Source organism: Pseudomonas sp. GD04019 (assembly GCF_029837695.1).
GTDB lineage: Bacteria > Pseudomonadota > Gammaproteobacteria > Pseudomonadales > Pseudomonadaceae > Aquipseudomonas.
In genome coordinates this window covers 1-181,774 of record NZ_JAOEEA010000011.1, presented here as the reverse complement: position 1 = coordinate 181,774, position 181,774 = coordinate 1, and the positions used below count along the sequence as shown (strand labels likewise).

Annotated in this window: 174 protein-coding genes and 1 pseudogene; 68 read left to right on the top strand and 107 right to left on the bottom strand. The window is 64.7% G+C overall.

The window, feature by feature from the left end:
- Positions 1-745: 745 nt before the first annotated feature.
- Entirely contained in the window at positions 746-1,213 is a 468-nt protein-coding gene (locus N7607_RS18130; RefSeq protein WP_279866639.1) for a hypothetical protein, read from the top strand.
- 513 nt (positions 1,214-1,726) lie between these two features.
- Positions 1,727-2,122 (top strand): hypothetical protein, encoded by a 396-nt coding sequence (locus tag N7607_RS18125; protein WP_279866638.1) that lies wholly within the window; start codon positions 1,727-1,729, stop codon positions 2,120-2,122.
- Between the two features lie 59 nt (positions 2,123-2,181).
- On the opposite strand, the gene N7607_RS18120 is transcribed toward N7607_RS18125, so the two are convergent.
- Positions 2,182-4,623: a glycogen/starch/alpha-glucan phosphorylase gene (locus tag N7607_RS18120; protein WP_279866637.1), complete on the bottom strand. Its 2,442-nt coding sequence runs from the start codon at positions 4,621-4,623 to the stop codon at positions 2,182-2,184.
- A 10-nt stretch (positions 4,624-4,633) separates the two neighbouring features.
- Positions 4,634-4,963 carry a DUF2513 domain-containing protein gene (locus tag N7607_RS18115; RefSeq protein WP_279866636.1) on the bottom strand — a complete coding sequence of 110 codons (330 nt, stop codon included), beginning with the start codon at positions 4,961-4,963 and terminating at the stop codon, positions 4,634-4,636.
- A 147-nt stretch (positions 4,964-5,110) separates the two neighbouring features.
- Between N7607_RS18115 and N7607_RS18110 the strand changes: the two genes are divergently transcribed.
- From N7607_RS18110 to N7607_RS18075, 8 genes are all read left to right on the top strand, one after another.
- A complete protein-coding gene (locus N7607_RS18110) occupies positions 5,111-5,539 on the top strand; it encodes a hypothetical protein (RefSeq protein WP_279866635.1) in 429 nt (142 codons plus the stop codon).
- 2 nt (positions 5,540-5,541) lie between these two features.
- On the top strand, positions 5,542-6,636 hold the full coding sequence (locus N7607_RS18105; RefSeq protein ID WP_279866634.1) for a DUF3182 family protein: 1,095 nt from the start codon (positions 5,542-5,544) through the stop codon (positions 6,634-6,636).
- Positions 6,623-7,393 carry an alpha/beta fold hydrolase gene (locus N7607_RS18100; RefSeq protein ID WP_279866633.1) on the top strand — a complete coding sequence of 257 codons (771 nt, stop codon included), beginning with the start codon at positions 6,623-6,625 and terminating at the stop codon, positions 7,391-7,393. The genes N7607_RS18105 and N7607_RS18100 overlap by 14 nt, the downstream gene beginning before the upstream one ends.
- A 77-nt stretch (positions 7,394-7,470) precedes the next feature.
- Positions 7,471-7,977 carry a DUF4142 domain-containing protein gene (locus tag N7607_RS18095; protein WP_279866632.1) on the top strand — a complete coding sequence of 169 codons (507 nt, stop codon included), beginning with the start codon at positions 7,471-7,473 and terminating at the stop codon, positions 7,975-7,977.
- A gap of 13 nt (positions 7,978-7,990) precedes the next feature.
- A complete protein-coding gene (locus N7607_RS18090; protein ID WP_279866631.1) occupies positions 7,991-9,394 on the top strand; it encodes a cytochrome ubiquinol oxidase subunit I in 1,404 nt (467 codons plus the stop codon).
- Between the two features lie 3 nt (positions 9,395-9,397).
- Complete coding sequence (gene cydB, locus N7607_RS18085; protein WP_279866630.1) at positions 9,398-10,405, top strand: cytochrome d ubiquinol oxidase subunit II; 1,008 nt, start codon at positions 9,398-9,400, stop codon at positions 10,403-10,405.
- Positions 10,386-10,532, top strand: coding sequence for a DUF2474 family protein (locus N7607_RS18080; RefSeq protein ID WP_279866629.1), 147 nt, complete (start codon positions 10,386-10,388; stop codon positions 10,530-10,532). The genes cydB and N7607_RS18080 overlap by 20 nt, the downstream gene beginning before the upstream one ends.
- 10 nt (positions 10,533-10,542) lie before the next feature.
- Positions 10,543-11,502, top strand: a complete 960-nt coding sequence (locus tag N7607_RS18075) for a TIGR03885 family FMN-dependent LLM class oxidoreductase (protein ID WP_279866628.1) — start codon at positions 10,543-10,545, stop codon at positions 11,500-11,502.
- On the opposite strand, the gene N7607_RS18070 is transcribed toward N7607_RS18075, so the two are convergent.
- Positions 11,474-13,162, bottom strand: coding sequence for an alpha-amylase family protein (locus N7607_RS18070; protein ID WP_279866627.1), 1,689 nt, complete (start codon positions 13,160-13,162; stop codon positions 11,474-11,476). The genes N7607_RS18075 and N7607_RS18070 overlap by 29 nt on opposite strands.
- A 265-nt stretch (positions 13,163-13,427) precedes the next feature.
- Between N7607_RS18070 and N7607_RS18065 the strand changes: the two genes are divergently transcribed.
- Complete coding sequence (locus N7607_RS18065) at positions 13,428-14,771, top strand: sodium:proton antiporter (RefSeq protein WP_279866626.1); 1,344 nt, start codon at positions 13,428-13,430, stop codon at positions 14,769-14,771.
- A gap of 56 nt (positions 14,772-14,827) precedes the next feature.
- Here N7607_RS18065 and N7607_RS18060 read toward each other — a convergent pair whose 3' ends face one another.
- The 7 genes from N7607_RS18060 to N7607_RS18030 form a co-directional block, all read right to left on the bottom strand.
- Complete coding sequence (locus N7607_RS18060) at positions 14,828-15,286, bottom strand: PA2169 family four-helix-bundle protein (RefSeq protein WP_279866625.1); 459 nt, start codon at positions 15,284-15,286, stop codon at positions 14,828-14,830.
- Between the two features lie 147 nt (positions 15,287-15,433).
- A complete protein-coding gene (gene glgB, locus N7607_RS18055; protein ID WP_279866624.1) occupies positions 15,434-17,593 on the bottom strand; it encodes a 1,4-alpha-glucan branching protein GlgB in 2,160 nt (719 codons plus the stop codon).
- Positions 17,593-20,886, bottom strand: coding sequence for a maltose alpha-D-glucosyltransferase (gene treS, locus N7607_RS18050; RefSeq protein ID WP_279866622.1), 3,294 nt, complete (start codon positions 20,884-20,886; stop codon positions 17,593-17,595). The genes glgB and treS overlap by 1 nt, the downstream gene beginning before the upstream one ends.
- A 12-nt stretch (positions 20,887-20,898) precedes the next feature.
- Positions 20,899-22,890: an alpha-1,4-glucan--maltose-1-phosphate maltosyltransferase gene (locus tag N7607_RS18045; RefSeq protein ID WP_279866620.1), complete on the bottom strand. Its 1,992-nt coding sequence runs from the start codon at positions 22,888-22,890 to the stop codon at positions 20,899-20,901.
- 108 nt (positions 22,891-22,998) lie between these two features.
- Positions 22,999-23,241: a hypothetical protein gene (locus N7607_RS18040; RefSeq protein ID WP_279866619.1), complete on the bottom strand. Its 243-nt coding sequence runs from the start codon at positions 23,239-23,241 to the stop codon at positions 22,999-23,001.
- A 14-nt stretch (positions 23,242-23,255) separates the two neighbouring features.
- A complete protein-coding gene (locus N7607_RS18035) occupies positions 23,256-23,744 on the bottom strand; it encodes an MgtC/SapB family protein (RefSeq protein WP_279866618.1) in 489 nt (162 codons plus the stop codon).
- Positions 23,735-23,920 (bottom strand): PSPA7_2676 family Cys-rich small protein, encoded by a 186-nt coding sequence (locus tag N7607_RS18030; RefSeq protein WP_279866617.1) that lies wholly within the window; start codon positions 23,918-23,920, stop codon positions 23,735-23,737. The genes N7607_RS18035 and N7607_RS18030 overlap by 10 nt, the downstream gene beginning before the upstream one ends.
- 136 nt (positions 23,921-24,056) lie before the next feature.
- Between N7607_RS18030 and N7607_RS18025 the strand changes: the two are divergent.
- A pseudogene (locus N7607_RS18025) lies at positions 24,057-24,425 on the top strand (Rho termination factor N-terminal domain-containing protein).
- A gap of 6 nt (positions 24,426-24,431) precedes the next feature.
- Here N7607_RS18025 and N7607_RS18020 read toward each other — a convergent pair.
- Both N7607_RS18020 and N7607_RS18015 read right to left on the bottom strand, forming a co-directional pair.
- Positions 24,432-24,866: a phosphotransferase system, HPr-related protein gene (locus tag N7607_RS18020; protein WP_279866616.1), complete on the bottom strand. Its 435-nt coding sequence runs from the start codon at positions 24,864-24,866 to the stop codon at positions 24,432-24,434.
- Between the two features lie 75 nt (positions 24,867-24,941).
- Positions 24,942-25,283, bottom strand: a complete 342-nt coding sequence (locus N7607_RS18015; RefSeq protein WP_279866615.1) for a hypothetical protein — start codon at positions 25,281-25,283, stop codon at positions 24,942-24,944.
- 390 nt (positions 25,284-25,673) lie between these two features.
- Here N7607_RS18015 and N7607_RS18010 point away from each other — a divergent pair, with 390 nt between their 5' ends.
- On the top strand, positions 25,674-25,844 hold the full coding sequence (locus tag N7607_RS18010; RefSeq protein WP_279866643.1) for a general stress protein: 171 nt from the start codon (positions 25,674-25,676) through the stop codon (positions 25,842-25,844).
- A 75-nt stretch (positions 25,845-25,919) separates the two neighbouring features.
- On the opposite strand, the gene N7607_RS18005 is transcribed toward N7607_RS18010, so the two are convergent.
- Together N7607_RS18005 and N7607_RS18000 are read right to left on the bottom strand one after the other, a co-directional pair.
- Positions 25,920-26,564 carry a paraquat-inducible protein A gene (locus tag N7607_RS18005; RefSeq protein ID WP_279866614.1) on the bottom strand — a complete coding sequence of 215 codons (645 nt, stop codon included), beginning with the start codon at positions 26,562-26,564 and terminating at the stop codon, positions 25,920-25,922.
- The gene (locus N7607_RS18000; RefSeq protein WP_279866613.1) at positions 26,551-27,210 is read right to left on the bottom strand and encodes a paraquat-inducible protein A; all 660 of its coding nucleotides are present in this window, start codon (positions 27,208-27,210) and stop codon (positions 26,551-26,553) included. The genes N7607_RS18005 and N7607_RS18000 overlap by 14 nt, the downstream gene beginning before the upstream one ends.
- A 136-nt stretch (positions 27,211-27,346) precedes the next feature.
- Between N7607_RS18000 and N7607_RS17995 the strand changes: the two genes are divergently transcribed.
- Positions 27,347-27,808, top strand: coding sequence for a copper chaperone PCu(A)C (locus tag N7607_RS17995; RefSeq protein ID WP_279866612.1), 462 nt, complete (start codon positions 27,347-27,349; stop codon positions 27,806-27,808).
- Positions 27,809-27,826: 18 nt separating this feature from the next.
- Here the strand turns inward: N7607_RS17995 and N7607_RS17990 are convergent, their stop codons facing one another.
- Both N7607_RS17990 and gorA read right to left on the bottom strand, forming a co-directional pair.
- Positions 27,827-28,450: a trimeric intracellular cation channel family protein gene (locus N7607_RS17990; protein WP_279866611.1), complete on the bottom strand. Its 624-nt coding sequence runs from the start codon at positions 28,448-28,450 to the stop codon at positions 27,827-27,829.
- Positions 28,451-28,457: 7 nt separating this feature from the next.
- Positions 28,458-29,816 (bottom strand): glutathione-disulfide reductase, encoded by a 1,359-nt coding sequence (gene gorA, locus N7607_RS17985; protein ID WP_279866610.1) that lies wholly within the window; start codon positions 29,814-29,816, stop codon positions 28,458-28,460.
- A gap of 114 nt (positions 29,817-29,930) precedes the next feature.
- Between gorA and N7607_RS17980 the strand changes: the two genes are divergently transcribed.
- Complete coding sequence (locus N7607_RS17980; RefSeq protein WP_279866609.1) at positions 29,931-30,353, top strand: VOC family protein; 423 nt, start codon at positions 29,931-29,933, stop codon at positions 30,351-30,353.
- Between the two features lie 60 nt (positions 30,354-30,413).
- Here N7607_RS17980 and galU read toward each other — a convergent pair whose 3' ends face one another.
- From galU to ppsA, 9 genes are all read right to left on the bottom strand, one after another.
- Complete coding sequence (gene galU, locus N7607_RS17975) at positions 30,414-31,253, bottom strand: UTP--glucose-1-phosphate uridylyltransferase GalU (RefSeq protein ID WP_192398282.1); 840 nt, start codon at positions 31,251-31,253, stop codon at positions 30,414-30,416.
- Positions 31,254-31,416: 163 nt separating this feature from the next.
- A complete protein-coding gene (locus N7607_RS17970) occupies positions 31,417-32,379 on the bottom strand; it encodes an OmpA family protein (protein ID WP_279866608.1) in 963 nt (320 codons plus the stop codon).
- A 143-nt stretch (positions 32,380-32,522) separates the two neighbouring features.
- Positions 32,523-33,113, bottom strand: coding sequence for an RNA polymerase sigma factor SigX (gene sigX / locus N7607_RS17965; RefSeq protein WP_192398284.1), 591 nt, complete (start codon positions 33,111-33,113; stop codon positions 32,523-32,525).
- An 89-nt stretch (positions 33,114-33,202) separates the two neighbouring features.
- Entirely contained in the window at positions 33,203-34,027 is an 825-nt protein-coding gene (locus N7607_RS17960) for a mechanosensitive ion channel domain-containing protein (protein ID WP_279866607.1), read from the bottom strand.
- A 2-nt stretch (positions 34,028-34,029) separates the two neighbouring features.
- The gene (locus N7607_RS17955; RefSeq protein WP_279866606.1) at positions 34,030-34,266 is read right to left on the bottom strand and encodes a CrfX protein; all 237 of its coding nucleotides are present in this window, start codon (positions 34,264-34,266) and stop codon (positions 34,030-34,032) included.
- Positions 34,267-34,321: 55 nt separating this feature from the next.
- The gene (locus N7607_RS17950; protein ID WP_279866605.1) at positions 34,322-35,302 is read right to left on the bottom strand and encodes a zinc transporter ZntB; all 981 of its coding nucleotides are present in this window, start codon (positions 35,300-35,302) and stop codon (positions 34,322-34,324) included.
- Positions 35,303-35,354: 52 nt separating this feature from the next.
- The gene (gene rraA / locus N7607_RS17945) at positions 35,355-35,843 is read right to left on the bottom strand and encodes a ribonuclease E activity regulator RraA (RefSeq protein ID WP_137973051.1); all 489 of its coding nucleotides are present in this window, start codon (positions 35,841-35,843) and stop codon (positions 35,355-35,357) included.
- Between the two features lie 128 nt (positions 35,844-35,971).
- Entirely contained in the window at positions 35,972-36,940 is a 969-nt protein-coding gene (locus tag N7607_RS17940; RefSeq protein ID WP_279866604.1) for an alpha/beta fold hydrolase, read from the bottom strand.
- 117 nt (positions 36,941-37,057) lie between these two features.
- Entirely contained in the window at positions 37,058-39,430 is a 2,373-nt protein-coding gene (ppsA, locus tag N7607_RS17935; RefSeq protein ID WP_279866603.1) for a phosphoenolpyruvate synthase, read from the bottom strand.
- A 155-nt stretch (positions 39,431-39,585) separates the two neighbouring features.
- On the opposite strand from ppsA, the gene N7607_RS17930 reads away from it, so the two are divergent.
- Positions 39,586-40,404 (top strand): kinase/pyrophosphorylase, encoded by an 819-nt coding sequence (locus tag N7607_RS17930; RefSeq protein WP_279866602.1) that lies wholly within the window; start codon positions 39,586-39,588, stop codon positions 40,402-40,404.
- A gap of 20 nt (positions 40,405-40,424) precedes the next feature.
- Entirely contained in the window at positions 40,425-41,072 is a 648-nt protein-coding gene (locus N7607_RS17925) for a LysE family transporter (RefSeq protein WP_279866601.1), read from the top strand.
- A gap of 16 nt (positions 41,073-41,088) precedes the next feature.
- Here N7607_RS17925 and prpF read toward each other — a convergent pair whose 3' ends face one another.
- The 5 genes from prpF to N7607_RS17900 all read right to left on the bottom strand — a co-directional run bounded on the left by prpF (position 41,089) and on the right by N7607_RS17900 (position 47,864).
- Positions 41,089-42,276: a 2-methylaconitate cis-trans isomerase PrpF gene (prpF, locus tag N7607_RS17920; RefSeq protein ID WP_279866600.1), complete on the bottom strand. Its 1,188-nt coding sequence runs from the start codon at positions 42,274-42,276 to the stop codon at positions 41,089-41,091.
- A gap of 107 nt (positions 42,277-42,383) precedes the next feature.
- A complete protein-coding gene (gene acnD, locus N7607_RS17915) occupies positions 42,384-44,993 on the bottom strand; it encodes a Fe/S-dependent 2-methylisocitrate dehydratase AcnD (protein ID WP_279866642.1) in 2,610 nt (869 codons plus the stop codon).
- Positions 44,994-45,022: 29 nt separating this feature from the next.
- Positions 45,023-46,186 (bottom strand): 2-methylcitrate synthase, encoded by a 1,164-nt coding sequence (gene prpC, locus N7607_RS17910; protein ID WP_279866599.1) that lies wholly within the window; start codon positions 46,184-46,186, stop codon positions 45,023-45,025.
- Positions 46,187-46,257: 71 nt separating this feature from the next.
- The gene (gene prpB, locus N7607_RS17905; protein WP_043307367.1) at positions 46,258-47,145 is read right to left on the bottom strand and encodes a methylisocitrate lyase; all 888 of its coding nucleotides are present in this window, start codon (positions 47,143-47,145) and stop codon (positions 46,258-46,260) included.
- Positions 47,142-47,864 (bottom strand): GntR family transcriptional regulator, encoded by a 723-nt coding sequence (locus tag N7607_RS17900; RefSeq protein WP_279866598.1) that lies wholly within the window; start codon positions 47,862-47,864, stop codon positions 47,142-47,144. Before N7607_RS17900 ends, prpB begins: the two co-directional genes overlap by 4 nt.
- Positions 47,865-48,147: 283 nt before the next feature.
- Between N7607_RS17900 and N7607_RS17895 the strand changes: the two genes are divergently transcribed.
- From N7607_RS17895 to pabB, 4 genes are all read left to right on the top strand, one after another.
- Positions 48,148-48,684 carry an ATP-dependent zinc protease gene (locus tag N7607_RS17895; RefSeq protein WP_279866597.1) on the top strand — a complete coding sequence of 179 codons (537 nt, stop codon included), beginning with the start codon at positions 48,148-48,150 and terminating at the stop codon, positions 48,682-48,684.
- A gap of 5 nt (positions 48,685-48,689) precedes the next feature.
- The gene (locus tag N7607_RS17890; RefSeq protein WP_279866596.1) at positions 48,690-50,216 is read left to right on the top strand and encodes an inactive transglutaminase family protein; all 1,527 of its coding nucleotides are present in this window, start codon (positions 48,690-48,692) and stop codon (positions 50,214-50,216) included.
- 7 nt (positions 50,217-50,223) lie between these two features.
- The gene (locus N7607_RS17885; RefSeq protein ID WP_279866641.1) at positions 50,224-51,207 is read left to right on the top strand and encodes an alpha-L-glutamate ligase-like protein; all 984 of its coding nucleotides are present in this window, start codon (positions 50,224-50,226) and stop codon (positions 51,205-51,207) included.
- A 92-nt stretch (positions 51,208-51,299) separates the two neighbouring features.
- A complete protein-coding gene (pabB, locus tag N7607_RS17880) occupies positions 51,300-52,643 on the top strand; it encodes an aminodeoxychorismate synthase component I (protein WP_279866595.1) in 1,344 nt (447 codons plus the stop codon).
- 61 nt (positions 52,644-52,704) lie between these two features.
- Here pabB and thrH read toward each other — a convergent pair whose 3' ends face one another.
- Positions 52,705-53,322 carry a bifunctional phosphoserine phosphatase/homoserine phosphotransferase ThrH gene (thrH, locus tag N7607_RS17875; RefSeq protein WP_279866594.1) on the bottom strand — a complete coding sequence of 206 codons (618 nt, stop codon included), beginning with the start codon at positions 53,320-53,322 and terminating at the stop codon, positions 52,705-52,707.
- Positions 53,323-53,470: 148 nt separating this feature from the next.
- Here thrH and N7607_RS17870 point away from each other — a divergent pair, with 148 nt between their 5' ends.
- Entirely contained in the window at positions 53,471-54,091 is a 621-nt protein-coding gene (locus N7607_RS17870) for a phosphoadenosine phosphosulfate reductase family protein (protein ID WP_279866593.1), read from the top strand.
- 54 nt (positions 54,092-54,145) lie between these two features.
- On the opposite strand, the gene cysB is transcribed toward N7607_RS17870, so the two are convergent.
- The 5 genes from cysB to N7607_RS17845 all read right to left on the bottom strand — a co-directional run bounded on the left by cysB (position 54,146) and on the right by N7607_RS17845 (position 58,045).
- On the bottom strand, positions 54,146-55,120 hold the full coding sequence (gene cysB / locus N7607_RS17865) for an HTH-type transcriptional regulator CysB (protein WP_192398298.1): 975 nt from the start codon (positions 55,118-55,120) through the stop codon (positions 54,146-54,148).
- Positions 55,121-55,257: 137 nt separating this feature from the next.
- A complete protein-coding gene (locus tag N7607_RS17860; protein WP_279866592.1) occupies positions 55,258-55,743 on the bottom strand; it encodes a universal stress protein in 486 nt (161 codons plus the stop codon).
- A gap of 58 nt (positions 55,744-55,801) precedes the next feature.
- On the bottom strand, positions 55,802-56,707 hold the full coding sequence (locus N7607_RS17855) for a 5'-nucleotidase (protein WP_192398300.1): 906 nt from the start codon (positions 56,705-56,707) through the stop codon (positions 55,802-55,804).
- Positions 56,708-56,714: 7 nt separating this feature from the next.
- Entirely contained in the window at positions 56,715-57,662 is a 948-nt protein-coding gene (locus tag N7607_RS17850; protein ID WP_279866591.1) for a putative 2-dehydropantoate 2-reductase, read from the bottom strand.
- Entirely contained in the window at positions 57,662-58,045 is a 384-nt protein-coding gene (locus N7607_RS17845; RefSeq protein ID WP_279866590.1) for a thioredoxin, read from the bottom strand. The genes N7607_RS17850 and N7607_RS17845 overlap by 1 nt, the downstream gene beginning before the upstream one ends.
- Position 58,046: 1 nt before the next feature.
- Between N7607_RS17845 and N7607_RS17840 the strand changes: the two genes are divergently transcribed.
- Positions 58,047-58,466, top strand: coding sequence for a PilZ domain-containing protein (locus N7607_RS17840; RefSeq protein ID WP_279866589.1), 420 nt, complete (start codon positions 58,047-58,049; stop codon positions 58,464-58,466).
- A gap of 121 nt (positions 58,467-58,587) precedes the next feature.
- The gene (locus N7607_RS17835; RefSeq protein WP_279866588.1) at positions 58,588-59,664 is read left to right on the top strand and encodes a 3-deoxy-7-phosphoheptulonate synthase; all 1,077 of its coding nucleotides are present in this window, start codon (positions 58,588-58,590) and stop codon (positions 59,662-59,664) included.
- Between the two features lie 56 nt (positions 59,665-59,720).
- On the opposite strand, the gene N7607_RS17830 is transcribed toward N7607_RS17835, so the two are convergent.
- Together N7607_RS17830 and N7607_RS17825 are read right to left on the bottom strand one after the other, a co-directional pair.
- Complete coding sequence (locus N7607_RS17830; protein ID WP_137973029.1) at positions 59,721-60,002, bottom strand: GNAT family N-acetyltransferase; 282 nt, start codon at positions 60,000-60,002, stop codon at positions 59,721-59,723.
- 20 nt (positions 60,003-60,022) lie between these two features.
- Complete coding sequence (locus tag N7607_RS17825; RefSeq protein ID WP_279866587.1) at positions 60,023-61,285, bottom strand: hypothetical protein; 1,263 nt, start codon at positions 61,283-61,285, stop codon at positions 60,023-60,025.
- Positions 61,286-61,617: 332 nt separating this feature from the next.
- On the opposite strand from N7607_RS17825, the gene oprI reads away from it, so the two are divergent.
- Entirely contained in the window at positions 61,618-61,869 is a 252-nt protein-coding gene (gene oprI, locus N7607_RS17820) for an outer membrane lipoprotei OprI (RefSeq protein ID WP_003448337.1), read from the top strand.
- A 123-nt stretch (positions 61,870-61,992) separates the two neighbouring features.
- Here oprI and N7607_RS17815 read toward each other — a convergent pair whose 3' ends face one another.
- The 3 genes from N7607_RS17815 to N7607_RS17805 all read right to left on the bottom strand — a co-directional run bounded on the left by N7607_RS17815 (position 61,993) and on the right by N7607_RS17805 (position 63,964).
- Entirely contained in the window at positions 61,993-62,946 is a 954-nt protein-coding gene (locus N7607_RS17815) for a L,D-transpeptidase family protein (protein WP_279866586.1), read from the bottom strand.
- Between the two features lie 74 nt (positions 62,947-63,020).
- A complete protein-coding gene (locus N7607_RS17810; RefSeq protein ID WP_137973026.1) occupies positions 63,021-63,302 on the bottom strand; it encodes a hypothetical protein in 282 nt (93 codons plus the stop codon).
- Between the two features lie 56 nt (positions 63,303-63,358).
- Positions 63,359-63,964, bottom strand: a complete 606-nt coding sequence (locus N7607_RS17805; protein WP_279866585.1) for an arylesterase — start codon at positions 63,962-63,964, stop codon at positions 63,359-63,361.
- Between the two features lie 10 nt (positions 63,965-63,974).
- On the opposite strand from N7607_RS17805, the gene N7607_RS17800 reads away from it, so the two are divergent.
- The 3 genes from N7607_RS17800 (at position 63,975) to greB (ending at position 67,846) form a co-directional block, all read left to right on the top strand.
- On the top strand, positions 63,975-64,658 hold the full coding sequence (locus tag N7607_RS17800) for an ABC transporter ATP-binding protein (RefSeq protein WP_279866584.1): 684 nt from the start codon (positions 63,975-63,977) through the stop codon (positions 64,656-64,658).
- A complete protein-coding gene (locus tag N7607_RS17795) occupies positions 64,658-67,150 on the top strand; it encodes an ABC transporter permease (protein WP_279866583.1) in 2,493 nt (830 codons plus the stop codon). Before N7607_RS17800 ends, N7607_RS17795 begins: the two co-directional genes overlap by 1 nt.
- 183 nt (positions 67,151-67,333) lie before the next feature.
- Positions 67,334-67,846, top strand: coding sequence for a transcription elongation factor GreB (gene greB / locus N7607_RS17790; RefSeq protein WP_279866582.1), 513 nt, complete (start codon positions 67,334-67,336; stop codon positions 67,844-67,846).
- Here the strand turns inward: greB and N7607_RS17785 are convergent.
- Positions 67,833-68,144: a class I SAM-dependent methyltransferase gene (locus tag N7607_RS17785; protein WP_279866581.1), complete on the bottom strand. Its 312-nt coding sequence runs from the start codon at positions 68,142-68,144 to the stop codon at positions 67,833-67,835. The two genes, greB and N7607_RS17785, sit on opposite strands and share 14 nt — an antisense overlap.
- 166 nt (positions 68,145-68,310) lie before the next feature.
- On the opposite strand from N7607_RS17785, the gene thpR reads away from it, so the two are divergent.
- The 3 genes from thpR (at position 68,311) to N7607_RS17770 (ending at position 71,113) form a co-directional block, all read left to right on the top strand.
- Positions 68,311-68,808, top strand: a complete 498-nt coding sequence (gene thpR, locus N7607_RS17780; protein WP_279866580.1) for an RNA 2',3'-cyclic phosphodiesterase — start codon at positions 68,311-68,313, stop codon at positions 68,806-68,808.
- 270 nt (positions 68,809-69,078) lie between these two features.
- On the top strand, positions 69,079-70,020 hold the full coding sequence (locus N7607_RS17775; protein ID WP_279866579.1) for a triacylglycerol lipase: 942 nt from the start codon (positions 69,079-69,081) through the stop codon (positions 70,018-70,020).
- A 55-nt stretch (positions 70,021-70,075) separates the two neighbouring features.
- Complete coding sequence (locus tag N7607_RS17770) at positions 70,076-71,113, top strand: lipase secretion chaperone (protein ID WP_279866578.1); 1,038 nt, start codon at positions 70,076-70,078, stop codon at positions 71,111-71,113.
- A gap of 46 nt (positions 71,114-71,159) precedes the next feature.
- Here the strand turns inward: N7607_RS17770 and N7607_RS17765 are convergent, their stop codons facing one another.
- Both N7607_RS17765 and N7607_RS17760 read right to left on the bottom strand, forming a co-directional pair.
- A complete protein-coding gene (locus N7607_RS17765) occupies positions 71,160-71,594 on the bottom strand; it encodes a DoxX family protein (RefSeq protein ID WP_137973018.1) in 435 nt (144 codons plus the stop codon).
- Positions 71,595-71,701: 107 nt separating this feature from the next.
- Complete coding sequence (locus N7607_RS17760; protein WP_279866577.1) at positions 71,702-73,120, bottom strand: transglycosylase SLT domain-containing protein; 1,419 nt, start codon at positions 73,118-73,120, stop codon at positions 71,702-71,704.
- A 216-nt stretch (positions 73,121-73,336) separates the two neighbouring features.
- On the opposite strand from N7607_RS17760, the gene N7607_RS17755 reads away from it, so the two are divergent.
- Positions 73,337-74,140, top strand: coding sequence for a TatD family hydrolase (locus tag N7607_RS17755; RefSeq protein WP_279866576.1), 804 nt, complete (start codon positions 73,337-73,339; stop codon positions 74,138-74,140).
- On the opposite strand, the gene N7607_RS17750 is transcribed toward N7607_RS17755, so the two are convergent.
- The 7 genes from N7607_RS17750 to N7607_RS17720 all read right to left on the bottom strand — a co-directional run bounded on the left by N7607_RS17750 (position 74,137) and on the right by N7607_RS17720 (position 80,653).
- Complete coding sequence (locus N7607_RS17750) at positions 74,137-74,934, bottom strand: thioesterase family protein (RefSeq protein WP_279866574.1); 798 nt, start codon at positions 74,932-74,934, stop codon at positions 74,137-74,139. The two genes, N7607_RS17755 and N7607_RS17750, sit on opposite strands and share 4 nt — an antisense overlap.
- A gap of 95 nt (positions 74,935-75,029) precedes the next feature.
- Positions 75,030-75,809: a CHAD domain-containing protein gene (locus N7607_RS17745; protein WP_279866573.1), complete on the bottom strand. Its 780-nt coding sequence runs from the start codon at positions 75,807-75,809 to the stop codon at positions 75,030-75,032.
- 2 nt (positions 75,810-75,811) lie between these two features.
- On the bottom strand, positions 75,812-77,800 hold the full coding sequence (locus N7607_RS17740) for a DUF3488 and transglutaminase-like domain-containing protein (RefSeq protein WP_279866572.1): 1,989 nt from the start codon (positions 77,798-77,800) through the stop codon (positions 75,812-75,814).
- The gene (locus N7607_RS17735) at positions 77,797-78,753 is read right to left on the bottom strand and encodes a DUF58 domain-containing protein (RefSeq protein WP_279866640.1); all 957 of its coding nucleotides are present in this window, start codon (positions 78,751-78,753) and stop codon (positions 77,797-77,799) included. The genes N7607_RS17740 and N7607_RS17735 overlap by 4 nt, the downstream gene beginning before the upstream one ends.
- A gap of 2 nt (positions 78,754-78,755) precedes the next feature.
- Positions 78,756-79,673, bottom strand: a complete 918-nt coding sequence (locus tag N7607_RS17730; protein ID WP_279866571.1) for an AAA family ATPase — start codon at positions 79,671-79,673, stop codon at positions 78,756-78,758.
- A gap of 91 nt (positions 79,674-79,764) precedes the next feature.
- Positions 79,765-80,373, bottom strand: a complete 609-nt coding sequence (locus N7607_RS17725; RefSeq protein WP_279866570.1) for a flavin reductase family protein — start codon at positions 80,371-80,373, stop codon at positions 79,765-79,767.
- A 1-nt stretch (position 80,374) separates the two neighbouring features.
- Positions 80,375-80,653 (bottom strand): hypothetical protein, encoded by a 279-nt coding sequence (locus N7607_RS17720; protein ID WP_279866569.1) that lies wholly within the window; start codon positions 80,651-80,653, stop codon positions 80,375-80,377.
- Between the two features lie 210 nt (positions 80,654-80,863).
- Between N7607_RS17720 and N7607_RS17715 the strand changes: the two genes are divergently transcribed.
- The gene (locus N7607_RS17715) at positions 80,864-81,868 is read left to right on the top strand and encodes a patatin-like phospholipase family protein (protein ID WP_279866568.1); all 1,005 of its coding nucleotides are present in this window, start codon (positions 80,864-80,866) and stop codon (positions 81,866-81,868) included.
- Positions 81,869-81,875: 7 nt separating this feature from the next.
- On the opposite strand, the gene N7607_RS17710 is transcribed toward N7607_RS17715, so the two are convergent.
- From N7607_RS17710 to kdpF, 6 genes are all read right to left on the bottom strand, one after another.
- Entirely contained in the window at positions 81,876-82,571 is a 696-nt protein-coding gene (locus N7607_RS17710; protein WP_279866566.1) for a response regulator, read from the bottom strand.
- Between the two features lie 4 nt (positions 82,572-82,575).
- Positions 82,576-85,227 carry a sensor histidine kinase KdpD gene (locus tag N7607_RS17705; protein ID WP_279866565.1) on the bottom strand — a complete coding sequence of 884 codons (2,652 nt, stop codon included), beginning with the start codon at positions 85,225-85,227 and terminating at the stop codon, positions 82,576-82,578.
- Complete coding sequence (gene kdpC, locus N7607_RS17700) at positions 85,224-85,799, bottom strand: potassium-transporting ATPase subunit KdpC (RefSeq protein WP_279866564.1); 576 nt, start codon at positions 85,797-85,799, stop codon at positions 85,224-85,226. The genes N7607_RS17705 and kdpC overlap by 4 nt, the downstream gene beginning before the upstream one ends.
- A gap of 143 nt (positions 85,800-85,942) precedes the next feature.
- Positions 85,943-87,991: a potassium-transporting ATPase subunit KdpB gene (gene kdpB, locus N7607_RS17695; RefSeq protein WP_279866563.1), complete on the bottom strand. Its 2,049-nt coding sequence runs from the start codon at positions 87,989-87,991 to the stop codon at positions 85,943-85,945.
- A gap of 12 nt (positions 87,992-88,003) precedes the next feature.
- The gene (gene kdpA / locus N7607_RS17690; RefSeq protein WP_279866562.1) at positions 88,004-89,692 is read right to left on the bottom strand and encodes a potassium-transporting ATPase subunit KdpA; all 1,689 of its coding nucleotides are present in this window, start codon (positions 89,690-89,692) and stop codon (positions 88,004-88,006) included.
- An 8-nt stretch (positions 89,693-89,700) separates the two neighbouring features.
- Complete coding sequence (gene kdpF / locus N7607_RS17685) at positions 89,701-89,790, bottom strand: K(+)-transporting ATPase subunit F (protein WP_081963146.1); 90 nt, start codon at positions 89,788-89,790, stop codon at positions 89,701-89,703.
- 262 nt (positions 89,791-90,052) lie between these two features.
- Here kdpF and N7607_RS17680 point away from each other — a divergent pair, with 262 nt between their 5' ends.
- The 3 genes from N7607_RS17680 (at position 90,053) to xopAW (ending at position 92,753) form a co-directional block, all read left to right on the top strand.
- Positions 90,053-90,796 (top strand): response regulator, encoded by a 744-nt coding sequence (locus tag N7607_RS17680; RefSeq protein WP_279866561.1) that lies wholly within the window; start codon positions 90,053-90,055, stop codon positions 90,794-90,796.
- A complete protein-coding gene (locus N7607_RS17675; RefSeq protein WP_279866560.1) occupies positions 90,793-91,809 on the top strand; it encodes an ATP-binding protein in 1,017 nt (338 codons plus the stop codon). Before N7607_RS17680 ends, N7607_RS17675 begins: the two co-directional genes overlap by 4 nt.
- Before the next feature lie 206 nt (positions 91,810-92,015).
- Complete coding sequence (xopAW, locus tag N7607_RS17670) at positions 92,016-92,753, top strand: XopAW family type III secretion system calcium-binding effector (protein ID WP_279866559.1); 738 nt, start codon at positions 92,016-92,018, stop codon at positions 92,751-92,753.
- A gap of 55 nt (positions 92,754-92,808) precedes the next feature.
- On the opposite strand, the gene N7607_RS17665 is transcribed toward xopAW, so the two are convergent.
- From N7607_RS17665 to sdhC, 16 genes are all read right to left on the bottom strand, one after another.
- The gene (locus N7607_RS17665) at positions 92,809-94,392 is read right to left on the bottom strand and encodes a YdgA family protein (RefSeq protein WP_279866558.1); all 1,584 of its coding nucleotides are present in this window, start codon (positions 94,390-94,392) and stop codon (positions 92,809-92,811) included.
- Positions 94,393-94,593: 201 nt separating this feature from the next.
- Positions 94,594-95,667 (bottom strand): AI-2E family transporter, encoded by a 1,074-nt coding sequence (locus tag N7607_RS17660; protein WP_279866557.1) that lies wholly within the window; start codon positions 95,665-95,667, stop codon positions 94,594-94,596.
- Between the two features lie 52 nt (positions 95,668-95,719).
- Positions 95,720-96,517, bottom strand: a complete 798-nt coding sequence (locus N7607_RS17655) for a DUF4892 domain-containing protein (RefSeq protein ID WP_279866556.1) — start codon at positions 96,515-96,517, stop codon at positions 95,720-95,722.
- 8 nt (positions 96,518-96,525) lie between these two features.
- Entirely contained in the window at positions 96,526-97,179 is a 654-nt protein-coding gene (locus N7607_RS17650) for a glutathione S-transferase N-terminal domain-containing protein (RefSeq protein WP_279866554.1), read from the bottom strand.
- 49 nt (positions 97,180-97,228) lie between these two features.
- Positions 97,229-98,092 (bottom strand): alpha/beta fold hydrolase, encoded by an 864-nt coding sequence (locus tag N7607_RS17645; protein WP_279866553.1) that lies wholly within the window; start codon positions 98,090-98,092, stop codon positions 97,229-97,231.
- Entirely contained in the window at positions 98,089-98,895 is an 807-nt protein-coding gene (locus N7607_RS17640; protein ID WP_279866552.1) for an alpha/beta hydrolase, read from the bottom strand. The genes N7607_RS17645 and N7607_RS17640 overlap by 4 nt, the downstream gene beginning before the upstream one ends.
- A gap of 151 nt (positions 98,896-99,046) precedes the next feature.
- Positions 99,047-100,360, bottom strand: a complete 1,314-nt coding sequence (gene brnQ / locus N7607_RS17635; RefSeq protein WP_279866551.1) for a branched-chain amino acid transport system II carrier protein — start codon at positions 100,358-100,360, stop codon at positions 99,047-99,049.
- Positions 100,361-100,651: 291 nt separating this feature from the next.
- Complete coding sequence (gene sucD / locus N7607_RS17630; protein ID WP_137972996.1) at positions 100,652-101,539, bottom strand: succinate--CoA ligase subunit alpha; 888 nt, start codon at positions 101,537-101,539, stop codon at positions 100,652-100,654.
- The gene (sucC, locus tag N7607_RS17625; protein ID WP_279866550.1) at positions 101,539-102,705 is read right to left on the bottom strand and encodes an ADP-forming succinate--CoA ligase subunit beta; all 1,167 of its coding nucleotides are present in this window, start codon (positions 102,703-102,705) and stop codon (positions 101,539-101,541) included. Before sucC ends, sucD begins: the two co-directional genes overlap by 1 nt.
- Positions 102,706-102,894: 189 nt before the next feature.
- The gene (lpdA, locus tag N7607_RS17620) at positions 102,895-104,331 is read right to left on the bottom strand and encodes a dihydrolipoyl dehydrogenase (RefSeq protein WP_137972994.1); all 1,437 of its coding nucleotides are present in this window, start codon (positions 104,329-104,331) and stop codon (positions 102,895-102,897) included.
- A 68-nt stretch (positions 104,332-104,399) separates the two neighbouring features.
- Complete coding sequence (gene odhB, locus N7607_RS17615) at positions 104,400-105,620, bottom strand: 2-oxoglutarate dehydrogenase complex dihydrolipoyllysine-residue succinyltransferase (protein ID WP_279866549.1); 1,221 nt, start codon at positions 105,618-105,620, stop codon at positions 104,400-104,402.
- Positions 105,621-105,693: 73 nt separating this feature from the next.
- Complete coding sequence (locus tag N7607_RS17610) at positions 105,694-108,525, bottom strand: 2-oxoglutarate dehydrogenase E1 component (RefSeq protein ID WP_279866548.1); 2,832 nt, start codon at positions 108,523-108,525, stop codon at positions 105,694-105,696.
- Between the two features lie 244 nt (positions 108,526-108,769).
- On the bottom strand, positions 108,770-109,489 hold the full coding sequence (locus N7607_RS17605; protein WP_137972991.1) for a succinate dehydrogenase iron-sulfur subunit: 720 nt from the start codon (positions 109,487-109,489) through the stop codon (positions 108,770-108,772).
- Between the two features lie 11 nt (positions 109,490-109,500).
- Positions 109,501-111,276 (bottom strand): succinate dehydrogenase flavoprotein subunit, encoded by a 1,776-nt coding sequence (sdhA, locus tag N7607_RS17600; RefSeq protein WP_137972990.1) that lies wholly within the window; start codon positions 111,274-111,276, stop codon positions 109,501-109,503.
- Positions 111,277-111,279: 3 nt separating this feature from the next.
- Positions 111,280-111,648, bottom strand: a complete 369-nt coding sequence (sdhD, locus tag N7607_RS17595) for a succinate dehydrogenase, hydrophobic membrane anchor protein (protein ID WP_279866547.1) — start codon at positions 111,646-111,648, stop codon at positions 111,280-111,282.
- Positions 111,642-112,028, bottom strand: a complete 387-nt coding sequence (gene sdhC / locus N7607_RS17590) for a succinate dehydrogenase, cytochrome b556 subunit (protein ID WP_171016316.1) — start codon at positions 112,026-112,028, stop codon at positions 111,642-111,644. Before sdhC ends, sdhD begins: the two co-directional genes overlap by 7 nt.
- A 348-nt stretch (positions 112,029-112,376) precedes the next feature.
- Between sdhC and gltA the strand changes: the two genes are divergently transcribed.
- On the top strand, positions 112,377-113,666 hold the full coding sequence (gene gltA / locus N7607_RS17585) for a citrate synthase (protein WP_192398341.1): 1,290 nt from the start codon (positions 112,377-112,379) through the stop codon (positions 113,664-113,666).
- A 55-nt stretch (positions 113,667-113,721) separates the two neighbouring features.
- Here gltA and N7607_RS17580 read toward each other — a convergent pair whose 3' ends face one another.
- The 3 genes from N7607_RS17580 to N7607_RS17570 are packed head-to-tail and all read right to left on the bottom strand — an operon-like array spanning position 113,722 to position 116,910.
- Positions 113,722-114,327, bottom strand: coding sequence for an START domain-containing protein (locus tag N7607_RS17580; protein ID WP_279866545.1), 606 nt, complete (start codon positions 114,325-114,327; stop codon positions 113,722-113,724).
- A gap of 54 nt (positions 114,328-114,381) precedes the next feature.
- Positions 114,382-114,633 (bottom strand): YkgJ family cysteine cluster protein, encoded by a 252-nt coding sequence (locus N7607_RS17575; RefSeq protein ID WP_279866544.1) that lies wholly within the window; start codon positions 114,631-114,633, stop codon positions 114,382-114,384.
- Between the two features lie 57 nt (positions 114,634-114,690).
- Positions 114,691-116,910: an alpha-glucosidase gene (locus tag N7607_RS17570; protein WP_279866543.1), complete on the bottom strand. Its 2,220-nt coding sequence runs from the start codon at positions 116,908-116,910 to the stop codon at positions 114,691-114,693.
- A gap of 95 nt (positions 116,911-117,005) precedes the next feature.
- Here N7607_RS17570 and N7607_RS17565 point away from each other — a divergent pair, with 95 nt between their 5' ends.
- Positions 117,006-117,347, top strand: coding sequence for a DMT family protein (locus N7607_RS17565; protein WP_192320870.1), 342 nt, complete (start codon positions 117,006-117,008; stop codon positions 117,345-117,347).
- 223 nt (positions 117,348-117,570) lie between these two features.
- Here N7607_RS17565 and N7607_RS17560 read toward each other — a convergent pair whose 3' ends face one another.
- Positions 117,571-118,443: an NAD(P)-dependent oxidoreductase gene (locus N7607_RS17560; RefSeq protein ID WP_279866542.1), complete on the bottom strand. Its 873-nt coding sequence runs from the start codon at positions 118,441-118,443 to the stop codon at positions 117,571-117,573.
- Between the two features lie 133 nt (positions 118,444-118,576).
- On the opposite strand from N7607_RS17560, the gene N7607_RS17555 reads away from it, so the two are divergent.
- From N7607_RS17555 to rhtA, 3 genes are all read left to right on the top strand, one after another.
- On the top strand, positions 118,577-119,119 hold the full coding sequence (locus N7607_RS17555) for an exonuclease domain-containing protein (protein ID WP_279866541.1): 543 nt from the start codon (positions 118,577-118,579) through the stop codon (positions 119,117-119,119).
- A gap of 67 nt (positions 119,120-119,186) precedes the next feature.
- Entirely contained in the window at positions 119,187-119,468 is a 282-nt protein-coding gene (locus N7607_RS17550) for a pyrimidine/purine nucleoside phosphorylase (protein WP_137972982.1), read from the top strand.
- A gap of 210 nt (positions 119,469-119,678) precedes the next feature.
- Positions 119,679-120,539 carry a threonine/homoserine exporter RhtA gene (rhtA, locus tag N7607_RS17545; protein ID WP_279866540.1) on the top strand — a complete coding sequence of 287 codons (861 nt, stop codon included), beginning with the start codon at positions 119,679-119,681 and terminating at the stop codon, positions 120,537-120,539.
- On the opposite strand, the gene N7607_RS17540 is transcribed toward rhtA, so the two are convergent.
- The 6 genes from N7607_RS17540 to N7607_RS17515 are packed head-to-tail and all read right to left on the bottom strand — an operon-like array spanning position 120,540 to position 126,019.
- A complete protein-coding gene (locus tag N7607_RS17540) occupies positions 120,540-121,646 on the bottom strand; it encodes a saccharopine dehydrogenase NADP-binding domain-containing protein (protein WP_279866539.1) in 1,107 nt (368 codons plus the stop codon).
- Positions 121,647-121,655: 9 nt separating this feature from the next.
- Positions 121,656-123,422 (bottom strand): ABC transporter transmembrane domain-containing protein, encoded by a 1,767-nt coding sequence (locus N7607_RS17535; RefSeq protein WP_279866538.1) that lies wholly within the window; start codon positions 123,420-123,422, stop codon positions 121,656-121,658.
- A complete protein-coding gene (locus N7607_RS17530) occupies positions 123,419-123,859 on the bottom strand; it encodes a thiol-disulfide oxidoreductase DCC family protein (RefSeq protein WP_279866537.1) in 441 nt (146 codons plus the stop codon). Before N7607_RS17530 ends, N7607_RS17535 begins: the two co-directional genes overlap by 4 nt.
- Positions 123,860-123,914: 55 nt before the next feature.
- Positions 123,915-124,493, bottom strand: coding sequence for a DUF1287 domain-containing protein (locus N7607_RS17525; RefSeq protein ID WP_279866536.1), 579 nt, complete (start codon positions 124,491-124,493; stop codon positions 123,915-123,917).
- Between the two features lie 2 nt (positions 124,494-124,495).
- Entirely contained in the window at positions 124,496-124,894 is a 399-nt protein-coding gene (locus tag N7607_RS17520; RefSeq protein WP_279866535.1) for a GFA family protein, read from the bottom strand.
- 12 nt (positions 124,895-124,906) lie between these two features.
- Entirely contained in the window at positions 124,907-126,019 is a 1,113-nt protein-coding gene (locus tag N7607_RS17515; RefSeq protein ID WP_279866534.1) for an ATP-NAD kinase family protein, read from the bottom strand.
- A 114-nt stretch (positions 126,020-126,133) separates the two neighbouring features.
- Between N7607_RS17515 and N7607_RS17510 the strand changes: the two genes are divergently transcribed.
- The 3 genes from N7607_RS17510 to N7607_RS17500 all read left to right on the top strand — a co-directional run bounded on the left by N7607_RS17510 (position 126,134) and on the right by N7607_RS17500 (position 127,830).
- On the top strand, positions 126,134-126,310 hold the full coding sequence (locus tag N7607_RS17510; protein ID WP_279866533.1) for a PA1571 family protein: 177 nt from the start codon (positions 126,134-126,136) through the stop codon (positions 126,308-126,310).
- 106 nt (positions 126,311-126,416) lie between these two features.
- Entirely contained in the window at positions 126,417-127,253 is an 837-nt protein-coding gene (locus tag N7607_RS17505) for a helix-turn-helix transcriptional regulator (protein ID WP_279866532.1), read from the top strand.
- Positions 127,254-127,266: 13 nt separating this feature from the next.
- Positions 127,267-127,830: a thioesterase family protein gene (locus N7607_RS17500; RefSeq protein ID WP_279866531.1), complete on the top strand. Its 564-nt coding sequence runs from the start codon at positions 127,267-127,269 to the stop codon at positions 127,828-127,830.
- 2 nt (positions 127,831-127,832) lie between these two features.
- Here the strand turns inward: N7607_RS17500 and pdxB are convergent, their stop codons facing one another.
- Positions 127,833-128,963: a 4-phosphoerythronate dehydrogenase PdxB gene (gene pdxB, locus N7607_RS17495; RefSeq protein ID WP_279866530.1), complete on the bottom strand. Its 1,131-nt coding sequence runs from the start codon at positions 128,961-128,963 to the stop codon at positions 127,833-127,835.
- Between the two features lie 287 nt (positions 128,964-129,250).
- Here pdxB and N7607_RS17490 point away from each other — a divergent pair, with 287 nt between their 5' ends.
- Positions 129,251-130,657 carry an MATE family efflux transporter gene (locus N7607_RS17490; RefSeq protein ID WP_279866529.1) on the top strand — a complete coding sequence of 469 codons (1,407 nt, stop codon included), beginning with the start codon at positions 129,251-129,253 and terminating at the stop codon, positions 130,655-130,657.
- On the opposite strand, the gene N7607_RS17485 is transcribed toward N7607_RS17490, so the two are convergent.
- From N7607_RS17485 to rlmM, 3 genes are all read right to left on the bottom strand, one after another.
- Positions 130,615-131,067, bottom strand: coding sequence for a gamma-glutamylcyclotransferase (locus N7607_RS17485; RefSeq protein ID WP_279866528.1), 453 nt, complete (start codon positions 131,065-131,067; stop codon positions 130,615-130,617). The two genes, N7607_RS17490 and N7607_RS17485, sit on opposite strands and share 43 nt — an antisense overlap.
- A 32-nt stretch (positions 131,068-131,099) precedes the next feature.
- Entirely contained in the window at positions 131,100-131,339 is a 240-nt protein-coding gene (tusA, locus tag N7607_RS17480) for a sulfurtransferase TusA (protein ID WP_279866527.1), read from the bottom strand.
- Positions 131,340-131,540: 201 nt separating this feature from the next.
- Entirely contained in the window at positions 131,541-132,590 is a 1,050-nt protein-coding gene (gene rlmM, locus N7607_RS17475; RefSeq protein WP_279866526.1) for a 23S rRNA (cytidine(2498)-2'-O)-methyltransferase RlmM, read from the bottom strand.
- A 142-nt stretch (positions 132,591-132,732) separates the two neighbouring features.
- Here rlmM and acnA point away from each other — a divergent pair, with 142 nt between their 5' ends.
- Positions 132,733-135,474 (top strand): aconitate hydratase AcnA, encoded by a 2,742-nt coding sequence (gene acnA, locus N7607_RS17470; RefSeq protein WP_279866525.1) that lies wholly within the window; start codon positions 132,733-132,735, stop codon positions 135,472-135,474.
- Positions 135,475-135,650: 176 nt separating this feature from the next.
- Here the strand turns inward: acnA and N7607_RS17465 are convergent, their stop codons facing one another.
- From N7607_RS17465 to N7607_RS17410, 12 genes are all read right to left on the bottom strand, one after another.
- Positions 135,651-137,093 carry a mannose-1-phosphate guanylyltransferase/mannose-6-phosphate isomerase gene (locus tag N7607_RS17465; RefSeq protein ID WP_279866524.1) on the bottom strand — a complete coding sequence of 481 codons (1,443 nt, stop codon included), beginning with the start codon at positions 137,091-137,093 and terminating at the stop codon, positions 135,651-135,653.
- 80 nt (positions 137,094-137,173) lie between these two features.
- The gene (locus N7607_RS17460) at positions 137,174-138,283 is read right to left on the bottom strand and encodes a mannuronate-specific alginate lyase (RefSeq protein ID WP_279866523.1); all 1,110 of its coding nucleotides are present in this window, start codon (positions 138,281-138,283) and stop codon (positions 137,174-137,176) included.
- A 9-nt stretch (positions 138,284-138,292) separates the two neighbouring features.
- A complete protein-coding gene (locus tag N7607_RS17455; RefSeq protein WP_279866522.1) occupies positions 138,293-138,940 on the bottom strand; it encodes an alginate O-acetyltransferase AlgF in 648 nt (215 codons plus the stop codon).
- A 17-nt stretch (positions 138,941-138,957) separates the two neighbouring features.
- A complete protein-coding gene (locus N7607_RS17450) occupies positions 138,958-140,106 on the bottom strand; it encodes an alginate O-acetyltransferase (RefSeq protein WP_279866521.1) in 1,149 nt (382 codons plus the stop codon).
- A gap of 10 nt (positions 140,107-140,116) precedes the next feature.
- Entirely contained in the window at positions 140,117-141,577 is a 1,461-nt protein-coding gene (locus N7607_RS17445) for an MBOAT family protein (protein WP_279866520.1), read from the bottom strand.
- Between the two features lie 43 nt (positions 141,578-141,620).
- Positions 141,621-142,979: an alginate biosynthesis protein AlgX gene (locus N7607_RS17440; RefSeq protein ID WP_279866519.1), complete on the bottom strand. Its 1,359-nt coding sequence runs from the start codon at positions 142,977-142,979 to the stop codon at positions 141,621-141,623.
- 64 nt (positions 142,980-143,043) lie between these two features.
- Positions 143,044-144,606, bottom strand: a complete 1,563-nt coding sequence (algG, locus tag N7607_RS17435) for a mannuronan 5-epimerase AlgG (RefSeq protein ID WP_279866518.1) — start codon at positions 144,604-144,606, stop codon at positions 143,044-143,046.
- Positions 144,607-144,620: 14 nt separating this feature from the next.
- Positions 144,621-146,039 (bottom strand): alginate export family protein, encoded by a 1,419-nt coding sequence (locus tag N7607_RS17430; protein WP_279866517.1) that lies wholly within the window; start codon positions 146,037-146,039, stop codon positions 144,621-144,623.
- Complete coding sequence (locus tag N7607_RS17425; RefSeq protein WP_279866516.1) at positions 146,036-147,388, bottom strand: alginate biosynthesis protein AlgK; 1,353 nt, start codon at positions 147,386-147,388, stop codon at positions 146,036-146,038. Before N7607_RS17425 ends, N7607_RS17430 begins: the two co-directional genes overlap by 4 nt.
- 8 nt (positions 147,389-147,396) lie before the next feature.
- Positions 147,397-148,560, bottom strand: coding sequence for an HlyD family efflux transporter periplasmic adaptor subunit (locus N7607_RS17420; protein WP_279866515.1), 1,164 nt, complete (start codon positions 148,558-148,560; stop codon positions 147,397-147,399).
- Between the two features lie 45 nt (positions 148,561-148,605).
- A complete protein-coding gene (locus N7607_RS17415; RefSeq protein ID WP_279866514.1) occupies positions 148,606-150,087 on the bottom strand; it encodes a glycosyltransferase family 2 protein in 1,482 nt (493 codons plus the stop codon).
- A 91-nt stretch (positions 150,088-150,178) separates the two neighbouring features.
- A complete protein-coding gene (locus N7607_RS17410) occupies positions 150,179-151,489 on the bottom strand; it encodes a UDP-glucose/GDP-mannose dehydrogenase family protein (protein ID WP_279866513.1) in 1,311 nt (436 codons plus the stop codon).
- 723 nt (positions 151,490-152,212) lie between these two features.
- Here N7607_RS17410 and N7607_RS17405 point away from each other — a divergent pair.
- Positions 152,213-153,778, top strand: a complete 1,566-nt coding sequence (locus tag N7607_RS17405; RefSeq protein WP_279866512.1) for a PAS domain-containing methyl-accepting chemotaxis protein — start codon at positions 152,213-152,215, stop codon at positions 153,776-153,778.
- A 158-nt stretch (positions 153,779-153,936) separates the two neighbouring features.
- Here the strand turns inward: N7607_RS17405 and N7607_RS17400 are convergent, their stop codons facing one another.
- Positions 153,937-154,605 carry an alpha/beta fold hydrolase gene (locus N7607_RS17400; protein WP_347881177.1) on the bottom strand — a complete coding sequence of 223 codons (669 nt, stop codon included), beginning with the start codon at positions 154,603-154,605 and terminating at the stop codon, positions 153,937-153,939.
- Positions 154,606-154,646: 41 nt separating this feature from the next.
- Between N7607_RS17400 and ccoN (N7607_RS17395) the strand changes: the two genes are divergently transcribed.
- From ccoN (N7607_RS17395) to hemN, 13 genes are all read left to right on the top strand, one after another.
- Positions 154,647-156,086: a cytochrome-c oxidase, cbb3-type subunit I gene (ccoN, locus tag N7607_RS17395; RefSeq protein ID WP_279866510.1), complete on the top strand. Its 1,440-nt coding sequence runs from the start codon at positions 154,647-154,649 to the stop codon at positions 156,084-156,086.
- The gene (gene ccoO / locus N7607_RS17390) at positions 156,086-156,700 is read left to right on the top strand and encodes a cytochrome-c oxidase, cbb3-type subunit II (protein ID WP_279866509.1); all 615 of its coding nucleotides are present in this window, start codon (positions 156,086-156,088) and stop codon (positions 156,698-156,700) included. The genes ccoN (N7607_RS17395) and ccoO (N7607_RS17390) overlap by 1 nt, the downstream gene beginning before the upstream one ends.
- A 6-nt stretch (positions 156,701-156,706) precedes the next feature.
- A complete protein-coding gene (gene ccoP / locus N7607_RS17385) occupies positions 156,707-157,657 on the top strand; it encodes a cytochrome-c oxidase, cbb3-type subunit III (protein WP_279866508.1) in 951 nt (316 codons plus the stop codon).
- Between the two features lie 332 nt (positions 157,658-157,989).
- Entirely contained in the window at positions 157,990-159,432 is a 1,443-nt protein-coding gene (gene ccoN, locus N7607_RS17380) for a cytochrome-c oxidase, cbb3-type subunit I (RefSeq protein WP_279866507.1), read from the top strand.
- Positions 159,432-160,049: a cytochrome-c oxidase, cbb3-type subunit II gene (gene ccoO / locus N7607_RS17375; RefSeq protein ID WP_137972949.1), complete on the top strand. Its 618-nt coding sequence runs from the start codon at positions 159,432-159,434 to the stop codon at positions 160,047-160,049. The genes ccoN (N7607_RS17380) and ccoO (N7607_RS17375) overlap by 1 nt, the downstream gene beginning before the upstream one ends.
- Positions 160,050-160,055: 6 nt before the next feature.
- Positions 160,056-160,241 (top strand): cbb3-type cytochrome c oxidase subunit 3, encoded by a 186-nt coding sequence (locus tag N7607_RS17370; protein WP_137972948.1) that lies wholly within the window; start codon positions 160,056-160,058, stop codon positions 160,239-160,241.
- Entirely contained in the window at positions 160,238-161,215 is a 978-nt protein-coding gene (ccoP, locus tag N7607_RS17365) for a cytochrome-c oxidase, cbb3-type subunit III (RefSeq protein WP_279866506.1), read from the top strand. Before N7607_RS17370 ends, ccoP (N7607_RS17365) begins: the two co-directional genes overlap by 4 nt.
- 135 nt (positions 161,216-161,350) lie before the next feature.
- Positions 161,351-162,766 (top strand): cytochrome c oxidase accessory protein CcoG, encoded by a 1,416-nt coding sequence (gene ccoG, locus N7607_RS17360; protein ID WP_279866505.1) that lies wholly within the window; start codon positions 161,351-161,353, stop codon positions 162,764-162,766.
- Positions 162,767-162,780: 14 nt separating this feature from the next.
- A complete protein-coding gene (locus N7607_RS17355; protein WP_137972945.1) occupies positions 162,781-163,284 on the top strand; it encodes a FixH family protein in 504 nt (167 codons plus the stop codon).
- 13 nt (positions 163,285-163,297) lie between these two features.
- Positions 163,298-165,697: a heavy metal translocating P-type ATPase gene (locus N7607_RS17350; protein ID WP_279866504.1), complete on the top strand. Its 2,400-nt coding sequence runs from the start codon at positions 163,298-163,300 to the stop codon at positions 165,695-165,697.
- A gap of 90 nt (positions 165,698-165,787) precedes the next feature.
- Positions 165,788-165,994, top strand: a complete 207-nt coding sequence (gene ccoS / locus N7607_RS17345) for a cbb3-type cytochrome oxidase assembly protein CcoS (protein ID WP_279866503.1) — start codon at positions 165,788-165,790, stop codon at positions 165,992-165,994.
- Positions 165,987-166,670 carry a sulfite exporter TauE/SafE family protein gene (locus N7607_RS17340; RefSeq protein WP_279866501.1) on the top strand — a complete coding sequence of 228 codons (684 nt, stop codon included), beginning with the start codon at positions 165,987-165,989 and terminating at the stop codon, positions 166,668-166,670. Before ccoS ends, N7607_RS17340 begins: the two co-directional genes overlap by 8 nt.
- A gap of 114 nt (positions 166,671-166,784) precedes the next feature.
- The gene (gene hemN / locus N7607_RS17335) at positions 166,785-168,167 is read left to right on the top strand and encodes an oxygen-independent coproporphyrinogen III oxidase (RefSeq protein ID WP_279866500.1); all 1,383 of its coding nucleotides are present in this window, start codon (positions 166,785-166,787) and stop codon (positions 168,165-168,167) included.
- A gap of 196 nt (positions 168,168-168,363) precedes the next feature.
- Here the strand turns inward: hemN and N7607_RS17330 are convergent, their stop codons facing one another.
- Positions 168,364-168,813 (bottom strand): hypothetical protein, encoded by a 450-nt coding sequence (locus N7607_RS17330; RefSeq protein WP_279866499.1) that lies wholly within the window; start codon positions 168,811-168,813, stop codon positions 168,364-168,366.
- A gap of 182 nt (positions 168,814-168,995) precedes the next feature.
- On the opposite strand from N7607_RS17330, the gene fnr reads away from it, so the two are divergent.
- Positions 168,996-169,730 (top strand): fumarate/nitrate reduction transcriptional regulator Fnr, encoded by a 735-nt coding sequence (gene fnr / locus N7607_RS17325; RefSeq protein WP_279866498.1) that lies wholly within the window; start codon positions 168,996-168,998, stop codon positions 169,728-169,730.
- A 9-nt stretch (positions 169,731-169,739) separates the two neighbouring features.
- A complete protein-coding gene (locus N7607_RS17320) occupies positions 169,740-170,288 on the top strand; it encodes an adenine phosphoribosyltransferase (protein ID WP_192398385.1) in 549 nt (182 codons plus the stop codon).
- A gap of 98 nt (positions 170,289-170,386) precedes the next feature.
- On the opposite strand, the gene N7607_RS17315 is transcribed toward N7607_RS17320, so the two are convergent.
- Both N7607_RS17315 and N7607_RS17310 read right to left on the bottom strand, forming a co-directional pair.
- Complete coding sequence (locus N7607_RS17315; RefSeq protein ID WP_279866497.1) at positions 170,387-170,686, bottom strand: hypothetical protein; 300 nt, start codon at positions 170,684-170,686, stop codon at positions 170,387-170,389.
- 51 nt (positions 170,687-170,737) lie between these two features.
- Entirely contained in the window at positions 170,738-172,858 is a 2,121-nt protein-coding gene (locus N7607_RS17310) for a hypothetical protein (RefSeq protein WP_279866496.1), read from the bottom strand.
- A gap of 655 nt (positions 172,859-173,513) precedes the next feature.
- On the opposite strand from N7607_RS17310, the gene N7607_RS17305 reads away from it, so the two are divergent.
- The 6 genes from N7607_RS17305 (at position 173,514) to N7607_RS17280 (ending at position 179,141) form a co-directional block, all read left to right on the top strand.
- Positions 173,514-173,963 carry a spore coat U domain-containing protein gene (locus tag N7607_RS17305; RefSeq protein WP_279866495.1) on the top strand — a complete coding sequence of 150 codons (450 nt, stop codon included), beginning with the start codon at positions 173,514-173,516 and terminating at the stop codon, positions 173,961-173,963.
- Between the two features lie 49 nt (positions 173,964-174,012).
- Positions 174,013-174,525 carry a spore coat U domain-containing protein gene (locus N7607_RS17300; protein ID WP_279866494.1) on the top strand — a complete coding sequence of 171 codons (513 nt, stop codon included), beginning with the start codon at positions 174,013-174,015 and terminating at the stop codon, positions 174,523-174,525.
- Positions 174,525-175,097, top strand: a complete 573-nt coding sequence (locus N7607_RS17295; protein ID WP_279866493.1) for a spore coat U domain-containing protein — start codon at positions 174,525-174,527, stop codon at positions 175,095-175,097. The genes N7607_RS17300 and N7607_RS17295 overlap by 1 nt, the downstream gene beginning before the upstream one ends.
- 6 nt (positions 175,098-175,103) lie before the next feature.
- Entirely contained in the window at positions 175,104-175,859 is a 756-nt protein-coding gene (locus N7607_RS17290; protein WP_279866492.1) for a molecular chaperone, read from the top strand.
- A gap of 106 nt (positions 175,860-175,965) precedes the next feature.
- Positions 175,966-178,176: a fimbria/pilus outer membrane usher protein gene (locus N7607_RS17285; RefSeq protein WP_279866491.1), complete on the top strand. Its 2,211-nt coding sequence runs from the start codon at positions 175,966-175,968 to the stop codon at positions 178,174-178,176.
- Complete coding sequence (locus N7607_RS17280; protein WP_279866490.1) at positions 178,173-179,141, top strand: spore coat protein U domain-containing protein; 969 nt, start codon at positions 178,173-178,175, stop codon at positions 179,139-179,141. Before N7607_RS17285 ends, N7607_RS17280 begins: the two co-directional genes overlap by 4 nt.
- Positions 179,142-179,147: 6 nt before the next feature.
- Here N7607_RS17280 and N7607_RS17275 read toward each other — a convergent pair whose 3' ends face one another.
- The 4 genes from N7607_RS17275 to N7607_RS17260 form a co-directional block, all read right to left on the bottom strand.
- Positions 179,148-179,459, bottom strand: coding sequence for a hypothetical protein (locus N7607_RS17275; protein ID WP_279866488.1), 312 nt, complete (start codon positions 179,457-179,459; stop codon positions 179,148-179,150).
- 218 nt (positions 179,460-179,677) lie between these two features.
- Positions 179,678-180,445, bottom strand: a complete 768-nt coding sequence (locus N7607_RS17270; protein WP_279866487.1) for an alpha/beta hydrolase — start codon at positions 180,443-180,445, stop codon at positions 179,678-179,680.
- 165 nt (positions 180,446-180,610) lie between these two features.
- A complete protein-coding gene (locus tag N7607_RS17265) occupies positions 180,611-180,985 on the bottom strand; it encodes a DUF1801 domain-containing protein (protein WP_279866486.1) in 375 nt (124 codons plus the stop codon).
- A 104-nt stretch (positions 180,986-181,089) separates the two neighbouring features.
- On the bottom strand, positions 181,090-181,674 hold the full coding sequence (locus tag N7607_RS17260) for a DUF6151 family protein (RefSeq protein ID WP_279866485.1): 585 nt from the start codon (positions 181,672-181,674) through the stop codon (positions 181,090-181,092).
- Positions 181,675-181,774 lie beyond the last annotated feature (100 nt).

Genomic DNA, 181,774 nt, shown 5'->3' with positions numbered 1-181,774 from the left:
CTATCGCTCACTTCGTTCGCTGGACGTCCAAAAGCTGCGCTTTTGGACGCCCGTTAGCTTAATCGTTAGGCGGTATTACTTTTTGGACCCGGTGCAATACATGGAAGTTGGGTTAGTCACCGCACATTCAGCATTTATTCCGCTGCCAATCTGTGGCCGGAAAACTCGCCGTGATGCACGTGCTGGCTCTCGCCCTGTTGTCGCCCCATCTGGCGCACACACGCCGTGCACAGGTGTCGTCCCGCCACGCTGTTCGCGCTTGAAAGTCCGCGGCGGCTCGGCCATCGTGCTGCAACCAACACAGCGTCGGCCCGAGCATCTTCGCCTAACAAATGGTTCAAGCCGCTCGCTTCGCTCGCTCGGGACTGGCATAGCCGGCCCCTTAACCAAACGTTAGAGGTCACAGTGGAAATTCACGGTTACTCCAAGGAAGAGCAGTACGCTGAAGACCTAATACCGGCCGAGCTAGCAGAGATCACGCTAGTCGCATCCCCTAAAGAGCTACGGCGCATTGCTAAATTTCTTGAGAGCTGTGCAAACGGAATCGAGAAGCATGGAAAGTCTTGGAGTCATGAGCACTTGTCCGACCAAGACAAGAGCTTTGAAAGCTCGCCACACTTCGTTGTTTACAATCCAGAGTACGAACTGTGACCTCTAACAAGTCGCTCAACGCTGCTCACTTCGTTCGCTGGACGTCCAAAGCTGCGCTTTTGGTCGCCGTTAGCTTAATCGTTAGGTGCCAAAAATGTTCAGTAGCCACGCTAAAGGAATAGCACGCGACAGCCTCCTATTTTTTATCACCGCAATGGTGCTGACTGTAGGGGCAGTCGCTTTGTACGGATTAATTATTGGAATTGGTCTTTTCATCATTGGCATCCTTACCAAAACCGGCGCTGGAGCTGCGGTAGGAGCATTCTCAGTAGTCGGCATGCCCTTTGTGTTTGCACTATTTATTGGGATATTTTGCATTCTGCCATCAGCAATTGCCGGCATAGTTTTTGGATTTTCAGCGTTCATATCACGCTCGCTAAATCTTCCCAAAGTGGCACTACTACTATTTTCAATGGGGGCAGGATATTTGGCAGGTCACATCGGAATACCAGCAAGTGCTAAAGACTACATACCATCACTGACTTTATGTGCCGGTCTGGCAGTATCAGCAACAATCTGCTACGCCAGCTACTTCAAGAAATTTTTCAGCTATCCACTGTAGGCACCTAACAATGAACTCAACTATCGCTCACTTCGTTCACTGCACAGTCAAAAGCTACGCTTTTTCCTGCCCCCTAGCTTAATCGTTAGACCACAGCGAGCTTTCTCGATGATCTATGAAGGTTTTGATCAATACTGGCTTGCATACCTCGCCGCTCACTCAAAACCGGCTACCCGCGTATGCCACTACATTGGTACTGTTCTGGGCCTGTTTCTAGGCATTGCGGCGTCATTTTTTGTGGTTTGGTGGGCGCTCCTAGTCCTCGGCCCAATCGGTTATGGCATTGCGCTAGCTAGCCATCCCTTGGTTCAAGGAAATCGCCCATTTGCTACCCACCCACTTTGGGGCCTAGCTAGCGACTTGCGCATGCTTTGGTTTGCAGTTACCAATCAACTTAGCCCGCATATTGAAAGGGCTATGCGTACTGCCACCTAACAAATGGTTCAAATCGTTCGCTTCGCTCACTGGGACGGGCTAAAGCCCGCCCCTTAACCAAACGTTAGGTAACGTCTCGTGAAAGCCGAGCTGATCCTCATCGAATCAATCAAAAGAGCCTTTCCTGAAAGAAAAGGATTGACCGATGAACAGATTGAGGGAAATCCATATTTATTCGAGCAAATTCCGGCATCTGAAGCCTTGCAGTATCTGCCAACTTATATGATCTTCATCCTTCAAGAACTGAGGGGCAATCCAGGCTCTCTAGTTTATTTGCAAGTCCTATACGTATTAAACAACTACAGCAAGTGCAAGTCTGCTGACGACCAGTCTCAAGGCGTATGGTTTCTTCTTTCAACCCAGCAAAAGAAATCCATCATGAATTTTATTTCGCACTTATCGCACAATCAGCCTGAAAACATCGACGCAGATGAACTCAAAAAGATCTCAAATCGGTGGCAACCAGTCACCTAACTAGTGGTTCAAGTCGCTTCGCTCACTCGGAACCGACTAAAGCCGGCCCCTACCCTAACTCACCCCACCGGCGGCGCCCCCCAAATCTCTTTGGCGTACTCACGAATGGTACGGTCCGACGAGAACCAGCCCATCCGCGCCGTATTAAGCACCGCCGCACGCCACCAGCGGGCCGGGTCTTGCCAGAGTTCGTCGACCCGACGCTGGGTGGCCCAGTAGTCGTCGAAGTCGGCGCAGACCATGAAGCGGTCGTCGTACACCAGGGCATCCACCAGCCCCACGTAGCGCGTTGGGTCGTCCGGTGAGAAAACGCCGCCGCGGATCGCCTCCAGCGCGGCGCTCAGGCGATCCGAACCGGCGATGACGCTGGCCATGTTCAGCTCGCCGGCCTGTTTGCGCAGCTCCACCTGTTGCGCGGTCATGCCGAAGATGAACAGGTTGTCGTTGCCCACCTGCTCGCTCATCTCGACGTTGGCGCCATCCAGAGTGCCGATGGTCAGCGCGCCGTTGAGGGCGAACTTCATGTTGCTGGTGCCGGAGGCTTCCAGCCCGGCGGTGGAGATCTGCTCGGACAGGTCCGCCGCCGGGATGATGGTCTCGGCCAGACTGACGTTGTAGTTGGGGATGAACACCACCTTGAGCAGGCCGCGCACCGTGGGGTCGTCGTTGACCGTGCGGCTGATGTCGTTGGCCAGCTTGATGGTCAGCTTGGCCTGGTGATAGCTGGCCGCGGCCTTGCCGGCGAAGATCTTCACCCTTGGCACCCAGTCGGTGGTCGGGTCGTTGCGGATCGCCTGGTACAGCGCCACGGTGTGGATCAGGTTGAGCAACTGGCGCTTGTATTCGTGGATGCGCTTGACCTGCACATCGAACAGCGCGCTGGTATCCAGGGTCACGCCCAGGCGCTCCTGTACCAATGCCGCCAGGGCCGCCTTGTTCTGCTGGCGCAGGGTGGCGAAGCGCTTGTGCATGGTCTTCTTGTCGGCATGGTTTTCCAGGCCGCGCAGCACGGTTTCCGGCGAATCCAGTACTTCGGGACCAAGGGTATCCACCAGCAGCTCGGTCAGTTTCGGGTTCACCTGGAACAGCCAGCGGCGGAAGGTCACGCCATTGGTCTTGTTGTTGATGCGCGTCGGGTACAGGCCATGCAGGTCGCGGAACACCGTCTTGCGCATCAGCTCGGTGTGCAACGCAGACACGCCATTGACGCTGTGCGCACCGAGGAATGCCAGGTTGCCCATGCGCACCCGCCGACCGTGGTCTTCCTCGATCAGCGACACCGAGCGCAACAGGGCAAAGTCGTGGATGTCCTGGGCCCGCAGCGAATCGATATGGTAGGCGTTGATCAGATAGATGATCTGCATGTGCCGCGGCAGCAGGCGCTCCATCAGCGATACAGGCCAGGATTCCAGCGCCTCGGGCAGCAGCGTATGGTTGGTATACGACAGGGTCGCCACCGTCAGCTGCCAGGCGTCGTACCAGCTGAGCTGGTGTACATCCACCAGCAGGCGCATCAGTTCGGCCACGGCGATGGCCGGGTGGGTGTCGTTGAGCTGGATCGCCGCTCGCTCCGGCAGCCGCCGGATGTCGCCGTGCTCGCGCACATGGCGCTGCAGCAGGTCCTGCAACGAAGCGGAGACGAAGAAGAACTCCTGGCGCAGGCGCAGCTCCTGGCCGGCCTCGGTGCTGTCGGCCGGATACAGCACCCGCGAGATGCTCTCGGCGCGCACCACATCCACCACCGCACCGATATGGTCGCCGGCGTTGAAGCGGTCCAGCTGCAGGTCTTCCTCGGCGCGGGCGCGCCACAGGCGCAGGGTATTCACCGCTTTGCGGCGCCAGCCGATCACTGGCGTGTCGTAGGCGATGGCGCGGATGGTCTCGGTGGGCTGCCAGACGTGACGCGGCAACTCGCCCTCTTCCGTCAGGCTGTGCACGCTGCCGCCGAAGCCGATGCTGTAGCTGACCTCGGGACGTTCGAATTCCCAGGGGTTGCCGAAGTCCAGCCAGGTTTCGGTCTGTTCCAGCTGCCAGCCATCGGCGACCACCTGGCGGAACAGCCCGTGCTCGTAGCGGATGCCGTAGCCGTGGGCGGCTAGGCCGAGGGTGGCCAGGCTCTCCATGAAACAGGCGGCCAGGCGACCGAGGCCGCCATTGCCGAGCGCCGCATCGGGCTCGACCTGGCGAATCCGTTCCAGGTCCACGTTCAGTTCGGCCAGGGCGTGGCGGGCGACGTCGAGCAGGCCCAGATTGCTCAGGTTGTCGATCAGCAGGCGGCCGATGAGGAATTCCAGCGACAGGTAGTAGATGCGCTTCTGCCCGCGTCGATCGAGCTGGGCCGAGGCCTCTTCCCAGCGGTCGATCACATGGTCGCGGGCCGCCAGGGCAATGGCCTCGAACCAGTCGTGGTCGAAGGCGTTGCCCGGATCCTTGCCGACCGCGTACTTGAGTTTGGCGAGGATGTTCTCTTTGAACTCGGCAACCTCCACTTCCCCTGCCATGGCGACCTCCTCAGGCGATGCGCCGCAGCGTTTCCCGAGGCGCGCCGGTCAGTTGCGCCAGCAGCGGCGCCGGGCGCGGACGCGCCACTTCTTCGTCGCGCAGGCTGTCCAGCACGTCGTGGCCGAGCAGGGTCAGGTTGCGCCCGATCAGCACCGGCACACCGTCCCATGGCTCGTCCAGTTCGCACTCCACCAGGCCGGCCTGGTCGAGCAGGTGCAAGTGGTATTTGACCGATTCCAGGTCATGGCCGGCAAACGGCTCGGGCACGAAGTAGCGCCCCTGCTCGCGGCTCTCGATCTCCAGCATCAGCGCCTTGATCAGCTCCCAATCTCTCTTCATGGCGGCGTTCCCTCCTCAGGACTACTCCAGATAAGGGTTCGCGCGGGCCCGCTTAGTTCCACCTTTCTTAGCGGAGAAAGTCTGAACTCCCGTGTCGTTGGCCGGTTCAGAAGGCATAGGTTCCACGAATCACACCGGAGGCAACAGATGATCGCCAAGACCGCTGTATTGCTGGTCGGCAGCCTGTTCGGCTCGCTGGCCATGGCCGAGGGTTGCCACATCCTAACCCGCTCCGCCAGCCCCGGTGTCGAGGCAGTGGAGAGCGAGAGCTGCTACGAATTCCAGGGCATGCCCGAGGGCTCGATCAACTGGTCGTGCAGCAACGAGAGCCAGGAGACCCTGGGCACCAAGAAGGAAAAGGTCGCCGAGTGCGCCGCCAACCACAAGGCCAGCTGTACCGCTGCCATCACCCAGGAGACCCTGGCCAACCACCGGTCGAGCAGCAGCAACCCGCCGTCCAACGAGCCCAATGTGCCGGACGACGCCAAGGTGGTGACCTACTACTACGGCCTGGAGGATCGCAGCCAGGCTCGGAAAGATTGCGAGCGAGGCGGTGGCGCATGGCAGGATCGCTGAGCATGAAGGACGGAGTCCTGCTGGTACCGAGCGAGTCGGGCGTCAGCCAACATGAACGTGCCGTGCATCATGTGCTGGGACGCAAGATCGCAGCCCTGCTCGGCACCCGTTTCCTCGGCGACCATGATCCCGCCGAGCACGCGACCGGCAACTACTACCTGATTCCCAGCGACACCCTGATCGGCACGCAACGCGCTCAGGAGTTGGGTATTCGCGGCCCCGAAGACTTTTTCGGCGGCATGGTGGCGCAGCCATTCATGTCGACCAAGGCCATCAGTCATCCGCTACCCGAACACCCGCGCCAGGTGCCGCAAGGCTGGTCCCACGAGTTTTCCAAGCAGGTGGCCAACTCCATTCTCGGCGGGAGCACGGTGTTCGACCTGAACGACGCCCAGCGCGCCGGCGAACAGTTGCTGGAGCACGGCCCGGTGCGCGTCAAGCAGGTGCTGGGCAAGGCCGGGCGCGGCCAGGAAGTGATCCGTGATCGGCAGGCCCTGGCCGATTGTCTGGCCGGCCAGGACGCCGCAGAAGTCGCCACCTGGGGCCTGGTGCTGGAAGAGAACCTCAACGACGTGGTGACCTTCAGCGTCGGCCAGGTGCTGGTCGCCGGCATCATCGCCAGCTACTACGGCAGCCAGCGCCTGACCCGCGATAACACCGGCGTGGAAGTCTACGGCGGCTCGGACCTGACCATCGTGCGCGGCGACTACGCCGAGCTGATGCGCCTGGACATGCCCGAGGCGATCCGCCTGGCCGTGTCGCAAGCGCATGTCTACGAGCATGCCGCCATCGCCGCCTTCGGCCTGTCCGCCTCGCGGCGCAACTACGACGTGGCCCAGGGCATCGACAGCCTCGGCAAGCCGCGCTCCGGTGTGCTGGAACAGTCCTGGCGCATCGGCGGCGCCAGCGCGGCGGAGATCTTCGCCCTGGAGGCCTTCGCGGCCGACCCGGCGCTGCGCTGCGTGCGCGCCGCCACCTTCGAATGCTACGGCGAGAGCGAACCGCCAGACGATGCCCAGCAGCTCTACAGCGGCGAAGAGCCGGAAGTCGGCCAACTGAGCAAATACGTCAAGGTGCAGGCGCATGGCATCCCATAGCGAGAAAGTGGAAATCATGGTGGAGGAAGAAACGATAGCCGGGACCATGGTCTCGCCGCAGACCAAGGTGCCGGGAATCCTCTTCGTTCACGGCTGGGGCGGGAGCCAGCAACGCGACCTGGCCCGCGCCAAGGGCATCGCGGGGCTGGGCTGCGTATGCCTGACCTTCGACCTGCGCGGCCATGAACGTACCCAGTCGCGCAAGCAGAGTGTGACCCGCGAGCAGAACCTGGCCGACATAGTCGCCGCCTACGACCGCCTGGCCAGCCACCCGGCCACCGACACCGGAGCCATCGCGGTGATCGGCACCAGCTATGGGGGCTACCTCTCGGCCATCCTCAGCACCCTGCGCCCCGTCAGATGGCTGGCCCTGCGCGTGCCGGCACTGTACTGGGACGAGGAATGGGACAGGCCCAAGCACCAGCTCGATCGCGAGCGCCTGGCCGAGTATCGCCGCACCTTCGTGCCGCCCCAGGGCAATCGCGCGTTGTCCGCCTGCTCCGAGTTCGAGGGCGACGTACTGCTGGTGGAGTCGGAACACGACGATTTCGTGCCGCACACCACGCTGATGAGCTATCGCGCCGCCTTCGTCAAGGCGCACTCGCTGACCCACCGCATCGTCGATGGCGCCGACCACTCGCTGAGCAACGACAGCGACCAGCGCGCCTACACCTCGATCCTCACCAGTTGGATCGGCGAGATGGTGATGGGCGCACGGGTCGGCGACTACCCGCACCACCTGGCGATCTACTCCTGAGCCAGGGAGAAAATTTGAACCCTGCCCCAGCGCCCTCGTCACAAACCTAGATTCTGCAACGGCTTCGGAGGCTCGCCATGGCCAGAAACACCCTGCGCAGCGCCGGTCTATGGCTGCTGCTGTTCGCCACAAACCCGCTGCTGGCGGCGCCCACCGTCGATACCCAGACCTTCGTCGAGCAGGCCGTGGTTGCCCGCATCGCCGAGACCGAGGCGGCCCAGCTGGCGCTGCGCCTCAGCCAGTCGGCGGATGTGAAGGACTTCGCCCAGCAGGTCATCGATCACCACCCGCGCGAGAACGCCGATCTGCAGACCTTCGCGCGCACCCGTCAGGTCAACCTGCCGGCCGATGCCGAGCTGCTGAAGCGCAGCAAGCCGCAGCTGCAGCAGCTGAGCGGTGACAACTTCGACGCCCTCTACGCCGACCTGCAGGCGCGCAGCTACGAGAACAGCATTGCCCTGTTCAACCAGGCCGCCGAGCAGGGCGACCCCGAGCTGCAGGCCTTTGCCCGGGCCAAGCTGCCGGTGCTCAAGCATCACCTTGAGTCGGCGCGCATGCTGACCCGAGCCCACCCGCTGTCCTGACCGCGAGACTGACATGGAAGCCCTGGACCTGGCGCGCATCCAGTTCGCCTTCACCATTTCCTTTCACATCCTGTTCCCGGCCATCACCATCGGCCTGGCCAGTTACCTGGCCGTGCTCGAGGCGCTCTGGCTGAAGACCGAGAAAGAGGTCTATCGCGACCTCTACCACTTCTGGCTGAAGATCTTCGCCGTCAACTTCGGCATGGGCGTGGTTTCCGGGCTGGTCATGGCCTACCAGTTCGGCACCAACTGGAGCCGCTTCTCCACCTTCGCCGGCAGCGTCACCGGGCCGTTGCTGACCTACGAGGTGCTGACCGCCTTCTTCCTCGAGGCCGGCTTTCTCGGCGTCATGCTGTTCGGCTGGAACCGCGTCGGCCCGCGCCTGCATTTCTTCGCCACGGTGATGGTGGCCATCGGCACGCTGATCTCGACCTTCTGGATCCTCGCGTCCAACAGCTGGATGCACACGCCCCAGGGCTACGAAATCATCGATGGCCGGGTGATCCCGGTGGACTGGCTGGCGGTGATCTTCAACCCCTCCTTCCCCTACCGCCTGACCCATATGGCGGTGGCCGCCTTCCTCGCCACCGCCTTCTTCGTCGGCTCCTCGGCGGCCTGGCACCTGCTGCGCGGCAACGACAACCCGGGCGTGCGCAAGATGCTCTCGATGGCCATGTGGATGGCCCTGCTGGTGGCGCCGCTGCAGGCGCTGATCGGCGATGCCCACGGCCTCAACACCCTCAAGCACCAGCCGGCGAAGATCGCCGCCATCGAGGGCCACTGGAGCAACGACGAGCCGGGCCCTACCCCGCTGATCCTGTTCGGCTGGCCGGACATGCAGCGCGAGGAAACCCGCTTCGCCGTGGAGATACCGGTACTCGGCAGCCTGATCCTCAACCACAGCCTGACCGAGCCGATCCCCGCGCTGAAGGATTTCCCGCCCGAGGATCGGCCCAACGCCACCATCGTGTTCTGGACCTTCCGCATCATGGTCGGCCTTGGCCTGCTGATGATCTTCACCGGCCTGTGGAGCCTGTGGCTGCGCTGGCGCGACCGTCTGTACCAGTCGAAGGCCTTCCTGCGCCTGACCCTGCTGATGGGTCCCAGCGGCCTGATCGCGATACTCGCCGGCTGGTTCACCACCGAGATCGGCCGCCAGCCCTGGGTGATCTACGGGCTGATGCGCACCCGCGATGCGGTGTCGCTGCACAGCGCCACGCAGATGAGCATCAGCCTGGTGACCTTCGTGGTGGTGTACTTCTTCGTCTTCGGCGTGGGCCTGGTCTATGTGCTGCGCCTGGTACGCAAGGGGCCGGTGCCCCACGAGGGCCGCGAGACCAACGACGGCGGCGCCGGCCGGCCGCGCACTCCGGCACGACCGCTGTCGGCGCCGGAAGAACGAGTGGACGAGGGCTGAGACATGGGCATCGAACTGTCGCTGATCTGGGCCCTGATCATCGCCTTTAGCGTGATGATGTATGTGGTTATGGATGGCTTCGACCTGGGCATCGGCATGCTCTACCCGTTCTTCCGCGAGCGCGGCGACCGCGACGTGATGATGAACACGGTGGCGCCGATCTGGGACGGCAACGAGACCTGGCTGGTGCTCGGCGGTGCGGGCCTGTTCTGCGCCTTTCCGCTGGCCTATGCGGTGGTGCTGTCGGCCGTGTACCTGCCGCTGATCTTCATGCTGATCGGCCTGATCTTCCGCGGCGTGGCCTTCGAGTTCCGCTTCAAGGCCTCCGAACACTGGCGCCATGTGTGGGACAAGGCCTTCATCGGCGGGTCGCTGGTCGCCACCTTTTCCCAGGGCGTGGTGCTCGGCGCCTTTATCGAGGGCCTGCCGGTGCGTGACGGACAGTTCGCCGGCGGCTCGCTGGACTGGCTGGCGCCATTCCCGCTCTTCTGCGGCCTGGGCCTGGTGGTCGCCTACTGCCTGCTCGGCTGCACCTGGCTGATCATGCGCACCGAAGGCCCGCTGCAGGAGCGCATGCACGACCTGGCGCGCCCGCTGGCCCTGGTGCTGCTGGTAGTGATCGGCATCGTCAGCCTGTGGACGCCGCTGGCCCATGAGGCCATCGCCAAGCGGTGGTTCAGCCTGCCCAACCTGTTCTGGTTCCTGCCGGTGCCGCTGCTGGTGTTGCTGACCTTCCAGCAACTGCTGCGCTCGGTGGCCAACTACGACAACGCCAAGCCGTTCGTGCTGACCCTGGTGCTGATCTTCCTCGGCTACGCCGGCCTCGGCATCAGCCTGTGGCCGCACATAGTGCCGCCGTCGATCACCTTCTGGGACGCCGCCGCGCCGCCGCAGAGCCAGGGTTTCGCCCTGGTCGGCGCGCTGCTGATCATCCCCTTCATCCTCGGCTACACGGCCTGGAGCTACTACGTGTTCCGCGGCAAGGTGACACATGACCAGGGCTACCACTGAACCCTCGCTGTGGCGCCGCCTGGCCTGGCTGGTGGCGCTATGGACCGGCAGCGTGCTGACCCTGGCGCTGCTCGCCTGGCTGCTGCGCCTGCTGATGAGCGCCGCGGGCCTGACCACTCCCAGTTGAGGTGCGCCCCATGCCCGTGATCGGCTATCACGCCTCCCACGAACAGTTCCCGCCCGGCGAACTGCTGCAACTGCTGCTGCAGGCCGAACACGCCGGCTTCGCCGCCGGCATGTGCTCGGATCACTTCCATCCGTGGAGCGAAAGCCAGGGCGAAAGCGGCTTCGCCTGGTCCTGGCTGGGCGCCGCGCTGCAGGGCACCGCCTTCGACCTGGGTGTGGTCAACACACCGTGCTTCCGCTACCACCCGGCGCTGATCGCCCAGGCCAGCGCGACCCTGGCGCAGATGTATCCGGGGCGCTTCTGGCTGGCTGTGGGCAGCGGCGAGGCGATCAATGAATCGATCACCGGCGAGCGCTGGCCGCCCAAGGCGGAACGCAATGCCCGTCTGGTCGAGGCGGTGGCGATCATCCGCGCCCTGTGGGCCGGCGAGGAAGTATCGTGCGATGGCCTGATCAGGGTGGAACGGGCACGGCTGTACAGCCTGCCGTCACGCCCGCCGGCGCTGTACGCCGCGGTGCTTTCGGAAGAGACCGCGCGCTGGGCGGGAAGCTGGGCGGACGGCATGATCACGGTCAGCAGCGCGCCGGAGCAGCAGCAACGCATCGTTGACGCCTTCCGCGACGGCGGTGGCGCCGGCAAGCCCCTGCTGCTGCAGGCCAAGCTGTCCTATGCCGCAAGCGACGCGGAGGCCCTCGCCGGAGCCCATCAGCAATGGCGTACCAACGTGCTGCCCGGCTTGCTCACCCAGGATCTCAACAGCGTCGAGGCGTTCGAAGCGGCGGCCCGTACGGTGCGCCCCGAGGATCTGCGCGACCAGGTACGCATCGGCAGCGACCTGGCGCAACACGCCGCCTGGCTGCACGCCGATCTGCAGCAGGGCTTCGAGCGCATCTACCTGCACAACGTCAACCGCCACCAGCAGCGCTTCATCGAGGCCTTCGCTAGCTCGGTGCTTCCGCAAGTGCGCTAGCCACGCTGGCACCGTTCTCGGCCGGTGAGAAGATCGAGCCGACCCGCCACCAGGTGTACCCATAGGGCGCCAGCCGCAGCTCCAGCGCGCCGATGGCGTCGGCCCGTGCCACCTGGCGCGAGATCAGCTCGTAGCAATCGCGTCCGGCCAGCTCCGGGTGCCGTATGCGTACCGTGCAGGCGTTGCGGGACAGGTTGTGTACGCAGACCACTCGGCCGTGATCGAGGAAATAGCTCTCGGCCAGCACGGCCGCGCCGCCATCGCACTCGATGAATTCGTGGCGACCCAGGCCGAACTCGGGGCAGGAGCGCCGCGTCTCGATCAGCGTCCGCGTGGCGTTGAGCTGGGACTGCGGTTGCAGCCACTGCTCGGTGGCATTGACCCGGGCATAGCCGTATTCGCCGTCGTCGATCATCGGCCGGATCAGGCGCTGCGGATCGGCAGTGGAGAAACCGCCGTTGCGCTCCGCCGACCACTGCATCGGCGTACGCACCGGAAAGCGATCCGGCAGCTCCAGCTTGTCGCCCATGCCCAGCTCGTCGCCGTAATACAGCAGCGGCGCGCCGCTGCGGCTGAACAGCAGGCTCTGCGCCAGGCGCACCCGCCGCGGATCACCCAGCAGCGGAGCCAGGCGCCGGCGCGTGCCGCGTCCGTAGATGCGCATGTGCTCGTGGGGCGCAATGCTGTCCAGCAATTGCTCTCGGGTAGCCGGGTCCAGCCAGGTGAGATTCAGCTCGTCGTGATGGCGCAGGAAGTTCATCCACTGGGCGCTGGGCGGCAGCGGTGGCAGCAGTGATTCCAGCTCCCGGATCGGCGTGCCGTCTTCGCGGGCCAGGGCCAGGAACATGCGTTCGGCCCCGACGAAATTGAACAATTGGTTCAGCCCGTCGCCATCGCCGAAGAATTGTCCCAATTCCTCGGGCGCCACATTGGCCTCGCCCACCAGCAGCGCCCCGTGGCCATAGCGACTGGTATGGCGACGCAACTGGCGCAGGTACTCATGCGGGTCGCTGAAGTGTTGTGCCGGCCCCTTGGGCAGTATCAGGTAGGGCGCGGCGTCCACCCGGAAGCCGTCCACGCCCAGGGCCAGCCAGAAGCTGAGGATGCGCATCACCTCCTGGCGCACCTTGGGGTTGCCGTGGTTCAGCGATGGCTCGAAGTCGTGGAAACGATGGAAGTAGTAGGCGCCGGCCTGCTCGTCGTAGGTCCAGACACTGTCGTAGCGGTCGGGGAACATCACTTGGTCGGCGTGATCGTCGTCCGGTTCCTCTACCCACACGTAGTAGTCGCGCAACGGCGAGCCCGGCTGGCGCGAGGCCTGGAACCAGGGATGCTGGCTGGAGGTATGGTTGACCACCAGATCGAGGAGCACCCGAATGCCGCGCGCCCGTGCCTCGTCGATAAAGGCGCTGAAGTCGCCGAAGCTGCCCAGGTGCGGGTCGATGCCGTAGTGGTCGATCACGTCATAGCCGTCGTCGAGCTCCGATGACGGATGGAATGGCATCAGCAGCAGGCTGTTGATGCCCAGCTGACGCAGATAGTCCAGGCGCGCGGTGAGGCCGGGGAAATCGCCGATGCCATCGCCATTGGAATCATGAAAGGTGGCGACATCCAGCTGATAGGACACCGCGCTGTCATACCACACATCGTTCGCTTCCATCCGCCACTCCGCCGGCTCGAACCCTGCTAGATGGAGCCAAGCGCGACGGTACAAGTTCAGGCAATCGCCGCGCTGTCGGACCGGATTGGTGTGCCGATGCCCGTGATGGCGGCTGGCATGCACGGGCAGATCGCCTGCAGGAGCAGCCGCCTCGTAAAGCGCCTTGAACCCCGCGGGCTGCCGCCCCGTCTCAACTGAGTGACCCATGAGGCGGCCTCCCGATGCATCCTCCACCCTCTCCTACCCCACGCCAACGGAGAACGCCATGAGCTTCAGCCTGTGGCTGCTGGTACTCGGTACCCTGCTGCTGATCCTCGCGCTGGCGTCCGCCTACCTGCGTCTGTTGCCGGTGTCGTCATCGGTGCTGTACCTCGCCTTCGGCCTGGTCGTCGGCCCCTTCGGCCTCGAACTCTGGCAACTGGGCCTCGGCCACATCAGCCTGTGGCTGGAACACTTGGCCGAGGTGGCGGTGCTGGTCTCGCTGTTCATCGGCGGGCTCAAGCTGCGCCTGCCCCTGCGCGCTATGGAATGGCGCGCAGCCTGGCTGTTGGCCGGCCCGGTACTGGTCGGCACCATCCTCGGCATGACCCTGGTCGGCCACTTGTGGCTGGGCCTGGACTGGGGTTTGGCGCTGCTGGTGGCCGCCATCCTCTCGCCGACCGACCCGGTATTGGCGAGCCTGGTACAGGTCAGCCGCGCCGGCGATGTCGACCGCCTGCGCTACGCCATCTCTGGCGAGGCCGGCTTCAACGACGGCATCGCCTTCCCCTTCGTCGTACTCGCCCTGCTGCTGATCGCCGATCAGTCCGCACTGCCACCCACCGGCGACCTGCTGCGCTGGCTGCTCGTCGACGTGCTATGGGCCATTCCCGCCGGGCTGCTGCTGGGCTACTGGCTGGGGCGCGGCACGGGCCGGCTGGTGATCTACCTGCGTGCGCGCCACACCGACACAGTGGTCACGGCCAACGACTTCCTCGCCCTGGCGCTGATCGCCCTCTCGTACGCCTGCGCCGAGTTCATCGGCGCCTGGGGCTTCCTCGCCACCTTCGCCGCCGGCCTCGGCCTGCGCCATGCCGAAGTGGAGACCAGCAGCCACACCGACGAGCCCGCCGAGGAAAGCGGCAACCCGGAGCCCCGCGAGGAAGGCCAGGCGAATGTGCTGGTGGAGTTCGGCTCCGACCCCGAGGAGCACCCGCAGATCGCCGCCGGCGCGCTGATGGCCGACATCCTCTCCTTCGGCGGGCTGCTCGAACGCATTCTGGAAATCCTGCTGGTGACCCTGCTCGGCGCCCTGCTGTTCTACCACTGGGACTGGCGCGCCCTGCCCCTGGCGCTAGCCTTGTTCTGCCTGGTGCGCCCGGCCATGGTCGTGCTGTTGATCCGCAACCGCCAGCTGCCGCTCGGCCACCGCCTGTTCGTCGGCTGGTTCGGCATCCGCGGCATCGGCAGCCTGTACTACCTCAGCTACGCCCTCAACCACGACCTCTCGCCCCTGGCCGCCAGCGAAGCCAGCGACCTGGTGCTCAGCGTGGTGGCCCTGAGCATCCTGTTCCACGGTCTGTCGACCCAGCCGCTGCTGAATCTCTACGAACGATTTGAACGACGCTGAAAACAAAACTGCCCGTGGGCCGAGGCCCACGGGCAGTCAGGTTCAACGTAACTCGATCAGCTGGCGCGCGCCATGTTGCGCAGGGCCTTGATCTGGTCGTGGTTGCGGATCACCCCGGCGTATTGGCGCTGGATCACTTCACGCACATTGGCCGGCAGGTTCTTCTCTTCCAGGGCTTCGGCATAGTGCTTCTTGGCCACGTCCTCGCCGCGCTCGCACTCGTTGAGGATGGCCTCGTCGCTCTTGCCGGTGATCAGCGCCTTGAGGTCGACCCAGCGACGGTGCAGATCACCGCCCACGCTGGTGTCGGTTTCCGGCTTGCCGCCCAGTTCCAGCACCAGGCCCTGCAGCTCGCCGGCCGCGGCCGCGCATTCGCGCGAGCGGTTGTTGAACAGCGACTGCAGTTGCGGATCCTTGACGTCCTTGGCGCAGGTACGGAAGCCCGCCTCGCCGTCCTTGCTGGTCTCGATCAGGTTATTGAGGACCTTGATGGTGTCTTTGATGGTATCGCTCATCATTGTCTTCCTTTGCCGGCGGTGCCGGCGGCTGGTGGGATGACTGCAGAGGCGCAGTTAGTGTTGCGCCGCCTGATGCTGTCGACTCGGCCGCTTCGATCGGTGTTCCACTTACCCGATGGGCGGTAGGGCCAACAGATCAATAACTTAGCCCTGCTCGGCGACCAGGATCAGGGCGCCCAGCGGAGGCAGGTCGAGTGGCAGTGACTGCACCTGACCGTGATCGCTGTGGGCGATGGTATGCAGCTGGCCGCGACTGCCGGCGGCTGAACCCAGGTAGCGCTCGTCGTCGCTGTTGAGCAGCACGCGCCAGCTGCCGGCGATGGGCACGCCGACGCGGTAGTCGCCGCGCGGCACCGGGGTGTAGTTCTGCACCACCAGCAGCGGCGGTTCGCCCTCGGCGTGACGTAGCCAGGCAAACACGCTGTTGCGCTGGTCGTCGCCGATCAGCCACTGGAAGCCCTCGGCGCGGCCATCCAGGCGGTGCAACGCCGGGTAGTCGCGGTACAGGCGATTGAGATCGCGGACCAGGTTCTGCACGCCGACGTGCTCGCCGTAGTGCAGCAGGTACCAGTCCAACTGCTGATCGTGGTCCCACTCGCGCCACTGGCCGAACTCGCAGCCCATAAACAGCAGCTTCTTGCCCGGGTGCGTCCACATGTTGGCGAGGAACAGGCGCAGGTTGGCGAACTGCTGCCAGCGGTCGCCCGGCATCTTGCCCAGCAGCGAGCCCTTGCCGTGCACCACCTCGTCATGGGAGATGGGCAGGACGAACTGTTCGGAGAAGGCGTAGATCAGGCCGAAGGTCAGCTGGTGATGGTGGAAGCTGCGGTGCACCGGGTCCTGTTGGATATAGGCCAGGCTGTCGTGCATCCAGCCCATGTTCCACTTGTAGGCGAAGCCGAGGCCACCCTCGCCGGCCGGCCGACTGACCCCCGGCCAGGCAGTGGACTCCTCGGCAATCACCAAGGCGCCGGGAGCCTCGCTTGACACCACCTCGTTGAGATGGCGCAGGAATTCGATGGCCTCCAGGTTCTCGCGCCCGCCGTGGCGGTTGGGAATCCACTCGCCGTCCTTGCGCGAGTAGTCGCGGTAGAGCATCGAGGCCACCGCATCCACGCGCAGGCCGTCGATGTGGTAGGTGCGCAGCCAGTGCAGCGCCGAGGCCAGCATGAAGCCGTGCACCTCGGTGCGACCGAGGTTGTAGATGAAGGTGTCCCAGTCCTGGTGGAAGCCCTCGAACGGGTGCGCGTACTCGTACAGGGCGGTGCCGTCGAAGCGCGCCAGGCCGTGTTCGTCGGTGGGGAAATGCGCCGGCACCCAGTCGAGGATCACGCCGATGCCGGCGCGGTGGCAGGCATCGACGAAGGCAGCGAAATCGGCCGGCGAACCGTAGCGCGAGGTTGGAGCGAACATCGACAGCGGCTGGTATCCCCAGGAACCGCCGAACGGGTGCTCCATCACCGGCAGCAGCTCGATATGGGTGAAGCCCAGGTCCTGTACATAGGGAATCAGGCGCTCGGCCAGCTCGGCCCAGGTCGGCGGGCGGTCGTCGACATGCTGCCAGGAGCCGGCGTGCACCTCGTAGATGCTCAGCGGCCGGTCATGGCCCTGATGCTGCTGCCGGTTGGCCAGCCAGTCCTGATCGCTCCAGGCGAAGTCCAGCGGCGCGGCGACGCGCGAGCCGGTGGCGGGCGGCCGCTCGCCTTCCAGCGCCAACGGGTCGGCCTTGAGCGGCAGCACGCCGTCGGCGCCGAGAATCTCGAACTTGTACACGGTGCCGGCGCCCAGGCGCGGGATGAACAGCTCCCAGACCCCGCTCGGGTAACGCAGGCGCATGGGGTGGCGGCGCCCGTCCCAGCCGTTGAAGTCGCCGACCACCGAAACCCGCCGGGCATTGGGCGCCCATACGGCGAAACGCACGCCCGGCACGCCGTCCTGCTGCATCAGCTGGGCGCCCAGGCAGCGGCCGAGATCGCGGTGGTTGCCCTCGGCGAACAGGTACAGGTCGATATCGCCGAGCAGGGCGCCGAAGGCGTAAGGGTCCTCGGTTTCCTGCTCGGCCTCAGGCCAGTGGATGCGCAGACGATAGGGCCGCGGGCGATCAAGCCTCAGGCTGAACAGGCCGCCGGCGTCCTCCAGTTGCATGGCGCCGAGCAGCTCGCCGCTGTCGGCGGCCAGCAGCTCGACCGCCAGTGCGCCGGGCAGCCATACGCGCACCAGGCTGCCGTCGCCATCCGGTTGCGGGCCGAGGAAGGCAAAGGGGTCGCCATGCTCGGCGCGGCGCAGACGTTCCAGGTCAGTCATCAACGGTTTCCCTGCAATTGGTGAACAAGCTCCAGCAACCCGTGCAGCGGCACATCGATCCAGTCGGGTCGGTGGGCGGCTTCATAGAGAACCTCGTAGGCGGCCTTCTCGATGCTGAACAGCGCCAGCGCGGCGCCCTCGCCTTCGCGGGCCTGCCACTCGTGCGGCAGGTCGGCGGCTGCCAGACGGTAGGCGTCGTAGAAGGCCGTGCGCGCCTCGCTGCGGTAGCGCGAGGCGATGCGCTGGCGGGCCAGCGTGGCCTGGTCGGACGAATCGGAGCCCTGGGCGTTGCGCAGCACCATGGCGGCGGCATAGTCGAAGGAGCGCAGCATGCCGGACACATCCTTCATCGGGCTGTGACGCTGGCGGCGCTGCTCCAGCGGCCGGCTCGGCTCGCCCTCGAAGTCGATGATGTAGGCGTCGCCCTGCACCACCAGCACCTGGCCCAGATGCAGGTCGCCATGCACGCGGATGCGCACGCCGCCGCTGGACAGCCGCGCCAGGTCGCCGACCAGACGCAGCAGTTCGTCGCGCTGTTGCAGCAGCAGGTCGACCTGGCGCTGGTCCGCCTCGCTCAGGCGGGCGCGGTTATTATCCAGCGCGTCCAGCGCCTGCTGCAGCTGCGCGCCGATGGACTCGCCCCAGCCCTGGCTGTCCGTCTCGTTGCTGGGGCGCAGGCCGAAATCGGGATCGTCGCTGGGCTTGGCCAGGACCAGGTGCATTTCGCCCAGGCGCCGGCCCAGGGTGGCGGCGAAGGTCTGCAGCTCAGTCAGGGCGTCGTATTCGCTCTGCACGTTGGAGATGCCGCCGCTAAGCTCGTCGCGGATGGCGCGCTGCAGGTTGTCGAGGGTCCAGCTCCAGGCATCGCCCTGGTTGCTCAGGTAGCCCTGCAGGATCATCAGGGTGAAGGACTCACCCGTCTCGTCCACTCGGCGAACCTCGCCCAGCATCGGGGCGATATTGGCGTAGCCGTTGGCGGTGAGGAAACCGCCCATCTCCGCTTCCGGATGTACGCCTGGGAACAGGCGGCGCACCAGCTTGAGCACCATGCGCTCGCCGATGATCACCGAGCTGTTGGACTGCTCGGCGGAGATCAGTCGCGTCTCCTCGCCCGCCACCGCCGGGTAGTCGGCGAAGCGGCTGCTGGCCAGGAAATGGATCTCGCTGTCCCCGGCCTTCAGCACCTGGCGGCTGTGCAGGTGGGCGAGCACCTCGTAGGTGAATTCGGGCAGGCTGAAGCCATCGGTCAGCAGGCCCACCTGGCGGCCACGACGCAGCCGCGCCAGGGCCAGTTGCTGAGCCAACGGATTGCCGGACGAACCTTCGTCGACGTAGGCCAGCGGCAGCTGGTAACGCTCGCCGCCCTGGGTGATCTCGGCCAGTGCGCGCAGGTCACCGAACGGCTGCACGTAGGCCAGCTCGGGTTTGGCGGTGCCGTCGCCTTGGGCGGAGAACCAGCGACGCCGGCCCAGGTAGCTGGCGAGCAGGTCACTCTCCAGCACGCCGCGGCTGGGCGCGTGGGCCAGCTCCTGCAGGTCGCGCTTGATCACCAGGGTCGGCAGCTCGGCCATGCGTTCCACCGGTGCCACGTGCCAGCTGGGCATCTGCGAGGCGTCCGCCAGGTAGAACCAGTAGAAGCCGTACGGCGGCAGGGTCAGCAGGTAGGTCATCTCGCCGATCGGCGGGAAGGACGCACCGCCGACCATTTCCACCGGTACCCGGCCGTCGTAGGCGGACAGCTCCAGTTCCACCGCCTGGGCAGCCCGCGACAGGTTGGCCACGCAGAGGATGCTCTCCTCGCGCCCGTCGGCGCCGCGCAGCTCGCGCAGGTAGGCGAGGATGCGCCGGTTGCTCGGCGCCAGCATCTTCATGCTGCCGCGGCCGAAGGCCTGCTGTTGCTTGCGCACGGCCAGCATGCGGCGCATCCAGTTGAGTTGGGAGTGGGCGTCGCGGGCCTGGGCCTCGACGTTGACCGTCTGGTAGCCATACAGCGGGTCCATGATCGGCGGCAGCACCAGCTTGGCCGGGTCGGCGCGGGAGAAGCCGCCATTGCGGTCCATCGACCACTGCATGGGCGTGCGCACGCCGTCGCGGTCGCCGAGATAGATGTTGTCGCCCATGCCGATCTCGTCGCCGTAGTACAGCACCGGGGTGCCCGGCATCGACAGCAACAGGCTGTTGAGCAGCTCGATGCGTCGGCGGTCACGCTCCACCAGCGGCGCCAGGCGGCGGCGGATACCCAGGTTGATACGTGCACGCTGGTCGGCGGCGTAGTAGTTCCACAGGTAGTCGCGCTCGTCGTCGGTGACCATCTCCAGGGTCAGCTCATCGTGGTTGCGCAGGAAGATCGCCCACTGGCAGTTGGGCGGGATATCCGGGGTCTGGCGCAGGATATCGGTGATCGGGTAGCGGTCTTCCTGGGCGATGGCCATGTACATGCGCGGCATCAGCGGGAAGTGGAAGGCCATATGGCATTCGTCACCCTCGCCGCCCTCCTCGCCCCCAAAGTACGGGCGAGTGTCCTCCGGCCACTGGTTGGCCTCGGCCAGCAGCATGCGGTCGCTGTAGCGCTCGTCCAGGGCCGCGCGGATGCGCTTGAGCACCACGTGGGTCTCGGCCAGGTTCTCGTTGTTGGTGCCGTCGCGCTCGATCAGATAAGGAATGGCGTCCAAGCGCAGGCCGTCCACGCCCATGTCCAGCCAGTAGCGCATCACCCCGAGCACGGCGCGCAGCACCTGGGGGTTGTCGAAGTTGAGGTCGGGCTGATGCGAGTAGAAGCGGTGCCAGAAGTACTGGCCGGCGACCGGGTCCCAGGTCCAGTTGGACTTCTCTGTGTCGAGGAAGATGATCCGCGTGCCGGGATACTTGTCGTCCGTGTCGGACCAGACATACCAGTCGCGCGCCTTGGAACCCTTCTTCGCGCGCCGCGCGCGCTGGAACCAGGGATGCTGGTCCGAGGTGTGGTTGATGACCAGCTCGGTGATCACCCGCAGCCCGCGCTTGTGCGCCTCGGCGATGAAGCGACGGGCGTCGGCCAGGGTGCCGTAGTCCGGGTGCACGCCCTTGTAGAGAGCGATGTCGTAGCCATCGTCGCGGCGTGGCGAGGGGTAGAACGGCAGCAGCCAGAGGGTGTTCACGCCGAGGTCGGCGATGTAGTCGAGCTTGTCGATCAGCCCGGCGAAGTCGCCGACGCCATCGTTGTCGGCATCGAAGAACGACTTCACGTGCAACTGGTAGATCACCGCATCCTTGTACCACTGCGGATCGTCGAGAAAGGCTTTGCTACGGGGCATGCGGTACTCCTGTCAGCGCACCGGGCGCACGCGCCAGATGCCGAATGGCAGATGCCAGGGTTCGATGCGCATCCACTGCACCTTGCCGTGCCAGGTCCAACGGTGGCCGTTCATCAGGTCCTCGCCTTCCAGCGCGGCATCGTCGGCCAGGCCGAACTCCCACAGCGGCAACTCGAAGTTGGCCTCCTGGGCGTTGTGCGGGTCGAGGCTGACGGCGACCAGGATGAAGTTGTCGCGCTCGGCGGTGCGCTTGCCAAAGAAGAGAATGTTGTCGTTCCAGGCGTTGTAGGCCTGGAAGCCGAAGTGGCTGTGCAGGGCACGGTTGTCGCGGCGGATCTGGTTGAGCCGGGTGATCTCGCCGACGATGTTGCCCGGCGCGTGGTAGTCGCGCGGGCGCAGCTGGTATTTCTCCGAGTCCAGGTACTCTTCCTTGCCGGGCACCGGTGCCGCCTCGCACAGCTCGAAGCCGGAGTACATGCCCCATAGGCCCGAGCCCATGGTCGCCAGCGCGGCGCGGATCAGGAAACCGGCGCGGCCGCCGTGATGCAGGAAGTACGGATTGATGTCCGGCGTGTTGACGAAGAAGTTCGGCCGATAGCACTCGCGCCAGGGCGACTGGTTGAGTTCGGCGAAGTATTCCTCAAGCTCCTTCTTGCTGTTGCGCCAGGTGAAGTAGGTGTAGCTCTGGGCGAAACCGAGCTTGCCCAGACGCGCCATCATGGCCGGGCGGGTGAAGGCCTCGGAGAGGAAGATCACCTCGGGATTGGCGCGACGCACCTCGGCGATCAGCCATTCCCAGAACGGCATCGGCTTGGTGTGCGGGTTGTCCACGCGAAACAGGGTGACGCCCTGCTCCACCCAGCCCTGCACCACTTCCAGCAGCGCCATCCACAGGTCCGGCACGGCGGCTTCGGCGTAGAAGTCGACGTTGACGATGTCCTCGTACTTCTTCGGCGGATTCTCGGCGTGGCGGATGGTGCCGTCCGGACGCCAGCTGAACCAGCCGGGATGCTGCTCGAGCCAGGGATGGTCGGGAGAGCACTGGATGGCGAAGTCCAGCGCCACTTCCAGGCCATGGTTACGCGCGGCCTGCACCAGATCGCGGAAGTCCTCCAGGCTGCCCAGCTCCGGATGCACGGCCTCGTGCCCACCTTCGGCACTGCCGATGGCATAGGGGCTGCCGGGGTCGTTCGGGCCGGCCTTGAGGCTATTGTTCGGGCCCTTGCGGTGGGTGCGGCCAATGGGATGGATGGGCGGGAAATACAGCACGTCGAAGCCCATGGCGGCGATGTCCGGCAGGCGCCGCTGCACGTCGGCGAAGGTGCCGTGGCGCTGCGGGTCGCCACTTTCCGAGCGCGGGAACAGCTCGTACCAGCTGGCGAACTCGGCCAGCTTGCGGTCCACGTCCAGCGGGAACGCCCCGCTGCGCACCAGGTGCGGGCGGTGCTCGGCACGCCCCATCAACTCACTGGTGAGCGGGTCGAGCAGCACGGCCACGCGCTGGTCCACCGTCTCGCAATCGGCAAGGCGCCCGAACAGTCCGGCGAAGCGCTCCGCCAGCGAAGCGGGTGCTTCGGCCCCGATGCGCCGAACCAAGGCCTCGCCTTCCTGAATCTCCAGGGCGACGGGCACGCCGGCGGCGTACTTCTTCTTCAATTCGTAGTGATAGCTGGCATAGATGTCCTGCCAGGCCTCGATGACGAACTCCGCCCGGCCCGGCGCCTCCGGCACCAGCCAGCCGCGCCAGCGATCATTACCTTGAGCCTGCAGCGGCACGCGTTGCCATTGCTGCTCGCCGGCACCACGCCAGAGCAGCGCCGCGGCGATCTGGTCGTGACCGTCGGTAAAGATCACCGCATCGACGGCCAGCGGCTGCCCCACCAGGCATTTGGCGGCGAAGCGTCCGCCCTCCACCTGGGGCGTTACCGATTCGATGGCAATGCGCGGCGTTGCGGCGGCGAGACTGGCGTTGACGCGGGCTTCGGCCTGGCGAATCGCATGCATCGCTATGGGCTCCTTGACGCCCGGCGGACGTGTAGCTGGGAAAGTGGGAATGAGCCGGCAATGGCTCCTTGAGTTCCGAGCCCGCGGCGGCGGCAAAGTTCAGGCTGCTTACAGCGGGATACCATCGGCGTAGAGCACGCCGCGCTCCGGGTGGATGTCGAGGATCGAGCGCAACATACGCTCCGCCGCATCCTCTGCCTCGCGCTCGCAGACGCAGCGTGGGTCGAATACCCAGAGCACCGTCACCTCGCTGCCATATCGCTTGGGCTGGTACTCGATGAGGCCGATGAAACTGGCGCCGTTGTACATGGCATCGGTCCACGCCGTGCAATGTTCGAACTCGCGGAACATGAGATACCTCTCCGCTAGGGGGGTGGCTGCTTGGCCTCGCGTTCGAGGACCGGAAGCGCGTGCAGGATGATCAGCGCCAGCACCGTGGCCATCACCGCAGTGCCTTCGCGGCCCATGCCCACGGCGATGCCGATGGCGGTGCTGAACCAGAGCGAGGCAGAAGTGGTAAGGCCCTTGATCTGGCTATCGTTGTCGCCCTTGAGAATGGTGCCGGCGCAGAGGAAACCGATACCGGCGGCGATGCCCTGGATCACTCGACTGACGGCGTCATGCTCGGCCTCGTCCAGCTCCAGGATCATCACGAACAGCGCCGCACCCAGGGTCACCAGCATGTGGGTACGCAACCCGGCGGCCTTGCCCTTGGCTTCGCGCTCGAAGCCCAGCAGGCCGCCGAGCAAAGCGGCCATCAGCAGGCGCAGGCCGGCACGCAGCATCTGCTCTGGCTGCCCGAAGTCGGCGAACTCCTCGTGCAGAGCCGCCACCAGATAGTCGCTCAGCTCCAAGGCAATTGACGACCAGGGCGCAGACTCAGCAGCGCCTGGCGCTCTCCTGGCAGCAGATAGCGCCGGGTACCGCAGCGGCTGCAGCATTCGTGTAGCAGCTCGCTGCCACACAGGCGCAGGGCGGATGATCGATCAGGGAACCATTGGCATCCGGAAATCAGGCAAAGCAGTGTCATGATGGCCACTCCGTTGGGTCTCTAGAAAATGACTCGCACCGCAGCGGAAGGTTTGATGAAAATTCGAACTATCGAGGTGGGCCCGCTTCTGTTGAGGTGAAGCCGCGCGAACGCGGTGCCAGCGGAGACGACGACCATGCCTCGCGGTAGCAAAGACAAGTACACCGACAAACAGAAGCGCAAGGCCGAGCATATCGAGGAGGGTTACGAGGCCCGAGGCCTCTCCAAGCATGAGGCGCAGGGACGAGCCTGGGCCACGGTGAACAAGCAGTCCGGCGGCGGCGAGCGCAACGGCGGCTCGGGCCAGAAGAAGAGTCCGGAGAAGAAGGAGGCCGCACGCAAATCCTCGGCTCGCCGCGCGGCGAAGACCCGAGAAGGCGTGCCACGGCCCGGCTCGTAGCTGGAGTCGATGACCCGACCAGAGCTGCTGGACATGGCGCGCAAGCGGGACATCCGCGGGCGCTCGACCATGCGCAAGGCAGAACTGATCGAGGCCCTCGGCTGAGTCGGCCTACTCTTCGTCTTCGCCCTCGATCACCTGGTCCGTCCAGGGCTTGCCGTCCAGCGGGGCGGAGCGAGCCAACTCCGCTTCGTCCAGGCCGATGCCGCCGCCAATGGCCGACCCGTCGACCACGCTCAATTCCTTGTCGAGCGGATGGCTGTGGCCCAACTCGTCCGGCGAGTTGGCACCGCTCTCATCGAACAGGGTGTCGGGGCTGAGGTCGTCCATTGTCACGTTGTCCTCGTGAGCGCTGTCGGTCAGCGTCTCGCCACCCGTCATGCCGGCGTGTGCCTCACGCTCGGCCGAATACGTTTCGCCTGGGCGCTCATCGCCGATACGCCCCCCGCGCTCGTCGTGCCGGTCATCGAAATCCAGCTCGCGTACCGAGTCCATGCGGTCCTCGATATCGTCGAGCTCGTGAACTCGCGGTGTGTGCTTGCTCATGCTGTTGCTCCAGTCGACTGTGTTCCTCTGTCGACTGGCGGCCGCGACGATGATTCAAGCTGTTTGCGCCAGGCTTCAGAAGCTTATGCGCGTGCTGTCTGGCAAGCGATGCAGCTCGAGCTGCAGCGCAGATGGCTGCCGAGCGGTATTGCCGGTATGCGAAGGTGGCAAGGAGAGCGATTCGAGAGAAGGACTCGGCAGATGCTCGCGGTAGTCGATGGGAGTTGAGCGCTCGAGATCGCCCACGAAGCCGAGCCGAATGACGTTCTGGTCCACGTCGGGCCGAGGTGCTGGAGGATGGTAGAGGAGCTGCCATGCCAGCAAGAGGCCCAACAGCGTGCTTGTCAGCACCCAGAAGAGTAAAGGCCCGTTGCGAAGTCTCTTCGACCGGTACCTGCCTGAATCCGAATTGCCCATGGCGGCTGTTCCTCCCTGATGAGACGTGCACCGACAGCCGCTAAAGCAGTGCTCGCTCGAATATAAAGATGTGCTGTTACCAGAACCTGACAGAGCTGGCGGAAATGCTGGGCCGTCTGGCCTTGCAAAACGGGGCAGAACCCTTGAGCCAGAGCGAATTGTCCGGCAAATCCAAAGAGGAGAAGATATCTTTTGGAGATTAAGAGATACCTGCTCCGCATAGCGGGGGAATAAATACGGCTTTTATAGCTTTTCGCCCAGCCTGTAGGTCCTTGTTCGGCCTCGATATGCTTTTAATTCATTAAAAAAAAATGAACACCTTGATTCCTCGTTCTCTCCGAGTAAGGGTGCCCCTTGGCATACACCCAAATTACTGACGAGGATCTAAAAATGGCTGGACATCGCGGCGGTAAAGGTAATTTCGCGGAAGACCCGCAACGTGCTTCCGAGGCTGGCAAGAAAGGCGGCCATGTAAGCGGCGGCAACTTCAAGAACGACCCTCAGCGGGCTTCCGAGGCAGGACGCAAAGGCGGCCAGAACAGCCACGGCGGTCGCAACTAGCAATCTGCGCAACTCGAGAGCGGCCTCCGTTCTCGAGTTCCAGCTGCAACCTTCTCGCTCTCTTGCCATGCCGGGCTAATCCGCCTGCGCAGTAGCCTCCTGCTCCTCCACTGCCTCGTCGAAGGTGTTGTCCCAGATCAGTCGCGGGTCGAAGGTGACTGCGGCGATCATGGTCAGGATCACCACGGTGGCGAAGGCGGCGGCCCCCAGATTGGCCTGAATGCTGGCCAGATTGCCGAAATTGACCAGCGCCACCAGGATGGCGATGACGAAGATATCCAGCATCGACCAGCGCCCGATCCATTCAATGAAGCGGTACATGAGAATGCGCTGCTGCGCAGACATTGGCTGATGCCGTTGCACCGAGTACAGCAACAGAGCGATGCCGACCAGCTTGAAGGTCGGCACCAGGATGCTGGCGACGAATACCACCAGGGCGATCGGCAGCATGTCGGCATGAATCAGCTCGAGCACCCCGCCCATGATGGTCGACGGTGCGCCCTTGCCGAGGAAACTCACGGTCATGATCGGCAGCACATTGGCCGGGATATAGAGAATCGCGGCCGTGATCAGCAGGGCCCAGGTGCGGGCGATGCTGTTCGGTCGACGGGCATGCAGATGACCGCCGCAGCGTGTGCAATGCTGCACTTCGCCTTCGCGCAGGTACTCCAGCTTGTGGCATTCCCCACAGACGATGATGCCGGCATCAAGTGCGCGCATCGCCATCCTCCTCTTCGCTCAGCGCATCCCACACCTGGTGTGGCGACATGGTGACCTCCAGCCATATCTGCGCCAGCATCAGCGCAACAAAGCAGGCCAGGCCCACGCCCAGGTGCAGCTTGGCCATGTCGATCAGCTTGACGATCGACACCAGAATGCCGAACAGGTAGACCTCGAGCATGCCCCACTCGCGCATGTGGTGATAGATGCGGTAGCAGTAGCAGGCCAGCGGCCGCAGAGCCGGCCGCGGTATGGCGATCAGCACGAACAGCTGGCACAGCAGCTTGAGCAGCGGCACCAGCATGCTGCAGAAGAACACCACCACGGCCACGCCCTGCATGTTCGAGTGATACAGCCCCACCACCCCGCTCCACACCGTATCCACGGCATGCTGGCCGAGGATGCTGAGGCTCATGATCGGCAGGAAGTTGGCCGGTACGAACAGGATCAGCGCGGTCAGCACCAGCGCCAGCGAACGACGGCGCATCTGCGAGCGATGCACCACCATCTCGTAGCCGCAGCGGGGGCAGCAGGCCTTCTGCTCTTCCCCGACATGCGGATGGTGCATGAGCAGGTCGCATTCGTGGCAGGCGATCAACTGCTCCAGTGGCGGCAGCTGGCCTCGGGTCAGGCTTTCGGATTGCACTCTCTTCCACCTCTCGACTCGGCGACCCGTCCACAGGCCGCAGCTAGATATTACCCGCATTGCGCAACTTTGCCGCAGCGTCTGTAGCACCGCTTCGTGCTAGGGTGCCTACAACTCACCCTCCGGAGGTACGCGCATGCGCCTGAAGCTGGCCCCGTTCGTTCTGCTCGCCCTGTTCGGCAACCCCGTATTCGCCCATGACTACAGCATCGGCGCGCTGCATATCGAGCATCCCTGGTCGCGCGCGCTGCCGCCTACTGCGCCCAATGGCGCCGCCTATTTCGTGGTGCACAACAAAGGTACCGAGGGCGACCGTCTGCTCGGCGCCAGCACGCCCCTGGCCGCCACGGCCGAGCTGCACACCCATGTGCACCTGGGCGACGTGATGAAGATGCAGAAGGTCGACTCGGTGGGCGTGCCCGCCAATGGCGAGGCACGCTTCGAACCCGGCAGCAACCACGTCATGCTGTTTGGCCTGAAGCAGCCGCTGGTGGCCGGCGAACGCTTCCCGCTGACCCTGCAGTTCGAGAAGGCCGGCAAGGTGGAGGTGGAAGTCGCCATCGAGGCCGAGGCGCCGAAGGCCGAACACCACCATTGATACGCAAGGCGCCTGGCGTCAGTCGCGATCCAGCAGATGGAAGCGCGGCAACGACAGGTGCCAGCGAATCGCCGCCAGGCGGGTCAGCAGCACGGCCAGCATGGCGACCCCGGTATCCAGCCAATGCGGCGTCTCCAGCTCGCGCATGACGATGAACACCAGCGAGCCGAGGATACAGGCGGTGGCGTAGATCTCCTTCTGGAAGATCAGCGGGATCTCGTTGCAGATCACGTCGCGCATCACCCCACCGGCCACGCCGGTCATCACGCCCATGATCACCGCCGTGCTGTAGGGCACGTTGTGCTGCAGTGCCACCTCGGTGCCGATCACGGTGAACACGGCCAGGCCGAAGGCATCGGCGATCAGCAGCCCGCGCTCGTGGATCGGCTGGGTCAGGCGTACCCAGAGCACCGTGCCGACGGCGGCGATGGAGGCGATCAGGATATAGGTATCGTTGCGAATCCAGCTGACCGGATGGTTGTCCAGGATCAGGTCACGCAGGGTGCCGCCCCCCAGCGCGGTGATCACGGCGATGACCAGCACACCGAACAGGTCCATGGACTTGCGCCCCGCCATCAGCGCGCCGGTGATGGCGAAAACGGCGACGCCGAACAGGTCGGCAAGGTAGAAGATCTGCTGCATGGCGCCTTCAGCTGGTCACAGGGGCGCGCATGGTAACAAACTCCTCGGCGGCAGTCGGGTGGATGCCCAGGGTCTCGTCGAAGATGCGCTTGGTAGCCCCGGCTTTGAGCGCCACGGCCAGGCCCTGGACGATCTCGCCGGACTCCGGCCCGACCATGTGGCAACCGAGCACCTTGTCGTTCCTGGCGTCGACCACCAGCTTCATCAAGGTACGCTCCTGGCACTCGGTCAGGGTCAGTTTCATCGGCCGGAAGCGGCTCTCGAAAATCCTCACTTCGTGGCCCTGCTCGCGCGCCTGCTCCTCGGTCAGGCCGACGGTGGCGATATTCGGCAGGCTGAACACGGCGGTGGGAATAAGGTTGTAATCCAGCTTGCGGTATTCCTCCGGCTTGAACAGCCGTCGGGCCACCGCCATGCCTTCGGCCAGCGCCACCGGGGTGAGCTGCACGCGGCCGATCACATCGCCGAGGGCGAGGATCGAGGGCTCGCTGGTCTCGAACTGCTCATTGACGTGGATGAAGCCCTTGTCGTCGAGCTTCACGCCGGTGTTTTCCAATCCCAGGTTATCCAACATCGGCCGGCGCCCGGTGGCGTAGAACACGCAGTCGGTGGCCAGCTCGCGGCCATCTTTCAGAGTGGCCAGCAGGCTGCCGTCGGCCTGGCGCTCGATACGGGTGATGTCGGTATTGAACTGCAGGTCCAGGCCCTTCTTCTCCAACTCCTCCTTGAGGTGCTGGCGCACCGCGCCGTCGAAGCCGCGCAAGAACAGATCCTTGCGATACAGCAGCGAGGTCTCGGCACCGAGGCCATGGAAGATCGAGGCGAACTCGACGGCGATATAGCCGCCGCCCACCACCAGCACGCGCTTGGGTAGCTGTTCGAGGAAAAACGCCTCGTTGGAGGTGATTGCCAGTTCCTTGCCGGGGATATCCGGCACCTGCGGCCAGCCACCGGTGGCGATCAGGATGTGTTTGGCGCTGTGGCGCTGACCGTTGATCTCCACCTCATGCGGGCCGGTCAGCTTGGCATGGCCTTCCAACAGAGTGACGCCGCTGTTGACCAGCAGGTTGCGGTAGATGCCGTTGAGGCGCTGGATCTCGCGGTTCTTGTTGGCGATCAGAGTCGGCCAGTCGAACTGCGGCTCGTCCGAACTCCAGCCAAAGCCCGCGGCCTGCTCGAAGTCGTCGGCAAAATGGGCGCCATACACCAGAAACTTCTTCGGCACGCAGCCGACGTTGACGCAGGTGCCGCCCAGATAGCGGCTCTCGGCCACCGCCACCTTGGCGCCGAAGCCGGCGGCGAAACGGGCGGCACGCACACCGCCGGAACCGGCGCCGATCACGAACAGGTCGAATTCATAGGACATCGCAGTTCTCCTTGCAGGCGACAAGCATACCGGAGAGCCCGGGGGCTGCGTGTATGCTGGATGATGTAGGACTAGACCCGAGCCGCGCCGCCGCGGTTCGCCAGGAGGATCGCCATGCGCCCCACCCTCACCCATGTCGCCCTGCACGTTCCCGAGCTGCAGCCCTGCGTGGATTTCTACCGCGACTTCTGCGCCATGCGGGTGATTCACGAACGGGCCGGCAAGGGCTCGAAGATCGTCTGGATGGCCGAGCCAGGCAAGGAACACCAGTTCATCTTCGTGATCATGCCCGGCGGTACCGATCGCCAACTGGCGGCGAACGACTACAGCCATTTCGGCTTTGCCGTGGCCAGTCGCGAGGTGGTCGATGAGATCGCCAGAAGAGCCGCCGAGGCCGGCTGCCTGGTCTGGGCACCACGGGACGAGCCCTACCCGGTCGGTTACTACTGCGGCCTGCGCGACCCTGCAGGCAACTACGTCGAGTTCAGCTACGGCCAGCCGTTGGGGCCCGGTTCGGAGGCGATGCCCATCCCCTGAGTCGGCAGGTCAGAAACGACAAAGCCACCCGCAGGTGGCTTTGCTGACAGCAACGGCCTATCAGTAGGCCTTGCCGGTCTTGTACAGGTTCTCGAAGCAGAAGTTGGTGGCGTCGATGTAGCCCTCGGCGCCGCCGCAGTCGAAACGCTTGCCCTTGAACTTGTAGGCGATCACGCAGCCATCCTGGGCCTGCTTCATCAGCGCGTCGGTGATCTGGATCTCGCCACCCTTGCCCGGCTCGGTCTTCTCGATCAGGTCGAAGATGTCCGGGGTCAGGATGTAGCGGCCGATGATCGCCAGGTTGGACGGGGCGTCTTCCGGCTTCGGCTTCTCGACCATGTTGTTCACGCGGTAGATGTCGTCGCGGATCATTTCGCCAGCGATCACGCCGTACTTGGAAGTTTCCTCCGGCGGTACTTCCTGGATGGCAACGATGGAGCAGCGGAACTGGTTGTACAGCTTGACCATCTGCTGCAGCACGCCGTCGCCTTCGAGGTTGAAGCACAGGTCGTCGGCCAGCACCACGGCGAACGGTTCGTCACCGATCAGCGGGCGGCCGCTGAGGATGGCGTGGCCCAGACCTTTCATCTCGATCTGACGGGTGTAGGAGAAGCTGCACTCGTCGATCAGGCGACGGATGCCGACCAGGTACTTCTCCTTGTCGGTGCCCTGAATCTGGTGCTCCAGCTCGTAGCTGATGTCGAAATGGTCTTCCAGCGCGCGCTTGCCACGCCCGGTGACCATGGCAATCTCGCTCAGGCCTGCTTCCAGAGCCTCCTCGACGCCGTACTGGATCAGCGGCTTGTTGACCACTGGCAGCATTTCCTTGGGCATGGCCTTGGTGGCTGGCAGAAAGCGAGTGCCGTAACCGGCCGCCGGGAACAGACATTTCTTGATCATGACAATCCTTGGTACTGCGAGGGGCTGAATTGCCGCGCAGTCTAATCAGGCTGAGTCGGCCTTACAATGCCCGTTGAGGGGAGAAATACCGTGGCTTCCGAAACCTTCTGAAGCCCACAAAAAACCCGGCCTAGGCCGGGTTTTCTGCAAAGCTCAGCGCCAATTACTTGGCCTGGGCTTCCACTTCAGCTTCTACGCGACGGTTAACCGCGCGACCGGCTTCGGTGGCGTTGTCGGCAACCGGGCGGGACTCGCCGTAGCCAACCGAGCCAACGCGCTCGGAACCTACACCGTACTGGTTGACCAGTACTTCACGAACGGCGTTGGCACGACGCTCGGACAGCTTCTGGTTGTAGGCGTCGGTGCCGACGGAGTCGGTGTGGCCTTCAACGGTGGTGTTGGTCTGCGGGTACTGGTTCATGAAGTCGGCCAGGTTCTTGATATCACCGTAGCTTTCTTCTTTGACCTTGGACTTGTCGAAGTCGAACTTCACGTCCAGCTCGACGCGAACGGTTTCGGCCGGCTCCGGAGTCGGGGCGACTTCGGCAACTGGCTCAGCGACTGGCTCGGCAACCGGAGCCGGCTTGGAGCCGCCGCCGAAGTTCAGACCGACACCAACGCTCGGGGCCCACTCGGTGTCGCCCTGGTCGATGTTGTACTGAGCTTCAACGCCAGCACGGGCGTAGAAGTTCTCGGTGAAGTAGTACTTGGCACCACCGCCCAGGTTGGCGAAGGTGGAACCGTTGCGACCGCTACGGCCGTTCTGGCCGATGCTCTGGTCGGAGAAGCCAGCGGAGACGTACGGACGCAGGCTGTCGGCAGAAGTGTTGAAGTGGTACAGAGCATCCAGGGCGGTGTTGGAGCCCTTGATGTTGCGGCCGTCTTCGGCACGAGCGTTGTGCACTTCGTCGTAACCCAGGCGCAGCTCGACGTCATCGGTCAGGAAGTAACCGATGGAGCCACCGAACAGGTTGCCATCGTTCTTGAAGTCGCGAGCTTCATCGAAGTACTGCTTCTTGGCGAAGCCTTCGATTTCGACAGCGCCCTGGCCTTGAGCCAATACGTTCAGCGAAGTGGTGGCAACCAGAGTACCGATGACGGCGCCCAAGGTGTTTTTCAGTTTCATCCGTAAATCCCCATCAAAAGACGATTAATAGTTGCCCGGCCCGAGCGACCGAGAACAACATGGCGGCGATTGTAACAAAACTACACACTGCTGTGTGGTGATATTTCTTCGCGCACACTGCGCGTAAGAGGCTGTTCGGCTAATTAAGTTTCACTGACATTGCCGAATTTTTCTCGCAGGCGGTCGAGCGCGCGCTTGTAGCGCATCTTGGTGGCGCTAAGGCCCATATGCATGATGTCGGCGATTTCCTGGAACTCCAGTTCCGCAACAAAGCGCAATACCAGGATTTCCCGGTCTATGGGATTGACATGTACCAACCAGCGATCCAGGCCGCCCTTCTCTTCCAGCTTGGGCGCCTTCTCTTCGGAAGCCTCTTCCAACGGGTCGAGACTCAATGCATCGAGCAGGCGGCGTTTGCGCCGCTCCTTGCGATACTGAGTAATACACTCGTTATACGTGATGCTATATAGCCATGTCTTGAACTTGGACTTGCCTTCGAAGTTCTTCAGCCCATAGAGAACTTTCAGCATAACTTCCTGGCAGACATCATCGGCATCACGCTCGTTACCGAGGTAACGCGCACAGACATTGAACAGAGTCCGCTGGTAACGCCGCATCAGCTCTTCGTAAGCACGCGTGATGTGGAACAGCTCGACATGCGCACGCTGCACCAGCTCCTCGTCCGAGAGCTCGCGTGGGTCGTACCGCGTGGGAAGCGATTGGGCCTTGTTCAAAACAACTCGTGCCGACAGTCAGGTCAGAAGGCAGCGCCAGAGCGCAACGCGAGAAGCGCTGGTCGCATACATTAGCAGGGATTGGCGCGTCAGCGGCTGCTGACGCGCTGCTCGAGCAGGGTACGGTTGGCCACCGAAACCAGCTCACCCTCTTCGGTGAGTAGCACGGTCTTCACGGTACCGATCTCCTCGATCTGGCCTTCGACATCGCCAATCTTCACTTGTTGCCCGACCTCATAGAGTTCGCGAACATAGATGCCGGCCAGAATCTGTCCGGCAATTTCGCGGCTGCCCAGGCCTAGCGCAAGGGCAACTGCCAGGCCCACGGAAATCAGCACGATGGCGATCACGTTGTTCAGCAGTTCGGTCTTCACTTCCAGCTGACCGATTGCCACCGAGATACTGATGATGATGACCAGGCCCTGGGCAATGCGGCCGAGGCCGGCGGCGTAATCCAGGCCCACGCCTTCCGCAGCGCCGCGCACCAGGCTGCTGACCAGTTGAGCCAGCAGCACGCCGGACAGCATGATCACGGCGGCGCCAAGTACCTTGGGCAGATAGAGCGCCAGCACATCGAGAGTGGCGGACACACGGTCCAGCCCCAGGGATTCGGCGGCGGAAACCAGGAAGATCAGCAGAACAAACCAGTAGACGATCTTGCCGATCAGGGTCGATACCGGCACCTGGATGCCAACCCGGGAAAGCATCTTGTTCAGGCCGGTACCCGCCATCAGGCGGTCCAGGCCGAGCTTGGCCAGCAGCTTGGACAACAGGGTATCGAGCAGCTTGGCCACCACGAAACCGAGCAGCACCACGACCAGGGCGCCGAAGAAACGAGGGATGAAGCCCGCGACGGGAGCCCATACCGAGCTCATGGCGTTAACGAGACTTTGAGTCCAGGGATCGAATTCCATATTCAGTCAGCCTTGTCTGCGGCGCGGGTGCGGCGGGAAACCGGTGCCACGTGTGCGGAACCGTTGTTGAGGGCGATCATGATGGCTTCGAGGCCTCGCCCCATGAGACCGAAGAGATCGCCGGCGCCGACCTGGCGGTTGGCGGTCTTCAGCACACGGCCGAGGGTCGCGTCATCATCGTGGTCCGCGGGCTGCGACTTGAGCAGATCGCGCAGGGACTCTTCAAAAGGATCGTACATGCCTACCTCGCATGGATTTGTTGCCTAGACGTGGTGACCCAGGCGCAAGTCACATCTAGAGCCAGCGCAGCCGGCGGAACACCCACCACTGCAGCGCGCCGACACTGGCAAGAATGGCGCAGATCAGCAGGAAACCATATTGGCTATCGGCCCCGGGGATACCGCCGACATTGATGCCGAGCAGGCCGGTGAGAAAGCTCATGGGCAGGAAAAACACCGTGGTCACGCCGAGCAGGTACATGGCCCGGTTCATCTTCTCGTTCATCCGCCGATGCTCTGACTCCAGCACCAGCCCGACCCGCTCGCGAATCATCTCCAGCTCTTCCAGGTAGCGGGTCAGCCGGTTGTTGAGCTCGTTCCACTGGTCGCCGTCGCCATAACCGTTGCGCGTCAGCTGGGCAAAGATGTCCCGCTGGGGCGCCAGGAAGCGGCGCAGGCCGGCGGCGCGGCGGCGCACATGCAGCACCACGCCGTGATCGGGCATGAAGCGTTCGTCGCTGTCGAGGCGTTCCTCCTGCCCCTCCAACTGATCAGAAAGGCCATCGATCAGCCCGTCGACTCGGTCGGTGAGGTAGTGGGCCAGTTGCAACACCAGCTCGGTGCTGTCGCGCGGGCCCTGGCCCTGCTCCAGCAGGGCGATCAGCTCTTCGGTGGCGCGCAGGGGGCGCAGGCGCAGGGAAATGACACGGCGAGCGCTGGCGAAGATGCGCGCCGAAACCATGTCTTCAGGATCGGCGCCGGGATTCAGATTGACGCCGCGCAGGAACAGCAGCAGCTCATGCTCGGGCAGTGCCAGCAGGCGCGGCCGGGTGTTCTCCTCCAGCAGCAGATCGCAGCTGAATTCGCTGAGGCCGCTGTGCTCGCGCAGCCAGGCACGGGTTTGCGGATGGCCTCTGTCCCAGTGCAGCCAGAGACTCTCCTGCTCGGTGAGCTGTAGCCCCTCCAGCTGATCCCACTCCAGACTGCGCGCGCCGCCCCGACCGTCCAGGACGAAGGCGTGCAACAGCCCCCACTGCAGATTGTCTTTCTCGTACATCCCTGCGCTCACTGTCGCCACATGGAGCCCGCCACTGCGAGCTCCGCGAGGCTCACTCCGGCATCTTCAGCGGTTCGGGGGACACGATCACGCCGTTGTTGTCGGCATAGACATAGTGGCCCGGCTTGAAGGTAACGCCGCCGAAGGTCACGGCCACGTTGAGATCGCCGATGTTGCGCTTGTCGGTCTTCATCGGGTGGCTGGCCAGCGCCTGCACGCCCAGGTCGGTCTGCGCCAGCACGTCGACGTCGCGCACGCAGCCGTAGATCACCATGCCTTCCCAGCCATTCTTCGCAGCTTTCTCGGCGATCATGTCGCCCAGCAGGGCGCGGCGCAGGGAGCCGCCGCCGTCGACAACCAGTACCTTGCCCTTGCCCGGCTGATCGGCCTGGGATTTGACCAGCGAGTTGTCCTCGTGGCACTTGACGGTGACGATCTCGCCGCCGAAGGAGTCGCGGCCGCCGAAGTTGGCGAACATCGGCTCGACCACCTGAACCAGTTCCGGGTAGGCGTCGCACAGATCGGGAGTGACGTATTGCATGGAGATGCTCCTATCAGTTGAAACTCAGAGTAGGCGGCGCCTGGAGGCCAGACGCTGCAAAGGCAGCGAATCGTGACCGGACCGGCGAAATCGTCACATCTTAGCCGCATGCCAGAGCGCTTGGAACCTCAATCCTGCTGCTTTTCCGCCGGCAGTTGCAGCTCACGCAGCCAATGCTCGATCAAGGGCCAGACCTCCGCTTGCGCCTCCTTGCTGACCAGCATTTCCACATGGCCGAAGTCGCTGGAAAAGCCGTTCTCCTTACCCAGCTGCAGGAAGCTGCGGGGCGCGGCGCGGAATTGCTCGTACAGCTTGCGACAGGCCCAGGTCGGGTCCTGCAGGTCGCCGGCGGCGCTGACCGCCAGCAGCGGCACCTGTACATCGGCCAGGCCTGCCCACCAGTCACGCTCTGAGTCGCCGAAACGGCCGAACAGGCGGTGCCAGCGCAGACTCTCCAGCGCCAGGCCGATCGGCTCATCCTCGGGACCACGCTTGAAGCGCGCGCCGGAGATGTGGTGGAAGCCCTTGAGCAGCAGACGGCTGCCCCACTCCACCGGCGGCACCTTGAGCGGCCAGTAGATGCGGCTGATCTGGGTGCCGAACAGCGCTGCCGATGCTGCGTCCTGCCCTGTCAGATAACCACCGCCCAATGCGGCGGCCAGGGTAGTGCCGCCCAGCGAATGGCCGACCCAATGCGGTACTCGGCCGCTCTGCTCGCGCACGAAGGCAGCGATGGCCGGCAGGTCGTAGCGGGCGTAGTCGGCCACCGTGTTGTGCTTGTAGGCCTGGTTGCGCGGCGACAGGCCGTGGCCGCGCATCTCGGCGATCCATACATCGAAGCCGGCGCGCGCCAGATGAGGGCCGAGGCCGATGGCACGCGGCGAATACCAGAAACGCCGGTTGGAGAAACTGCCGTGCAGCAGGATCACCGGCTCGCCGCGCTGCTCCTGAGCTGTCAGGCCCAGGCGGGTCAGCGCCAGCTCGACGGAGAAGTCCGGCGCATTGCCAGGCTTCAGGCGATAGACGTCTTCGCTCAGATCACCGCGCAGCTCGGCACTGATCAGGGCGACGGGAAACAACTCACTACTGCTTTGCATACTGCTTCTTGCACGAGAAATGGCGGGAGCAATCTTGGCCGTGCCCCGGGACAACAGCCCGGAGCCATACATAAAAAAGGGCGGGATCACTCCCGCCCTTCTGGGATGACGCTTGAATCAGCTTTGCTGGCCTTCAGCCAGGAAGAACCAGGTATCCAGCACCGAATCCGGATTGAGCGACACGCTCTCGATGCCCTGCTCCATCAGCCACTTGGCCAGGTCCGGGTGGTCGGATGGGCCCTGGCCGCAGATGCCGATGTACTTGCCGGCCTTGTTGCAGGCGGCGATGGCATTGGCCAGCAGCTTCTTGACCGCCGGATTGCGCTCGTCGAACAGGTGGGCGACGATGCCGGAGTCGCGGTCCAGGCCCAGGGTCAGCTGGGTCAGATCGTTGGAGCCGATGGAGAAGCCGTCGAAGAACTCGAGGAACTCGTCGGCCAGTAGCGCGTTGGACGGCAGCTCGCACATCATGATGACCTTCAGGCCATTCTGACCGCGGGCCAGGCCGTTACTGGCGAGCAGTTCGACCACTTGCGACGCCTCGCCCAGGGTGCGCACGAAGGGCACCATGATCTCGACGTTGGTCAGGCCCATCTCGTTGCGCACTTTCTTCAGCGCACGGCACTCCAGTTCGAAGCAGTCGCGGAAGCTCTCGCTGATGTAGCGCGAGGCGCCACGGAAGCCGAGCATCGGGTTCTCTTCTTCCGGCTCGTACAGCTTGCCGCCGATCAGGTTGGCGTATTCATTGGACTTGAAGTCCGACAGGCGCACGATGACCTTTTTCGGCCAGAAGGCCGCGGCCAGGGTGCTGATGCCCTCGACCAGCTTCTCGACGTAGAAGCCGACCGGATCGTCATAGCCGGCGATGCGCTTCTCGACGCTGTCCTTGATCTCCGCCGGCAGGCCGGCGAAGTTCAGCAGTGCCTTGGGGTGCACGCCGATCATGCGGTTGATGATGAATTCCAGGCGAGCCAGGCCCACGCCCTCGTTGGGCAGCTGGGCGAAATCGAAGGCGCGGTCCGGGTTGCCGACGTTCATCATGATCTTGAACGGCAGGTCGGGCATGGCGTCGACCGAGTTCTTGCGGATATCGAAGCCCAGCTCGCCTTCGAAGATGAAGCCGGTGTCGCCTTCGGCGCAGGAAACGGTCACGCCCTGGCCATCCTGCAGCACCTGGGTGGCGTTGCCGCAGCCGACCACGGCCGGGATACCCAGTTCGCGGGCGATGATCGCCGCGTGGCAGGTACGCCCACCGCGGTTGGTGACGATGGCGCTGGCGCGCTTCATCACCGGTTCCCAGTCCGGGTCGGTCATGTCGGAGACCAGTACGTCACCCGGCTGGACCTTGTCCATCTCGGACACGTCGTGAATCACCCGCACGCGACCGGCGCCGATGCGCTGGCCGATGGCGCGGCCTTCGACCAGAACCTTGCCCTTCTCCTTCAGCAGGTAGCGCTCCATCACGGTGGCGCTGGCACGGCTCTTCACGGTTTCCGGACGGGCCTGGACGATGTACAGCTTGCCGTCGTCACCGTCCTTGGCCCACTCGATGTCCATCGGGCGGCCGTAGTGTTTCTCGATGATCAGCGCCTGCTTGGCCAGTTCGCTGACTTCTGCGTCGGTAATGCAGAAGCGCGCGCGCTCGGCGCGGTCGACATCGACGGTCTTGACCGAGCGACCGGCCTTGGCCTCTTCGCCGTAGACCATCTTGATCGCCTTGCTGCCCAGGTTGCGACGCAGGATGGCCGGGCGGCCCGCTTCCAGGGTCTGCTTGTGCACATAGAATTCGTCGGGGTTCACCGCGCCCTGCACCACGGTCTCGCCGAGGCCGTAGGCGCCGGTGATGAACACCACGTCACGGAAGCCGGACTCTGTGTCGAGGGTGAACATCACGCCGGCGGTGCCGGTTTCCGAGCGGACCATGCGCTGCACGCCGGCGGACAGGGCGACCAGCTTGTGGTCGAAGCCCTGGTGCACGCGGTAGGCGATGGCACGGTCGTTGAACAGGGAGGCGAAGACTTCCTTGGCCGCGCGAATCACGTTGTCCACGCCGCGGATATTGAGGAAGGTCTCCTGCTGGCCGGCGAAGGAAGCGTCCGGCAGGTCTTCGGCGGTGGCGGACGAACGCACGGCGACGGCCATGTTGTCGTTGCCGGCGCTCATCTCGGCGAAGGCCGTGCGGATCTGCGCATCCAGCTGAGCCGGGAACTCGGCGTCCATCACCCACTGGCGGATCTGTGCGCCGGTCTTGGCCAGGGCGTTGACGTCATCCACGTCCAGCGCGTCGAGGGCGGCGTGGATGCGGTCGTTCAGGCCGCTTTGTTCGAGAAAGTCACGATAGGCCTGGGCAGTAGTGGCGAAACCACCCGGAACAGAGACGCCGGCACCAGCCAGGTTGCTGATCATTTCGCCCAGGGATGCGTTTTTGCCCCCTACATGCTCCACATCGTGGACGCCGAGCTTATCGAGGGAAATTACGTACTCAACCAAGGTGAACTCTCCACTGTACGTGGCAGAGCCGGTGCAGCGCCGCCGCAGCCTGGCTTTGCCTCAAGGAAATAAGTCACAATGCCGACCAGTACGGGCCCGGCAAAGGGGGCCTATGATAGCCAAGAATCGTTCCTGACTTAAGGCCTCCGCCATCAATGAAACGAACCGCATTCTTCATTTCCGACGGCACCGGCATCACCGCGGAAACCCTCGGGCAAAGTCTGTTGGCGCAATTCGAGGCCATCAGCTTCACCAAGCTCACACGCCCCTATATAGACAGCGTGGAGAAGGCGCGGGCCATGGTACAGCAAATCAACAATGCTGCCGAGAAAGACGGCGTCCGGCCGATCATCTTCGACACCGTGGTGAACCACGAGATCCGTGACGTCCTGGGCCAATCCGAAGGCTTCATGATCGACATCTTCTCCACCTTCCTCGCGCCGCTGGAAGCCGAGCTGAGCGAGCATTCCTCGTACTCGGTCGGCAAATCCCACTCCATCGCCAGCAACACCCACTACATGGAGCGCATCGAGGCGGTCAACTTCGCCCTGGACAACGACGACGGTGCCCGCACCCACTACTACGACAAGGCCGATCTGATTCTGATCGGTGTTTCGCGCTGCGGTAAGACACCCACCTGCCTGTACATGGCCATGCAGTTCGGCATCCGCGCCGCCAACTACCCGCTGACCGAGGAAGACATGGAGCGCCTGCAGCTGCCGGCGGCCCTCAAACCCTACAAACACAAGCTGTTCGGCCTGACCATCGACCCCGACCGGCTTACCGCCATCCGCCACGAGCGCAAGCCCAACAGCCGCTACGCCAGCTACGCCCAGTGCGAGTTCGAGGTGCGCGAGGTGGAAAACCTGCTGCGCCGCGAAAACATCAACTTCATCAACTCCACCCATTTCTCGGTCGAGGAAATCTCGGCCAAGATCCTGGTGGAAAAAGGCGTCGAACGCCGCCTCAAGTAACCCACGCCTCGGTGACCGTCATGACGCTGATGGACGCAGTACTGTTTGCCCCGATCGCCGCGCTGATCTCGCTCGGTCCCGGTCCCAACAACTTCTGCGCCCTCAACAACGGCATCAACTACGGCGTCCGCGCGGCCATCCTGGCCACTTTCGGGCGCCTGGCCTCCTACGCCATCTTCCTGTTCATCTCCGCGGTCGGCCTCGGCGCCATGCTGCTGGCCTCGGAGACCGCCTTCACCATCATCAAGTGGGTCGGCGCCCTGTACCTGGTGTACCTCGGCATCAAGACCTGGCGCAGCACCGAGTTCAGTGGCCTGCGGACCAGCGACGGCGAACTGGCCGAACGCACGCCAGTACAACCGCCCATCGGCAAGCTGATGCTCAACGAGTTTCTGGTCGGCATCAGCAACCCCAAGGCCATCCTGCTGTTCGCGGCGATCTTCCCGCAGTTCATCAAGCCGGATCAGCCGACGGCCGAGCAGTTCCTCTACCTCGGCACCACCTACCTGCTAGCTGAGCTGTGCGTCGCGTCCACCACCTACGCCCTGTTCGGCATGCAGATTCGCCGTCTAGTGCGTAGCCGCAAGGGCGTCAGCCGCCTGAACAAGAGCACCGGCGCCTTCTTCGTCGGCGCCGGCGGCCTGATGCTGGGCGTCAACAACCACTGACCCCAGCGGGCGCTTCCTAAAAGGAGTCGCCCGGCACCCGCACCCAACCTTCCATCAGAATCCGTGCACTGCGGCTCATGATGGCCTTGGTCACCGTCCATTCGCCGTCGACCTGCTTGGCTTCGGCGCCGACCCGCAGGGTGCCGGACGGATGACCGAAACGCACCGCCTCACGCTCGCCACCACCAGCCGCCAGATTGACCAGGGTGCCGGGGATGGCCGCCGCCGTGCCAATCGCCACGGCGCAAGTGCCCATCATGGCGTGGTGCAGCTTGCCCATGGACAGCGCGCGCACCAGCAGGTCGACCTCGCCGGCCTCGACCGTCTTGCCACTCGAGGCCTTGTAGCCCTTGGGCTGACTGACGAAGGCAATCTTCGGTGTGTGCTGACGGGTCGCCGCCTCCTCCGCCGTCTTGATCAGCCCCATACGCAGCGCACCGGCCACGCGAATCTGCTCGAAGCGCGCCAACTGCTGCGGGTCGCCGTTGATGTCCTCACGCAGCTCGGTGCCCTGGTAGCCGATGTCTTCCGCATTGACGAACACGGTCGGAATGCCGGCAGTGATCATGGTCGCCTTGAACGTACCGACGCCCGGCACCTCCAGATCGTCGACCAGGTTGCCGGTGGGGAACATCGAGCCGCACTCCTCGCCATCATCGGATGGATCGAGGAACTCCAGCACGATCTCCGCCGCCGGGAAGGTCACGCCGTCCAGCTCGAAGTCGCCGGTTTCCTGCACCTGGCCGTTGCTGACCGGTACGTGGGCGATGATGGTCTTCTGGATATTGGCCTGCCAGATGCGCACCACGCACACGCCGTTGTCCGGAATGCGCGCCGGATCGACCAGCCCGGCATGCAGGGCGAAGGCACCGGCACCGGTGGACAGGTTGCCGCAGTTACCGCTCCAGTCGACGAAGGCCTTGTCGATGGAGACCTGGCCGTAGAGGTAGTCGACGTCATGATCTGGCTGACTGCTCTTGGACAGAATCACGCACTTGCTGGTGCTGGACGTGGCGCCGCCCATACCGTCGATATGCGCGCTATATGGATCGGGGCTGCCGATCACCCGCATGAACAGCTTGTCGCGGGCCGCGCCAGGCACCTGACAGCTCTGCGGCAGGTCCTGCAGGCGGAAGAACACGCCTTTGCTGGTACCGCCACGCAGGTAAGTGGCGGGGATTTTGATCTGGGGCTGTTGAGCCATGATTGAGTCCTGGCTGGAGTATGAGTGGACTGTAGGGTGGATCACGCTTCACCGATCCACCATGGGACCGGTTAGGTGGATGGAAAAACGCCATCCACCCTACAAAATCAGGCCACCGAGCCTTCGAGGAAGTCCTGGGCAAAGCGCTGCAGCACGCCGCCGGCCTTGTACACATGGACTTCGGCGGCGGTGTCCAGGCGGCAGGTCACCGGCACCTTGACCACCTCGCCATTGCGACGATTGACCACCAGGGTCAGGTCGCAGCGCGGCGATACCTCGCCCTGGATGTCGTAGGTCTCGGTGCCGTCGAGGCCGAGGGTCAGGCGGGTGGTGCCCGGCTTGAACTCGACCGGCAGCACGCCCATGCCCACCAGGTTGGTGCGGTGGATGCGTTCGAAGCCTTCGGCGGCGATCACTTCCACGCCGGCCAGGCGTACGCCCTTGGCCGCCCAGTCGCGGGACGAGCCCTGGCCGTAGTCGGCACCGGCGACGATGATCAGGTTCTGCTTGCGGTTCATGTAGGTTTCGATGGCTTCCCACATGCGCATGACCTTGCCTTCCGGCTCGACCCGGGCTAGCGAGCCCTTCTTCACCGCGCCATCGACCACGGCCATCTCGTTGACCAGCTGCGGGTTGGCGAAGGTTGCGCGCTGGGCGGTCAGGTGGTCGCCGCGGTGGGTGGCGTAGGAGTTGAAGTCCTCCTCCGGCAGGCCCATCTTCGCCAGGTACTCACCGGCAGCCGAGTCCAGCAGGATGGCGTTGGACGGCGACAGGTGATCGGTGGTGATGTTGTCCGGCAGGATCGCCAGCGGCAGCATGCCTTTGAGCGTGCGCTCGCCAGCCAGCGCGCCTTCCCAATACGGCGGACGGCGGATGTAGGTGGACATCGGGCGCCAGTCGTACAGCGGGCTCTCGGCCTCCTGCACGGTGCCCAGGTCGAACATCGGGATATAGATCTGCTTGAACTGCTCCGGCTTCACGCTGGAGGCGACGATGGCGTCGATCTCCTCGTCGCTCGGCCACAGGTCCTTCAGGGTGATCGGCTTGCCGCTCGCATCAAAGCCCAGCACGTCCTGCTCGATATCGAAGCGCACGGTACCGGCGATGGCGTAGGCCACCACCAGCGGCGGCGAGGCCAGGAAGGCCTGCTTGGCGTAGGGGTGGATACGCCCGTCGAAGTTGCGGTTACCCGACAGTACGGCAGTGGCATACAGGTCGCGGTCGATGATTTCCTGCTGGATCACCGGGTCCAGTGCACCGGACATGCCGTTACAGGTGGTGCAGGCATAGGCGACGATGCCGAAGCCGAGTTTTTCCAGCTCCGGCAGCAGACCGGCCTCTTCCAGGTACAGCTTGGCGACCTTCGAACCCGGAGCGAACGAGGTCTTCACCCACGGCTTGCGGATCAGGCCCAGCTCGTTGGCCTTCTTCGCCAGCAGGCCGGCGGCGACCACGTTGCGCGGGTTGGAGGTATTGGTGCAGCTGGTGATGGCGGCGATGATCACCGCGCCATCCGGCAGCTGACCGGCCGCTTCCTCGGCTTTGGCCGCCGCCAGCTTGCCTTCGTCGGCAATGCCGCGTTCCTGCAGCGCCGAGGTCGGCAGGCGCTTGTGCGGGTTGCTCGGGCCGGCCATGTTGCGCACCACGGTGGACAGGTCAAAGCTCAGCACCCGCTCGTACTCAGCGGTGACCAGGGCATCGGCCCACAGGCCGGTAAGCTTGGCGTATTGCTCGACCAGCGCCACCTGCTCCGGCTCACGCCCGGTCAGCTTGAGGTAATCGATGGTCTGCTGGTCGATGTAGAACATCGAGGCGGTGGCGCCGTATTCCGGGCACATGTTGGAGATGGTCGCGCGGTCGCCAATCGACAGGCTGTCCGCCCCCTCGCCGAAGAACTCGACGTAGGCGCCGACCACCCGCTCCTTGCGCAGGAACTCGGTGATGGCCAGAACGATGTCGGTGGCGGTGATGCCGGGCTGGCGCTTACCGGTCAGCTCAACGCCAACAATATCGGGCAGGCGCATCATCGACGGCAGGCCGAGCATCACGGTCTCGGCCTCCAGGCCGCCGACGCCGATGGCGATCACGCCCAGGGCATCCACGTGCGGGGTGTGCGAGTCGGTGCCCACGCAGGTATCCGGGAAGGCAATGCCGCCGCGCGCCTGGATCACCGGGCTCATCTTCTCCAGGTTGATCTGGTGCATGATGCCGTTGCCGGCCGGGATCACGTCGACGTTCTTGAACGCGGTCTTGGTCCACTCGATGAAGTGGAAACGGTCCTCGTTGCGACGCTCTTCCACGGCGCGGTTCTTCTCGAACGCATCCGGGTCGAAGCCACCGAATTCCACGGCCAGCGAGTGGTCGACGATCAACTGGGTCGGCACCACCGGGTTGACCTTGGACGGGTCGCCACCCTTCTCGGCGATGGCGTCACGCAGGCCGGCCAGGTCGACCAGCGCGGTCTGGCCGAGGATGTCGTGGCAGACCACGCGCGCCGGGTACCAGGGGAAATCGAGGTCGCGCTTGCGTTCGATCAGTTGCTTGAGCGAAGCGGTCAGCGCCTCCGGCTCGCAGCGGCGCACCAGCTGCTCGGCCAACACGCGGGAGGTGTACGGCAGCTTGGCGTAGGCGCCTGGCTCGATGGCGTCGACCGCCTCGCGGGTGTCGAAGTAGTCCAGCTGGGTGCCGGGCAGCGGCTTGCGGTATTGGCTATTCACGGTGTTGTTCATCGGGCTTTTCATAATAATTAGGGACGATCCTTGAGCGGCACGAACTTCAGGTCCTCTGGGCCTGTGTAGTTGGCGCTCGGGCGGATGATCTTGCCGTCGATGCGTTGCTCGATGACGTGGCTGGACCAGCCGGAAGTGCGGGCGATGACGAACAGCGGGGTGAACATGGCGGTGGGCACGCCCATCATGTGGTAGCTGACGGCGCTGAACCAGTCGAGGTTGGGGAACATCTTCTTGATGTCCCACATGATGGTTTCCAGGCGCTCGGCGATGTCGAACATCTTGGTGTTGGACTGCTCGGCGGAAAGCTCGCGCGCCACTTCCTTGATTACCTTGTTGCGCGGATCAGCAACGGTGTAGACCGGGTGACCGAAGCCGATCACCACTTCCTTCTTCTCCACGCGAGCACGGATGTCGGCCTCGGCCTCGTCCGGGTTGTCGTAGCGCTTCTGGATCTCGAAGGCCACCTCGTTGGCGCCGCCATGCTTCGGCCCGCGCAGCGCGCCGATGGCGCCGGCGATGCAGGAATACATGTCGGAGCCGGTCCCGGCGATCACCCGCGAGGTGAAGGTGGAGGCGTTGAACTCGTGCTCGGCGTACAGGTTGAGCGAGGTGTGCATGGCGCGCACCCAGGATTCGCGCGGCTTCTCGCCGTGCAGCAGATGGAGGAAATGGCCGCCGATGGAGTCATCGTCGGTTTCCACGTCGATACGCTTGCCGTTGTGGCTGAAGTGGTACCAGTAGAGCAGCGCCGAACCCAGCGAGGCCATCAGCTTGTCGGCGATATCGCGGGCGCCCGGGTGGTTGTGGTCGTCCTTCTCCGGCGACACACAACCGAGCACGGACACGGCGGTGCGCATCACGTCCATCGGGTGGGCGGACGGCGGCAGTTGCTCCAGGGAGGCCTTGAGCGCCGCAGGGATGCCACGCAGGGCCTTGAGCTTGGCCTTGTAGGCGGTCAGCTCGGCAACGTTGGGCAGCTTGCCGTGCACCAGCAGGTGAGCGATTTCCTCGAACTCGCAGCGGTTGGCGAAATCGAGCACGTCATAGCCGCGATAGTGCAGGTCGTTGCCGGTACGGCCGACGGTGCACAGGGCGGTGTTGCCGGCGGCGGTGCCGCTCAGGGCGACGGACTTCTTCGGCTTGAAGCCTGGCGTGGTGGTGTCTACGGAAGCGCTCATCGCTCTCTCCTCATCTGAATCCGGTAGTACTGCTTATTGTTGTGGCAGGCCATGTACGGCCTGCGAGCCGATCACTTCTTGCCAGCGGCGAACAGCGCGTCGAGCTTCTGCTCGAAGGCGTGGTAGCCAATGCGGTCGTACAGCTCGGCGCGAGTCTGCATCAGCTCGATGACGTCTTTCTGATGGCCGTTCTGGCGGATCGAGGTGTAGACACTTTCCGCCGCCTTGTTGGCCGCACGGAAGGCGGACAGCGGATACAGCTGGATGGCCACGCCGACCGAGGCCAGCTCGTCGCGGGTGAACAGCGGCGTGGCGCCGAACTCGGTGATGTTGGCCAGCACCGGCACGTTCAGCGCATCGACGAAGCGCTTGTAGGTCGGCAGGTCGTAGGCGGCCTCGGCGAAGATGCCATCGGCGCCCGCCTCCACGTAGCGCTGGCAACGCTCGATGGCGGCGTCCACACCCTCGGCCTGGATCGCGTCGGTACGGGCGATCAGGAAGAAGTTCGGGTCGGTCTTGGCATCGGCGGCGGCACGCACACGGTCAACCATTTCTTCGCAGGAGACGATTTCCTTGCCCGGACGGTGACCGCAGCGTTTGGCGCCGACCTGGTCCTCGATATGGGCGGCGGCGGCGCCGGCCTTGATCAGGTTCTTGATGGTGCGCTCGATATTGAAGGCGCTGGGACCGAAGCCGGTGTCGATATCCACCAGCAGCGGCAGGTCGCAGACATCGGTGATGCGGCGCACGTCGGTGAGCACGTCGTCCAGGGTGTTGATGCCCAGGTCCGGCAGGCCCAGGGAACCTGCGGCGACTCCGCCACCGGAGAGGTAGATGGCCTGGAAGCCGGCACGCTTGGCCAGCAGCGCGTGGTTGGCGTTGATCGCGCCGATCACCTGCAGCGGCTGCTCGGCAGCGATGGCATCGCGGAAGCGCTGACCGGGGGTTCTTACACTCATGACTCACCTCGTGTTTTGGACGGGTTGGCGAGCGCTTCCTGGTAGTGGCGCTCGATATTGCGCTTGGATGCACCGATGTGACGGCGCATCAGCAGTTCGGCCAGTTCGCCGTCACGGTCGGCGATGGCATCGAGAATGCGGTGATGTTCGGCAAAGGCGTGCCGTGGTCGATTGGGCGTGGCGGAGAATTGCAGGCGATACATGCGCACCAGCTGGTACAGCTCGCCGCAGAGCATTTGCGCCAGGGTCTTGTTGCCGCTGCCCTGGATGATCCGGTAGTGGAAGTCGAAGTCGCCTTCCTGCTGGTAGTAGCCGACGCCGGCCTTGAAGGCAGCGTCCTGCTCGTGCAGGTCGAGCACCCGGCGCAGCTCGTCGATCTCACCCTGGGTCATGCGCTCGGCGGCCAGGCGGCAGGCCATGCCTTCGAGGGACTCGCGGATCTCATAAAGCTCGATCAATTCGGCATGGCTGAGCGACACCACCCGCGCGCCGACATGGGGGACACGCACCAGCAGGCGCTGGCCCTCCAGACGATGAATCGCCTCGCGCAGCGGGCCACGGCTGATGCCATAGGTACGCGCCAGCTCCGGCTCGGAGATCTTGCTGCCCGGCGGAATCTCGCCCTGCACGATGGCCGCCTGAATGCGGCGAAACACGTGCTCGGCCAGGGTTTCCGAGTCATTCTGGTCGTTGCTGGGGGCTTCGAGAGCGTCGAGCATTATTGTCAACACAATGCGCTTTAGTTGCGGCGAAACTATGCCTGATGCTGATGACTGTCAACACTTCAAAATCAGATTGTCGACAATCTGCATAACAGACAACGCGTCCCGCAATCGTGCAATCAACCTGCAGAAACGCTCATAAGCGGCTGTCGCAGCAGAAAAACCCCATGTTAGAATGCCGCCCGCATGAGCTGGCCCAGGCCATTTCTACGCCTGCTAGACTCCACCAGCCGGCCTTGCGCCCTGCCGCCGCCCCGACGACGCGACCCAACAAGGATTTATGCGACTTCAGTCTCTCGCCATCATCCTCAGCTGCAGCCTGCTACCCGGCCTGACGCTCGCCGCCGAAAAGACCGTCTATGGTCTGAACGAATACGTCAGCCTGACCGATCTCGACCTGCAGGTCGCCGCCAAGCTGGATACCGGCGCCAAGACCGCCTCCCTCAGCGCCCGCGATATCGAACGCTTCAAACGTGACGGCGAGACCTGGGTGCGCTTCTATCTGGCTATCGATGAAGCACACGAGCACGCGATCGAACGACCGCTGGCGCGCATCAGCAAGATCAAACGCCGCGCCGGCGACTTCGACCCAGAAGAAGGAAAGACCTACACCGCCCGCCCGGTGATCGAGTTGCAGGTGTGCATGGGCAAGGCCCGTCGCACCATCGAAGTGAACCTGACCGACCGCAGTGCCTTCCAATACCCGCTGCTGATTGGCTCCGAAGCGCTCAAACGTCTGGATGCCATGGTCGACCCCAGTCTTAAATATGCTGCCGGCAAGCCCGGCTGTACCCCTGACGCAAACTCTGCCGAGTAACCCACATGCGCTCTCTTACCCTGCATCTGAAAGTCCTTATCACCCTTCTGGTGACTGTGGGCGTTCTGGTCACGGCCTACCAGATCTTCGTTCTCGGCATTCCGGTGACCGAGGACGAGACCGACGACCTGTGGAACATCGACGCCAAGGTCGAGTTCCAGGCCAGCCCGCGCGAGCCGGTCAAGGTGCAGATGTTCGTGCCGCCACTGAACCAGGACTATGTAAGCCTCAACGAGAGCTTCATCTCCAACAACTACGGCGTCAGCGTCAATCGCGCCGACGGCAACCGCAAGCTGACCTGGTCCGCCCGCCGCGCCGATGGCAAGCAGACCCTCTACTACCGCCTGGTGCTGACCAAGCGCTACAGCGGTGAGCCGGCCAAGGCCAAGGGCCCGATCTTCCGCGACAGCATCGCCGTGGAAGGCGCCGAGAAGATCGCCGCCGAAGCCCTGCTAGCCCCCATTCGCCAGCACTCGGCGGATGTCGAGACCTTCATCAGCGAGACCATCAAGCGCGCCAACAACGTGGGCGACGACAACGTCAAGCTGCTGCTCGGCGGCGACGCCTCCACCGTCAACAAGGCCAAGGTCATCGATCTGCTGCTGTCCATCGCCCACGTGCCGATGGAGCGCGTGCACACCATCCGCCTGGCCGCCGACCTGCAGCAGAGCCCGGAACTGTGGCTGCGCAGCTTCAACGGCAAGGACTGGCTGTACTTCAATCCGGACACCGGTGAGCAAGGCCTGCCGAGCGACCGCGTGGTCTGGTGGACCGGCGACGAGCCGCTGATCAACATCGAAGGCGGCAAGAAGGCCCAGGTCAGCTTCACCCTGAACAACAGCGAGATGAACGCCATCCGCCTGGCCAAGCTGACCGACGAGAACACCGACGTCGACTTCCTCGAATACTCGCTGTACGGCCTGCCGCTGCAGACCCAGCAGACCTACCAGATCATGATCATGATCCCGATCGGCGTGCTGGTGATCCTGATCCTGCGCAACCTCGGCGGCCTGCAGACCCTCGGCACCTTCACCCCGGTACTGATCGCCCTGGCGTTCCGCGAGACCCAGCTGGGCTTCGGCATCGTGCTGTTCACCATCATCACCGCGCTCGGCCTGTCGCTGCGCTCGTACCTCGAGCACCTCAAGCTGCAGATGCTGCCGCGCCTGTCGGTGGTACTGACGTTCGTGGTGGTGCTGATCGCCGTGATCAGCCTGCTCAGCCACAAGCTGGGCCTGGAGCGCGGCCTGTCGGTCGCCCTGTTCCCGATGGTGATCCTGACCATGACCATCGAGCGCCTGTCGATCACATGGGAAGAACGCGGCGGTACGCATGCCTTCAAGGTCGCCGTCGGCACCCTGATCGCCGCGTCCCTGGCCCACATGCTGATGAGCATCCCGCAGCTGACCTACTTCATCTTCACCTTCCCGGCCGTGCTGCTGATTCTGGTGGGCTTCATGCTGGCGATGGGCCGCTACCGCGGCTACCGCCTGACCGAGCTGTTCCGCTTCAAAGCCTTCCTGAAGGATTGAACCCATGATCGGCCTGTGGAAGACGTGGAAGGCCCTTGAAGCCAAAGGCATCATGGGCATCAACCGACGCAACGCGGACTACGTGCTGAAGTACAACAAACGGCACCTGTACCCGATCGTCGACGACAAGATCATCACCAAGGAGCGTGCGATCCAGGCCGGTATCCATGTGCCTGAGCTGTACGGGATCATCTCCACCGAGAAGGAAATCGAGAAATTCGACGAGATCATCGGTGGCCGCAACGACTTCGTGATCAAGCCGGCGCAAGGCGCCGGCGGTGACGGCATTCTGGTGATCGCCGACAAGTTCGAGGGCCGCTACAAGACCGTCTCCGGCAAAATCGTCAGCCAGGAAGACATCGAGCACCAGCTCTCCAGCATCCTCACCGGCCTGTACTCCCTGGGTGGCCACCGCGACCGCGCGCTGATCGAGTACCGGGTCACCCCGGACCCGATCTTCAAGAGCATCAGCTACGAAGGCGTGCCGGACATCCGCATCATCGTGCTGATGGGCTACCCGGTGATGGCCATGCTGCGCCTGCCGACCCGCCAGTCCAACGGCAAGGCCAACCTGCACCAGGGCGCCATCGGCGTTGGCGTGGACCTGGCCACCGGCGTGACCCTCAAGGGTACCTGGCTGAACAACAAGATCAGCAAGCACCCGGACACCACCAACGCCGTGGATGGCGTGCAGCTGCCCAACTGGGATGGCTTCATGAAGCTCGCGGCCGGCTGCTACGAGCTGTGCGGCCTGGGCTACATCGGCGTGGATATGGTGCTCGACGTGGACAAGGGCCCGCTGATCCTCGAGCTCAACGCCCGCCCCGGCCTGAACATCCAGATCGCCAACGACTGCGGCCTGACCCATCGCGCCCATGCGGTAGAAGCCCGCCTGGCCGAGCTGGCGAAGAACGATGTGAAGGAAAGCGTGGAAGATCGCGTGCGCTTCTCCCAGCAGCTGTTCGGCCACGTCAAACCGAAAGAAATCTGAGCCCCGGCTCGGTGACAAGGCCCGGCGATGCCGGGCTTTTTCATTGCCTGGGGTAATCCTACAATTCGAGCCCGACCTACCGAATTCGCCGCATGAGCACCTGCCGCGCCCACCCGCTGCCCTACCGGGCCGATCCCGCCGCCTACTTCGCCCTGGTGCGCCATGCGCCGGGGGCTGTGCTGCTGGATGCCGGGCGGCCACAGGCCGAGCGCGGACGCTTCGATCTGCTCAGCGCCTGGCCGCTGGAGCAGTTCGCCCCACAGGAAGATGAAACCGGACAGATCTTCTTCCAACGCCTGCGCAACGGCCTGGCCCGGCTCGGCCGAGCCGAGGCGCCGGAGGGAAGCGAACTGCCCTTCACCGGCGGACTGATCGGCTATCTGGCCTATGATTTCGGTCGCCGACTCGAACAGTTGCCGGAACAGACCACCGATGACCTGCAACTGCCCGATGCCCGCTTCGGCCTCTATGGCTGGGCGCTGATCAGCGACCATCAGCAGCAGGCCAGCCATCTAGTGTTTCACCCGCGACTGCCGCAGGCCGAACGCGAACGACTGGTGCAGCTATTCGAAGCAGGCACGCCGCAGGAAACGGCCCCCTTCTCGCTGCGTAAGCCATTCCAGGCCGACCTCAGCCAGGACGACTACCGGCGCGCCATCGAGCGCATCCAGGCCTATATCCAGGCCGGCGACTGCTACCAGGTCAACTTCGCCCAGCGCTTCCAGGCGCCCTGCCAAGGTGATTCCTGGAGCGCCTATCAGGCATTGCGGACGGCCTGCCCTACCCCCTTCGCCGGCTTCCAGGCTCTCGACGATGGCGGCGCCATTCTCAGTCTGTCGCCGGAGCGTTTTCTTCAGGTCAGCCAGGGCCGCGTGGAAACCCGGCCCATCAAGGGCACCCGTCCGCGTGGTGTCACGCCGAGCGAGGACGCCGCCAACGCCGCCGAGCTGCTGGCCAGCCCCAAGGACCGTGCCGAGAACCTGATGATCGTCGATCTGCTGCGCAACGACCTCGGTCGCAGCTGCCGCACGGGCTCGGTGCGGGTGCCGGAGCTGTTCGCCCTGGAGAACTACCCCAACGTGCATCACCTGGTCAGCGCTGTCACCGGCGAGCTGGCCGAGGGCAAGGATGCGCTGGATCTGGTCGCCGGCAGCTTCCCCGGCGGCTCCATCACCGGTGCCCCGAAGATCCGCGCGATGCAGATCATCGACGAGCTGGAGCCGACCCGCCGCTCGCTCTACTGCGGCTCCCTGCTCTACCTGGACGTGCGCGGCGAGCTGGACAGCTCCATCGCCATCCGCAGCCTGCTGGTCAAGGACGGCACCGTCAGTTGCTGGGGTGGCGGCGGCATCGTGGCGGACTCGGACTGGCAGGCCGAGTACCAGGAGTCCATCACCAAGGTAAAGGTGTTGCTGCAGACGCTGGAAGCGCTCTGAACCCAGACAGACACCCACAAAAAAGGCCCGCAGCTGCGGGCCTTTTTCATTGCGGCGAAGCTTACAGGCTCAGCTCGCGGTTGGACGCCTTGAGGAACTCGCGCTTGAGGTCTTCATAGGTGTGCACGGCCGGGAACTGTGGGAACTCGCGGATCACGTTTTCCGGCGCATGGAACAGGATGCCGGCGTGGGCCTCGCTGAGCATGGTGGTGTCGTTGTACGAGTCGCCGGCGGCGATCACACGGTAGTACAGGCTCTTGAAGGCGATTACCGACTGACGCTTGGGGTCCTTCTGGCGTAGTTGGTAGCCCACCACGCGGTCGGTCTCGTCGGTGATCAGCTTGTGGCACAGCAGGGCCGGGAAGCCCAGCTGACGCATCAGCGGCTGGGAGAACTCGTAAAAGGTGTCGGAGAGGATCACCACCTGGAAGCGCTCGCGCAGCCAGTCGACGAACTCCACCGCGCCTTCCAGCGGCTTCAGGGTGGCGATCACTTCCTGGATGTCGCGCAGCTTCAGGCCATGCTCGTCGAGGATGCGCAGGCGCTGCTTCATCAGCACGTCGTAGTCGGGGATGTCGCGGGTGGTCGCCTTGAGTGCGTCGATGCCGGTTTTTTCGGCGAAGGCGATCCAGATTTCCGGAACCAGTACACCTTCGAGGTCGAGGCAGGCGATTTCCACGGGCGTCTCCTAAATGCGTTGGGCTGTTCGAGGGCCGGCACTCTAGCAGCATGGCCAGGCGCTGGTAAACCGGCCACGCCGGTGGTTGCGGCCGCTATGGGCTGGTAACATCGTCGCCCTCGAATTCACTGCCCACAGGACCGCTCAGATGACGTTCGATCTGGCCACTATCAACGCCGAACTCGGAAAAGACGCCGAAAAACTCGTGGAATGGGCCCTGAGCCTGGGCAAGACGGCGATCTGCACCACCAACTTCCGCCCCTTCGAGGCGGTCATCCTGCACATGGTCACCCGCGTCAAACCGGACACCCAGGTGATCTGGATGGACAGCGGCTACAACACCGAGGCGACCTACAAGTTCGCCGACGAAGTGAGCAAGCAGCTCAACCTCAATCTGAAGACCTACCTGCCGCTGCGCTCACGCGCCCATCGCGAAGCCATCGACGGCCCGGTGCCGGCGCTGGACGATCCGCGTCACGCCGCCTTCACCGAGGAAGTGAAGCTGGAACCTTTCGCCCGTGCCCTGCGCGAAGCCGCGCCGCAAGTCTGGTTTACGGCGCTGCGCGCCAGCGACACCGCCGTGCGCGCCCAGATGGACCCGGTGAGCGTCAACCCGGACGGCCTGATCAAGGTCGCCCCGCTGCTGCACTGGAGCTCCAAGGAGCTGTACGAGTACCTGGTGAAGCACAACCTGCCGAACAACTTCGACTACTTCGACCCGACCAAGGGCGAAGACAACCGCGAGTGCGGCCTGCACATCAGCCATTGATACCGCAGAACGAAAAAGGGCGCCGGAAGGCGCCCTTTTTCATGCCCGCAGGAATCAGTGCACGGGCAGCTCGACGCCGTCGAACAGCTCGTCCAGCTCGGCCTTGGTGTGGCACTGCACGGCCTTGGCCAGTACGTCGCGGGTCAGGTGCGGGGCGAACTTCTCGATGAAATCGCACATGAAGCCGCGCAGGAAGGTGCCGCGACGGAAACCGATCTTGGTGATGCTGGACTCGAACAGTTCGCTGGCGTCGAGGATCACCAGGTCGTTGTCGAGCTTGGCGTCGACCGCCATGCGCGCGACGATGCCGACGCCCAGGCCCAGGCGCACATAGGTCTTGATCACGTCGGCGTCGGCCGCGGTGAAGACCACCTTGGGCGTCAGGCCTTTGTGACTGAAGGCTTCGTCCAGCTTGGAGCGGCCGGTGAAACCGAACACGTAGGTGACGATCGGGTGTTCGGCCAGCGCTTCCAGGGTCAGTTTCGGCAGCTTGGTCAGCGGGTGGCCCTGGGGCACGATCACGCAACGGTTCCAGCGGTAGCAGGGCATCATCACCAGGTCGTTGAACAGCTCCAGGCCTTCGGTGGCGATGGCGAAATCCACGGTGCCATCAGCCGCCATCTCGGCGATCTGGGTCGGCGAGCCCTGGTGCATGTGCAGAGCCACTTCCGGGTATTGCTTGATGAAGCCGCTGATCACCGGCGGCAGCGCATAGCGTGCCTGGGTGTGGGTGGTGGCGATGGACAGGGTGCCCTTCTTCTCGTTGGAGAATTCCTGGGCGATCTGCTTGATGCTCTCCACCTTGCGCAGGATTTCCCCGGCGGTGGTGATGATGCGCTCGCCGGCTGGCGTGACGCGGGTGAGGTGCTTACCGCTACGGGCGAAAACCTCGACGCCCAGTTCGTCCTCCAGCAGGCGGATCTGCTTGCTGATGCCGGGCTGCGACGTGTAGAGGCTCTGCGCAGTGGCAGAGACGTTGAGGTCATGGTGCGCCACTTCCCAGATGTAGCGCAGTTGCTGCAGCTTCATAGATGTCCCTCAAAGCAGATAGACGCTGCCCGAATTTGCCAACGCAGCGATATAACCATATTAACGGTTTAGAGATAAAACTAGACGATTTTCTGAGTTGTGCATGCCGTTCGTCTAACGGTTGGCGATAAGCCCCGCTAGCGATGCTGCAACATCGGCACCAGATAAACGGGCGTCTCCGATAGCTGCAACAGGCGCGCCGCCGTCCTGCCCAGGGGGATCTCATGCGCAGCGCCATGGCTGTGACTGCCTACGACCAGCAGATCGACCCCGAGTTTCCGCGCCTCGTCGAGAATCACCTGGGCCGGGTCGCCCTGCACTACCCGTACGCTGCGAACTATCTGCATGTCCTGCTGCGCCTCACCCATCTCGTCGCGAAAGCCCTCCAGCACGCGCTGCTCGATGCTGGCCATCACCGTGGTCAGGCCCTTGCTGCGCAGTTCCTGCAGGGTCTTTTCATCCAGATAGGTGCTCAGCACCGACTCGGCGAACAGGCCCATTGGCTCGACCGCGTGCACCACATAGAGGTCGGACTGGAAGGCCTTGGCCAAAGCCAGGGCGTGCTGCAGCACATAGGGCGCATAGAGCCCAAGATCGGTGGCATAGAGAATCGAACGCAACATGCGGCCTCCCTGACTTCCTGCTAGGGCCTCTCTGAGCTTAGCAGCGCTGTCGCCAGCGTCAGGGTTGCAGTTCGTTGCTCACGCCATGCGGTACGTGGCCGGTGGCGACCACCTGACTGGCACGCTCGCAATGGCCGGTCTGGTCGTCGAAGAACACATCGGCAGCGAAGGCTTCGAGGAAGGCCGACTTGTCGAGGCCGCCAAGGAACAGCGATTCGTCCAGACGGATGTCCCAGTTGCGCAGGGTGCGGATCACACGCTCGTGGGCCGGCGCCGAACGCGCGGTGACCAGCGCGGTACGAATCGGACACTGCTCCTCGGGAAACTCGCGCTGCAGGCGATTCAGCGCAGCCAGGAAAGGCTTGAACGGGCCGCCGCCGAGCAGCTCGCGGGCGGAATCCTTCTCATGCTGCTGGAAAGCCTCCAGCCCGGCCTGCTGGTAGACCCGCTCGGACTCGTCGGAAAACAGCACGGCATCGCCATCGAAGGCGATGCGCAGCTCGGTGCTCGCCGCACGACGCGGGCCACCAGACAGGATGGTGGCGGCGGCGAAACCGGCGCCCAACGCACCGCGCACATCCTCGGCATGGGTGGAAAGAAACAGGTGGCTGCCAAACGCCGCCAGATAGGGGTATGGACTGCGGCCACCAACGAACGCAGCGCGGGAGATGCCCAGGCCGTGGTGAGTGATGGAATTGAAGATGCGCAGCCCCGTATCGGCGCTGTTGCGCGACACCAGTATCACCTCGACCCGCGCCTGGCCGAGATTGCCATTCAGGCTGAGCAGCTTCTCCACCAGCGGGAAGGCATCGCCAGGGGCGAGGATTTCATCCTCGTGGTCGATCTGATACTGGCGATAGGCTTCGACGCCCTCGCTCTCATAGATGCGATGGCTCTCGCGCAGATCGAACAATGCGCGCGAGGAGATCGCCAATACCAGCTTGTCACCCAGTCCCTTGCCCATAGTGCTCTCAGCTCGCGTCGAGGAAGCGCAATGCCTGGTGCAGCATGCGCATTTTCGGCAGTTCGCAGCCCGCGGCTGCGGCAGCCGCCAGAGGTGCGGCATAGATGGCCTGCAGCTCCAGCGGGCGATTGTGCTTGAAGTCATGGTACATGCTGGGCAGGTAGTCCGGCATGTGCTCGGTCACCGCCAGCAGCTTCTGCGCATAGCCCTGCGGCAGAACATGCCCGCAGGCCGCGGCGCCCTGCACCACTTCCTGCATCAGATCCAGAATCAGCCCGCGGCTGTCGTCATTGGCCATAAGGCGAGTGGTGCCGGCATCCAGCAGCACGGAGAGGCCGTTATAGGGCACGTTCCACACCAGCTTCTGCCAGCGCGCCTGCTGCAGGTCCGGCATAGCGGTGGACTCCAGGCCGGCCGAACGAAACAGCTCGGCGCCCTCTTCGACCAGCGCCAGCCGGGCTTCGCTCGAACTCGCCGGGCCGGAGTGATAGCCCAGATTCACCGCGCCCAGGGATTGATGCTCGATCACTCCAGGGGCTGCGCGATGGGTACAGATAAAGCACAGCCCGCCAAGCAGATGCAGCGAGTCCGGCAGCAGAGGCCGCAACTGCTCCTCAACGGCCAAACCATTCTGCAGCAGGACCACCTTGGCGCCTGGCGCGGCCAGCTGGGCGATGACGGGCGCCAACTCGGCATTACTGGTGGTCTTGGCCCCCACCAGCAACCAATCGCAGGCCGGCATGTCGGCTGCATTGCGCCAGGCCTGTACCGGCTGTAAATGCAGCTGGCCATGCACGGCACTGTTAAGCTGCAACCCTCCCTCCACCACCGCCGCATAATCGCTGCGCAGCAGAAAATGCACGTCGTGCCCCGCGCGGGCCAGCATCAGGCCGTAGAAACCACCAATGGCACCGGTACCAACGATACCGATGCGTTGGCGTTGCGGATCCGCCATCAGGGTAATTCCTCAGGTTCACGACCTAGTGCCTGCTGTAGCAGTGCAGAAAGCCCGATCGAATTCAGCTGGGATTGCAAACTGCCAAAGAATTGGCCGTCATGAATGAGAAACAGGCTTGGCAGATGAAAAACGCCATAACGCTGGACCAAACCGGCGTTGTGGCCCGCATCGACCCAGCACAGGCGCTGGACCGGAAGCCGCATACCAGGCAGCTCGCGTCGGGCCCAGCGGCAACTGGCACAACCTATGCTAGTAAATATCAGCAGAGAGCTTCCTGGCAGATCCAGCAACAGGCGGTCTGCATCAAAATCGGTTAGCTCCAGGCTGGGCACTATACTGTTCACGTGTGATGTCAAATGGATGGCATCCGGAGTAGTCACAATGCGTCGTTTCTTGCGTCACCCAAGCGACATGCCAGTGGAGCTGGTCCAGCGCAAACATGCCTTCCTGCCGCGACAGAGGCTGAACAATATCAGTCTGGGCGGGGTGGCGTGCAATTCCAGCAAGGGCTTTCGCAAAGGAACCGCCGTCGAGTTGCGCATTCCGGTATTGGGCGAGCAGGCTCGCTATCCTGGCGTAGTCGCCTGGTGCCGCAAGCAGGCGGAGAACTACCTGGTCGGCATCGCCTTCATCGACGAAGACACGCTGTTTCGCGCCCGCATGGTCGAGCAGGTCTGCCAGATCGAGCATTATCGCCATCAGCGCGAGCAAGAACTGGGCTCACCACTGGAAGTGGAAACCGTCGCCCGTGAGTGGATAGCCCTGCATGCCGCGGAGTTTCCCAGCACGCAAATCCACTGATACCGAGCGGTTCCGCCCATTGTCTAGGCGGCCTGGAACGCGTTAAGGTGCCTGTCCCCCGCTGCGCCCCATGATTCCGCCTGAAGAGGCGCTCGGCTCCCGTGACCTGACGAGTACCACGATGGCTGATTTACCGATTGACGATCTTAACGTTTCGTCCAATGAAACCCTGATCACCCCGGCGCAGCTCAAGCGCGAAATCCCCCTCACCGAAGCAGCCCAGCGCACCGTTGCCCACGGCCGCCAGGTGGTTCGCGACATCCTCGACGGCAAGGATCACCGCCTGTTCGTGGTGGTCGGCCCCTGCTCCATCCACGACATCAAGGCTGCTCACGAGTATGCCGAGCGTCTCAAGGTGCTGGCTGCCGAGGTATCCGACAGCTTGTTCCTGGTCATGCGCGTGTACTTCGAGAAGCCGCGCACCACGGTCGGCTGGAAGGGTTTGATCAACGACCCTTACCTGGATGACTCGTTCAAGATCCAGGATGGCCTGCACATTGGCCGTCAGCTCCTGCGCGACCTGGCCGAAATGGGCCTGCCGACTGCCACCGAGGCGCTCGACCCGATCTCCCCGCAGTACCTGCAGGACCTGATCAGCTGGTCGGCCATCGGCGCCCGCACCACCGAATCCCAGACCCATCGCGAGATGGCCTCCGGCCTGTCCTCGGCAGTGGGCTTCAAGAACGGCACCGACGGCGGTTTGACCGTGGCGATCAACGCCCTGCAGTCGGTTTCCAGCCCGCACCGTTTCCTCGGCATCAACCAGGAAGGCGGCGTTTCCATCGTCACCACCAAGGGCAATGCCTATGGTCACGTGGTGCTGCGCGGCGGCAATGGCAAGCCCAACTACGACTCGGTCAGCGTCGCCATCTGCGAGCAGGAACTGGCCAAGGCCAAGATCAGCGCGAACATCATGGTCGACTGCAGCCACGCCAACTCCAACAAGGATCCGGCCCTGCAGCCGCTGGTCATGGAGAACGTGGCCAACCAGATTCTCGAAGGCAATAACTCCATCGTCGGCCTGATGGTGGAGAGCCACCTGGGCTGGGGTAGCCAGTCGATCCCGAAGAACCTGTGCGATCTCAAGTACGGGGTCTCCATCACCGATGCCTGCATCGACTGGGACACTACCGAGAAGACCCTGCGCAGCATGCACGCCAAACTCAAGGACGTGCTGCCCAAACGCCAGCGCGGCTGACATTCGGCAGAAATGAAAACGCCGGGCATTGCCCGGCGTTTTCGTTTGCAGCTGGTTCAGTGCTTGAGCTGCTGGCGCTGACGACGCTCCAGATAGCGCTCCACATAGGAGCAGGACGGAATCACCGTGTAGCCCATGGACTCGGCATATTCCAGAGCCTGCTCGGTCAGCGCCGCCGCAATGCCGCGCCCGCGCAGGGCGTTCGGCACGAAAGTACGGTAGATGTCGAGCGTCTGCTTGCCCAGATCCATATAGGCCAGATAGGCGCGGTGGCCATCGATGACGGCCTCGAACTGATGACCCGCCTGGTCATGGTGGATGGACAACCCTTGGCTCATTTCATCTCCTCAATGGGGCTCTAGAACAGAACCCTTACCTTATCGATCTTTTCCAGACGAAGAAACATCTCGGCCGACCCGGTACCCATCTGCACGCTGAGGAACACCTTGCCATTCTCGATCTTGTGCAGCACCCCCTGATAATAGGTGCCGTCATAAGTAATGAACTGTAGCCGCTTGCCAGCATGGTTGGGCAGGCTTTCCACATTCACGAACTCGTACTGCGAAACCTGCACCTGCTCATTCTCCTCGGCGCGCACCAGTTCGTTCGCTACGGGGACCGGCGCCGCCTGGGGATCGACCCAGGAAAACGCCAGAGGTTCCACCGCCTGCTGATTGATCAGTACGGCCGGACGCAGCATCGCCAGAACGTCCTTGGCTTCGAAGAACTGCAGGCCATCCCAGGTCATACCCTCGGTCGGTGCCAGCTCGACGCGCAGTGCCTGTGGATCCTTGTAATAGGCTTTCAGCGACTCCAGCAGCGCTGGATCCAGAGCGATGCGTTGGGCGCGTAGCGACTGGTCCAGATGTTCCATGGAAGTCTGCAGATAGGCTTCTTCCGACTGGCCCAGCTTGGCGGCGCAGTAGCTGCTGACCTTGCGCTGGTACTGGTTGTCGTTGATCTCCACCGTGACGGTGGATACCCGCGGCGGGTTGACGCGCAGATCGCCAGGCTTCTCCGACATGTTGGCCAAGGAGAAATTGATGCGATAGTCGCCCATGTCGCGCATGTCTGCGGAGAGGTTGAAGCTTAGGGTCTGCGCCCCTGGCTGGAACAGGTAGGAGAACTGGGCGTCGGTCTCGAAAGTGCGATAACCCATTTCGAGCAGCTCATCGACCCCGATCCGGCTGCTACTGCCGCAGGCCACGCTGGTTAGCGCGGTCTCCAGATCGGGTTGCTCCGGCGCCTGATGGATCATCTCCATGAAAGGGCCATGTACATCGAGGGTGAGCCCTTTGATGTTCACCGCCATCTGCTCGGGGAACTTGCCCTCGGCCAGACGCTCCTTGAACGACAACAGATCCATCAAGCTCTTGAACTTGAGCTCCGCGTGAGCGATATGAAAATCGTCGTTGAACATCGGCACCTGGACCTTGATACCTTCGACGCCGACACGGCCATCGAAGGAAGAAGTGATGCCCCGGTAACTCAAGTTCATGAAGGGAGACATCTGAGCGATCGCATCATTCATGATCGAACGCACCGACAACCACAGCGATGCTTTGATCAGTATCGCCACGGCCACGATGGCCAACAGTCCCCACTTGATGAATTTCGACATCTTAACGTCCCTGGAATTGTCCGGTAGTACATCCTGCCGGCTACGTAGCCATGGATATTATCAAGCGATTCACCCGCTACGCTATGCGCCAGAAATGCACTGACGCACCAACTGAAAGTGTCGCGATTTAGACTTGCAGGCAGCCCTGAGAGCACTCGAACTGCATGTTTTTTAAACAGAAAAGATTAAATCTTGAACAGATCGGGCTTTTTTTTGCTTCACTTGCTTCAGGTCGGTTTACTTACTAAAAGTAATGGGTAGTATGTAGCCCGGCTAATTTCCCGAGCTCGGGAAATTGCTTTTCATGGAAAGTCCACCTTAAGGGGAACACGATGAACAACGTTCTGAAATTCTCTGCTCTGGCTCTGGCCGCCGTTCTGGCCACCGGTTGCAGCAGCGTATCCAAAGAAACCGAAGCCCGTCTGACCGCTACCGAAGACGCCGCTGCCCGCGCCCAAGCTCGTGCCGACGAAGCCTACCGCAAGGCCGACGAGGCTCTGGCTGCTGCTCAGAAGGCTCAGCAAACTGCTGACGAAGCCAACGAGCGCGCTCTGCGTATGCTGGAAAAAGCTAGCCGCAAGTAATTCTTGCCAAGGCTTTGAAGAAGCCGATCCGGTTCGCCGGGTCGGCTTTTTTAATGCCCACGATTTTTCCCGGCAACAAAAAACCCGCCGGCATCGCTGCGGGCGGGCTCTTTGAGTCGAGACCTAGAGCTCCAGCGGAGCAGCTTCATGATTGGCTACCGCTTCCTGCGGTATGGCGATCTCGATCGGCATGCCATCTTCCGAGGCCACCACCTCACGCACCATCTCCCAATCCAGGCGCATGCTGCCGCCCAGTGCGTCGTTCTTCAGCAGCGCGTTGATCACGGCAGTGTGTTTGTCCACCACCGACGGCTCTTCGCTGTCGGTCAGCGGCGCGTGCGCTTCCAGATAGACCTTGCCGCCGCTGACGCCAAATTTGTACGGCTCGTTGACGATGCGCACGGAAGTGCCCACCGGAGCCATTTTCGCCAGCTCCAGCACGTTGTTGTTGAGCATACGGAAGCAGCCGTGGCTGACGCGCATGCCGATGCCGAACTTCTTGTTGGAGCCGTGAATCAGGTAGCCCGGCGTGCCCAGCGTGAACTTGAACGGCCCCAGCGGGTTATCCGGGCCTGGCGGCACGTAGGCCGGCAGCGGGTCGCCATCGGCGGCGTGCTCGGCGCGGATCGATGCCGGCGGCGTCCAGCCCGGGTTCGGCGTCTTGGCGGTGATGGTGGTATGCGCGATTGGCGAGCCCCAGCCTTCACGACCAATCCCCAGCGGGAAGGTGTGCACCACGTTCTGCCCTTTGGGGAAGTAGTACATGCGGTACTCGGCCAGGTTGATCACGATGCCTTCGCGCGGGCCCGGCGGCAGGATGTAGCGGGTCGGCAGGATAATCTCGGCGCCTTCGCCCGGCAGCCAGGGATCTACTCCCGGGTTGGCTGCGACCATCTCCAGATAGCCCAGATCGCTGGCGGTGGCGATGTCGGCGAAGGTGTCCTCGTACTTGGCCTTGACCACCTGGATCTGGCCAACGATATCTTCGCCCGGAGGCGGCAGGGGCAGCTCGAGGGCGGCGGCAGGGCCGGCCACGATCAGGCTGGCGAGGGCGACTGCAGAAACGCGCGACAACATCCGTTAATCCTTGGCAAAAATGGCTGATGGAAGGACTCGGGATTGTACACCGGCCGCAAGCGGGCCGGGAGGGTTCAGGCGTCGGGCCACAGTAGCCGTTCACCGCGGCGCTGAGCCTCCAGCGCCTGACGGCAGGCCGGGCACAGGCGCTTGTCACGCAAACCGGCCTTGTCCACATCGCGCATCACCGGCAGCGCCGGCAACAGACCGCCACACAAAGTGCGATCGGCGAAGCCGCCCAACTCCAGCTGCTTGGCCACCAGATGGACCTTCGCCTCGCGGCAGGCGAACAGGTCGAGCTGTTCGTCGGGCACGATCAGTTGGTAGGCGTACAGGGACCAGGCGGGACGCGGCATTCAGGGCTCCGAGGCGGGGGCGCCACGATAGCCGAAAGCCAGCAGACGGGGAAGGCTCAGAGCAGCGGCTCCAGCGTCGGCCAGACGTTCTCCAGCATCTGCGGTTGGGCCGCCACGGCCGGGTGGATGCCATCGGCCTGCATCATGCCCGGTACACCACCGACGCCCTCGAGCAGAAACGGTACCAGCGGCACCTGTTTATCCACCGCCACATCACTGAACACCTGAGCGAAGGCCTGGGTATAGCGCTGGCCATAGTTCGGCGGCAGGCGCATACCCAACAGCAGCACTTTCGCCCCTGCAGCCGTGGAGGCATCCACCATGCGAGCAAGATTCTGTTGCAATTGCGCGGGGGGCTGGCCGCGCAGGCCATCGTTGCCGCCCAGCTCGATGATCACCAACTGCGGCTGATGCTGTGAAAGCAGCGCCGGCAGGCGCGCCAGGCCGCCTGAGCTGGTATCGCCGCTGATCGATGCGTTGACCACTTGGTGCGCGAAACCACCCTCATGCAGGCGGTTCTGCAGCAGGGACACCCAGCCCTGGCGTGTATCCAGGCCCAAAGCGGCGCTGATACTATCGCCGACGACCAGTACGGTGCCGGCCAGTGTGCCCTGAGCCCACAACATCAGCGTCAGCGCACCGCTCATCCACAATGCACGCATCGGACTCTCCATGAGCGCAAGCATTCTTACTGCGCGGCACCTTAGCAAAGTGGTCCCCAGCACGGAAGGCGAGCTGGCCATCCTCCACGATCTCTCCCTCGATCTGGCCCGCGGCGACAGCCTGGCCATCGTCGGCAGCTCTGGCTCCGGCAAATCCACCCTCCTCGGCCTACTGGCCGGACTCGACCTGCCCAGCGCCGGTGAAGTGGGGCTGGCTGGCCATGCCCTGCAGGCACTGGACGAAGATCGCCGCGCACGGGTCCGCGCCGAGCACGTTGGCTTCGTCTTCCAATCCTTCCAGTTGCTGGACAACCTCAACGCCCTGGAAAACGTCATGTTGCCGCTGGAGCTGGAAGGCCGCAGCGACGCCCGCCAGCGCGCCGCCTCGTTGCTGGAGCGGGTTGGCCTGGGCCAGCGCTTCGGTCACTACCCGCGCCAGCTCTCCGGAGGCGAGCAACAGCGCGTGGCCATCGCCCGCGCCTTCGCCGCCGAGCCGGCGATCCTGTTCGCCGACGAGCCCACCGGCAACCTCGACAGCCATACCGGCGAGCGCATCAGCGATCTGCTCTTCGAGCTGAACCAGGAGCGCGGCACCACCCTGGTTCTGGTCACCCATGACGAGCGTCTGGCTCACCGCTGCCGTCGCCTGATCCGCCTGGAAGCCGGCCGTCTGGTCGACAGCGTGGAGCCCTGATGCTCGCCCGCCTGTTCGTCCTCGCCTGGCGCCAGCTGCTGCGCGATGCCCGCGCCGGCGAGTTTCGCGTACTGTTCTTCGCCCTGCTGGTGGCCGTCGCCGCCAGCACCGCCATCGGCTACTTCGGCGCCCGCCTGAACGGCGCCATGCTGCTGCGCGCCACCGAATTCCTCGGCGCCGACCTGGTGCTGAACGGCAGCGCACCGGCTGCGCCTGAACAGATCGAAGCCGGCCGCAAGCTGGGGCTGGAGCATGCCCAGGTGGTCGAGTTCGCCAGCGTGATTGCCGGCGAACAGGGCATCCAGCTGTCCAGCATCAAGGCTGCCGGCAATGGCTACCCCCTACGCGGCCAACTGAAAAGCGCCGCCGAGCCCTATGCCGCCGACCAGCCTGGAGGCAGCCCGCAGCCCGGCGAGGCCTGGGCCGAGGCACGACTGTTCGCGGCGCTGGACCTCAAGGTTGGCCAGAGCATCGAAGTCGGTAACCGCCAGCTGCGCCTGACTCGCGTGCTGACCCACGAGCCCGATCGCGCAGGCGACTTCTATAGCCTCACCCCGCGCGTGCTGATACACATCGACGACCTGGCCTCTACCGGCGTGGTCCAGCCGGGCAGCCGGGTGCGCTATCGCGACCTGTGGCGTGGTGAGACGGAGACCCTGGCCCGCTATCGCGACGCGACCGAGAAAAGCCTCGCCGCTCACCAGCGCCTGGAAGACGCTCGCGACGGTAATCGCCAGATCGGCGGAGCACTCGGTCGTGCCGAACGCTACCTGAATCTGGCCAGCCTGGCCGCCGTGCTGCTGGCCGGCGTCGCCGTGGCGCTCTCGGCAGCCCGCTTCGCCGCACGCCGTTTCGATGCCAGCGCCCTGCTGCGCTGCCTGGGTCTGTCGCGCCGCGAAGCCCTGAGCTTGTTCGGCCTGCAGCTGGCCATGCTCGGATTGCTCGCCAGCCTGGCCGGCGCCCTGCTCGGCTGGGTCGGTCAACTGGTGCTGTTCAAGCTGCTCCAAGGCTTGCTGCCTCCTGGCGTGCCGCCTGGTGGACTGTTGCCGGCTCTGGCCGGGATGGCCACGGGACTGGTGGCGCTGGCCGGCTTCGCCCTGCCGCCCCTGGCCGCCCTAGGCCGCGTACCGCCGCTGCGGGTGCTGCGCCGCGACCTGCTCCCTGTGCCGCCCAGCTCCTGGCTGGTCTATGGCGCAGCGCTATTTGCCCTAGGGCTGATCATGTGGCGCCTGAGCCTGGACCTGAAGTTGACCCTGGGCCTGCTCGGCGGCGGTTTGCTCGCCACCCTGCTGCTCGGTGGTGCCCTGCTGTTCGGCCTGAATGCCCTGCGCCGCCTGCTGGCACGTGCCTCCCTACCCTGGCGCCTGGGCCTTGGCCAGCTGCTGCGCCATCCGCTGGCGGCGGCCGGACAATCGCTGGCCTTCGGCCTGATCCTGCTGGCCATGAGCCTGATCGCCCTGCTGCGCGGCGAACTGCTGGATACCTGGCAGGACCAGCTGCCGGAGCAGGCGCCCAACCACTTCGCCCTCAATGTGCTGCCGGACGAGCGCGAGGCCTTCACTGCGCGCCTCGGCCAGTTGTCGCCACACCCGGAGCCGCTCTACCCGATAGTCGCCGGGCGCCTGACCATGATCAACGGGGAGCCTGTACAAGGCATTGTCAGCAAGGAAAGCCAGGGCGAGCGCGCCATCCAGCGCGACCTCAGCCTGACCTGGGCCGCCGAGCTGCCCGCAGGCAATGTGCTGCTGGATGGCCAGTGGTGGCAGCCCCAGCCGCAAGGCGAGCAGCCTGGCGTGTCGGTGGAGTCGGAACTGGCGGAAAGCCTCGGCCTGAAGCTGGGCGACGAGCTGACCTTCAGCGTCGGCGGGATGGAGAAACAGGCGAAGGTCACCAGCCTGCGCCAGGTGAAGTGGGACAGCTTCCAGCCGAACTTCTACATGATCTTCGAACCCGACACCCTGCAGGACCTGCCCGCCACCTACCTGACCAGTTTCTACCTGCCGCCGCAGAGCGAGAAACGCCTGGTCGAGCTGTCGCGCGAGTTCCCCGCCGTCACCCTGCTGCAGGTCGAAGCGTTGCTGGAGCAGCTGCGCAGCATCACGGCCCAGGTCAGTCTGGCAATTGAGTACGTGCTGCTGTTCGTTCTTGCAGCCGGCCTGACGGTGCTGTTCGCCGGTCTGCAGGCGACCCTCGACGAGCGCCTGCGCCAGGGCGCCCTGCTGCGCGCCCTCGGCGCCGAGCGCCGCTTGCTGCTGCGCGCCCGCCGTGCCGAGTTCAGTCTGCTCGGCGCCGGCAGCGGATTGCTGGCCGCCGTCGGCTGCGAGCTGGCCAGTTTCCTGCTGTATCGCTATGCGCTTGAGCTGGAGTGGCAGCCGCACCCCTGGTTGCTGCTGTTGCCGCTGATCGGTGCACTGCTGGTGGGTGGCGCCGGCGTGTGGGGTACGCGCAGGGCACTGAATGCCTCGCCGCTGACCGTGCTGCGCGAGGTCTGAGCTTGCCAGGTTCTCTACGGAAACTGTCTGCGCTCGGCCATGCGTCGTCAAAAGCCGGTTCGGAATGCTCATTAACAGCTGGTTAACTCCGCTTCCTCACCGACTTTTTCCTAGCCTGACCTTCGCTCGACGAGTTTTCGTACAGAACCTAGAATCGCCCGACCTCCAGATTTCGCGAACAGCATGAGCCGTTATCGACCACCCCGTACCGCAGGCACCCCGCTGATCACCCCCGAAGGCGAGGCGCGCCTGCGCGCCGAGCTGCACGAACTGTGGCACGTGCGCCGCCCCCAGGTGACCCAGGCGGTCAGCGAGGCGGCCGCCCTCGGCGATCGCTCGGAAAACGCCGAGTACATCTACGGCAAGAAGATGCTACGCGAGATCGACAGCCGCGTGCGCTTCCTCACCAAGCGCCTGGAGAACCTCAAGGTGGTCGGCGCCCAGCCGGCCGACCCGAAAAAGGTGTACTTCGGTGCCTGGGTGACCCTGGAGGACGAGGATGGCAACGAATCGCGCTACCGTATCGTCGGCCCCGACGAGCTGGACCTCAAACTGGGGCTGATCAGCATCGATTCGCCCCTGGCCCGTGCCCTGGTGGGCAAGGCGCTGGATGCCGAGGTGCGGGTACAGACGCCCGGCGGCGAGCAGGAGTTCTACATCACCGCCATCGACTACCCGGCGGTCAGCGCAGGCTGATCAAGCCCTGGCGCGCGACCCGCACCAACTGGCCGATCAGTTCATCGTTGACCGGCTGCGCCTCGACGCCGACCACCACCAGATCGAAGGCATCCGCCGGCAGGCGGGCGAGATCCTGCGCGCTGGCGCCGGCGAAACGGATAAGGAAGTTACGTGCTCCCGACCACTGCTTGGGCCAGCCTTCGAGACTCTTGAGCAGACGTGGCTGATGGCTGCCGACCAGCAGCACATGCGGATGGCGATTGACCGCGGTACGCGGCAAGGGGGAAAAATACAGATGGGTGCGCGGGCAGCTCATGGATGCAGTCTCAGCCTCAGAGTCCCGCCGGACTGCGGTGGGAGGCGACACCGGCCAGCGCTTTAGCGGTATTCGCCCAACCGGGCAGCGCCCCGCAAGTTGCTCTTAAATCGGCGCTATGGGGTGTGATCCTAAAAATGCCGCCCAAGGCTGTCAAGGTAAGCTCATGCTGCGATTGTTCTTCGCCCTGCCCTGTCCACCCGCGATTGCCGTGCAGATCGACGCCTGGCGCTCGCATCTGGCCATCCCGGGCCGACCGGTTCCGAGCGCCAACCTGCACCTGACCCTGGCCTTTCTCGGCCACCTGCCCGAAACCACGCTGCCGTTGCTGGAAGGTTTACCGCCGCAATTGCCGTTGCACGAGCTGGCCTTCAGCCTGCAGGCGGACCGTCTCGACTGCTGGCAGGGTGGCCTGCTGCACCTGGCTCCCAGCCAGCCGCCCGTCGAGCTGCTGGCCCTAGCCGATGGCCTCGCTGGCTTACTCGCTGACGCCGGACTGCCCAGCGAGCCCCGCGCCTACCGCCCGCATCTGACGCTGGCGCGCGATAGTGGTCTGCCGGGGCATATCGGCTCGCCGCGCTTTATTTGGCGAGCTGAGGAACTGGTGCTGTATCGGTCCGAGCAGGGTCGCTATCTGCCCTTGGTCATATGGCCATTGGGCTGATCCGGTACCACTGCAGAGTTGCCCACAGCGGTCACCCTCCCTTGGAGGGGGAGCGGCTGTTTCCCTAGGTAACAATACTTAACCGAAGCGGCAACCCTTGAGCCATGCGGCTTGCGTCGCAAACGCCCGTTTAGAGCCCTCGTTCTAAATACGCCGTTATTGGCACAATTAATGCCCTTTCAGCTCCTGCTGCAGTACCGCATCCAGGAGGGAAGCGGGTGGCTGACGCAAGGACGGATCATTGCCCATCTCACCGTTCGAGAGCACCCCATGAATAATAAGAAGACTCTGCTCGCCCTCTGTGTCGGAAGCAGCCTGCTGCTGTCCGGCCAGGCCGACGCCGGCCTGTTCGGCTCCACCGGCTACACCAAGACCAAGTACCCGATCGTGCTCACCCACGGCATGCTCGGTTTTGACAGCATCCTCGGCATCGATTACTGGTACGGCATCCCGTCGTCCCTGCGTTCGGACGGTGCCAGCGTCTACATCACCGAAGTCAGCCAGCTGAATACCTCCGAACTGCGTGGCGAAGAGCTGCTCGACCAGGTGGAAGAAATCGCCGCCATCAGCGGCAAAGGCAAGGTCAATCTGGTTGGCCACAGCCATGGTGGCCCGACCATCCGCTACGTCGCCGCCATCCGCCCGGATCTGATCGCCTCGGTGACCAGCGTCGGCGCGCCGCACAAGGGCTCCGACACCGCCGACTTCCTGCGCCAGATCCCGCCGGGCTCGGCCGGTGAGGCACTGGTCGCCGGCATCGTCAACGGCCTCGGCGCGCTGATCAACTTCCTCTCCGGCAGCCCCAGCACCACTCCGCAGAACGCCCTGGGCGCTCTCGCGTCCCTCAACAGCCAGGGCGCGGCGGTGTTCAACGCCAAATACCCGCAAGGCATTCCGACCAGCTCCTGCGGCGAAGGCGCCTACAAGGTCAACGGCGTGAGCTACTACTCCTGGAGCGGCACCAGCCCGCTGACCAACGTTCTGGACGTCAGCGATGTTCTGATGGGCGCCAGTTCGCTGACCTTCGACGAGGCCAACGACGGCCTGGTCGGCCGCTGCAGCTCGCACCTGGGCAAAGTCATCCGCGACAACTACCGGATGAACCACCTCGACGAGGTCAACCAGACCTTCGGCCTGACCAGCCTGTTCGAGACTGACCCGGTCACCGTGTACCGCCAGCAGGCCAACCGCCTCAAGCTGGCCGGCCTCTGAGCCACCGATCGGGGCCCGCCCGGGCTCCGATGTTTTTCTCCTGCCGAGTCTCGCCGTGAACAAGCCACTGCTATTGGCCGTGCCCCTGCTGATCGGGGCGGGCGCCGCCGCTACCCTCTACTTCAACCCGCTTGATCCACAAGGCCAGCCGCCTGCGCCGCCAACGCCGGCCGAGGCCCCCGCGCCACTGGCGCCGCCGCAACCGGAGCAGGCTGCCCAACAACCGCCGGCGCTGACCGCCGGTATCACCCCGCTGCCACCCTCCTTCGCCGGCACCCAGGTGGACGGCCAGTTTCGTATCGACGCCAACGGCAATTTGCTGATCAGCATCGATATCCGGCGCATCTTCGATTACTTCCTCAGCGCCTATGGCGAAGAGAGCATCCAGGTCAGCATCGAGCGCCTGCAGGCCTACGTGCGCAGCCAGCTCGACGAGCCGGCGGAGAGCCAGGCCCTGGCCTTGCTGGCGCAATACCTGGACTACAAGCGCCAACTGATCCAACTGGAGAAGGACCTGCCGCAGATGGCCAGCCTGGACGCCATGCGCCAGCGCGAGCAGGCGGTGCAGAACCTGCGCGCCAGCCTGTTCAGCGCCGAGGCGCACCAGGCCTTCTTCGCCCAGGAGGAGGCCTACAACCAGTTCACCCTGCAGCGCCTGGCGATCCGCCATGACCAGTCGCTGAACGACCAGCAGAAAGCCGAGGTCATGGACCGCCTGCGCGCCGGCCTGCCGGAGGAATTGCAGGAGATGGTGGTGCCGCAGCTGCAGGCCGAGCTGCGCCAGCAGACCGCTGCCCTGCAAGCCGAAGGCGCCAGCCCGGCGCAGATCCAGCAGCTGCGCCTGCAGCTGGTCGGCGCCGAAGCCACCGCACGCCTGGAGGCGCTGGATCAGCAGCGCCAGCAATGGCAACAGCGGCTCAACGGCTATCGCCAGGAAAAGGCCCGCATCGAAGCCAACAGCGGGCTCAGCGAAGCGGACCGCCAGACCGCCATCGCCAGCCTGGCCGAGGAGCGTTTCGACGAGCGCGAGCGCCTGCGCCTGGAAGCCGCCGAGCAGTTGGCGGAGAGTCGGGAGAAGGAGAAGAAACTCTGAATGCAAAAAGGCCCGCAAGAGCGGGCCTTTTCGTTAGCGGGGCGGATCAGCGCGCGATGGCGCGATCCAGGGACAGCTTGCCGGCGCCTTCGATGATCAGCACGGCGCTGATCAGGCCGAGGATCATGGCGTACTCGAAACCGTTGTTGGTGATGAAGAAACCGTTGGCCCAGTGCACGGTCACCGCGGCAACCACCATGGAGACCAGCAGGGAAACCGCCGCCGGGCGAACCAGCAGGCCGACCACCAGGGCCAGGCCGCCGAAGAACTCGGCGCTACCGGCCAGTGCGGCCATCAGGTAGCCAGGGGTGATGCCGATGCTTTCCATCCACTGAGCGACGCCTTCCAGGCCGTAGCCACCGAACCAGCCGAACAGCTTCTGCGCGCCGTGGGCAGCGAAGGTCAGGCCGGTGACGATGCGCAGCAGGGTAATGCCGTAGCCGGCGTTGGAGGACATCAGGGTGGTGATCAGCTTGTTCATGTGCCAGTTCCTTGTGGAGGAGTTGTTTGGGTTGGTGAGGCACATATTATTCGAATTTAACGATCATAAAAGCGCAATTTTGCGCTTATGAAAATCAGATAATTCGATCAATTCTTGTTGCTAAGCTTCTGCTTCGGCGGTTCCAGCAGAAAGCGTTCCCGATCGTAGGCAAGGTAATACTTGTTCACCGCATTGACGTAGCTGACTACACCCATGCCCATCTGCTCCATGGCCACCCGCTCCACCTGGAAGAACCAGCGGTTGGGGTTCAGACCGCGGCGCCGCGCCTCGGCGCGCAGCCCCTGCACGCGTTGCGGCCCCATGTTGTAGGCGGCCAGGACGAAAGCCATGCGCTCGTCCTCGGCGATCTGCCGGCTGGAGAAGAATTCGCGGCGGATACGCGCCATGTAGCGGGTGGCGGCCAGCACGTTAGTGTCCAGCGCCTGGATATTGCCGACGCCCACACTGCGGGCCGCCGCCGGGGTGATCTGCATCAGTCCGGTGGCACCCGAAGCGCCGCGTGCCGCCGGGTTGAGGGTAGATTCCTTGTAGGCTACGGCGGCCAACTGCAGCCAGTCCAGATCCTGCTTCTCGCCGTGCTTCTGCAGCACGCTGCGCACCCGCTCCAGGCGCTGACGATCAGTCCGGGTGACTATCGGGTTGCGCACCTTGTAGGAGCGTCGGTACACACGCTGGAACGCCGAGTCCTGGTCGCTCGGTGCCCGGTAGTCGGCCAGGAAGCGGTCGACACTGGCGCGCAGCATGGGTGACTCGCGGCGCACGAACCAGCTCATGTCGCCCTTCTCACCCACCACCAGACGCCGCTCGATACGCAGCCCGGGCATGACCTTCTGCCAGCGCTCGGCGATCGGCAGCTCCACCGCCGTCCAGGGGTAGATGCCGGCCTGGACCATCTCCAGCACGTCCTCCACGGCCAGGCTGGAGTCGGCCCACTCCACCACGATCGGCGGCTTCTGTTGCTGGGCCAGCTGTTGATTGACCTCGCGCAGGGCATCGCTGACGGCGCTGCCCACCGGCAGCGTCAGGCTGCGCCCGGACATGTCCTGCAGATGTTTGTAGTGGCGGTTGCGCCGGTTACCGACCACCACCAGCGGCACGTCGCGGCGGATCGCGGCGCTGGCGCTGATGCCGAGCCCCGGATGGGCATCGAGCAGCTCGCCGGGAGCCACCAGATCGCCCTCGCCCTTCTGCAGGGCGGCGACCAGTTGATCCTTGGGCTTGGGAATGATCTTCAAACGCAGGTCACGACCATCGCGCGCATTACGGTTGAGGTACTGACCGAAGGCACGCAGGCGCTGGTACTCGAGGCCGATGGCCTGGCCCTTGATCTCGGCGGAACTGTTGCGGCTCTGGTTGACCAGCACGCGCAGTTCGCCACTCTTGCGGATCTCGGCGAGGTCGCGCTGGCTACCCGCATGCGGCAGGTTGCCCCCGAGGCCGCTCAGACGAGCATGGGCCGGGGCAATTGCCAGGCAGCAGAGCAGGAACAGCAACGCTCGCGTCATCGGGCCTCCGGGTGAAACCGGGCCACGACGTGGTCCGGCCGGGCGACAGATGGTTCCGCCGCGAGGGCCGCGGAGGTTGGCACAGCGGCTATCAATCCGCCAGTCCGAGCTGGTAATAAACATTAACAAGCATACATAACTACCTGTAATTACTTGCTTTATTACGGCAAGCAAGGCTCTGGTATGCTGCCCCGCTCGGCTTGTGAGGGTAGCACCATGCAACTCATCGACATCGGCGTCAATCTGACCCACCCCAGCCTCGCGCGGGAGCGTGACGCGGTACTCGCTCGTGCCCGGGCAGCCGGCGTCTGCCAGCTGGTGCTGACCGGTACCAGCCTGGAGGAAAGCGAACAGGCGCTGAACTTCTGTCGGGAGCTCGACGAAAGCGGCCTTCAGCTGTTCAGCACAGCGGGCGTGCACCCCCACGATGCCAGCCAGTGGAGCGCCGACAGCGCACGCCATCTGCGCGCTCTGCTGACAGAGGCGCCCGTACGCGCGGTGGGCGAATGCGGACTGGACTTCAACCGCGATTTCTCGCCGCGCCCGCAACAGGAGAAGGTACTGGAGGAACAGCTAGCACTAGCGACGCAGCTGCAGATGCCGGTATTCCTGCATGAGCGCGAGGCCGGCGAGCGCCTCATCGCCATCCTGCGCCAGTTCCGCGACCAGCTACCGGCCGCCGTGGTGCATTGCTTCACCGGCGAGAAAACGACGCTGTACAGCTATCTGGACCTGGACCTGCATATCGGCATCACCGGCTGGATCTGCGACGAGCGCCGCGGCACTCACCTGCACCCACTGATGCGCGACATTCCGGCCGGACGCCTGATGCTGGAGAGCGATGCGCCCTACCTGCTGCCACGCAGCCTGCGGCCCAAGCCGAAGAGCGGACACAACGAGCCGGCCTTCCTCACCGAGGTACTGCGCGAAGTGGCCCTGCACCGCGGCGAGAGCCAGGAGGCGCTGGCGGCGCACAGCACCGCCGCGGCCAGGGCCTTCTTCGGACTGCCGCAGGTTTAGTCGAATACTGTGGTGGTCTGCCGACTCAGGGCCAGCAGCTGGCCGTCGGGCGTCCACAACCGCGCGGCGATGTGGCCGTAGCCGTCGAGCGCGTGTTCGATCTCGGCCCGGTACAGGCACCAGTCATGGGTGGTCAAGCTGGGGATCGGGTGCACGAACTCGATGGTCCAGGTCAGCGAGCTGCCGGGGGCTGGTCTGCTCAGGTGCGACAGCACCGCCGGCGGCCAGGCATCCACCAGCGCCAGCAGATGGGCCTCGGTGACCTTGTCGTGGCTCACATCGCTGCGCAAGCGCACCCAGCCGCCCATATGCCGCGAAGGATTGTTGGTGAAGGGCATGCCGCCCTCACCCCAACGCATAGCCAGGAAACGGGTGAACTCCGGAGTGACGCCGGCCAGATAAGGCAGCTCCTGGCACTCTTCCGCCGCCTTCATGGCCGGAGCGGCCTCGGCTTCCACACGCACGGCAGAGGCCCGCGAGGCACCAAAGCTGCCCTGGGCCATGGCCACCACCGCACCGTTCTGCACAGCCCGGCCAACCACCTGGCTGACCGACTTGCCCTCGCGCAGCACTTCCACCTCGAACGCCACCGGCTCGCCCATCAGCATGGGCCCGACGAAGGTGATGGACAGCGAACGCACCGGGCGCCCCGCAGGCACCTTGAGGCGCATGGCCTCATAGACCATGGCCGCCACCAGGCCGCCAAAGGTGGCACGCCCCTGGCCCCACAGGCCGGGAACGACGACGTGCTGCGGATGGGTGTGCACCGCGTGGATCAGTTCAGCAAAGGTCATGCGCAATCTCCTTTCATACAGACTGAAGCTTAGAGAAAAGCGCGCCGCCGCGGGAGGGACTGAGCGGCCAATTCAGCGGCGATATTGCCGAGCATTCAGCTCTGCGCCGGGGCTTCCGGGAAATGCTCCAGTAGCGCCTGCAGGGCCAGATCGGCTTCGGCCTCGGCCTGCTGCAGGCGCTCGCGCCAGACCTCGGCACAGGGCACCAGATCAGGCTCGGTTTGCAGACGCTGCAGCCATTGCCAGTGGTCGTGCCAGTCACCAAGGGCACTTTGGGCGTTACGCAGCGCCTTGGGCGCAGCGGCGGGCAGATCCACAGGTTGCGGCCAAGCCTCGTGGCAATAACGCAGGCGCTTGATCAGCAGGCGCAGGCGATGCCGGTCGTGCGCGGGGTTGCGCAATGCCTCGGCCAGTTTCCGGCTCTGCTTGCGCATGTACTTGGTCACCGCCTTGCCCCGGATGTGCCACTCGCCGTTGCGCGCGAGCTGGCGCTGATCCTCGTGCCAGTCGTCGAGCAGGATCAGCAGGCGATTCAGCGGTAGGCCCTCCAGCAAGCGGGCGTAACCTTGCGCCAGATGAGCTCGCCGTCGCTGGGCCGCATGCGACTGGCCGCGTTGCTCCAGCTCGCCCGCCAATACCTCAAGATCCCGCAGCGGGCCGCTGGTCTCGCCCAGCGCAGCGGCAGCCCGCTCCAGGGCGGCGCACAGTTTCTCGCTGCGCAGTGGCCGCAACAGGCTGCGCAAGCGGCGCAGGGCGATGCGCAGGTCGTGCAGCGCCTCGTCGTCCGTATGGACCTGCAACCGGGCGATACAGGCATACAGTTTTACCTGCAGCTCGATGATTCGCTCGCGCAGCTCTCGCTGGAATTTCGCCATATCTAGCTATTCCTCCGCATGCGCCAGGGCAGCTCGCGACGCAAACGTCGCAATAGCGCCTTCAGCTGATCCGTTGACTGAGGCTGTCCCGCATAGCGCTGAGCCTCGAAGGCCTGGGCAAAATCGGCAATTGAACGCGCCTGCAACGGCATCAGCCCTGCCGCTCGCGCCGCAAACGCCCGTACCCCCTCACCCTTGTCGCGGCGTATGCCATGTCGCAACAACAAGGACTCGTAACGCCTCAACAGGCGCTGCTGCGGGTCGCGCTCGCGTTGCCAGGGCTTGAACAGCCAAAGCGCCAGCAGCCCCAGAAGCAGGCCACCGCTACCGACTATCACCAGAGCCAGACGCTGCCAATCGAGAGAACCGAACCAGCGCTGCAGGAGCCCTAATTGCTGTTCGCTGCGGTAACCCAGCACCCAGCGTTGCCACTTGTAATTGATGTTGTCCCAAGCCAGGCGAAGCTCGTTGACCCACCCTACGTTGCGATAACGTAATGGTGAGAAAGGTGATTCTTCGAGGAAGTCTTCGTTCTCGGCGAAGGTATCTTGCGCGCCTAGCTCGATGCGCTCCGGTGCAACCTGGAAAGTTGGATCGACGCTGAGCCAGCCGCGCCCTTCCTGCCAGTACTCCACCCAGGCATGCGCATCCAACTGCCTGACCGAAAGATAACTGCCATCACCGTTGAACTCTCCTCCCTGATAGCCGGTGACTATCCGCGCAGGAATACCAGCCGCGCGCAACACGAAAGTCATAGCACCGGCATAGTGGGCGCAAAAGCCACTGCGGGTGCGGAACAGAAACTCATCGACGCTATCGCGCCCAACCGCTGGTGGTTTCAGGGTGTAGCTGTATGGTTCGCGATTAAAGTGCTGCAGCAGCACGCCAACCAGCTCTTGAGTATCGGAATGCTCACGCATCAGTTGGCGAGCCCACTCACGGCTTCGAGGATCGCCCGCGTCAGGTAGCTGCAAGGCGCTGCGCCGTATCATCGGAGACAAGACCGGCTCACGCACAGCGCCAGGCCAGGATCGCACTTGATAGAGCAAGTTCTGGGTAACCGGGCGTCTGCGCTCTAGGCGAAAATCGCTCATCAGCACGGCGCCTTCGAGATTTGTCTGGCCGACGTCCAATGTGAACAACCAGGGCGCGCCGCTAGGTTGCATGATAATGGTGTAATCGAGCGCCTCCCCCTGCCTGACCCACTGGGGCTGGGTCCGCTGCTGTGCTCCCCAGGATTGGGACCAGCGGCGGCCGTCGAAATGCTCCAGGGTCAATGCACGCCAATAAAGATCTCGACGATCTGGTGCAGCGCCATCGAAGCTGGCCCGAAATGCCAGAGCCGACGATTGACTGAGCTCTGCCACATCAGCCGGAGACATGCTGTCGGACAACCCCGTCAACGCCTTCTGCGGGTTGGGCAGGCTCCACAGCGGTCCCATGCGCGGAAAGAACAGAAACAGCAGCAACATCAACGGCACCGCCTGCAGCATCAGTGAGGCTGCCAGCTTGACCGTCGCGGCCGGTCGCTCGGCCAGGCTGCTCTGCTGCATGCCGATCAACGCAGCCAGCAGCGCCGTGACGGGCAACAGGCTATAGAGCGCAGAGAGCAGTCCGTCGTCGAACAGATAGCCGGTGATCACCACGAAGAAGCCGAGGAAGATCAGCACCAACGCATCACGCCGGCTACGCAGCTCAACCAGCTTGAGGATAAAGGTGGCCACTAGCAGCAGCACACCACCGTCCAGCCCGATCAGGCTGCCGCGAGAAAAGAACGCAGCTGCCCCGGTCGCAACGACCAGCACGCCTCTTTCCAGGCCAGTCGGAAAACGTGCGCGCATGCGGAACACCTGCACCCGCCAACCGGCGCAGGCCAGCCACAAACCGATGATCCACAGTGGCAGGTGTAGCAAATGCGGCAGTATCACCAGCACCTGGGCCACCAGCAGCCAGGTCAGGGCGATACGCGGAATCGGTTGAATCGCATTCATGGCCGCTCACCATAAAGCGCCAAGGCCCGTAGGCAGGCTTCGCGATGGGGCTCACCAAAGTCTGGCGCCAGCTCCACACCCGGCAGGCGCAACCCATACGGCTGCTGGCGACCATCCAGCTGCAGCACCCAGTAGCACAGGCGCGACAGGCGCTCCTCGACATCGCCGCCAAGGGCCTGGAAATCCAACCACAGATCGCGCCCGGCCAGTGCGGCGAAATCCTTGACCAGCAGACCCTGACCTCGCGAAAAGGCCTTCCAGTGCAAACGGCGCTTCGAGTCGCCCGGCTGGTAGCTGCGCAGCCCCTGATAGTCATCCGCGCCCTGCCCCGCCACCTTGCGTCCCTCGTCTTCTTCATCGGCATTACCACCGATGGCCAGAGGCAAGTCGCCCTCTAACGGGCGTGGATAGACCAGTACCGCCTGATCCAGATCGACCCAGCTCCAGGCCACCAGGATGCCGAGGGGGAAATGGCTCTCCACCCGCATGCGTTCCGGGCGCAGCCAGCCACGACGTAGCGCTGGCAGGCTCAACTCGCATTCGCGCTGACCATTGGCCGGTACATCGATGATCTGCAGTGGCTGCGGCGACCAGCCAAGGCCAACGGCCTGGTGGGCTCGGCCATCGCTCTCCAGGCGCACCTTGAAGCGCGCCTGCTCGCCGGCGAACACTGCCCCGCTGGCCCCGGCCTTGAGGATCAGCCCAGCAAAGTTGCGGTAGGTGTGCAGGATGGCGACCACGAACACGGCCGCCAGCAGGAAGGTCAGGCCGTAGGCCAGGCTGTTCTCGTAGTTGATGCCGGCCAGCAGCATCAGCACCAGAGCGAGCGAGAACGCGGCCCCCACCCGGTCGGGCATGATGAAGATGCGCCGCTGATTGAGCTGCACCTGCGACGCCGCCGGGATACGCCGTACCACCCAGCGCCGCCAGCGGACCTTGAGCGAAATCGGCAGCATCACACCGCCGAGACTTCGCGCAGCAGCCATTGCACCAGCGCACCGCCGCCATGGCCAGCGGGGTCGGCCCGCTCACGTAAACGGTGACCGACGACCGCCGGCAGCACGGCCTGCACATCTTCGGGAATCACGTACTCACGATTGGCCAGGAACGCCCAGGCCCGCGCCGCCGCCAGCAGCGCCAGACTGGCCCGTGGCGACAGGCCCCAGGCGAACTGCGGCTCGCTGCGGGTGGCCTCGACCAGGCGCAGCACGTAGTCGACCAGGGCATCGCTGGCGCGTACCTGGGGGATCAGCGCCTGGATCGCCGCCAGCTCGCTATGGTCGAGCAAAGGCTCCAGCCTCGGCAGCAGCTCGCGCCGTGCCTCGCCCAGCAGCAGGGCCTTTTCTGCCGCCTTGGCCGGATAGCCCAGCGACAGGCGCATGAGGAAACGGTCCAGCTGCGACTCCGGCAAGGCGAAGGTGCCGCCAGAGCTGACCGGGTTCTGCGTGGCAATGACGAAGAACGGCTCCGGCAACGGGCGAGTCGCGCCCTCGATGGTCACCTGGCCCTCCTCCATCGCCTCCAGCAGCGCGCTCTGGCTCTTCGGCGTGGCGCGGTTGATCTCGTCGGCCAGCACCAGCTCGGCGAAGATCGGCCCCGGGTGGAAGACGAACTGCCCGTTGTCCTTGTCGAACACCGAGGTGCCGAGGATGTCGCCGGGCAGCAGGTCGGAGGTGAACTGGATGCGCTGGAAGCTCAGCCCCAGCACCCGTGCCAGCGCCTGGCTGAGGGTGGTCTTGCCCATGCCGGGCAGGTCTTCGATCAGCAGGTGCCCGCGGGCCAGCAGACAGGTCAGCGCCAGGCGCACCTGTGGCTCCTTGCCCAGCAACACCTGATTCACCTCATGCAGCACCGCATCCAGTTTCGTCCGCATCATTCGCTCCTGTTCGATCCGTCGATGCTACTGGTCAACACGGACCGGGCAAAGCGTCGCGAAACAGTTGCTCATGAAACTGTGCGGCGAGTCAGGCCGGACGCTGCAGATGGAAGATGTCGCGAGTACGGGTATAACCGCTGCCGGCGAGGCGGCCGACCAGGTCGAGCCTGGCCGGATCGATGCGGCCATTGGCGTCCAGCACGCCGTCGTCGATATGTGCCAGCAGCACCTCGGCGAAGATCAGGTGGCAGCTCGGCGACTGTCGTGGGTAAGGCTGGACCTCCGCCACCCGGCACTCGAAGGCCACCGGAGCCTCCAGCACCCGCGGTGGCGCCACCCGCAGCGATGGCTGGGTAGCGATATCGCAGTGCAGGAACTCGCTCTGGCCGTGGGCCAGGCTGGCGGATGAGGCGTTCATCGCGTCGGCCTGGGCGAAGCCGACCAGCTGGATCACCAGCTCGCCGGTGTCCTGGGCATTGCGCAGGGTGTCCTTGAGGCTGCCATCGGCGCGATTGCCGACATTCACCATCAGGGTCGGCGGCTCGTCGCTGATGACCTGGAAGAAGCTGAACGGCGCCAGGTTGTCGACGCCCTCCTGCGAGCGAGTGGAAACCCAGGCGATCGGTCGCGGGGTGACGGTGGAGGCCAGCCAGCGATAGGCCTCCAGCGGGGCCAGGGCGGTGAAATCCAGCTGCATGTCAGCGCCCGGCACGCGATTCGCGGATATAGAAGCGTGCCTTCTCGGCGTTCTTGGTGCAGCTCTCGTAGCCCTCGAACTGCTGCGAGGTCTTGGCCCCGGTCAGCAGGGTCAGCGCCTTGGAGTAGCTGACCGTGCCGGCGAAACCTTCGGCCTTGGCCAGGTCCAGTTCGCGCCAGGCGGCGTTGGATTGGCTGGCGCAACTGTCGCGGTAGGCGGTCTTGGCCGCGCAACCGGTCAGGGCCAGCAGCAACGAGGCGATGAGGATGGTCTTGTGCATGATGTTCTCCTGAAGGCGGGTACCGGCTTGGACGTCAGCGCAACGGCAAAGTGCCCGGTCACAAGGAGCCTGGATTCTAGTGCGGAGACGCGGAAATAGCCGTTCAATTCTGCCCCTGCGGCTGCGTCCTGCGCGTCGAGCACAGCAAATGCCGGCTTGGCGCAACCGCTCTGGCCGGGTATGTTCGCGGCATTGGTGGGGAGATCGGCAATGAGCAAGAGAGTGGCCCTGGTACTGGGCTCCGGCGGCGCACGGGGTTATGCGCACATCGGCGTGATCGAGGAACTGGAAGCCCGCGGCTACGAGATCGGCTGCATCGCCGGCTGCTCCATGGGCGCGGTGATCGGCGGCATCTACGCCGCCGGCAAGCTCAGCGAATACCGCGAGTGGACGGAGAGCCTGGATTACCTGGACGTGCTGCGCCTGCTCGATGTCAGTTTCCGCCTCGGCGCCATCCGCGGCGAAAAGGTGTTCGGCAAGATCCACGAGATCGTCGGCGAGATCGACATCGAGAGCCTGGCCATTCCCTATACCGCGGTCGCCACCGACCTCACCAACCAGCAGGAAATCTGGTTCCAGGAAGGCTGCCTGCACAAGGCCATGCGCGCCTCGGCGGCCATCCCCAGCCTGTTCACCCCGGTCATCCAGGGCTCGCGCATGCTGGTCGACGGCGGCCTGCTCAACCCGTTGCCGATCGTGCCGGTGGTCTCCAGCCACTGCGACCTGATCGTCGCCGTCAACCTCAACGCGCTGAACCAGAAACAGTACAGCCTGCCGGTAATCGAGCGGCCGGCGGCGATCAAGGGCAAGATCGACCAGCTGATGGGCTCGATCAGCGCCAAGCTGCCCTTCCTGCGTCGTGACGATGAAGAGGAAGACGAACTGCTGGCCGAAGCCGCGGCGCCCAATCCCTGGCTGGACGACAGCCGCGTGCCCAAGGCCTCGGAGGAGGCCGCACCCAAGTCGGCCAGCGGCTCCCGGGTGCTCGGCAATGTCGGCCCGGCCTCATTGCTGGAGCTGGTCAACCAGAGCTTCGAGACCATGCAGACCTCGCTGGCCCAGTACAAGATCGCCGGCTATCCGCCGGACATCCTGGTCAACGTGCCCAAGCGGGTATGCCGCTTCTTCGAGTTCCACAAGGCACCGGAGCTGATCCAGCTCGGCCGGCAGATCGCCAGCGATACCCTGGACAAGTACGAGCGCGACCACGCCTGACGCGCAGTCACTGCACCTCCAGCAGGCGGTAGCCTACCCCCGCCTCGGTGACGATGAAGCGCGGCGCGGCAGGATCGTCGCCGAGCTTCTGCCGCAGATGCCCGACCACTACGCGCAGATAGTGGCTGTCCTCGACATGGGTCGGCCCCCAGATATCCTTGAGCAGTTGCTGCTGGGTCACCACCCGCCCGAGATGCCGCGCGAGCATCGCCAGCACCGCGTACTCCTTGCGGGTCAGCGCCACCTCGCTGCCTGCCAGGGTCACTCGCCGATAGGCGAAGTCGACCGCCAGTGGACCACTCTTCACCGTGGCCTCCTGCGTCTCGCCGCTGCCGCCCTGGCGCAACAGCGCGCGCACCCGGGCGAGGAATTCCTGGATGCCGAAGGGCTTGGTCACGTAATCGTTGGCGCCACCGTCCAGGGCCTTGACCTTCTCGCCCTCGCTGGCGCGTACCGAGAGCACCAGCACCGGCACCTGCGACCACTCGCGCAGCTCGCTCAGCACCTGCTGGCCATCCATGTCCGGCAGGCCGAGGTCGAGCACTACCAGGTCCGGGCGTTCCAGCGCCGCCTGGGCCAGGCCCTCGCCGCCATTGCCGGCCTCCAGCACCCGATAGCCATGGGCGCTGAGGCTGATACGCAGGAACTTGCGGATCTGCGCCTCGTCGTCGATCACCAGGATGGTGGTTATGTTGTTCGCCATCGCCCTACTCTTCCTCGAGCTGCGGTTGCGCATGCAACGGCAGATGCAGGGTCAGGGTCGCGCCGAGCCCGTCCAGCCCGTCACCCACCGTCACCCTGCCGCCATGGGCGCCAAGCATGCCCTGACAGATCGCCAGGCCCAGCCCGGTGCCCTGGCCACCGCGATCGCCCCTGGCAGCGGTATAGAACATATCGAAGATCTTCTCCCGCTCGGCCTGGGGAATGCCGGGGCCCTGGTCGCTGACGGCGAAGCGCAGCTCGCCTTCATCCGCCTCGACGCCGACCCGCAGGCGGCCGTGAACCGGCGAGAAGCGGGCGGCGTTCTCCAGCACGTTGACCAGCGCCTGCTCGATCAGCGCCGCATGCACATAGAGCAGCGGTAGCTGCGTCGGCACCTGCAACTCCACCTGCAGCGGCGCCAGCACCGGGCGCAAGCGCTGCACGGCACTGGCGACGATATCCGCCGGGGCCACCCAGTCGCGCGCCAGCTTGAGGCCGCCGTGGCCGAGGCGGGTCATGTCCAGCAGGTTCTGGATATAGCGATCCAGGCGCTCGGCTTCGTCGCGCGTGCCTTCCAGCAGCTCACGACGGTCGGCCAGGGGAATCTGCTCACCCAAGGCCAACAGGCTGTCGATGGAGCCACGCATGGCGGTCAGCGGCGTACGCAGATCATGGGACACCGAGGCGAGCAGCGCACTGCGCAACTCCTCGGTCTGCCCGTGCAGGCGCGCCGCTTCCAGATCCGCCGCCAATTGGGCGCGCTCCAGGGCCTGGGCCAACGGTTGGCCGAGCGCCGCGATCAGCCGGCGCTGCTCCGGGGTCAGCGGTCGCTCGCTCTTCGGCGCCACGCCCAGCAGGGCCAGCGGCCCCTCTTCGCCGGCCAGCGGCCACCACCACCAGCGCCCGCCCGGCAAGGTGCCGGTACCCAGCCCGGCTGGCTGGGCGTGCTGCCAGGACCAGTCGGCGGCGGCGCGCTCCTGTTCGGTGAGCAGGCGCTGCACACCGGCCTCGACCTTCCACACACCGTCGCGGTCACGCGACTGCAGGCTGATCTCGACCTCCTGCCACAGGCCGAACTGCTGGGTGGCGGCGGAGAACACCGCCTGGCGGTCGGTGGCCACGGTGAGCTTGCGCGACAGTTCGAGCAGCGCAGTCGTCTCCGCCTGGGTCTGGCGCAAGGCCTGCAATTGGCGGCGCTGGCGGCTGGCCAGATTGCCGGTCAGCCCGGCCATCAGCAGGAAAAACAGCAGGGTCAGCACGTCCTGCTGGCGGGCGATCTTCAGCGACAGCAGCGGCTCGATGAACAGCAGGTTGTAGGCCAGGAACGACAGACCGGCGCACAGCAGCGCCGGCCCCAGGGAGCTGCGCACCGCCACCACCAGCACGGCGGCGAGGAAGATCAGCGAGATGTTCGGCAACTGGATAAAGTGCGCCAGACCCAGCGCGGCGCTGCTGGCCACGGCCGTCGCCAGCCCCGCCAGCAGGTAGTCGCGCCAGGCCAGCGACTCGCGCGCTCGCGGCCTGGCCGGAGCCAGTTCCGCCTCGGTGTCCAGCACGCTGATCTCCAGGCCCTTGCCGGCGGCCAGCAGGCGCTCGGCCAGGCCTTGGCCGAAGCGCCAGCGGCGGCGCAGGCGCTGGCGGCTGCGGCCGACCAGGATCAGGCTGGCGCGGCGTTCGCGGGCATGGGCCACCAGGGTGCGGGCGACCTCGCCGGCGCGCAGGTTGACCACCTCCCCACCCAGGCGCTCGGCCAGCTGCTGGGCCGCTTGCAGATTGCCCAGGCGCTCCTCGTCGCGCGGGCCGCCGGTGTCCACATGCACCACCGACCAGGGCAGATGGCGCCGTTCGGCGACCCGGCTGGCGTGACGCACCAGGCGCTCAGCCTGACCGTCGCCGTCGATGCCGACCAGCAGGCGGCCGCGCACGCTCGGCGCCTCCTGGCCCTGCTGGCGATAGCGGCGGTTGAGGTCGGCATCCACCCGCGCGGCGGCGGTGTGCATGGCCAACTCGCGCAATGCGGTGAGGTTGGTCTGCGAGAAGAACGCGTCGATGGCCGCCCGGGCCTGTTCGGGCACATAAACCTTGCCCTCGCGCAGGCGCTCGAGCAGCTCGCGCGGCGGCAGGTCGATCAGCAGGATCTCGTCGGCCTCCTGCAGCACCCAATCCGGCAGGGTCTCGCGCACCTGTACGCCGGTGATGTCGCGCACCTGGTCATTGAGCGCCTCCAGGTGCTGCACGTTGACCGTGGTATAGACGTCGATGCCGGCGTCGAGCAGCTCCTGCACGTCCTGCCAACGCTTGGCGTGGCGGCTGCCGGGGGCATTGCTGTGGGCCAGCTCGTCCACCAGCACCAGCTGCGGCGGCTTGGCCAGCAGGCCATCGAGGTCCATCTCCTGCAACGGGCGCTCGCGGTACTCCACGCGCTTGAGCGGTTGCTGCGGCAGGCCGGCGAGCATCGCCTCGGTCTCCGCCCGGCCGTGGGTCTCGACCACCCCGACGCGCAGGTCGACACCCTGGCGCATCTGCGCCTGGGCGGCCTGCAGCATGGCGTAGGTCTTGCCCACGCCAGGCGCCGCGCCGAGGAAGACCTTCAGCCGGCCGCGGCCCTCGCGGGGCATCTCGGCCAGCAGTGCATCGGCGCGTAGCGCATCACTCATGGGCTGTTCTCGTTCACGGCGAAGGCGCGATTGTCCGCCAGCGCCAGGTTCAGCGCCAGCACGTTGACCACCTCAGGGCCGATGGCAGAGCGCTCGGTGTGCTGTTCGATCAGCCGCTCCAGGCTGGCGCTCGGCAGGTGCCGAGCGGCGGCGATACGCGCCACCTGCCAGCGCGCGGCGGCCGGCGACAAGTGCGGGTCGAGGCCGCTGGCCGAGGTGCTGACCAGCTCCAGCGGCACCGGTGCACTGCCCTCGCCGAGCAGGCGCTGAGCGTCCTTGGCGATGCGCTCGGCCAGCGCCGGGTTGCTCCGCGCCAGGTTGCTGGCGCCGCTGGCCACGGTGGCGAAACCGGCGGCCGAGGGGCGCGGCTGGAACCACTGGGCGCCTTCGAAGTTCTGCGCCAGCAGCGCGCTGCCGAGCAGTTGGCCCTGGGCATCGTGCAGCAGGCTGCCATTGGCCTGTTCGGGGAAGGCCACCTGGGCCACGGTGGTGACCAGCAGCGGATAGGCCACGCCGGTGATCAGGGTCATCAGACCGAGAATGCCGAGGGCCGGACGGAGTTGCTTGAGCATGATATTTCTCCCAAATCCTCAGAAGTTCACTGAACTAGTCCCCTCTCCCACTTGTAGGAGAGGGTTAGGGAGAGGGCTTCTGTGTTGCTAATTACCCTCTCCCCCGGCTCCTCTCCCGCACGCGGGAGAGGGGAGCAAAAGCGCTACACCAGCCCCAGCATCACCAGCAGTACATCAATCAGCTTGATGCCCACGAAGGGCGCGAGGATGCCGCCCAGGCCGTAGATCAGCAGGTTGCGCCGCAGCAGGCTGGCCGCATCCGCCGCCTGCACGCGCACGCCGCGCAGGGCCAGGGGAATCAGCACGATGATGATCAGCGCGTTGAACACGATGGCCGAGAGAATGGCGCTCTGCGGACTGTGCAGCTGCATGATGTTGAGCGTGCCCAGCTGCGGGTAGATGCCGGCGAACAGCGCCGGCAGGATGGCGAAATACTTGGCCACGTCGTTGGCCACCGAGAAGGTGGTCAGCGCGCCGCGGGTCACCAGCAGTTCCTTACCCACCTGCACCACATCCAGCAACTTGGTCGGGTCGCTGTCCAGGTCCACCAGGTTGGCGGCCTCGCGGGCGGCCTGGGTGCCGTCGTTCATCGCCAGGCCGACGTCGGCCTGGGCCAGCGCCGGGGCGTCGTTGGCGCCGTCGCCGCACATGGCCACCAGCTTGCCGTCGGCCTGCTCGCTGCGGATGCGCTGCAGTTTCTTCTCCGGCGTGGCCTCGGCGATCACGTCATCCACGCCCGCCTCGGCGGCGATGGCGGCGGCGGTCAGCGGGTTGTCGCCGGTGACCATCACGGTGCGGATGCCAAGCTGGCGCAGCTCGGCGAACCGCTCGCGAATGCCCGGCTTGACCACGTCCTTGAGGTGGATGGCGCCGAGCAGGCGATTGTCGCCGGCCACCAGCAACGGCGTACCCCCGCTCTGGGCGATCTTGTCGACCTCGCGCGCCAGGTGCTCGGGCATCTGCTCGCGGCTCATGCCCAGGTACAGCAGTACCGCGTCCACCGCGCCCTTGCGGAAGCTGCGGCCGCTCCAGTCGGCCCCGGACAGGCGCGTCTCGGCACTGAAGGCGATGCCGCGCACCGAGCCACGCTCCGGCGCCTCCACCGGGCTCAGGGCACGCAGGTACTCGACGATGGACTTGCCCTCCGCCGTGTCGTCGGCCAGCGAGGCCAGCAGCGCCGCCTCGGCCAGGTCGCGCCCGTTGACGCCCGGTGCCTTGACCAGCGCGCTGCAGCGGCGGTTGCCGAAGGTGATGGTGCCGGTCTTGTCCAGCAGCAGGGTGTGCACATCGCCCGCCGCTTCCACGGCGCGGCCGGACTTGGCGATCACGTTGAGGCGCACCAGGCGGTCCATGCCGGCGATGCCGATAGCCGAGAGCAGCCCACCGATGGTGGTGGGGATCAGCGTCACCAGCAGCGCCACCAGGTACACCAGCGGCAGGTCGCCGCCGGCGTAGCGGGCGAACGGCTGCAGCGCGGCCACCACCAGCAGGAAGATCAGGGTCAGGCCGATCAGCAGGATATCCAGCGCCACCTCGTTCGGCGTCTTCTGCCGCTTGGCGCCTTCGACCAGGGCGATCATCCGGTCCAGGGTCGACTCGCCGGGGTTGGCGGTGATCTGCACCAGCAGCCAGTCCGACACCACGCGGGTGTTGCCGGTGACGGCCGAGCGGTCGCCGCCGGACTCGCGGATCACCGGTGCGGATTCGCCGGTAATCGCCGCCTCGTTGACCGCGGCAATGCCTTCGATCACCTCGCCGTCGCCGGGGATCAGCTCGCCGGCCTCGACACGCACGATATCGCCACGACGCAGCTGGCTGGCGGCCACGGCCTGAAACTGCTCGCCGACCTTGCGCCGCGCGGTGAGGCCCTGGCTACCGGCCTTGAGGCTGTCGGCGCGGGCCTTGCCACGGCCCTCGGCCAGGGCTTCGGCGAAGTTGGCGAAGAGCACGGTGAACCACAGCCACAGGGCGATCTGCACGGCCAGGCCGACGCTGACCGCAGGGTTGGGAATGAAGCACAGCACGGTGGTGAGGATGGCGGTCAGCTCGACTACCAGCATCACCGGCGCCCGCTTGAGCTGGCGCGGATCGAGTTTGACGAAGGCCTGCTTGAGCGCCGGTTGCCACAGCGCCTGGAAGCTGGTCTTGGAGGTTTGCACGGCACTACTGGGCGCGCGGGTTGGGGCATTCATCTTGGTTCTCCCTTAGAACGCCAGGTGTTCGGCCAGCGGGCCCAGGGCCAGCGCAGGCAGGAAGGTCAGGCCACCGACCAGCAGAATGGTCAGGGTCAGCAAGGTGACGAACAGCGGGCCGTGGGTAGGGAAGCTGTTGTCGTTCAGCGGTGCGCGCTTCTTCGCCGCCAGGCTGCCGGCGATGGCGAGGATCGGCAGGATGTAGCCGAAGCGCCCGAGCAGCATGGCCAGGCCGATCAGCAGGTTGTGGAACGCCGTGTTGGCGCCGAAGCCGCCGAAGGCAGAGCCGTTGTTGGCGGTGCCCGAGGTGTAGGCGTATAGCGCCTGGCTGAAGCCGTGCGGACCGGGGTTGCTGATCGAGGCCGCCGGGCCCGTCAGACTCACCGCCAGGGCGCAGAACACCAGCACGCCGATCGGCATCACCAGCAGGGTCGCCACCAGCAGGCGCACCTCGCGGGCCTCCAGCTTCTTGCCCAGGTATTCCGGGGTGCGGCCGATCATCAGGCCGGCGAGGAACACGGCGATCAGCACGAACAGCAGCATGCCGTAGAGGCCGGCGCCGACGCCGCCGAAGATCACCTCGCCGAGCATCATGTTGAACATCGGGATCATGCCGCCGATGGCGCTGAAGCTGTCGTGCATGGCGTTGACCGAGCCGTTCGACGCGGCCGTGGTGGTCACCGCCCAGAGCGCCGAGGCAGCCACGCCAAAGCGACTCTCCTTGCCTTCCAGCGAGCCGGCCTGCTCGATCGGCAACGCCGCCAGCGCCGGGTTCGGCTGATGCTCGGCCCACAGGGTGATGCCCAGGCCAATGACGAACAGGATCAGCATGCAGGCCAGGATCGCGCGGCTCTGGCGCAGGTCCTTGACGTAGTGGCCGAAGCTGAACACCAGCGCCACCGGGATCAGGATGATCGCCGCCACTTCCAGCAGGTTGCTCAGCGCCGTGGGATTCTCGAAGGGATGCGCCGAGTTCACGCCGAAGAAGCCGCCGCCGTTGGTGCCGAGCTGCTTGATGGCGATCTGGCTGGCCGCCGGGCCGAGCGGAATGGTCTGATCGGCACCCGTGAGGGTCTTGACCTGCACGTAGTCGATAAAGGTCTGCGGCACGCCCTGCCACACCAGCAACAGCGCCAGGATCACGCAGAATGGCAGCAGGCCGTACAGCGTGGCGCGGGTCAGGTCGACCCAGAAGTTGCCGATGCCGGCGCTGGACTTGCGCGCGATGCCGCGGGCGAAAGCCACCAGGATGGCCAGGCCCACCGCCGGGCTGACGAAGTTCTGCACGGTGAGGCCGATCATCTGGCTGAAGTAGCTCAGGGACGCCTCGCCACTGTAGGCCTGCCAGTTGGTGTTGGTGACGAAACTCACCGCCGTGTTGAACGCCAGGGTCCACTCCAGGCCCGGCAGTTGCTGCGGGTTGAGCGGCAGCACACCCTGCAGCAGCAGGATGGCGAACAGCACGACCAGGCTGGCCAGGGTGAAGGCCAGCAGCGCCAGGGCGTAGGATTGCCAGCTCTGATCGCGCCTCGAGTCGACACCGGCGACGCGGTAGCAGATGCGCTCGATGGGTTGCAGCAGCGGCGTCAGCAGCGTGCGCTCGCCCTCCATGGCGCGGTACAGATAACGCCCCAGCCAGGGCGCGGGTGCCAGCACCAGGACGAAGAAGGCCAGGATCAGGCCATAGTCTTGAAGTTGCATGGGGCCTCCTAGCCGCGCTCGGCGCGTAGCAGCGCCACCAGCAGGTAGATGAACAGCCCCAGGGCCAGGCCCAGGGACACCCCGTCGAGAATGCTCATGTGATCGCTCCGTAATGCGGACTACGCCGCTGTGGGCGAATTCTTCGCCTGGGCGGCGTAAAGGAGCGATTCCGCAAAGCGGTGTGGGCGATAAAGAATGCGTAAAGATCGCGCCCCACCGCTTTGTATCGGTGCCGATACATGGCCGACACGCTGCCGACACCTGAGCCATCGAGCATGGTGACGGGCGGCGTCAGCCCAGGCTCTCGGCCGGCTAGAATGCGCCAGCCCCTTCCCCGCCCGCAGTTTGGAGCCCGTTACGGTGCAAGCACTGACCGCCCGTGAGTCGCGCGTCCGCACGACCCGCGCCCTGATCGTCGACGACAACCTGGAACTGCGCGAGCTGCTGGGCGGCTATCTGACCCGTTTCAACATCGACAGCGAGGCCGTCGGCGATGGCAGTGCCATGCGCCGTGCGCTGGCCGCCAGCCACTTCGACGTGGTCATCCTCGACCTCATGCTGCCCGGCGAGGACGGCCTGGCCCTGTGCCGCGAGCTGCGCGCGGGCTCCGACATACCGATCCTGATGCTCACTGCGCGCTGCGAGCCGACCGACCGCATCATCGGCCTGGAGCTGGGCGCCGACGACTACATGGCCAAGCCCTTCGAGCCACGCGAGCTGGTGGCGCGCATCCAGACCATCCTCCGTCGCGTACGCGACGACCGCAGCGCGCCGCGCGAGGAGCCGCGCGCCAGCGTGCGCTTCGACGGCTGGACCCTGCACTGCGTGCTGCGCCAGTTGCAGTCCTCGGACGGCCTGGTAGTGCCGTTGTCCAACGCCGAGTTCCGCCTGCTCTGGGTATTCCTCGAACGCCCGCGCCGGGTACTCAGCCGCGAGCAGTTGCTGGACGAGGCGCGCGGCCGCTCCATCGAGGCCTTCGACCGCAGCATCGACCTGTTGGTCTCGCGCCTGCGCCAGAAGCTCGGCGACGATCCGCGCAGCCCGGCACTGATCAAGACCGTGCGTGGCGAGGGCTATTTGTTCGACGCCGCCGAGATCCGTTGATGCGCCGCGCCGACAGTCTGTTCGCCCGCCTGTTCGGCGTGTTCCTCGCCGCCATCCTGCTGGCCCATGGCCTGGCCTTCCTCTGGTTCAGCCACTACGGCCGCCCGCCGCCACCACCGCCGCCCATGGCCCGGTACGAGGCCCTGCGCCCACCGCCGCCGGGGCCGAGTATTCATGGTCCACTGATCGTGCTGGGCTTCCAGCTGCTGACCCTGATCGTCGCCGCCTGGTATGGCGCGCGCCTGCTCAGTCGGCCGATCCAGAGCCTTTCCGAGGCGGCCGAGCGGCTCTCCGACAACCTCGACAGCCCACCGCTGCCGGAGACCGGCCCGCAGGAGGCACGCCAGGCCGCACACGCCTTCAACCTGATGCAGCGGCGCATCCGCGAGCAGGTACAGCAGCGCGCGCGCATGCTCGCCGCCGTATCTCACGACCTGCGTACCCCGCTGGCACGCCTCAAGCTGCGTGTGGAGCAGATTCCCAACCCGCAACTGCGGGCACGCATGGGCCATGACCTGGGCGAAATGATCGGCATGCTCGACGCCACCCTGAGCTACCTGCACGAGCAGCGCAGTACCGAGGCTCTGCAGTGGCTGGACCTGCAGGCACTGCTCGAATCCATGGTCGAGGACGCCCAGGATCGCGGCGCCGAAGTGACTTTCCATGGCCACTGCGCACCGCTGCGCGTGCAGCCGCTGGCGCTGCGTTCCTGTGTCAGCAACCTGCTGGAGAACGCCCTGCGTTACGCCGGCCATGCGGCCATCGAGCTGCACGACAGCCGCGAAGGTGTCGAGGTGCGGGTGATCGACCACGGCCCGGGCATCGCGCCCGCGCAGCGCGAGGCGGTGTTCGAGGCGTTCTTCCGCGTCGAGGGCTCGCGAAACCGCAGCTCCGGAGGCGTCGGCCTGGGCCTGACCATCGCCCGCGAGGCGGCGCGGCGCCAGGGCGGCGATATCCTGCTCGTAGAGACCCATGGTGGCGGGCTGACCGCCATCCTGCGCCTGCCACGCTGACGAGTGGTAGGGCGGGTGAAACCCGCGCCTGCACCACGCTTGTCACGAATGACTCCGGACTGGGGCCTGTCGCGAGCTTCATCCACACTAGATGGCTGCGGTTTGTAGACGGCGCGATACAAAGTCCATAAACCCGCGACACAGAGCACGCCGAAGCTGACATCACCGGAGAACCCTCCGGCATGCCAACAACAGGAGTGACTCCCATGATCAGTGGTGTCAGCAGTTACTCGGGCTACAGCGGCTATACCTCGGTCCAGCGCAGCAGCGCCGGCGGCGGTGGCTGCAGCGGTGGCCCGGCGCAGGTACAGGAGAAGCTGTTCAGCCTGCTCGACAGCGATGGCAGTGGCGGCATCGCCAAGGAAGAAATGCAGAGCGCGCTGAGCGCAGCCAAGGAAACCGACAGCAGCCTGACCATCGACATCGACGAGCTGTTCAGCCAGCTCGACGCCAACGGCGACGGTAGCCTCGACAGCGAGGAAACCGCGGCCCTGGCGCCACCACCGCCGCCCGGCGGCCCCAATCCCGAGGAGATGTTCGCCAAGCTGGATGCCAACGGCGACGGCAGCATCGACACCGACGAGCTGAGTGCCCTGCCCGGCCCTGGCGGCAAGGATTCCGCCGGCCTGCTGGCGGAACTGGATGCCGACGGCGACGGCGGCCTCAACCTGGACGAACTGGCCGCCCTGGCCCCGCCTCCACCACCACCCGCACAGGGCGCAGCCGGCAGCGGGGAGCTGTTCGGCCAGCTGGACAGCGATGGCAACGGCAGCGTCAGCCAGGACGAGCTGAGCAGCCTGCTCGACGCGGTCGCCCAGCCGCCCAAGGCCGACAGCAACGAGGAGGAAAACTACGCGGGGCTGATCGCCAAGCTGCTCAAGCAGTATCAGGAGAGTGCCGGCTACCAATCGAGCATCGGCAGCCAGCTGAGCATTTCCGCCTGAAACAAGAAGGCCCGCATCTCCAGTGGAAATGCGGGCCTTTCGGCACCTGCGGAGGTTATTCGGCCGGAGCCTCTTCCTCGGTGCTTTCTTCTTCCAGCAGACCTTCCATCTCGGGCTCTTCCGCGCCCAGGTCCGCGACGCCCATGCCCATACCGGCACCGCTGGCGAAGGCCATGGCGACGAACTCCTCGACGGTCATCTGCTTGCCGTTGAAGTCGACCTTGTCGTTGGCGTAGTGCAGGCTGGTGACGATGTTGTCACCTTCCAGTTTGGCCAGCTCGGTGGACAGGGCCATGCCACTGGCCATCTCGGTCATCATCGAGGCCTGCTGGGCAACGGCCTCCTTGTCGGTCTCGCCGCCGATGGTGGCCTGCAGGCCGATCACGTCGCCGATCATGGCCTTGGAAACGCTGACCTTGGCATCCAGCTGAGCGATCAGCTGCTTGGCCAGTTGATCCGGCGGCAGCTCGAAGGACTCGGGCTTGTTCAGGTCAACGGCCAGGCTCAGGCTGCTCTCGCCGTTGGCGGTCTTGAACGCCAGTTTCTCCAGGGCGATGCTCGGCTTGGCGGCCAGCAGTTTGTCCACGTCCACCATCAGCTGGGCCTGTTGCGCTTCGCTCAGCTCCGGCAGGTTGGCCTCGTCTTCCAGGCTGGCCTGTTGCAGCTGACCGGTGCTCTTGATGATCTCGCTGTACAGGGCGAGCATCGATTGCAGGGCTGCGGCGTCGATGTTCTTCACGCTGGAGATCATTTCCAGGCCGCCGATATCGTGGCCTTGGTAGCTGACCATGCCGACGTTGTAGCTGGAGCGGCCAGCCAGCTTGCCGTCGGCTTCGCTGGTTTCGTCGCGCTGTACGAAGTCTTTCAGCAGTACCGGGGCAGCTTCGCCAACCTTGACCTCGACGACCTGCAGCTTGACCTCGTTCTGGCCCAGGTAGAAATCGCTGGCGCTCTTGGCGGTCTGGCTGTTCAGGGTCAGACCCTTGAACTCGATGGTCATCGGCTCGCCGCTGGAGGGCAGCTTGGAGCTGACCTTGACGCTTTCCATCAGGCCGCTGGCGTCGATTTCCTTGGCGCCGGCGGTGGTGTCGAAATCGACGGTCAGGCCGCTGAAGTCCAGATTGCTGTCTTCATCCAGGGCGACCTGCAGCGGGTTCAGGCGCACCGTGCCTTCCACGGACTGGTCGTAGCCGAGGCTGGCCTGGCCTTCCAGCGGCGAAACGCCCTTGCTGGCGGCGAACCATTTTTCCAGGGCCGGGTTGGCTTCCAGGGCGTAGTTGCTGGTGGCCATGACCGGCATCAGCTTGAACGCCTTGAGGCGCGACAGCGGGAAGGGACCGTGTTCGATACGGTCGGTGATCACCCACTCCAGCTGCTGCGCGGTCTCGCCGTCCAGCGAGCCGTTGAACTTGACGCGGTAGCGCGCGTCGCTGTTGAAGAAGTGGCGATCCAGCGAGAGCAGCTCGACGGAAACGTCGAGACCGAGTGCCGGCAGGGTCTTAGCCATGTCGGCGTTGACCTGCTTGATCGATGCGTCCAGCACCGCCGGCAGCTGTTGGCCGGTGTACCAGGCTCCGGCCGTGCCGAGGGCGCCGGCGGCCACGATGACGCCTATTGCGATACCTGCAGATTTTTTCATGGGATGACTCGCAAATTGTCCGTTGTGTTGTGTTGGTCTTTCTTCCCTGAACCGCGCGAGGCCTCTGTGGACCCGATCATCACGGTCTGAGGCGGGGCTATTGCCCGGCTTCGGCCATGCCAGCCGAAAAGCCGGACAAGGCTATCACCGTGGCATTCCGCCCACCAAGGACGGTGAGCAGAATTCTGCACAGGATGCCAACTACTCCCCGTCCTTGCGCTCGGCATCCGCTTCGATGACTCGCGGGGTATTGCCAACCCAGTCGCCGAGCAGGCTGTAGGCCACGGCCAGCAGGGTCGGGCCGAGGAACAGGCCCATGAAGCCGAAGGCCAGGATGCCGCCGAATACGCCGAGCAGCACCACCACCAGCGGCAGGTTGCCGCCACGGCTGATCAGGTAGGGCTTGAGCACGTTGTCCACGCCGCTGATGACGAACATGCCCCAGATGCCGAGGAACACCGCCATGCCGTAATGCTCCTGGCTGACCAGCCAGGCGGTGGCGGGAATCCACACCAGCGGCGGTCCCATGGGGATCAGGCTGAGGATGAAGGTGATGATGCCCAGCACCAGGGCACCGGGCACACCGGCGATATAGAAGCCGATCATGGCCAGCAGAGCCTGGGCCGCCGCGGTGCCGATCACGCCGTTGACCACCCGCTGCACGGTGCCCGCCACCAGGCTCAGATAGTGCTCGGCACGGTCGCCGATCAGACGTTCCAGCAGGCTGTGGACGAAGGCCGCCATGCGCGGGCCGTCGCGGTAGAAGAAGAACACCAGCACCAGGCTCAGGGCCAGCTCCAGCATGCCGCCGCCGATCTGCGCGCTGCGTGCCAGCAGCCAGTTGCCGACCTGGCCCAGGTACGGGCGCACGGTGGCGAGCAGGGCCGCGCCCTCCTCGTCGATACGCGTCCAGATACCCACCAAACGGTCACCCACTAACGGTAGGCCGCCCAGCCAGGTCGGTGGGTCCGGCAGGCCGTCGCCCTGGAAGTCCTTGAACAGCTCGGTGGCGTCGCGGATATGGTCCGCCAGGTTGAAGCCCAGCCATACCAGCGGCACCGCCACCAGCACCATCCAGCCGGCGGTGAGAATGGCCGCGGCGGTGTTTTCCCGGCCATCCAGGGCGCGGGTCAGCAGGCGCATCAGCGGCCAACTGGCGAAGGCCAGCACGGCGGCCCAGAACAGCGCCGAGAAGAACGGGGCCAGCACCCAGACGCAGGCGCCGAGCAACGCAAGCAGCAGGATCTGCACCAGCAGGCGATCATTGTTCAACATGGTTCGATATTCCCAGGATCCGGGCAGAAAGCGGCCCGGCTCGCCTCATTGTTCAGCGTAGTTGTTGCAGACTCAGGCCCGCGCCCTCGGCAGCCACCACCTGCAGACGGTTGCCGCGCACGCCGCGGCGCTCCAGCTCCGCGCGCCAGGCCTCGGCTTGTGCACCGGCAAGGCCAACGCGCAGGGTGCTGTCCAGGCTCAGGGTGCGGGCCAACAAATCGCCCCACTGCTCGTCCGGCGCGCCCAGCTGCGGCAGGCTCAGCTCACCACTGCTCTTGAGCTGGCGCAGCAGGGTGCCAGCGGTGGGCAGCAATGCCGGCAGGGCCGCATTGGCGTCCAGCTGCTCCACGTGCAGGTAGGAACGGCGATTGCCGCGGGTGATGCCGTACAGGGCCAGCAGGCTGTCCTGTTGCGGCTCGGCCAGACGCAGCAGCAGGTAGCTCTGGCGCTCCTCGGGACCGTACAGCTTGGCGTTGCCGAAGATGGCGTTGGCGAACAGGCTGCTGGAGCCACAGTCGCGCCCCTCGCACCAGAACAGCAGCTCGGCGCCCTGCCCCTGCAGGTGCTCACGGGCCGCCGTCAGCGCCTCGCGCGGCGAATGCTCCTCCGGCAGGCGATAGGTCAGCGCACGCAGGCGCCCCTCGGCGAGCACCTCGGCGGCACGCAGCTGGCCGCTGATGCGGCGCAGGCTGTCCTGCGGGTAGCGCTTCTCCGCAGCAGGTTGATCGCGGTAGTCGACGATCTCAGCGCGCGGGAAGCGCGGCAGGCTGTCCAGGTCCTGGCTGCCAGGCAGATCAGCGGCCAGCAGTGGCGTACAGATCAGAGTCAGGCAAAAAGCGAAATAACGCATGCGGCTCCTTAGCGTGTCAGCATGCTTTGCGCGGTTTTCACCACGCGATCATCGTCCTTGGCCCGCTCCGGTATCAGCAGGCCGCGCTGCACCGCCGGACGCGCATCGAGCGCCGCCATCCAGCGTTGCAGATACTCCAGACCATCCACCGAGACGCCGGCCCAGTCGTGCACACGCACCCAGGGATAGGTGGCGATATCGGCGATGCCGTAGTCGCCGGCCAGGTACTCGGCCTCGCCCAGACGACTGTCGAGCACTTCGTAGAGGCGGCGAGTCTCGTGCTGGTAGCGATCGATGGCGCCTTGCAGCTTCTCCGGGAAGTAGCGGAAGAACACGTTGGCCTGGCCCTGCATGGGCCCTACTCCGCCCATCTGGAACATCAGCCACTGCAATGCCAGGGAACGGCCCTTGGGGTCGCTGGGCAGCAGCTTGCCGGTCTTCTCGGCCAGGTAGATGAGGATGGCGCCGGACTCGAACACGGCAAAGCCGTCGTCGACGATGGCCGGGATGCGCCCGTTGGGGTTGATGCGCAGGAACTCGGGGGTCTTCTGCTCCTTCTTGTCGAAGGACAGCGCGTGCACCTGATACGGCAGGCCCAGTTCCTCCAGCGCGATGGACGCCTTGTGTCCATTCGGCGTGGCGGCGGTGTACAGATCGATCATGGCAATCTCCGATACGACCTGCACAGCCTCGGCAGTTGCCGGGGCCGCGTCAAGCGTGGCGGAAGAATGGATTGAAACAGTCTGCAACCTGCTGTGCACCGGCCTCGTCGTTGAGGTGCAGGTGATGGCCGCCAGGAAGGATATGGGTCTCGAAGGCAGTGCCCTCGATCAGGCTCCTCAGGTGCGGCTCGACATTCATCTGCCCACCCTCGGCAAGGATCAGGCTGACCGGGCACTGCACGGCGCGGACGAACTGCTCGACATGGGCAAAGGTCAGGCGCATCACCGAGGGCAGGGTCAGGCGGATATCGGTACGCCAGGTATAGCCACCCGGCACCGGCTCCAGGCCGCGCTGGGCCAGCAGCTCGGCGGCCTCGCGGCTGACCGCGACCACGCCGCGCATACGCGCCTCGGCGGCTTTGTCCATGTCGACATAGACCGGCTTCTGCTTGTCGCGTACCGCCAGGCGCGCACGCAGCGCATCGCCCAGGCGCTTGGGCGCGCTGTCGGCCTCGGCGGTGTACGGCACCAGGCCGTCGATCAGCGCCAGGCGCTCGATGCGCTCCGGTACCGCCGCTGCCAGCAGCGTGGAGATGATGCCGCCTAGCGAATGGCCGAGCAGCGAGAAACGCTGCCAGCCGAGCTGCTCGGCCACCAGCAGCACATCCTCCAGGTACTCCCACATGCTGTAGCTGGAGTTGCTGGCGTAGTGCCCGGAATGGCCGTGGCCGGGGAAGTCCAGGGCGACGATGCGCAGGCCTTCCAGCTTGGGCGCCAGGCGCGCGAAGGTCATGGCGTTGTCCAGCCAACCATGCAGGGCGATGACCGGGATGCCGTCCTCGGGGCCGAACAGGTGCGCCGCCAGCTCCACATGCGGCAGGCTGAAACGGGTTTCTTCCACCTTGATGCTCATGCGGAACGCTCCATGCCCTGCCCTTGCCAGCGGCCGAACAGCTCGCGCAGCAGGCGCGCGGTGTCCTGCGGACGCTCCAGCGGGAACATATGGCCGCCGGGCAGGCTCAGGTATTCGCCCTGGCGCACGCGGCTGACCTGGCGGGCATGGTGCGGCAGCACCACCTTGCTATGGCGGCCACGCACCACCGCCAGCGGCACGGCGAGCTGCTGCGGGCGCCCCGGCACTGTGTGCGGCACGCTGCGGTAGATGCTGATCTCGGTGGCCGGGTCGAAGCGCAGGCGCAGCCCCTTGCCCTCCTCGCGCAGACCGTGACGCACGTAGGCGTCCAGGCAGTCGGGGTCGAAACGGCGGAACAGGGTCTTGCCAGCGAAATAATCGCGAGCCTCGCTGAAGTCGACGAAGGCCTCGCGGCGGCCGACGGTACGGCCGGCCGGGGTGATCTTGTCGATGAAGCCGAAGCGCTTGGCCGCGCGGATCACCATGCGGTCGACACCGGTGAGCAGCGGCGAATCCAGCATCACCACGCCGCGATACAGCTCGGGACGGCGCAGTGCGGCGTGGTAATGCAGCACACCGCCCAGCGAATGGCCAACGCCCCACACCGGCTCGGCACCCTGCTCCAGGTGCAGGATCAGCTCGTCCACCAGGTTGTTCCAGTTGTCGTCCACCGGGAAGCGCGGGTCATGCCCGTGCTGCTCCAGGTGCTGCACCTGGTAGTCCGGCGCCAGGGCGGCGAACAGCTTGCCGTAGGTGGCCGAGGGAAAGCCGTTGGCGTGGGCGAAGAAGATGGTTTGCGACATGGCGGGCGGACTGCAGAGGGATTCCCGGAGATTGTCCGGCACGCCTGGCCGGGCGGCAATCGGCAGAAGATGCCAGAAGCGCCAAACAACAGGTGCAGCGCGCCAAAACGTGCGCGCCAGAGGGGCTGCATTGCGCAGCCCCGAGTCAGGCTCAGGCGGTCTGGGTCGCCGGCGCGCCGCGCAGGCGGTCTACCACGGCCGCGGCCAGCAGGGTCACCGCCACCGGCACCAGCCAGCCCAGGCCTTCGGCGGCCATCGGCAGATGGGCGAAGACATTCGGTACCAGGCCGCTGAAGCCGGCCGCATTGAGGGCATCGGCCAGGCCGAACACCAGGGTCACGGCCATGGTCGGCACGAACACCCGTGGCGCCGAGCACCAGAAGCTGCCCAGCAGGCTGAGCGCCACCAGCACGATGGCCAGCGGATAGAGTCCCACCAGCACTGGCACCGAAACGCTGATCAGCTGAGTCAGCCCCTGATTGGAGACCAGCAAACTGAACAGGCCGAACACCAGCACCATGGTCCTGTAGGAGATCGGCAGCAGCTTGCTGAAGTATTCGCCACAGGCGGTCAGCAGGCCGACGGCGGTGGTCAGGCACGCCAGGGTGATCACCACCGCCAGCAGCAGGCTGCCATAGGTGCCGAAGGTGTGCTGCACGTAGGTGGTGAGAATCTGCACGCCGTTCTGTGCATCGCCTGCGATGCCCTGGCTGGTGGCGCCGAGGTAGAACAGCGCCAGGTACACCAGGGACAGGCCGGTGGCGGCGATGACGCCGGCGACCACCGAATAGCGGGTGACCAGGCGGCCATCGCGGATACCGCGATCCTTGATCGCGGTGGCGATGACGATGCCGAACACCAGCGCGCCGAGGGTATCCATGGTCAGGTAGCCCTCCAGGAAACCCTTGACGAAGGGCGCGGCCTGGTAGGCCTCCGTGCTCTGGCCGATCTCGCCGGCCGGCGCCAGCAGCGCCGCCCCACCCAGCACCAGCAGCGCGGCGAGCAACACCGGGGTGATGAACTTGCCGATGCTGTCCACCAGCTTGCCCGGGTTGAGGGCGAGGAACAGCACGGCGGCGAAATAGGCCGCGCTGTACAGGGCCAGCGGCAACGGCTCGTTACCGGTGAAGGGCGCCACGCCCATCTCGAACGACACCACGGCGGTACGCGGAGTAGCGAACAGCGGGCCGATGGCTAGGTACACGGCCACCGCGAGCAAGGTACCGGCAAAGCGACCGAGCGGCGCGGTCAGCTCGTCCATGCCGCCGCCGACGCGAGCCAGGGCCACCACGGTGAGCAGCGGCAGGCCGACGCCGGTGATCAGGAAGCCGAAGGCGGCGGACCAGACGTTGTCGCCGGCGGCCATGCCGGCACTGGGCGGGAAGATGATGTTGCCGGCACCGAGGAACAGGGCAAAGGTCATGAAGCCCAGGGCCAGGAGGTCGAGGCTTTTCAAACGAGTCATAGCAGGAAGTACCACAGACAGAATTTCATGGGAAAACGGCAGGGTTTCCGCTGGATTGGGAAACTCGATGGCCCCGCGTCCGGGGCCATCGAAGGGCTCCCTGTCCTTCCCTTGTGGGGTTGGATGGGAAAATGCTTGCAAGCCTAACGATTTTTCTCGCAGGCCGCGTCTGACAGCGGTCGATCTGTCGATACGAGGCAACTATCTGTCGCCTGGCTGCAAAGTTTCTGACCGGCAAGCCAGAAATGAAAAAGGCCGCCCTGAGGCGGCCTCCTTGCAGTCGCGAAAGCCTTAGGCCTTCTTGACTTCCCAGCCAGTCAGCTCGGCCAGGGCCTTGCCGATGTCGGCCAGCGAACGCACGGTTTTCACACCGGCGTCCTGCAGGGCGGCGAACTTCTCGTCCGCAGTGCCTTTACCACCGGAGATGATGGCGCCGGCGTGGCCCATACGCTTGCCGGGCGGCGCGGTCACACCAGCGATGTAGGACACTACAGGCTTGGTGACGTTGGCCTTGATATAGGCAGCGGCTTCTTCTTCAGCGGAACCGCCGATCTCACCGATCATCACGATCGCTTCGGTCTTCGGGTCTTCCTGGAACAGCTTCAGGATGTCGATGAAGTTGGAGCCCGGGATCGGGTCGCCACCGATGCCCACGCAGGTGGACTGGCCGAAGCCGGCGTCGGTGGTCTGCTTAACGGCTTCATAGGTCAGGGTGCCGGAGCGCGACACGATGCCTACTTTGCCCGGCAGGTGGATGTGACCCGGCATGATGCCGATCTTGCACTCGCCGGGAGTGATCACGCCCGGGCAGTTCGGGCCGATCAGGCGTACGCCCAGCTCGTCACACTTGACCTTGGCGTCCAGCATGTCGAGGGTCGGGATGCCTTCGGTGATGCAGACGATCAGCTTGATGCCGCCGTAGGCCGCTTCCAGGATCGAGTCCTTGCAGAACGGAGCCGGAACGTAGATCACCGAAGCGGTGGCGCCGGTGGCGTCAACGGCTTCCTTGACGGTGTTGAACACCGGCAGGCCCAGGTGAGTGGTGCCGCCCTTGCCCGGAGTCACGCCGCCAACCATCTTGGTGCCGTAGGCGATGGCTTGTTCGGAGTGGAAAGTACCCTGCGAGCCGGTGAAGCCCTGGCAGATGACTTTGGTGTCTTTATTGATCAGGACGCTCATTACTTGCCCTCCGCGGCTTTGACGACCTGCTGGGCAGCGTCGGTGAGGCTGGTGGCCGCGATGATGTTCAGACCGCTGTCGGCCAGGACCTTGGCGCCCAGCTCGGCATTGTTACCTTCCAGACGAACCACGACCGGGATCTTCACGCCGACTTCTTTCACGGCGCCGATGATGCCTTCGGCGATCATGTCGCAGCGCACGATGCCGCCGAAGATGTTCACCAGAACGGCAGCCACGTTGCTGTCGGACAGGATGATCTTGAAGGCCTCGGTCACGCGCTCTTTGGTAGCGCCGCCGCCGACGTCGAGGAAGTTGGCCGGCTTGCCGCCGTGCAGGTTGACGATGTCCATGGTGCCCATGGCCAGGCCAGCACCGTTGACCATGCAACCAATGTTGCCTTCCAGCGCGACGTAGTTCAGTTCCCACTTCTGCGCATGGGCTTCACGAGCGTCGTCCTGGGACGGGTCGTGCATGGCACGCAGCTTGGGCTGACGGTACATGGCGTTGGCGTCGATGTTGATCTTGGCGTCCAGGCAGTGCAGGTTGCCGTCTTTCTTGATCACCAGCGGGTTCACTTCCAGCAGCGCCAGGTCGTAGTCCTGGAACAGCTTGGCCAGGTTGACGAAGATGTGGGTGAACTGCTTGATCTGGTCGCCCTGCAGGCCCAGCTGGAAGGCCAGCTCGCGGCCCTGGTACGGCTGAGCGCCGACCAGCGGGTCGATGGTGGCCTTGAGGATCTTCTCGGGAGTCTCGTGAGCGACTTTCTCGATGTCCACGCCACCTTCGGTGGAAGCCATGAACACGATGCGGCGGCTGGAACGGTCGACGACGGCGCCGAGGTACAGCTCCTTGTCGATGTCGGTGCAGGACTCAACCAGGATCTTGGTGACCGGCTGACCGTTGGCGTCTGTCTGGTAGGTCACCAGACGCTTGCCCAGCCAGTTGGCGGCGAACGCCTTGGCGTCTTCCTTGTTCTTGACCAGCTTGACGCCGCCCGCTTTACCGCGGCCACCGGCGTGCACCTGGGCTTTGACAACCCACTCGCTGCCACCGATCTTTTCGCAGGCCGCAGCCGCTTCTTCCGGGGTGTCAACGGCAAAGCCAGTGGAAACCGGCAGGCCGTATTCAGCGAACAGCTGCTTACCCTGATACTCGTGAAGATTCATGCTTATCTACCGTTCTTCGTTTAGGTATTGCGCATTTCGGCGCTGCGCTCGAGGCGCCGCGCCACCTGTGACTGCACTGGTTAGCAGTCCGACGGACATTCCTGCGACTGGTCCTTGCGAACCGCCACGGGCCGTCCGCCGTGGTTTTTCCTGAAGCGCCCCGCCTTTACAGACGGGGCGCGGCACGCATCAACGCTTCTTGCGATTGGCGATGTGGATGGCGTGGCCATTCACGGCCAGGGCCGCTTCGTGCAGCGCCTCGGACAGGGTCGGGTGCGAGAACACCATCATGCCAAGGTCTTCGGCACTGGTGCCGAATTCCATGCCGATAGCGCCCTGCTGGACCAGCTCGGCCGCGCTCGGGCCGATCACATGCACGCCCAGCACGCGGTCGGTCTTGGCATCGGCGATGACCTTGACCAGACCGGCGGTGTCGTTGGCAGCCATGGCGCGGCCGCTGGCGGCGAACGGGAAGGTACCGACGTTGATCTCGACGCCTTCGGCCTTGAGCTGCTGCTCGGTCTTGCCGACCCAGGCGATTTCCGGGTGGGTGTAGATGACCGACGGGATCAGGTCGTAGTTCATCTGGGCCTTGTGGCCCTTGATGCGCTCGGCAACCATCACGCCCTCTTCCGAAGCCTTGTGCGCAAGCATCGCGCCGCGCACCACGTCACCGATGGCGTATACGCCCGGAACGCTGGTTTCGCACTGGTCGTTGACGAAGATGAAGCCACGCTCGTCCAGGGTCACGCCACTGTCGGCGGCCAGCAGATCGGTGGTCACCGGGCGACGGCCAACGGCGACGATCAGCTTGTCGAAGGTCAGCTTCTGCTCGCCGGTGGCGTCGGTGAAGGTCACAGTAACCTGCTTCTTCTTCACTTCGCTGCCAGTCACGCGGGCGCCCAGGCGGATGTCCAGGCCCTGCTTGCCGAGGATCTTCAGGGCTTCCTTGGAGATCTGCTCGTCGGCGGAAGCGAGGAACTTGTCCATGGCCTCCAGCACGGTCACTTCGGCGCCCAGGCGAGCCCACACGGAGCCCAGCTCAAGGCCGATGACACCGGCGCCGATCACGCCCAGCTTCTTCGGCACGGCCTGGAATTCCAGGGCGCCGGTGGAGTCGACGATCACGTCCTGATCGACCGGAGCCGGCGGGATGTCGACCGGACGGGAGCCGGAAGCCAGAATCACGTTGTCGGCTTCGACGATCTGGGTCTTGCCGTCCAGACCGGTGACTTCAACCTTCTTGCCGGCCAGCAGCTTGCCGTGGCCTTCCAGCAGGGTCACGCCGTTGGACTTGAACAGACCGGCGACGCCGCCGGTCAGGTTCTTGATGATGGTGTTCTTGCGCGCAACCATCTGCGGCACGTCGATGGTGACGCCCTTGGCCTCGATACCATGGACTTTGAAGCCCTCGTGGGCCTCGTGGTACTTGTAGGAGCTGTCCAGCAGCGCCTTGGACGGAATGCAGCCGACGTTCAGGCAGGTACCGCCGAGGGCGACCTTGCCATCCTTGTCCTGGTACTTCTCGATGCAGGCGGTCTTCAGACCGAGTTGCGCGGCCTTGATGGCGGCCACGTAGCCCCCGGGGCCAGCGCCAATCACTACCACGTCGAATTTCTGGGTCATAACTCATTCCTTCTCGAATAAAACCGGGTGGCCCCTTGTGGGGGCCACCGCGTTGCGCAGCCGTGGGATCAGATGTCCAGCAGCAGGCGAGCCGGGTCTTCCAGCAGATTCTTGATGGTGACCAGGAAGCTGACCGCTTCCTTGCCATCGATCAGACGGTGATCGTAGGACAGTGCCAGGTACATCATTGGGCGGATCACGACCTGACCATTGATGGCCACCGGGCGCTGAATGATGTTGTGCATGCCGAGGATCGCGGCCTGCGGCGGGTTGACGATCGGGGTCGACATCATCGAGCCGAAGGTACCGCCGTTGGTGATGGTGAAGGTGCCACCAGTCATCTCTTCGATCGACAGCTTGCCGTCACGGGCCTTCTTGCCGAAGGTGGCGATGCCGTTCTCGACTTCGGCCAGACTCATCAGCTCGGCGTTGCGCAGCACCGGAACCACCAGGCCACGGTCGCTGGATACGGCAACGCCGATGTCCTGGTAGCCGTGGTAGACGATGTCGTTGCCGTCGATCGAGGCGTTGACCGCCGGGAAGCGCTTCAGCGCCTCGACGGCGGCCTTGACGAAGAAGGACATGAAGCCCAGACGCACACCGTTGTGGGTCTTCTCGAACAGGTCCTTGTACTTGCTGCGCAGGGCCATGACTTCGTGCATGTCCACTTCGTTGAAGGTGGTCAGCATGGCCATGGTGGACTGGGCTTCGACCAGACGCTCGGCAACCTTGGCGCGCAGGCGGGTCATCGGTACGCGCTTCTCGACGCGATCGCCGGCGGCGAAGACCGGAGCTTCGGCAGCCGGAGCGGCCGGCTTGGCGGCAGCGGCCGGAGCGGACTTCTTGGCGGCGACGGCAGCAACGGCGTCTTCCTTGGTCACGCGACCACCCTTGCCGGTGCCGGTGATGCTGTTCGGGTCGATACCGCCCTCTTCGGCGATCTTGCGCGCGGCCGGCGACAGGATGGCGTCGTCATCGGCAGCAGCAGCCGGAGCGGCTGCCGCGGCCGGGGCGGCGGCAGGAGCAGCAGCCGGGGCGGCGACGGCAGCGCCGGCGTCACCCAGTTTGCCCAGCAGTTCGCCGGACAGGACGGTGTCGCCCTCGTTCTTGACGATTTCGGCGAGTACGCCGTCGGCTTCGGCGAGTACTTCCATCACCACCTTGTCGGTTTCGATGTCGACGATCAGCTCATCACGCTTGACCGCATCGCCCGGCTTCTTGTGCCAGGTAGCGACGGTGCCGTCGGCAACCGATTCCGGGAAGGTTGGGGCTTTGATCTCGATAGCCATTGTGTGTGTTTCCTTAAATTCGGTTTCTTCAAGGAGGCGACGGCCCGTGCCGCCGCCTCCGTGCGCGAAGGCGTTAAACAGTAAAGGCGTCGTTCAGCAGTTTTTCCTGCTGTTCGGCGTGCATCGAAGCGTAACCACAGGCCGGAGCAGCCGAGGCATCGCGGCCGGCGTACTGAAGGAACAGTTCCTTCTTGTGCGCGGAAGCGACACGGCGCATGTGGTGCTGGCTGCAATACCAGGCGCCCTGGTTCATCGGCTCTTCCTGACACCAGACGATGTGCTTGAGGTTCTTGTACGGCGCCAGAATCTCGGCCAGGTCGTCTTCCGGGAACGGATAGAGCTGCTCGATACGCACGATGGCGATGTCCTCGCGGCCTTCCGCACGGCGCTTGGCCAGCAGGTCGTAGTACACCTTGCCGCTGCACAGCACGAGACGCTCGACCTTCTTCGGATCGATCTGATCGATCTCGCCGATGGCGGTCTGGAACGAGCCTTCGGCCAGTTCTTCCAGGGTTGAGATGGCCAGCGGGTGGCGCAGCAGCGACTTCGGCGTCAGCACTACCAGCGGCTTGCGCAGCGGGCGAATCACCTGGCGACGCAGCATGTGGTAGACCTGCGCCGGGGTGGTCGGCACGCAGACCTGCATGTTGTGCTCGGCACACAGCTGCAGGAAGCGCTCCAGACGCGCGGAGCTGTGCTCCGGGCCCTGCCCTTCATAGCCGTGCGGCAGCAGCATGGTCAGGCCACACAGACGACCCCACTTGTGCTCGCCACTGGAGATGAACTGGTCGAACACCACTTGGGCACCGTTGGCGAAGTCGCCGAACTGGGCTTCCCAGATCACCAGCGCGTTGGGCATGGTGGTGGAGTAACCGTACTCGAAGGCCAGTACCGCTTCTTCCGAGAGGAAGGAGTCGTACAGCTGGAAGCGCGGCTGACCTTCATAGAGGTTCTGCAGCGGCAGGTAGGTGGTCGCGTCCTTCTGGTTATGCAGCGCCGCGTGGCGGTGCGAGAAGGTGCCGCGGCCGACGTCCTGGCCGGTCATGCGCACCGGGTGGCCTTCGAACAGCAGGCTGGCGTAGGCCAGGTTCTCGGCGTAGCCCCAGTTGATCGGCATGGCGCCGGCGGTCATCTTGGCGCGATCTTCCAGCACCTTGGAAACCTGACGCTGCAGCACGAAGCCTTCCGGGATCTCCAGCAGCTTGCCGGCCAGATCCTGCAGGGTCTTCAGGTCGCAGCGGGTGTCGTGACGCGCGGTCCAGGCATGGCCCAGGTACGGACGCCAGTCGACGAACAGCTCCTTGTTCGGCTCCTTGACCAGGCTCTTGACCACGTGCTGGCCGTTGTCCAGCGCGCTGCGGTATTCCTCGATGCGCGCGTTCACTGCGTCTTGGGTAACGCGGCCGGACTGCACCAGGCTCTCGGCATACAGCTCACGGGTGGTGCGCTGCTTGGCGATCTGCTGGTACATCAGCGGCTGGGTGCCGCTCGGCTCGTCGGCCTCGTTGTGGCCGCGACGACGGTAGCAGACCAGGTCGATGACCACGTCACGCTTGAATTGCATGCGGTAGTCGACGGCCAGCTGGGTGACGAACAGCACCGCTTCCGGGTCGTCGCCGTTCACGTGCAGGATCGGCGCCTGGATCATCTTCGCCACGTCGGTGGCGTACTCGGTGGAGCGCGAGTCATCGGCGCGGCTGGTGGTGAAGCCGACCTGATTGTTGATCACGATGTGGATGGTGCCGCCGGTCTTGTAGGCACGGGTCTGCGACATCTGGAAGGTTTCCATGACCACGCCCTGACCGGCGAACGCCGCGTCACCGTGGATGGAAATCGGCAGCACCTTGTCGCCGGTCGCGTCCTGGCGGCGGTCCTGACGGGCGCGCACCGATCCTTCGACCACCGGAGAGACGATCTCCAGGTGCGACGGGTTGAACGCCAGCGCCAGGTGGACTTCGCCGCCTGAGGTCATGACGTTGGAGGAGAAGCCCTGGTGGTACTTCACGTCACCGGAGGACAGGCCCTCGACCTGCTTGCCTTCGAACTCGTCGAACAGGTCGCGCGGGTTCTTGCCGAAGGTATTGACCAGTACGTTCAGACGACCACGGTGGGCCATGCCGATGACGATTTCCTTGGTGCCGTAGGAGCCGCAGCGCTGGATGATCTCGTCCAGCAGCGGGATCAGGCTCTCGCCACCTTCCAGACCGAAGCGCTTGGTGCCCGGGTACTTGGTGCCCAGGTACTTTTCCAGGCCTTCGGCGGCAGTCAGGCGCTCGAGCACATGGCTCTGCACCTCGGCCGAATAGGCCGGGCGGCCGCGCACACTTTCCAGACGCTGCTGGAACCACTTGCGCTGCTCGGAATCGACGATGTGGGTGAACTCGGCGCCGATGGTGCGGCAATATGTCTGCTGCAGCGACTCGTGGATTTCCCGTAGAGTCGCCTCCTCCTTGCCGATGTAGAGTTCACCGGTACGGAAGGTGGTGTCGAGGTCGGCGTTGGTCAGCCCATAGTGATGGACTGCCAGATCGGCTGGCGCAGGACGCTGCCACAGACCCAGCGGGTCGAGCGTGGAGGCCTGATGGCCGCGCATGCGATATGCCTGGATCAGGCGCAGAACTTCCACCTGCTTCTTCTCATGCTCGCTGCTCACGCTCCCGGCGGAAACCGGTTGAGCACGGCGCTGGTTCTTGGCCAGCAGCACGAAATGATCGCGGACAGTGGAGTGCGAAACGTCGGTGGCGGTATTCCCGTCGGCCGGCAGTTTCTGGAAGTAGGTGCGCCACTCTTCGGGCACAGCGTTGGGATCGTGCAGGTAGAGCTCATAGAGCTCTTCCACGTAGGCCGCGTTGCCACCGGATAGGTGGGCGCTGTCCCACATGCGCTGCATCACGCTTTCTTGCATGCTTGGTCACCCTCGGTAAGGGGACACCACCGGCGTAGAAGCCGTAGCTGGGCCATTCATAGTCCTGAAGCAGCGACCTGGTAAGCCACTACGGATCCCGCAGATAGTCCGGGTACCAGCCCGGATGCCCCTGCTGGTCGTCATTTTTCTTTCAAATAAGAGCCCTGGCTTTGTGAGCTGGGGCTCTGGCTTTACTGCGCCGGCGAATCGTTCCGCCGACGCAGGTGTTGCGTGAAGCTGTGTATCAGGTACCGCTCTGCAGCAGCATGTTACGTACGTGACCGATGGCCTTGGTCGGGTTCAGACCCTTGGGGCATACGTTCACGCAGTTCATGATGCCGCGGCAGCGGAACACGCTGAACGGGTCATCCAGGGACGCCAGACGCTCGGCGGTCTTGGTATCGCGGCTGTCGGCCAGGAAGCGATAGGCCTGCAGCAGCGCGGCGGGACCGAGGAACTTGTCCGGGTTCCACCAGAAGGACGGGCAGCTGGTGGAGCAGCACGCGCACAGGATGCACTCGTAAAGACCGTCCAGCTTCTCGCGCTCTTCCGGGCTCTGCAGACGCTCGATGGCCGGAGCCGGCGTATCGTTCTGCAGGAACGGCTGCACCTTCTCGTACTGCTTGTAGAAGATGCTCATGTCGACGACCAGGTCACGAATGACCGGCAGGCCCGGCAGCGGGCGAATGACCAGCTTGTTGCCCTTCACCACGGTGGAGATCGGGGTGATGCAGGCCAGGCCGTTCTTGCCGCTGATGTTCATGCCGTCGGAACCGCACACGCCTTCACGGCAGGAGCGACGGTAGGAGAAGCCCTCGTCCTGTTCCTTGATCAGGGCCAGCACGTCGAGAACCATCAGGTCCTTGCCGTCGATCTGCACGGTGAAGTCCTGCATGAACGGCGCGGCGTCTTTTTCCGGGTTGTAGCGATAAACGCTGACTTGCAAAGTGTTACCAAGAGACATGGTGGCCACCCTTAATAAGTACGTACTTTGGGTTCAAATGCAGGAACGGTCTTCGGCGCGAAGTTAACAGCGCGCTTGGCAACACGTTTCTCACCCGGGAAGTACAGGGAGTGGCACAGCCAGTTGGTGTCGTCGCGGTCCTCGTAGTCTTCGCGGGCGTGGGCGCCGCGGGACTCGGTACGGGTGTCGGCGGCGATGGCAGTGGCTTCGGCCACTTCCAGCAGGTTCTGCAACTCCAGCGCTTCGATACGCGCGGTGTTGAAGGCCTGGCTCTTGTCGGCAATCTTGACGTTGGCGATGCGCTCGCGCAGATCGGCCAGCTGAGTGATGCCCTTCTTCATGTATTCGCCGGTACGGAATACGCCGAAGTAGTTCTGCATGCACTGCTGCAGCTCTTTACGCAGCGGAGCCACATCTTCACCACTGCTGCGCTCGTTGACGCCGGACAGGCGCTTGAGCGAAGCCTCGATGTCGGTTTCGCTGGCACCACGGACTTCCACGCCTTCTTTCAGCGCTTTTTCCAGATGCAGGCCAGCGGCGCGGCCGAATACCACCAAGTCAAGCAGCGAGTTGCCGCCCAGACGGTTGGCACCGTGTACCGATACGCAGGCGACTTCACCCACGGCGAACAGACCTTCGATGATCTTGTCGTTGCCGTTGATATCCTGGGTGATGGCCTGGCCATGAATGTTGGTGGCAACGCCGCCCATCATGTAGTGGCAGGTCGGGATCACCGGAACCGGAGCGAGCACCGGGTCAACGTGAGCGAAGGTCTTGGACAGTTCGCAGATACCCGGCAGGCGGCTGTGCAGCACTTCTTCGCCGAGGTGGTCGAGCTTCAGCAGCACGTGGTCCTTGTCCGGGCCACAGCCGTTGCCGGCGATCACTTCCTTGACCATGGAACGGGCAACCACATCGCGGCCGGCCAGGTCTTTGGCGTTCGGAGCGTAACGCTCCATGAAGCGCTCGCCATGGGCGTTGATCAGGTAACCACCCTCACCACGGCAGCCTTCGGTGACCAGCACACCAGCGCCGGCGATGCCGGTCGGGTGGAACTGCCACATCTCGATGTCCTGCACCGGCACGCCGGCGCGCAGGGCCATGCCCACGCCGTCACCGGTGTTGATCAGGGCGTTGGTGGTGGAGGCGTAGATACGGCCCGCACCGCCAGTGGCCAGAACCACGGCCTTGGAGCGGATATAGACGGTTTCGCCAGTCTCGATGCAGATGGCGATGATGCCGACGATGGCGCCGTCCTGGTTCTTCACCAGATCGACGGCGTACCACTCGTTGAGGAACGAGGTGCCGGCCTTCAGGTTGGCCTGGTACAGGGTGTGCAGCAGGGCGTGACCGGTACGGTCAGCCGCGGCGCAGGTACGGGCAGCCTGGACGGACGGATTGTCCGGGCCCTTGGACTGGCCACCGAACGGACGCTGATAGATGCGGCCTTGTTCGGTACGGGAGAACGGCAGGCCCATGTGCTCGAGCTCGAACACGGCCTCCGGGCCCACGGAGCACATGTACTCGATCGCGTCCTGGTCACCGATGTAGTCGGAGCCCTTGACGGTGTCGTACATGTGCCAGCGCCAATCGTCGTTCGGGTCGGCCGAAGCGATGGCGCAGGTGATGCCGCCCTGGGCGGATACGGTGTGCGAGCGGGTCGGGAAGACCTTGGTCACCACGGCAGTCTTGTGACCGCCCTGGGCCAGCTGCAGTGCGGCACGCATGCCGGCACCGCCGCCACCAACGATGATGGCGTCATAGGAAAGAGTACGAATGCTAGACATGGATCAGAAACCCCACAGGATCTGCACACCCCAGACGAACACGACGAACTGGAGCACGCCGCAAACCGCCTGGACGAGGAAACGCACGCCGGTCGCCCAGCGGCCGATGGCCATGGGCGTCAGGTAGTCGGTGGTGATAGTCCACATACCGACCCAGGCGTGCACGATGAGAGCAACCAGAGCCAGCAGGCTGAAGATGCGCATCGCAGTGTGGGAAAACAGAGCATGCCACTCGGCGTAGCCGAGGCCCGGATTAGCCACCAGGTAGCCGATCAGGAACAGGAAATAAGCCGCGAGAACGACCGCAGATACGCGCTGGGCCATCCAGTCGTAGAGGCCCGAACGCGAGAAGTTGGTTACGTTGGTTACCATACCCAGACCCCCGCCAGAACAATGACCACCACCGAAACGGCGATGACGATCTTCGAGCCCAGCTTGCCGCCTTCCAGCGACTCGCCGACACCCATGTCCATGATCAGGTGGCGTACACCGGCCACCAGGTGATACAGCAGGGCGGACAGCAGGCCCCAGATGATCAGCTTGGCCAGCGGACTGGTCAGGCACGCCTGTACTTCTGCAAAGCCTTCCTCGGATGCCAGGGTTTTATCGAGCGCATAGAGCATCACGATGATACCGAGGAAGAGGATGACACCGGAAACACGGTGCAGAATGGACGTATAAGCTGTGATCGGGAGTTTGATTGTCCTGAGATCTAGGTTTACAGGTCGTTGGCTATTCACGGCTTTTTTCACACTAGAGGCCCCTAACAAGCAGGGCAAGTTGTCGGGAAGTGCACTGGTCAGGTACCCCTCACCAAGGGAGTGCCAGCCGTCTAATTGTAGGCCTTAAAGCCCCTGACGGCCGGGCGCAGAGTATAGACAGTTAGGTAACTAATGACAACGTAATGGCCCACCCCAAAAAGCGGATTGCACGCCATTAATAAATGACGTATTAGGCCATTCCCTTTGCCCCAAAAAAGGGCTGAAACCCCTCTGCTGTCTGGGTTTCAGTAAATTGACTTTCAGATTTATGTCTCTATAGTGTCCCGGGCCCTGCGTGGGGGGCTTCTGATGATTTCAAGCATAAACAGGAGGCCGAACATGGCTGACAAAAAAGCGCAGTTGATCATCGAGGGCAATGCCCCCGTAGAGCTGCCCGTATTGACCGGCACCGTAGGTCCCGATGTTGTCGACGTGAGGGGCCTGACCGCCACGGGTCGCTTCACCTTTGATCCTGGCTTTATGTCGACCGCCTCCTGCGAGTCGAAGATCACCTACATCGACGGCGACGCCGGTGTCCTGCTGCACCGCGGCTTCCCCATCGAGCAACTGGCCGAGAAGTCCGACTACCTGGAAACCTGCTACCTGCTGCTGAACGGCGAACTGCCGACCGCAGAGCAGAAGGCCAAGTTCGTCAGCACCATCAAGAACCACACCATGGTTCACGAGCAGTTGAAGAGCTTCTTCAACGGCTTCCGCCGCGATGCCCACCCGATGGCCATCATGTGCGGCGTGGTCGGCGCCCTCTCCGCCTTCTACCACGACTCGCTGGACATCAATAACGCCCAGCACCGCGAAGTCTCGGCCATGCGCCTGATCGCCAAGATGCCGACCATCGCCGCCATGGCGTACAAGTACTCCATGGGCCAGCCCATGATGTACCCGCGTAACGACCTGAACTACGCGGAAAACTTCCTGCACATGATGTTCAACACCCCGTGCGAGATCAAACCGATCAGCCCGGTACTGGCCAAGGCGATGGACCGCATCTTCGTCCTGCACGCCGACCATGAGCAGAACGCCTCCACCTCCACCGTACGTCTGGCCGGCTCGTCCGGTGCCAACCCGTTCGCCTGTATCGCCGCCGGCATCGCCGCGCTGTGGGGCCCGGCACACGGCGGCGCCAACGAAGCCGTACTGACCATGCTGGACGAGATCGGCAGCGTCGAGAACATCGACAAGTTCATCGCCAAGGCCAAGGACAAGAACGATCCGTTCAAGCTGATGGGCTTCGGTCATCGCGTGTACAAGAACCGCGACCCGCGCGCCACCGTGATGAAGAAGACCTGCGACGAAGTGCTGGCCGAGCTGGGCATCAAGAACGACCCGCAGCTGGAGCTGGCCATGCGCCTGGAAGAGATCGCCCTGACCGATCCGTACTTCAAGGAGCGCAACCTATACCCGAACGTGGACTTCTACTCGGGCATCATCCTCAAGGCCATCGGCATCCCAACCAGCATGTTCACCGTGATCTTCGCCCTATCGCGTACCGTCGGCTGGATCTCGCACTGGAAGGAAATGCTGTCCAGCCCGTACAAGATCGGCCGTCCGCGCCAGCTCTACACCGGCTACGACAAGCGCGACTACGTCAAGCTTGAAGACCGCAAGTAAGTTTTGCGGGCAAAGAAAAAGGCTGCCAATTGGCAGCCTTTTTTCATTTCTGACCTCAGCGTTTCTCGGCCAGATCACGCAACCCCTTCAGGGTATTGAACGGCGCATCCACCACGAAGCTGTTGGCCAGCCAGGACGGCACGCTGCCACCCGGCTCGGTGTGCACCTGGTAGATCACCTCGACCTTGCCGTCCTTCGGCACCAGGCTCCAGTAACCATTCAGGCTGGTGACCCGGGTGTGGTCCTGGTCGAGGGGGATGAACTTGGGCTGGCCGTCCATCTTGCGGGTCAGGCTGCCATCGGCGCCCTGCTCCGACACCACGTGCAGCACCGAATCACGGGCCTCCACCGGCCACGGCATCTCGAAACGGGTGTAGACCCAGCTCTCGGCGCCTTCGTGCTTGAGCAGGCTCTGCTCGGCGCAGGCATGAATCCAGGCGCAGGAGCCCTTCACGTCTTCCTGCAGCTTGCGCAGGGTCGCCACATCGCTGGCGATGGTGGTCACGCCACGATAGGCCTTGTACTTGGAGCCCGGCACCTCGCTCAGGTAGATCTTGATGCCGTCCTCGTCCTTGGCCAGCTGCCAGTCCTCGGCATGGGCCATACCAGCTGCCAGCAGGCTCAGACCACAGATGGCGGCCGCTCGACTCAATGCAATCATCATTGCTCCTTGGGGATATTGACCCGCCGGCAGCGCCGCCGGGCCTGGACTCGCTCAGGCGGTGGCCTGCTCCAGCCAGCCAATCAGGCGGACCGCCTCTTCGCGGCTGTCGCCACAGACGTAGTCCGCGGCGGAAAAAGCCAGGCAGACATCCGGACGCTCCGGGCTGCCGAAGATGGCGCAGAGAAACTCGGCGGTGAGGTGCAGGCAGCGCTCGCCCGCAGGCTTGCCCTGGGGCAGACCGGGAATCGGCGAACTGATGGAAGGCGCGATGCAACAGGCACCGCAGCCGGCACGACACTCCATAAGACCTCTCATGCGCTGAGCGGGCGCGATCTTAACGCCTGGGCGCCGCGTCTTCCATTACCTGATGTCGCGCAGCGCCGCCAGGCTCTCGGCGAGGGCAGCGCCCTCGGGGTAGAACACCGCCGGCTGGCCCATGGGCACCGGCACCTTCACCGACTCACCCGCGCGCACCCGCAATACCTTGCCCGACCAGAGATGCACCCAATTACCGGCCGGCAACAGTACCTCCAGCTCGGCAACGCCCGGCTCCAGCACCGGCGCCACCAGCAGCTGGTCACCCAGCAGGAAGCTGCGCGGCAACGCCTGCTGCCCGGCTGGATCATCCGGATAGTGCAGCCACAACGGACGCAGCAGCGGCATGCCGGTGCGCGCGGCCTCCTCCATCAACTGCTGACGATAGGGCGCCAGCGCCGCGAAGATCTTCGCGCTGCGAGCGAACTGGGCCAGCAGCTGCGGCGAGCTGTAGATCTGCTGGTTGGCATCCGGGCGATTGCCCTCGTGGCTGCGCAACAGGCTGGTGAAGGCGGAGAACTCCATCCAGCGCAGCAGCAGTTCCTCGTCGCGGTGATAGTCCTTCAGCGGATGGCTGATGGTGGTGTAGCCGCCGGTATCGCTGTGATTGAGGGCAAAGCCGGACAGCCCGCCCGAGAGCATGCCCAGCAGTGCGCTGTGCAGACCATCATCGGCGTCCCAGGTCACCAACTGATCGCCGGCCCACAGGCTGGTGGTCAGCCCCGGGCTGCGGCTGAAGGCCGAGCGCATGAAGAAGAACAGCTCGCCGTGCCCGCCCGCCTCTTCCAGCAACTCGCGGTTGAGCCGCGCCCACTCCTCGGGATAACGGTTGTGCGCCAGCGCCGCCGGCTCGCCGCTGGCCAGTTGCGCCTCGTAGGGCAGCGCCTCGCCGAAATCGGCCATCCAGCCGGAAAAGCCCTTGGCCAGCATTTCCTCACGCAACACCTGCTTAAGCCACTGGCGTGCCTCGGGATTGCTCAGGTCGAGCATACTGGCGCTGAAGCTGGTGTTGAGCAGCGCCAGCGGCTGACCGGAGGCATCACGCAGCAGATAGCCGCGCTCGCGGGCCTCGGCATACAGGTTGCGCGCGGCACCGGGTTTCTCGCTTACATCCACCAGGAATGGATTGACGTAAGCCAGGCTGCGCACGCCGCGCGCCTGCAGCTCGCCGTTGAGCGCCGCCCAGTTCGGGTAATGCAGCTCATCCAGACTCCAGTTCCACCACAGCTGCTTGCCGAAGCTGGTGGTGCGCTGGCCCACCCAGTCCTGCAGCCAGACACCGGCCAACGGCACACCAGCCTGATCGAGCTGATCCAGAATGCCGCGCACCCGCTCGGTGCCGCCCTGCAGGCCGACGATGGCGCCGTGCTGGGTCCAGGCCGGCAGCGGCGGCATACGCCCGACCACCGCCGTGTGCTGGGCGATCTGCCCCGGCGCATCGGCGGCGGTATAGATGCGTGCCGCCAGTTGCCCGGCATGCACTTCCAGCTGCACGCGCTGTTCGTCGCGCAGGTCGAACACCTGATAGGCGCCGGACTCGCTGAAAAAGCTGCGGCCCTTGCTGGTCAGGTAATGCGGCACCGGCGCATAGCTGGTCCACCAATCGCCGCCGGCGCGGGCAGTCAGGTTGGCGGCGAGGGTGATGGGTTGCAGGCCGCGACCGACACCCTGTTCCTGCACCAGGATCGGCAAGCGCCGGCCAGCCAGGTCGAAGGCGCTGAACTGCTCGCCGAAACCATGGAAGCGCTCGTCGGCCTCACGCAGCCAACTGAGATAGATGCGATTGAGGCGCTCGTCATCCAGCGCCACGGCCAGGCGCACGCCACGCTCGCCGTCGTCCTCCAGAATCAGCGCATAGCCGGCTTCGCTGCCGTCGGCGCAGCCCAGGCTGCCACGCAAGAGAAGACGCGCACCGCGCTGCTCGATGGTCTCCAGGCGCTGGCGGCGACAGAGCAGTTCGCGACGCTCCTCGACGAACATCGCACCGCGATGCTCTTCCACCTCTTCATGGCCGCGCCCGGCGGCGAGAAAACCGCCCTCACTGGCCCACAACACCCGCTGCCCGTCCACCAGCCGCAGGCGCTGGCCGTCCCAGAACAAGCGCTGAGCGCCCAGTTCGAATTGCTGCGCCGTCATCAGCGCCGGCGCCACCTCCAGCTCGGCCCAGATGGCGCGTTGCTGCCAGGCTTGCCAACCACTCCATGCCGCCAGTGCGGCAACGCCTGCAACCCCCACCCATGCCCCACCGCGAATCCACTTGCCCACACCCTTCCCCCTCGCATCGATTCATCGGCGCCCGGGACTTGGCCGGCCGCGCGTACCTATTTAGGCTGGCTGCTTTTCCTCACGAGAACATCGCCATGCCGGTCTGGATGCAAACCGCGGCCTTGCTCACCCTGTCCAACATCTTCATGACCTTCGCCTGGTACGGCCATCTGAAGACCATGAACAGCAAGCCCTGGCTGGTCGCGGCGCTGGTCAGCTGGGGCATCGCGCTGTTCGAGTACCTGATCATGGTGCCGGCCAACCGCATCGGTTACACCGAGATGTCGGTGGGCCAGCTGAAGATCATGCAGGAGGTGATCACCCTGGCGGTGTTCGTTCCCTTCAGCGTCTACGTGATGCAGCAGCCGCTGAAGCTGGACTACCTGTGGGCGGGCCTGTGCCTGCTCGGCGCGGTGTACTTTATCTTCCGCACCTGAGGCCGGCAGCGACCGAGCGCGTCAGATGGGCGGCGAATGACGCCAGCAAGCCCGCCCGGAGCCGGGCGGGCGCTGCAGTTTTAGAACCTGTTTACGATCTCGCGAGCTAGAGCCAAGCTAGGCAAAAACAGGTGAGGAAGCGCAGTTTACGAATGGTAAATGAGCATTCCGAACCTGTTTTTAACGACGCTTGGCCGACGCGCAGCAGATCGTAAGCAGGTTCTCAGGGGCGCTGCTTGAGGCGGGCAATCAGGCTGGATGTATCCCAGCGGCCACCGCCCATGGCCTGCACATCGGCATAGAACTGATCGACCAGCGCCGTCACCGGCAGCTGCGCGCCGTTGCGGCGGGCCTCTTCCAGCAGGATCGACAGGTCCTTGCGCATCCAGTCCACGGCGAAGCCGAAGTCGAACTTGCCCTCCAGCATGGTCTGGTGGCGATTCTCCAGCTGCCAGGACTGCGCCGCGCCCTTGCTGATCACTTCCATCGCCGCATAGCCGTCGAGACCGGCGCACTGGGCGAAATGCAGCGCCTCGGACAGGCCCTGGACCAGGCCGCCGATGCAGATCTGGTTGACCATCTTGGTCAGCTGGCCGCTGCCCACCGGGCCCATCAGCTTGATCATCTTGGCGTAGGCGTCGATCACCGGCTCGGCGCGCTTGTAGAAAGCCTCCTCGCCGCCGACCATCACCGTCAGCATGCCGTTCTCGGCGCCGGCCTGGCCGCCGGATACCGGTGCATCGAGAAAGCCCAGGCCCTGCTCGGCAGCAACGGCGGCCAGCTCGCGGGCGACATTGGCCGAGGCGGTGGTGTGGTCGACCAGTATCGAGCCGGCCTCCATGCCGGCGAAGGCGCCGTCCGGGCCGAGCAGTACGCTGCGCAAGTCATCGTCGTTGCCGACGCAGGTCATCACGAACTCGGAGCCCTGGGCCGCCTCGCGCGGGGTGGGCGCCGACTCGCCGGCGAACTCGTCTTCCCACAGCTGCACCTTGGCCGGCGAGCGGTTGTACACGCAGACCTCGTGGCCTTCGCACGCCAGATGCCCGGCCATGGGAAAACCCATCACGCCCAGACCGATAAATGCCACCTTTGCCATGCACCACCTCCTCGCTAACTAGTGTCCAAGCATAGCCCGGATCGAGGGGCGGCCGGCCAGCACAGCTGCATGGCAAAACTGTGCAAGGCGCTATGCCCGGCACCATACTCACCGGCAACCATGGAGGGAATCTATGCGGCACTGGCTGATCATCGACCTGGAAGCCACCACCGAAGAAGGTGGCTGGCCGCTGGCAGACATGGAAATCATCGAGATCGGCGCCAGCCTGGTAGCCCCCGATGGCCACGAACTAGAGCACTTCCAGCGCTTCGTCCGCCCCCTGCGCCGCCCCGTCCTGACCGCCTTCTGCCGCGAGCTGACCCATATCAGCCAGGCGCAGATCGACGGCGCGCCGTCGCTGGGCCAGGTCTGGCCACAGTTCGAACGCTGGCTGGAGCCCCATCTGCCACACCTGGCGGGCTGGGGTAGCTGGGGCGATTACGACCGCCGTCAGCTGCAGCAGGAATGGCAGCGCCACGATCTGTGCAGCTGCCTGCAGGACATCCCGCACCACAATCTCAAGCAGAGCTTCGCCGACAGCCGCCAACTCAAGCGCGCCGTGGGCCTGCAAGGCGCGCTGCAGCTGACCGGCCTGCAGTTCCAGGGCCGCCAGCACCGGGCCTTGGAAGATGCACGCAACACCGCCCGGCTCCTGCCGCTGATATTTGCCCCCTGAGGGCTGACTGAGACGGGCTGGTTGGGCATACTGGCGGGCCTTTTTTGACCCTTCCGAGGAGCCCGCCATGTTCAAGGTCAACGAATACTTCGACGGCACCGTCAAATCCATCGGCTTCGCCATGAGCGAAGGCCCGGCCACCATCGGCGTCATGGCTCCGGGCGAGTACGAGTTCGGCACCGCCCAGCTGGAAGTGATGCACGTGGTCGCCGGCGCCCTGACCGTCAAGCTGCCGGGCAGCGACAACTGGGAAACCTTCGAAGCCGGCAGCAAGTTCACCGTGCCGGGCAATAGCAAGTTCCAGCTGAAGGTCGCCGTGGACACCGCCTATCTCTGCGAATACCGCTGATCTAGGTCGGCACTGTACGAGAAGTGCCTGCGCATCGGCGATGCGTCGTTAAAAATGGGTTCGGAATGCTCATTAACAATCTGTTAACTCCGCTTCCTCACCCATTTTTGCCTAGCCTCACCTTCGCTCGACGACTCCTCGCACAGCGCCTAAATTGAAGAACCGGCCCCAGTGGCCGGTTTTTTATTGCAGTACCGCTCGGAATCCATCATGTCGCGCTCCACCTCCATCGCCCTGCCCATCGCCCTGTTGGTGGTCGCCATGACCTCGATCCAGAGCGGCGCCTCTCTGGCCAAAAGCCTGTTCCCGCTGATCGGCCCCGAGGGCACCACCGCCCTGCGCCTGAGCCTGGCGGCGTTGATCCTGTGCATCGTCATGCGCCCATGGCGCAGCCGCCCCAATTTCGCCGCCTGGCGCTCGCTGCTCGGCTACGGCCTGGCGCTGGGAGCGATGAACCTGCTGTTCTACATGTCGCTGAAGACCATTCCACTGGGCATCGCCGTGGCTCTGGAGTTCACCGGCCCGCTGGCCCTGGCGCTGCTCTCCTCGCGCCGCCTGCTGGATTTCGTGTGGATCGCCCTGGCCGTGCTGGGCCTCTGGCTGCTGTTGCCCGACACCAGCGCCAGCGACCATCTCGACCCGCTGGGCATGGCCCTGGCCCTGGGCGCCGGTGTGTGCTGGGCGCTGTACATCCTGTTTGGGCAGAAGGCCGGTGCCGCCCACGGCGCGCAGACCGTGGCCTTCGGCACCGTAGTCGCCGCACTGCTGGTGTTCCCGGTGGGGCTCTGGCAAGTCGGCGGCGGACTCTTCTCGGTGGACCTGCTGCCAGTGGCCCTGGCCGTGGCGGTGATGTCCTCGGCCCTGCCCTACAGCCTGGAGATGTTCGCCCTCACTCGCATGCCGGCGCGCACCTTCAGCGTGCTAATGAGCCTGGAGCCAGCCATCGCTGCCCTTTCCGGCCTGATCTTCCTCAGCGAGAACCTGAGCCCGATGCAGTGGCTGGCGATCGGCGCCATCATCCTCGCCTCGACGGGTGCGGCGGCCACCATCAAGCCGCGCGCACACGCCTGATCAGAGCTGGCGCAGCGCGCTGCTGATCGCCAGCCCGTCCAGCTCCGCCAGGTATTCCTCCAGCGTCAGCAACCCCAGGCACGGCATCGCGCCACGGGCATCCAGCGTGCCGGCGGCCAGCTTGCGGGCCAGGGCGACGGCGGCCATGCAGGGGATGTTCGGGCCGTCGTTGTTTTCGGCCAGCAATTCCCAGCACAGCGTCAACGGCTGGCCGCTCTGGTCGAAGCCGCTCAGGCGTACGAACATGCCGCTGCGGCCGTCGCCGAACGGCTCCACCGACACGGCGCGGCGATGCAGGAAGTCGGTCAGCGGCACCGCGCTGCGCAGCAGGCCGGCGCGCACCAGCCAGGCCAGCGCCCAGGTGCCGAACTGGGTCAAGCGCAAGCCGACCCCGGCCGAGAAACGCACACTGCGCACACCCGGATAGCGCGCCGGGAACAGCTGCAGATCGGGAATATCGCAGTTGGCCACCCATCGCGGACCGAGCGGCGCCGGAAAGTCGTGACGCGCCAGGTCCTGCCAGCCGAACACCTCGCACCAGGCACCGTCACGCCATTGCTGGAACGGCTTGCCGCAGTAGTCCAGCACCGCCGCCAGGGTCGAGGCGCCCGGCGTTTTCTCCGAGGAACTGATGCCGTGCCAGATATCGTCCAGACGGGAGAAGCGCGGCAGCAGGCTGTCGATCACCCCGCCCGCCAGTGCCGGCACCGAGCTGGCGCCGCCGCAGACCAGCACCCCAGCCGCTTTCGCCGCCGCATCCAGCTCGCCTATAGCGCAGACGAAGGCGCGGGCATCCGCCAGGTCGGCGTAATGCAGGCCAGCCTCGATCGCGGCGCGAGCCACCCGATAGTCCTGGCGCTGGAACGGCCCGGCGGTGGAAATCAGCAGCTGTGCGCCCAGGCCACGCAGGCGCTCCGCCAGATCGGCAGCGTTCATGTCCAGCTGCAACGCCTGGGTGCCGGTCTGCACCGCCAGCGCCTCGGCCTTGGCCAGGTCGCGCCCGGCCACCCACACGCGCATGCCGGCGATAGCCGCCAGCTTGCGCACGATGACCTGGCCGAAATTGCCGTAACCGCCCAGCACCACCACACCAAATTCCTTGTGCACCATTGCTCCTTAACGACGCTCGGTATTGAACTGCAGCTGCGCCAGACGTGCGTACAGCGGATTGCTTGCCACCAACTCGGCGTGAGTGCCGATGGCCTGCAGCCGGCCGCGGTCGACCACGGCGATGCGGTCGGCGTTCTGCACGGTGGCCAGGCGGTGGGCGATGACCAGCGTGGTGCGGCCGCGCATCAGCCCCGGCAGCGCCTGCTGGATCAAGTGTTCGCTCTCGGCATCCAGTGCGCTGGTGGCCTCGTCGAGCAGCAGGATCGGCGCATCGGTGAGCAACGCGCGGGCAATCGCCAGGCGCTGGCGCTGGCCGCCCGAGAGGCCCAGCCCGGCCTCGCCCAAGTGGGTCTGATAACCCTGCGGCAGACGCTCGATAAACTCGTGAGCGTGAGCCGCGCGCGCCGCCGCTTCGACCTCGGCGGCGCTGGCATCCGGGCGCCCGTAGCGCAGGTTGTCCTCCACCGAGCCGAAGAACAGCGCCGGACTCTGCGACACCAGGGCGAAGCAGCGGCGCAGATCGGCCGGATCGAGACGCTGGATCGGCACACCCTCCACCAGCACCTCGCCCTCCTGCGGATCGAAGAAGCGCAGCAGCAGATCGAACAGGGTCGACTTGCCGGCGCCGGACGGACCGACCAGGGCCAGGGTCTCGCCAGCACGTATCGCCAGGTCGATGCCATCGATGGCCGGCTGCTCCGGCCGCGCCGGATAGAAGAAGCGCACGCCATGCAGTTCGACTTCGCCGCTAACGCGTGCTGGCAGTTGCAGCAAACCTTCGCTGGGCGCGGTGATGGCATTGCGCGTGCGCAGCAGTTCGGCGATGCGCTCGGCGGCACCGGCCGCGCTCTGCAGCTCGCCGATCACCTCGCTGATGGCGCCGAAGGACATGCCGACGATCAGGCTGTAGAACACGAACGCGGCCAGGTCACCGCCGCTGATGCGCCCGGCGATCACGTCCATGCCGCCGACCCAGAGCATGGCGCCCACGGCGCCGAGCACCAGCACGATGACCACGGTAATCAGCCAGGCGCGCTGGCGGATGCGCTTGCCGGCGGTGGCGAAGGCCGCCTCCACGGTGCCGGCGAAACGCTGGCGGTCCTGGGCCTGGTGGTTGTAGGCCTGCACCGTCTTGATCTGGCCGAGGGTCTCGCCGATATAGCTGCCCACGTCGGCGACCCGGTCCTGGGTCTGCCGGGACAGCGCGCGCACGCGGCGGCCGAAGATCAGGATCGGCGCCACCACCAGCGGCAGCGAACAGACCACGATGGCACTGAGCTTGGGATTGGTAACGAACAGCAGGATGACCCCGCCGATCAGCATGATGCCGTTGCGCAGGGCCATGGACAGCGACGAGCCGATCACCGTCTGCAGCAGCGTGGTATCGGCGGTCAGGCGCGTCTGGATCTCCGAGGCGCGGTTGCTCTCGTAGAAGCCCGGATGCAGGTCGATCAGGTGGTCGAACACCTTGCGCCGGATATCCGCGACGAAGCGTTCGCCGATCCAGCTGACCAGGTAGAAGCGGGTGAAAGTACCGACCGCCAGGGCCAGCACCAGCACGAAGAACAGCGCGATGGACTGGTTCAGCGCGCTCTGCGACTGGGTCGCCAGGCCCTGGTCCACCAGCAGGCGGATGCCCTGGCCCATGGACAGGGTGATGGCGGCGGTGAACATCAGCGCGGCCAGGGCGCCGACCAGGCGCCAGCGGTACGGCGCGACGAAGCGCCAGGCCAGGCTCAATGCCTGGCGACGGCTCTCCGAGAACAGGCTCATGGACGCGGCTCGTCGGCGTCGAGGAAGCGCCTTTGGTGGTCGGCGTCGGGCAGCAAGCAAGTGTCGTAGCGGCCGAACAGGCGGTAGCGATTCAGGGCGATGCGGTCGTAGCACCAGTCGCGCAATACACGCGGCAGACAGCGCAGGATGGCCAGCAGACGCCAGGCGCCGGGCAGCTGGGCGACGATGCGCAGTACGGCATCGGAACGGACGAACAGCGTCTCGCCTTCCACGTAGGCCATGGTCTCGAAGGCATCGGTGGGCAGACCGAACCAGGCCAGGATCGCCTGCCCCTCGGCCGACTGCACCGAGCACAGGCGGAACCGCCGCGCGTGGTCATGGCGGATCAGGAACTTCGCCCAGCCGTTGCACAGCCGACACACGCCGTCGAACAGCACGACACGCTCGCCGGCCTGGATATGGGGTGGTAATGCCATCGAGACCTCCGAAAATCCTGCGGCGGATGCTAACTCATTGAGCCCAGCGCTGGCCTCAGTCAGCGAAGCGATAGTGACCGGTGATGGCGAAGCCGAACAGGATGTCCTCTTCCTGCGTGCCCCGACCGATGTTGTGCAGCACCAGCGGCACACCAGCCGGACTGCGGCGGTCGGAGACGATGCCGATATGAGTCAGGCCGCGCCCCAGATCCCAGGTGACGATGTCGCCGGCCCGGTACTCCGCCGGCTTGTCGCTGACCTTCAGCGCCAGGCCCTGGCGCCTGAACCAGGTCATCAGATTGGGCACGCGACGGTGATCGATATTGCGGTCGGTGCGCTTCAGCCCCCAGTTCTTCGGGTACAGCGCGAAGTGCGCGCGCATGTCCTCATGCACGCTCTGCTGCAGGTCCAGGCCCTGCTCGCGCAGGGCACGGATCACCACATCCGTGCACACGCCAGTGCTCAGCGGCACGTCGCCGCCGGGGTAGTCCAGCTGGCGGTAGAGCGGGTCGTAGCTCAGGGTCACGCCGACCTGGCTGCGGGCGTCGAGCACCAGGCGTTGCGGGTCGATACCCGCCGCCGCCCAGGCCGGGGCCAGGGCGCACAGCAGAAGCAGAAGCAGGAGATAGCGCATGGTCATTCCTTGCGCTCGGCGTACCGCGGCAGATCGTCGTCCAGCTCCCACCAGTTGGCCTTGGAGTCGGCATATATGTGCCAGCCCGGACGGCTCGCCACCTCGCCCAGTAGGCTGCCGACGCGAATGCGCAGCACGCCCGGCAGCTGGCTGGTGCGGCTATAGATGGGCGAGCCGCAGCGCGAGCAGAACACCCGCTGCTTGCCGGGCGAGGGCTCGAAGGCCTGCAGGCGTTCGGCGCCGCTGAGCAGGTGGAACGCGGCTTCGCTGACCGGGATATTGCTGGCAAACGGCGTGCCTTGTGCCCGCCGGCACTGGCTGCAATGACATAGCTGGATGGGCGCCAGCTCACCCTCGATCTGGTAGCGAATCTCGCCGCACAGGCAGCTTCCCTGATGCATGGCCTTCTCCTGTTAACGCAATGGGTAAAGCAGCTCTTCCCTGTAGCCCGCCCACACCCGCACGGCATCGGGGAAGGCCTCGTCCAGCGCCGGATCGCCGCTGTCCACCAGCAAGGGGCGACCCTCGAGAGTGCCGAGCTTGCGCTTGGTGGCGATCACCCGCAGGTGGTCGAGGCCGATGGCGCGCAGCACCCGTGGGCTGATCTGCTGGTTGCCGCGACCGATGATATGGCCCTGGCCGCCGATGGCAGTGACCAGCAGGCGCGCCGGATGGCCGTCGATCAACTCGAACAGCTGCGCCTCGGTCACGTCGCGGGCGATCACCGCGCCGTCCTCGATCACGTCCACACCCAGCAGGGTGGTCTCCAGGCCCAGGTTCTGCGCCAGGCCATGCAGGGTCGAGCCGGGGCCGAACACGTAGCGCACGCCGTCTTCCCAGCTTTCCTGCAGCCAGTCGGCCAGGTCCACCAGCACCAGCTCTTCGGATTCCATGCCGCCCTGTTTGACGTGCTGCATGAACTCGCCCTCCACCGGCACGCACATCTCGCCGTAATGGCGTGCGCCCACCTTGCCCTCGCGCAGGGCCGCTTCATCTATATCGCGCACTTCGCCGCTGGACAGGCGCACCAGGCCACCCTCGATCAGGCGCAGGGCCATCTGCCCGGCGGCGCGTGGGCTGATGGCATAGACCGCGGAATGGATCTTCACCCCGGCGGGGATGCCCAGTACCGGCTGGTCCTCGCGCACCGCGCTGCACACATCGCGCGCGGTGCCGTCGCCGCCGGCGAACAGGATCAGCGCGCAGCCGGCGTCCTGCAGGGCGCGCACCGCGGCCTGGGTATCCGCGGCCGTGGTCGGGCCTTCGGCCAGACGGCCCAACACCCGGTGGGCGTAGCCCAGCTCGCTCAGCAGATCGGCACCCATGGCGCCGGGAAAGGTGACGAACTGCAGGCGCTCGGCCGCCGGCCGCAGGCATTCCAGGGCGATGCGCGTACGCTCCGCGGCGCGCGGCTCGGCACCACGGGCCAGAGCCTCGGCGGCCACGCCGTCGCTGCCCTTGAGCGCCGCCGGGCCGCCAAGGCCGGCCAGCGGATTGATGATCAGGCCCAGATGGAAAACACTCATAGCCACTCCAATACGGCGCACCGTTCGGTGCCGCGGAAAAACCTCTCGCGCCGGTTGTCACGGCGCCTTCATCTGCCCGTCCTAGACTTTCCACACAGTCCGGAGGAAACGGTCATGAAAGTGCAACAGCAGTCCCCGCAACCCCACGTCAAACCCGCCAATCTGCCGCAACCCTTGGGCGGCGCCATCATCGACGCCGAGGGTCGGGAAATTCCCATCACCGAGCAGATGATCCAGCAGGCCTGTCGCGCCTTGGACAAGGCCTGGCAGGCGCCACGCCAGGCATCCTGACGCGCATTCTGCCACGGCCGGGCGCTGCGCTATTACCTCCGATGTAATTGCCGCCTTGCCGGGGCGCGGGTAGAAAGAAGGCCATAGCGTTCTTCAAGGCCTGCCCATGCCCACCACCACTTCCTATCCAGCCCGCCAGGGCGACAGCTTCGGCAACCTGCTGAAAACCTGGCGCCTGCGCCGCGGACTCAGTCAACTGGCCTTCGCCGAGATCGCGGCAACCTCACAGCGGCATATCAGCTTCCTCGAGAGTGGCCGCTCGCAGCCGAGCCGGCCGATGATCTTGCAGTTGGCCGCCAGCCTCGACCTGCCCTTGCACGAGCGTAACACCCTGCTGGCTGCCGCCGGCTTCGCCGCAGTATTTCGCGACAGCCCGCTGGAGGCGGCGGAATCCGCCTTCGTGCGCCAAGCCATCGAACTGCTGCTGGCCAAGCAGGAGCCCTATCCGGCCGCGTTGATCGACTGCCGCTGGAATCAGCTGCGCACCAACCGCGCCGGCGAACACTTCTCCTCCTTCCTGATGGACGAGCCGCCCCCAGCGGAGGTCTTCGGCCCCCAGGGTGCGCCCAACCTGATCAAGCTGCTGCTCCACCCCAGGGGCCTGCGTTCGAAGGTGGTGAACTGGCTGGAGTTGTCGGCCTTCCTGATCCAGCGCCTGCGTGCCGAGGCCCTGCGCGTCGGTGGTGACGCACTGACCGAGCGGCTGTTCGACGAGATCGCCTGCTTCCCGGACATGCCCGAGCAGTGGCCGGCCCTGGGCGCCGGCCAGCTGGATAGCCCGGTGCTGATGACGCACTTCCGCAAGAACGGCATCGACCTACGCTTCTTCACCACCATCACCACCCTGGGTGCGCCGCTGGATGCCGGCCTCGAGCAGCTGCGCCTGGAATCCTACTTTCCGGCGGACGAGGCCACCGAGGCCTTCATGCGCCAATTCGCCTGATGGAGATATACCCATGAACCTGTGGTTCCGTCTGATCCGCATGCTGCTGACCTTCCGCTGGCGCCCGCGCGTGCACCCGTTGGGCACCAGCGTGCTGCACATGCGCGTGCTGCCCAACGACCTGGACTTCAACGGCCACGTCAACAATGGCCGCTACCTGACCCTGGCCGACGTGGCGCGCATGGATTTCGTGCTTCGCACCGGCGCCGCTCGGGTGGCCTGGCGGCACAGGGCGCTGCCGATAGTGGGCGACGCCACGGCCAAGTTCCGTCGCGACCTCAGGCCCTTCGAGCGCTTCGAGGTGCACAGCCGGGTGCTGGGCTGGGAGGGCAAGTGGACCTTTATCGAGCACCGCTTCGTGCGCCGCGGCCGGGTGCTCGGCACGGTGCTGATCCGTGGCCTGTTCAAGGCGCCTGGCGGCACCCTGGACCCGCGCGAGTTCGCCGTCGACCTGGGACAGAGTCCGGATTCACCAGCGCTGCCGGCCTGGGTGCTGGAATGGCACCGCAGCTGCGATAGCCTGAGCCAGCACCTGCGCGAGGAAGAGAAGGACGCAGCGTTGCCGGAAGCGGCCTGAGCCTAGAGCAGCGTGCAGCCCAGTGCGCCGACCAGCGCCGCCAGGTGCGGCGCGTCACCCTCCAGGCGTACCTGCAGGCCGTCGATCTCGCGACGATAGGGATAGTGCTTGCGTAAACGGTCGAAGGCCGCCTTGCGCTGCGCCACATCGCCGACCAGGGAACGGCGGAAGTCGGCATCGTCGCGACGCGGGTCGTATACCGCGCGGCACAGGCTGGCCAGCGCCCAGTCGATGCCAGCGTCCTCATGCAGGCCCATCTCGGCGAGCCAGGGCGACGGCAGCAGGTCCGCCAGCTTCACACGCTCCTCCAGCCCCATGACGCGGCAATAGGCCTGGTAGATCTGCGCCGTGCCGCGCAGCTTGCCGTCCAGGCTGTAGCCGGCGATATGCGGGGTGGCGATCTGGCACAGCGCGGCCAGCTCGGGGTCGGCCAGTGGCTCGCCTTCCCATACGTCCAGCGCCACGCGCAGATCGGCGCCGCCCTGCAGATGAATCTTGAGCGCGGCGTTGTCCACCACCGGCCCGCGACTGGCGTTGATCAGCCAGGCGCCGGGCTTGAGCCGACGCAGTTGCTCGGCGCCGAGCAGATGGCGCGTACCGGCATCCAGCGGGGTGTGCAGGCTGATCACATCGCACTCAGCAAGGATGTTCGCCAGATCGACGAAGTCGCCGCCCTCGGCGGCCTGGCGTGGTGGGTCGCAGACCCGCACATTCCAGCCCAGACCACGCAGCACCTCGACCAGGCGCCCGCCGACCTGGCCGGCACCGACCACGCCGTAGGTCAGCTCCGGCAACTTGGCGCCAGTGCTTTCCGCCAGCGCCAGCAGGCAGCCGAGCACATAGTCCACCACGCCGCGAGCGTTGCAGCCGGGGGCGCTGGACCAGGCGATGCCGGCCTCGGCGAAGTAGTCCAGGTCGAGATGGTCGGTACCGATGGTACAGGTGCCGACGAAGCGCACCTTGCTGCCTGCCAAAAGTGCGCGGTCGACCTGGGTCACCGAGCGCACCAGCAGCACCTCGGCATCGCCCAGGGCGGCGCGGTCGATGGCCCGGCCGGGGTGACGGCCGATCGGGCCGAAGGCGCCGAAGAATTCGTCGAGCAGCGGGATGTTTTCGTCGGCGACTATCTGCATGGGGCTCTCCGGTAGCGGTGCGCCATTCTATCGCCGCGGCCGACGAATAGCCGCTCTTTCGCCTGCGGGTAATACAGGTGCCGAGGCCGCTCTGCTCCCCTCTCCCTCCGGGAGAGGGGCCGGGGGTGAGGGCCTTAAACCCGGCAAGCGCCTCCCTCACCCTAGCCCTTTCCAGCAGGAGGAGGGAACTGGGCACGAGCTCTCGACTGAAGGACAGCGCGCTTTCCTGACCAGCCAGACAGGGCTAGACTAGCGCGCCTCCCTGCTCCATCCCGCCGGACCACCCCATGCACGCCCTCTCCCGCTCCGCCCGCACCCTGGCCGAAATCCGCGCCCTGCTGGCGCTGGCCACGCCGATCATCATCGCCCAACTGGCCTACACCTCGATGGGCTTCGTCGATACCGTTATGGCCGGCCGGGTCAGCGCGCGCGACCTGGCCGGCGTGGCCCTGGGCAACTCGCTGTGGGTGCCGGTGTTCCTGCTGATGAATGGCACCCTGCTGGCTACCACGGCCAAGGTGGCGCAACGCTTCGGCGCCGGCAAAGAGGCGGAAAATGGCCCGCTGGTACGTCAGGCATTGTGGCTGGCCCTGGCCATCGGCACGCTGTGCGCGGTGCTGCTGTGGAACGCCGAGCCGGTGCTGCGCCTGATGGGCGTGGACGCCGAGCTCAGCGCCCTGGCCATGGGCTACTTGCGCGGCGTGGCCTGCGGCTTCCCGGCCACGGCGCTGTACCAGGTGCTGCGCTGCTTCAGCGACGGGCTCGGTCGCACCCGGCCAAGCATGGTGCTGGGTATCTGCGGCCTGCTGCTGAACATCCCGCTCAACTACGTGCTGATCTACGGCCACCTCGGCTTCCCGGCCCTGGGCGGCGTCGGCTGCGGCTGGGCCACCGGTGTGGTGATGTGGTGCAGCCTGCTGGGCATGCTGTGGTGGGTGCGCTGGGCGCCAGTTTATCGCCCCAGCGGCTTGTTCCAGCGCTTCGACTGGCCCCAGTGGCCGGTGATCCGCCGTCTGCTCAGCGTCGGCCTGCCCATCGGCGTGTCCATCTTCGCCGAATCGAGCATCTTCTCGGTGATCGCCCTGCTGATCGGCGGCCTCGGCGCCACCGTGGTGGCCGGGCACCAGATCGCGCTCAACTTCAGCTCGATGATCTTCATGATCCCCTACTCCCTGGCCATGGCGGCCACGGTACGGGTCGGCCAGTCCATCGGCCGCGGCGCACCGCGTGATGCGCGCTTCGCCGCCGGCGTGGCGATGGGCACGGCGCTGACCTACGCCTGCCTGTCGGCGAGCCTGGTGCTGTTGCTGCGCGAGCAGATCGCCACCATCTACAGCCCGGACCCGACGGTGATCGCCATGGCCGCCACCCTGCTGGTGTACTCGGCGCTGTTCCAGTTCTCCGACGCCGTGCAGGTCACCGCCGCCGGCGCCCTGCGCGGCTACCAGGACACCCGCGCGACCATGCTGATCACCCTGTTCGCCTATTGGGGTATCGGCCTGCCGGTGGGTTACGCGCTGGGGCTGTCCGACTGGCTGGGCCAGCCATCCGGGCCCAGCGGCCTGTGGCAAGGATTGGTGGTAGGACTGACCTGCGCCGCCGTGCTGCTCGGCATCCGCCTGGCGCGCAGCGCGCGTCGGCGCATTCACGCTCAGTCGGCGAGCGCGACGGTAGCGGCCAGCGCCGCCCAGTAGTCGGCGGAAAGTAGCTCGCGGCCCGCCAGCAGATGGGCCAGGTAGCCGCTGCTGGGCGCCAGCCCCTCGCTGCGCCAGGCCGGATTGGCGATGTAGATCCAGGCGGAGACGGCCCCTCGCTCGGTTTCGATGCGCATGCGTTCGCGGCTGTAGTAGATCGGCGTGCCTTCGAACACATCCAACTTGAAGATCTCGCGATCGTCGGCCAGGCGATAGAGCACGCCTTCCACCACGCCGCCGGCCTGGTGGCGGATATTGGCGTAGGCCCGACCGGGATTGTCGTGGGCACGCTTGTTGAAGCTCAGGGCATAGCCCGGCAACCGCGCCGCCATCATCTCCTCGACGACCAGGCCGCGCGCCTGCATGCGCGCGGGATTCATGTTGGAGCCGTAGGCGAAGTAGTAAGGCATGTCGGAACCTGGCCGCAGGGAACGGCAGCGGGTCAATCGAGCTTCTTGCGAATCCAGTACTGGTAGGTGCCGCCGTCCTCGCCCTGCTCCAGCAGCTCGTGGCCGAGGAAGATGCAGAACTTGGGGATATCGCGCTTGGTCGAGGGATCGGTGGCGAGCACCTTGAGCAGGCCGCCGGCCGGCAGATCGCGCACCTTGTTGTGCAGCATCATCACCGGCTCCGGGCAGTTGAGGCCGCAGGCGTCGAGAATGGCGTCGGGTTGCAGGGACATGGGCTACTCCGAGAAACAGGCGGCTATTGTGGCGCAAAGGACAACACGCGCCCAGCGCGGGAGGCCGAACGGCTGCCCCAGGAGTGCCAGGCCAGGGACGCCACTGGACCTTGTAGGAGCGAGCTTTGCTCGCGAATGACAGCACCGAGGCTACAACCGATCGCGAGCAGAGAGCTCGGCGCCACCCTCGCTCCTACTTCATCACAGACGCCGCAGGTGGCAGGTGACTTCCTCGCGGTCGTGGTAGAGCTGCTTGCAGGCGATGGAGACCTTGATCTTGCGCGCGGCGAAGGCATCCTCCAGACGCTGCAGCAGCTTGCACACCTCGGCGTAGCGCTGCTTCATCGGCAGCTTGAGGTTGACCACCGCCTCGCGGCAGTGCGCGCCACCGATCCACTCCTCGACCATCGCCGTGGTGCGCGCCGGCTTCTCGACGATGTCGCAGACCATCCAGTCCACCGGCTGCTTGGGCTTCCAGGTGAAGCCATCGACCATCAGGTGGGTGACCAGGCCGGTGTCCATCAGGCTCTCGGCCATGGGACCGTTGTCGATGGCGGTAACCAGCATGCCGCGCTTGACCAGCTGATAGGTCCAACCGCCCGGCGCCGCACCCAGGTCGACGCCGGTCATCTCGTCCGACAGCCGCGTCTCCCACTGCTCGCGCGGGATGAAGGTGTGCCAGGCCTCCTCCAGCTTGAGGGTCGAGCGGCTCGGCGCCTCGCGCGGGAACTTCAGGCGCGGGATACCCATGGGCCAGAGCGCCTGGTTGTTGGCCTCGGCGATGCCGAGGAACACCTCGCGACCGCTCTTGAAGGTCAGCAGCAGGCGCGGTTTGCTCGGGTCGTCGACCAGCTTGCCGGCCTTCTCCAGCGCCTTGCGCAGCGGGCCCTCGAACTTCTTGCAGAAGTTCGACAGCTCCTTGCCGTCGTTGGTATCGAAGACCTCCAGCCACAGGCTGCCGCACTGTGGATACTCGGCCAGCGCCTGCAGCAGCACGCTGATGCGATCGGTCTCCGGCAACTGCAGGTAGCTGCCACGCGCCCACTGGCGCGGGAAGATCAGCTTGCTGAAGCGCAGCGCGCGCATCAGGCGTTCGGCGCCCTGGGGCTCGCTGCAGACGAATTCGGCGTGGGCGCTGCTCGGCTTGGACTTGGCGTAGCCGGCCACTTCCAGGCGCGCGGCGTGGTCGCTGATCTCGGCGCAAACCTCGCCCTCGAAACCGGGGCGGCAGTGCAGTAGTAGGGTGTTCATCGGCGGTTCTCCTCAGGCCGCGCATGATAGCGGAGTCGGGCCCTTCGTCGGGAACCCGGGGCGCGTCTGGCCGGTCCAGTGCAGTGGCAGGAGCTGACCTGACGGTCTAGTTTCAGAGGTTCAACCGTGCAGGAGTCCCACCATGCCTTCCCTGGATAGCCTGAAATGCCGACGTGACCTGCAGGTAGGCGCCAAGACCTACCGCTACTACAGCCTGCCGGAGGCCGCCAAGCGCCTCGGCAATCTCGACCGCCTGCCCATGTCGCTCAAGGTGCTGCTGGAAAACCTGCTGCGCTTCGAGGACGACCACACCGTCAGCCCACGCGATATCCAGGCCATGGTCGACTGGCTCGGCGAGCGCCGTTCCGACCACGAGATCCAGTACCGCCCGGCGCGGGTGCTGATGCAGGACTTCACCGGCGTGCCGGCGGTGGTCGACCTGGCCGCCATGCGCGCGGCCATGGCCCAGGCCGGTGGCGACCCGCAGAAGATCAATCCGCTGTCGCCGGTGGACCTGGTGATCGACCATTCGGTGATGGTCGACAAATACGCCTCGCCCGCCGCCTTCGGCCAGAACGTCGATATCGAGATGCAGCGCAACGGCGAGCGCTACGCCTTCCTGCGCTGGGGGCAGAACGCCTTCGCCAACTTCAGCGTGGTGCCGCCGGGCACCGGCATCTGCCACCAGGTCAACCTGGAGTACCTGGCCCGCACCGTGTGGACCAAGGACGAGGACGGCGCCACCCTCGCCTTCCCCGACACCCTGGTCGGTACCGACTCGCACACCACCATGGTCAACGGTCTCGGCGTGCTCGGCTGGGGCGTGGGCGGCATCGAGGCCGAGGCAGCCATGCTCGGCCAACCGGTGTCGATGCTGATACCCGAGGTGATCGGTTTCAAGCTCAGCGGCAAGCTGAAGGAAGGCATCACCGCCACCGACCTGGTGCTGACCGTCACCCAGATGCTGCGCAAGAAGGGTGTGGTCGGCAAATTCGTCGAGTTCTATGGCGACGGTTTGGCCGACCTGCCCCTGGCCGATCGCGCCACCATCGCCAACATGGCCCCGGAGTACGGCGCCACCTGTGGCTTCTTCCCGGTGGACGACATCACCCTCGGCTACCTGCGCCTGTCCGGTCGCCCTGAGGAGGTGGTGCAGCTGGTCGAGGCCTACGCCAAGACCCAGGGCCTGTGGCGCCTGCCCGGCCACGAGCCGTTGTTCACTGACAGCCTGGAGCTCGACCTGGGCAGCGTCGAAGCCAGCCTGGCCGGGCCCAAGCGCCCGCAGGACCGGGTAGCGCTGCCGGACGTGCCGGCCGCCTTCGAGGACTTCCTCGGCGTGCAGCTGAAACCGCCGGCCAAGGAGGAAGGCCGCCTGCTCAGCGAAGGCGGTGGCGGCGTGGCGGTGGGCAATGCCGATCAGGTCGCGGAGGTCGACTACGCCGACCAGGGCCAGACCTACCGGCTGAAGACCGGCGCCGTGGTGATCGCCGCCATCACCTCCTGCACCAACACCTCCAACCCCAGCGTGATGATGGCCGCCGGCCTGGTGGCGAAGAAGGCGGTGGAGAAAGGTCTGAGCCGCCGGCCCTGGGTGAAGAGTTCGCTGGCGCCCGGCTCCAAGGTGGTCACCGAGTACTTCAAGGCCGCCGGCCTGACGCCCTACCTCGACCAACTGGGCTTCGACCTGGTCGGCTACGGCTGCACCACCTGCATCGGTAACTCCGGCCCGCTGCTGGAGCCGATCGAGGCGGCCATCCAGCAGGCCGACCTGACGGTGGCCTCGGTGCTGTCCGGCAACCGCAACTTCGAGGGGCGTGTGCATCCGCTGGTCAAGGCCAACTGGCTGGCGTCGCCGCCGCTGGTGGTGGCCTACGCCCTGGCCGGCAACGTGCGCATCGACCTCAGCCGCGAGCCGCTAGGCACTGGCAAGGATGGCCAGCCGGTGTATCTGAAAGACATCTGGCCGAGCCAGCGCGAAATTGCCGATGCCATCGCCAAGGTCGACACCGCCATGTTCCGCAAGGAATACGCCGAGGTGTTCGCCGGCGACGCCCAGTGGCAGGCCATCGCCGTGCCGCAGGCGGCCACCTACGAGTGGCAGGCCGATTCCACCTATATCCAGCATCCACCGTTCTTCAGCGATATCGCCGGCGTCCCGCCGCGCGTGGGCGATATCCACGGCGCGCGCATCCTCGCTCTGCTCGGCGACTCGGTGACCACCGACCACATCTCCCCCGCCGGCAACATCAAGAAGGACAGCCCGGCCGGGCGCTACCTGAGCGAGCACGGCGTGGCGCCGGTGGACTTCAACTCCTACGGCTCGCGGCGCGGCAACCACGAGGTGATGATGCGCGGCACCTTCGCCAATATCCGCATCCGCAACGAGATGCTGGGCGGCGAGGAAGGCGGCAACACCCTGCATCTGCCGGGCGGCGACAAGCTGGCGATCTTTGATGCGGCCATGCGCTACCAGGCCGAGGGCGTGCCGCTGGTGATCTTCGCCGGCAAGGAGTACGGCACCGGCTCATCCCGCGACTGGGCGGCCAAGGGCACCAACCTGCTCGGGGTGAAGGCGGTGATCGCCGAAAGCTTCGAGCGCATCCACCGCTCCAACCTGGTCGGCATGGGCGTGCTGCCCCTGCAGTTCATGGCTGGCCAGGATCGCAAGAGCCTGGGCCTGAGCGGACGCGAGAAGGTCGATATCGGTGGCCTGGACGGCGTCGAACTGCGCCCGCACATGACCCTGACCCTGGATATCCAGCGCGAGGACGGCAGCCAGCAGAAGGTCGAGGTGCTGTGCCGCATCGACACGCAGAACGAGGTGGAGTACTTCAAGGCCGGCGGCATCCTGCACTACGTGCTGCGCCAGCTGTTGAAAGCATGAGGTTGGCTGGGCTGCCCGCGCCGCGGGAGAGCGGTACGCCGCCCGGGCCACCCTACCCTCCGGCAGAAGCGAAGCCTAAACCTAGGGTGTACTCGACGCAGGCAGCACGCCATCCGGGCAAGACCTAAACGAAAAGGGGCGGCCAAGTGGCCGCCCCTTTGGTTCTCCCAGCGGATCTAGCCGACCGTTTCCGTCTTGACCGGGGTGCGACCGTAGACGTCTTCCAGGCGCTCGATATCGTCCTCGCCAAGGTAGCTGCCGGACTGCACCTCGATGATCTCCAGAGGGATCTTGCCGGGGTTGGCCAGGCGGTGCACCGAGGCGATCGGAATGTAGGTGGACTGGTTCTCGGTGAGCAGGAACACCTTGTCGTCACAGGTCACCTGGGCCGTGCCGGACACCACGATCCAGTGCTCGGCGCGGTGGTGGTGCATCTGCAGCGACAGCTGCGCGCCCGGTTTGACGGTGATGTGCTTGACCTGGTGACGGTTGCCGTTGTCCACCGAGTCATAGCTGCCCCATGGGCGATACACGGCGCAATGGCTCTGGGTTTCCTGGCGCCCCTGGGCGTCCAGCACGTTGACCAGCTTCTTGACGTCCTGCACGGCGTTCTTGTGGGCGATCATCACCGCGTCCTTGGTTTCGACCACCACCACGTCGTCCATGCCGATCAGGGTCACTAGCTTGGAGGTGCCGTGCACGAAGCTGTTGTGGCTGCTGTGGGTGACCACGTCGCCCTTGAGCACGTTGCCGTCGCTGTCCTTCTCGTGCACGTCCCACAGCGAGGACCAGCTGCCCACATCGTTCCAGCCGGCGGCCAGGGGCACCACGCAGGCGCGGCTGGTCTTCTCCATTACCGCATAGTCGATGGAGTTGTCCGGGCAGCACTCGAAGGTGCCGGCATCGATGGTCACCACCCCGGCGCTGGCCTTGCTGCGTTCCAGGGCCAGCACGCAGGTGTCGTAGATGTCCGGTTCGTGGGCGCGCAGTTCATCCAGGTAGCGGCTGGCGCGGAACAGGAACATGCCGCTGTTCCAGTAGTAGCCGCCGCTGCGCACGAACTCGGCAGCACGCACGGCGTCGGGCTTCTCGACGAACTGCATGACCCGATAGGCGCCCGGGATCAGGTCGTCGCCGTCTTCGCTACGGCCCGCCTTGATATAGCCGAAGCCGGTTTCCGGGCTGTTGGCGGGAATGCCGAACAGCACCATCTCGCCTTCCTCGGCGGCGATGCGCGCCAGCTCGAGGGCCTTGCGCAGGGCCAGCTCGTCGCTGATCACATGGTCGGCCGGCAGGATCAGCATCAGCTCGTCACGTCCTTCGGCGATCAGCTGCAGGGCGGCCATGGCCACCGCCGGTGCGGTGTTGCGGCCGAACGGCTCGAGCAGCATGCCTTGGGTGCTTACGCCGATCTTGCCGAGCTGCTCTTTAACGATGAAGCGGTGCTCGAGGTTGCACACCACCATCGGCTTCTGCATGCCGTCGAAGCTCAGACGCTGCAGGGTCTGCTGAAACAGCGAGAGCTCGCCGGTCAGGGCGAGGAACTGCTTGGGGTACAGCTTGCGCGAAAGTGGCCAGAGGCGCGAACCGCTACCGCCAGAGAGAATTACCGGAATCATTGGTTTGTCTCCATTCATATCCATTCAAATCTGAGCCATCCCGCGCCGACTCCGGCGCGGAGTGAACATCAGGACCAACCTCAAGGCAGTTGCCCGGAAAATAGCTGGGTGAGGTCCCCGCCGAGCCGATAGGTGCTCAGCGGCTCTATGGAACGACGCCACGCGTCCGTGCTCTCCGAGCACGAATACAGCGCGCAGTACGGTTCCAGCCAGGCGAAGCGGTTATTGCTCCGCAGATCCTCCAACGTCTGCGGATAACCGGTTTTCTCTTGAAATATTCCTGGATCCTGCAAGCCCGCCTGCATGCGCAGCGCCAGACGCTGAAGGGCTCCGTCGTTTTCCTGGCGCAGATCCAAGTCATTGGCCTGAGAGAAGGCCGCAATCATCATCAGCGGGCCCATGCTGTAGTTGTGGTAAGCGAGCGCGCGGGTCTGACGGGACAGCTCCAAGGGCAGGTAGCCGTCTTTATCCACTTGCTGCATGCCATGTCGATACTGCTCAACGGCCCAATCGAAGAGATCGCGCCGATCGAGCACCACGGCAGTGGCCATGACCGACCAGGCCGCCCAGTACTGGTGGTTGTTGCGCCGGTCCATGGGCTGAGCATCCCAGTCCTTCACGACCTGATCGGCCAACTGGCCCAGCCACTTCTCGATGGACGCAGATTGCTCGGCGTAGCCCTTGAGCGGCTGAGAGCGGGAGAACTGCAAGCGCAAGTAGGCACCTGCAATGCTTCCCAGCGCCCATTTGCGAACCGACTTGCCGGTATGGTTGTAGTTCTCGCTCAGCAGCGCCCCGGCTTGGGCCCAGCTGTGGAGCCAGGAGACGGCGCACTCGGCATAGGCCTGCTGGCCCGTGTCGAAGTAACGCTCGACCAGGCGATTGGTTCCTCCTTCGAGTTCGCGCACGTCACCGGTCAGACGCTCATAAGTGGCGGCCGCCACGAGGTTGAGCTTGTCACGGGCCGCATCGGAGCCGCTGTACTTGCTCGGGAAGTGCAGGTCACCGGTATAGGGCGTGGGCACGGAGGGACAACTGGGCACCTTGCCCTTCGGCGCCGCGGCACTCTTGAAGTAGCCGTCCGGCGGCACCAGCGCCGCCTTGCTGTCCCAGAAGCAGCCGCCAGCCAGCAGCGTTGCCAACACTAGCGCACCACGCAGTGCCATCGTCGTCAGCCGAACCACTCTCATGCCATGGCCTCAGTCGGACTTCACGGGGCGCTTGACCCACACCGGTGAAAGGTTGCCGGCGCTACCGGTGACATACAGGCTGACCACCTCGCCTCGCTCGACGACCAGCGGGCTGAGGTCGCTGACCTTCTGCTCGCCGGCGAAAAGCGCCAGACGCACTTTGACCGGATTGATCTCGCGGTCGCCGCGCCCCTTGCCGGCCACGGCCGGGATCACCTCGGTCTTGCCGTCTGCGGTCTTCAGGCTGACCGGGGTGTCGGACAGGTTCTGGACACGCACCAGGGCCTTCTGGCGGTTCTTGAAGGCCGGGTCCTCGACCAGCTTCAGCTCGCCGCTGGGCAGCTGTACCAGGGTGTAATACTGGTCGGCTTTGAGTTCCACCGGCAGGCTCTTGCCGGCGGCGCTGGCGCTGTAGCTGCCCGCGGGTAGGAAGGAAAAGTCGCTGCTGCCGCGCGGCTCCACTTCCTTGATGCTGACCGTGCCCAGGCTCAGGTCCAGTTCCGAGGAGCCGGCGTTGTAGGCCCGCACGAAGGCCGAGCCGGCCGGTGCGGTCGGGCCGTACAGACCGGCCTCGTCGGCCTGGACGCTGCCGACAGCGGCGGTGAAGCTCAGACCCAGTCCCAGGGCCAGTGTGCGAATGGAGGTATGCATGGTCATCTTCCTTCTTGAAGTAGTCATTGAGCCGCCAGCGGTTTGGCGGAGCCTTTCAGGGCCAGGCGCTCGGCCGAGTCCGGACCGGCCCGGAGCTGGGCCAGCCACTGCGCATCGAACTCGGTCAGGTCGCTCGGCATCGTCAGATAGCGTTCCGGGACTTCCCACAGCACCAGCTTGAGGCCGCGGGTTTCTTCCTCGCCCTTGGCCAGCAGGCGCAGCATTGGCACCAGCGGGCCATGGCCGTCCTCGGCATAGTTGTAGAGGTCGCTACCCAGCGACTGGCGCAGGGCGCCGAGGAAATTCCACTTCGGGTTGGCGCTGTAGCTGGTGCCGACCAGCGCCATCTGCGGGGAATTGCTGCCGAACAGGTCGCCACCCTCCTCACCCTGCTCGGTAACCCGCTTCTCGAGGGGCTCCTGGGCCGGTTGCAGGCTGACGAAGTAGGGATCGAGCGGCAGGTAGGTCAGCAGATCCCCCTTGTGGGTTTCGCTGCCAGTCACGCGGGTGCTGTAGCGTGTGTCGCCAGCCGGCCAGTTGCGCTCACGCAGGTAGTCAGCAACAGCGTCGGCCACCACGGCAGAGCCATAGGGCGTCCAGTGCGTGTCAGTGCGCAAGAAGACCTGTCCCTGGCGCTTGCCGGCTTCCAGCGCGGCCAACAGGTTAGGCCCCTGCAGACCGGTGCGCTGCATGCGCTGCTGGGCATCCTGATAGAGCTCCTGCTGCAGCTTGATCGGCTTCTGCTCGGCGAGGTACTCCGGATACAGACGGGCCTTGGCCGGCAGCAACAAGACCACCAGTTCGATGCCGCGGCGCTTGAACTCGCCCTGCACGCCCTGGATCAGCTGCCAGTTGTCGGTCAGCTGCTGCGCGTTGCTCGGCGGATTGAACTCCTCGGCGGTGTACAGCCATTCGTCACGGCCGACCACCACACCGGGCCGGCCTTCGCCGAACAGGCCGAATTCCAGCGCTGCCCAGGCATTGGTACCGAAATCCTTGAGCACGAAGCCCTTGTCGTAGTGCTTCTCGAAGGTGCTGGTCAGCTTGCCATCGACGATCGACGTATCGCTGGAGGCCGAGAAACTCAACGCCGCCGGCAGCGAGGACAGAGCCAGCCCCAGCATCACCAGGATGAAGGCCAGGCTATAGATGACGTTTGCGTATCGGGTCATGGCGGCCTCCTCAGAATTGGAAGTACAGGAAGGGAGAGAAGCTCTGCGCCGACAGCTTCATGACCGAAACGACGAACAGCAGGAGCAGCAGGATGCGCATCATCAGTACACGTGCATCCAGGGTGGCAGCGGCATCAGTCGCAGCGGTTATCGCGGCGGTGCCCGGCGCTTGCGGAGCGCCACGGCGCTGGAACTGTCGCAGACCACACCAGGCCATCACCGCGTAGGCCAGCGCCAGAGTGACCATCTGCAAGCTGGTCAGCTTGCTCAGGGTCAGGTCGGACAGCCCCCAGTCGGAGAAGCTGAACATCGCGGCATACATGCGCCAGGCCACGTCGAGGTTCTCGGCACGGAAGATCACCCAGCCGAGCACCACCAGCAGGAAGGTGAACGCCCAACGCCAGGGACGGATGTGATCAGGGGCCGCATCGACGCCAAAGGCACGTTCGATGGCCAACCACGCGCCATGCCAGGCGCCCCAGATCATGAAGGTCCAGTTTGCACCGTGCCAGAAGCCGCCAAGCAGCATGGTCAGGAATAGGTTGCGGTAGGTCTGGAAGGTGCTGCCACGGTTGCCGCCCATGCTGATGTACAGATAGTCGCGCAGCCAGGTGGACAGGCTGATGTGCCAGCGCCGCCAGAACTCAGTGATCGACTGGCTGATATAGGGCTGGTTGAAGTTCTCCATGAAGCGGAAGCCCATCATCAGGCCCAGGCCGATGGCCATGCAGCTGTAACCGGAGAAATCGAAGTACAGCTGAGCGGTATATGCGATGGCGCCCAACCAGGCCTCACCCGTGGTCGGGTTGGTCAGGCCGAAGCAATGGTCCACCACCGGCGCCAGGGTGTCGGCGATGAAAACCTTCTTGACGAAGCCCTGCATGAAGCGCGCGGCGCCCTCGGAGAACTTGTCGAAGCTGTGGGTACGATCGGTGAACTGGTCGGCCAGGTCCTTGTAACGCAGCACCGGACCGGCGATCAGCTGCGGGAACAGCGCGATGAAGGCGGCGAAGTCGATCGGATGGCGAGTCGCCTCCACGTCTCCCCGGTACACGTCGATCAGGTAGCTGAGCGACTGGAAGATGTAGAAGGAAATGCCGATCGGCAGTATCACGGCGGTCAGCACGAACGGCTCGAAGCCCATGGACTGCAGCGCCGTGTTGATGTTGGCCACGCCGAAGTTGGCGTATTTGAAGTAGCCCAGCACGCCGAGGTCGCCAGCTACCCCCAGGAGCATCCAGCGCTGCGCCTTGCGAGTGCGTACTCCAGCTTCGCCGATGCGGATGCCCAGCCAGTAGTTGAATGCGGTGACCGCGACGAACAGAAACAGAAAATCGACGCGCCACCACGCATAGAACGCGTAGCTGGCGACCAGCAACAACAGGTTCCGATAACGATTCCCGCACAGGTAATACAGCCCGAGAAAGGCCGGCAGGAACAGGAACAGGAACACGTTGGACGAGAAAACCATTTTATCCTCCTTGTGGCCTGCGCCAGCGGCGCAGGCCTATAGCTCAATCGGCCTGAGCCTGCATCTGGCCTGGTTGGCGCGGACAGACATTCACTTCTGCCTGGAGCCCTTTGGGCATATCCGCAGGCATGTCCAGGTCAAATGAGAGCAGCGTCTGCCCTGCTCCTTCCGCATCGTCCCGCAGGTTGAAAACGAAGCGCCCGTCACCCTCTACTTCACGAGTGCGCTCGATCTTCAGCTGCTCCTTGGAGCCGCTCATGTACCAGACGGTACCCTTGAGCAACTTGACGCCTTGCTGATTGAACTGGACGTCTGCCAGATAGCGCTCGCTGCGAATGGGCAGGACGCCGGAATTCACCAGGATTTCATTGCGCCCCGGTTGCAGCGTCACCTTCTTGCTCAATGTGGTCGACTTGTCCTTACAGCCATCAGCCAGCATCGGCATGATCTGCCGGTAGAAGATCGGCATGGAGATGTCGTAGTAGCTGGTGATTTCCCAGATCAGGATCTTCGGCGGCCGCTCCTGGAAGTCCTGGCTGCCGAGATACTGCAGCATCGCGCTGTGGAACCCGCCGCCGCTCACCGAACGGTTGTCGATATCGACGGCGGCCTGTTCCTTCAGGAAGCCGGAGAAGTTGTACTGCGGCGTACTGAAGCTGGTACCGGCCAGAATCACCTGCGGCAGCTCTTCGTCACCGAAGAGGTCGCTCGCCTCGTCCTTGGGCTCGGTGATGAAGCGGGTCACGTACTGGTTTTCATAGCTGTAGCCGCAGACCTTATGAAACGCCTGGTTGAGCGAGCCGATCTTGTAGCCCAGGCCATCCGGGCGACTGACGAACTCCTTGCGCGGGATGCTCTTGAATATCTCCGAACGGCGAAGCTCTTCGGCAACCAGTTTGGCGGCGAACTCGGCCCCGTATGGCGTCCAGTGGTGGTCGCGCTTGTAGAAGTAGGGTTTGTCCGCTTCGCCATGTTCTTCCAGCATGGGCGTCAGGTCCGGTACCAGAATGCCCAGCGAACGCATCTTCTCGATGACCTTGTGATAGTTGTCCTCTGCCAGATCGAACTCGAACATCTTGCGTGTCTCGGGGCTCAGCTTGTCGGCGTTGGCCATGCCCCGGGTCGGGATATAGACAATCATCAACTGGGTGCCCATGGCCTTGAGCCGGTCGCTCAACTGCTGCAAGTGGGCATAGCCTTCCGGCGTGGTGCCCATCTGGGTCATCAGGTCGGTCTTGGTCCGGAACAGCCAGTCCTCCTTGCCTTGCACCAACTTGCTGAAATCACTCATGTCGCCGGTGTAGGTGGCATCGTTGAGAGCCTGTGGGCAGATTTCACAGCACTTCTCGATGGCATATTGCGGTGCTGTCTGCTCGGCAAAGGCAGATTGAATCGCCAACATTCCGAGTGCCGCACCAATAGCTGTCTGACTGATAAAAAACTTACGATTCATTTGATCACCTCGCCTATTGGCGTTGAGCCAGTTTCTGCGACGGCAAGACGTGCACTGCTTTCTTCTGCCGAATCATCAGGTCGAGAATCTCGCTCTTGCCCTGAGCGAGCGCACCGAACATCCCCACACCCGAATCTTTGGTGGGCATCAGCATTTCCAAGCGAGAAAGCTTCACGCTGCGGGGGGCCACAACAGAAATGGCGCCGGACTGATTACCGATCAGCCGATCACCTATTACGTTCAATGACAGGTTCATGTCGAAGGGGTCGAGTTGAAGATCGCGCGGCGTGTGGGTGAGGTCCTTCACATGCCCGTAGACGCCCAACAAGCCATTGGCCATGGCAATGTTTTCGTACAGCGTCACGTCGTAACTGTTACGCACGCGGATGCCATGCCGTCCATTGCTGAAGGACCTGTTGCGCATCAGCAGGTTGTTGCCGCTCTCGTAAATCGTGATGCCGTCCGAGCCGTTTCGATAAACCTCGTTATTGGCCACCACGTTATTCACGCTGATCCGGTCGATCACGATCCCGGACAGGGTGTTTTCATAAGAGCGGTTGTTGATGATCCAGCTGTCGTTCACCTCGCGGGAAATGATGATTCCGTGCTTCTGCACCGTGCCATAAGCCGTATTGCCAGCAATGATCAGTCGGCGCGAACGGTCATGCGGGTCGATGCCGTAGACCAGGTTGTTCCGATAGGTGTTGTTGAGCAGCACGACATCGAAGGCCTCGTAGCAATAGAAGCCGTACCACATGTCGTCGAACATGGAGTTGATCAGCCAACCGGTAGGATGGTCGCGCTGCATGATCGGATGCATCGCCGGGCTGTACTGGGAAATCGACACGCCGTAAGACTTACTCGCCGTGTAACCCAGGCTGGAAACGACACTGTTGACGATATAGGTTTCGGTCCCACCCCAGGAGTTGAGGAACGGCCGGAAACGCCCCTTCTTGGCGAACCAGTCCTGGCTGTTGTCCTTTTCGCGCCAGGCGGTCAGGCGGCTGTCGGTAATGAACAGCTTGCCGTCGTTGATGAGGAAGGCGCCATGATCACTCGACAGCCTGAAGTCCTTGGCGCTCTTGTCGATATGAAAGGTCGCGCCCTGGTTCACCACGATCGGCCGGCGGGCGATATAGATACCCGGCTCGGTTTCCTCGAAGTACTTGGCAGGTAGTGCCTTCGCCAGATCCTTGGGCGTGACGTAGCCGCCGTCGATGAATATGACTTGCGGCATTTCACCCTGGCGTTTCAGCCACTCGCGGATACGTTCATCACCCCCGGTGAATTCCACCAGGGTGTTCTGCTCCAGCATGCGGCGCACAGCGATTGTGCCGGCAGGCTTGCGGACAATCTTTGCCTGCACCGCCTCGGCGGTGTAAGGGGTCAGGTCTGGAAATTTAGGTGGCGTGACTTCCAGCGATTCTGCCGGTGTGCCGGATACCTGATAGTCCTCCTGCACCTTTGCCGGATCGAATACCAGTCCCTTGATAGGAGCGCCATCCGCTCTGGCGATGGAGCTGAGTACGAACCCAAGTAGCAAGACGATTGCAACTATTGATCGACGCGCGTTCATTGCAAACCCCCTGTCTAGTAGCGCCAAACCACATCGAGAAATGCTCGATGCATTTTCGAATCGGCTTCATCGGCAAAAGCGTCTCCGGCAAAGAACAAGCCGCCACGGAAACGGACCAGGGCGGATTTGGCGCCCAGCCAACCGAGGGCAGGCGGAATACGCCCTTCATCGAAGTATCGAGTCAGTACCAGGTCGACCTCTTGGCCGATGTCCTTCTCGCCGGGAACCATGTTTGTCTGCAGTCCACTTTTGCTATCGAAGTCATCGTCGACCCGCCAGAAACGGTGATAGATGAGACTGGCGTCGTACTCGTTATCGATATTCCAACCGGCGAACAGGCTGGCCGCCTGCAGGTTGGTCATCTCACCGCGATAGGCCTCACCGAAACGGTTTATCGAGGACTTGGTTCCGGTGAAGTTGGAGCGATTGCTCTGCAGATCCGTTTGCAGGAACTGTTCTTCGGCGCCTCCCGATGCACGGGTATAGGTGGTGCCCACCCGCCAGGCGTCGTCGATGTTCCAGCGCAGCCCCAGGTCGAGTGCCCATGCATCGACATCCTCGCTGCGCTGCCCGGTAACCCGGCGTGCACCGCCCACCGACGAGCTTGTGAGATAGTCGAGATCGGCGTTCATCCAGGTAACGCTGGCCAAATAGCTCAGTGGGTTGATGCTGCGGTGGTTGTAGAAGTCGCCGTTGAACTCCACGCCCAGCCAGGTGGCTTCGCCGCTGTAGGTCTTGTCCAGATCGCCCAGCTCTTCACCGACCTGGTTGAGGTCGCCACTGTCATCGCTGTGGTGGAACTTGATTCCAGCCCAGTGACCAGGGCGCCATTGCCTGGCGATATCGGCCATGAAATGGACACGGTCCTCATCCTGCGGAGCCAGCTCATCGAGATCGGTGCGGTAATCGCTGAAGCGCTCCGCAACCCCAACATGGGCACTCAGCAGAGTGGTGTCGAAGGTCCAGCGCAGGGCCTCGATATTGCTGTCCCACCACAGGCCATCGGCGCTTCTGATTTTCTGCCGGCCCAAGCGCAGCGACTCACCGGGGTAGGCCGTCAAGCCGGAGTAGTCGACCCAGAACTCGTGGAGCGCGAGAAACTTGTCGTCCCGCTCGCGGGCGTCGTCGGGGTCGAATGTGTCCGACTCGCTGGTATCGGATTCGATGACGTCGGTGGCCGCAAAGGCCTCGCCGAGCACGTAACCGCTCCAGTCACCCGAGCGATGGAAGACCCAAGGGCGCAGGCTGATACCCGCTCCGTTGAAGTCACCGCCATCACGGGTACCCAAGTCCTGATCTTCGATACTTTGCCCGGTGATCTTTACGTTGGCCCCATAAGACAGGCCCGATGGCAACTCGGCCGCGTGCAGCGAGGCGACGGAACATCCGGAAGCCCAAATCAGCAGAGCAATTGATCGTTTGGATACTGTCATAGCATTCCCTGCGTACTGTTTGTCTTGAGGGTGGCGCTGACCTGCTCTTGACCACGCGCACGCATTTCGCCCTGGGATAGCTCCAGAGCCTTGGCGATTTCCGCCGAGTTCATGCTGGGCGCAAGACGGTCAATCAGGACCTGGCCGTAAGGCAGGCCACCTTGCTTGGCCAAATTGGCAAACGAATAGGCATAGACCTTGTTGATCTTCACCCCCTGGCCGTCGCTGAAGAGCCTGGCCAGATCAATGTCGGACTGGACATCACCCGCGCGCGCCGCGATCAGGTAGTGCTCGAGCGCTTTCTCCGGCTGGATCTGGCCCAGTTGGCCGCCCGCGTACAGCTTGCCCAGGAAGTAGTTGGACCTGGGCTCCAGGGGGGCCGACATCAGCAGGTATTTTTCCGCGGCAACCGGGTCGGCCGGGATGACTTTCCCGCGCAGGTAGAGACGTCCCAACATGTAGGCCGCTCGATTGATCCCTGCATCCAGCCCTTTCTGCAGATAGGCGTGGATCTCGTCCGGGCTCTCGACCAGCTGGGGATAGCGGATGGACAGTTCCGCCAGGTCGCACCAGGCATCGGGGAAGGTCGGGGCGATCGCCACATAGAGGCCCTTGGCCGCCTCCGGGTCGGGTTGTCCGGCATCGCTGCCGACCAGGGCCTTGGCCACGTCGCGCATCGTCTCCGGAGGCAGGCGGCCGGACTCGAACTCCGACTGCATGCGCTCCAGCAGGGCGGCCTGCTCGTCGCCACGCCCCTGGCTGCGATAGACCACCGCCAGCTCGGCATAGCACTCGCTAACCTGGGCAAGCCAGCGCTGGCACGTCTGCTCGATCTCCGCGACGTGCTGCTGATAGTCGCCACGGGCGCGGTACAGAAGGATCTTGCCGAGCTGAGCCTCGGCGACCCCCTGCCCCTCCCAGAGATTGAGCTGACGCTCGATCTCCGGGTCCTGGGCGCCCAGGGGCCCAGTCAGCTTGACGCGAACCCAGGGCAGCACGGTGCTCGTGTCGCCCAACTGCAGCCCGCGACGCAGCAGCTGATCCGCCTCATCGCGTTCTTGTGCAGAGATGTCCGGCTTGCTGGCCAGCCATTTGCCGAGGCGAGTAGGTGCCAAAGGAGACTTCTCCATGGCATCGCGATACATCTGCTCGCCCTTGGCCTGCTTTTCCTTGGAGGGGCTTTTGATCAGCAGATCAGCGAGACCTATCTGCGCATCGACATAGCCAAGCTCCGCCAGGGGGCGGAAATTGGCCTCTGCCGTTTCCGTATCCCCGCGGAACTTCGCATCCTTGGCCAGCTGCAGATCCGGTGTCGAACATCCCACCAACAAACTGCAACCCAGCAGCATGACCCTGTTCATTTGCCGGCCGCCACGGTGGTGCGGGTCCACAGACCATCGAACGGCTGAATGCGCACATCGACCGGACGTTTGACCAGCACGTTATCCAGTGGGTCACGGGGCGTGATCATGACGCGGATGTCGGAAGCCAGACCGCCGTCCTGCAGGGCCATGCTGGTGATGGTGCCCGCGCGCGGGGTCTGTTCGCCGCCGACCAGGAAGTCCACCGGAGTGCCCGGCTGCAGGTCTGCAAAAGCACGGTAAGGGAAGCGCGCCTCCACACTGGCCACGCTATCCAGCGGCGCCAGGGTGAATACCGTGGTTCCTTTGGCGGCTACCTGGCCGTCGCCCACCAACTGCGCCACGACACGGCACTCGCAAGGACTGGTCAGGGTGCCCTGGATGTTCTTGCTGAACAGACGCTCCAGGTTCTCCGGGGTCATTTCCGATTCCGGCAGGATGTTCTTCAGCGCATCGAGCATGGTGGCCGAGTAGGTCGCGACCGGAGCCCCCTTCTTCACCACGTCACCGATCTTCACCAGGCTCTGCACGGAGCCCTCGCGAGGCATGGCCACTTCCTGACCAGGCACGACCACCTGGGCAGAGTCGGCATGGGTGATGAAGTAGATGTCGTACAGCTGGTACAGGATGTAGCTGCACGCCGCGACGCCGACCAGGAAGATGCCCATGCTCAGGCTCACTGCACGCAGACGCCCGAACAGGCCGGTCGGCGCACCGTCGACGCCTTTGCGCGGCTTGGTGAAGTTTTCCCGCTGCAAGGTGCTGATCAGATCACCGGCGTTGATGAGCTCGCCGCTGAGGAAGGCGCTGATCAGGTAGCGCAGCGTCGCGATCTCGCGCGGGCGCAGGTGGTGGAACTCGCAGCCGGCGCGTTTGCCGCCGAGCGAACGCACCTGGAACTCGACATCCATGTTGAAGCCGATGCCTTCGACCTCGAACATCAGCTTGCCACGGCAGTACTGCCCTTCGGTGAGCAGGTTGTTACCCGGATGGAAGGAGAAGCCGCCTACCGACAGATCGAGCAGCTGAGCCTCCAGTTCCTGGCCCTGCTGGGTGAAGTAGCGGATCTTCGCCGGCAGCTTGAGGCGCGCGTACTGGCGCTGGGCTTCGGCTTCGTGAACCACGTTGCTGTTGATGCTGGGGCTGATCACTGCGCTCATATTCGTTCCTTTATGCAATCAAGAGTCTTTGATGGGTCGCGAGCTTCAGACCACCCACATCAGAGCAGCGACGAAGACGCTGCCTGCGGAGAAGGTCATGGTTCGGGACGACCAGGTGTTGAACCAGCGCTGGAAGCTGGCGAGATCGCGGTTGAGCTTGGTCTTCTGGCGCGTCCAGGACTGCTGGTCCAGGCGGAAGAACACGTACACCTTCACCAGTGCGCCGACGATCTGGTTGTAATAGAGGATCAACGGATAAGCCGGACCGATCCTGTGGCCAGAGGCCAGCAGCAGCAGGGTCAGCACCAGCCGGGTGAGGCCGATCCACAGCAGATAGATCAGCAGGTAGGCAAAGCCATATTTGACGCTGGCGATGATCGCCACCGAGGGCCCGAGCAGGCTGGTCCACATGGACACCCGCTGGTCGAGCAGGACCACGCTGGTGAACACACCCAGGCGGCGTATGCCCAGGCCGAGCGCACGCGAGTTCTGCCGCAGGTTGTTGCCGTACCAGCGGAACATCAGCTTGCGGCTGGCCTTGATGAAGCTCTTCTCCGGCGGGTGTTCCACGGTATGGATGGAGGCATCCGGCACGTAGAAGGTGTCGTAGCCCAGGCGCATCAGGCTGTACCAGCTGGACTTGTCGTCGCCGGTAAGGAACTTGAAGCGCCCCAGACGCCAGTGCTCGAGATGGTCGTTCTCGACGTCGGCGATGAAGCCCGGATCGGTCACCACCTCGGCACGGAACACCGACATGCGCCCGGTCAGGGTCAACACGCGCTTGGACAGAGCCATCGAGCACATGTTGATGTGGCGCTGGGCGAAACGCAGCTTGTGCCACTCCTGCATGACGTAGCCGCCGCGCACCTCGCAGAACTCGTTGGTGGTGAGTCCGCCGAGGTTGTCGAACAGGGTGAAGTACGGTGCCGTCTGACGCACCACACCCGCGGAGAGCACGGTGTCACCATCCACCACGGCCACCACCGCGCGGTTATCCGGTTGGTGCCGGGAGATGGCGCGGAAGCCCTGGGCCAGCCCGTCACGCTTGCCGGTGCCGGGAATCCGCACAATGTCCAGGCGCACGCGAGCCGGCGGCTCCAGGCGGTTCCACAGGTTCTTGATCAGCAGCTCGTCTGATAGCTCGACGATCGAGCACACCACGGTGCTGGGGTAGCCACAATCGATCGCTTCCTGGATCACCGAGCGGTACACCGCGGCGGTGGTCAAGGCGTCGATACGAAAGCTGGTCACCAGCAGGTAGACGTGTGAAGGATCGGCCGCCTCGCCCAGCCGGCGCGCCTTGCGCCGATAGTGCGGGTAGACGATGTAGAGAAAGATGAGCCCGCGAACGTAATGGATCGCGCCCATCGAATAACGCCAGATGCCCACTGCGCCAAGTATCAGCAGGAAGTCCGTCGAATCCGGATCGAAGATGGTGTGTGGCAGCAGCAAGGCCATGCCACCCAACAGCGACAAATAGAACAGCCAGCCCGCGCCGTTGCGCAAGCGTCCTTGAAGACTTTCCATGGTTGCCAATCCCGTTTGGTTTACTGCTCTGCAACCGGGGGCGTCTTTATTGTTGTTGTAACGCCCGGTGCACATTTACCTGCAGCATTCGCTACCAGCAGAGGCCTTCTTTGACCTCGTCGCTGCACTGGCGCATGAAACCGACCAGGTCGATCAGCTTCTTGCCGGGCGGCAGTTGCTGGACCACGGTTTCGAACAGCTCGTCGCCGTTGCCGAGGACGATCACGTCGGCATCCGCCACGACCTGATTGAGGTCGGAGCGCAGCAGCGAGGAGACGTGGGGAATCTTCGATTCGATGTAGTCGCGGTTGGCACCATGGACGCGGGCGTATTCGACGTTGCGATCGAAGATCTTCAGGTCGAAGCCTTTGCCGATGAGCATCTCGGCCAGCTCCACCAGCGGGCTCTCGCGCAGGTCATCGGTACCGGCCTTGAAGCTCAGACCGAGCAGCGCGACCTTGCGCTTGTCCTGGCTGGCGATGAGGTTGTAGGCGTTGCGTACCTGGGCCTCGTTGCTGGGCATCAGAGCGCTGATCAGCGGCGACTCCACGTCGAGCTGGGTGGCACGGTAGTTCAGGGCACGTACATCCTTGGGCAGGCAGGAGCCACCGAAGGCGAAGCCGGGCTTCATGTAGTACTTGGACAGGTTGAGCTTGTGATCCTGGCAGATCACGTCCATCACTTCGCGACCATCGACCCCTACCGCCTTGGCGATGTTGCCGATCTCGTTGGCGAAGGTGATCTTGGTCGCGTGCCAGACGTTGCAGGTGTACTTGATCATCTCGGCGACCTCGACGGTCTTGCGGATGATCGGGGCATCCAGCTCGCTGTAGATCTCTTCCAGCAGGTCGCCGGAGGTCTGATCCAGCTCGCCGATCACGGTCATGGCGGGGAAATCGTAATCCTTGATCGCGGTGCTCTCGCGCAGGAACTCGGGGTTCACTGCAACACCGAAATCCTTGCCGGCCTTGAGACCGGAGTATTTCTCCAGAGTCGGAATCACCACATTGCGCAGGGTACCCGGCAGCACGGTGCTGCGGACCACCACGGTGTGGCGGCTGGTCTTCTCGGGGAGGACCTGAGCGATCTGCTGGCAGACTTCCTCGATGTAGGACACATCCAGATCGCCGTTACGCTTGCTCGGCGTCGGCGGCGCCAGGAAGGAGATATCGGTCTCCAGAATCGCCTCGCGCACGTCCAGTGTGCCGCGCAGCTTGCCGCTGCTCACGCCCTTCTGCAGCAGGTCTTCCAGCCCGGGCTCCACAATCGGCGACCGACCGCTGTTGATCAAATCGATCTTCAGCGGCGAAATGTCTACCCCAACGATCTGATGCCCTCTGGCCGACAGGCAACCAGCACACACAGCTCCTACATAGCCCAGCCCAAAGATGCTGATTCGCATTGGACGATCTCCTCCTTGCGTTGATCGATACAACAGCCCCATGGCTGCCGCCTACTTCGCGAGACCGGACTACAGGTACTGCACATTCCTCGGGTCTCTGTTACCACCGGGGGCTATCTTCCGTTCCAATTAAATTGATACAGGAATTGAAATAGTCCCGAGCAAAACAGATGCCTTGCGAAACAACAAAGTTCCGCAACAGGCAGGTTTAAAGTTATTTCTTTGAAAACAGTGACCTAGTTACCAGAGGTAACCGATCGAGCGCTTTGCGCGCGTCGTTTTTTTGGCACACACCCTTGGATGCGGCTCTAGGACGCAGCATACAAGGGATGAATTAGAAAGTAACACCTATTTTTTTGCGGTACTTCACGAAGTAAAAATAGAAGAATGTTATTCCCAAGAAGTCTATCGTCATTTTTATGACGCCAAATAAAAATCCGCTAGCGGGCAAATAAGCCATTATAAGAGCGCCAATTACCCAACAATAAGCAGCATCGATACATCGTCACGATGACCAAAAGGCAAGTTGCGCGAGACAGGATCACTTCAAATAAGTTTCATATATTTTTCGGCACGATTACTTATTCTGGAAGTTGCTTCGCATATAACGATTCCTACCCATGTGGACAGATCGAGCTCCCTTCGCCCGCCTCCCATCGCTAAACTTTCCCTTAGCGCGGCCGATGTGCCGAAGACAGCCATCCGTTCAAGAAGCGATTACGCATGCGAAACAACCAGCCCGTTACCCAGCGCGAGCGCACCTTCCCCGCCCAGCAACGCCTGATCTCCACCACCGACCTCAAGGGCCAGATCACCTACTGCAACCAGGCCTTCATAGAAGTCAGCGGCTTCGAGCGGGAGGAGTTGCTGCGGGCGCCGCACAACCTGGTGCGCCACCCGGATGTGCCGCCCGCGGTGTTCGAGCACATGTGGCAGACCCTGAAGAAGGGCCGCCCGTGGATGGGTGTGGTGAAGAACCGCAGCAAGAACGGCGACCACTACTGGGTCAACGCCTATGTCACGCCGATCCTGGAGAAGGGCCAGGTGGTGGGTTATGAGTCGGTGCGGGTCAAGCCCAGCGCCGAGCAGATCCGCCGCGCCGAGGCGCTGTACGCGCGGATCAACACCGGCAAGCCAGCCATCCCCATGACCGATCGCTGGCTGCCGGTGCTGCAGGCCTGGCTGCCATTCATCCTGATCAGCCAGATCGGCTTCCTTATCGGCCACTGGATCGGTTCTACCTGGGGCTTCCTGCTCGCGGCCCTGCTCTGCGTACCGCTGGGCCTGGCCGGTATCGGCTGGCAGACCCGTGGCGTCAAGCGCCTGCTGCGCCTCGCCGAGCAGACCACGTCCGACCCGCTGATCGCGCAGATGTACACCGACAGCCGCGGCGCCGAAGCCCGTCTAGAAATGGCCATGCTCAGCCAGGAGGCGCGCCTGCGCACCTGCCTGACCCGCCTGCAGGACACCGCCGAGCGCCTGACCAGCCAGGCCCAGCAGGCCGACCAGCTGGCACACAACAGCTCCGCGGGGCTGGAGCGCCAGCGGGTGGAAACCGAGCAGGTGGCCACCGCCATCAACGAGATGGCCGCCACCACCCTGGAAGTGGCCAGCAATGTGGCCCGCGCCGCCATCGCCACCCAGGAGGCCAACCGCCTTACCGGCGAAGGCCGCAACGTCGCCGCGGAAACCCGCAACGCCATCCAGCGCCTGTCGACCTCCGTCGGCGAGACCGGCGAGACCGTGTCGCGCCTGGCCCAGGACAGCAACGAGATCGGCGGCGTGGTCGATGTGATCAAGGGCATCGCCGACCAGACCAACCTGCTCGCGCTCAACGCGGCCATCGAGGCGGCGCGCGCCGGCGAGATGGGCCGCGGCTTCGCCGTGGTGGCTGACGAAGTGCGCTCGCTGGCCCAGCGCACAGCCGAATCCACCGGGCAAATCCATGCCCTGATCGCCAAGCTGCAACGCACCGCGGAGGAAGCGGTGATGACTATGGAGATCGGGCGCAAGCATGCCGACGAGGGCGTGGAGCGTGTGCAGCAGGCCGACCAGGCGCTGCAGGGCATCAGCGACGCGGTGGCCAACATCACCGATATGGCCAATCAGATCGCCGCCGCCGCCGAGGAACAGAGCGCGGTGGCCGACGAGATCAACCAGAACATCACCACTATCGCCCAGCTGGCCGACCAGACCGCCAGCGAAGCCCTCGGCACCGCCCAGCTCAGTAACGAGCTGACCACCACCGCCCGGGACCAGTACTCGCTGGTGGAGCGCTTCAACCGCTGATTGCTGCTGCGATAAAAAGGCCGATAACCCTCACGGGTTACCGGCCTTTTTCATTGCCGTGAATACAGGCCCCGGGGCAATCCCGTCGCGGGCTTCACCCACCCCACTCCGCACGCCCACCACGACCGGGTGCAACCCGCGGCTTCCAGAAGCCCAGCTCACTCACGCAAAAACGCCGCCACCACCTCAGCCGCACGCTGCAGATGTTGCTCATGGGAAAAACCTGAAACCTTCAGCGGCTTCAGATCATGGTCGGCCGCCGTCAGCCACTCGACGGTGATAGCGGGCGCCAGGTTGTAGCCACTCACCGTCTCGCGATTGCCCAGCGCATCGCGCTCGCCCTGAACGATCAACGCCCGCGTCTGCAGCTCGGCCAGATGCGCCACCCGCGGTTTCTCCGGCTTGCCTGCCGCATGGAAGGGATAGCCCAGGCAGACCAGCGCATCGACGCCCAGCTCGTCCGCCAGCAGGCTGGCCATGCGCCCGCCCATGGACTTGCCGCCGATGGCCAGCGGCCCGCTCACCCGCTCACGCACCTCGGCATACACCTGACGCCAGCACTCCAGCAACTGCGCCTGCGGATTGGGCGGACGCTTGCCGCCGCCCGCACGCCTCGCTGCCATATAGGGGAACTCGAAGCGCAACACGCTGACTCCGCGCGCCGCCAGCAGCTCGGCGATGCGCTGCATGAAGTCGCTGTCCATCGGCGCGCCGGCGCCGTGGGCGAGGATCAGGGTGACCTGCGACATTTCGTCCGCCCCGTTCCACAGCCATCCCCGCGCTCGGCATTGATCCTCGTCAATAACCATCAACTTGCCATTACCCATGCTTGCCCTGCTTTTCCTAACCGTGGATGGAAGCCCAACACATGAACACAACCAGCAGCACCGCCTACAACTATAAGGTGGTCCGCCAGTTCGCCATTATGACGGTGGTTTGGGGCATAGTCGGGATGGGGCTCGGCGTGTTCATCGCCGCCCAGCTGGCCTGGCCCGAACTGAACTTCAACCTGCCGTGGACCAGCTTCGGCCGGCTGCGCCCCCTGCACACCAACGCGGTGATCTTCGCCTTCGGCGGCTGTGCTCTGTTCGCCACCAGCTACTACTCGCTGCAACGCACCTGCCAGACCCGCCTGATCTCCGACAAGCTCGCCGCCTTCACCTTCTGGGGCTGGCAGCTGGTCATCGTCCTCGCCGCCATCAGCCTGCCATTGGGCTGGACCAGCTCCAAGGAATACGCCGAGCTGGAGTGGCCGATCGACATCCTGATCACCATCGTCTGGGTCGCCTACGCCCTGGTGTTCTTCGGCACTCTGCTCAAGCGCAGGACCAAGCACATCTATGTGGGCAACTGGTTCTTCGGCGGCTTTATCCTCACCGTGGCGATCCTGCACATCGTCAACAACCTGGAGCTGCCGGTCAGCCTGACCAAGTCCTACTCACTGTATGCCGGCGCCACCGACGCCATGGTCCAGTGGTGGTACGGCCACAACGCCGTGGGCTTCTTCCTCACCGCCGGCTTCCTCGGGATGATGTACTACTTCGTGCCCAAGCAGGCCGAACGCCCGGTGTACTCCTATCGCCTGTCCATCGTGCACTTCTGGGCGCTGATCACCCTGTACATCTGGGCCGGCCCGCACCACCTGCACTACACGGCATTGCCGGACTGGGCGCAAAGCCTGGGCATGGTCATGTCCCTGGTCCTGCTAGCTCCCAGCTGGGGCGGCATGATCAACGGCATGATGACCCTCTCCGGTGCCTGGCATAAGTTGCGCACCGACCCGATCCTGCGCTTCCTGGTGGTCTCCCTGGCGTTCTACGGCATGTCGACCTTCGAAGGCCCGATGATGGCGATCAAGACCGTCAACGCCCTGTCGCACTACACCGACTGGACCATCGGCCACGTACACGCCGGCGCGCTGGGCTGGGTAGCGATGATCTCCATCGGCTCGCTGTACCACCTGATCCCGAAAGTGTTCGGTCGCGAGCAGATGCACAGCCTGCCGCTGATCAACGCGCACTTCTGGCTCGCTACCATCGGTACCGTGCTGTACATCGCCTCCATGTGGGTCAACGGCATCACCCAGGGCCTGATGTGGCGCGCGGTGAATGACGACGGCACCCTCACCTACTCCTTCGTCGAGGCCCTCGAGGCCAGCCACCCGGGCTTCGTGATCCGCGTGGCCGGTGGCGCGATCTTCCTGCTCGGCATGCTCCTGATGGCCTGGAACACCTGGCTGACCGTGCGCGCCGCCAAGCCGGCCGAATACGACGCCGAAGCCCTGATCCCCGCGGAGGTCGCCCACTGATGAGCAGCAAGCACGAAATACTCGAGAAGAACGTCGGCCTGCTGGCCCTGATGATGGTCCTGGCGGTGAGCATCGGCGGTCTGACCCAGATCGTCCCGCTGTTCTTCCAGGACGTGGTCAACGAACCGGTCAAGGGCATGCAGCCCTACACCGCCCTGCAGTTGGAAGGCCGCGACATCTATATCAAGGAAGGCTGCGTCGGCTGCCACTCGCAGATGATCCGCCCGTTCCGCGCCGAGACCGAGCGCTACGGCCACTACTCCGTGGCCGGCGAAAGCGTCTGGGACCACCCATTCCTGTGGGGCTCCAAGCGTACCGGCCCGGACCTGGCCCGCGTCGGCGGTCGCTACTCGGACGACTGGCACCGTGCGCACCTTTATAACCCGCGCAACGTGGTGCCGGAGTCGAAGATGCCGGCCTACCCCTGGCTGGTCGAGAACAAGCTCGACGGCAAGGACAGCGGCGCCAAGATGCAGGCCCTGCGCACCCTCGGCGTGCCCTACAGCGATGCGGACATCGCCGGCGCCCAGGCGGCCGTGAAGGACAAGAGCGAGATGGAAGCGCTGGTCGCCTACCTGCAGGTGCTCGGCACCAGCCTGAAGAACAAGAGGTAATCGGACATGACCACTTTCTGGAGCTGGTACATCACCCTGCTCACCCTGGGCAGCCTGATCGCCCTGCTGTGGCTGCTGTTCGCCACCCGCAAGGGCCAGCGCCCCGGCACCACCGAAGAAACCCTGGGCCACGCCTTCGACGGCATCGAGGAATATGACAATCCGCTGCCCAAGTGGTGGTTCATGCTGTTCCTCGGCACGCTGATCTTCGCCGGCGCCTACCTGCTGCTCTACCCGGGCCTGGGCAACTTCGCCGGCAAGCTGCCGGGCTACGAAGGCGGCTGGACCCAGGTCAAGCAGTGGCAGCGCGAGATGGACAAGGCCGACAAGGAATACGGCCCGATCTACGCCAGCTACGCCAAGCTGCCGGTGGAGGCGGTCGCCCAGGACGAGCGCGCGCTGAAGATGGGCGGCCGCCTGTTCGCCTCCAACTGCTCGGTGTGCCACGGCTCCGACGCCAAGGGCGCCTATGGCTTCCCCAACCTGACCGACAGCGAGTGGCGCTGGGGCGGCGACGCGCAGGCGATCAAGCAGACCATCGCCAGCGGCCGCAGCGGCATGATGCCGCCACAAGCCGCGATGATCGGCGAGGACGGCGTGCGCAACGTCGCCGCCTACGTGCTCACCGAGCTGGCCGGGCGCAAACTGCCGGAAGGCGAGACTGCCGACATCGGCGCCGGGCAGAAGATCTTCGCCGGCACCTGCTTCGCCTGCCACGGCGCGGACGGCAAGGGCACCCCGAGCATGGGTGCACCGAACCTGACCAAGCCCAGCGCCTTCATCTATGGCAGCAGCTTTGCCCAGTTGCAGCAGACCATCCGCTACGGCCGCACCGGCCATATGCCGGCGCAGCTGGCGTATGTGGGCAGCGAAGACAAGGTTCATCTGCTGGCCGCCTACGTCTACAGCCTGTCGCAGAAACAGCCAGAGCTGGAGAAAACCCTGGCCCGCGAGTGACCCTTCCCTCCGCGGGTGCCGCCCGGCACCCGCGACCTCCTGCTAATGCGACCTGATGTCGCACCCTTCCTGACCGCCTGCACACCTCCGCGCCGGGTGTGGTCTAAGCTGCTGAACAGTCGCACCCGGTAACAATCCCAAGGCAATTCCCTCCTTGGAGCAGGGTTACCTCTGGTGCAAAAGACGGGTTCGACAGCGTTTACCGGCAGCTCAAAAGGCCGCTAAAACCTTGATCGCACAGGCGTCCGGCGTTGCAATGGGTACCTCATTTCTCCATACTTGCCGCCGATTTTTTACCCCTAAAAAACTCCATTAACCGTGGTACCCCTAGCATGAGCACAGCAATCAGTCAGACTGCTTATAACTATAAGGTGGTCCGCCAGTTCGCCGTTATGACGGTAATCTGGGGGGTCATCGGGATGGGTCTCGGAGTGTTCATCGCCGCACAGCTCGTGTGGCCGGAACTCAACCTGAACCTGCCGTGGACCAGCTTCGGCCGTCTGCGCCCGCTGCACACCAACGCGGTGATCTTCGCGTTTGGCGGCTGCGCCCTGTTCGCCACGTCCTACTACGTGGTTCAGCGCACCTGCCAGGCCCGCCTGATCTCCGACAGTCTGGCCGCCTTCACCTTCTGGGGTTGGCAAGCCGTGATCGTGCTGGCCGTGATCACCCTGCCGCTGGGCTACACCTCCTCCAAGGAGTACGCCGAGCTGGAGTGGCCGATCGACATCCTCCTGGGTGTGGTCTGGATCACCTACTGCGCGGTGTTCTTCGGCACCATCATCAAGCGCAAGACCAAGCACATCTATGTGGGCAACTGGTTCTTCGGTGCCTTCATCCTGGTCACCGCCATGCTGCACATCGTCAACAGCATGGAAATGCCGGTCACCCTGTTCAAGTCCTACTCGGTCTACGCAGGCGCCACCGATGCGATGGTCCAATGGTGGTACGGCCACAACGCCGTGGGCTTCTTCCTGACCACCGGCTTCCTGGGGATGATGTACTACTTCGTGCCCAAGCAGGCCGAGCGTCCGATCTACTCCTATCGCCTGTCCATCGTGCACTTCTGGGCGCTGATCACCCTGTACATCTGGGCCGGCCCGCACCACCTGCACTACACCGCCCTGCCAGACTGGGCCCAGTCCCTCGGCATGGCCATGTCCGTCATCCTCCTGGCTCCGAGCTGGGGCGGCATGATCAACGGCATGATGAGCCTGTCCGGCGCCTGGCATAAGCTGCGCAGCGACCCCATCCTGCGCTTCCTGGTCGTCTCCCTGGCGTTCTACGGCATGTCGACCTTCGAAGGCCCGATGATGGCGATCAAGACCGTCAACGCCCTGTCCCACTACACCGACTGGACCATCGGCCACGTACACGCCGGCGCCCTCGGCTGGGTAGCGATGATCTCCATCGGCTCGCTGTACCACCTGATCCCGAAAGTGTTCGGTCGCGAGCAGATGCACAGCATCGCTCTGATCAACGCGCACTTCTGGCTCGCCACCATCGGTACCGTGCTGTACATCGCCTCCATGTGGGTCAACGGCATCACCCAGGGCCTGATGTGGCGTGCGGTCCACGAAGACGGCACCCTCATGTACTCCTTCGTCGAAGCCCTGGAAGCCAGCCATGAAGGCTTCATGGTTCGCGCTCTCGGCGGTGCCTTCTTCGTTACCGGCATGCTGCTGATGGCCTACAACACCTGGCGTACCGTGCGTGCCGCTGACAAGAGCAAGTACGACGAAGCCGCCCTGATTCCTGCTGAGGTTGCGCACTGATGGCCGGTAGCAAACACGAGATATTCGAGAAGAACATCGGCCTGCTGGCCATCGGCATGGTCCTGGCCGTGAGCATCGGCGGTCTGACCCAGATCGTTCCACTGTTCTTCCAGGACGTCACCAACACCCCGGTGGAAGGCATGAAGCCCCGCACCGCCCTGGAGCTGGAAGGTCGTGACATCTATATCCGCGAAGGCTGCGTCGGCTGCCATTCGCAGATGATCCGCCCGTTCCGTGCCGAGACCGAGCGCTACGGCCACTACTCCGTAGCCGGCGAGAGCGTCTGGGACCACCCGTTCCTGTGGGGCTCCAAGCGTACCGGTCCGGACCTGGCCCGCGTCGGTGGTCGCTACTCGGACGACTGGCACCGTGCGCACCTGTACAACCCGCGCAACGTGGTTCCGGAATCGAAGATGCCGGCCTACCCGTGGCTGGTCGAGAACAAGCTCGACGGCAAGGACACTGCCGCCAAGATGGAAGCCCTGCGCGCCCTCGGCGTGCCCTACACCGACGAAGACATCGCCGGTGCTCGCGAAGCCGTCAAAGGCAAGACCGAGATGGACGCCATGGTGGCCTTCCTGCAAGGCCTGGGCACTTCTATCAAGAACAAACGGTAACGCGTGATGGATATCGGGATGATTCGCGGCATCGGCACGGCAGTGGTCTTCATCGCCTTCATCGGCGTGGTGCTCTGGGCCTACAGCAGCAGACGCAAGAGCAGCTTCGACGAAGCGGCCAACCTGCCCTTCGCCGACGACGTCCCGGCCAAAAAGCGTGACGAGCAAGATTCTGGGAGCAATAAAGAATGACTTTGTTCTGGAGTATTTACGTCAGCGTACTGAGCCTCGGCACCATCGTGGCTCTTACTGCGCTGATCTTCGGTATTCGCAAGGGCCAACGCCCCGAGACCACCGAAGACACCGTCGGCCATGCCTTCGACGGTATCGAGGAGTTCGATAACCCGCTGCCGAAGTGGTGGTTCATGCTGTTCATCGGCACCATCATCTTCGCCCTCGGCTACCTGGTCCTGTACCCGGGCCTGGGCAACTGGAAAGGCGTACTGCCGGGCTACAACGAAGCTGGCGACGGCAAGCCCTTCGCCAACGGCGAATCCGGCTGGACCGGTGTGCACCAGTGGGAAAAGGAAATGGTCCGCGCTGACAAGGAATACGCGCCGATCTACGCCAAGTTCGCCGGTCTGCCGATCGAGGAAGTGGCCAAGGACGAACAAGCCCTGAAAATGGGCGGTCGCCTGTTCGCCTCCAACTGCTCCGTGTGCCACGGCTCCGATGCCAAGGGCGCCTACGGCTTCCCCAACCTGACCGACAACGAGTGGCGCTGGGGCGGCAAGCCGGAAGACATCAAGCAGACCATCATCGGTGGCCGCCACGGCCAGATGCCGGCCCAGGCGCCGACCATCGGCGAGGAAGGCGTGCGTAACGTCGCCGCCTACGTGCTCACTGAACTGGCCGGCCGCAAGCTGCCGGAAGGCACCAAGGCCGACATCGCCGCCGGCAAGCAGGTGTTCGAGACCGTCTGCTTCGCCTGCCACACCAAGGAAGGCACCGGTACCCCGAGCATGGGCGCGCCGAACCTGACCAACCCGAGCGCCTTCATCTACGGCAGCAGCTACGCCCAGCTGCAGCAGACCATCCGTTACGGCCGCAGCGGCAACATGCCTGCCCAGCTGCCGTACGTGGGTAGCGAAGACAAGGTGCACCTGCTGGCCGCCTACGTGTACAGCCTGTCGCACGGCAAGACCGACGTAGCCGTCGAGAAGTAAGGCGTCACCCCGCCCGGGACGCGACCGCCGGTCGCACCCGGGCAACGCTCGATCAGGCGTACCATAGTGCCGTGAAATCCTGACTCCTTCGGCAAGTATCGACGGAGCACTCACCCAAGCCGTGGTACGACCCTGATGAGCGAACAGATTCCCGTCCGAAACATCACCCCTCCCCCGGCCAAGGGCGGCGAAACCGTCGACCTATACGCCAGCCGCGAAAAAATCTACACCCGCGCCTTCACCGGCCTGTTCCGCAACCTGCGTCTGAGCGGCGGAGCCTTTCTCTTCCTGCTCTACTTCGGCACCGTCTGGCTGAACTGGAACGACCGTCAGGCCGTCTGGTGGAACCTGCCGGAACGCAAATTCTTCATCTTCGGCGCCACCTTCTGGCCGCAGGACTTCATCCTGCTGTCGGCGCTGCTGATCATCGCCGCCTTCGGCCTGTTCTTCATCACCGTGTTCGCCGGCCGCGTCTGGTGTGGCTACACCTGCCCGCAGAGCGTGTGGACCTGGATCTTCATGTGGTGCGAGAAGATCACCGAGGGCGACCGCAACCAGCGCATGAAGCTGGACAAGCAGCCGATGAGCGCCGAGAAGTTCGCGCGCAAGGCGGCCAAGCACAGCCTGTGGATTCTGATCGGCCTGGTCACCGGCCTGACCTTCGTCGGCTACTTCTCGCCGATCCGCGAGCTGATCCCCAACCTGCTCAGTGGTGCGGCCGATGGCTGGGCCTACTTCTGGGTCGGCTTCTTCACCCTGGCCACCTATGGCAACGCCGGCTGGCTGCGCGAACAGGTGTGCATCTACATGTGCCCCTACGCGCGCTTCCAGAGCGTGATGTTCGACCAGGACACCCTGATCGTTTCCTACGACCCGCGCCGTGGCGAACACCGTGGGCCGCGCAAGAAGAACGCCGACTACAAGGCCGAGGGCCTGGGGGACTGCATCGACTGCACCATGTGCGTCCAGGTCTGCCCGACCGGCATCGACATCCGCGACGGCCTGCAGGTCGAATGCATCGGCTGCGCTGCGTGCATCGACGCCTGCGACAGCATCATGGACAAGATGGGCTACCCCAAGGGCCTGATCAGCTACACAACCGAACACAATCTATCGGGCCAGAAGACCCAACTGCTGCGCCCGCGCCTGATAGGCTACGCCGTCGTGCTGCTGGCCATGATGAGCCTGTTCGCCTGGGCCATCGCCAGCCGCTCGCTGGTGGAGGTGGACGTGCTCAAGGACCGCGTGCTGTTCCGCGAGAACGAACAGGGCCACATCGAGAACGTCTACACCGTGAAGCTGATGAACAAGGCCCAGCGCGACCTGACCTACCTGATCTCCGTCGAAGGCATCGACGGCCTCACGTACGAAGGCCGCAGCGAGATCAAGGCCTCCGCCGGCGAGGTGCTGTCGATTCCGGTGGAGCTGTCCATCGAGCCGGAGAAGCTGCCTTCCAGCGCCAATGAAATTCTGTTCAAGGTCCAGGCCTTGGAAGATCCCACCATCCACAGCGACGCCGACAGCCGATTCATCGGCCCCAGCGTGCGCTGAACACAGGTCACTCCATGTCGTCGCCTCAAACTCCGGTCAACCCCTGGTACAAAGAGCCCTGGGTCTGGTTCATCCTCGGCATCCTCGGCATGGCCGTGGTGCTGGGCACCAGCATGCTGGTGATCGCCACCAAGAACCCGCCGGGCCTGCTGTCGGACAACTACTACGACGTCGGCAAGGGCATCAACACCTCGCTGGAGCGCGAGGAGCTGGCCCAGCGCCTGAAGCTCAAGGCCGCCCTCACCCTGGACAACGAACGCGGCAGCGTCAGCCTGCAGCTGCAGGGTTACAGCAACCCGCCGCAGCTGGTGCTCAACCTGATCTCGCCGACCCAGCCGGAGCGCGACCGCCGCGTGGTGCTGCAGGCCCAGCCTGATGGCAGCTACGCCGGCAACCTGCTGGACGCCGTCGAGGGCCGTCGCTTCATCGAGCTGATCGGCCAGGAAGGCGGCAAGGACTGGCGCCTGTTCGAGGAAGAGAAGCTGGTCAGCGGCCAGCGCGTCCAGCTCGGCGAGTGATGTTCCAGCCCGCATGAGCAGCCCCCTTCCCTGCTACCACTGCGGCCTGCCGGTTCCTCCCGGCAGCCGTTTCGAGGCCCGCGTCCTGGATCAGCCGCGGGCCTTCTGCTGCCCGGGCTGCCAGGCCGTGGCCGAGGCCATCGTCGCCGGCGGGCTGGACAACTACTACCGCCACCGCAGCGACAGCGCGGTCAACCCGCAGAGCCTGCCCAAGGCCTTGCCCGACGAGCTGGCGCTGTATGACCGCGACGAAGTACAACAAGGCTTCGTCCAGCACCAGGGCGAACTCAGCGAGACCAGCCTGCTGATCGAAGGCATCAGCTGCGCCGCCTGTGGCTGGCTGATCGAGAAACACCTGCGCGGACTGCCGGGTGTGGCCGAGGCCAACCTCAACCTGTCCAACCAGCGTCTGCAGGTACGCTGGGCCGACAGCCAGGTACCGCTCAGCCAGCTGCTCGCCGAGCTGCGCCGCATCGGTTACGCCGGCCACCCCTGGCAGGCGGACGAGGCCAGCGAACGCCTGGCTGCGGAGAACCGCAAGGCGATGCGCCAGATCGGCGTCGCCGGCCTGCTGTGGATGCAGGTGATGATGGCTGCCATGGCCACCTGGCCGGAGTTCAACGTCGACCTGTCGCCGGAGCTGGACAAGATCCTGCGCTGGACCAGCCTGTTCCTCACCACGCCCATCGTCTTCTACTGCTGCGGCCAGTTCTTCCGCGGCGCCCTGCGCGACCTGCGCACGCGCCACCTGACCATGGACGTGTCGGTGTCGCTGGCCATCGGCGGCGCTTACGTGGCCGGCATCTGGTCCACCGTCACCGGCGTCGGCGAGTTGTATTTCGACGCAGTGGGCATGTTTGCCCTGTTCCTCCTCGCCGGCCGCTACCTGGAGCGACGTGCCCGCGAACGCACGGCGGCGGCCACCGCGCAGTTGGTCAGCCTGCTGCCGCCCTCGTGCCTGCGCCTGGACGACAACGGCCAGAGCCAGCGCATCCTGCTGCGCGAGCTGGCAGTCGGCGATCGCGTGCTGGTGCCGCCGGGTGCCCAGTTGCCGGCGGACGGGCGCATCGTCAGCGGCCAGTCCAGCGTCGACGAATCCCTCCTCACCGGTGAATACCTGCCTCTGGCCCGTAGTGAAGGCGATGTCGTCACCGCCGGCACGCTGAATGTCGAGGGCCCGCTGACCGTGCAGGTCGAGGCCCTCGGCAACGACACCCGCCTGTCCGCCATCGTGCGCCTGCTCGAACGCGCCCAGGCCGACAAGCCGCCGATGGCCGAGATGGCCGACCGCGTGGCCCAGTGGTTCCTGCTCATCGTGCTGGGCCTGGCCGCCGTGGTCGGCCTGATCTGGTGGCAGCTCGACAGCGAGCGGGCGTTCTGGATCGTGCTGTCGCTGCTGGTCGCCACCTGCCCCTGCGCCCTCTCCCTGGCCACCCCGACCGCGCTGACCACCGCCACCGGCAGCCTGCACAAGCTCGGCCTGCTGCTGACCCGTGGCCATGTGCTGGAAGGCCTGAAGCAGATCGACACGGTGATCTTCGACAAGACCGGCACCCTCAGCGAGGGCCGCCTGACCCTGGAGCGCATCGAGACCCTGCGCGAGCTGGACGCCGACGCCTGCCTGGCTCTGGCCGCCGCCCTCGAACACGGCTCCGAACACCCCATCGCCCGCGCCTTCGGCCACAGCAACCAGGGCGCCGAGCAACTGGCCAGCGAGCCCGGCCAGGGCCTGCAGGGCGTGGTCGACGGCCGCCGCCTGCGCATCGGCCAACCCGGCTATGTGGCGGCGCTGGCCGGCCGCGCGGCACCGGCCATTCCCGGCGAGCACGGCCAGTGGCTGCTGCTCGGCGACGAGCGCGGCCCGCTGGCCTGGTTCGTCCTCGGCGACCGCCTGCGCGAGGACGCTCCCGAGCTGCTCGCCGCCTGCCGTGCCCAGGGCTGGCAGATCATCCTGCTGTCCGGCGACAGCTCGCCCATGGTCGGCGAAGTAGCGCGCCAGCTCGGCATCGACGATGCCCGTGGCGGCCTCACCCCGGACGCCAAGCTGGCGGTACTCGAAGACCTGCACGCCCAGGGCCGCCGCGTACTGATGCTGGGTGACGGGGTCAACGACGTGCCGGTGCTGGCCGGCGCCGACATCAGCGTGGCCATGGGCAGCGCCACCGACCTGGCCAAGACCAGCGCCGACGCCGTGCTGCTGTCCAACCGCCTCGGCAGCCTGGTGCAGGCCTTTGCCCTGGCCCGCCGCACGCGGCGCATCATCATCGAGAACCTGGCCTGGGCGACTCTGTACAATGGCCTGGTGCTGCCGTTCGCCGCCCTCGGCTGGGTCACGCCGCTATGGGCCGCGCTCGGCATGTCGGCCAGTTCGCTGCTAGTGGTACTCAATGCCCTGCGCCTGGCACGCCTGTAGGGTGGATCGCGCCTCAGCGATCCACCAACCTGCAATGGTGGATGTACAAAGCCACATCCACCCTACGCCTGGTCCGCATCCGGAGACGCCATGTCCGCCATCTACATCCTGATTCCGATTGCCGTGGTCCTGGTCGGCTTCGCCATCTGGCTGTTCGTCTGGGCGGTGGACAACGGCCAGTACGACGACCTGGACAGCCCCGCCCACAGCATCCTGTTCGACGACGAAGACCCGCAGCACAAGGCCGCTATTGCCGAAGCCGACAAGGCCGAAGACAAGGACGAGCCACGTGCCTGAACTGGCGCCGCTGCTGGTTTCCGCGCTGATCCTCGGCCTGCTCGGCGGCGGCCATTGCCTGGGCATGTGCGGCGGCCTGATGGGCGCGCTGACCCTGGCCATTCCGCCGGAACAGCGCGCCCGACGCTTCCGTCTGCTGCTGGCCTACAACTTCGGGCGCATCCTCAGCTACACCACGGCCGGCCTGTTGATCGGCCTGGCCGGCTGGGCCGTGGCCAGCAGCCCGGCGGCCATGGTGCTACGGGTGATCGCTGCGCTGCTGCTGATCGCCATGGGCCTGTACCTGGCCGGCTGGTGGAGCGGCCTGACGCGCATCGAGGCCCTCGGCCGTCACCTCTGGCGCCACCTGCAACCCATCGCCAGCCGCCTGATGCCGGTCAGCAGCCTGCCGCGCGCACTGCTGCTCGGCGCCGTGTGGGGCTGGCTGCCCTGCGGCCTGGTCTACAGCACCCTGCTGTGGGCCTCCAGCCAGGGCTCACCGGCCGATAGTGCGCTGCTGATGCTGGCCTTCGGCCTCGGCACCTGGCCGGTGCTGCTGGCCACCGGCATGGCCGCCGAACGCCTGACCGCCCTGCTGCGCCAGCGCGGCGTGCGCATGGCCGGCGGTCTGCTGGTAATCCTGTTCGGCCTGTGGACCCTGCCCGGCCCGCACCAGCATTGGTTGATGGGACACTAGCGCCCAAGCAGGGGTAGCCTCTGACAGGCTCCTACGCGCCGACCTGATCTGAGTCAAAAAGCATCGCCGCCGCAATCCCTAGACTGGCCACATTGCCAATCCAGGGATCTCTCCATGCTCGACGCCATCCGCTGGGACGCCGACCTGATCCGCCGCCACGACCGGCCAGGCCCGCGCTACACCTCCTACCCCACCGCCGTGCAGTTCCATGGCGAGGTCGGCTCCTTCGACCTGCTGCACGCCCTGCGCGACAGCCGCAAGGCCCAGCGCCCGCTGTCGCTCTACGTGCACGTGCCGTTCTGCGCCAACATTTGTTACTACTGCGCCTGCAACAAGGTGATCACCAAGGACCGCGGCCGCGCCCTGCCCTATCTGGAGCGCCTGGAGCAGGAAATCACCCTGGTCTCGCGCCACCTGGACCAACGCCAGGTGGTCGAACAGTTGCATTTCGGCGGCGGCACCCCGACCTTCCTCAGCCACGACGAACTACGGCGGCTGATGGAACACATCCGCCAGCACTTCACCCTGCTGAACGACGACAGTGGCGACTACGGCATCGAGATCGACCCGCGCGAAGCCGACTGGTCGACCATGGGCCTGCTGCGCGAGCTGGGCTTCAACCGCGTCAGCCTCGGCGTGCAGGACCTCGACCCGGACGTGCAGCGCGCCATCAACCGCCTGCAGACCCTGGAACAGACCCGTGCCATCGTCGATGCGGCGCACGCCCTGCAATTCCGCTCGGTGAACATCGACCTGATCTATGGCCTGCCACTGCAAACGCCGGAGAGCTTCGCCCGCACCGTGGCCGAGGTGATCGCCCTGCAGCCGGACCGGCTCTCGGTGTTCAACTACGCGCACCTGCCGGAGCGCTTCATGCCGCAGCGGCGGATCAACGAAAACGAGCTGCCCAGCCCGACGCAGAAACTGGAGATGCTGCAGGGCAGCATCGAGCAGCTCACTGCCGCCGGCTACCGCTACATCGGCATGGATCATTTCGCCCTGCCCGACGACGAGCTGGCCATGGCCCAGGAAGACGGCACCCTGCAGCGCAACTTCCAGGGCTACACCACCCACGGCCACTGCGACCTGATCGGCCTGGGCGTGTCCGCCATCAGCCAGGTCGGCGACCTGTACAGCCAGAACAGCAGCGACCTGGCCAACTACCAGCAGAGCCTGGGCAACAGCCAACTGGCCACCCAGCGCGGCCTGCACTGCAACGAAGACGACCGCATCCGCCGCGCCGTGATCCAGGCACTGATCTGTCAGTTCCAGCTGAATTTCCGCGAGATCGAGGAGCGCTTCGCCATCGATTTTCGCAGCTACTTCTCGGCCATCTGGCCGCAGCTGCAGCAACTGGCCCGCGATGGTCTGATCGAGCTGAGCGAACACGGCATCGACGTGCGCCCGGCCGGCCGCCTGCTGGTGCGCTCGCTGTGCATGCTGTTCGACCACTATCTGGAGCAGCAGAACCAGCAGCGCTTCTCGCGGGTTATCTGAAATTCGGACAAGCCCACAGCCCGGATGCAATCCGGGAATGAATGAACCCCGCAATCCCGGATTTCATCCGGGCTACAGGTTGAGGCCATCGCCAGACTGACCGCCTGCATGAGCGGGTCATCGCTCAGCCAAGTAGCCCGGATGCAATCCGGGGGCGAACGAACCCGCAATCCCGGATTTCATACACGCCATAGGGTCAGGCCATCGCCAGACTGGCCGCCTGCATGCGCTGGTCATCGCTCAGACGCTTGTCTTTCAACGCCTCCACTAGGCTGGCCTGGGCCGTGCTGAGGGCGCCCTGCAGCGAGGCCAGTTCGCCGCGCAACATCTCCAGGCGCATCTGCTTGGCCTCCGGGTCCCCCGACTCGGCCATCAGCGCCTGCAGCTCGGCCTGCTTCTCGGCGATCTGCCGGCGCAGCTCGCGGATCATCTTGAGGATTTCCTTGATGTTGTCCGGCAGGTCGGCCTCGTCGATATCGTTGTTCTTCGGCGCGGCGGCGCGCACCTTGCCCAGTTCGGACAGGGTCACGCGCAGGCCGTCGCGCACTTCCTCCTCGCTGGCCACCACGCCCTCGGCGCGTGCTACCTGGCGCTGCACACCGAGCGACAGGCGCTCGACCAGGCCGTTCATGTCTACCCTCAGCATGGAATCTCCCTCGGCGCATTCTTCCACCGGGCTATCGGAAGGCGACGAAAAAACTTGAGCAAGCGGTCAGCCATGTCCCACCATCGAACCTAATCCCCCGCCGACCTTGGTCGGCCTGGTCCACCTGCGGCCCAATGGGTTAACCTTTGTCTTTGTGTGTGATCTCCACTCAGGGAACTCCGATGCCAGAAACCATCAAGGTACACAGCCCCCACCAGGCCCACTGCAAGGATTGCAGCCTGGCCGCACTGTGCCTGCCGCTGTCGCTGAACCTGGAGGACATGGACTCCCTGGACCGCATCGTCAAGCGCGGGCGCCCACTGAAGAAGGGTGAGTTCCTGTTCCGCCAGGGCGATGCCTTCGACTCGGTGTTCGCCGTGCGCGCCGGCGCGCTGAAGACCTTCACCCTGAGCGATTCGGGCGAGGAGCAGATCACCGGCTTCCACCTGCCCAGCGAGTTGGTCGGCCTGTCCGGCGTCGACACCGAGGTCTACCCGGTATCGGCCCAGGCCCTGGAAACCACCTCGGTGTGCGAGATTCCCTTCGAGCGCCTGGACGAGCTGTCCGTGCAGCTGCCGCAGCTGCGCCGCCAGCTGATGCGGGTGATGAGCCGCGAGATCCGCGACGACCAGCAGATGATGCTGCTGCTCTCCAAGAAGACCGCCGACGAGCGCATCGCCACTTTCCTGGTCAACCTCTCCGCTCGCTTCCGCGCCCGCGGCTTCTCGGCCAACCAGTTCCGCCTGGCCATGTCGCGCAACGAAGTGGGCAACTACCTGGGCCTGGCCGTGGAGACCGTGTCGCGGGTGTTCACCCGCTTCCAGCAGAACGGCCTGATCAACGCCGAAGGCAAGGAAGTGCAGATCCTCGACCCCATCGAGCTGTGCGCTCTGGCCGGCGGCAATATGCCCGACTGAGGACACGCGATGATCTTCGACGAATTCGCCATCAAATCGCTGATCCGCCCGGTGCCGGACTTCCCCAAGCCCGGCGTGGTGTTCCGCGACATCACCCCGCTGTTCCAGTCGCCACGCGCCCTGCGCATGGTGGTGGACAGCTTTATCCAGCGTTACGTCGAGACCGAGTTCAGCCATATCGCGGCCATGGACGCGCGCGGCTTCCTGTTCGGCTCGATCATGGCCTACGAGCTGAACAAGCCGCTGATCCTGTTCCGCAAGCAGGGCAAGCTGCCGGCCGAAGTACTCGCCGAGAGCTACCAGACCGAGTACGGCGAAGCCCTGCTGGAAGTCCACGCCGACAGCCTGTGCGAAGGCGACCGGGTGCTGATCTTCGATGACCTGATCGCCACCGGCGGCACCCTGCTGGCCGCCGCGCGCCTGGTCAAACGCCTCGGCGCCCAGGTGCACGAGGCCGCGGCGATCATCGACCTGCCCGAGCTGGGCGGCTCGCGCAAGCTGCAGGATATCGGCATCCCCACCTTCACCCTGACCGCCTTCGAGCTCGGCGAACGCTGACAGGCGCCACCCGCCCTGCGCAACGCAGGGCGGGTGCAACCCGCGACATCCGCGTCAGTGCACATCGATCTCCTGCCGGAGGTCGGGCGCCTTGGGCGCTAAGTACTGCGCCTGTAGCTGAAGCTACAACCCGACGGGTCCGTGAAAGTCAGTGTGCCGTCGATGAGGCTGTAGGCGTAGGTCACCACTTCGTCGTTGGCGGTGGACAGCGCCACCTGCCCCGGCGCCGCTACCCGCCAGCGCCCCTGGTCCCACCAGGTGAAGCCGCCGGCCGGTTCGGTGCTGCCGAAATACAGGCCGCCGTCCTCGAAGCGCAGGTGCGCGGCGTAGCCGGCCGCACAGGGCGCCTGTTCGGACATGCGCCAGGTGCCCGGCAATCTGGGATCGAGCTCTGCCATCAGACTCTCCTTTTGCGAGATGCGGGACCGAAGCCCCGCATCCGTTATGCCCTACTTGGCAGTCGCCAGGCGGGCAGGCTTGGGCTTGGCCCGGCTGATTTTCGGCAGGCTGCCACCGGCATCACTGAGCAGGCGGTCGAGCTTGTTCTGCTCGGCGTTGCTCATCACCGTGCTGTCATCCAGCAGCGCGGTGGCCGCCTTGACGTCCGGTTTGCGCTTCATGAAGCGCGCGGCCAGGCGTTTGGTCTCGATCGCCGCGAAGTGCGGCTTGAGCACCGGCGACGCCAGCGCGGCCTGGATGGCCTCGATGCCGTCGCTCAGGTGATCGCCACCGAACACCAGCACCAGGTGCGCGTCCGGCGTGGCCAGCACCTTGTGCGCGGCCTGGGCGTGACGCTCGTCCACCGCGGCGGTGACCATCACCGTGGCGCGACCGGAAGCATGCGCGACCATGCCGTCGATGTCCCAGTGCACGTCCACCCGCACCTCGTGGATGCCCGACACGCCGAACAGCGCGCCCTCGGCGCCGCGCATCAGGGTCATCGACTCCTCGATGCGCTCACCCGGCTGCAGCACGCGGAATGGCGAGTCCTCGATGCAGTGGATGATGGTGCGGAAGGTGCGCTGGTTGCCGGATGGATCGGTCACGCTGCCGCTGACATGCTCGCTCTTCAGGCTCAGGTCGGCCGGCACCTGAAGTGGCTGCTCGCTGCGGTTGACCAGCGCCACGCTGACGCGCACCGGCGCGCCCAGGGGCACTTCGCCGAGCAGCGCGTTGACCTCCACCTGCAGTCCCAGCACTTCCGCTTCCAGGTCGGTCGGGGTGATCGGCGGGGTCGCCGTGGAGGCGCTGCCGAAGGCCACCGAGCCGGGGCGGATGAACGGGTCCGGGTAGTGGCGCAGCTGCTTGAGGTTGTCCGGATGGAACGACCACTGGATATTGCCCGGGAACGGATTGCCCGGCGTGGCGCTGGCGGCGATCACGTCGCTGGTGCACATGAAGCCGAAGTCCGCCGAGTTGTGGTACAGGCCCAGGGCGTGCCCCAGTTCATGCACCGCGGTGCGGAAGTACGGCGCCGCGGCGGTGCCGAAACGCTGGCCGCTGACCGTGCCCCAGCCGGGGTCGATGGTCCAGTGCGAGGAGATGCCGACGCCTTCGCGCGGCACGTTGTTGGAGTCGGTGCCGCCGTTGTCGTACATGATCCCGCGCGGCGTGGAGTCGATGTTCTTCACCGCGAGGATGTGATAGCGCCACTCGGTGTCCAGGTTCACCACCGAGCGCCGCGCCAGCATGGCCGCGTGCATTTCACCGTTGGACCAGGAGGCGCCGCTGGGCTCCAGCACGTTGGTGTCGCTGAGGCTCACGCTGGTCTGGAAGCCCACCGCGTCCATCACGGTCGCCCAGGTGTGGCCCACGCCACTGTTGGTCGGCCGTTCGGAGCCGTTGACCGTGTCGATCTCGATGGTGCAGCGGCGGAAGTAGGTGGACAGCCAGCCCATGGTCAGACGACCGACCACCGCACCGGCGGCGTTCTTCACATCGCCCTCGGCGTAGTCGGACGGCGACGGATAGCCGGCCGGCGCGGTGATCCGCACCATCTGCGCGGTCAGTGTGCTCTCCAGCGCCCAGGTGTTCGGCGCGGTGAAGCGGTACAGCTGGAAGCCCAGGCTGAAGCTGTTGCCCAGGTAGAAATACTCCGGCAGCGAGGTCACGCGCACGTAGTAGCGGTAGTTGTTGCGCGCCAGGATCGGGATGCCCGAGGCCGGATTGGGCCCGGCCAACAGGATCGGCTTGAGCGACAGGTTGGTCGCCGCCGTCTTGGTCTGCAGGGTGGGGAACGGCACCGGGATGGGGATCGGCAGGAAGATCACCGGGCGCTGATAGAGGTCGCCGCTGGCCGTGCGGCCATCGCTGTGCGACTCGACCCGCAGAGTCCCGTCGTACGACACCAGCGAGGCGCCGCTGGGCTTGTAGTTGAGCAGCCAACAACCGGCGCGCACGCTACGGAACTGCGGAATGATAATCTCACCCGGCCCGGGCAGCGCGGTGATGTTGGGGTTGATGGCGATATTGCCGCGGGTTGCGGCACTGGCGACCGGAGCATCTTCCTGGCCGGGCGGCAGCAGATCGGGCAGAGGCGGGAATTGCGGATTTTCAGGCAGGCGGGACATTGCTGAACACTCCTATTCAACAAGGGGCGCACCCTGCCCGTAGAACTACCTAAATCACTGCGCGAGCTACTGCACTGGTATGGCACGTCACCCTTGGAGAGATCCATGTGGGGTTGACTCGTGCGCACAGCGCAGCGCACGACGCAGGGATTATGGAACTGTTATTCCGAATGCACAGTGCCGCCCATCCGCCTGGGTGGGCCACAAGACGAGCGGGCAAAAGTAGCCCAAGGCCAGCGAATCCCTGACTTACGCGCGCTTTCATTACCGCTTTCAGCGGTGGCAGAGCGCAGCGGGAACCGGCTCGCTCTACCTGATCGAAAAGTCAGAATCTGGCTCTCCAAGCGCGTACGCCAAAGCCAAGAAGAGATGTAAGCCATTTGCCATCAACACCCGGGTAAAGTGCCTACAAGCAGGAATAGCTGTTTCTCATCAGATACTTAGCTGCGGTGACGGCTACACAGACAGCACAGCTACCAGCGCGCCTGTTTCGTGCCAATTTGAGCGTACACGGGGGCTGGACTATGGTCCCAAAAACAGTGGAGTTTCAGCCTGAAGGGATGGGCCAGCCGTGAACCATTTCAAGAGCGCATCGGTAATTCTGCTTAGTCTTTTCGGCACTTCGGCCTGGGCGGCCGGCGAGCTGCAGGGGCAAATGAACGTGCAGCTCATCGTCGGTACGGGGTGCACGGTCACCAATGGCACCGAGAGCGGCGGCGTCAACACCTTCGGCTCCCTCACCTTCGGCGACTACACCAACCTGGACAACACCATCGACGGCCGCTCGGTGGGCAGCGGCGGCGGTGGCTCCTTCGGCCTGCAGTGCAGCCTCAACACCAACTACAGCATCGCCATCGACACCGGCGCCAACCCCAGCGGCAGCCAGCGGCGCATGCAGAGCGGCGGCGCCTTCGTTGCCTACGACCTGTATCAGGACGGCGCGCGCCAGGTGCCCTGGGGCGATGGCGGCGCCAGCGGCACGGTACTCACCGGCGTCGGCACCGGTAGCGACGAAGAAGTCATCGTCTATGGCCGGGTGCCCGCCCAGGCCACACCCGCCCCCGGCACCTACCTAGACACCGTGCAGGTCACGGTCACCTGGTGAGTCAGCAATCCACCCGATCGAGGAATTCTTTTCAGCTCAGGGAAGAAACATGCGCCGTACATTCCGCCCGTGGTGGCTACCACTGCTGATGCTCGGCTCGGCCGAACAGCATGCGGTCGACAAGACGGCCAGTATCGGACTGATCGTCGAGGTTCTTCCCGCCTGCTATGCCGGCAGCATCAACGGCGGCAGCATCGACTTCGGCACCCTGGATTTCGGCACCCACTTCTCCCTGTCCAACTCGGTCAGCAAGGTCGGCCAGCCCAACGCCGGCGCGCTGCGGGTCAACTGTCAGCAAAACGTACCCTACCGGGTACTGATCAACGGCGGCCAGAGCGGCGTGGTGGCCAGCCGCAAGCTGCTCGGCCCCGGCGCCGCGCAGCTGGATTACAACCTCTACACCGCAGCGGACTACGCCACCGTCTGGGATAACAGCACCGGCGTCACCGGCATAGGCAACGGACAGGATCAGTGGCTGCCGGTATACGGCAGGGTGCCGGCGCAGTCGGTGCCCCAGGCGGGCAACTACGGCGACACCCTGACCGTCACGGTGAGTTGGTGATGTCGTGCCGATGCCCTTGGCTTGCGCCCCGCAGCATCTGGCCAGGGCTGTTCCTGCTGCCCTTCACGCTGCCGTCACTCGCCGACAGCGGCATCAACGACAAGACCCTGAGCCAGAGCTTCGAGCTGCGTGCGGTGATAGTCCCCGGCTGCCTGCTGGGCGCCGGCAGCAGCGACGCCACCTCGTTCGGCAGCATCTCCTTCGGCCAGGTCAGCACCCTGAGCAGCAACCTGGACGTGGTCAGCACGCCGGGCAGCGGCTCCATCGTCCTGCAGTGCTCGCCCGGCACGCCCTTCACCCTGTCACTGAATGCCGGCAACAACGCCAGCGGCGTCGGCAGCGGGCGCTTCCTGGCCAAGGGCAGCGAAAAGCTGCGCTACCAGCTGTACCAGGACGCCGGCTACAGCGTCGTCTGGGGCAACGGCAGCAATGGCGGCGCCAACATCAGCACCACCTTCCCCTCCAGCGGCAACAGCCTCACCTACCCGGTCTACGCGCGGCTGTTCAGCGTCAGCCCCATGCCGTCGGCCGGCTTCTACGTCGACACGGTCACCGTGACCCTGAGCTATTGAGCGACCATGACCAACCTCGTTTCATTCACTCCGCTCCGCCCGCACTGGCTCCTGCTGGCGCTGCTGGTGGCACAGACCGGCCAGGCGGCCAGCTCGATTCTCATCTGGCCGATCAACCCGCTGATCGAGGCCGAACAGAAGGCCGCGGCGCTGTGGCTGGAGAATCGCGGACTGGCGCCGGTGGAATTGCAGATCCGCGTGCTGGCCTGGCACCAGACGGGCTTCGAGGACCAGCTCAGCCAGCAGAAGCAGGTGGTCGGCAGCCCGCCCATGGCCACCCTACAGCCGGGCAAGCGCCAACTGGTGCGCCTGGTCAGCTTGCAGCCGGCGGCGCCGGGCACCCTGCAGAGCTACCGGGTGCTGGTGGACGAGGTACTGCCGCCGAACGAGCGACCGCCAGAGCTCGGCGTGCAGTTCCAGATGCGCTATTCGGTGCCGCTGTTCGTGACCGGTGCCGGGGCTTTCCTGGATGACGGCTCCAGTGACGCACCACGGACTGGCCAGCCCCTGGCGCCGCAGTTGCACTACCGCATCGTCGAGAGCGGCGGCCAGCGCTTCCTCTACATCCGCAACCAGGGCTCAGCCCATGCCCGCCTCTCACAGGCCAACCTCGGCCAGTTCAGCCTGGCCAACGGCCTGCTCGGCTACGTGCTGCCCGGCGCGGAAATGCGCTGGCAGCTGCCCAGCGCCGCGCCTCGGCAGGGCCGCCTGGAAGCCCGGATCAACGAATGGAAAAAGCCCCAGCAAATCCAGCCCGAGTGACTGGCTGCGGCGCCTGTGCCTGCTGGCCCTGCTGCTCTGCACGTCAGCTCTGGCCGAGTCGCCGGAGCAGCTGGAGAGCGCCAACCAACTCTACCTGGAGCTGGTGGTGAACCAGTTGCCGAGCGGCAAGGTGCTGGCGGTGCGCGAGCTGCAAGGCCGGCTATACGTCGAACGCGGCGAGCTGATCGCCGCCGGCGTGCGCCTGGATGCTGGCGGCGAGCCCTGGGTGGCGCTGGACTCCATCGACCAGCTACAAAGCAAGTACCAGCAGGACAGCCAGCGCCTGCTGCTCACCCTACCCAGCGAGTGGTTGCCGCTGCAGAGCTTCGGCGCCACCAGCCTGAACCAGCCGCTACCGGCGCAGAGCTCCCTCGGACTGCTGTTCAACTACGACCTCTACTACAGCGACAGCGGCAGCCACTATGCCAACACCTGGCTGGAGCAGCGCCTGTTCGACGGCTTCGGCGTGATCTCCAACACTGGCGTCTATCGCCACAGCTTCAGCGGACCGGGCTACCAGGACGGCTACACCCGCTACGACACCAGTTGGCGCTTCAATCGCCAGGATGACATGGTCAGCTACAGCGGCGGCGACCTGGTGACCGACGCTCTGACCTGGAACAGCGCGGTACGCCTGGGCGGGTTGCAGATCGCCCGCAACTTCGCCCTGCGCCCGGACCTGATCACCTACCCGCTGCCGCGCTTCGACGGCGATGCCGCAGTGCCCAGCACCCTCGACCTGTTCATCGACAACTCGCGGGTCAGCAGTGAAACCCTGCGTCCCGGCCCGTTCACCCTGAACACCGTGCCCTACATCAGCGGCGCCGGCACCGCGACCCTGGTCACCACCGACGCCCTCGGCCGCCAGGTGGCCACGGCGGTGCCCTTCTACGTCACCGACACCCTGCTCAAGCAGGGCCTGTTCGACTACTCGCTGTCCGCCGGCAAGCTGCGCCGCGACTACGGCCTGGAGAACTTCTCCTACGGCAGCTTCGCCAGCAGCGGCACCCTGCGCTACGGGGTCAACGACCACTTCACCCTGGAAGGCCATGCCGAAGTCGGCGACGACCTGCGCCTGGGAGGCCTCGGCGGCACATTCGGCCTGGGCATGCTGGGCACCCTGACCAGCTCGGTCAGCCACAGCCAGGGCATCGGCAGCGGCCAGCAGTACAGCCTCGGCTACAGCTACTACGCGCGCCACTTCGGCGTAACCGCCCAGCGCATCCAGCGCAGCGAGGGCTACGCCGACCTCAGCCTGGTCGACGCCCTGGAGGATGGCCTCACCGGCGGCCAGTTGAGCAAGACCAGCGACCAGCTGACCTTCACCTTCAGCCCGGAGCGCTTCGGCTCCTTCGGTGTCGGCTATTTCGCCAACGAGGAGCACGACGGCACCCGCACTCGTCTGATCAACCTGTCCTGGTCGAAGAGCCTGTGGAGCAACAGCAGCGTCTACCTGTCGTTCAACCGGCAGATCGGCGAGTCCGACTACTCGGCCCAGGCGCAGCTGGTGATCCCCTTCGACCTGCTCGCCACCCTCTCCACCGGCATCGAGCGCAACAGCGACGGCGACCAGCGCGCGCGGGTCAACTACAGCCGCAGCCCGCCCAGCGAGGGCGGCCTGGGCTGGAACCTGGGCTACGCCGGCGGTGGTGGCGAGTACCGCCAGGCCGACATGACCTGGCGCACCAGCAAGGCCCAGCTGCAGGGAGGCATCTATCAGGATGGCGACCTCACCACCCACTGGGGCGGGCTGAGTGGCTCGCTGGTGGCCATGCAAGGCCAGGTGTTCGCCAGCAACCGCATCGACGACGCCTTCGTGGTGGTCAGCACCAACGGCTATGCCAAGGTGCCGGTGCGCTTCGAGCACCAGTTGCTGGGCCAGACCGACGAGCATGGCTACCTGCTGGTGCCCTGGGTGCCGTCCTACTACCCCGGCCAGTACGAGATCGACCTGCTGCAGTTGCCGAGCAACGTGCAGAGCGGCGACACCCTGCGCCAGATCGCCGTGCACGAGGGCAGCGGCGCCCTGCTGCAGTTCGACCTGCAGCAGCGCCTGGCCGCCAGCGTGGGCCTGGTGGACGCCAGCGGCACGGCGCTGCCGCGGGGCGCGCGGGTGACCCACCAGCCCTCTGGCCAGCAGACCTACGTCGGCTGGGATGGCCAGGTGTATCTGGAGGGCCTGGCCGAGCAGAACAGCCTCGAAGTGCGCCTGCCCAGCGGCGCGACCTGCTCCAGCCAGTTCGCACTGGACCCCAAGGCCGCGGAGATCGCCCTGATCGGCCCACTGCCCTGTTTGCCAGGCGGTACCACGCCATGAACCGGCGCAACCTGCTAGTCCTGCTGCTGGTGCTTGGCTTGCTCGGCGCGGCTCCCGCACGCGCCGCCTGCAGTACCTATACCGCCGCCGTCAACCTGGGTACTGCCAGCTCGCTGGCCCTGCGCAACGTAGCCCAGCAGGCCGCAGCGGGGGCCGGTCTGTCCTGCGGCGGGGTACTCACGGCGTTCAGTGGTGCCTACGTGCGGGTGACTCTGAATTCGGCGGCACCGCTGCTGCTGAAGGACGGCAACGGCAACCAGATCCCCTTCCAGATCTATCAGGACGCCGGGTTCACCCAGGCGCTGCCCTCCGGCACGGCGCAGCAGCTGGGGGTGATCAACCTGCTGACCATCGGCGGAACCTCCTCCGCCATCGCCCTGTACTTCCGCACCAACCTCGGCCCCAACGTGCCGGCCGGCACCTACACCGCCAGCGTCACCCTGCGCTGGGACTGGGCGATCTGCGTGCTCGGCGCGCTCAATATCTGCGCCTGGGAGCGCAGCCCTGGCCTGACCCAGCCCTGTGTGGTGATCTGCGGCACTCCGAACAACTGGGGCAGCGGCTCGCTGGCCACGATCAACATCACCCTGGTGGTGACCAAGGCCTGCCAGATCGACAGCCTGCCGGCGGTGAATTTCGGCACCCATGCGCTGATCAGCCAGTTCGGCCCGCAGGTGCAGTCGCTGGCAGTCACCTGTACCAATAGCGAAGGCTTCACCCTGGGCTTCGACGATGGGCAGCACTACCAGGCGTCCTGGCGACGCCTGGCCAATGGCGGGCAATACATGCGCTACCACCTGTACCGCCCGAACAGCAGCGTGATCTGGAACACCACGACGCCGCTCAGCGCGGCGGGCACCGGCGACTCACAGAGTTTTTCCTACCAGGCGATCATCGACCCGAGCCAGCCCAACGTGCCGGCGGGTACCTACATCGACAATGTGCTGCTGATCATCAGCTACTGAGGTGGCTTACCAGTAAACGACGACGCGCGGGCTGGCGCTGTCGCTGGCGTCCAGGCGGGTAACCGCGTCGCGCTCGGCGGGCTGGGTGGCCAGCGGCTTTCCACTCTCGTCCTGCAGCTGATAGGCAGCTGCCTCGCAGCCACGGCTGCTGACCCGGTAGGCGCCGGAGGTGGATTCGCCCGCTACTTCACAGCTCTTGACGATGGTCAGGCTGACATTCAGCTGCCCACCGGCCTGCCCGGCGTGGGCCAGCGGTGCGCACGCGAGGAGCAAAGCGGAGAATGACGCCAACGTGGCGAGGATTCGTTTGAAATACATACCGACAGCTCTACGGTAAGACGGCCTATTGAATGCGGGGAATAGTCCATCCGTAGAACCAGCTGCCGCTTAGCCAACGGGCTAAAAGCGATAGTGAATAAAGGCTATGCGAGCGGAACGGTGATATCAATATGAAATCAACCCTTTCCGACGAAGAACATAGCGAATGGCTTACAAGCCACCGAGCGCACAGCTGACCGCTAGCAACCGTGCGGACATCAACCTGGCTGGTGCGCGGCGGCCTTTACCATCTCGCCGATAGCAGCCACCACCAGCTCCGGCTCACTGAACTGGGGAAAATGGCCGCTGCGCAGCGCCATCACCTGCCGACCCAGCGGCGACAGCTTGGCCAGCGCCTTCTGATGCTCGGCTCGCAACGTCAGGGCCTGCTCTGCGGTGGCCCAGGCCATCGCCGGCTTGCCGCCGCTGATAACGGTCAGCGGTACCGGCGGGAAACCAGGCGCCACCTGCAACTCGGCCACGGAGCGCTCCAGCTGCTGGGTTTCCGCCAGTGGATTGGGCGGTGACAGCTTGGCGAGCAGCGCCGCCAGCAAGCGCTGTAGCCGGGTGTCGTGCTGGTGCAGCAGAAGCACGTCATCCGGCGTCGATGCCTCGACAAGCACCACCCCGGCCGTTTCCTGCGGGTGCAGCCGAGCGAACAGGTTGACGATCAGCCCACCCAGGGAATGCCCCACCAGCACATAGGGCGGCTGCAGCCCGGCCGCCCGCAGGGTCTGCCGTAACGAATCGACCATCTGCGCGGCCGACTGGGCCACCTGCGGCTTGGCGCTGCCGCCGATGCCGGGACGGTTGTAGGCGAACACCCTGGCCACTGCCGAGAGCGCCTCGAACACCTTGTGCCAACCCTCGATCGGCCCGCCGGAGCCGTTGACCAACACCACCGTCGCCGGCCCGCTGCCGGCCAGCACGTACTCGATGCTTTCCGCGCCGATCAGCGCCTTGTGTCTGGGAGGAAATCGATACATGAAGCGAACCTTGAATGATTAGGCGCCAGCGACCGCGTCGTACCTGCCCTTCCCGCCCCTGCGCTGCACATGGCAGCAAGGGCTCGAACATATGCGAGGGACGCGCGTAAGCCACAAAGTGCAATCCATGTGCAAACAGGCAGGCAGCGCCGGTCGGAGTTCAAGCTACCAAAAGGCCTCATCCTTGCGCGCTCGAACAGCCCGCAAACAGTACTCGGCCAACTGGCGCACCAATGCCTCCGGCACGGGCTCGCTGTAGGGAATCTGCAGGTAGTTCTTGGTGGTCCTGTGCCCCTGCAGCTCCTTCCGAAACGCCTCCAGCGCCGCCTGGGTGGGCGCGAAGTTGCAATGCGCCTTGTGCGCGGAGAAAGAGAACAGAAAACGCGGCTCCACGAAGAACGGAGCGCCCCACTTGATCGCCTCCTGCGCCTCCGGCGCGACGCTCTTGAGAATTTCGTACAGCGTGCGCAGATGCGGCCGGCTCTCGACAGGCGCTGCCTCGATGTATTCGGCGATAGTGGTTGGACGCTTGCCTGTCATCTCAATTTGACCTCATCGCGAATATGCGTTTGGGCGGGTTTGGCGCTGGGCTGGCCGAATGGGAAGGCACCTCTCCAGCACCGGTTGACCAGGTCGAACAAGGCTCACGCATCGACTTTCAAGCTGGCCAGCTCTTCAGGCCTCAAGACTCTGGGAACGACCCGCGGCACGCCCGAAACATCGAACAAGGGCGACTTCCGGTCCCCCCCACCGATACGGTTTGTGACCACGATCCAGATAAACCGAGCGATAACACCAAGGAGCCCACGCTGCTTGGGCTGCGGATCGCCCAGCGCAGTGTCCGTATTCAGCACCGCAATCTCGGCACCAAAATCCCTATCCATGTGCTGACGGTCCAGACAGGTGTGAACCAAGCCGATAAACGACACCTTGGGATCAGCCATGGTGTTGCCGATAGGCGTCGAACAACATGACGTGTACCAGCGCAGCATGCCCTTATCGCTGAGCCGCACTGCCGACAAAAGCTCCTCGCCCTGCAAGAAGCGCAAGTGCTGTTGCGCTATCTGGACTATCTCGGTTCCACCCTGCTTATCCAGCACGCCAGAGGGATTGCCAAGAAAACGCGCAAAGGCACGGCAATCGGCGCAATGGCAGATTAAGCGACTGTGGGTGTTATTGCTTTCGAGCTGGCCTTTAACGGCGCCACACCTGCATTGAATCGGATGCATTTTGGATATCCCTTCCTAAATAACGGCCGTTCATCTCTGCCGTATAACGTTTGGTTAAGGGGCCGGCTTTAGCCGGTCCCGAGTGAGCGAAGCGAACGAC

Bases quoted from the DNA above. Each gene is read 5' to 3' on its own strand.
- N7607_RS18130 (WP_279866639.1), top strand. From the start codon at position 746: ATGTTCAGTAGCCACGCTAAAGGAATAGCACGCGACAGCCTCCTATTT.
- N7607_RS18120 (WP_279866637.1), bottom strand. From the start codon at position 4,623: ATGGCAGGGGAAGTGGAGGTTGCCGAGTTCAAAGAGAACATCCTCGCC.
- N7607_RS18115 (WP_279866636.1), bottom strand. From the start codon at position 4,963: ATGAAGAGAGATTGGGAGCTGATCAAGGCGCTGATGCTGGAGATCGAG.
- N7607_RS18110 (WP_279866635.1), top strand. From the start codon at position 5,111: ATGATCGCCAAGACCGCTGTATTGCTGGTCGGCAGCCTGTTCGGCTCG.
- N7607_RS18105 (WP_279866634.1), top strand. From the start codon at position 5,542: ATGAAGGACGGAGTCCTGCTGGTACCGAGCGAGTCGGGCGTCAGCCAA.
- N7607_RS18100 (WP_279866633.1), top strand. From the start codon at position 6,623: ATGGCATCCCATAGCGAGAAAGTGGAAATCATGGTGGAGGAAGAAACG.
- N7607_RS18095 (WP_279866632.1), top strand. From the start codon at position 7,471: ATGGCCAGAAACACCCTGCGCAGCGCCGGTCTATGGCTGCTGCTGTTC.
- N7607_RS18090 (WP_279866631.1), top strand. From the start codon at position 7,991: ATGGAAGCCCTGGACCTGGCGCGCATCCAGTTCGCCTTCACCATTTCC.
- cydB (WP_279866630.1), top strand. From the start codon at position 9,398: ATGGGCATCGAACTGTCGCTGATCTGGGCCCTGATCATCGCCTTTAGC.
- N7607_RS18080 (WP_279866629.1), top strand. From the start codon at position 10,386: ATGACCAGGGCTACCACTGAACCCTCGCTGTGGCGCCGCCTGGCCTGG.
- N7607_RS18075 (WP_279866628.1), top strand. From the start codon at position 10,543: ATGCCCGTGATCGGCTATCACGCCTCCCACGAACAGTTCCCGCCCGGC.
- N7607_RS18070 (WP_279866627.1), bottom strand. From the start codon at position 13,162: ATGGAAGCGAACGATGTGTGGTATGACAGCGCGGTGTCCTATCAGCTG.
- N7607_RS18065 (WP_279866626.1), top strand. From the start codon at position 13,428: ATGAGCTTCAGCCTGTGGCTGCTGGTACTCGGTACCCTGCTGCTGATC.
- N7607_RS18060 (WP_279866625.1), bottom strand. From the start codon at position 15,286: ATGAGCGATACCATCAAAGACACCATCAAGGTCCTCAATAACCTGATC.
- glgB (WP_279866624.1), bottom strand. From the start codon at position 17,593: ATGACTGACCTGGAACGTCTGCGCCGCGCCGAGCATGGCGACCCCTTT.
- treS (WP_279866622.1), bottom strand. From the start codon at position 20,886: ATGCCCCGTAGCAAAGCCTTTCTCGACGATCCGCAGTGGTACAAGGAT.
- N7607_RS18045 (WP_279866620.1), bottom strand. From the start codon at position 22,890: ATGCATGCGATTCGCCAGGCCGAAGCCCGCGTCAACGCCAGTCTCGCC.
- N7607_RS18040 (WP_279866619.1), bottom strand. From the start codon at position 23,241: ATGTTCCGCGAGTTCGAACATTGCACGGCGTGGACCGATGCCATGTAC.
- N7607_RS18030 (WP_279866617.1), bottom strand. From the start codon at position 23,920: ATGACACTGCTTTGCCTGATTTCCGGATGCCAATGGTTCCCTGATCGA.
- N7607_RS18020 (WP_279866616.1), bottom strand. From the start codon at position 24,866: ATGAGCAAGCACACACCGCGAGTTCACGAGCTCGACGATATCGAGGAC.
- N7607_RS18015 (WP_279866615.1), bottom strand. From the start codon at position 25,283: ATGGGCAATTCGGATTCAGGCAGGTACCGGTCGAAGAGACTTCGCAAC.
- N7607_RS18010 (WP_279866643.1), top strand. From the start codon at position 25,674: ATGGCTGGACATCGCGGCGGTAAAGGTAATTTCGCGGAAGACCCGCAA.
- N7607_RS18005 (WP_279866614.1), bottom strand. From the start codon at position 26,564: ATGCGCGCACTTGATGCCGGCATCATCGTCTGTGGGGAATGCCACAAG.
- N7607_RS17995 (WP_279866612.1), top strand. From the start codon at position 27,347: ATGCGCCTGAAGCTGGCCCCGTTCGTTCTGCTCGCCCTGTTCGGCAAC.
- N7607_RS17990 (WP_279866611.1), bottom strand. From the start codon at position 28,450: ATGCAGCAGATCTTCTACCTTGCCGACCTGTTCGGCGTCGCCGTTTTC.
- gorA (WP_279866610.1), bottom strand. From the start codon at position 29,816: ATGTCCTATGAATTCGACCTGTTCGTGATCGGCGCCGGTTCCGGCGGT.
- N7607_RS17980 (WP_279866609.1), top strand. From the start codon at position 29,931: ATGCGCCCCACCCTCACCCATGTCGCCCTGCACGTTCCCGAGCTGCAG.
- galU (WP_192398282.1), bottom strand. From the start codon at position 31,253: ATGATCAAGAAATGTCTGTTCCCGGCGGCCGGTTACGGCACTCGCTTT.
- N7607_RS17970 (WP_279866608.1), bottom strand. From the start codon at position 32,379: ATGAAACTGAAAAACACCTTGGGCGCCGTCATCGGTACTCTGGTTGCC.
- N7607_RS17960 (WP_279866607.1), bottom strand. From the start codon at position 34,027: ATGGAATTCGATCCCTGGACTCAAAGTCTCGTTAACGCCATGAGCTCG.
- N7607_RS17955 (WP_279866606.1), bottom strand. From the start codon at position 34,266: ATGTACGATCCTTTTGAAGAGTCCCTGCGCGATCTGCTCAAGTCGCAG.
- N7607_RS17950 (WP_279866605.1), bottom strand. From the start codon at position 35,302: ATGTACGAGAAAGACAATCTGCAGTGGGGGCTGTTGCACGCCTTCGTC.
- rraA (WP_137973051.1), bottom strand. From the start codon at position 35,843: ATGCAATACGTCACTCCCGATCTGTGCGACGCCTACCCGGAACTGGTT.
- N7607_RS17940 (WP_279866604.1), bottom strand. From the start codon at position 36,940: ATGCAAAGCAGTAGTGAGTTGTTTCCCGTCGCCCTGATCAGTGCCGAG.
- N7607_RS17930 (WP_279866602.1), top strand. From the start codon at position 39,586: ATGAAACGAACCGCATTCTTCATTTCCGACGGCACCGGCATCACCGCG.
- N7607_RS17925 (WP_279866601.1), top strand. From the start codon at position 40,425: ATGACGCTGATGGACGCAGTACTGTTTGCCCCGATCGCCGCGCTGATC.
- prpF (WP_279866600.1), bottom strand. From the start codon at position 42,276: ATGGCTCAACAGCCCCAGATCAAAATCCCCGCCACTTACCTGCGTGGC.
- prpC (WP_279866599.1), bottom strand. From the start codon at position 46,186: ATGAGCGCTTCCGTAGACACCACCACGCCAGGCTTCAAGCCGAAGAAG.
- prpB (WP_043307367.1), bottom strand. From the start codon at position 47,145: ATGAGTGTAAGAACCCCCGGTCAGCGCTTCCGCGATGCCATCGCTGCC.
- N7607_RS17900 (WP_279866598.1), bottom strand. From the start codon at position 47,864: ATGCTCGACGCTCTCGAAGCCCCCAGCAACGACCAGAATGACTCGGAA.
- N7607_RS17895 (WP_279866597.1), top strand. From the start codon at position 48,148: ATGCGACTTCAGTCTCTCGCCATCATCCTCAGCTGCAGCCTGCTACCC.
- N7607_RS17890 (WP_279866596.1), top strand. From the start codon at position 48,690: ATGCGCTCTCTTACCCTGCATCTGAAAGTCCTTATCACCCTTCTGGTG.
- pabB (WP_279866595.1), top strand. From the start codon at position 51,300: ATGAGCACCTGCCGCGCCCACCCGCTGCCCTACCGGGCCGATCCCGCC.
- N7607_RS17870 (WP_279866593.1), top strand. From the start codon at position 53,471: ATGACGTTCGATCTGGCCACTATCAACGCCGAACTCGGAAAAGACGCC.
- cysB (WP_192398298.1), bottom strand. From the start codon at position 55,120: ATGAAGCTGCAGCAACTGCGCTACATCTGGGAAGTGGCGCACCATGAC.
- N7607_RS17860 (WP_279866592.1), bottom strand. From the start codon at position 55,743: ATGTTGCGTTCGATTCTCTATGCCACCGATCTTGGGCTCTATGCGCCC.
- N7607_RS17855 (WP_192398300.1), bottom strand. From the start codon at position 56,707: ATGGGCAAGGGACTGGGTGACAAGCTGGTATTGGCGATCTCCTCGCGC.
- N7607_RS17850 (WP_279866591.1), bottom strand. From the start codon at position 57,662: ATGGCGGATCCGCAACGCCAACGCATCGGTATCGTTGGTACCGGTGCC.
- N7607_RS17840 (WP_279866589.1), top strand. From the start codon at position 58,047: ATGCGTCGTTTCTTGCGTCACCCAAGCGACATGCCAGTGGAGCTGGTC.
- N7607_RS17835 (WP_279866588.1), top strand. From the start codon at position 58,588: ATGGCTGATTTACCGATTGACGATCTTAACGTTTCGTCCAATGAAACC.
- N7607_RS17830 (WP_137973029.1), bottom strand. From the start codon at position 60,002: ATGAGCCAAGGGTTGTCCATCCACCATGACCAGGCGGGTCATCAGTTC.
- N7607_RS17825 (WP_279866587.1), bottom strand. From the start codon at position 61,285: ATGTCGAAATTCATCAAGTGGGGACTGTTGGCCATCGTGGCCGTGGCG.
- oprI (WP_003448337.1), top strand. From the start codon at position 61,618: ATGAACAACGTTCTGAAATTCTCTGCTCTGGCTCTGGCCGCCGTTCTG.
- N7607_RS17815 (WP_279866586.1), bottom strand. From the start codon at position 62,946: ATGTTGTCGCGCGTTTCTGCAGTCGCCCTCGCCAGCCTGATCGTGGCC.
- N7607_RS17810 (WP_137973026.1), bottom strand. From the start codon at position 63,302: ATGCCGCGTCCCGCCTGGTCCCTGTACGCCTACCAACTGATCGTGCCC.
- N7607_RS17805 (WP_279866585.1), bottom strand. From the start codon at position 63,964: ATGCGTGCATTGTGGATGAGCGGTGCGCTGACGCTGATGTTGTGGGCT.
- N7607_RS17800 (WP_279866584.1), top strand. From the start codon at position 63,975: ATGAGCGCAAGCATTCTTACTGCGCGGCACCTTAGCAAAGTGGTCCCC.
- N7607_RS17795 (WP_279866583.1), top strand. From the start codon at position 64,658: ATGCTCGCCCGCCTGTTCGTCCTCGCCTGGCGCCAGCTGCTGCGCGAT.
- greB (WP_279866582.1), top strand. From the start codon at position 67,334: ATGAGCCGTTATCGACCACCCCGTACCGCAGGCACCCCGCTGATCACC.
- N7607_RS17785 (WP_279866581.1), bottom strand. From the start codon at position 68,144: ATGAGCTGCCCGCGCACCCATCTGTATTTTTCCCCCTTGCCGCGTACC.
- thpR (WP_279866580.1), top strand. From the start codon at position 68,311: ATGCTGCGATTGTTCTTCGCCCTGCCCTGTCCACCCGCGATTGCCGTG.
- N7607_RS17775 (WP_279866579.1), top strand. From the start codon at position 69,079: ATGAATAATAAGAAGACTCTGCTCGCCCTCTGTGTCGGAAGCAGCCTG.
- N7607_RS17765 (WP_137973018.1), bottom strand. From the start codon at position 71,594: ATGAACAAGCTGATCACCACCCTGATGTCCTCCAACGCCGGCTACGGC.
- N7607_RS17760 (WP_279866577.1), bottom strand. From the start codon at position 73,120: ATGACGCGAGCGTTGCTGTTCCTGCTCTGCTGCCTGGCAATTGCCCCG.
- N7607_RS17755 (WP_279866576.1), top strand. From the start codon at position 73,337: ATGCAACTCATCGACATCGGCGTCAATCTGACCCACCCCAGCCTCGCG.
- N7607_RS17750 (WP_279866574.1), bottom strand. From the start codon at position 74,934: ATGACCTTTGCTGAACTGATCCACGCGGTGCACACCCATCCGCAGCAC.
- N7607_RS17745 (WP_279866573.1), bottom strand. From the start codon at position 75,809: ATGGCGAAATTCCAGCGAGAGCTGCGCGAGCGAATCATCGAGCTGCAG.
- N7607_RS17740 (WP_279866572.1), bottom strand. From the start codon at position 77,800: ATGAATGCGATTCAACCGATTCCGCGTATCGCCCTGACCTGGCTGCTG.
- N7607_RS17730 (WP_279866571.1), bottom strand. From the start codon at position 79,673: ATGCGGACGAAACTGGATGCGGTGCTGCATGAGGTGAATCAGGTGTTG.
- N7607_RS17725 (WP_279866570.1), bottom strand. From the start codon at position 80,373: ATGCAGCTGGATTTCACCGCCCTGGCCCCGCTGGAGGCCTATCGCTGG.
- N7607_RS17720 (WP_279866569.1), bottom strand. From the start codon at position 80,653: ATGCACAAGACCATCCTCATCGCCTCGTTGCTGCTGGCCCTGACCGGT.
- N7607_RS17715 (WP_279866568.1), top strand. From the start codon at position 80,864: ATGAGCAAGAGAGTGGCCCTGGTACTGGGCTCCGGCGGCGCACGGGGT.
- N7607_RS17710 (WP_279866566.1), bottom strand. From the start codon at position 82,571: ATGGCGAACAACATAACCACCATCCTGGTGATCGACGACGAGGCGCAG.
- N7607_RS17705 (WP_279866565.1), bottom strand. From the start codon at position 85,227: ATGAGTGATGCGCTACGCGCCGATGCACTGCTGGCCGAGATGCCCCGC.
- kdpC (WP_279866564.1), bottom strand. From the start codon at position 85,799: ATGCTCAAGCAACTCCGTCCGGCCCTCGGCATTCTCGGTCTGATGACC.
- kdpB (WP_279866563.1), bottom strand. From the start codon at position 87,991: ATGAATGCCCCAACCCGCGCGCCCAGTAGTGCCGTGCAAACCTCCAAG.
- kdpA (WP_279866562.1), bottom strand. From the start codon at position 89,692: ATGCAACTTCAAGACTATGGCCTGATCCTGGCCTTCTTCGTCCTGGTG.
- kdpF (WP_081963146.1), bottom strand. From the start codon at position 89,790: ATGAGCATTCTCGACGGGGTGTCCCTGGGCCTGGCCCTGGGGCTGTTC.
- xopAW (WP_279866559.1), top strand. From the start codon at position 92,016: ATGATCAGTGGTGTCAGCAGTTACTCGGGCTACAGCGGCTATACCTCG.
- N7607_RS17665 (WP_279866558.1), bottom strand. From the start codon at position 94,392: ATGAAAAAATCTGCAGGTATCGCAATAGGCGTCATCGTGGCCGCCGGC.
- N7607_RS17660 (WP_279866557.1), bottom strand. From the start codon at position 95,667: ATGTTGAACAATGATCGCCTGCTGGTGCAGATCCTGCTGCTTGCGTTG.
- N7607_RS17655 (WP_279866556.1), bottom strand. From the start codon at position 96,517: ATGCGTTATTTCGCTTTTTGCCTGACTCTGATCTGTACGCCACTGCTG.
- N7607_RS17650 (WP_279866554.1), bottom strand. From the start codon at position 97,179: ATGATCGATCTGTACACCGCCGCCACGCCGAATGGACACAAGGCGTCC.
- N7607_RS17645 (WP_279866553.1), bottom strand. From the start codon at position 98,092: ATGAGCATCAAGGTGGAAGAAACCCGTTTCAGCCTGCCGCATGTGGAG.
- N7607_RS17640 (WP_279866552.1), bottom strand. From the start codon at position 98,895: ATGTCGCAAACCATCTTCTTCGCCCACGCCAACGGCTTTCCCTCGGCC.
- brnQ (WP_279866551.1), bottom strand. From the start codon at position 100,360: ATGACTCGTTTGAAAAGCCTCGACCTCCTGGCCCTGGGCTTCATGACC.
- sucD (WP_137972996.1), bottom strand. From the start codon at position 101,539: ATGAGCGTCCTGATCAATAAAGACACCAAAGTCATCTGCCAGGGCTTC.
- sucC (WP_279866550.1), bottom strand. From the start codon at position 102,705: ATGAATCTTCACGAGTATCAGGGTAAGCAGCTGTTCGCTGAATACGGC.
- lpdA (WP_137972994.1), bottom strand. From the start codon at position 104,331: ATGACCCAGAAATTCGACGTGGTAGTGATTGGCGCTGGCCCCGGGGGC.
- odhB (WP_279866549.1), bottom strand. From the start codon at position 105,620: ATGGCTATCGAGATCAAAGCCCCAACCTTCCCGGAATCGGTTGCCGAC.
- N7607_RS17610 (WP_279866548.1), bottom strand. From the start codon at position 108,525: ATGCAAGAAAGCGTGATGCAGCGCATGTGGGACAGCGCCCACCTATCC.
- N7607_RS17605 (WP_137972991.1), bottom strand. From the start codon at position 109,489: ATGTCTCTTGGTAACACTTTGCAAGTCAGCGTTTATCGCTACAACCCG.
- sdhA (WP_137972990.1), bottom strand. From the start codon at position 111,276: ATGTCTAGCATTCGTACTCTTTCCTATGACGCCATCATCGTTGGTGGC.
- sdhD (WP_279866547.1), bottom strand. From the start codon at position 111,648: ATGGTAACCAACGTAACCAACTTCTCGCGTTCGGGCCTCTACGACTGG.
- gltA (WP_192398341.1), top strand. From the start codon at position 112,377: ATGGCTGACAAAAAAGCGCAGTTGATCATCGAGGGCAATGCCCCCGTA.
- N7607_RS17580 (WP_279866545.1), bottom strand. From the start codon at position 114,327: ATGATTGCATTGAGTCGAGCGGCCGCCATCTGTGGTCTGAGCCTGCTG.
- N7607_RS17575 (WP_279866544.1), bottom strand. From the start codon at position 114,633: ATGGAGTGTCGTGCCGGCTGCGGTGCCTGTTGCATCGCGCCTTCCATC.
- N7607_RS17565 (WP_192320870.1), top strand. From the start codon at position 117,006: ATGCCGGTCTGGATGCAAACCGCGGCCTTGCTCACCCTGTCCAACATC.
- N7607_RS17560 (WP_279866542.1), bottom strand. From the start codon at position 118,443: ATGGCAAAGGTGGCATTTATCGGTCTGGGCGTGATGGGTTTTCCCATG.
- N7607_RS17555 (WP_279866541.1), top strand. From the start codon at position 118,577: ATGCGGCACTGGCTGATCATCGACCTGGAAGCCACCACCGAAGAAGGT.
- N7607_RS17550 (WP_137972982.1), top strand. From the start codon at position 119,187: ATGTTCAAGGTCAACGAATACTTCGACGGCACCGTCAAATCCATCGGC.
- rhtA (WP_279866540.1), top strand. From the start codon at position 119,679: ATGTCGCGCTCCACCTCCATCGCCCTGCCCATCGCCCTGTTGGTGGTC.
- N7607_RS17535 (WP_279866538.1), bottom strand. From the start codon at position 123,422: ATGAGCCTGTTCTCGGAGAGCCGTCGCCAGGCATTGAGCCTGGCCTGG.
- N7607_RS17530 (WP_279866537.1), bottom strand. From the start codon at position 123,859: ATGGCATTACCACCCCATATCCAGGCCGGCGAGCGTGTCGTGCTGTTC.
- N7607_RS17525 (WP_279866536.1), bottom strand. From the start codon at position 124,493: ATGCGCTATCTCCTGCTTCTGCTTCTGCTGTGCGCCCTGGCCCCGGCC.
- N7607_RS17520 (WP_279866535.1), bottom strand. From the start codon at position 124,894: ATGCATCAGGGAAGCTGCCTGTGCGGCGAGATTCGCTACCAGATCGAG.
- N7607_RS17515 (WP_279866534.1), bottom strand. From the start codon at position 126,019: ATGAGTGTTTTCCATCTGGGCCTGATCATCAATCCGCTGGCCGGCCTT.
- N7607_RS17510 (WP_279866533.1), top strand. From the start codon at position 126,134: ATGAAAGTGCAACAGCAGTCCCCGCAACCCCACGTCAAACCCGCCAAT.
- N7607_RS17505 (WP_279866532.1), top strand. From the start codon at position 126,417: ATGCCCACCACCACTTCCTATCCAGCCCGCCAGGGCGACAGCTTCGGC.
- N7607_RS17500 (WP_279866531.1), top strand. From the start codon at position 127,267: ATGAACCTGTGGTTCCGTCTGATCCGCATGCTGCTGACCTTCCGCTGG.
- pdxB (WP_279866530.1), bottom strand. From the start codon at position 128,963: ATGCAGATAGTCGCCGACGAAAACATCCCGCTGCTCGACGAATTCTTC.
- N7607_RS17490 (WP_279866529.1), top strand. From the start codon at position 129,251: ATGCACGCCCTCTCCCGCTCCGCCCGCACCCTGGCCGAAATCCGCGCC.
- N7607_RS17485 (WP_279866528.1), bottom strand. From the start codon at position 131,067: ATGCCTTACTACTTCGCCTACGGCTCCAACATGAATCCCGCGCGCATG.
- tusA (WP_279866527.1), bottom strand. From the start codon at position 131,339: ATGTCCCTGCAACCCGACGCCATTCTCGACGCCTGCGGCCTCAACTGC.
- rlmM (WP_279866526.1), bottom strand. From the start codon at position 132,590: ATGAACACCCTACTACTGCACTGCCGCCCCGGTTTCGAGGGCGAGGTT.
- acnA (WP_279866525.1), top strand. From the start codon at position 132,733: ATGCCTTCCCTGGATAGCCTGAAATGCCGACGTGACCTGCAGGTAGGC.
- N7607_RS17465 (WP_279866524.1), bottom strand. From the start codon at position 137,093: ATGATTCCGGTAATTCTCTCTGGCGGTAGCGGTTCGCGCCTCTGGCCA.
- N7607_RS17460 (WP_279866523.1), bottom strand. From the start codon at position 138,283: ATGAGAGTGGTTCGGCTGACGACGATGGCACTGCGTGGTGCGCTAGTG.
- N7607_RS17455 (WP_279866522.1), bottom strand. From the start codon at position 138,940: ATGACCATGCATACCTCCATTCGCACACTGGCCCTGGGACTGGGTCTG.
- N7607_RS17450 (WP_279866521.1), bottom strand. From the start codon at position 140,106: ATGACCCGATACGCAAACGTCATCTATAGCCTGGCCTTCATCCTGGTG.
- N7607_RS17445 (WP_279866520.1), bottom strand. From the start codon at position 141,577: ATGGTTTTCTCGTCCAACGTGTTCCTGTTCCTGTTCCTGCCGGCCTTT.
- N7607_RS17440 (WP_279866519.1), bottom strand. From the start codon at position 142,979: ATGTTGGCGATTCAATCTGCCTTTGCCGAGCAGACAGCACCGCAATAT.
- algG (WP_279866518.1), bottom strand. From the start codon at position 144,606: ATGAACGCGCGTCGATCAATAGTTGCAATCGTCTTGCTACTTGGGTTC.
- N7607_RS17430 (WP_279866517.1), bottom strand. From the start codon at position 146,039: ATGACAGTATCCAAACGATCAATTGCTCTGCTGATTTGGGCTTCCGGA.
- N7607_RS17425 (WP_279866516.1), bottom strand. From the start codon at position 147,388: ATGCTGCTGGGTTGCAGTTTGTTGGTGGGATGTTCGACACCGGATCTG.
- N7607_RS17420 (WP_279866515.1), bottom strand. From the start codon at position 148,560: ATGAGCGCAGTGATCAGCCCCAGCATCAACAGCAACGTGGTTCACGAA.
- N7607_RS17415 (WP_279866514.1), bottom strand. From the start codon at position 150,087: ATGGAAAGTCTTCAAGGACGCTTGCGCAACGGCGCGGGCTGGCTGTTC.
- N7607_RS17410 (WP_279866513.1), bottom strand. From the start codon at position 151,489: ATGCGAATCAGCATCTTTGGGCTGGGCTATGTAGGAGCTGTGTGTGCT.
- N7607_RS17405 (WP_279866512.1), top strand. From the start codon at position 152,213: ATGCGAAACAACCAGCCCGTTACCCAGCGCGAGCGCACCTTCCCCGCC.
- N7607_RS17400 (WP_347881177.1), bottom strand. From the start codon at position 154,605: ATGGGTAATGGCAAGTTGATGGTTATTGACGAGGATCAATGCCGAGCG.
- ccoN (WP_279866510.1), top strand. From the start codon at position 154,647: ATGAACACAACCAGCAGCACCGCCTACAACTATAAGGTGGTCCGCCAG.
- ccoO (WP_279866509.1), top strand. From the start codon at position 156,086: ATGAGCAGCAAGCACGAAATACTCGAGAAGAACGTCGGCCTGCTGGCC.
- ccoP (WP_279866508.1), top strand. From the start codon at position 156,707: ATGACCACTTTCTGGAGCTGGTACATCACCCTGCTCACCCTGGGCAGC.
- ccoN (WP_279866507.1), top strand. From the start codon at position 157,990: ATGAGCACAGCAATCAGTCAGACTGCTTATAACTATAAGGTGGTCCGC.
- ccoO (WP_137972949.1), top strand. From the start codon at position 159,432: ATGGCCGGTAGCAAACACGAGATATTCGAGAAGAACATCGGCCTGCTG.
- N7607_RS17370 (WP_137972948.1), top strand. From the start codon at position 160,056: ATGGATATCGGGATGATTCGCGGCATCGGCACGGCAGTGGTCTTCATC.
- ccoP (WP_279866506.1), top strand. From the start codon at position 160,238: ATGACTTTGTTCTGGAGTATTTACGTCAGCGTACTGAGCCTCGGCACC.
- ccoG (WP_279866505.1), top strand. From the start codon at position 161,351: ATGAGCGAACAGATTCCCGTCCGAAACATCACCCCTCCCCCGGCCAAG.
- N7607_RS17355 (WP_137972945.1), top strand. From the start codon at position 162,781: ATGTCGTCGCCTCAAACTCCGGTCAACCCCTGGTACAAAGAGCCCTGG.
- N7607_RS17350 (WP_279866504.1), top strand. From the start codon at position 163,298: ATGAGCAGCCCCCTTCCCTGCTACCACTGCGGCCTGCCGGTTCCTCCC.
- ccoS (WP_279866503.1), top strand. From the start codon at position 165,788: ATGTCCGCCATCTACATCCTGATTCCGATTGCCGTGGTCCTGGTCGGC.
- hemN (WP_279866500.1), top strand. From the start codon at position 166,785: ATGCTCGACGCCATCCGCTGGGACGCCGACCTGATCCGCCGCCACGAC.
- N7607_RS17330 (WP_279866499.1), bottom strand. From the start codon at position 168,813: ATGCTGAGGGTAGACATGAACGGCCTGGTCGAGCGCCTGTCGCTCGGT.
- fnr (WP_279866498.1), top strand. From the start codon at position 168,996: ATGCCAGAAACCATCAAGGTACACAGCCCCCACCAGGCCCACTGCAAG.
- N7607_RS17320 (WP_192398385.1), top strand. From the start codon at position 169,740: ATGATCTTCGACGAATTCGCCATCAAATCGCTGATCCGCCCGGTGCCG.
- N7607_RS17315 (WP_279866497.1), bottom strand. From the start codon at position 170,686: ATGGCAGAGCTCGATCCCAGATTGCCGGGCACCTGGCGCATGTCCGAA.
- N7607_RS17310 (WP_279866496.1), bottom strand. From the start codon at position 172,858: ATGTCCCGCCTGCCTGAAAATCCGCAATTCCCGCCTCTGCCCGATCTG.
- N7607_RS17305 (WP_279866495.1), top strand. From the start codon at position 173,514: ATGAACGTGCAGCTCATCGTCGGTACGGGGTGCACGGTCACCAATGGC.
- N7607_RS17300 (WP_279866494.1), top strand. From the start codon at position 174,013: ATGCGCCGTACATTCCGCCCGTGGTGGCTACCACTGCTGATGCTCGGC.
- N7607_RS17295 (WP_279866493.1), top strand. From the start codon at position 174,525: ATGTCGTGCCGATGCCCTTGGCTTGCGCCCCGCAGCATCTGGCCAGGG.
- N7607_RS17290 (WP_279866492.1), top strand. From the start codon at position 175,104: ATGACCAACCTCGTTTCATTCACTCCGCTCCGCCCGCACTGGCTCCTG.
- N7607_RS17280 (WP_279866490.1), top strand. From the start codon at position 178,173: ATGAACCGGCGCAACCTGCTAGTCCTGCTGCTGGTGCTTGGCTTGCTC.
- N7607_RS17275 (WP_279866488.1), bottom strand. From the start codon at position 179,459: ATGTATTTCAAACGAATCCTCGCCACGTTGGCGTCATTCTCCGCTTTG.
- N7607_RS17270 (WP_279866487.1), bottom strand. From the start codon at position 180,445: ATGTATCGATTTCCTCCCAGACACAAGGCGCTGATCGGCGCGGAAAGC.
- N7607_RS17265 (WP_279866486.1), bottom strand. From the start codon at position 180,985: ATGACAGGCAAGCGTCCAACCACTATCGCCGAATACATCGAGGCAGCG.
- N7607_RS17260 (WP_279866485.1), bottom strand. From the start codon at position 181,674: ATGCATCCGATTCAATGCAGGTGTGGCGCCGTTAAAGGCCAGCTCGAA.